The 230,686-nt window shown below is 49.8% G+C and carries 204 protein-coding genes, 1 tRNA gene and 1 pseudogene (2 of these 206 only partly in view); 62 read left to right on the forward strand and 144 right to left on the reverse strand.

What is annotated here, in order from left to right; genetic code table 11:
• Positions 1 to 134 carry the 3' end of a hypothetical protein gene (locus tag AC5FX6_RS02210; protein WP_493595394.1) on the forward strand. It extends 469 nt beyond the left edge of the window, so 134 of the gene's 603 nt are visible here — the last part of the coding sequence; the start codon falls outside the window, past its left edge; its stop codon occupies positions 132 to 134.
• Positions 135 to 217: 83 nt separating this feature from the next.
• Here the strand turns inward: AC5FX6_RS02210 and AC5FX6_RS02215 are convergent, their stop codons facing one another.
• The 4 genes from AC5FX6_RS02215 to AC5FX6_RS02230 form a co-directional block, all read right to left on the reverse strand.
• A complete protein-coding gene (locus tag AC5FX6_RS02215) occupies positions 218 to 1,063 on the reverse strand; it encodes an arsenite methyltransferase (RefSeq protein ID WP_493595395.1) in 846 nt (281 codons plus the stop codon).
• A 52-nt stretch (positions 1,064 to 1,115) separates the two neighbouring features.
• A complete protein-coding gene (locus tag AC5FX6_RS02220; RefSeq protein WP_493595396.1) occupies positions 1,116 to 1,448 on the reverse strand; it encodes an ArsR/SmtB family transcription factor in 333 nt (110 codons plus the stop codon).
• An 80-nt stretch (positions 1,449 to 1,528) separates the two neighbouring features.
• Positions 1,529 to 2,551: an ion channel gene (locus AC5FX6_RS02225; RefSeq protein WP_493595397.1), complete on the reverse strand. Its 1,023-nt coding sequence runs from the start codon at positions 2,549 to 2,551 to the stop codon at positions 1,529 to 1,531.
• 71 nt (positions 2,552 to 2,622) lie between these two features.
• Positions 2,623 to 2,925 carry a phosphoribosylpyrophosphate synthetase gene (locus AC5FX6_RS02230; RefSeq protein ID WP_493595398.1) on the reverse strand — a complete coding sequence of 101 codons (303 nt, stop codon included), beginning with the start codon at positions 2,923 to 2,925 and terminating at the stop codon, positions 2,623 to 2,625.
• Between the two features lie 205 nt (positions 2,926 to 3,130).
• Between AC5FX6_RS02230 and AC5FX6_RS02235 the strand changes: the two genes are divergently transcribed.
• Positions 3,131 to 3,763 (forward strand): DUF2911 domain-containing protein, encoded by a 633-nt coding sequence (locus AC5FX6_RS02235; protein WP_493595399.1) that lies wholly within the window; start codon positions 3,131 to 3,133, stop codon positions 3,761 to 3,763.
• 76 nt (positions 3,764 to 3,839) lie between these two features.
• Here AC5FX6_RS02235 and AC5FX6_RS02240 read toward each other — a convergent pair whose 3' ends face one another.
• The 3 genes from AC5FX6_RS02240 to AC5FX6_RS02250 all read right to left on the reverse strand — a co-directional run bounded on the left by AC5FX6_RS02240 (position 3,840) and on the right by AC5FX6_RS02250 (position 6,219).
• On the reverse strand, positions 3,840 to 5,099 hold the full coding sequence (locus AC5FX6_RS02240; protein ID WP_493595400.1) for a PQQ-dependent sugar dehydrogenase: 1,260 nt from the start codon (positions 5,097 to 5,099) through the stop codon (positions 3,840 to 3,842).
• 196 nt (positions 5,100 to 5,295) lie between these two features.
• On the reverse strand, positions 5,296 to 6,015 hold the full coding sequence (locus AC5FX6_RS02245; RefSeq protein ID WP_493595401.1) for a PRC-barrel domain-containing protein: 720 nt from the start codon (positions 6,013 to 6,015) through the stop codon (positions 5,296 to 5,298).
• 9 nt (positions 6,016 to 6,024) lie between these two features.
• Positions 6,025 to 6,219: a hypothetical protein gene (locus tag AC5FX6_RS02250; protein WP_493595402.1), complete on the reverse strand. Its 195-nt coding sequence runs from the start codon at positions 6,217 to 6,219 to the stop codon at positions 6,025 to 6,027.
• 382 nt (positions 6,220 to 6,601) lie between these two features.
• On the opposite strand from AC5FX6_RS02250, the gene AC5FX6_RS02255 reads away from it, so the two are divergent.
• Both AC5FX6_RS02255 and AC5FX6_RS02260 read left to right on the forward strand, forming a co-directional pair.
• The gene (locus AC5FX6_RS02255; RefSeq protein ID WP_493595403.1) at positions 6,602 to 6,976 is read left to right on the forward strand and encodes a hypothetical protein; all 375 of its coding nucleotides are present in this window, start codon (positions 6,602 to 6,604) and stop codon (positions 6,974 to 6,976) included.
• Between the two features lie 123 nt (positions 6,977 to 7,099).
• Positions 7,100 to 7,594: a hypothetical protein gene (locus AC5FX6_RS02260; protein WP_493595404.1), complete on the forward strand. Its 495-nt coding sequence runs from the start codon at positions 7,100 to 7,102 to the stop codon at positions 7,592 to 7,594.
• 118 nt (positions 7,595 to 7,712) lie between these two features.
• Here the strand turns inward: AC5FX6_RS02260 and AC5FX6_RS02265 are convergent, their stop codons facing one another.
• The gene (locus AC5FX6_RS02265) at positions 7,713 to 8,285 is read right to left on the reverse strand and encodes a Riean_0653 family protein (protein WP_493595405.1); all 573 of its coding nucleotides are present in this window, start codon (positions 8,283 to 8,285) and stop codon (positions 7,713 to 7,715) included.
• Positions 8,286 to 8,592: 307 nt separating this feature from the next.
• Between AC5FX6_RS02265 and AC5FX6_RS02270 the strand changes: the two genes are divergently transcribed.
• Positions 8,593 to 8,859 carry a hypothetical protein gene (locus AC5FX6_RS02270; RefSeq protein ID WP_493595406.1) on the forward strand — a complete coding sequence of 89 codons (267 nt, stop codon included), beginning with the start codon at positions 8,593 to 8,595 and terminating at the stop codon, positions 8,857 to 8,859.
• A 117-nt stretch (positions 8,860 to 8,976) separates the two neighbouring features.
• Here the strand turns inward: AC5FX6_RS02270 and AC5FX6_RS02275 are convergent, their stop codons facing one another.
• The 27 genes from AC5FX6_RS02275 to AC5FX6_RS02405 form a co-directional block, all read right to left on the reverse strand.
• Positions 8,977 to 9,978 (reverse strand): endonuclease/exonuclease/phosphatase family protein, encoded by a 1,002-nt coding sequence (locus AC5FX6_RS02275; protein ID WP_493595407.1) that lies wholly within the window; start codon positions 9,976 to 9,978, stop codon positions 8,977 to 8,979.
• Between the two features lie 108 nt (positions 9,979 to 10,086).
• A complete protein-coding gene (locus AC5FX6_RS02280; protein WP_493595408.1) occupies positions 10,087 to 10,485 on the reverse strand; it encodes a response regulator in 399 nt (132 codons plus the stop codon).
• 53 nt (positions 10,486 to 10,538) lie between these two features.
• Positions 10,539 to 11,495: a calcium/sodium antiporter gene (locus AC5FX6_RS02285; protein WP_493595409.1), complete on the reverse strand. Its 957-nt coding sequence runs from the start codon at positions 11,493 to 11,495 to the stop codon at positions 10,539 to 10,541.
• Between the two features lie 65 nt (positions 11,496 to 11,560).
• On the reverse strand, positions 11,561 to 12,025 hold the full coding sequence (locus tag AC5FX6_RS02290) for a COG2426 family protein (protein ID WP_493595410.1): 465 nt from the start codon (positions 12,023 to 12,025) through the stop codon (positions 11,561 to 11,563).
• Positions 12,026 to 12,058: 33 nt separating this feature from the next.
• A complete protein-coding gene (locus AC5FX6_RS02295; protein ID WP_493595411.1) occupies positions 12,059 to 13,195 on the reverse strand; it encodes a hypothetical protein in 1,137 nt (378 codons plus the stop codon).
• Positions 13,196 to 13,246: 51 nt separating this feature from the next.
• Positions 13,247 to 14,671, reverse strand: coding sequence for a dicarboxylate/amino acid:cation symporter (locus AC5FX6_RS02300; protein ID WP_493595412.1), 1,425 nt, complete (start codon positions 14,669 to 14,671; stop codon positions 13,247 to 13,249).
• A 28-nt stretch (positions 14,672 to 14,699) separates the two neighbouring features.
• Positions 14,700 to 15,359, reverse strand: coding sequence for a DedA family protein (locus AC5FX6_RS02305; protein ID WP_493595413.1), 660 nt, complete (start codon positions 15,357 to 15,359; stop codon positions 14,700 to 14,702).
• A gap of 33 nt (positions 15,360 to 15,392) precedes the next feature.
• On the reverse strand, positions 15,393 to 15,605 hold the full coding sequence (locus AC5FX6_RS02310) for a Sec-independent protein translocase subunit TatA/TatB (RefSeq protein ID WP_493595414.1): 213 nt from the start codon (positions 15,603 to 15,605) through the stop codon (positions 15,393 to 15,395).
• Positions 15,606 to 15,867: 262 nt separating this feature from the next.
• On the reverse strand, positions 15,868 to 16,209 hold the full coding sequence (locus AC5FX6_RS02315) for a hypothetical protein (protein WP_493595415.1): 342 nt from the start codon (positions 16,207 to 16,209) through the stop codon (positions 15,868 to 15,870).
• 200 nt (positions 16,210 to 16,409) lie between these two features.
• A complete protein-coding gene (locus AC5FX6_RS02320) occupies positions 16,410 to 17,459 on the reverse strand; it encodes a c-type cytochrome (RefSeq protein WP_493595416.1) in 1,050 nt (349 codons plus the stop codon).
• A 130-nt stretch (positions 17,460 to 17,589) separates the two neighbouring features.
• Positions 17,590 to 19,239 carry a bifunctional metallophosphatase/5'-nucleotidase gene (locus AC5FX6_RS02325; RefSeq protein WP_493595417.1) on the reverse strand — a complete coding sequence of 550 codons (1,650 nt, stop codon included), beginning with the start codon at positions 19,237 to 19,239 and terminating at the stop codon, positions 17,590 to 17,592.
• Positions 19,240 to 19,342: 103 nt separating this feature from the next.
• Positions 19,343 to 20,071: a VIT1/CCC1 transporter family protein gene (locus tag AC5FX6_RS02330; protein WP_493595418.1), complete on the reverse strand. Its 729-nt coding sequence runs from the start codon at positions 20,069 to 20,071 to the stop codon at positions 19,343 to 19,345.
• A 137-nt stretch (positions 20,072 to 20,208) separates the two neighbouring features.
• The gene (locus AC5FX6_RS02335) at positions 20,209 to 21,159 is read right to left on the reverse strand and encodes a sterol desaturase family protein (RefSeq protein ID WP_493595419.1); all 951 of its coding nucleotides are present in this window, start codon (positions 21,157 to 21,159) and stop codon (positions 20,209 to 20,211) included.
• Positions 21,160 to 21,270: 111 nt separating this feature from the next.
• Complete coding sequence (locus AC5FX6_RS02340; RefSeq protein ID WP_493595420.1) at positions 21,271 to 21,900, reverse strand: TlpA disulfide reductase family protein; 630 nt, start codon at positions 21,898 to 21,900, stop codon at positions 21,271 to 21,273.
• Positions 21,901 to 21,987: 87 nt separating this feature from the next.
• The gene (locus AC5FX6_RS02345) at positions 21,988 to 22,884 is read right to left on the reverse strand and encodes a DoxX family membrane protein (RefSeq protein WP_493595421.1); all 897 of its coding nucleotides are present in this window, start codon (positions 22,882 to 22,884) and stop codon (positions 21,988 to 21,990) included.
• A gap of 144 nt (positions 22,885 to 23,028) precedes the next feature.
• Positions 23,029 to 23,397, reverse strand: coding sequence for a hypothetical protein (locus AC5FX6_RS02350; protein ID WP_493595422.1), 369 nt, complete (start codon positions 23,395 to 23,397; stop codon positions 23,029 to 23,031).
• 55 nt (positions 23,398 to 23,452) lie between these two features.
• The gene (locus AC5FX6_RS02355; RefSeq protein WP_493595423.1) at positions 23,453 to 24,715 is read right to left on the reverse strand and encodes an MFS transporter; all 1,263 of its coding nucleotides are present in this window, start codon (positions 24,713 to 24,715) and stop codon (positions 23,453 to 23,455) included.
• A gap of 90 nt (positions 24,716 to 24,805) precedes the next feature.
• A complete protein-coding gene (locus AC5FX6_RS02360; RefSeq protein ID WP_493595424.1) occupies positions 24,806 to 25,219 on the reverse strand; it encodes a DUF6691 family protein in 414 nt (137 codons plus the stop codon).
• A 19-nt stretch (positions 25,220 to 25,238) separates the two neighbouring features.
• Complete coding sequence (locus AC5FX6_RS02365; protein WP_493595425.1) at positions 25,239 to 25,796, reverse strand: YeeE/YedE family protein; 558 nt, start codon at positions 25,794 to 25,796, stop codon at positions 25,239 to 25,241.
• Positions 25,797 to 25,887: 91 nt separating this feature from the next.
• A complete protein-coding gene (locus AC5FX6_RS02370; RefSeq protein WP_493595426.1) occupies positions 25,888 to 26,217 on the reverse strand; it encodes a rhodanese-like domain-containing protein in 330 nt (109 codons plus the stop codon).
• 157 nt (positions 26,218 to 26,374) lie between these two features.
• Entirely contained in the window at positions 26,375 to 27,787 is a 1,413-nt protein-coding gene (locus AC5FX6_RS02375) for an MBL fold metallo-hydrolase (RefSeq protein WP_493595427.1), read from the reverse strand.
• 121 nt (positions 27,788 to 27,908) lie between these two features.
• Positions 27,909 to 28,772, reverse strand: coding sequence for a sulfite exporter TauE/SafE family protein (locus AC5FX6_RS02380; protein WP_493595428.1), 864 nt, complete (start codon positions 28,770 to 28,772; stop codon positions 27,909 to 27,911).
• 407 nt (positions 28,773 to 29,179) lie between these two features.
• Positions 29,180 to 29,827 (reverse strand): Crp/Fnr family transcriptional regulator, encoded by a 648-nt coding sequence (locus AC5FX6_RS02385; protein ID WP_493595429.1) that lies wholly within the window; start codon positions 29,825 to 29,827, stop codon positions 29,180 to 29,182.
• Between the two features lie 364 nt (positions 29,828 to 30,191).
• Positions 30,192 to 31,529, reverse strand: coding sequence for an MBL fold metallo-hydrolase (locus tag AC5FX6_RS02390; RefSeq protein WP_493595430.1), 1,338 nt, complete (start codon positions 31,527 to 31,529; stop codon positions 30,192 to 30,194).
• Between the two features lie 165 nt (positions 31,530 to 31,694).
• Entirely contained in the window at positions 31,695 to 33,104 is a 1,410-nt protein-coding gene (locus tag AC5FX6_RS02395) for a porin (RefSeq protein WP_493595431.1), read from the reverse strand.
• Between the two features lie 64 nt (positions 33,105 to 33,168).
• Entirely contained in the window at positions 33,169 to 34,011 is an 843-nt protein-coding gene (locus tag AC5FX6_RS02400; protein ID WP_493595432.1) for a universal stress protein, read from the reverse strand.
• Positions 34,012 to 34,056: 45 nt separating this feature from the next.
• On the reverse strand, positions 34,057 to 34,659 hold the full coding sequence (locus AC5FX6_RS02405) for a class I SAM-dependent methyltransferase (protein ID WP_493595433.1): 603 nt from the start codon (positions 34,657 to 34,659) through the stop codon (positions 34,057 to 34,059).
• Between the two features lie 200 nt (positions 34,660 to 34,859).
• Here AC5FX6_RS02405 and AC5FX6_RS02410 point away from each other — a divergent pair, with 200 nt between their 5' ends.
• The 8 genes from AC5FX6_RS02410 to AC5FX6_RS02445 all read left to right on the forward strand — a co-directional run bounded on the left by AC5FX6_RS02410 (position 34,860) and on the right by AC5FX6_RS02445 (position 47,528).
• Entirely contained in the window at positions 34,860 to 35,069 is a 210-nt protein-coding gene (locus AC5FX6_RS02410; protein ID WP_493595434.1) for a hypothetical protein, read from the forward strand.
• A gap of 6 nt (positions 35,070 to 35,075) precedes the next feature.
• Entirely contained in the window at positions 35,076 to 35,588 is a 513-nt protein-coding gene (locus AC5FX6_RS02415; protein ID WP_493595435.1) for a DUF2243 domain-containing protein, read from the forward strand.
• Between the two features lie 42 nt (positions 35,589 to 35,630).
• Positions 35,631 to 36,065, forward strand: a complete 435-nt coding sequence (locus AC5FX6_RS02420; RefSeq protein ID WP_493595436.1) for a hypothetical protein — start codon at positions 35,631 to 35,633, stop codon at positions 36,063 to 36,065.
• 215 nt (positions 36,066 to 36,280) lie between these two features.
• Positions 36,281 to 37,369 (forward strand): efflux RND transporter periplasmic adaptor subunit, encoded by a 1,089-nt coding sequence (locus AC5FX6_RS02425; protein WP_493596634.1) that lies wholly within the window; start codon positions 36,281 to 36,283, stop codon positions 37,367 to 37,369.
• A gap of 25 nt (positions 37,370 to 37,394) precedes the next feature.
• The gene (locus tag AC5FX6_RS02430) at positions 37,395 to 40,598 is read left to right on the forward strand and encodes an efflux RND transporter permease subunit (protein WP_493595437.1); all 3,204 of its coding nucleotides are present in this window, start codon (positions 37,395 to 37,397) and stop codon (positions 40,596 to 40,598) included.
• Positions 40,591 to 42,021, forward strand: coding sequence for a TolC family protein (locus tag AC5FX6_RS02435; RefSeq protein WP_493595438.1), 1,431 nt, complete (start codon positions 40,591 to 40,593; stop codon positions 42,019 to 42,021). The genes AC5FX6_RS02430 and AC5FX6_RS02435 overlap by 8 nt, the downstream gene beginning before the upstream one ends.
• Positions 42,022 to 42,515: 494 nt before the next feature.
• Positions 42,516 to 46,526 (forward strand): Ig-like domain-containing protein, encoded by a 4,011-nt coding sequence (locus tag AC5FX6_RS02440; protein WP_493595439.1) that lies wholly within the window; start codon positions 42,516 to 42,518, stop codon positions 46,524 to 46,526.
• A gap of 6 nt (positions 46,527 to 46,532) precedes the next feature.
• Positions 46,533 to 47,528, forward strand: coding sequence for a PorP/SprF family type IX secretion system membrane protein (locus AC5FX6_RS02445; RefSeq protein ID WP_493595440.1), 996 nt, complete (start codon positions 46,533 to 46,535; stop codon positions 47,526 to 47,528).
• A 2-nt stretch (positions 47,529 to 47,530) separates the two neighbouring features.
• Here the strand turns inward: AC5FX6_RS02445 and AC5FX6_RS02450 are convergent, their stop codons facing one another.
• The 3 genes from AC5FX6_RS02450 to AC5FX6_RS02460 form a co-directional block, all read right to left on the reverse strand.
• Entirely contained in the window at positions 47,531 to 48,775 is a 1,245-nt protein-coding gene (locus AC5FX6_RS02450; RefSeq protein ID WP_493595441.1) for a GAF domain-containing sensor histidine kinase, read from the reverse strand.
• 12 nt (positions 48,776 to 48,787) lie between these two features.
• Positions 48,788 to 49,870 carry a COX15/CtaA family protein gene (locus AC5FX6_RS02455; RefSeq protein ID WP_493595442.1) on the reverse strand — a complete coding sequence of 361 codons (1,083 nt, stop codon included), beginning with the start codon at positions 49,868 to 49,870 and terminating at the stop codon, positions 48,788 to 48,790.
• Positions 49,871 to 49,946: 76 nt separating this feature from the next.
• A complete protein-coding gene (locus AC5FX6_RS02460; RefSeq protein ID WP_493595443.1) occupies positions 49,947 to 50,405 on the reverse strand; it encodes a hypothetical protein in 459 nt (152 codons plus the stop codon).
• A gap of 225 nt (positions 50,406 to 50,630) precedes the next feature.
• Here AC5FX6_RS02460 and AC5FX6_RS02465 point away from each other — a divergent pair, with 225 nt between their 5' ends.
• From AC5FX6_RS02465 to AC5FX6_RS02480, 4 genes are all read left to right on the forward strand, one after another.
• Positions 50,631 to 51,050 (forward strand): HYC_CC_PP family protein, encoded by a 420-nt coding sequence (locus AC5FX6_RS02465; protein ID WP_493595444.1) that lies wholly within the window; start codon positions 50,631 to 50,633, stop codon positions 51,048 to 51,050.
• 100 nt (positions 51,051 to 51,150) lie between these two features.
• Positions 51,151 to 54,912, forward strand: coding sequence for an efflux RND transporter permease subunit (locus AC5FX6_RS02470; protein ID WP_493595445.1), 3,762 nt, complete (start codon positions 51,151 to 51,153; stop codon positions 54,910 to 54,912).
• Positions 54,909 to 56,354, forward strand: a complete 1,446-nt coding sequence (locus tag AC5FX6_RS02475) for a TolC family protein (protein ID WP_493595446.1) — start codon at positions 54,909 to 54,911, stop codon at positions 56,352 to 56,354. Before AC5FX6_RS02470 ends, AC5FX6_RS02475 begins: the two co-directional genes overlap by 4 nt.
• A gap of 188 nt (positions 56,355 to 56,542) precedes the next feature.
• On the forward strand, positions 56,543 to 58,315 hold the full coding sequence (locus tag AC5FX6_RS02480; protein WP_493595447.1) for an efflux RND transporter periplasmic adaptor subunit: 1,773 nt from the start codon (positions 56,543 to 56,545) through the stop codon (positions 58,313 to 58,315).
• Positions 58,316 to 58,423: 108 nt separating this feature from the next.
• Here the strand turns inward: AC5FX6_RS02480 and AC5FX6_RS02485 are convergent, their stop codons facing one another.
• From AC5FX6_RS02485 to AC5FX6_RS02575, 19 genes are all read right to left on the reverse strand, one after another.
• Positions 58,424 to 58,942, reverse strand: coding sequence for a GreA/GreB family elongation factor (locus AC5FX6_RS02485; RefSeq protein WP_493595448.1), 519 nt, complete (start codon positions 58,940 to 58,942; stop codon positions 58,424 to 58,426).
• Between the two features lie 158 nt (positions 58,943 to 59,100).
• Positions 59,101 to 60,021 (reverse strand): lytic transglycosylase domain-containing protein, encoded by a 921-nt coding sequence (locus tag AC5FX6_RS02490; protein WP_493595449.1) that lies wholly within the window; start codon positions 60,019 to 60,021, stop codon positions 59,101 to 59,103.
• Between the two features lie 277 nt (positions 60,022 to 60,298).
• Positions 60,299 to 61,402, reverse strand: a complete 1,104-nt coding sequence (locus AC5FX6_RS02495) for an alpha/beta hydrolase-fold protein (protein ID WP_493595450.1) — start codon at positions 61,400 to 61,402, stop codon at positions 60,299 to 60,301.
• Between the two features lie 79 nt (positions 61,403 to 61,481).
• Entirely contained in the window at positions 61,482 to 62,432 is a 951-nt protein-coding gene (locus AC5FX6_RS02500; protein ID WP_493595451.1) for a GNAT family N-acetyltransferase, read from the reverse strand.
• Positions 62,429 to 62,980 carry a hypothetical protein gene (locus tag AC5FX6_RS02505; protein ID WP_493595452.1) on the reverse strand — a complete coding sequence of 184 codons (552 nt, stop codon included), beginning with the start codon at positions 62,978 to 62,980 and terminating at the stop codon, positions 62,429 to 62,431. Before AC5FX6_RS02505 ends, AC5FX6_RS02500 begins: the two co-directional genes overlap by 4 nt.
• 263 nt (positions 62,981 to 63,243) lie before the next feature.
• The gene (locus tag AC5FX6_RS02510) at positions 63,244 to 64,692 is read right to left on the reverse strand and encodes an NADH-quinone oxidoreductase subunit N (RefSeq protein WP_493595453.1); all 1,449 of its coding nucleotides are present in this window, start codon (positions 64,690 to 64,692) and stop codon (positions 63,244 to 63,246) included.
• Positions 64,693 to 64,698: 6 nt separating this feature from the next.
• Complete coding sequence (gene nuoM / locus AC5FX6_RS02515) at positions 64,699 to 66,306, reverse strand: NADH-quinone oxidoreductase subunit M (RefSeq protein WP_493595454.1); 1,608 nt, start codon at positions 66,304 to 66,306, stop codon at positions 64,699 to 64,701.
• Positions 66,303 to 68,189 (reverse strand): NADH-quinone oxidoreductase subunit L, encoded by a 1,887-nt coding sequence (gene nuoL, locus AC5FX6_RS02520; protein WP_493595455.1) that lies wholly within the window; start codon positions 68,187 to 68,189, stop codon positions 66,303 to 66,305. Before nuoL ends, nuoM begins: the two co-directional genes overlap by 4 nt.
• A 4-nt stretch (positions 68,190 to 68,193) precedes the next feature.
• Positions 68,194 to 68,487 (reverse strand): NADH-quinone oxidoreductase subunit NuoK, encoded by a 294-nt coding sequence (gene nuoK / locus AC5FX6_RS02525; protein ID WP_155800989.1) that lies wholly within the window; start codon positions 68,485 to 68,487, stop codon positions 68,194 to 68,196.
• A gap of 11 nt (positions 68,488 to 68,498) precedes the next feature.
• The gene (gene nuoJ, locus AC5FX6_RS02530) at positions 68,499 to 69,059 is read right to left on the reverse strand and encodes an NADH-quinone oxidoreductase subunit J (RefSeq protein ID WP_493595456.1); all 561 of its coding nucleotides are present in this window, start codon (positions 69,057 to 69,059) and stop codon (positions 68,499 to 68,501) included.
• Positions 69,060 to 69,062: 3 nt separating this feature from the next.
• On the reverse strand, positions 69,063 to 69,578 hold the full coding sequence (gene nuoI / locus AC5FX6_RS02535) for an NADH-quinone oxidoreductase subunit NuoI (RefSeq protein ID WP_493595457.1): 516 nt from the start codon (positions 69,576 to 69,578) through the stop codon (positions 69,063 to 69,065).
• A gap of 345 nt (positions 69,579 to 69,923) precedes the next feature.
• The gene (gene nuoH, locus AC5FX6_RS02540; protein WP_493595458.1) at positions 69,924 to 70,901 is read right to left on the reverse strand and encodes an NADH-quinone oxidoreductase subunit NuoH; all 978 of its coding nucleotides are present in this window, start codon (positions 70,899 to 70,901) and stop codon (positions 69,924 to 69,926) included.
• Positions 70,871 to 73,606, reverse strand: a complete 2,736-nt coding sequence (gene nuoG, locus AC5FX6_RS02545; RefSeq protein WP_493595459.1) for an NADH-quinone oxidoreductase subunit NuoG — start codon at positions 73,604 to 73,606, stop codon at positions 70,871 to 70,873. Before nuoG ends, nuoH begins: the two co-directional genes overlap by 31 nt.
• Positions 73,588 to 74,889, reverse strand: a complete 1,302-nt coding sequence (gene nuoF, locus AC5FX6_RS02550) for an NADH-quinone oxidoreductase subunit NuoF (protein ID WP_493595460.1) — start codon at positions 74,887 to 74,889, stop codon at positions 73,588 to 73,590. Before nuoF ends, nuoG begins: the two co-directional genes overlap by 19 nt.
• Before the next feature lie 19 nt (positions 74,890 to 74,908).
• Entirely contained in the window at positions 74,909 to 75,373 is a 465-nt protein-coding gene (gene nuoE / locus AC5FX6_RS02555; RefSeq protein ID WP_493595461.1) for an NADH-quinone oxidoreductase subunit NuoE, read from the reverse strand.
• Between the two features lie 303 nt (positions 75,374 to 75,676).
• Positions 75,677 to 77,425, reverse strand: a complete 1,749-nt coding sequence (nuoC, locus tag AC5FX6_RS02560; RefSeq protein ID WP_493595462.1) for an NADH-quinone oxidoreductase subunit C/D — start codon at positions 77,423 to 77,425, stop codon at positions 75,677 to 75,679.
• Positions 77,426 to 78,001: 576 nt separating this feature from the next.
• Positions 78,002 to 78,640 carry an NADH-quinone oxidoreductase subunit B gene (locus AC5FX6_RS02565; protein WP_299700340.1) on the reverse strand — a complete coding sequence of 213 codons (639 nt, stop codon included), beginning with the start codon at positions 78,638 to 78,640 and terminating at the stop codon, positions 78,002 to 78,004.
• A 106-nt stretch (positions 78,641 to 78,746) separates the two neighbouring features.
• A complete protein-coding gene (locus AC5FX6_RS02570) occupies positions 78,747 to 79,181 on the reverse strand; it encodes an NADH-quinone oxidoreductase subunit A (protein WP_493595463.1) in 435 nt (144 codons plus the stop codon).
• A gap of 33 nt (positions 79,182 to 79,214) precedes the next feature.
• A complete protein-coding gene (locus AC5FX6_RS02575; RefSeq protein ID WP_493595464.1) occupies positions 79,215 to 79,652 on the reverse strand; it encodes a CBS domain-containing protein in 438 nt (145 codons plus the stop codon).
• 309 nt (positions 79,653 to 79,961) lie between these two features.
• Between AC5FX6_RS02575 and ppsA the strand changes: the two genes are divergently transcribed.
• Positions 79,962 to 82,364 (forward strand): phosphoenolpyruvate synthase, encoded by a 2,403-nt coding sequence (ppsA, locus tag AC5FX6_RS02580; protein WP_493595465.1) that lies wholly within the window; start codon positions 79,962 to 79,964, stop codon positions 82,362 to 82,364.
• Between the two features lie 64 nt (positions 82,365 to 82,428).
• Here the strand turns inward: ppsA and AC5FX6_RS02585 are convergent, their stop codons facing one another.
• From AC5FX6_RS02585 to AC5FX6_RS02595, 3 genes are all read right to left on the reverse strand, one after another.
• Positions 82,429 to 83,295: a restriction endonuclease gene (locus AC5FX6_RS02585; protein WP_493595466.1), complete on the reverse strand. Its 867-nt coding sequence runs from the start codon at positions 83,293 to 83,295 to the stop codon at positions 82,429 to 82,431.
• 79 nt (positions 83,296 to 83,374) lie between these two features.
• The gene (locus AC5FX6_RS02590) at positions 83,375 to 84,199 is read right to left on the reverse strand and encodes a DUF4488 domain-containing protein (RefSeq protein WP_493595467.1); all 825 of its coding nucleotides are present in this window, start codon (positions 84,197 to 84,199) and stop codon (positions 83,375 to 83,377) included.
• A gap of 72 nt (positions 84,200 to 84,271) precedes the next feature.
• Positions 84,272 to 84,793 carry a DUF2911 domain-containing protein gene (locus tag AC5FX6_RS02595; RefSeq protein ID WP_493595468.1) on the reverse strand — a complete coding sequence of 174 codons (522 nt, stop codon included), beginning with the start codon at positions 84,791 to 84,793 and terminating at the stop codon, positions 84,272 to 84,274.
• Between the two features lie 185 nt (positions 84,794 to 84,978).
• Between AC5FX6_RS02595 and AC5FX6_RS02600 the strand changes: the two genes are divergently transcribed.
• Positions 84,979 to 86,088 carry a hypothetical protein gene (locus tag AC5FX6_RS02600; protein ID WP_493595469.1) on the forward strand — a complete coding sequence of 370 codons (1,110 nt, stop codon included), beginning with the start codon at positions 84,979 to 84,981 and terminating at the stop codon, positions 86,086 to 86,088.
• 235 nt (positions 86,089 to 86,323) lie between these two features.
• On the opposite strand, the gene AC5FX6_RS02605 is transcribed toward AC5FX6_RS02600, so the two are convergent.
• Genes AC5FX6_RS02605 through AC5FX6_RS02625 form a run of 5 tightly spaced genes read right to left on the reverse strand, consistent with a single transcriptional unit; the run spans position 86,324 to position 92,674 of the window.
• Positions 86,324 to 87,982 (reverse strand): M1 family metallopeptidase, encoded by a 1,659-nt coding sequence (locus AC5FX6_RS02605; protein ID WP_493595470.1) that lies wholly within the window; start codon positions 87,980 to 87,982, stop codon positions 86,324 to 86,326.
• A gap of 55 nt (positions 87,983 to 88,037) precedes the next feature.
• Positions 88,038 to 89,303 carry an NAD(P)/FAD-dependent oxidoreductase gene (locus AC5FX6_RS02610; protein WP_493595471.1) on the reverse strand — a complete coding sequence of 422 codons (1,266 nt, stop codon included), beginning with the start codon at positions 89,301 to 89,303 and terminating at the stop codon, positions 88,038 to 88,040.
• Between the two features lies 1 nt (position 89,304).
• On the reverse strand, positions 89,305 to 90,306 hold the full coding sequence (locus AC5FX6_RS02615) for a 4-hydroxyproline epimerase (protein WP_493595472.1): 1,002 nt from the start codon (positions 90,304 to 90,306) through the stop codon (positions 89,305 to 89,307).
• A 3-nt stretch (positions 90,307 to 90,309) separates the two neighbouring features.
• Positions 90,310 to 91,764 (reverse strand): aldehyde dehydrogenase (NADP(+)), encoded by a 1,455-nt coding sequence (locus tag AC5FX6_RS02620; RefSeq protein ID WP_493595473.1) that lies wholly within the window; start codon positions 91,762 to 91,764, stop codon positions 90,310 to 90,312.
• Positions 91,751 to 92,674, reverse strand: coding sequence for a dihydrodipicolinate synthase family protein (locus AC5FX6_RS02625; protein ID WP_493595474.1), 924 nt, complete (start codon positions 92,672 to 92,674; stop codon positions 91,751 to 91,753). The genes AC5FX6_RS02620 and AC5FX6_RS02625 overlap by 14 nt, the downstream gene beginning before the upstream one ends.
• Positions 92,675 to 92,800: 126 nt before the next feature.
• Here AC5FX6_RS02625 and AC5FX6_RS02630 point away from each other — a divergent pair, with 126 nt between their 5' ends.
• Positions 92,801 to 93,685, forward strand: coding sequence for an AraC family transcriptional regulator (locus AC5FX6_RS02630; protein WP_493595475.1), 885 nt, complete (start codon positions 92,801 to 92,803; stop codon positions 93,683 to 93,685).
• 83 nt (positions 93,686 to 93,768) lie between these two features.
• Here AC5FX6_RS02630 and AC5FX6_RS02635 read toward each other — a convergent pair whose 3' ends face one another.
• The gene (locus AC5FX6_RS02635; protein ID WP_007659836.1) at positions 93,769 to 93,960 is read right to left on the reverse strand and encodes a cold-shock protein; all 192 of its coding nucleotides are present in this window, start codon (positions 93,958 to 93,960) and stop codon (positions 93,769 to 93,771) included.
• Between the two features lie 227 nt (positions 93,961 to 94,187).
• Entirely contained in the window at positions 94,188 to 94,955 is a 768-nt protein-coding gene (locus AC5FX6_RS02640; protein WP_493595476.1) for a S1/P1 nuclease, read from the reverse strand.
• Positions 94,956 to 95,111: 156 nt separating this feature from the next.
• Between AC5FX6_RS02640 and AC5FX6_RS02645 the strand changes: the two genes are divergently transcribed.
• The 3 genes from AC5FX6_RS02645 (at position 95,112) to AC5FX6_RS02655 (ending at position 98,027) form a co-directional block, all read left to right on the forward strand.
• Complete coding sequence (locus AC5FX6_RS02645) at positions 95,112 to 96,248, forward strand: DmpA family aminopeptidase (RefSeq protein ID WP_493595477.1); 1,137 nt, start codon at positions 95,112 to 95,114, stop codon at positions 96,246 to 96,248.
• The gene (locus AC5FX6_RS02650) at positions 96,232 to 97,089 is read left to right on the forward strand and encodes an aminotransferase class IV (protein ID WP_493595478.1); all 858 of its coding nucleotides are present in this window, start codon (positions 96,232 to 96,234) and stop codon (positions 97,087 to 97,089) included. The genes AC5FX6_RS02645 and AC5FX6_RS02650 overlap by 17 nt, the downstream gene beginning before the upstream one ends.
• 122 nt (positions 97,090 to 97,211) lie before the next feature.
• The gene (locus AC5FX6_RS02655) at positions 97,212 to 98,027 is read left to right on the forward strand and encodes a phosphatase PAP2 family protein (RefSeq protein ID WP_493595479.1); all 816 of its coding nucleotides are present in this window, start codon (positions 97,212 to 97,214) and stop codon (positions 98,025 to 98,027) included.
• 41 nt (positions 98,028 to 98,068) lie between these two features.
• On the opposite strand, the gene AC5FX6_RS02660 is transcribed toward AC5FX6_RS02655, so the two are convergent.
• The 4 genes from AC5FX6_RS02660 to AC5FX6_RS02675 all read right to left on the reverse strand — a co-directional run bounded on the left by AC5FX6_RS02660 (position 98,069) and on the right by AC5FX6_RS02675 (position 103,988).
• The gene (locus tag AC5FX6_RS02660; RefSeq protein ID WP_493595480.1) at positions 98,069 to 99,343 is read right to left on the reverse strand and encodes an SdiA-regulated domain-containing protein; all 1,275 of its coding nucleotides are present in this window, start codon (positions 99,341 to 99,343) and stop codon (positions 98,069 to 98,071) included.
• Positions 99,344 to 99,420: 77 nt separating this feature from the next.
• Entirely contained in the window at positions 99,421 to 100,695 is a 1,275-nt protein-coding gene (locus tag AC5FX6_RS02665) for a sensor histidine kinase (protein ID WP_493595481.1), read from the reverse strand.
• Positions 100,695 to 101,369: a response regulator transcription factor gene (locus tag AC5FX6_RS02670; RefSeq protein WP_493595482.1), complete on the reverse strand. Its 675-nt coding sequence runs from the start codon at positions 101,367 to 101,369 to the stop codon at positions 100,695 to 100,697. The genes AC5FX6_RS02665 and AC5FX6_RS02670 overlap by 1 nt, the downstream gene beginning before the upstream one ends.
• Positions 101,370 to 101,660: 291 nt before the next feature.
• Positions 101,661 to 103,988 (reverse strand): penicillin-binding protein 1A, encoded by a 2,328-nt coding sequence (locus tag AC5FX6_RS02675; protein WP_493595483.1) that lies wholly within the window; start codon positions 103,986 to 103,988, stop codon positions 101,661 to 101,663.
• Positions 103,989 to 104,575: 587 nt separating this feature from the next.
• Between AC5FX6_RS02675 and AC5FX6_RS02680 the strand changes: the two genes are divergently transcribed.
• Both AC5FX6_RS02680 and AC5FX6_RS02685 read left to right on the forward strand, forming a co-directional pair.
• Positions 104,576 to 105,730, forward strand: coding sequence for an acyl-CoA dehydrogenase family protein (locus AC5FX6_RS02680; protein WP_493595484.1), 1,155 nt, complete (start codon positions 104,576 to 104,578; stop codon positions 105,728 to 105,730).
• A gap of 2 nt (positions 105,731 to 105,732) precedes the next feature.
• On the forward strand, positions 105,733 to 107,280 hold the full coding sequence (locus AC5FX6_RS02685) for a sensor histidine kinase (protein ID WP_493595485.1): 1,548 nt from the start codon (positions 105,733 to 105,735) through the stop codon (positions 107,278 to 107,280).
• On the opposite strand, the gene AC5FX6_RS02690 is transcribed toward AC5FX6_RS02685, so the two are convergent.
• Entirely contained in the window at positions 107,277 to 108,284 is a 1,008-nt protein-coding gene (locus AC5FX6_RS02690; RefSeq protein WP_493595486.1) for a hypothetical protein, read from the reverse strand. The genes AC5FX6_RS02685 and AC5FX6_RS02690 overlap by 4 nt on opposite strands.
• Before the next feature lie 302 nt (positions 108,285 to 108,586).
• Between AC5FX6_RS02690 and AC5FX6_RS02695 the strand changes: the two genes are divergently transcribed.
• Positions 108,587 to 110,110 (forward strand): malate:quinone oxidoreductase, encoded by a 1,524-nt coding sequence (locus AC5FX6_RS02695; RefSeq protein WP_493595487.1) that lies wholly within the window; start codon positions 108,587 to 108,589, stop codon positions 110,108 to 110,110.
• 17 nt (positions 110,111 to 110,127) lie between these two features.
• Here AC5FX6_RS02695 and AC5FX6_RS02700 read toward each other — a convergent pair whose 3' ends face one another.
• From AC5FX6_RS02700 to AC5FX6_RS02710, 3 genes are all read right to left on the reverse strand, one after another.
• Positions 110,128 to 112,359, reverse strand: coding sequence for a xanthine dehydrogenase family protein molybdopterin-binding subunit (locus AC5FX6_RS02700; RefSeq protein WP_493595488.1), 2,232 nt, complete (start codon positions 112,357 to 112,359; stop codon positions 110,128 to 110,130).
• Positions 112,360 to 112,366: 7 nt separating this feature from the next.
• On the reverse strand, positions 112,367 to 112,873 hold the full coding sequence (locus AC5FX6_RS02705) for a (2Fe-2S)-binding protein (RefSeq protein ID WP_493595489.1): 507 nt from the start codon (positions 112,871 to 112,873) through the stop codon (positions 112,367 to 112,369).
• A 160-nt stretch (positions 112,874 to 113,033) separates the two neighbouring features.
• The gene (locus tag AC5FX6_RS02710) at positions 113,034 to 115,139 is read right to left on the reverse strand and encodes a M13 family metallopeptidase (protein ID WP_493595490.1); all 2,106 of its coding nucleotides are present in this window, start codon (positions 115,137 to 115,139) and stop codon (positions 113,034 to 113,036) included.
• Between the two features lie 257 nt (positions 115,140 to 115,396).
• Between AC5FX6_RS02710 and AC5FX6_RS02715 the strand changes: the two genes are divergently transcribed.
• Complete coding sequence (locus tag AC5FX6_RS02715) at positions 115,397 to 115,951, forward strand: YceI family protein (protein WP_493595491.1); 555 nt, start codon at positions 115,397 to 115,399, stop codon at positions 115,949 to 115,951.
• Between the two features lie 144 nt (positions 115,952 to 116,095).
• Here AC5FX6_RS02715 and omp85 read toward each other — a convergent pair whose 3' ends face one another.
• The 5 genes from omp85 to AC5FX6_RS02740 form a co-directional block, all read right to left on the reverse strand.
• Entirely contained in the window at positions 116,096 to 117,580 is a 1,485-nt protein-coding gene (omp85, locus tag AC5FX6_RS02720) for an Omp85 family outer membrane protein (RefSeq protein WP_493595492.1), read from the reverse strand.
• 146 nt (positions 117,581 to 117,726) lie between these two features.
• A complete protein-coding gene (locus tag AC5FX6_RS02725) occupies positions 117,727 to 119,100 on the reverse strand; it encodes a HAMP domain-containing sensor histidine kinase (protein WP_493595493.1) in 1,374 nt (457 codons plus the stop codon).
• A 6-nt stretch (positions 119,101 to 119,106) separates the two neighbouring features.
• A complete protein-coding gene (locus tag AC5FX6_RS02730) occupies positions 119,107 to 119,787 on the reverse strand; it encodes a response regulator transcription factor (protein ID WP_493595494.1) in 681 nt (226 codons plus the stop codon).
• A 29-nt stretch (positions 119,788 to 119,816) separates the two neighbouring features.
• Complete coding sequence (locus AC5FX6_RS02735; protein ID WP_493595495.1) at positions 119,817 to 120,281, reverse strand: GNAT family N-acetyltransferase; 465 nt, start codon at positions 120,279 to 120,281, stop codon at positions 119,817 to 119,819.
• Between the two features lie 10 nt (positions 120,282 to 120,291).
• Positions 120,292 to 121,905 (reverse strand): class I SAM-dependent methyltransferase, encoded by a 1,614-nt coding sequence (locus AC5FX6_RS02740; RefSeq protein ID WP_493595496.1) that lies wholly within the window; start codon positions 121,903 to 121,905, stop codon positions 120,292 to 120,294.
• Between the two features lie 102 nt (positions 121,906 to 122,007).
• Here AC5FX6_RS02740 and AC5FX6_RS02745 point away from each other — a divergent pair, with 102 nt between their 5' ends.
• The 4 genes from AC5FX6_RS02745 to AC5FX6_RS02760 all read left to right on the forward strand — a co-directional run bounded on the left by AC5FX6_RS02745 (position 122,008) and on the right by AC5FX6_RS02760 (position 125,599).
• Complete coding sequence (locus AC5FX6_RS02745) at positions 122,008 to 122,565, forward strand: fasciclin domain-containing protein (protein ID WP_493595497.1); 558 nt, start codon at positions 122,008 to 122,010, stop codon at positions 122,563 to 122,565.
• Between the two features lie 177 nt (positions 122,566 to 122,742).
• Positions 122,743 to 123,069 carry a hypothetical protein gene (locus AC5FX6_RS02750; RefSeq protein WP_493595498.1) on the forward strand — a complete coding sequence of 109 codons (327 nt, stop codon included), beginning with the start codon at positions 122,743 to 122,745 and terminating at the stop codon, positions 123,067 to 123,069.
• Complete coding sequence (locus AC5FX6_RS02755) at positions 122,997 to 124,193, forward strand: M16 family metallopeptidase (protein ID WP_493595499.1); 1,197 nt, start codon at positions 122,997 to 122,999, stop codon at positions 124,191 to 124,193. Before AC5FX6_RS02750 ends, AC5FX6_RS02755 begins: the two co-directional genes overlap by 73 nt.
• Before the next feature lie 5 nt (positions 124,194 to 124,198).
• Complete coding sequence (locus AC5FX6_RS02760; protein WP_493595500.1) at positions 124,199 to 125,599, forward strand: M16 family metallopeptidase; 1,401 nt, start codon at positions 124,199 to 124,201, stop codon at positions 125,597 to 125,599.
• Positions 125,600 to 125,813: 214 nt separating this feature from the next.
• Here the strand turns inward: AC5FX6_RS02760 and AC5FX6_RS02765 are convergent, their stop codons facing one another.
• From AC5FX6_RS02765 to AC5FX6_RS02810, 10 genes are all read right to left on the reverse strand, one after another.
• Positions 125,814 to 126,602, reverse strand: a complete 789-nt coding sequence (locus AC5FX6_RS02765; protein ID WP_493595501.1) for a PPC domain-containing protein — start codon at positions 126,600 to 126,602, stop codon at positions 125,814 to 125,816.
• Between the two features lie 402 nt (positions 126,603 to 127,004).
• Positions 127,005 to 127,229 carry a hypothetical protein gene (locus AC5FX6_RS02770; protein ID WP_493595502.1) on the reverse strand — a complete coding sequence of 75 codons (225 nt, stop codon included), beginning with the start codon at positions 127,227 to 127,229 and terminating at the stop codon, positions 127,005 to 127,007.
• A gap of 196 nt (positions 127,230 to 127,425) precedes the next feature.
• Positions 127,426 to 129,972: an ATP-dependent helicase HrpB gene (hrpB, locus tag AC5FX6_RS02775; protein WP_493595503.1), complete on the reverse strand. Its 2,547-nt coding sequence runs from the start codon at positions 129,970 to 129,972 to the stop codon at positions 127,426 to 127,428.
• Positions 129,973 to 130,006: 34 nt separating this feature from the next.
• Entirely contained in the window at positions 130,007 to 130,510 is a 504-nt protein-coding gene (locus tag AC5FX6_RS02780; protein ID WP_493595504.1) for an ankyrin repeat domain-containing protein, read from the reverse strand.
• A 47-nt stretch (positions 130,511 to 130,557) separates the two neighbouring features.
• The gene (locus tag AC5FX6_RS02785; RefSeq protein WP_493595505.1) at positions 130,558 to 130,842 is read right to left on the reverse strand and encodes an antibiotic biosynthesis monooxygenase family protein; all 285 of its coding nucleotides are present in this window, start codon (positions 130,840 to 130,842) and stop codon (positions 130,558 to 130,560) included.
• A 46-nt stretch (positions 130,843 to 130,888) separates the two neighbouring features.
• On the reverse strand, positions 130,889 to 135,004 hold the full coding sequence (locus AC5FX6_RS02790) for a chemotaxis protein CheB (RefSeq protein ID WP_493595506.1): 4,116 nt from the start codon (positions 135,002 to 135,004) through the stop codon (positions 130,889 to 130,891).
• Between the two features lie 35 nt (positions 135,005 to 135,039).
• Positions 135,040 to 136,602, reverse strand: coding sequence for a GAF domain-containing protein (locus tag AC5FX6_RS02795; protein WP_493595507.1), 1,563 nt, complete (start codon positions 136,600 to 136,602; stop codon positions 135,040 to 135,042).
• A gap of 232 nt (positions 136,603 to 136,834) precedes the next feature.
• Positions 136,835 to 137,587: a carboxypeptidase-like regulatory domain-containing protein gene (locus AC5FX6_RS02800; RefSeq protein ID WP_493595508.1), complete on the reverse strand. Its 753-nt coding sequence runs from the start codon at positions 137,585 to 137,587 to the stop codon at positions 136,835 to 136,837.
• Positions 137,574 to 138,146, reverse strand: a complete 573-nt coding sequence (locus tag AC5FX6_RS02805; protein WP_493595509.1) for an RNA polymerase sigma factor — start codon at positions 138,144 to 138,146, stop codon at positions 137,574 to 137,576. The genes AC5FX6_RS02800 and AC5FX6_RS02805 overlap by 14 nt, the downstream gene beginning before the upstream one ends.
• An 81-nt stretch (positions 138,147 to 138,227) precedes the next feature.
• Positions 138,228 to 138,743, reverse strand: a complete 516-nt coding sequence (locus tag AC5FX6_RS02810; protein WP_493595510.1) for an ExbD/TolR family protein — start codon at positions 138,741 to 138,743, stop codon at positions 138,228 to 138,230.
• A gap of 180 nt (positions 138,744 to 138,923) precedes the next feature.
• Between AC5FX6_RS02810 and AC5FX6_RS02815 the strand changes: the two genes are divergently transcribed.
• Entirely contained in the window at positions 138,924 to 139,946 is a 1,023-nt protein-coding gene (locus AC5FX6_RS02815; RefSeq protein ID WP_493595511.1) for an alcohol dehydrogenase catalytic domain-containing protein, read from the forward strand.
• Between the two features lie 110 nt (positions 139,947 to 140,056).
• Complete coding sequence (locus tag AC5FX6_RS02820; RefSeq protein ID WP_493595512.1) at positions 140,057 to 140,755, forward strand: hypothetical protein; 699 nt, start codon at positions 140,057 to 140,059, stop codon at positions 140,753 to 140,755.
• Between the two features lie 5 nt (positions 140,756 to 140,760).
• Here the strand turns inward: AC5FX6_RS02820 and AC5FX6_RS02825 are convergent, their stop codons facing one another.
• The 6 genes from AC5FX6_RS02825 to AC5FX6_RS02850 form a co-directional block, all read right to left on the reverse strand.
• A complete protein-coding gene (locus AC5FX6_RS02825; protein WP_493595513.1) occupies positions 140,761 to 141,564 on the reverse strand; it encodes an anti-sigma factor in 804 nt (267 codons plus the stop codon).
• On the reverse strand, positions 141,557 to 142,114 hold the full coding sequence (locus AC5FX6_RS02830; protein ID WP_493595514.1) for an RNA polymerase sigma factor: 558 nt from the start codon (positions 142,112 to 142,114) through the stop codon (positions 141,557 to 141,559). The genes AC5FX6_RS02825 and AC5FX6_RS02830 overlap by 8 nt, the downstream gene beginning before the upstream one ends.
• 166 nt (positions 142,115 to 142,280) lie before the next feature.
• Complete coding sequence (locus AC5FX6_RS02835) at positions 142,281 to 143,081, reverse strand: ferritin-like domain-containing protein (RefSeq protein WP_493595515.1); 801 nt, start codon at positions 143,079 to 143,081, stop codon at positions 142,281 to 142,283.
• Positions 143,082 to 143,089: 8 nt separating this feature from the next.
• Entirely contained in the window at positions 143,090 to 143,797 is a 708-nt protein-coding gene (locus tag AC5FX6_RS02840) for a ferritin-like domain-containing protein (protein WP_493595516.1), read from the reverse strand.
• A 180-nt stretch (positions 143,798 to 143,977) separates the two neighbouring features.
• Entirely contained in the window at positions 143,978 to 144,211 is a 234-nt protein-coding gene (locus tag AC5FX6_RS02845) for a twin-arginine translocase TatA/TatE family subunit (RefSeq protein WP_493595517.1), read from the reverse strand.
• A gap of 162 nt (positions 144,212 to 144,373) precedes the next feature.
• On the reverse strand, positions 144,374 to 144,616 hold the full coding sequence (locus tag AC5FX6_RS02850) for a hypothetical protein (protein WP_493595518.1): 243 nt from the start codon (positions 144,614 to 144,616) through the stop codon (positions 144,374 to 144,376).
• 293 nt (positions 144,617 to 144,909) lie between these two features.
• Between AC5FX6_RS02850 and arsB the strand changes: the two genes are divergently transcribed.
• The gene (gene arsB, locus AC5FX6_RS02855; protein ID WP_493595519.1) at positions 144,910 to 145,953 is read left to right on the forward strand and encodes an ACR3 family arsenite efflux transporter; all 1,044 of its coding nucleotides are present in this window, start codon (positions 144,910 to 144,912) and stop codon (positions 145,951 to 145,953) included.
• A gap of 19 nt (positions 145,954 to 145,972) precedes the next feature.
• On the opposite strand, the gene AC5FX6_RS02860 is transcribed toward arsB, so the two are convergent.
• Together AC5FX6_RS02860 and AC5FX6_RS02865 are read right to left on the reverse strand one after the other, a co-directional pair.
• On the reverse strand, positions 145,973 to 146,437 hold the full coding sequence (locus AC5FX6_RS02860; RefSeq protein WP_493595520.1) for a hypothetical protein: 465 nt from the start codon (positions 146,435 to 146,437) through the stop codon (positions 145,973 to 145,975).
• A gap of 1,007 nt (positions 146,438 to 147,444) precedes the next feature.
• On the reverse strand, positions 147,445 to 149,124 hold the full coding sequence (locus AC5FX6_RS02865) for a mechanosensitive ion channel family protein (protein WP_493595521.1): 1,680 nt from the start codon (positions 149,122 to 149,124) through the stop codon (positions 147,445 to 147,447).
• 312 nt (positions 149,125 to 149,436) lie between these two features.
• Here AC5FX6_RS02865 and AC5FX6_RS02870 point away from each other — a divergent pair, with 312 nt between their 5' ends.
• Entirely contained in the window at positions 149,437 to 150,570 is a 1,134-nt protein-coding gene (locus tag AC5FX6_RS02870) for a hypothetical protein (protein WP_493595522.1), read from the forward strand.
• A gap of 133 nt (positions 150,571 to 150,703) precedes the next feature.
• Here AC5FX6_RS02870 and AC5FX6_RS02875 read toward each other — a convergent pair whose 3' ends face one another.
• Positions 150,704 to 152,089: an MATE family efflux transporter gene (locus AC5FX6_RS02875; protein ID WP_493595523.1), complete on the reverse strand. Its 1,386-nt coding sequence runs from the start codon at positions 152,087 to 152,089 to the stop codon at positions 150,704 to 150,706.
• Positions 152,090 to 152,321: 232 nt separating this feature from the next.
• Between AC5FX6_RS02875 and AC5FX6_RS02880 the strand changes: the two genes are divergently transcribed.
• Entirely contained in the window at positions 152,322 to 152,894 is a 573-nt protein-coding gene (locus AC5FX6_RS02880) for a fasciclin domain-containing protein (protein ID WP_493595524.1), read from the forward strand.
• An 86-nt stretch (positions 152,895 to 152,980) separates the two neighbouring features.
• On the opposite strand, the gene AC5FX6_RS02885 is transcribed toward AC5FX6_RS02880, so the two are convergent.
• Positions 152,981 to 154,126: a serine hydrolase domain-containing protein gene (locus AC5FX6_RS02885; protein WP_493595525.1), complete on the reverse strand. Its 1,146-nt coding sequence runs from the start codon at positions 154,124 to 154,126 to the stop codon at positions 152,981 to 152,983.
• A 155-nt stretch (positions 154,127 to 154,281) separates the two neighbouring features.
• Here AC5FX6_RS02885 and AC5FX6_RS02890 point away from each other — a divergent pair, with 155 nt between their 5' ends.
• From AC5FX6_RS02890 to ypfJ, 4 genes are all read left to right on the forward strand, one after another.
• Entirely contained in the window at positions 154,282 to 155,253 is a 972-nt protein-coding gene (locus tag AC5FX6_RS02890) for an aldo/keto reductase (RefSeq protein ID WP_493595526.1), read from the forward strand.
• A gap of 333 nt (positions 155,254 to 155,586) precedes the next feature.
• On the forward strand, positions 155,587 to 155,883 hold the full coding sequence (locus tag AC5FX6_RS02895) for a GIY-YIG nuclease family protein (protein WP_493595527.1): 297 nt from the start codon (positions 155,587 to 155,589) through the stop codon (positions 155,881 to 155,883).
• Positions 155,884 to 156,303: 420 nt separating this feature from the next.
• Complete coding sequence (locus tag AC5FX6_RS02900) at positions 156,304 to 158,856, forward strand: beta-N-acetylhexosaminidase (protein ID WP_493595528.1); 2,553 nt, start codon at positions 156,304 to 156,306, stop codon at positions 158,854 to 158,856.
• A gap of 193 nt (positions 158,857 to 159,049) precedes the next feature.
• Entirely contained in the window at positions 159,050 to 159,943 is an 894-nt protein-coding gene (ypfJ, locus tag AC5FX6_RS02905) for a KPN_02809 family neutral zinc metallopeptidase (RefSeq protein ID WP_493595529.1), read from the forward strand.
• Between the two features lie 255 nt (positions 159,944 to 160,198).
• On the opposite strand, the gene AC5FX6_RS02910 is transcribed toward ypfJ, so the two are convergent.
• The 6 genes from AC5FX6_RS02910 to AC5FX6_RS02935 all read right to left on the reverse strand — a co-directional run bounded on the left by AC5FX6_RS02910 (position 160,199) and on the right by AC5FX6_RS02935 (position 168,800).
• Positions 160,199 to 163,432, reverse strand: a complete 3,234-nt coding sequence (locus AC5FX6_RS02910) for a type I restriction endonuclease subunit R (protein ID WP_493595530.1) — start codon at positions 163,430 to 163,432, stop codon at positions 160,199 to 160,201.
• Positions 163,413 to 164,594, reverse strand: a complete 1,182-nt coding sequence (locus AC5FX6_RS02915; protein ID WP_493595531.1) for a restriction endonuclease subunit S — start codon at positions 164,592 to 164,594, stop codon at positions 163,413 to 163,415. The genes AC5FX6_RS02910 and AC5FX6_RS02915 overlap by 20 nt, the downstream gene beginning before the upstream one ends.
• An 18-nt stretch (positions 164,595 to 164,612) precedes the next feature.
• Positions 164,613 to 165,431 carry a DUF2971 domain-containing protein gene (locus tag AC5FX6_RS02920; RefSeq protein ID WP_493595532.1) on the reverse strand — a complete coding sequence of 273 codons (819 nt, stop codon included), beginning with the start codon at positions 165,429 to 165,431 and terminating at the stop codon, positions 164,613 to 164,615.
• Between the two features lie 95 nt (positions 165,432 to 165,526).
• Positions 165,527 to 166,228: a hypothetical protein gene (locus AC5FX6_RS02925; protein ID WP_493595533.1), complete on the reverse strand. Its 702-nt coding sequence runs from the start codon at positions 166,226 to 166,228 to the stop codon at positions 165,527 to 165,529.
• Positions 166,204 to 167,109: a hypothetical protein gene (locus tag AC5FX6_RS02930; protein WP_493595534.1), complete on the reverse strand. Its 906-nt coding sequence runs from the start codon at positions 167,107 to 167,109 to the stop codon at positions 166,204 to 166,206. The genes AC5FX6_RS02925 and AC5FX6_RS02930 overlap by 25 nt, the downstream gene beginning before the upstream one ends.
• Positions 167,110 to 167,144: 35 nt before the next feature.
• A complete protein-coding gene (locus AC5FX6_RS02935) occupies positions 167,145 to 168,800 on the reverse strand; it encodes a type I restriction-modification system subunit M (RefSeq protein WP_493595535.1) in 1,656 nt (551 codons plus the stop codon).
• 229 nt (positions 168,801 to 169,029) lie between these two features.
• Here AC5FX6_RS02935 and AC5FX6_RS02940 point away from each other — a divergent pair, with 229 nt between their 5' ends.
• Both AC5FX6_RS02940 and AC5FX6_RS02945 read left to right on the forward strand, forming a co-directional pair.
• A complete protein-coding gene (locus AC5FX6_RS02940; protein WP_493595536.1) occupies positions 169,030 to 169,227 on the forward strand; it encodes a hypothetical protein in 198 nt (65 codons plus the stop codon).
• Positions 169,228 to 169,580: 353 nt separating this feature from the next.
• Positions 169,581 to 170,489 carry an amidohydrolase family protein gene (locus AC5FX6_RS02945; RefSeq protein WP_493595537.1) on the forward strand — a complete coding sequence of 303 codons (909 nt, stop codon included), beginning with the start codon at positions 169,581 to 169,583 and terminating at the stop codon, positions 170,487 to 170,489.
• 140 nt (positions 170,490 to 170,629) lie between these two features.
• Here the strand turns inward: AC5FX6_RS02945 and AC5FX6_RS02950 are convergent, their stop codons facing one another.
• From AC5FX6_RS02950 to AC5FX6_RS02960, 3 genes are all read right to left on the reverse strand, one after another.
• On the reverse strand, positions 170,630 to 171,553 hold the full coding sequence (locus AC5FX6_RS02950; RefSeq protein WP_493595538.1) for a DUF2167 domain-containing protein: 924 nt from the start codon (positions 171,551 to 171,553) through the stop codon (positions 170,630 to 170,632).
• Positions 171,554 to 171,778: 225 nt separating this feature from the next.
• A complete protein-coding gene (locus AC5FX6_RS02955) occupies positions 171,779 to 172,588 on the reverse strand; it encodes a hypothetical protein (RefSeq protein WP_493595539.1) in 810 nt (269 codons plus the stop codon).
• A 339-nt stretch (positions 172,589 to 172,927) separates the two neighbouring features.
• Positions 172,928 to 173,746 carry a TspO-related membrane protein gene (locus AC5FX6_RS02960; RefSeq protein WP_493595540.1) on the reverse strand — a complete coding sequence of 273 codons (819 nt, stop codon included), beginning with the start codon at positions 173,744 to 173,746 and terminating at the stop codon, positions 172,928 to 172,930.
• Positions 173,747 to 173,879: 133 nt separating this feature from the next.
• Between AC5FX6_RS02960 and AC5FX6_RS02965 the strand changes: the two genes are divergently transcribed.
• The 5 genes from AC5FX6_RS02965 (at position 173,880) to AC5FX6_RS02985 (ending at position 181,993) form a co-directional block, all read left to right on the forward strand.
• A complete protein-coding gene (locus tag AC5FX6_RS02965; protein WP_493595541.1) occupies positions 173,880 to 174,719 on the forward strand; it encodes an SDR family NAD(P)-dependent oxidoreductase in 840 nt (279 codons plus the stop codon).
• 31 nt (positions 174,720 to 174,750) lie between these two features.
• On the forward strand, positions 174,751 to 175,419 hold the full coding sequence (locus AC5FX6_RS02970) for an NAD(P)H-binding protein (RefSeq protein WP_493595542.1): 669 nt from the start codon (positions 174,751 to 174,753) through the stop codon (positions 175,417 to 175,419).
• A gap of 328 nt (positions 175,420 to 175,747) precedes the next feature.
• Complete coding sequence (locus AC5FX6_RS02975) at positions 175,748 to 178,915, forward strand: SusC/RagA family TonB-linked outer membrane protein (RefSeq protein ID WP_493595543.1); 3,168 nt, start codon at positions 175,748 to 175,750, stop codon at positions 178,913 to 178,915.
• Positions 178,916 to 178,948: 33 nt separating this feature from the next.
• The gene (locus AC5FX6_RS02980) at positions 178,949 to 180,391 is read left to right on the forward strand and encodes a SusD/RagB family nutrient-binding outer membrane lipoprotein (protein ID WP_493595544.1); all 1,443 of its coding nucleotides are present in this window, start codon (positions 178,949 to 178,951) and stop codon (positions 180,389 to 180,391) included.
• Between the two features lie 78 nt (positions 180,392 to 180,469).
• Entirely contained in the window at positions 180,470 to 181,993 is a 1,524-nt protein-coding gene (locus AC5FX6_RS02985; protein WP_493595545.1) for a calcineurin-like phosphoesterase C-terminal domain-containing protein, read from the forward strand.
• A gap of 182 nt (positions 181,994 to 182,175) precedes the next feature.
• On the opposite strand, the gene AC5FX6_RS02990 is transcribed toward AC5FX6_RS02985, so the two are convergent.
• The 3 genes from AC5FX6_RS02990 to AC5FX6_RS03000 are packed head-to-tail and all read right to left on the reverse strand — an operon-like array spanning position 182,176 to position 185,185.
• Positions 182,176 to 184,005: a M64 family metallopeptidase gene (locus AC5FX6_RS02990; protein ID WP_493595546.1), complete on the reverse strand. Its 1,830-nt coding sequence runs from the start codon at positions 184,003 to 184,005 to the stop codon at positions 182,176 to 182,178.
• Positions 184,002 to 184,505 (reverse strand): hypothetical protein, encoded by a 504-nt coding sequence (locus AC5FX6_RS02995; protein ID WP_493595547.1) that lies wholly within the window; start codon positions 184,503 to 184,505, stop codon positions 184,002 to 184,004. The genes AC5FX6_RS02990 and AC5FX6_RS02995 overlap by 4 nt, the downstream gene beginning before the upstream one ends.
• A 29-nt stretch (positions 184,506 to 184,534) precedes the next feature.
• Positions 184,535 to 185,185: an SIMPL domain-containing protein gene (locus tag AC5FX6_RS03000; RefSeq protein ID WP_493595548.1), complete on the reverse strand. Its 651-nt coding sequence runs from the start codon at positions 185,183 to 185,185 to the stop codon at positions 184,535 to 184,537.
• Positions 185,186 to 185,366: 181 nt separating this feature from the next.
• Between AC5FX6_RS03000 and AC5FX6_RS03005 the strand changes: the two genes are divergently transcribed.
• Positions 185,367 to 186,191 (forward strand): endonuclease/exonuclease/phosphatase family protein, encoded by an 825-nt coding sequence (locus AC5FX6_RS03005; RefSeq protein ID WP_493595549.1) that lies wholly within the window; start codon positions 185,367 to 185,369, stop codon positions 186,189 to 186,191.
• Positions 186,192 to 186,203: 12 nt separating this feature from the next.
• Here AC5FX6_RS03005 and AC5FX6_RS03010 read toward each other — a convergent pair whose 3' ends face one another.
• The 4 genes from AC5FX6_RS03010 to AC5FX6_RS03025 all read right to left on the reverse strand — a co-directional run bounded on the left by AC5FX6_RS03010 (position 186,204) and on the right by AC5FX6_RS03025 (position 191,829).
• Positions 186,204 to 187,340 carry a BamA/TamA family outer membrane protein gene (locus AC5FX6_RS03010; protein WP_493595550.1) on the reverse strand — a complete coding sequence of 379 codons (1,137 nt, stop codon included), beginning with the start codon at positions 187,338 to 187,340 and terminating at the stop codon, positions 186,204 to 186,206.
• A gap of 229 nt (positions 187,341 to 187,569) precedes the next feature.
• The gene (locus tag AC5FX6_RS03015; protein WP_493595551.1) at positions 187,570 to 188,013 is read right to left on the reverse strand and encodes a PAS domain-containing protein; all 444 of its coding nucleotides are present in this window, start codon (positions 188,011 to 188,013) and stop codon (positions 187,570 to 187,572) included.
• A gap of 148 nt (positions 188,014 to 188,161) precedes the next feature.
• Positions 188,162 to 189,682: a DUF5723 family protein gene (locus AC5FX6_RS03020; protein WP_493595552.1), complete on the reverse strand. Its 1,521-nt coding sequence runs from the start codon at positions 189,680 to 189,682 to the stop codon at positions 188,162 to 188,164.
• Positions 189,683 to 189,942: 260 nt separating this feature from the next.
• Positions 189,943 to 191,829 carry a gamma-glutamyltransferase family protein gene (locus AC5FX6_RS03025; protein ID WP_493595553.1) on the reverse strand — a complete coding sequence of 629 codons (1,887 nt, stop codon included), beginning with the start codon at positions 191,827 to 191,829 and terminating at the stop codon, positions 189,943 to 189,945.
• Positions 191,830 to 192,345: 516 nt separating this feature from the next.
• Between AC5FX6_RS03025 and AC5FX6_RS03030 the strand changes: the two genes are divergently transcribed.
• Together AC5FX6_RS03030 and AC5FX6_RS03035 are read left to right on the forward strand one after the other, a co-directional pair.
• Entirely contained in the window at positions 192,346 to 193,521 is a 1,176-nt protein-coding gene (locus AC5FX6_RS03030; protein ID WP_493595554.1) for a pyridoxal phosphate-dependent aminotransferase, read from the forward strand.
• Complete coding sequence (locus AC5FX6_RS03035) at positions 193,518 to 195,503, forward strand: prephenate dehydrogenase (protein ID WP_493595555.1); 1,986 nt, start codon at positions 193,518 to 193,520, stop codon at positions 195,501 to 195,503. The genes AC5FX6_RS03030 and AC5FX6_RS03035 overlap by 4 nt, the downstream gene beginning before the upstream one ends.
• Before the next feature lie 65 nt (positions 195,504 to 195,568).
• On the opposite strand, the gene AC5FX6_RS03040 is transcribed toward AC5FX6_RS03035, so the two are convergent.
• The 7 genes from AC5FX6_RS03040 to gntA form a co-directional block, all read right to left on the reverse strand.
• Complete coding sequence (locus AC5FX6_RS03040; RefSeq protein ID WP_493595556.1) at positions 195,569 to 196,816, reverse strand: sulfate adenylyltransferase subunit 1; 1,248 nt, start codon at positions 196,814 to 196,816, stop codon at positions 195,569 to 195,571.
• A 3-nt stretch (positions 196,817 to 196,819) separates the two neighbouring features.
• Positions 196,820 to 197,725 (reverse strand): sulfate adenylyltransferase subunit CysD, encoded by a 906-nt coding sequence (gene cysD, locus AC5FX6_RS03045; RefSeq protein ID WP_493595557.1) that lies wholly within the window; start codon positions 197,723 to 197,725, stop codon positions 196,820 to 196,822.
• 1 nt (position 197,726) lies between these two features.
• Positions 197,727 to 198,449, reverse strand: coding sequence for a phosphoadenylyl-sulfate reductase (locus AC5FX6_RS03050; protein ID WP_493595558.1), 723 nt, complete (start codon positions 198,447 to 198,449; stop codon positions 197,727 to 197,729).
• Positions 198,415 to 198,705 (reverse strand): DUF2061 domain-containing protein, encoded by a 291-nt coding sequence (locus AC5FX6_RS03055; protein ID WP_493595559.1) that lies wholly within the window; start codon positions 198,703 to 198,705, stop codon positions 198,415 to 198,417. Before AC5FX6_RS03055 ends, AC5FX6_RS03050 begins: the two co-directional genes overlap by 35 nt.
• Before the next feature lie 105 nt (positions 198,706 to 198,810).
• Positions 198,811 to 199,230 carry an RrF2 family transcriptional regulator gene (locus AC5FX6_RS03060; protein WP_493595560.1) on the reverse strand — a complete coding sequence of 140 codons (420 nt, stop codon included), beginning with the start codon at positions 199,228 to 199,230 and terminating at the stop codon, positions 198,811 to 198,813.
• A 253-nt stretch (positions 199,231 to 199,483) separates the two neighbouring features.
• A complete protein-coding gene (locus tag AC5FX6_RS03065; protein ID WP_493595561.1) occupies positions 199,484 to 200,068 on the reverse strand; it encodes a DUF1989 domain-containing protein in 585 nt (194 codons plus the stop codon).
• A gap of 30 nt (positions 200,069 to 200,098) precedes the next feature.
• Complete coding sequence (gene gntA / locus AC5FX6_RS03070) at positions 200,099 to 200,809, reverse strand: guanitoxin biosynthesis heme-dependent pre-guanitoxin N-hydroxylase GntA (protein ID WP_493595562.1); 711 nt, start codon at positions 200,807 to 200,809, stop codon at positions 200,099 to 200,101.
• Between the two features lie 752 nt (positions 200,810 to 201,561).
• Between gntA and AC5FX6_RS03075 the strand changes: the two genes are divergently transcribed.
• The gene (locus AC5FX6_RS03075; RefSeq protein ID WP_493595563.1) at positions 201,562 to 202,110 is read left to right on the forward strand and encodes a cysteine hydrolase family protein; all 549 of its coding nucleotides are present in this window, start codon (positions 201,562 to 201,564) and stop codon (positions 202,108 to 202,110) included.
• A gap of 255 nt (positions 202,111 to 202,365) precedes the next feature.
• Here the strand turns inward: AC5FX6_RS03075 and AC5FX6_RS03080 are convergent, their stop codons facing one another.
• On the reverse strand, positions 202,366 to 202,674 hold the full coding sequence (locus AC5FX6_RS03080; protein ID WP_493595564.1) for a hypothetical protein: 309 nt from the start codon (positions 202,672 to 202,674) through the stop codon (positions 202,366 to 202,368).
• Positions 202,675 to 202,889: 215 nt separating this feature from the next.
• Between AC5FX6_RS03080 and AC5FX6_RS03085 the strand changes: the two genes are divergently transcribed.
• Positions 202,890 to 203,759 carry a helix-turn-helix domain-containing protein gene (locus tag AC5FX6_RS03085; protein WP_493595565.1) on the forward strand — a complete coding sequence of 290 codons (870 nt, stop codon included), beginning with the start codon at positions 202,890 to 202,892 and terminating at the stop codon, positions 203,757 to 203,759.
• 206 nt (positions 203,760 to 203,965) lie between these two features.
• Here the strand turns inward: AC5FX6_RS03085 and AC5FX6_RS03090 are convergent.
• Together AC5FX6_RS03090 and AC5FX6_RS03095 are read right to left on the reverse strand one after the other, a co-directional pair.
• A tRNA-Glu gene (locus AC5FX6_RS03090) sits at positions 203,966 to 204,037 on the reverse strand.
• 141 nt (positions 204,038 to 204,178) lie between these two features.
• Entirely contained in the window at positions 204,179 to 206,584 is a 2,406-nt protein-coding gene (locus tag AC5FX6_RS03095) for an ABC transporter permease (protein ID WP_493595566.1), read from the reverse strand.
• A 301-nt stretch (positions 206,585 to 206,885) separates the two neighbouring features.
• Here AC5FX6_RS03095 and AC5FX6_RS03100 point away from each other — a divergent pair, with 301 nt between their 5' ends.
• Positions 206,886 to 208,274: a sigma-54-dependent transcriptional regulator gene (locus AC5FX6_RS03100; RefSeq protein WP_493595567.1), complete on the forward strand. Its 1,389-nt coding sequence runs from the start codon at positions 206,886 to 206,888 to the stop codon at positions 208,272 to 208,274.
• Positions 208,264 to 209,625: a sensor histidine kinase gene (locus AC5FX6_RS03105; RefSeq protein ID WP_493595568.1), complete on the forward strand. Its 1,362-nt coding sequence runs from the start codon at positions 208,264 to 208,266 to the stop codon at positions 209,623 to 209,625. The genes AC5FX6_RS03100 and AC5FX6_RS03105 overlap by 11 nt, the downstream gene beginning before the upstream one ends.
• A 5-nt stretch (positions 209,626 to 209,630) precedes the next feature.
• On the opposite strand, the gene AC5FX6_RS03110 is transcribed toward AC5FX6_RS03105, so the two are convergent.
• Positions 209,631 to 210,494, reverse strand: coding sequence for an SDR family oxidoreductase (locus AC5FX6_RS03110; RefSeq protein ID WP_493595569.1), 864 nt, complete (start codon positions 210,492 to 210,494; stop codon positions 209,631 to 209,633).
• 185 nt (positions 210,495 to 210,679) lie between these two features.
• On the opposite strand from AC5FX6_RS03110, the gene AC5FX6_RS03115 reads away from it, so the two are divergent.
• The gene (locus AC5FX6_RS03115) at positions 210,680 to 212,002 is read left to right on the forward strand and encodes a type IX secretion system plug protein (RefSeq protein ID WP_493595570.1); all 1,323 of its coding nucleotides are present in this window, start codon (positions 210,680 to 210,682) and stop codon (positions 212,000 to 212,002) included.
• A 263-nt stretch (positions 212,003 to 212,265) separates the two neighbouring features.
• Here the strand turns inward: AC5FX6_RS03115 and ychF are convergent, their stop codons facing one another.
• Together ychF and AC5FX6_RS03125 are read right to left on the reverse strand one after the other, a co-directional pair.
• Positions 212,266 to 213,363 carry a redox-regulated ATPase YchF gene (ychF, locus tag AC5FX6_RS03120; protein ID WP_493595571.1) on the reverse strand — a complete coding sequence of 366 codons (1,098 nt, stop codon included), beginning with the start codon at positions 213,361 to 213,363 and terminating at the stop codon, positions 212,266 to 212,268.
• Positions 213,364 to 213,496: 133 nt separating this feature from the next.
• On the reverse strand, positions 213,497 to 213,853 hold the full coding sequence (locus AC5FX6_RS03125) for a DUF3276 family protein (RefSeq protein ID WP_493595572.1): 357 nt from the start codon (positions 213,851 to 213,853) through the stop codon (positions 213,497 to 213,499).
• Between the two features lie 148 nt (positions 213,854 to 214,001).
• Here AC5FX6_RS03125 and AC5FX6_RS03130 point away from each other — a divergent pair, with 148 nt between their 5' ends.
• Both AC5FX6_RS03130 and AC5FX6_RS03135 read left to right on the forward strand, forming a co-directional pair.
• Positions 214,002 to 214,412 carry a septal ring lytic transglycosylase RlpA family protein gene (locus AC5FX6_RS03130; RefSeq protein WP_493595573.1) on the forward strand — a complete coding sequence of 137 codons (411 nt, stop codon included), beginning with the start codon at positions 214,002 to 214,004 and terminating at the stop codon, positions 214,410 to 214,412.
• Positions 214,413 to 214,425: 13 nt separating this feature from the next.
• Positions 214,426 to 215,337, forward strand: a complete 912-nt coding sequence (locus tag AC5FX6_RS03135) for a DUF58 domain-containing protein (protein WP_493595574.1) — start codon at positions 214,426 to 214,428, stop codon at positions 215,335 to 215,337.
• A gap of 3 nt (positions 215,338 to 215,340) precedes the next feature.
• Here the strand turns inward: AC5FX6_RS03135 and AC5FX6_RS03140 are convergent, their stop codons facing one another.
• The 5 genes and pseudogenes from AC5FX6_RS03140 to AC5FX6_RS03160 all read right to left on the reverse strand — a co-directional run bounded on the left by AC5FX6_RS03140 (position 215,341) and on the right by AC5FX6_RS03160 (position 220,682).
• The gene (locus tag AC5FX6_RS03140) at positions 215,341 to 217,251 is read right to left on the reverse strand and encodes a TonB-dependent receptor domain-containing protein (RefSeq protein WP_493596635.1); all 1,911 of its coding nucleotides are present in this window, start codon (positions 217,249 to 217,251) and stop codon (positions 215,341 to 215,343) included.
• A gap of 108 nt (positions 217,252 to 217,359) precedes the next feature.
• A pseudogene (locus AC5FX6_RS03145) lies at positions 217,360 to 217,731 on the reverse strand (carboxypeptidase-like regulatory domain-containing protein); the annotation flags it as partial.
• Between the two features lie 130 nt (positions 217,732 to 217,861).
• The gene (locus AC5FX6_RS03150) at positions 217,862 to 218,380 is read right to left on the reverse strand and encodes a hypothetical protein (RefSeq protein WP_493595575.1); all 519 of its coding nucleotides are present in this window, start codon (positions 218,378 to 218,380) and stop codon (positions 217,862 to 217,864) included.
• Between the two features lie 588 nt (positions 218,381 to 218,968).
• Positions 218,969 to 219,604, reverse strand: a complete 636-nt coding sequence (locus AC5FX6_RS03155) for a DNA-3-methyladenine glycosylase family protein (RefSeq protein WP_493595576.1) — start codon at positions 219,602 to 219,604, stop codon at positions 218,969 to 218,971.
• Positions 219,605 to 219,641: 37 nt separating this feature from the next.
• Positions 219,642 to 220,682, reverse strand: a complete 1,041-nt coding sequence (locus tag AC5FX6_RS03160) for a threonine aldolase family protein (RefSeq protein WP_493595577.1) — start codon at positions 220,680 to 220,682, stop codon at positions 219,642 to 219,644.
• A 79-nt stretch (positions 220,683 to 220,761) separates the two neighbouring features.
• Between AC5FX6_RS03160 and AC5FX6_RS03165 the strand changes: the two genes are divergently transcribed.
• The gene (locus AC5FX6_RS03165; protein WP_040574265.1) at positions 220,762 to 220,944 is read left to right on the forward strand and encodes a hypothetical protein; all 183 of its coding nucleotides are present in this window, start codon (positions 220,762 to 220,764) and stop codon (positions 220,942 to 220,944) included.
• A 107-nt stretch (positions 220,945 to 221,051) separates the two neighbouring features.
• On the opposite strand, the gene AC5FX6_RS03170 is transcribed toward AC5FX6_RS03165, so the two are convergent.
• Together AC5FX6_RS03170 and pyrE are read right to left on the reverse strand one after the other, a co-directional pair.
• Positions 221,052 to 221,549: a metallophosphoesterase family protein gene (locus tag AC5FX6_RS03170; RefSeq protein ID WP_493595578.1), complete on the reverse strand. Its 498-nt coding sequence runs from the start codon at positions 221,547 to 221,549 to the stop codon at positions 221,052 to 221,054.
• Between the two features lie 15 nt (positions 221,550 to 221,564).
• Complete coding sequence (pyrE, locus tag AC5FX6_RS03175) at positions 221,565 to 222,203, reverse strand: orotate phosphoribosyltransferase (RefSeq protein ID WP_493595579.1); 639 nt, start codon at positions 222,201 to 222,203, stop codon at positions 221,565 to 221,567.
• 109 nt (positions 222,204 to 222,312) lie between these two features.
• On the opposite strand from pyrE, the gene AC5FX6_RS03180 reads away from it, so the two are divergent.
• Positions 222,313 to 222,993 carry an NUDIX hydrolase gene (locus AC5FX6_RS03180; protein ID WP_493595580.1) on the forward strand — a complete coding sequence of 227 codons (681 nt, stop codon included), beginning with the start codon at positions 222,313 to 222,315 and terminating at the stop codon, positions 222,991 to 222,993.
• On the opposite strand, the gene coaD is transcribed toward AC5FX6_RS03180, so the two are convergent.
• From coaD to AC5FX6_RS03195, 3 genes are all read right to left on the reverse strand, one after another.
• The gene (gene coaD, locus AC5FX6_RS03185; RefSeq protein ID WP_493595581.1) at positions 222,947 to 223,426 is read right to left on the reverse strand and encodes a pantetheine-phosphate adenylyltransferase; all 480 of its coding nucleotides are present in this window, start codon (positions 223,424 to 223,426) and stop codon (positions 222,947 to 222,949) included. The two genes, AC5FX6_RS03180 and coaD, sit on opposite strands and share 47 nt — an antisense overlap.
• Position 223,427: 1 nt before the next feature.
• Complete coding sequence (locus AC5FX6_RS03190) at positions 223,428 to 224,315, reverse strand: DUF3822 family protein (RefSeq protein ID WP_493595582.1); 888 nt, start codon at positions 224,313 to 224,315, stop codon at positions 223,428 to 223,430.
• A 65-nt stretch (positions 224,316 to 224,380) separates the two neighbouring features.
• Positions 224,381 to 224,869, reverse strand: a complete 489-nt coding sequence (locus tag AC5FX6_RS03195; RefSeq protein ID WP_493595583.1) for an NUDIX domain-containing protein — start codon at positions 224,867 to 224,869, stop codon at positions 224,381 to 224,383.
• 37 nt (positions 224,870 to 224,906) lie between these two features.
• Between AC5FX6_RS03195 and AC5FX6_RS03200 the strand changes: the two genes are divergently transcribed.
• The 3 genes from AC5FX6_RS03200 (at position 224,907) to AC5FX6_RS03210 (ending at position 227,429) form a co-directional block, all read left to right on the forward strand.
• On the forward strand, positions 224,907 to 225,356 hold the full coding sequence (locus AC5FX6_RS03200; protein WP_493595584.1) for a PaaI family thioesterase: 450 nt from the start codon (positions 224,907 to 224,909) through the stop codon (positions 225,354 to 225,356).
• A gap of 140 nt (positions 225,357 to 225,496) precedes the next feature.
• On the forward strand, positions 225,497 to 226,903 hold the full coding sequence (locus AC5FX6_RS03205; protein ID WP_493595585.1) for an ATP-dependent DNA helicase: 1,407 nt from the start codon (positions 225,497 to 225,499) through the stop codon (positions 226,901 to 226,903).
• A 79-nt stretch (positions 226,904 to 226,982) separates the two neighbouring features.
• Positions 226,983 to 227,429, forward strand: a complete 447-nt coding sequence (locus AC5FX6_RS03210) for a DUF1573 domain-containing protein (protein ID WP_493595586.1) — start codon at positions 226,983 to 226,985, stop codon at positions 227,427 to 227,429.
• A gap of 77 nt (positions 227,430 to 227,506) precedes the next feature.
• Here AC5FX6_RS03210 and AC5FX6_RS03215 read toward each other — a convergent pair whose 3' ends face one another.
• The 5 genes from AC5FX6_RS03215 to AC5FX6_RS03235 all read right to left on the reverse strand — a co-directional run.
• On the reverse strand, positions 227,507 to 227,830 hold the full coding sequence (locus AC5FX6_RS03215) for a DUF423 domain-containing protein (RefSeq protein WP_493596636.1): 324 nt from the start codon (positions 227,828 to 227,830) through the stop codon (positions 227,507 to 227,509).
• A gap of 97 nt (positions 227,831 to 227,927) precedes the next feature.
• Positions 227,928 to 228,803 (reverse strand): glycerophosphodiester phosphodiesterase, encoded by an 876-nt coding sequence (locus AC5FX6_RS03220; protein WP_493595587.1) that lies wholly within the window; start codon positions 228,801 to 228,803, stop codon positions 227,928 to 227,930.
• A gap of 165 nt (positions 228,804 to 228,968) precedes the next feature.
• Positions 228,969 to 229,424: a DUF2750 domain-containing protein gene (locus AC5FX6_RS03225; protein ID WP_493595588.1), complete on the reverse strand. Its 456-nt coding sequence runs from the start codon at positions 229,422 to 229,424 to the stop codon at positions 228,969 to 228,971.
• Between the two features lie 42 nt (positions 229,425 to 229,466).
• Positions 229,467 to 230,153, reverse strand: a complete 687-nt coding sequence (locus tag AC5FX6_RS03230) for a YggS family pyridoxal phosphate-dependent enzyme (RefSeq protein WP_493595589.1) — start codon at positions 230,151 to 230,153, stop codon at positions 229,467 to 229,469.
• 146 nt (positions 230,154 to 230,299) lie between these two features.
• On the reverse strand, positions 230,300 to 230,686 hold the 3' end of the coding sequence (locus AC5FX6_RS03235; RefSeq protein WP_493595590.1) for a vWA domain-containing protein. It continues 666 nt past the right edge of the window; only the last 387 of its 1,053 coding nucleotides appear in the window; the start codon falls outside the window, past its right edge — the gene reads right to left on this strand; its stop codon occupies positions 230,300 to 230,302.

Raw genomic sequence — 230,686 nt, forward strand, 5'->3', positions numbered from 1 at the left:
ATTATCTGAAAGGGTATAAAGAACAGGCGCATCGCAAGAAGAAAGGGAAGGCCCTGGCTGGCGTGGGAATTGGCGTAGGTATACAGCTCGGACTGATCATTCTGATACTTACCAGCATGCCGGTGATGCCATAACTCTATAATTTGGTAAAAGCAGAACGGGGGGTGGCCAGCAATTAGCTTGGGCCACCTCCGTTCTGCTTATAAAGGATAGGAACTTAGCAGCAACCACTTCCCGGTGTACAGGCCAGGTTTTCCATGGGCTTGCTTCCGTATACCGTGATGCTATAAATGCCGGTGTTGCTCTCCCGAAAGGCTTTTATACCTGCTTCGTCCAGGTAGTCCTGCAGAATCTCGTCCGGCACATGGATCGATTTCTCTTTCTGCATCGTGATGTTCTCAAAACCGATTTCATGGATGATCTGCAGGTATTCCTCTTTTTGGATCGCACCCGACACGCAGCCGGCGTACATTTCGCTGGCCTGCACAATGCCATCCGGCAAATCGCCTACCAGCACTACATCCGAAATGCTGAAGTGACCACCTGGTTTCAGTACACGGAATGTCTCCGCAAAAGCCTGCCGCTTGTCCGGCACCAGGTTGAGCACGCAGTTGCTGATCACCACATCGGCACGGTTTGCCGCTATCGGAAGGGCTTCGATCTCGCCTTGTCTAAACTCCACATTGTTGAAGCCGAGTTTGTCAGCATTTTCGCGGGCCTTGGCGATCATAGCCTCAGTCATATCCACGCCGATCACCTTGCCGCTTTCGCCTACCAGCGCACGGGCCACAAAGCAATCGTTGCCGGCACCGGAGCCGAGGTCAACAACTGTCTGGCCTTTACTGATCTGGGCAAATTCGGTAGGCACACCACAGCCAAGCCCCAGGTCTGCATCCGGGTTGTAGCCTTCCAGTTCGGTATAGTTATCTGCAAAAATGGCGTAGTCTACGGTGCCGCAGCCAGTGGCCCCGCAGCATGAGGCTTCGTTCTGCTCTTTGCTTTGCAGCGCAATCTCACTGTATTTGTCGCGCACTATTTTTTTAAGTTCTTCTGCCTTATTCATAGTTCTCAATTTTTATTTATCGGTAAATTACGATCAATATAATTAAATTTTTTTAACAGCAACTGCTGCCACAAGCCGCGTAGCTTTGGAAAAACACGCCCAAGGTATCCTGAGCTTGCTTCCATACCTGCTCATTGATACAATAGCATACCTTTTTGCCATCGATATCGCCTTGTATCAGGCCAGCTTCTTTTAGCTCTTTCAAATGCTGCGACACTGTGGACTGCGACAGCGGTAGCTCGTCTACAATATCGCCGCAGATACAGGCCTTTCGCTCCAGCAGCACTCGCAAGATGGCAATGCGGGCCGGATGACCCAATGCTTTGGCAAAACGGGCGATCAGGATTTGCTCTTCTGTGAATTGTTCTGTTTTCGAAAGTCCCATAAGTGAATTTATGATCGTAAAATTACGATTAAAAGAGAAGATTTCAAAATAAACGATCAGTTTTTTTTATGCTAAAGATCCTATACCGGGTCAGGCCGATAAATATCTTTCCAACTCCAGCCATCCTGGTACAAGAGGTATGTCAGTGTTTCGCGGCGCTCTTTGAAAATCTCAGGAGATTGAAATTCCTTTAAGCGATCCATCCGTAAAGGGATGCCTGCTTCAATCAGTGCTACCCAGTTCATATCCGGGAATGAGTAAGGCTCCTGCGCTTCGTTTTTGTGATGGCGGTTGAGCACCTGTAAGTAAAAGTCCTGTGCCCCCCTGATCGTGAGCAGGTCCGCATCCGACGGCCTTGCTTCTTCCTGTACGCCAAATTTCAAAAAGTTAATCGTCTCATCAAAAATAGTAAGGTTGAGGATAACTGCCTGGCGCTGCTCAATGCTGTGTAAATAGTGAATGATGGGGTAGGCCTTGTGGTTTTGGCTGTGTTGGATGATCATGTCAGCCAGGTCAGCATCGTGTTGCAGCAGCCTGTCAAAGTTTTTGCCGTTCCAGCAGTTCATCAGCATCTGTTGGGGCGAATTGCCCAGACTGCTGAGGAACACGCTGAGTTTCACTTGCAGGATAACGGCCGATAATACGGGCATGATGTAGGTGATGGAGATGGTGATAAAGGCTAGTCCGCTAAAAGCAAGCAGGTTAACAACAATATCCCACACGTAGCTGCCAGGTTTGAAATCACCATTACCCATCGTGGACAAGGTATAACCGGCAAAGTAGAGCTTCTCCCAGGCAGTAGTGATTTCTTCCGTATTGCTATCCAGCACGGAGCCCGGATCGGAGAGGAGCAGCAAAAAAGAACCGAGCCACATGCCCGCGACCCAGGTCAGAATGATGATGACCAGCAGCAAGTGGCCAACCCGCTCGAGCATTCGCTTTTTGCCATCGTTCCCTGCCAGTTTCAGACAAAGGCGCCAAAGTTTAACAGAGATATAATTGGTCATACGCCCGCCTCCCTGGAAGGAAAGCGTGGTGGTGATCAGATCTGCTATGACAAATAGAATGAGGACTACACCTGCTATCGCGTAAAGTGGCTGCATGGAGCTGAAGCTTTAGTAATCAGGGGAGCTTATACCTGGTTGCTTTAAGTTTTTAAAAGTTTAAGTACTTGCTAAGCGCGTAGTTTTTGCGCCATCTCAGGAGTTCTAGCTTCGGCGTAAGCACCATAAGCATCTACCAACACGCCTTTTATCCCATGTGAAGAAGAAATGGCATACACCACGGAGCTGTCATCGGGGTTGCTCATGCCCTCAAAGCGATGCACCTCATCGACTTCAAACTCTTCTGGTTTCAACTCCATTGGCTGGGTGGTGCACACAATGCAGTTCTCTTTCAGGTTAAAGTCTTCGGTGTATCCTCTTTCCTTGAGTTCGTTCAGGGCTTGTGATAATGTATCGTAGCTGTTATCGTTCATGTCGGGGTTAATATCTGATATGAATGGTTGCTTTATGCTGTTGCGCTTTCTTATACTTGTGGTGGCGGCTTTTCGTTCGGGAGCTAGCTGTAGTGAGAGTGCCTTTATACCTGCATTGGTCGAAATATTGTAGTTGAATCAGATATAATTTGTAGTTTCAGCGATATAAAACTATAAATCAGAAAGCCACATAAATACAATTGTGATGATAAATCGTTACACCCAGATTGCAATCGGATTGATTCTTTCAGCATCACTGACCTTTTGCAATCAGCCAGAGAAAGAACAGAGTACAAGTGTTGCGCAGGACAACCACGCCGGCCACGATATGCAACCAAGCGAAGGTGCCACCACCATTCAGGCACAAGCCGACCCGGACACGCTGAAAGGCAGCCTCAAAGCCGAGGCCCATGGCATGATCGGCGATGCACACCTGACCATTGCCTACCATTCGCCGGCCGTGCGTGGTCGCCAGATATGGGGTGGACTGGTAGCTTACAATCAGGTATGGGTAACGGGAGCGCACACGGCTACCAGTCTGATGACAGACAAGGCCATCACCATAGGAGGAAAGCCACTGCCAGCTGGAAAGTATGCGCTGTTTACAATACCTGGTGAGCAGGAGTGGACCATCATCATCAACAAGAACTGGGAGCAACACCTGGCTGATGACTACACAGCATCAGAAGACGTGCTGCGCTTTACAGTGCAGCCTGAAATAGCGCCTGTAAAACAGGAAAGGCTACGCTACGAGATCGTTTCCGGAGACGGTGGAAACGGTACGATCCAGATCACCTGGGACATGCTGAAAGTGTCGCTGCCGGTAGCTCAGCAATAGAACTTAACAATACCCGTTAAATGCAAAAAAGGACAGGCTAAACCTGTCCTTTTTTGATGTTCGGTCAAATCGTTTTCTACCTTGGGGTAATCTTCCAAAGCTCTCCGTTCTGCTGGTCAGTCACGACATAGAGGGCGCCATCCGGACCCTGTCGCACATCACGTATACGCTGCTTGCGGTCGCCCAGTAGGTGCTCCTCACCGGTTACACGGTTATTCTCGATCCGCAACCGAACCAGAGCCTGTGTGCGGAGACCTCCTACAAACAGATTTCCTTTCCACTCTGGGAAAGCACTACCTGTATAGAACTGCGCACCTGATGGGGCAATCACCGGATCCCAGTAGTAAACCGGGTCCACGTATCCTTCTTTGGTCGTCACGGCATTAGGGATCGGTTCGCCAGAATATTCCTCCCCGAAGGTGACCACAGGCCAGCCATAGTTTTTGCCTTTTTCCACTTTGTTCACTTCATCGCCTCCCTGAGGACCATGGTCCACAATCCAAAGCTCGCCTGCTTCGTTAAAGGCGGCCGATTGTACGTTGCGGTGCCCGGCAGTCCAGATCTCAGGCAGTGTGTTGTTTTGGTTTACAAAAGGGTTGTCGTTCGGTACTTTTCCGTCTGGCGTTATGCGGATGATCTTGCCCATGTGGCTGTTCATTTGCTGTGCCTGCGGACGAATTTCCTTGTCTGATCGCTCACCTAAGGTGATGTACAGCATGCCATCCGGTCCGAATGCCAGGCGAGATCCAAAGTGCTTGTCTCCGTTATAAGTTGGCTGTGCCTGAAAAACGACCTGAACGTTCTCCACCCGGCTACGGTCTTCTGACAGCACCCCGCGTGCTACACTGGTCGCATTGCCTCCCTTGCGGGGTTCTGAATAGCTCCAGTAGATCATGCGGTCCGAACTAAAGTCAGGACTGAGCGCTACATCCAGCAAACCGCCCTGCCCGCGGGAGTCCACTTTAGGAACACCAGTGATGGGCTGACCGATCTGTCCGGAAGCTGACAAGATGCGCATGTTGCCAGATTTTTCAGTAACCAGCAGATTGCCATCGGGTAGGGGCTCTACAGCCCAGGGCTTATCCAGGTTTTTGGTAAGCACCTGTACGTCAAATGTTGTTTCGGATTTTATTTCACAGGCGCGGGTTTGGCCTTCAAACGTAGGCTTCTGCTCTGGTGAGTTAGGCTGGCCTGTATCAATCGGCTGGCAGTCTTCCTGTGTGGCGACAGGGTCTTGTTGGTCGCTGTCCTGTTGGGTGGGTGTGTCTTCGCTACAGGAAACAGCCATGGTGCACATACCGATAGCCGATAGTAGGATTAGTCTGGTTAGTTTCATACGTTTTAATTTAATGGTCAGTGTCTGCTCAAGTTATAATCATCATTTTACTGGATTGTTTTGGATTATGTTCAAATCACCGGCTTGTACTCTGTTCGACAGGCCAGATACAAGCCTGGTACTGGCACCTGATAAAAGAAAAGCTGTTCTTTGGAGGAACAGCTTTTCGATGTGAAGTACAAGACAATGAAGATGCTTAAGCATCCAAGGCTCTCTTTTTGAGAAGGATAAATTCTTCCTCTGTAATGGAGCCCCGCTCACGTAAGTCTTCAAGTCGCTCGATGGTGGCAATGGACTCTTCCACAGACTTGCTGCGGTATTCATTGACATCCTGGCGCTCAGTGGTCGCACGTCTTTCCGGAGTATCGTGTGCGATAGTCGATTCGTTTGTGTCGTAGAAACGGTCCTCGTTGAAGGACTCATCATTGTAAAACTCAGAGTTAATGCGCCTTGTTGTTTCCGGTTCGCGGTGCAGGGCATCTTCAAACTCAGACTTGTACTCCGGCTTATCGTCGAAGGCGTCGTGATGGGCGCGGCGGAAGTTATCCCGCACGGCGTATTCATAGTCAGGTGTGATCGGTCCTCCGGGGTAGGCCGGATAACCGGCTACACTTTTAGCATCCACTGAAGCCACAAAGATGTTTTTGCCTTTGCGATCAAGTGCAGCGGCACCAATTGGGATCAGCAGAAATGTATCGCGGTCGCGGTCAAAAAAGCGGTGATCACCCAACACGGAGAGGTAGCGCACTTTCATGGCGTCCATGTCTACGATCAGGTCATGCACATCCCCCAGCTTTTCACCGTCGGCTCCTACTACGCGCCACCCTGTCACGTCTGTATTGTTTTTGGCAACATCATAGTCTTTCAGTTCGCTTAGAGGCACAAGTCTTTCGTTTCTTAATTCATTCTCGTTCATAGCTTCAGTTTAAGTTCTTATCACTTCGGGAATCAGTTCAAGCGCTGGTGCGGGCACCAACACACAGGCAGTGGCAAGCGCCTGAACTTGTCCGTCCTTCAGAACCAGTTCATAAACAACCCATCCCAGCAGGAGTAGTATCACGACCAGCAGGATCCAGGGCCACACAGGTTTTTTCTTTTTTTCGATTCGTATCTCAGCCATTTCGCTTTGTTCTTATGCGATTTTGTTGCAAATGCAGTTCATCTAAGCGGACAAATGAAATCGTGGTAACCAAGGCTACAGGTATAAGCGAGCAACTTTGCCAGGCCCATGCTGATGCTTAGCAACACTCCAATTCCCACAAGCAATGATCAACGATTTTTGTGCCCTACTACTGGTCCATAAGAGGCAGCAGTTTAGATGGTTTTATTACGCTGTTCATGAAATGATTGTTGGTAGCGGGTACTATTTAAAATTCGATGCAGCCCATAACAGATGCCGGCACTGTGGCAGGGTATGTGTTTATTGGTAAATGCCTAAGGGTCAGGTTAAAAATATTTAGCTTCTGCATGCTTGTATGTTGATATAAAACGTAAATTGCACCGTGCCTAACGCCGTCCGAAACATATTGATCTCGTTTTCTCTGCTGCTTGCTTTCTTCAGCTTGCAGCTTGGCGTGCCAACGGAATTGCCAGCTGCCGATCGGCAATCAATAGCTGCGCAGGACGAGGTGAGGGAGATTGACAGTGTGCTTTATCACTCACCGGCACTCTTACAGGGCGAGGAGCATTTTGGCGTCTGGCAATCCAGACCGTCACCCTCGCTCAAACATGCCCCTTATGGGGCTCCGGCACTTGCAGCAAAGGCGCAGGAATTCAGACTGCAACTGCTGGTATCACACTACCTGCAGCGGATCAGGCACATCAGCCCCAGCCTCACTGGTTGCGACATCATATTTCCATTCCATTATTTCTGGTAAAGTCCTCTTCAATTTAGCTGAGGTGTAACAGCACTGCGGCTATCCCGAACCAGGTATAGGCACCGGTATACAAGCGTGGTCATACCTGCCTTATGTATTATCAGATTTTAATAGATTAAAAAAATGGATTTAGAAGTAATCGTATTAGGCATTTTGGCAACAGCAGTATTTCTGGTGCCCATATTTTTCATTCAACGCAGACAAAACAGTCAGGCAGGCAAAGTAAAGCAGGCTTTCCTGTCAGCTGCCTCAGAGCAAGGACTCAGCATCGGACAGCACGACTTCTGGAACGACCGGTACGGCATTGGGCTGGATGAAACACAAGGCCGCTTGTTTTATTGGCACAATGATGAACTGGACCCGCAGGAAATCATCATTGATCTGGGATCGGTTCGCAAAAGCTCTATAGACAATGTATACCGTGACGTGAATGGAAACCGCATTATTGACATGATCGTGCTGCGCGTATCACTGCACGGCCCCAAAGCACCGGAGCTGTACCTGCCGTTTTACACCAAAGAAGGCAGCATGATGCTTAGCGGTGAGTTGCAGCTGGCCGAAAAATGGAATGGCATTATTCAGAACAGCATGGTGAAGATGCAGGCAATGCAGGTATAAGCAGATACTCAAGCCTGCCCGACTGGGTAGGCAATCATAAGTAGGGCCAGTTTGTAGAGGTGCGCACCATAGGTGGTAACCTCTGCAAACTGGCCCTTGTTTGTTTTGGAAGGGGTGATTAGTTGCTATACGTCAGCTTGGTATCAAAACGGCCCTCACTGATCTGCATGGTTTTACTGGCGTCCGTATAATGCTGGAGTGTACCCTCGAACGTACCGGCCACTATGTGGTTGATCGTGTCCAGGCGGGTAAGGTGCAACGTCATGCTTGCATCATCTTGCAGGAGGTAAAAATCATTTTGGCTCATGTCGATGGATAAGCTGCTGTGGTCCTCGCGGTCCTTGGACAGAGTATAGGTACCTGGCTTGCTCACATTATAGGCGCTGATTGTGAAATCCTGTGAGATGTATCTTTTATCGTCTTTGAATTTGTAGTTGTATTCAGCCCGCACAATCAGGCTGTAGGTACCGTCGGCGTTTTTATGCAGTCGGCCTTCCACAAAATTGTCTACGCAGTCAAAGAAGTTACAGATCTTGCCATGGTTGACCCATACCTTGCCGTTGGCTTTGAAACCCAAGGTGTTGCGACCGTCCTGCGTGACAGGTGGGAGATTGAACTCAGGCTCTTTGTCGCAGGAACTTATACCTGTACACAGGGCTATACCTGTCAGTAGTAGCGTAAAGGTTCGCAAGCTGCGAAACCCAAGTTTTGGCATCCTCATAAGAAGCGAATTAGGTATGCAAGGTATGTAAAAGTCACTATTCTGCAAATGGGTTGAGGGGGCGATTATACAGCCAGGCCTACTTTGATTACTGTGCAGCTAAAGTCTGGAACATGTGTAGCGCTATACCTGGTTAACCGCTGTGTGTCTGACTGCTTATACCTGCTTTATAGGTTTCTACCACCGTTGTATGTGTGAAATTGTGGGTACTTGGTGTACAGGGGTATAGTACCTGCTTCTTTGTGTGTTATCTTAGAGTGAAAACCACCTTATTCTCATGAAGAAATTACTTTATGTGGCGATAGTTATATCCGCCACTGCCTGCACCTCCGAAAATAACCTACAAGACACCCTTTACAATGTTGTAGAATCCGGTGCGAACATGGCCCTCGATTCGCTGCACCAGACTGCAAACAAGGAACTAGAACGCTACACTGGCATTGACTCGCTGGCGAATAAGATCGGAGCGGCCGATACCATAAACGTCGAGCGGGAGATAGAGCGTGGCGTAAAGCGTCGGATCATCGAAGAGCTTTCCAAATAACGTTAGTATCCATAGAAGGCTCTTCCAGGGCACACGGCAAAGTATAATAGTATAAAGTTCAAAAGATGTAGCCGCAGACAAATGCCTGCCAAGGTTGAGAAGTTCGATCAGGCCTGCCTACTCCACTAGCGCGAGTTTTACAAAAATAGGGAAGTGATCAGAGCCGAATTTCGGAAGCCGCTCCATTTCGAGTACCCGAAACTCTCCTGACACATACACATGGTCGAGCGGGTAGCGTAGCAGCATGTTGTGCGCGCCGAATGAGTTGTATAGCCCTCTGCCGACCCGGACATCTCTGAGCCGGCTTTGCGTATGGAATAGACGTGACGTGCGCGACCAGGCCACATCATTGAAGTCGCCGGCGACCACTGAGGGTACTTCCGTTTGACTGACCATCTTACCTACCTTTAAGAGTGCCACTTCCTCACCGCCTACATTATCAGGGTGCTTGCTGGGTTTGGGAGGCACCGGGTGCATGGCATGCAGTATGAATTCCGCTCCGCTCGGTAACATTACTTTGGTATGAATGGAAGGCACCGTCTCGTGCTTCAGAAACATGATGCTGGTTTCATTCAGGGGAAATTTGGAGAACAGCACCATGCCGTAAGTGTTGTCGAGCGGGTAGGAGACCACATGGGCGTACCGCTGCCGGAGCGGACTGAGTTGGTCTACCCACCACTGATCCGTCTCCATAGCCAGTATCAGGTCAGGGTCTGCCTGCTGCACAATTTGCAGGAACTCGTCTGCTTTGCGGTTTTTCATCCAGACGTTGGCGACCAGCAGACCAAAGGTTCGCCCTTCCTTCACGGACCGGTGCTCAGCAGACGCTACCGTTTTATCAATCAGGGTAGTATAGGGTAGGATGTAGGTCGCCTGTAGCACAATAGCACTTACTAAGCCCACCGCAAAGGCCACAGCAGAATAACCCCATTTCTTGTTGACAGGGATGAACAATAGCAGGCAAAAGAGTAGCCCCGCCAGTACCTGTACTCTTGGGAAATCGAGCGCTTTAATATACCAGTAAGGTAGGTCGTATAGCAGAGATAGTAGTGTGACTAATATCAAGAGGGTGCCTAAAACCAGCGTAAGATAAAGGGCGACTTTGTAGGCTATTTTCATGTAACCTTATGTACAGCAAAGCCTGGGTTAGGGTTGTTAGGCAGCCAGTTGAAATTTCCAATGTCGATGCTGGAACCGGGTTCAAGCTATACCTGAAAAGCTAACAAACTAGTCGGTCAGCAGATTGACCAACACTTGTTTGGTTAGCGGTTTGGATACGTAGTTTATAGCTTCAATTCTGTTTAGCTTCTCTATATCCTTTGGGTTACTGGAAGTGGTGAGTACCGTAATGCGGCTTGGGTAGAGTAGTCTGTAATTATTGCGCTCGTAATACTCCAGAAATTTAAAGCCGTCCATGACTGGCATGTTCAGATCTACAAAGATGGTATGCGGCACTGCATTTGCAGCCAGCGCCTTTTCCAGAAATGACAGCGCTTCTTTCCCATTCTCACAGGTAACCACCTCAAACCCTTTGTTTAGGTCCTTGATCAAAGACTTGTGCAGGTAAGTAGTCACTGTATCATCATCGATCAGCAAAATGTACTTTCCTTTTGGTATAGCTTTCATGGCTTAGATTTAGATCAAAGAACAATATACTCATAGCAGTAGCAAAATCATACCTACTCCTGACTCACCAGTAACACCAGATAGCCCAGGTATAGCAACAGCAGAATGATGCCTTCCCAACGGGCGAGCTGACGGCCCCTTCCTACGAAGATGAAAATGAACAGCAGCAGACCCGCTCCGATGTTAACAATAATGTCTGTGAAAGAGGTTGCGCTTACCTGTAGCGGGGTAATGACCGTGGACACACCCAGGATCAGGAAAATATTGAAGATGTTGGAGCCAACCACGTTGCCAATGGCGATGTCCACGTTCTTTTTGCGTACCGCTACCACAGAGGTTGCCAACTCCGGTAGGGAAGTACCCACTGATACGATGGTCAAGCCGATAATACGCTCCGACAAACCGAAAGCTTGTGCTATACCTACTGCACTCGTTACGATCAGTCTGCCGCCCAATATCAGTCCGCCTAAACCGAGCGCAATAAAGAGGATAGCCTTCAGGTAGGTATAATCCTTCGTCTCAGTTTCCTCATCATCATTACCACCTTTCGCGATCATTAAATTGTACACCAGGAAGATGCAGAAGAAAAGCAGCAGCAGGAGACCATCGGATCGTGAGATCAGGTTGGAAGCAGCACTGTCGAGAAACACGTCGTTTGCCACAAAAAGTACCGCTACGGCAGCCAGCAAACTGAGTGGTATTTCGAGCCACGTGGTATTGCGCTTCACCGTGAGCGGATAGATGATCGAGGAGACACCCAAAATGGCGAGCACGTTAAAAATGTTACTTCCCAGTACGTTGCCCAACACCATTTCCGTGTTGTTATTGATCGAGGCAAATACATTCACAACCAACTCTGGTGCTGATGTACCGAAAGCCACAATCGTGAGCCCGATGACAATGTTAGGTATACCCAGCTTTTTGGCAAGACTCGAGGAGGCCTCCACCAACTTATCGGCACCGAAGATCAGGGCAACAAAGCCTGCTAATAATAAAAGTATATTCAGCATTTGATTGTATTTGGACTAGTCGCTAGCATGTATGTTAATGTGCTACGAAGTTAAGGTAATTTTTACTAAATAGATTTTAGTCCGATGTTACCCAGGTATGAACCGACGGCCATGATCATACACGAAATGATCACCCCAATGCTGACAGATAGGAATGCTTTGTTACGCTCAATCTTAAGGAAATAGGCTGCCAAGGTACCCATGTAAGCGCCGGTACCGGGCAGTGGAATCATCACAAAAATCATTAATCCCCAGAAGCCATATTTCTGTATATCGGCTCCCACGCCCTTCTTGGCTCGGCGGCCTAATTTGATCACACCCTTCTTGTAAGTGCGGTTAGGCCAAAGCTTTCGACTGAAGGTCTCTATCAGCCAGGCTAGTACCGGAAAAACGAGCAGGTTGGCAACTAGTCCTACCACGAAAGCCCAGAAGATGGGCATGTCGTTGAGCACGGCGTAAGGAATTCCCGCCCGCGCCTCCCCAAATGGGGAGATGCTAAGCAGAAAAGTATAAATCAAGGTTTCAAGCATAAATAATGTACTGATAAAAATTGGCGCTGGGGCTTATTTAAAGAAAAAGTCCAGCAACTCCTGCTGCATGACCGGATTGATGGCGACAGCCAGAATCACTGAAATGATCAAGCCGATAGTGACAGATAAAACGTCTTTCCCGATCAGCCTGAATGTTTTGCTGAATGCCGCTGTAGAGTCCTGCGCCCGGATGCGCATACCCAGTTCACGACCTGCTAACAAGCCCACAAAAACCCAGGTAGTACTCATCGGCATGTTGTTTAACTCCTTGAAATAGTAAAGAATCAGGGCGTAGACCAGGTCGATAATAGTGGCGCTGCGCACGTCCCGTACTTCAGACTTTTCGTTGATGATATGCTGGATTTTGTCTCCCTTCATGTAGAACAGGAAACCAAGCCCCAGGAAGATAAAGCCCGCAAAAGCCAGAAACTCAAAGCCACCCAGCTGACGCGGCAGGTATACGGCGATGTTCGCCAGGTCTTGCACAAGCCAGATGTACCACAAGAAGCCACTGATGAGCCACTGCGCCACCGTCCAGAGCACATGCGCCTCGCCTTTGATAAAGCGCTTGATCACTTTGGAAAGCAACAGGTAAATGATGAGGGCTGAGATAAACGCCAGTGCATAACCCGCCAGACTCTTGTTGATCATGCCGAGCACGGTTGCGCTAGTAGCAGTGAATACGCTCAGCAACATAAAGGTAGTCGATACCGGGATGCGGAACCTGGTCAGGAGCAACAGCACGATAGGAGAGGCCAGTTGCAGGTATACGAAGCTTTCAGGGGCCTTTTCAAGACCAGGCGTGGCCAGGCGCTGATAGGTTACGTCGCCATCGAAAGCGTACCAGCTGTAAGTCACCGTGCCCAAAAAGATAAGTCCCATGAACAGCCACTGCCAGTACCACTTTTTGTCTTCGTTAGAAACGATAAATGTGCCGATGGTTTGGATACTGTCGTTGGCGATGGCCGAGTAGCCCGCGAAAGCAAAGCCCACCCACATGGCAATGTTTGGGTAAGGGTATACTATACCTGCCATAAAGAGTGAGAAAGCGATGAAATAGAGAAACTTCTTCTCTTTCTGAAAGATCAGGTCGAACTGATTGTAGCGTTTCCTGAATTTATAAGGCTGAATAGGAGCCAGGTGCGGCCGCTTTTTTTGCGTTTTTGGCATCTGTAAAAATGATTCTTTTAAGAGAATAAGTTGGTGTATGTGTGAAGTACCTTAGGCTGTTACTTCTTCTTCTTTGCTGACTTCGAGTTCCGGATTGGTTGTCTCCACCAGACCTACTTCCGGCTGCGGATCAAACTCGCCTTCCCAGCGGGCGACCACAGCAGTAGCCAGGCAGTTACCAGTCACGTTGATGGAAGTGCGGGCCATGTCCATGAGTTCATCTATACCCAGGATGGCAAACAACGGCCAGACCGGCAGGTTAAAGGAAGCGACCGTGCCAAGCAGGATCACGAGCGAAGCACGTGGCACACCGGCCACACCCTTGCTGGTCAGCATCAGGGTGAACACCATCAGCAACTGTTGCTCCCAGGTCAGGTCGATGCCGGCGGCCTGCGCCACAAACACGGCGGCCAGCGCCAGGTATAGCGTAGTGCCGTCCAGGTTGAAACTGTAACCCGTCGGCATCACAAATGCCACGATACGGCGCGGTACGCCCAGCTTTTCCATCTCTTCCATGGCACGCGGCAAGGCTGCTTCTGAGCTGGTGGTGGCAAAGGCTATGGATACCGGACCCGAAATCGCTTTCAGGAACCGCACGATCGGGATGCGGGCGATCAGGGCAACTGGCAACAGCACCAGCAAGACGAACGCCAAAAGCGCTACATAGAGAGTTGCCAGCAATTGGAACAGATTCACAAGGATACCAAAGCCCATGTGTCCGACTGTGTAGGCAATAGCGGCACCTACACCGATCGGCGCAAAGTACATGATGATATTGGTGAACTTAAACATGGTTTCCGAAAGGCTTTCACAGAAGTCGAGCATCGGCTTGCGTTTCTTCTCAGTCACCATCGCCAGGCCAATGGCAAAGATCACACTGAACACCACAATCTGCAGCACCTGTCCCTCAGCAACTGACTTGGCAATGTTCTCCGGGAAGACGTGCAGAATGATGTCAGACCAGGTCTGTTTGACAGGAGCCTGTATCTCGTCTGTCTCGGCTATACCTGCCATGTTGATGCCCTCGCCGGCTTTGCTGATGTTAATCGCCGCCAGACCGATGAAGAGGGCCAGGGTGGTCACGATCTCGAAGTAAAGGATCGCTTTCCAGCCCATGCTCCCGATCTGCTTCAGGTTGGCGTGACCCGCTATACCTACCACCAGCGTGGCGAATATGAGCGGCGCTATGATCGTTTTGATCAGCTTCAAAAACACCTTGCTGAGTACGTTCAGGTGCTGCGCTACCTGCGGAAAATCATAGCCTATCTGGGCGCCGACCACCATACTGATCAGGATCCAGGTCGTGAGGTTACGCTTTTGTAAGCCGTAGAGCAGCAGCACACCGGTACCACCCCAACGGATGGCAGTGAGTACTTCAGTGGGCAGGGCAATAATGGCATACTGCTGGAGTACCGTAAGAAGGGCGGCAATGCTGATGCAGATCAGGGTTGCCAGTGGCAAAAAGGCCTTGTTCATAAATTAATCTTCTAAAGCTTGACTATTTTTAAATTGGAGTGGTGCTTTTTTTCGACAGCCTGTTTTTGAGGGCGGCTATCACAGGAGGTGCCATCGACAACACGATGATGGCCAGAATAAGGAGCGAGAAATGCTGCTTAACTGCCGGCAGGTTTCCAAACAGATAGCCCATCAGCATAAAAAACACCACCCACACCAATGCTCCCACGATGTTGAATCCAAAGAAGCGGCGGTAATTCATTTTGCCTACACCGGCCACAAAAGGGGCGAATGTGCGAATAATGGGCACAAAGCGGGCATAGATGATGGTGCGACCGCCATACTTTTCATAAAACCGCTGAGTCTGGTCGATGTGCGTGCGGCGCAGGAACCAGAAGTCGCGCAGGTAAATGCGGCTTCCGATCCTGCTGCCTACATAGTAGTTAAAAGAATCGCCCAAAATAGCGGCTACGATCAGCAGCCCCATCAACAATAGCAGGTGTAGCCCCGATGCAGGTATAGCAGCCAAAGCACCAAGTGCAAACAGCAGCGAATCTCCCGGCAGGAAAGGAGTCACCACCAAACCTGTTTCGCAGAAAATGATGAGAAACAGGATCAGGTAGATCCACTGCTGGTATTCCTGCACCAGTTGCACCAGATGCTGGTCGATGTGCAGTATAAAATCTGCTATGTAATAAATGATATCCATCCGAAAAGGAGCTAATCGTGCCGAAACAGCCTGCTATTTCTTTTCATCCTTGTCGTGGACGGACTTGTCGAGCTCGCTCTTGATCTCGTTGGTGGCGTCTTTGAACTCCCGGATGCCACGACCCATGCCGCGGGCAAGTTCAGGAATGCGCTTGGCGCCAAACAGGAGTAAAATGGCAAATATAATGATGGTTACTTCTGCGCCTCCTAGGCTTCCGATGAAGGCCAATATTCCAATGCTGTTCATGTAATATGATGTTAAATTTGATTTTGAGATAGACTGATCATTCGCCCCTTCGCCACCACAAAAGCAGCTACACGTAGCGGCAGCCACTTGATAGAAAGAAGGGGCCGTAACAGCTGCATCGCAAAGTTTTGCAGCCGGCATAATAAAAATTGATTGATAAAACTGGCTGCGAAACAGCCGTGGCTATACCTGCAGGTGGCAGACGGGGCATAAGAGCGCGGTCTGTAGCAGTTTAGCGCTAAAGAATGGGGAGAACAGCAGCCTAGGGAGCTTGGGGCTGGCTGGAAGTGTAGAAAAACTGGCAGAAGAAATTGTCGCCGGGTGCCCGCGCGGCATAAGGCGGGATGGCTTCATCGGTTGGGAGTTTGAAGCCAAGCACCTTTGTAAAGGTAGCCGCTGGGTGAAAGTTAAACGTGAGTGTAGCTGTTGTTCCTTCCTGAGCCAGGTATAGCATACCCTGGTGTAAGCCTGTTAGGTGATTATCGCCGCTTACCGACTCATCTTGCGCTATAGCTGTGGGGCTAGGATGTGTTACTTTTGCCGCATCTTGGCCATAGGTTACCGAGCTATGGAGCAAAACGGCCCAAAGCAGAGCAAGTGACATGATTAAATGTCTCAGGAATCGGTATTTAGGCTGAATTTGGGTCATAAGCAACCGCAAATATACTAGGAATAATAAGGAAGCAAGTGAAGTCGTATTATTAATTTACGGACTCTTTTTATGTCGTGATTTTCAAAGCGATATACCCCATGAAACAAAAAGGCCTGCTCCAGCAGAACAGGCCTTTTTACGGAAATACACGATTACTTTTTTCTGGCTTCTAAAATCAGTTGGTAGGGACCGTACTTGTGCTGTTCTTCGATAAAGCCGTCTGCGTAAGGGCCAAAAGGGTGGTCGATTGGCTTCTTTGAAATGTCAGGCCAGTCTTTACTGATGTCTTTTCTCGGGCGAGGCATGGAGTTGACATAAGCGGCCAGGTCCCAGGCTTCTTCGTCCGTCAGCATTGGACTATTATGCGTAGCGCTGAGTGGCATGTTGGCCTTCACGTAGCGGGCGAAGGTGGACACACGGAACAGACCAGCGCCATCGTTATAACTGTCATCCCCCCACAGCGGTGGGTAAGTATACTCCGGATTACCGGCCGGTTTCATCCCCTGGCCATTGTCGCCGTGACATACCTGGCACTTCTGGGCATAAATGGCCTTGCCCAGTTCCGGACTGGCGGCACGGTCGAGATAGGCGATATCGATTAAGCCGGCTCCATTTGGCGTTTCACCTTTCGGTACTTCTTTTCCTACCCAGTTAATGTAAGCCACCATAGCCTTCATTTCTTTGGAGTCCGGCTTGGGAGCCTCCCCGTTAAGACTGCGCTCGAAACAGTCTGTGACACGCTTTACCAAATCCTCTTCTGTGCCAGAGCGTGCACGTAACTTCGGGTAGGTGGATACAACCAGGGAGTAGTTGTTGCCAAACGATTTGGTGCCGGCGTCGAGGTGGCAGTTCTGACAGTTCAACCCATTGGCAATCTGCAGCACACTGCCTTCCGGTCCCAGATACTTGGCTGTATGGGCTACAAGTTCACGACCGTAGCGGGTCTCGTCGCCTTCAGGATTTGCGGGAAGCGATGCCAGGTCAGGAGCATGCCACATACCTTCTGCTGGCTGATCAGTTATAACAGGAGCTGGCGTAGGAGCGGTTTTTTGGGTTAGAGATGGCAGGCTTACCTTTGTACCGGTAATTTCCAGGAACATCACGATGCCCAGCATCAGGATCACCGCAACAGCACTCAAGCCCACGACATTTGAAATTCTCAGGAGAAAGCGGATCACTTCATTTTCTTGATTCAGATTCATGATATAAGGCGGTTAGAGGTTGGCTAGAATCAAGTTAACTCCTTATGCTTTGAAAGTATGTGACATAAGTCACCCTTGTCCGGCGGTATAAAAAACGAGAGCAGGAAGAATGGCTTCCTGCTCTCGTTTTTTATCTGAAGGTATAGTCTACATTGGGTAGCTGCGACAGCACCGGGGCAGGCAAGTCGAGTGCCTTGGCACGTCCGTCGGCTTTGGGAGCTACCGTGCCGTGCTCCCTCAAATACTCTTCTATTACATCGTGTATGGTATAGTCGAGCACTTGCGTTTCTACAGCGTTTGGCATACGGCAAAGCATGTGGTCCGGCTCCCCACGGCGGAGACAGGCACCCATGGTATAGAGTCTGTTCGGGTCAATGGGTTTGCCACCAACCGTGATCGACTGCACCCGCTGCCCTTTCGGAGCGTTGGCCTTAAAAGTCATTTCCATACCTGAGAAGCGGATTACCCAACCGCCGAAGCGTTCCAACGGTTTCTCGGCGAACACATTGTGTAACTCCTTCTCCATCCAGTCCTGTATCTGCTTGCCAGTGGCCTTACCGATCTTCACGTTTTCATTCACCGGCAGCATATTCCAGACGTCACTGTAAGTAATGGCTGCCTTTCCGGAGGCATCCGGCACGATCGGGGTACTGAAGCGAAAACCGTTGGAAATGGCTATGTCTACACCCGTTTTCCAGCGCACCGCATCGGTGATCATATTGTCCATCGGATTTTCCACGACCAGGTAGCGGTAGAGCGGGGTAGATGTATAGCCTAGTACACGTTCCATCTGGTTTTTGTAAGGCGCCATCTGTTCGTCCACGATACGCTGCACCTTCGGGTCAGCCGGGTATACAGCCGGGTCCACATCGATCAGCTTGTAACGTTGGCCTACAATTTTACCGTTTTTCACGTCCAGGTCGAGGCGGCCTACAAACGAGGCGAAAGCGCCGGGTTCGAGCACCTGTGCATACTTGCCTTGCAGCGGCTGACGGATGCGCTCGTGCGTGTCGTTACCCAGGATAAAGTCCACGCCTTTGATCTGTTCCTGGTCTGCCAGGTATAGCTGCTTCGAGATGCCAAGGTGTGTTACCAGGAAAAGGATGTCTACGCCTTGTTCTTCCTTCAGCTCTTTGATGAGCGGCTCGATATTGTCTTCAAGTTGTTTGAAAAGAAGACCCTTGCTGAAAGCCGGGTTCTGTCGGATCGGTACTTCAGGATCGTTGTAGGAGATAAAGCCCAGTTTTACGCCTTTCAGATCCTTGATAATGTAGGGTGGATAAAGCATGTCAGAAGTGGCCTCATCATAGATATTGGCGCAAACCACCGGCTTACCATAGGATGCCAGTACATCCTGCATTTTCTGACTTCCGAAAATCACCTCCCAATTGCCAGGGATCAGGAAATCATAGTCCATGGCTTTGATGACAGGGCCAAACACGGCTCCTTCCGAAAGGGCTGCTACAGCGCTTCCCTGTATCAGGTCGCCACCATCCACAATCACGGTGCCGCCCGGATTCCCGGCTTTCACTTGTTTGAATATAGTTTGGATGTTGGCCACGCCACCACGCTCTTTAAACACGAACTCACCGTCTTCAATGAACATTTCCTGGTGCGGCATCAGCTGTCCGTGAATGTCGGCTGTCTGCAGAATGGTGATGGTTTCAATGCCATCTTCGTTGGCCTGTGTGTCTTCCTGCTGACTGGTTTGGCAGGAGGTTGCTAAGGTAAGGCCGAGTATGGGGATGGCGGAGAGAAAATGCTTCAGGTTTCGTTTCATGGTGCGGTTGATTAGTTAAGATGATGATCTGTTTTTCAGGCATCCTAACAAATATCAACTTTACCCAATGGCTATACAGTGACTTTTGTCACAGCTCGGGTTATTACATAAATACCCGCTCCAGCATATCCCCTACAAAATACGCCAGCGATGCCGCCAGTCCGCCCAGCAGTAGTGTTTCGGCTATACCTGCAAAAATATTGCGCTCGGTCACAATGCTTTTGAGACTCCCTACAATGGTAAGGGCGATACCTGTGAGCACACTGGAATAAAGAAAGAGTTCGGCTCCTGCTATACCTGAATCAAGACCCGCAAAAATGTAAGCCAGCAAAGGGATGGAACCGACCAGAATAAAGCTGACGAAGGTAACGGAAGCAGTTTTGACAGGGGTCTTGTCGTCTTTGGTCATTTCCAGCTCCTCCTTCATCATGGTATCCACCCACACATCTTTGTCTGAAGTGATGACTTCCACTACCTGGTTCAATAACTCGCCTTTAAAGCCTTTGGCTTCGTAAATTTCCCGAACTTCCTCTTTCTCGGTTTCGCCCAGGTTGTCCACTTCCCAATATTCACGGGCCTTGTGTCGGTCAAAATTGTCACGGGATGCTTTGGTAGAGAAGAAGTTGCCGACCGACATCGAAAAGCCATCAGCAATCAGGTTTGCCAGTCCCAGGATAATCACCACAGAAATACCTAAACTGGCACCCTCAGCACCGGCTACTACGGCAAAGGTGGTAATAGCACCGTCTATGCCACCATAAACGAATTCCGAGATATACTCTTTCCTGAAGAAGAGGATTTTATCTTCTGCCTGTATTTCATGGTGTTGCATGGCACGGGACGTTTAAGTTTAGCTATACTCAAGTTACAGGAAAAAGGAAAGAATAGAAAGTTGATGAAGGTCGAGAGATAGGAGATGAGCGGGAGCAAGGAAACCTGTGCCATATACACCCTAGGCCTGAAGCGACGTCATAGTGAAACGTCGTTGCCGGATTTGCTGGTGTCGTGATGGACAGCTACCATATTAGGCTCCTCTGAAGGTACAGGTATAGCCGAACGTTCTTTAAAAGGACGAAACTGCTGCTCTAAAAAAGACTTTGGATACTGTTCCACTTCCTCAAAACCTAATTCAATATCCCGCCCGTCTTCAGGCATGTAGGAGGTGCCGAATAGGTAATCCCACACACTCAGGCTAATGCCATAATTCGCACCGTAGCGACGGGGCAATTGCTTGGCGTGGTGCCAAATGTGCATTTGTGGATTATTAAACAGGTAGCGCAGCGGACCCAAGGGGATGTAGAGATTGGAGTGGTTAAAATGGCCGATGGCCGTAGCGAAAATGTGGACCAGGAAAAAGTCCTGAATGCCGAAGCCAATCATAGCCAGCGGGATATACTCCAAGGTGCGGTATACCACGGTTTCACCCCAATGAAAGCGCAAGTGCGCCGCAAAGCCCATCTGCTGTACAGAGTGGTGTACCTTGTGGAATCGCCACAGAAAGTCGGAACGGTGCAGGAGGCGGTGCACGTTCCACTGAATAAAATCGCGCAGTACAAATAGCGTGAGCAGCTGCGCCCACACCGGCCACGATTGTATCTCAAAGGCCACTAGATTCTGAACGCAGAACAAGCCCAGAAAATCGTTGAAAGCCTCTACGCCAATGTTGGAAATAGCATTGAAACCAACCAGTGAGAAAAGGAAAAAATTGAAGAACATGTAGAAGCCGTCGAGCCAAAAATCCTGCCGGATCTTTGCTTGGCTTTTCCGCCAGGGCACCACAATCTCCAGCAACCAGAAAAACAGCGACAAGCCTACCAACCAGTAGAAATAGTTGCCCCAACTCGGATGCAGCATTTCACGCCACAGGTAACTCCCGTAGTCTGAAAAAGAGCTTGTGAAGATGTTCCAGTATTTTTCCATGCAGCTTTACTTGCAATGAATTGTCTATAGAATTTGTTCCCGGGGATTTGATCTTGTAAGTATAAAAAAATAGCCGGCAATATGTTTCTAACCGGCTATTTTCAGTGTGACTTATTTCGAGAGCCCCTGCAGGAACTCGCGCACTTCTTTCGTATCATATTCGGCCATGCCTTCCTGCTTGGCTACAATCTTCCCTTCCGGCGATATGATAAACGTGGTAGGTATAGCGGTGCTGTAAAACTCCTGCGGAAACTGGCTGGCCGGCATGTAAACCGGGAAGGTATAACCCTTCTTATCGATAAACTTCTTCACTTTGGCCATCCCGGCTTCGTCTACCGACAGCATCACAAAGGCGACTTTATTCGGGTCCATTTTCTTATACAGGCTGTGAATATTTGGCATCTCCGCAATGCATGGCGGACACCAGGTTGCCCAGATGTTGAGGAAGATCACTTTGCCCTTCAGGCTTTCAAATGCAACAGTTTTACCCTCCAGGTCTACCATCTTGAATCCGGCACCTGCCATGGGCGCTCCGGCAGTTTCATAGGCTGCTGTCTCTGCTGCATTGGCAACTTCCTCAATGGCGGGCACATCTGCATTTTTTATACCTGTAGCCAGCAAAATGCGCTGTACCTGTCCGATAGCTTCGGTATGCAGACCTGTCAGGTATAGAATGCCGAAAATACCGAGCATGACAGCCCAGCCGGGTATGTTCTTGATTGAAAATTTATTCTTATCCATGATAATTTGTTTTAATTGGAATCAGTTTTCGCGAATCAGATCCATTTTACTGAGTCGCATATAAATCTACACTTTCTTGCTCTAAGCTTACAACTCTACAGTGGTATAGCCTTGTTCCTGCAAGTCAAACATGTAGGTCAGTCCGTTCGGAATCACTTCTACACCATCTAGCAGCGAACTTGAGTCGATGTTGAACTGCTTGAGCGACATGCCGCATACCCGGTAAGTGATGCCGGTTGCTTTGCCTTTCTCAAACTCCTGTGCCATATTACTGCCCTTTACAAATGCTTCGACGGACTTGCCGCAGGCCATCACCACAAAGCTCTCCCGCTGAAAGCGGCTCTCTTTCGTAATTGTTTCAGCTGTACTCACAGCAGCTTTCAGGTGGTTAGGCTGACTGATCAGCACGGCGTATTTTTTTCCGGTTTGAGTTACAACTGCTTCGGGTGCAGCAGTGCTTTGGGTAGCTGTCGTGCCTGTGGCGCAGGAGCCGAGGAACATCAGAAGACCAACAGCCAGCACGGCTACATAATTACTGTTTATTTTATTCTTAAGAGTTGATTTCATCTGTTTGTTCTGAAAAAATGTCTGGTCCAGACCATAATAAACGGCTCCATTTACTATGAAAAACAGGAGCATCCCGATCAGGGCAATGTTCTTGAATAAAGGGCCGGAACCTTCGGCGCCAACCTGCACGGTGAGGGTAATCGGAATCAGAATACCTAGCAGTAAGAAAGCGGCTAGTCTCGTTTTAAACCCAGCCAGCAGCATGCAGCCGCCAAACAGTAAACCCACACCCGTTAAGATGATCAGGGTTTCGGCAGGTGCTATCCAGGTAGCCAGTTGGGCAAAAGGCGCTTTTTCAAGTCTGGCGGCAGCGCCGGCAGTTTGAAGTAAATGATTGAAGCCAGCCATGATAAAGATCAGGCTGCCCATGATGCGGAGCACCAGGAATGATATTTTTTGCAATGAAGTATTTCCCATAAGATCGCTTTTTTTCTTTCAATGATCGTCGCAGCAGGATAGGAGGAGCCTATCACCTTGACATGTCCAGTAAGGCACAGCCAGACAGGTTGAGCTATTAGGGCAAACCTGGTATCTGATGGCTGTGTCTGTATAGTGCATTCGTTATGTTAAGAAAAATCGCGGAGGGTCAGGGTCGGCGCCTAAACTAGGCGAAAGGTGTTTTAGCTGCACAACAGTCCTAAACTGCTGTCTTGCATTCGATGAAGAAAAAAGATCAGATGCAGCGACATCCAACACAGCATAGAATTGCTGGCCGCAGTCAACCATGACATTGGCAGCGTTCTTCTGCTCGGAGTGCGTTTGGTGCTTCAGGCACTTCTTAGCGCAGTGACGCTTCAATTGTTTGTTCGCACTCGCTGCCTTCAACTCACTTCTAAGCGCACAGGCAACCCCGTTCACTGGCTTATGAGAAGTCGCCATGGTGAAGAGGAGTAACAAAGTGCTTAAGAGAAGGAGCAGCGTGTGCTTCATGTTTTGGGTTTAAGCTGCAGGTATAGAAAACCGGCTATCACGTAAATTTACAATTCTAAGTTTGGCTAACTAAGTTAGGTTCGCATTTCTGGCTGTGCCATAAGAGCTTTTTGGTGCAGCACATCCTTATTTCAGAAATTATACCAGCACCAACAGTCAGGATGGCTGTGCCCAACAGTACAAATTCCACGCCAAATAGGTCGCTGAAAACACCCGCTGCCACAGCACCGGCTACATAGCCAAAGTCGCGCCAGAAGCGGAAAATGCCCAGGCTTTGTGGACGCTGCTCGGGGTGCGTGTTCTCGGCCACAACCGACAGGAAATTCGGGTATACCAGCGCCGTGCCGGCTCCCAACAGTACAAGTGCCGCTATTACAATGGCATAGGCCTGACTGAAGAAGAGCACACCAATAGCCACACCCTGTAGCATCATACCCAGGTTCAGCAGTTGTTTCTTGCATAGCACATCGCCGAGTTTGCCCGTCACTAATTGTCCGAGGCCCCACACCGCTGGGTAGATGCCTGCCAATAAACCGACCTGTTGCAAGGTATAGCCTTTACTCATCAACAGCACCGGCAACAAACCCCATAGAATGCCGTCGTTCATATTGTTCACAAAACCGCTCAGCGTCACCGAACCCAGGTTGGCATGCCGCCAGGTCGTGTCTTTCCAGACGCTGCGCAGGAGCGGTATGTTGGTCTGTGCCGTCTCCGTTTTGACATGCGCATGCGTATCGCTTACAAAGAGCCAGGTCAAAAGCAGACCAATGATGGAGAAAGCTATACCTGGGATAAAGGCATACGTCACCTCACCTGTGGTGGAAGCAATATAGCCGGCCAGGAATGCGATCAGACCAACGGCTAGGTAGCCGGCAAACTCATTAATGCCCATCGCGAGTCCGCGGTTTTTCTCACCTACCAGATCAATCTTCATGACTACAGTAGCAGACCAAGCCAGTCCCTGATTTATACCTAGCAGGAGATTAGCAAAGATGACCCACCACCAGTTGTTGGCGTAAAGCAGGAGCCAGGGCACTGGCAGGGCAAAGAGCCAACCAATCAAAAGCAGTTGCTTGCGGGTAAAGCGGAGCGTGAGCCGGCCCATCATCATGTTGGCAAATGATTTGGCAAGACCAAAAGCCACGATAAACGACAGAAGCGCTGTGTGTCCGCTAATACCGAAAACCGTTTCGGCAAACTCAGGAATAACAGAGCGCTCCAGTCCGACCATGGCGCCCACAAAACCGTTGATTAGCACCAGCAGCCAGAACTGCTTTGCATTCTCTCTTAAGCCAAGTTTTGTATCTGTTGTCGACATAGTTCTATGATATTTTTAGGTATGCATGAAAGCCATTGCTTTTAGCATATGGCTTTCATGCATGTACTCAACACTCAGCTAATTTCATTTTTAATGCGGCAATCTGTCTTTGATAGCACCATACAGGTAAGTACCTGACAGCGCTCCAGCTATGGCGATGAAGATTGCCCAGTAACTATAACCAATGTTTACGAACATCGGACCAGGGCAGGCACCTGTCAGCGCCCAACCAAAGCCGAAAATGGTACCGCCGATGATGTAACGCGGAATCGACATTTCCTTGGGGGTGAACACAATAGGGTTGCCCTGGAAGTCACGCAGTTTGAATTTCTTGATCAGGAATGTGGCAATAGTACCCAGCACGACAGCCGTACCGATGATGCCATACATATGGAAATCCTGGAAGCGGAACATCTCCTGAATGCGGAACCATGAGATCGCCTCCGACTTACTCATCACGATGCCGAACAAAATGCCGGCTATTATAAATTTTATACCTTTCACGAGTCTGTATTTTTAAGCTTTAGAAAATGAGCGGCAGCAACACGAAGGTTGTGATCAGGCCACCGATGAAGAAACCAATTACGGCGATCAGTGAAGGAAGCTGCAAGTTGGAAATACCACTGATGGCGTGCCCTGAAGTACAGCCCCCGGCGTAGCGTGCGCCAAAACCGATGGCAAAGCCGCCCAGCAGCAGGATCAGGAATCCTTTAAGGGTAAATGCGGCACTAAGTCCGAAAATCTCCTGTGGTTGCATGCCCTCCGGCGATGAAATACCCAGTTGCTGCAGGTCTTGGATCGTAGCCTGTGAGATCTGAACGGCTTCCCCGTTGGAGAGAAATTCAGCTGAAATAAACCCACCGATCACGGCCCCTACCAGAAACAATAGGTTCCAACTTTGCGAACGCCAATCGAAATCAAAAAACTTAACCGTTTTGCCAGCACCGCAGGCCGAGCAAATGGTGCGCAGGTTAGAAGAGAAACCAAACGACTTGCCGAAAAACAACAGCAACACCATGATGAAAGCGATCACGATACCCGAGGTATACCATGGCCATGGTTGTCTTAAAAGCTCTAACATATTTTTAATCTATATAATATTTAGTGATGAAGAGAGATAAGCAGGGAAGGGACGAGGTCGCATGCCCCTTCCGAATCTGCTAGTTTTTTGTTTAGTTATTTGGCCAGGCACCTATACCTCCCGCGAGGTTGTAGCACTTGAAGCCTTGGGCGCTCATCAAGTCGCAGGCAGAACCACTGCGGTTGCCACTGCGGCAAAACACGAAGTATTCTTTGTCTTTGTCGAGTGAGCCCAGTGCGTTCTGGAACTGACCAGTAGTCACGTCCAGGTTCTTAGCGCCTTTGATAGTGCCAGATGCAAATTCACCGGCTGTTCTCACATCCAGCAGTTCTGCTTTAGGATCACTCTGGAATTTAGTTTTGAATGCTTTTCCGTCCAGATTTTCGTAATTCTTAGGAGCGGATTTGAAGATATTGAACATGGCTTTTATGTCTTGTTGTCAGTGATTTAATATTTACAATTCAAAGGTACAGGTAATGCAAATCAGGTTCAGTGACTTTGGTCACGCAGCTTGGTTTAAAAGAAAACGGGGCCAGTTTATACCGTCCCCGTTTCCCTAATCAAAACACTAAACTATATTACTTTAAAGTTGAGGGGCAAACATAGGCAGTTCTCGGAACGTTTGTCTCGGCGATAGCCTTGAAGCCCCCTTCCACATTCACGACATTGTCAAAACCTCTTGCCTTTAGGATAGAGGCTGCGATCATGGAGCGGTAACCGCCAGCACAGTGAATGTACATGTCTTCCACTTTCGGCAGCTCTGCCAGGTGGTCGTTCAAATAGTCCAGGGGCGCATGCTGGGCGGTTGCTACGTGCTCGGCCTGGTATTCGCCTGGCTTGCGTACATCTACTACTTTAATACTGTTGTTTTTGGCATAATCTGCTTCAAATGCAGCTGCTGATATAGACTTGATCGAGTCTACTTCTTTGCCAGCCGCTTGCCAGGCCTCGAAGCCACCTTGCAAGTATCCAAGCGTGTTATCGTAACCTACACGGGCCAGTCTTGTCACTACTTCTTCTTCACGACCTTTGGCGGCAATGAACAGAATCGGCTGCTGAACATCCGGAATCAGAGCACCTACCCAAGGAGCAAAGTTGCCGTCGATACCAATGTTGATCGAGTTTGGGATAAAGCCGGCTGCAAAAGTTTCAGGCTTGCGGGTATCCAGTACCAGAGCACCTGTTTCGTTCACAGCCGCTTCAAAAGCCTCCGGTGATAGCGGCTGCTGGCCTTGTGTTAGTACATCGGTAATGTTGGCATAGCCTTCCTTGTTCATCTTCACGTTCATCGGGAAGTAGCCAGGAGGTGGTAGCAAGCCGTCAGTTACTTCTTTTACAAACTCTTCTTTAGTCATGTCGGCACGCAGGGCATAGTTTACCTTTTTCTGATTACCGAGCAGGTCAGTGGTTTCCTTGCTCATGTTTTTGCCACAGGCAGAACCGGCACCGTGTGCAGGGAACACGATCACGTCATCCGGCAAGGTCATGATCTTGTTACGCAGCGAGTCATACAGGTGAGCGGCAAGTTGCGCTTCTGTCAGGTCAGACTTCACAGCCAAATCAGGACGTCCTACGTCGCCGATGAAGAGTGTGTCGCCGGAGAAGATCGCATGCTCTTTCCCATTCTCGTCTAGCAGCAGGTAGGTAGTAGACTCCATCGTATGACCCGGTGTGTGCAGCACCTTGATGGTTACGTTGCCCAGTTTTAATTTTTCTCCATCGGTTGCAATGTGAGCTTCAAAAGTAGGTTGCGCATTGGGTCCGAAAACAATCTGTGCGCCGGTCGCCTTTGCCAGATCAACGTGGCCAGAAACAAAGTCGGCATGGAAGTGCGTCTCCAGTACATACTTGATTTTGGCGTTGGCTTTTTCAGCTTTCTCCAGGTATGGCTTGATCTCGCGAAGCGGGTCAACGATAGCTACTTCACCGTTGCTTTCGATGTAGTAAGCGCCTTGTGCCAGGCAACCAGTATAGATCTGTTCTACTTTCATGGGTATAGGGTTTTTAATCTTTTATTTTCTTTGAAGACGTCACCTGTTTATCTGATGACAATACAAATATCATCATATAATTAGCGCGAAACAGTGACTTAGGTCACGCAATCGGTTTTTTTTAGAAGAAAAGCTCTTTTCCGATGATATACAGACCCATTACCAGGACGAACCAACCAAAAGCGGTTTTGAGTTTGTCGGCATGGATTTTAGCGGAAAGTGCGGTGCCGATGAAGATACCAACAATGGAGATGGTCGAGAAAATACCCAGGAACATCCAGTCGATTTCGTAGTTAAACACGTCACCGATAAAACCAAAAAGTGATTTGGCTGCAATGATCAGCAAAGAGGTGCCTACCGCCATTTTCATGTCGAGTTTACTGAAGAGAACCAGCGCAGGTATAATCAAAAAACCACCGCCAGCGCCGACTAATCCAGTGAGTGTACCTACTACCAAACCTTCGGCCAGAATACCGGCATAGTTGAATTTAGGTTCCGGATGCGTCGAGCCGTTGCCTTCCACGTCAATTTCTGTGTCAATGTTCTCATCTACCGTATCCACGGGGTCAGAGGGTGCTGTAATAGGTGCTTTCTTTTTTTTGATCATGCTGACTGAAGCGAACACCATCAGCCCGGCGAAAAGCAACATAAGCATGATTCCTTTCGTCACCATAAAGTCACCTACCGAGAAGATTTCATCTGGTATGGCCGGCACCAGGTAGCGGCGTGTCAGGTATACCGCCACGATAGAAGGCAAGCCAAATACGATGGCGGTCTTCATGCTGACCAGCCCATTTTTATAGAACTTGTAAGAGCCCACCAGACTGGTAAGCCCCACGATAAAGAGTGAGTAAGCGGTAGAGATAACTGGACTTAGTCCGATCAGGTACACCAACACTGGCACCGTCAGAATAGAACCTCCGCCACCGATAAGTCCAAGAGAAAGCCCAATCAAAAGGGCCGCTATATAACCTAGTATTTCCATTGATTATGTCGTTTGTTTTGTAATCTGACACAAAGGTATAGCAACTATAAAGGATGTTCAGTGACTAGTATCACAGAGGAGTATAAGAGTTGAGGAGTTTGGGAATTTAAGAGTTTGAGAGGTAAGATTCGTACGGACAGATCGTGACCTGTCCGCGCATGAATAGCCAACCCTAGCTTCTCTCAATAGAAAGACCGTATCAACCATTTTCTTTTGTCATCCTGAAAGGATCTTGGTAGCATTTTGTTTGAGCTGAATCTCCCGGGGGTAGGGGCCCTCTATTTGACCAAGTTTCTTTACAGAATGACGCTAATGTCTGAGCTCGTTTTCCTGGGATGAAACAGTCCTACTTCCCAAGATGGAATTTCTGTGCACGATTCGGACAGGTCGCGACCTGTCCCTACAGACTAAACTACCTCCAAATCGTGTACTTCAATGTAATTTCTGTGTAGGGTGATGGCGCCGGTTTGCTCGAGTTTTTTGAGGAGGCGGGAAATGACTTCGCGGGAACTGTTGAGTTCGAGGGCGATTTGCTGGTGGGATAGGCGGATCTCTTTGCCGCTTACTTTTACATGGCGCTTGAGGTAAAATAAAAGGCGCTCGTCGAGTCCTTTAAACGCGATGCTGTCAAGCGTTTGTAGCAGTTCCTCGAAGCGCTGGCGGTAGGAGGCGATCACGAAGTTGTGCCAGCTCTTATACTTGGCCAGCCATTGCTCAGAAAGGTGCGAAGGGATCAGGATAACTTCTGCCTCTGTAACAGCTTTGGCCATGATCTGACTCTGTTCGTCACGGGCGGTGCACATCATAGACATGGCGCAGGCATTGCCCGGCTCAAGGTAGTACATCAGAAACTCGTTGCCTTCGTCATCTTCGCGGTATACCTTGAGAAGTCCGCTCAAAAGCAATACCGTTGAGCGAATGTATTGGCCGGTGCGCATCACTTCCTCGCCTTCCTCCACTTCGCGGATGGTGCTGTGTGCGAGTATATCATCGAGGAGGGATGGTTCAAACTGCGGGAATCTTTTGAGGATATTTTCTTTCTGCGGTATTTCCATGCGATGTGTATGTTGATTAAGGTCGGATTGTTTTTGTATAAACTCCTGCCCATCTTGGAGGTTAAAACCCCCTTTCAGTTTGGGTCCATTTCATTCCAGGAAAACAACTTCAAAATCTTGTGTCATTCTGCTAAGAAACTTGGATGAGAAAGAGGGCCCCTACCCCCGGGAGTTTAAGCCTATACTACTGGCGGGGGTAGGGGCCCTCTTTACCAAGATCCTTTCAGGATGACAAAAAATAAAGAGTGAAACGGCCCTACCTTCTGAGTAGAGCAAGTTGTGTAATTGTATACGCAAATAAGCAAAAAAACCAGTGCAGACACTAAAAGTGCCTGCACTGGGAATGATTAAATCAATAGACGGCTTATTTAAAGTCGTTTACAGCTTCGCTTAAGTCAAGCACTTTGGTATCAGGCAAGGCGGCCTCCACAATGCTGCTACCGGCAGCAGAACGGTAACCACCGGCACAGTGTACCACGATCGGCTTGCCTGAAGGGATCTCCTTGGCTCGCTCACGCAGCTCTGGAAGCGGTATGTTGATGGCCTTGTCGAAAAATTTGCCGCCCTTCACCTCGGATGCGTTACGGATGTCCACAATGGTGTACTCGTTTTGATTCTCTTTGAACGCATCCAAATCGATTTCAGGGGATTTCTCCTCGGCTGCCTCTGTCTGCACAAAAGCACCTTCAATCAGTAGTTCGTATCCTATTTTTGATGCCTTGCGAATCAAATCGTTCAGCTCGTCTTCTGTTTCAGCGATCAGATAGTAGCGCTCCTCTGGACCAACAATACTGCCCAACCACGTTTCAAACTTGCCACCATTCTGGATGTTGATAGCGCCTTCTAAATGCCCTTTCTTAAACACCTTTTCGCTGCGGCCATCGACAATTACAGCACCTTTGCTTGGCTTGTAGTTTTTATCCAACCTCTTCACGCCGTCCAGACTTGGTTGATAGGAAGGAGCGCCTTGCTTGTTCAGTCCCACGTCGTAACCAAAGTATTTCGGTATAAAGGGCTGGTCTTCGGTCAGGATTTTCACGAATTGGTCTTCGGTCATTTCCTGCAGGGCGTAATTGCTCATTTTTTCAGCGCCAATCGTGCTGCTATTGGCTTCACTCAGACCTTTACCGCAAAGCGTACCCGCACCGTGCGCAGGATATACCAGTACGTCCTCATCCAGCTTCATCAGCTTTTCGCGGGTGCTCTGGTACATCTGGCGTGCCAGTTCTTCGCGTTTGGCTGTGATATTACCGGCACTCTCCCGCAAATCCGGACGGCCTACGTCACCGATGAACAGTGTATCGCCTGTAAAAACGGCTTTGTCTTTGCCTTCATGCTCCAGCACAATGCTGATGCCGTCTGGTGAGTGGCCCGGGGTGTGGATGGACTTCAGTTTCACATCACCAATTTCAAGCACAGCACCCTCGTCAAACGTTTTGTGCGGATAGTCGGCACCCACGAGGCTGTGTGCATAAATAGTAGCGCCTGTCTTCTTGTGTATTTCCAGGTGTGAGCTCACAAAGTCAGCGTGTGGGTGCGTCTCAATTACGCCCACAATTTTGGCGTTGTTTTGCTCTGCGAAGTCATAGTAGGGTTGCGGGTCACGTGCCGGATCCACTAACACTACTTCGCCTGTTTTTTCACTCAGTATGGCATAAGCGTAATGTGCTAAGCCTTTGTCTTCGAACTGTTCTATTTTCATGGGTATTGGGTTTTATTTTTTATAATTCTGAGGAAGTGCTCCAGAGAGTTTCCCGACTTATGATACAAAGATACGGTATGAAGAAAGCCCACACAGTGATGTAAGTCACATAGAGGGGTTTACGATTTTGCATTTTGAATTGGTTTTTTACTATTGCAAAAATGCCTAAAAGGTCAGCTGCGTGATAATATTGATATTGTGAAAGTTGGTGTTGTAATACATGTCTTTCAGTGGAATGTCCATATTTGGAGAGACTCTGCCAACATAAAGCAAGCGGAAATTGAGCCCGTCCAACACCGGTTTGGAAGGGGAATAGTTCAGGTCCGCGACCCAGCCCCAGTAGGACATGGCGCCGTACTTGTTATAACGGTAATCATTTGGTGTCGGTAGCCAAGATTTAGCAAGCGCTAGCTCTGAAGAGAAATTGCCTGACCATTTTTTTCGAGCCTTAGCCACTAGCAGATCTGACTTGCCTACACCTTCTAAACGGCCTCTGGAGATTGTCGCAAAAAACTGCTCACGTCCCCATTCCCGCGGAAACAGAAATCGCCCATCCCCGTCAATATGCAGGTAGTTAAGCGATATGTGCAGGTTTTTAGGTTCATAGGCCAGCATACCGCCAGCAAGCCATTGCTTCTGATCGGGGAAGTATACCAATGTACTTTCAGAGTTGCCGCCGTTTCCGATTTGAAATTGGTACAAACCTTCTACACCTGCCTTTACATCTGGTGCTACTTGTATGACCGCTCTGCCATAGCTGTTGTTTGATACGTTTTCAATCCAATAGTTCCAGGCTTCGGCCTGAAGGCGTTTGTCAGGGTTTAGCTGAAGGCCAGTTACGGCCACGCCTTTGGTTTGTGTAAGGTGCGGGTAGGCTGAGGAGTTACCCCATTCGTCTACCCCCGGTGAGAAAATTCCGATCGTCTCGCCTGCCTTAAACCACTCCACGGTACTTCTAGGAGAGAAATGGTCAAACCAAGCCAAAGTGAGTAGTCCTTTATCCTGCAGGGGCACTTGCACTTTTATACCCTGAAACGAGTAGGGCTTCATGCGCGTGTCCTGCGGATTCATCAGGGGGGAGGCAAAACTGAAGCGACCCACTTTCGCCCGAAGCCTGGCAGAGTTATACTCCAGGTATAGCTCGTCGAGGCGGTCCAGATCAGCCTTGTTGTGGGGATTCTCCATGTCAAAGAGCTCCATTTCCAGTTTAGGATGCTTTTCAGCAATGAAGTCCCGCTCACCCAGATTAGAGGAGAACAGGTTATAGGTAAACAGACCGGCAAAGCCAAAACGGAAACCATGCAAAGGAGCTGTTTTATATCCGATTTCAGCCCCAATAGCGTTGGCGTAATTATCTGACAGCGAACCGTGATTGAACGTGGCCATAAAGTAGTTGCGCACGTGGCCTTGTACTTCACCTTTGCTGAAGAGGTCCTTCGCACTTCGGATTTGTATGGTATCGCTTTCGATAGTGGAGCTGTGTGGTGCATGTCCGCTTGTGTGCTCCTGTGCAGTAGCTGTGCCCCAGCCAGAGATTATCAGTATGGTAGCGAACAGCGCAAAATTTTTTAGCATGGGTAGGTATAGCAATGACCGGAACAGGTATAGCTGCTCCGGTTTTGGTATGTGAATAATGATATTAGTTTAGGTGATAAGTAAGCAGCGGACGTATGCAGTGGTTTACAAGCGTTTCGGCGATGCTGCCGTAGAAAATATGGCTGAAACCTTTGCGACCGTGTGTGCCGATCAGCACCAGGTCCATTTCTGACTCTTGGTTGAAGTTGCGCACACCGGCTGGCACTTTATCATCGCTCTTAAAATGCAGCTCGTAGTTCTGCAGTTGCAGTTCCTCAGCAAAGCGCTGCATATCTGCTCTGATAGAGTCCAGCTTCGGCTCGTCATCTTTCTCGATAATTTGGAGCAGATGCAGTTGAGCACCAAAAAGCTGTTGCAAAATATTGATGGTATTAACCGACTGTTCAGGCTGTTTTTCGGCAGCAAAATCTGCTACCCACAAGATGTTCTGGATTGGCGTGATAGAGGCGTCTTTCTGGATGGTGATGACAGGTATGTGCGTATGGCGCACCACATGCTGCGCCTCAGAACCAGAAAGACGTTCGAACCAGCCATCGGCCCCCTCCGTGCCCATAATGATCAGGTCAATCTGCTGCTGCTCGGCATACCTGGTCAGGCTGGTCGTAAGGCCACCGTATACCACTGCGCTGGAGAAATCTATGGTAGCCTGTCTCCTCAGCTCATCGAATTGCTGGTTCGCTTGCTGCTCCTGTGCATGCAGCTTAGTTCTGTCTACATTTTCAGAGGAGTCTGTCGTACCGGCCCATTCAGCGGCGTTCACCTGAATCACATGTACCAGGTGGAGGTTGACAGATGCTTTCTCTGTGATCAAATTCAGAAATTGCAGCGCTTTATACGAAACCGGTGTGAAGTCCACGGGTACCATGATGTTGAGTTTCTTTTCCATTGTCTGTTGCTTGATTATCGCTTTTTTAACTGTTTTAGGATGTATCTATTTCGTTTTGATGGCAACTAGCCGCGTTACGAAGGCAGGTCCGATATGATAGGCTCCTTCGCTGAGTTCGATTTCTTTTTCCTCCAATAGGGTGATGTTCATACCGGCAAAGTCTTGCTGTAGCATGTCGGCCGTATACAGCATCTTTTCATCTTTGGGACCTCCGGATGTATGGTCCAGCTGCCTCGGATGAAAGGCCTCTAGCAGGACCACGCCACCTGGCTTGAGCCAGTGTTGTACCTGGCGGTGCAGGCTTTGGCGCGAAGAAGCAGGTAGGTGCGCGTAAATCAGCACCACGGCATCTAAACTTTCTGGTTCAGTGGTAAAGCTTCCGGCATCTGCCAAACGGTAGTCAAGGCTGACACGCTGTTGAGCTGCCAATGCCAATGCTTTCGCCTGTCCGGCCTCACTGTAATCGAAGGCCTGCACATCCCAACCTTGCCTGGCGGCATACACGGCATTACGACCTTCTCCCTCGGCTGGGAATAAGATCTTGCCCGGAGTCAGGGCCCGAAGGTGTTCTCTCAGAAATACATTCGGTGTATTACCATAGACCATTTCTTGCTGGCTGTAACGCTCGTTCCAGAATTGCTGCATCATGCTTCTTTTTAGGTGACAGTACAAAGGTCTTCAAAGGCAAGGCGAAGTTCAGTGACTATGGTTACACAAGCCCTCAATTTTGAAAAGATGGTACTGCCACTACAATTGCGAGACAAGGAATGGCTTTTAAAGAAACTAAGTAGCTTTAAGACAGGTATATGGGTGCAGCTAATTGATGTGACATTAAACAGGTATAACGCATGCTGAAACGCTCTAGCATACTGCCTCGCTTGGCGCTACTGTTTATCTTGATCCTGGTGTTCAGCCTTCCAGCAATGGCCTGCACGACTTGTAACCGCCCACTGCAGGCGGCTATTTTCAATGAAAGCTTTCTGAAACTTTTCTTTTACATGCTACTGCCTTTCCTGTTCATTGGCGTAGCAGTATACCGTCTTCACAAACTCAAATGAGCCGCTATGAAAAGTCAAATTCCCATTGAAGAGGTAAAGCCCGTTCGAACTGGTCCGCTGATAGCGGCGGCTACACTGATTGGTATAGGTATGGGCGGGTTTGTGGATGGTATCGTGTTGCATCAGATTCTCCAATGGCACCAGATGATCTCAGCCAAATTGCCGCCTGACACCTTGCTGAACAAAGAAACTAACATGTTCTGGGACGGCATCTTCCACGCTTTCACCTGGCTCACAACGGCGCTGGGTATCTACTTGCTCTGGCGTGTGGCTTACGAGCGCAATGCGGTACTTTCTAACCGTATTTTCGGGGGTAGCTTGCTGTTCGGATTTGGCCTGTTCAACATCGTGGAAGGCATCATCGACCACCATATTCTGGTACTGCACAACGTGCGTGAGATCAGCGATAGTCAGTCGGCCTGGAACTTCGGTTTTCTGGGGGTATCTGTGGTCCTGCTACTAATAGGGTGGTCTCAGGTGCAACGGGGGAGAAAAGAATCAGCTCAGCATCATAAGTAATAAAAAACTTAATGGGAGCCCGAAATATTTGTATTAAATTTATTGAAGCAGCTTGTAATTGATCTGAACAAATCCTTTACATTTGCGAGTGATTTTGAGTTTGATTTACTTACTGTGAAACGAATCCTGTTGCTTTTGCTGATCTGCCTTACCTGCTTCAATCTGGCAGGGGGATATGCTATTGCGGCAACAGTGCTTTCAAAATCAACTGTGTCTACGGATGCCCTACCAGAGCATTCACGGCAGCATATTCTTAAGAAAACTTCTTTTGATCTACAGGCTTTCCAGGTAAACAAAGAAACTGAGGAGGAGGAAACACCCCATTTTGCTTTGCTGCCTGTAAGCGTCACAGGTCTGTTTTATGCTTTCGCACCTGATTTTGAGCTTGTCAACAAGCATTTTCTGGTGCATTATGGCGCCGCAATCAAGGGCAGGTTCCCCGCTTTATACCTGCTCAAAGACTCTTTCTTACTATAGTACCCTCTTTTCCCTTAAGCTGCCATGCTTCCGCGCAGCTACCACTCTACGCCGCTTCCTGGTCTGTAGAGCAATAATATTTATTTTAAATTTATTAAGCATAATGTGACCATAGTCAAAGCTATAGGGTCGCGCACGTGTATTTTTCTCATACACGCCTTTAGTTATTACAATCACAACACTTCATCCACTTAATCAAAATCATCATGAAGATCATGAAGAGCTTTCTCATGCTTATGGGAGCGTGTGCCTTATTGTGTCAATCAAGCTGCAGCTCATCTAAAGGAGAAGAAATAGAGGAACACGATGTCAAGCTTCTGGTCACTAGCCCCATGAACATGGATACAACCATCACAGAAGACTATGTGAGCCAGATACACGCCATTCGACATATTGAACTGAGAGCCCAGGAGAAGGGCTACCTGCAGAAAATTTTTGTAGACGAAGGTCAGTTCGTCAAAGAGGGACAGTTGCTGTTTCAGATCATGCCTAAGTTGTATGAAGCAGAACTTCAAAAAGCACAGGCAGAGGCTAATTTTGCCCGGATCGAGTTCGAGAATACCAAGAAGCTGACCGACGGTAATATTGTGTCACCCAATGAGCTGGCAATGGCTAAAGCCAAATGGGACAAGGCGAAAGCAGAAGTGTCCCTGGCCCGCGTTCATCTGGAGTTTACAGAGATCAGAGCTCCTTTCGATGGCTTTATCGACCGTTTTCATATCAGACAGGGCAGCTTGGTCGAAGAAGGGGAGCTCTTGTCTACCCTCTCGGACAACAGCAAAATGTGGGTCTACTACAACGTGCCGGAAGCCGAATACCTCGATTACAAAACCAGGTCAAAAGGAGACAAAACAGCAAAAGTGAGTTTGTTGATGGCTAACAACAAGCTATTCGATTACCCGGGTGTGGTAGAGTCCATTCAGGCCGATTTTAACCATGAAACGGGCAATATCGCTTTCAGAGCAACATTCCCGAACCCAGATGGGCTGTTAAGGCACGGTGAAACTGGTAATATCCGTATGGGTATGCCTCTCAAAAATGTATTGCTTATACCTCAGAAGGCCACTTTCGAGGTGCTTGACAAGAAGTATGTCTATGTAGTGGACGAAGACAATGTTATTCAGTCGCGTGAAATTACCATAGGCGCTGAAATGCCGCACATTTATGTCGTGCTGAGAGGGCTGGCTGAGCATGATAAGATATTGCTGGAAGGCCTTCGGCTGGTACGCGAAAACCAGAAAATTAACTACCAATTCCTGGAGCCTGGTGCTGTCATAGCGCACTTAGACTTATATGCAGAATAATCAGGCTTCCTTAAAAGCACAGACCATGTTTAGTAAATTCATACACAGACCGGTATTTGCCATTGTCATCTCGGTCATGATAGTTTTTGTGGGTACGTTGGCTATCAAGAAGCTGCCCATTTCACAATTCCCGGATATTGCCCCTACGACTGTAAACATTTTTATAGCTTATCCGGGGGCCAGTGCGGATGTACTGGTTAATTCAACCCTCATTACCCTCGAACAGGCCATTAATGGTGTGGAAGGGATGCGGTACATAGCTTCTGATGCCACCAGCGCAGGAGAGGCAACGCTTAGAATCATTTTTGAGCCCGGCACAGATCCCAATGATGCGGTTGTTCGTGTGAAAACGAGGGTGGACCAGGTAATGCCGCTCTTGCCAGAACTGGTGCAACGCGAAGGTGTGGTTATCACACCGGTTCAGCCCAGCATGTTGATGTACGTCAACCTGTATTCCAAGCATGAGAGCATGGATGAGAAGTTCCTGTTCAATTACGCTACCGTGAAGATGATCCCAGAGATTCAGCGGATCAAAGGGGTAGCCCGGGCGCAGATTCTAGGTAGCCGCAGGTATGCCATGCGTATCTGGCTAAACCCGGACCGCATGCGGGCCTACAATATTTCGGTAGAGGAGGTAATGAAAGCGTTAGGGGAGCAGAGTATCATTGGCCGACCGGGCAGGCTTGGCCAGAGTTCCGGTATAGCTGCTCAATCGCTGGAGTACGTGCTCACTTACAAGGGCAGGTATAACAAACCAGAAGAATATGAAGGCGTCATTATCCGGGCCAACTCCGAAGGGGAGAGCATCCACCTCAGGGATATCGCCACGGTCGAGTTAGGAAGCGAGTTCTTCGACATTTACTCTAACCTGGACGGCCATCCGTCGGCTGCGATTGTGCTGAAGCAAAACTACGGGAGCAACGCCAGTGATGTCATCGCAGATGTGAAGGCACAGCTGGAGGAAATGCGTCCGTTCTTTCCTCCGGGAATGGATTATAAGATCAGCTATGACGTATCCCAGTTCCTGGATGCATCCATAGAACAAGTTGTCCATACCTTGCGCGATGCCTTTATTCTGGTTGCCATCGTCGTCTTTATTTTCCTGGGTGACTGGCGCTCTACCCTGATTCCGATTCTGGCTGTTCCGGTGTCCCTGATAGGTGCATTCTTTGTGATCCAGTTCTTTGGTCTTTCAATCAACCTGGTTACCCTTTTCGCACTTGTTCTGGCCATCGGTATAGTGGTGGACGACGCCATCGTGGTAGTGGAGGCAGTCCACGCCAAAATGGAAGAAGAGCCACACCTGTCGCCTTACAGCGCTGTTAAAAAAGTGCTGGGGGAAATCAGCGGTGCTATCATTGCCATCACAGCTGTAATGGTATCGGTATTTCTGCCGATCTCCTTTATGTCAGGTCCGGTAGGGACGTTTTACCGACAGTTTTCCATTACGATGGCTAGTTCCATAGTCATTTCGGCTTTAGTCGCCCTGACACTCACTCCCGTGTTGTGTGCCATTCTATTAAAAAACCACCACGGGAAAGAAAGAAAGCGAACAATCCTAACCAGGACGCTCGATCGCTTTAACAGAGGTTTCGATAAACTGACAGGAAGGTATGTGAGTTTGCTCAAACGTATCGTCAACAGGAAGTGGCTTACTTTCGGTATTCTTTTGGCATTTGGAGCGGGTATTTTCTATGAGAACCAGGTATTGCCGGCAGGTTTTATTCCTAACGAAGACCAGGGCACTATCTACGCCATCATTCAAACACCGCCGGGATCTACGTTGGAAAAAACCAACCAGGTATCTCAGAAACTGCAAAAGATATGCGAAGAGATTGATGGGGTCGAATCAGTTTCCTCACTGGCAGGTTACGAGATCATGACCGAGGGGCGAGGCTCCAACGCCGGTACTTGCCTCATCAACCTGAAGCCATGGTCTGAGCGCCATCATAATGTGAGAGAGATCATGGAGGAGCTGGAGGAGAAGTCAAAAGGCCTCGGGGCCGTCGTGGAGTTCTTTGAGCCACCAGCCATCCCTGGTTTCGGATCTTCGGGCGGCTTTTCGATGCGTTTATTAGACAAGAATTCGGATACCGACTACCACGAGTTCGATAAAATAAACCAGGAATTCATGGAAAAACTGAGCAAGCGAAAGGAGCTGACAGGTTTGTTTACCTTTTTCGCGGCCAACTATCCGCAGTACGAACTGGAAATCGACAATAAGTTGGCCATGCAGAAAGGAGTTTCCATTGAAAGTGCAATGGAGAACCTCAACATCCTGATCGGCAGTACCTACGAGCAGGGCTTTATTAAATTCAATCAGTTTTTCAAGGTATACGTGCAGGCAGATCCGCAATTCAGGAGGCTTCCATCGGATGTCCTCAAGCTGTATGTTCGCAGTGAACACGGCGAGATGGTCCCTTATTCTGCCTTCATGAAGCTTAATAAAACGCAAGGGCCGAATGAAGTGATGCGATTCAATATGTACAATTCCGCAGCGATTCAGGGGCTACCGGCAAAGGGTTATACCACAGGGGATGCCATTCAGGCAGTGCAGGAAGTAGCCAGTCAGACCTTGCCAAAGGGATATGGTATAGCCTGGGAGGGACTTTCATACGACGAAGCAGGTAGGGGGAACGAGGCGTTCTACGTCTTCCTGATCGTTGTTGTGTTTGTATACTTTGTACTGGCGGCTCAATACGAGAGCTTTATCATTCCGCTAGCTGTAGTGTTTTCGTTGCCAGTCGGTATCTTCGGCTCCTTCCTGCTGCTTCAGCTGATGGGCCTGGAAAACAACATCTATGCGCAGGTAGGACTTATCATGCTCATAGGTCTGCTTGGTAAGAATGCCGTGCTCATCGTGGAGTTTGCCGTGCAGAAACGCCAGGAAGGGGCCTCTATTTTTGACGCTGCCATAGAAGGGGCCCGGGTGCGTTTCCGTCCGATCCTCATGACCTCATTTGCTTTCATTGCCGGGCTTATTCCGCTGATTATTGCAACTGGAGCTGGAGCCATAGGCAACCGTACCATCAGTGCTTCTGCCCTGGGAGGGATGCTGTTCGGAACTGTATTCGGTGTCATCATCGTGCCTGGGCTTTATTATATATTCGCCCACCTGGCAGATGGCCGTCACCTGATTAAAGATGAGCATGAAAGTCCTCTATCGGAAGGGCTGGGATACATAGAAGACAAAGAACTTTTAACAGAGGAGGTAGCGTACAATGCTTAAGAAGATCATATACAATTGCCTGTGGGTGGTCTGCCTTTCACTGAGCCTGACAGCCTGTGTGACCCCATCACTACTGGAGAAAAGGGAGAACAGAGCAGTACCTGTGAGTTATAACGACTCACAGGATACCACCAACACGAGCGGCACCCAATGGAGACATTTTTTCTCCGATCCACAACTCTCAGCCCTTATTGATACAGCTTTGCAGCATAATCAGGAGATGCTTATTACTTTACAGGAAATCGAAATTTCCAGAAATGAGGTCAGAGCCAGAAAAGGCGAATACCTGCCGACTGTAGGTATAAGAGGAGCCGCTGGAGTTGAAAAGGTGGCCAGGTATACCAACATCGGGGCGATAGAGGCGACAACCGAAATAAAACCTGAGAAAGCGATGCCGGAGCCTTTGCCAGACTTTCTGGTAGGGGCATACGCTACCTGGGAGGTGGACGTGTGGCACAAACTGCGCAATGCTAAAAAATCAACTGTTTTCAGGTACTTGTCTTCGATAGAGGGTAGAAATTTTATGGTAACAAATCTGATCGCTGAGATTGCTGATGCATATTATGAGTTGCTGGCACTCGATAGTCAACTGGCCATAGTAGAGCAGAACATTGAGTTGCAGCGTAATGCACTGAAGATTGTGAAAGTACAGAAAGAGGCTGCCCGTGTGACTGAATTAGCTGTTCGCCGGTTTGAAGCACAGTTACTCCACACGCAAGGGCTCCAGTATGAAATTCAGCAGAAGATCACCGAAACTGAGAACAGAATCAATTTTTTGGTGGGCAGATACCCGCAGTCTGTACAGCGGAGCGGGAAAGCTCTCGAGCAAATGGTGCCAGAAACTATACATAAGGGTATCCCGTCGCAGCTTTTGGCTAATCGCCCGGATATCAAACAAGCTGAGTTGGAGTTGGCCGCTTCCAGGCTGGATGTAAAGGTGGCCAAAGCCATGTTCTATCCTTCTGTGGGTATAGCGGCAGGTATAGGCTATGAGGCTTTCAATCCGAGCTTTTTATTGAAACCCGAATCCTTGCTTTACACGCTGGCCGGAGATCTGGCAGCTCCCCTGATCAATAGAAATGCGATCAAAGCAAGCTATTACAGCGCCAATGCCAAGCAACTGCAAGCTATTTTCAATTACGAGCGCACTATTCTGAATGCTTATATTGAAGTGGCAAATCAGTTATCAAAGATCGATAATCTTGATAAAAGCTATGATCTGAAGTACAAAGAGGTAGAAGCGCTCACCCAGTCCGTAAGTATTTCAAAAGACCTCTTCGCATCCGCAAGGGCAGACTACATCGAAGTGCTCTTAACACAACGTGAGGCACTTGAATCTAAGTTTGAGCTGATCGAAACTAAGAAAGAGCAGCTGAATGCGCGGGTAAATGTTTACCGGGCGTTGGGCGGCGGGTGGCGTTAGGCACTTGTAAGCTGTTTCAGATGTACTCATAATAGGTATAATCAGGATTGTAAAACGGGAGTCCCATACTACTCAGTTGTAGTATGGGACTCTTTTATTTGTACTACAAACTAGCCAGAGCGTATATACCTAATTAAGTTAGAAGAATGAGAGGATTGGTGAGTAAAACCAATTGTTTAAACTACAAATGCATCATTCTTTACATTTATTTAACAGGTATCTCCTTAGAAGCTTGGGAACAGAGAGACTGAATTTGCACTTTGTTTTACCAAAGGTGCAATTCAAAGTCAGGAATGACCTGGCAAATATGAGATTAACAATGCGTTATTTGAGCGTATCTCCTTGTTTCAGAGGCGATTTAAGGGAAATGGGAAATAGTATCCCTATATATTCCAAGTAAAATACTCAACCTGTCAGGGCAATTTCCGTTTAGCCCTGTGAACCTGCATAATATTGCACTCGCTAGGTGTATTAATTCGATTCTTCAAGTTTATATGGCTAATATCTACGCGTTCGTCTATAGAGAGCAAACCAGACTTACTTTTCTAATAGCATTCTTTTTAGTAGCATCCTTTTCTGGATTCAGTAGTACGGCTGCCCCGAATGCTCCTTCCTACTTCGCTGCAGCCCCTTCCGGTGTAAAAGCACAGCCTTCACTTGTTGGTGCTGTCTCCTTGCAGTGGAATGCCGTAACAGGCGCTACTCAGTATGTGGTGGAGCGTTCACTGCTCGCTAACAGTGGCTATCAGACGCATGCCACCGTCCCTGTCGTAAGTGGTAAAACAGTCTATACCTACCGCGACACGGGCCTGGGGTATGGCGAGACCTATTACTATCGGGTGAAGGCTGTCGATAGTTCAGGAGATTCGCCCTGGAGCAGTACGGTTAGCGCCACGACACACGCCCAGAACAAAACTTTTAACATCATGCCGCTCGGTGACTCCAACACGCACGGCACAAAATTCAGCGATACCCGACCGGATGCTCAACGCATCGCCTACCGCAAGCAATTGTATGACCTGCTGATGGGAGCCAATGCACGCTTTACATTTGTGGGTAGTGAGCGGTCGGGCAGTGCCTTTCTGGCAAACGACCAAAATGCTGGTTTTTCTGGTTCCCGTACCATGGATATATTGAGTCTGCTGCGCACAAGCAGCTACCGTAACCAGGGTAACGAATTAGTGTCGCGTGGCACTGGCACTTACCTGGACAAGTTTAACCCTGATGTCGTACTGCTGCACCTGGGCACTAACGGCGGGCAGTGGGGAGTGAGCGATGATGATCAGACAATTTCTGAAATGGCATCGATCCTCGACGAAGTAGATGCTTATGAAGCCAGAGCGAACAAGGAAGTAACCGTAGTGTTAGGACTGATCATCAACCGTATCCCACAGGAGAATGATCCGGCCGCAGTAGAATATACCTCCCGATTCAACACCAAACTGGCTGCCATGGCCGAAAATCGAATCAGAACAAAGAGCGACCGCTTGCTGGTAGTAGACATGGAAAAAGCGGCTGGCATCATTTACGACGTACCAACCCGCGGAGGTGACATGGACGATGCGCTGCATCCGGCTCCATCTGGCTATCAGAAAATGGCTAACCAGTGGTTTAAAGTGTTAAACCCACTGCTAAAACCAGCCTCAGCTTCCTCTAATAACCCGGAGACCACCATTACCAAAAAACCGAACGAAATATCGAATAACAGAACGGCTGCCTTTGAATTTGCAAGCAACAAGAGCCCCGTTTATTTTGAAGTGAGCCTGAACGGTGGAAACTACGAAGCTGTCAGCAGTACCTATACCTTGAGTAATCAGCCGGACGGGCGCTATACCTTGTCAGTTCGGGCGGTAGATGCAGCAGGCCGTAAAGACGCGACACCAGCGACCCATACCTGGACCATTATCACAGAGCCTCCAACACCGCCTACTTTCACCGCTGTCACTGAAGACCGCGGAGCTGTAAATAACGATGGTGTGACCTCTGACAACACCATCAGACTGTCAGGAAAGGCTCAGAATGGAGTAGAGGTAACGGTAAGTGAGTCAGAACGAGGTGAGTTGGGCAAAGTTAAGGCCAATGACAATGGCGACTGGACATTCAATTATGAAGGTACGGCCTTACCGGCTGGTACTTACCGCTTCACAGCCATTGCAACTGATATAGCGGACAATGTAAGCAAAGTGAGCAGTGCTTTCACTGTGGTCATCGATCTAACCCGACCTGATGTTGCGATCAGTACCAGTGCGAAAGCGCCTGTTAAAGAGGCTTTCCAGCTACAGTTTAAGTTTACGAAGGAGGTATACGGACTTACTGCCGGCGATATCACTGTGACAGGGGCCACGCTTAGCGATCTGAAAGAAGTTGACAAATCGACTTATACCGCGACCATAACGCCTCCTGCCAACGGACAGGGAACTGCAGCCATCAGTTTAGCCGCTGCTAAAGTAACTGACTTGGCCGGAAACAATAATACTGCCTCGAATAAGCTGGAGATAACTTATGACCTGAAGCGCCCGAAAGTGACGCTCAGCACAGTCGCTCCCCAAATCGTGAAAGCACCCTTTACCGTGAAGTTCACCTTTGATGAAGCAGTCACTGGCTTCGCAGCAGCTGACATCAGCGTGAGCAACGGCTCTGTAGGAAACGTACAAGCGGAAAGCAATGCTGTCTATACCGCGACCATTACGCCTTCAACTGACGGGGAGGTTGTCGTTAACGTAGCGGCGGATAAAGCAACGGACGAAGCTGGAAATGGGAACGAAGCATCCGCTGCCTTAAAACGACTTTATGATGTGGCACCACCAACCGTCACGTTGGCTACCACAGCAGGTCAACTGACCAATGCCGCTATACCTGTAACTGTTACTTTCAGCGAGCCTGTAAACGGACTTTCCCTTAGCTCATTTACCACCACGAACGGTAAGCTAAGTAACCTGCAAAAAACCGACGACATGACTTATACTGTTGTGTTGACACCCGAAAAAGACGGAGAAGTAAGTCTGCAACTAACCGCCAACAAAGTGGAGGATCAGGCTGGCAATGGCAACACAGCCTCCAACGTCCTGACCAGACAAAGTGATGCTACACCACCGACTGTGGCGCTGAGCACAGACGCTCCTGCTCTCACCAATGAGGCTTTTACAGTGAATTTCAGATTCAGTGAGTCAGTTGAAGACTTTGATGTGGCGGATATCACTGTGGTAAATGGCACAGCCAGTGAGTTCAGGAAAACAGCTGATCAAGTTTACAGTGCTGTCATCAGACCAGCCACAGATGGTGAGGTGACAGTGCGTGTGACTGCAGGCAAAACACAGGATGCAGCCAGCAACCCGAATACGGCTTCCAATACATTGACCATTCAGTATGACGGCACTGCACCGTCGGGCTATGCGGTGGCTTTTGGCACCGAAAAAGTAGATCATCTCAACCAAAAGCAGGTTACATTCAGTGTGAAGGGAGCAGAGCAGGGTGCTACCTATTTCTATACCATCAGCAGCGACAAAGGAGGCACAGATGTGACCGGTACTGCGAATACGGCAGCTTCCTCATTCACTGTGCAGCCGCTTGACCTAAGCGGTTTGCATGACGGGATGTTGACCCTCACATTTTATCAGGTAGATGCCGCCGGTAACAGGGGAGCTGATGCAAAGGCAGAGGTTGAGAAGATTACCAAAAACATCGTGGCTGTTGATAATCTGGAACAGATCAGTGTACCATTCCGCACAAGCTTTGATGACTTGCCATTGCCTGCTCAGGTGCAAGTGCGCTACACCAATGGCGAAGAAGAAGAACTGGATGTGAAATGGCTGCAGAGTGGTTACAATGGCATGGAAGCCGGTACTTATACCTTGCAAGGGGAACTGGTGCTCAAGCCTAATACCACCAACCAGGACAACCACATGGCGAGTATTACCGTGACCGTAGCGCCAAACCAGCCACCAACCGCCATTGCGATCAGTCAGAAGTCATTTAAGCCCGATGCAGGTCCGGATGAAGTACTGCTGACCTTCAGCACCACCGACCCGGATGACGAGACCCATACCTATGCCTTGGTAAGCGGACAAGGAGATAACCACAATGCCTATTTTGAGCTCAGAGATGACAAGCTATACCTGAAGTCAAACAACGGGCTTACAGGAATCCACAACTTCCAGATCAGGGTGCGTACAACCGACCCTTACCGAAATAGCTTCGAGCAAACCTTCACACTGAACAAGGAGGTATACCAGCCGGCCAATCCGATTAAACTGGTCAACGCTTTCTCGCCAGACAACGACGGCATCAACGATACCTGGACGGTACCGGAACTCAAGTTCTATGACGAGATCAGCATCCAGGTATTTGACCGGGCTGGCAGAAGATTGTTCCATACCACTAACCCGGAGCAGGGATGGGACGGGCGCAGTCAGGACGGACAGGTAAAAGAGGGTTCTTATTTCTACATCATTGAGGTGAAGGATATTAACCTCGTGCAGAAAGGTGTATTAACAGTTCTTAAGTAAGCATTCATGAACAGATTAGTAGTAACAGCTATATTTTTATTGACGATCACGGGACTGCAAGCACAGAACCGCAAGTATATCAGCAATTTCTCTGCCTACCAGCATTTCTACAATCCGGCCCTCACCGGTAACGAGGGCTCCATGCTCCGGACTTACTATCGCAACCAGTGGACTGGTTTTGAGGATGCTCCCAAAACCCTTCTCTTCTCTGGTGAGCTGGATATGGCGGATCTGAATAAAACAACAGATCGTACCAGCCATTACCAGTACCGCGATACACGCAGCAGCTACATGGGTGCCCGCCATGCTTTTGGGATTATTGCACTACAGGAGCGCTTCGGTCCGACAAGAGAGACGCAGGTCGGCTTGAACTATGGCACCGGTGTCCGACTGACAGAGTCACTCAGCCTACGATTCGGTACAGCTTTGACTTTCAATAATTTCAGGCTTGACGGCAACAGCTTGGTAGTGGACAACACCGGTGACCCGCGCTACCAGCACGTATTAGGTGACCAGAACAGCATGAGTAAGTTTGATTTTAATCTGGGCTTCGCCTTGACGTCGGCTAATTACTACCTCGGCTATGCCATGCAGGATATTACCAAAGGGCACTTTATGAAGAGCGGGGACAATTTCATGAAAGACGTCTATACCCGCAAACATATGGCGCAGGCCGGCTTCCGGACCGCCATGGCGGACCGCTTCGGACTGATCGTAAATGGTCTGTACCAGTATGATGAGCAGCTGAAAGGCACCGTGGAGGGACAGGTGAAACTGGTGTATGACGAGCTGCTGTGGGCAGGAGCGGGTTATCGCAATGATCAGGCCTTTCATGTAGCTGCCGGTCTGAACTACCGACAGTTCCGCATTACATATGCCTACGAGAGCCCCATCCAAGAAGCCCGCTCCATCAGCCGCGCTACAAACGAGATCGGATTAGCGTATACCTTCCGTCAACTGGCACCAGAACGTGCCACCGGAAGGGGCGTTACGTTTTGGTAACACTAAGCGTTATGCGACACGGTGCCGATTGGGATATGCAGTTCAAAAGTAGAGCCCTGGCCCGGTATGCTTTCGACGCGCATATTGCCATCAATGCCAGCTAGCAGGTGCCGAACGAGTTGCAACCCCATGCCGTAACCCTGCTCACCTGTCGTGCCTGAAGTGCTGAGCGCACGCCCCTGCATGATCGCTTCCACTTGATCGGGGTTCAGGCCTATACCTGTATCACGCACTTCAATGCAGAGTATGCGTTGGTTTTGTGATAGTGTCAGGTCCAGCCTGACAGTCACTTCACCTAGAGGCGGGGTAAACTTCAGCGCATTTGTAACCAGGTTGACAATGATCTGGAGTAGCTTGTTTTTAGGGAATACGATCGAACTTAGCGCTTCATTGATAATGACTTCAAAACCGATGGCCTTGTCGGTGGCCTGTGGCTGAAAAATTTCTTCAAGTTTGTCTTTCAGCCCCTGCATCGTAATGCCATTTTCCTGAGAAGTATCGCTTGCCGTATCCTGACCGCCCCGCATGATTTCTTCGGCTAGTCCCAGCAGTGAGTTGCCACTTTTGTGAATCATCTGGCTCATCCGAAGTACTTCCTCAGGACTGCTTTTTCCTTCCTTTTTAATCAGTATCTGGGCAAGCCCCACGATGCCTCCCAGCGGACCGCGAAGGTCATGGGCAACTCTTCTGATGACCGCCCGGGCCTCTGCCAGCTCACGGCGCATGGACTGCATTTCTTTCAGCGTATGCAGACGCTTTACAATCTCAGCGGCTATCGTTTTGAGCTCCTGCACTTTTTCTGTCGACATCGTTATCTCACTGGTATCCATCACACAAAGCGCACCAATATTGTGGCCTCCCTGCGTGCGCAAAGGCACCCCGAAATAATAGCGCAACCCGTCTTTGATCTCAGCCAGGTCTTTAAAACGATCGTCCTGTTGCAGGTCTTTCACCTCCAGATGCTCTGATTCCAATATGGTGTATTGGCAAACAGTTTGTTCGCGAGGTCTTTGGGTAGTGCCAAAACCGTGACTGGCTACCGTCCATTGGGTATAGATGTCTATTAAATTGAGTAATGAAATACTGGTTCCGGCCACCTGTGCAGCCAGGGTTGTCAGATCCTCAAACTCTTTCTCTAAGGTGTTGTAGTCCAAATCAAAATACATCAGGTCGAGGACCCGTGCATTTTCATCACTAGGGTAAGGTATAGGTTTGGGTTTGTATTCGGGCATGAAGGTAGTAGACATAGGTACTATAAATTAAACGTGCTGATAAGAAGGAGATTTTGTAAGGACCGCTTTTACATTGTCTTCACGCAGTGTGAGCCTGCGCAGTTGATGCACAGCCAGTACGGCGACAGAAAACAGTATAACAGCCACCAGCTGATGCAGTACGCCCAAACTGAGCGGAACAGCGAGCACCAGTGTGAAAATGCCTAAAACCACTTGAGCTATACCTGTTAGGAGTAACAGGTGGACGATGAATTGTATGCTAACAGATTGTGATTGTTGTCGGACTTTAAACCAGAGCAGTAAGATGCCACCAAGAGCCACAAATGCAAACCAGCGGTGGACGAACTGCACAGCCACTCCATTGTCAAATAGCTCATTTATCACGAGAGAACCACTTAAGTAACTCGGAAGGAACTCACCCTGCATGAGTGGCCAGGTGTTGTAGGAGAAGCCAGACTTCAGTCCCGCTACAAAGGCGCCCAATACAATTTGCAGCACGATTGCGCCCAGTACCAGCCAGGACAAGGTATAATGAGGATGTTTTGCTTTAGAAGGTGAAGAAACAGGATCCAGCAGATCGGTCACTGTCCAGAGTATAACGCCCACCAACAGTAAGGCCAGTGAAAGGTGCGCCGCCAATCGGTAATGGCTCACGTAGGGATTCTCGCTGAGTCCGCTCATTACCATAACCCAGCCCATCACACCCTGGGCCATACCCAGCAAGAGAATAAAAACCAGCCGTTTTACCAACCATGGGGCCAGCATTTTGCGGTATAAGAAATAAAGAAAAGGTACAAGGAAGACGATCCCAATGAAACGACCAATCAGGCGGTGCAGGTACTCCCACATGAAAATCTGCTTGAAACCAGCGATTGTCATGCTGAAGTTCAGTTTCTGATACTCTGGAAACTGCTTGTACTTTTCAAACATAACAAGCCACTCGGTTTCAGTAAGCGGAGGCAGTGTGCCCGAGATCAGGTTCCACTCTGTAATAGAAAGTCCGGAACCGGTCAGGCGGGTGATGCCACCAATGATCACCATGGCAACGACCAGCACAATGCCACTGATAAGCCAGTGTAGGACAGGTATAGACGCAGGTTTTCGACGCATAACATGGAAAAGAACAAATATCCATGTTTTTAGTCTGTCAGAAGATGATAAAAATCATTTTTTTTAAAATATATACTTACGTAGTCCGCACCGTATTTAGGATTTCGGAAGGTGAGCTTTTAGGGGAAATGTCATCAAAATCACCACGTAGGGCTTTGAGTGCATACCGCTCTTCATCTATTTCGCGTCGACTACGTATGCCAAGCGCCCGCATGACAGGCAGGGGAGGGCACCAGCCCTGCAATCCATGCTGCAACAGAAAAGTAGAGACTATACCTGGCAAAATGAACCAGCGTTTGTTTACAAAAGCGCCAAGCAAGGTGCCCGACAAATCTAGTGTTGAGGCATTTACCTCCAAGGTACGCTCTATGCTCCATTCCTGGTCAAGTTCACGAATGCGCTCTGATATTTCCTCGTGACTGCGGCCCTTATAGCGAGCGATGCTCTGCCGGATATGGTGATCAATTTGTTCGTTTGTTTCATCAAAAGAACTTTCTCGCACGCGGCCCTGGTCTTCCTGCTTTATATTATTCATCTTCTTCTGGTAGTGGTTATCTTACTATAGTGCTATACGTCTTTGTGTGAATATTAAGTTATGCCAGACATGAATCATAACTGCTCCAGAAGGCTTTTTAGAGCAAAACATTGGTCATCCGTCGTTTTCTATAAGTTTTAACCCGAAATCTGTAAGCATGCAGGCGTTTTCCTGACTACTTTTGCAAAAGAAAACGTATCTTCGTCTAAACGGACGCACCTACATTTGAAGCTGATTCGCACCATACTGACCCTGACGCTGGCTTTGCTGGTTGTTTTCTCCTCTGTGGGGATGACGATCACGCAGCATTTGTGCGCAGGTGAGGTGATGGCAACTTCATTCTTCTCGCACAGCGCCGCCTGCGAAATGGAAAAACAGCGCGAAAGCCTCCCAGACTGCCATAAGCCAGCCATGGACGAAGACTGCTGTCAGGACCAAACCGTTGTGCTGGAAGTGGAGGACGAGCAAACCGTCAGTCCGACTTTTAAACTGTCCGTTCCGGACATGGCCTTTCTTGCTGCCTTTGCCACGGTTTGGACTTCCCTTTTCCAACTTTACGAACCGGCCTCTACCTTCGTGCCGGACCATTCACCTCCTTTGCTGACGCAGGACATCCCTGTGTTCGTGCAGTCCTTCCTGCTATAAACCTGCTTTTTCGATGATGCCCGGCCTTTTTGGTCAGGTATAGCTTTTGGCTTTCCCTTTTGGGAAGCGCCATTTCTTATTGCATTCAATCGATCAAAGCATGTTAAACAGCATTATAAAATTCTTTCTGGAACAGAAGCTGGTAACCACCCTGCTGTTGCTCCTTATTGTGGGCTGGGGCATTATGGTGGCGCCGTTCAACTGGAACGTGAACTTCCTGCCCCGCGACCCGGTGCCGGTAGATGCCATACCGGACATTGGTGAAAACCAACAGATCATCTTTACCGAGTGGATGGGCCGCTCCCCGCAGGACGTGGAGGACCAGATTACCTATCCGCTCACGACCTCCCTTTTAGGTATGCCCGGCGTGAAGACAATCCGCTCGACCTCCATGTTCGGTTTCTCGAGCATCTATGTCATTTTTGATGATGAGGTAGAGTACTACTGGAGCCGGTCCCGCATCCTTGAAAAGTTAAACTCTTTGCCAGCTGACCTGCTGCCAGCTGAAACCACCCCAAAGCTGGGACCTGACGCTACGGCGCTTGGTCAGGTATACTGGTATACCCTGGAAGGGCGCGACGAAGAAGGCAACCCGGCCGGGGGCTGGGACCTGCACGAACTGCGCAGCATCCAGGACTTCTATGTGAAGTACGCCTTGGCCGGAGCGCAGGGCGTGGCCGAAGTGGCCTCTGTGGGCGGTTATATAAAAGAGTACCAAGTAGATCTGGACCCGGTGGCCATGAAGGCGAATAATGTCTCCATGATGGAGGTAATGAACGCCCTAAAGGCAAGCAACCAGGAAGTGGGCGCCAGCACCGTAGAAATCAATCAGGTGGAGTACCTGGTACGCGGGCTAGGCTACGTGAAGGAAATCAGCGACATCGAAGAAGCCACTGTGCGGGTAGCCAATAACGTCCCGATCCGCATCCGAGACATCGGGCGGGTGAACATCGGGCCTGCTGACCGCTCTATGCTGGGTGTGCTCGACAAGAGCGGCGCCGAAGCTGTGGGTGGCGTCGTGATTGCAAGGTATGGCGACAATCCACTGGCTGTGATCAACAACGTGAAAGCCAAACTGGACGATATCGCGGCAGGTATGCCTTCCAAAACGTTGGCCGATGGGCGTGTTTCCAAAGTAACGGTCGTGCCTTTCTATGACCGTACACAGCTGATCAACGAGACGCTCGGAACGCTCAACACGGCGATCATTCTACAGATTCTGATTACGATCATCGTCATCATCGTAATGGTCTACAACCTGCGGGCTTCACTGCTGATCTCGGCACTCTTGCCATTGGCAGTACTGATGACTTTCATCCTAATGAAGTATTTCGGGGTGGATGCCAATATCGTGGCCCTGTCAGGTATAGCTATTGCCATCGGTACCATGGTCGATCTGGGAATTATTCTCAACGAGAACATCCTGCGGCACATGGAGGAGGCCCCGCCGGGACAGTCATTGCTTAAGACGGTGTACAATGGCACCACGGAGGTCGCCACTGCGATTCTGACGGCTGTGTCCACGACCATCGTTTCCTTCTTGCCGGTGTTCACGCTGGAGGCGGCGGAGGGTAAGCTGTTTGGTCCGCTGGCCTATACGAAGACCTTTGCACTGGTGGCATCGCTGATCTTCACCATCCTGATCATGCCGGCCTTTGCGCACTCCATTTTCAGTTTGAAGTCACGCAACATTGTCTGGAGTAAGATTCTGAACTGGACATTGGTTGGCTTGGGTATAGTGGCCTTTTTTATCGTACCGCTGGCAGGTATAACGCTAATTCTGATCGCTGCGAATAACCTGCTCAACTACTACCAGCCGGAGCGTTTTGGTCGACATCACAGCCTGATCATGGTGGCCATTGCCGTGCTGGCAGTGGCATGGCTGCTGGCTACTGAATGGGTGCCGTTGGGCGTGTCGGTGAGCTATTTTGTCAACTTCATTTTCATCCTGCTGGTCATTGGCCTGGTACTGGGATTGTTCTCCTTTTTCATCAAGGTGTACCCCCGTGTGCTGGGATGGTGTCTGGCTAACAAAGGTACCTTTCTACTGATACCGGCTTTCATCATGCTGTTGGGCCTGAATATCTGGATCGGCTTTAACGGGGTGTTCGGCTGGGTGGCAACAGGCTTCGATAAAGTAGGGGTGAACGTGCGCACGTCATCTCCGTGGAGCGGACTGGTGCATACCTTCCCAGGCATGGGCAAAGAGTTCATGCCCTCGCTAGACGAAGGAGCTTTCCTGCTCATGCCGACATCCATGCCGCATACCGGTGTGGAGGCCAACAAGCGCTACCTGCAGCAACTCGACATGCTCATCACGGCTATACCTGAAGTGGAGATGGTGGTGGGCAAAGCCGGTCGTGCCGAGACGGCGCTTGACCCGGCCCCAATGTCGATGTACGAGAACGTGATTCAGTACAAATCTGAATACATCACGGATGAAAACGGGTATAAGATCCGCTACAAAGTAGGTGACGACGGCAATTTTGTTCGCGACGAGAGAGGCAAGCTCATCGAAGACAAGCGGGGCGAGTACTTCCGACAGTGGCGCGACCACATCCTTAAGCCGGACGATATCTGGAACGAGATCGTGGCAGTGGCCGATCTGCCGGGCGTGACTTCCGCTCCTAAACTGCAACCGATCGAAACCCGATTGGTGATGCTGCAAACCGGTATGCGTGCACCGATGGGTGTGAAGGTATACGGCCCCGACTTGCAAACCATCGAAAACTTCAGCATGCAAATGGAGCGACTTTTGAAAGAGGTGCCGTCCGTAAAGCCGGAGGCTGTTTACGCCGATCGTTCACTGGGTAAGCCTTATATGGAGATCGATCTGGACCGCCGCGCTATGGGCCGTTATGGCTTGAATGTGGCCGATGTGCAGGAATACATCGAAGTAGCGATGGGTGGCATGGCGCTGACCACGACTGTGGAGGGCCGCGAGCGCTATTCCATTCGGGCCCGTTACGCCCGCGAGTACCGTAATGATCCGGAATCTGTCAATCGCATTATGATCGCGACTTCCAGTGGGGCGCAGATTCCGTTGACCTCCATTGCCAAAGTGGAGTTCCGTCCGGGCCCAATGATGATCCGCGGCGAGGATTCCTTCCTGACCGGCTACGTGCTACTCGATAAACGGGATGGTTTTGCCGAGGTGACCGTTGTAGAGGATGCGCAGCGCTACCTGCAGGAGAAGATTGCCAGTGGTGAACTGGTGGTGCCAGCGGGGGTGAGCTACAAGTTCTCCGGTAACTACGAAAATCAGATACGTGCCGAAGAGAGGCTGTCCTTCATCGTGCCGCTTAGTTTGCTCATCATCTTCCTGATCCTGTATTTCCAGTTCCGTTCGGTGAGTACCTCCCTTTTCATATTCACGTCCATCGCGATGGCCTTTGCCGGGGGCTTTATGATGCTTTGGCTCTACAGCCAGGGCTGGTTCATGAACTTCTCATTTGGCGAAACCAACATGCGGGAGTTGTTCCAGATGCGCACCTTCAACCTGAGTGTGGCGGTATGGGTAGGCTTTATCGCCCTGTTCGGCATCGCGACCGACGATGGTGTGGTGATGGGTACCTACCTGAAGCAAAGCTTTGAGCGCAGTACACCACAAACGAGAGCCGAAGTGCGCGACGCCGTGATGGAGGCAGGTATACGCCGCGTGCGTCCTTGCCTGATGACTACTGCCACGACTTTGCTGGCACTGTTGCCGGTGCTTACCTCTTCAGGAAGAGGCTCCGATATCATGATCCCGATGGCGATCCCTTCTTTCGGGGGTATGTTCGTGGCCCTGATCACTTTGCTGATCGTGCCGGTGCTGTATAGCTGGCGTGAAGAACTCAAAATCAATAAAGAAACCGTATGAAAAAAATACTGGCCATCATAATACTGCTGCTGGGGGCGATGCCCCTGGTGCAGGCACAAACGCTGGAAGCGTATCTGGTGGAGGCAGGGGAGAACAGCCCGACGCTGAAGGCCCGCTATGCTGAGTATCAGGCCGCCCTGCAACGTGCCCCGCAGGTGGGAGCATTACCTGATCCGGAGGCTTCCTTTAACTTCTTTTTGCGCCCGATGGAGCGTTTCATGGGCAATCAGGTGGGTGATATTTCGGTGATGCAAATGTTCCCGTGGTTCGGCTCCCAAAAAGCAGCCCGTGACGAGGCAAATTACATGGCCCAGATGAAATTTGCCTCTTTCATCGAAGCGAAGATCAACCTGTACCACGAGGTGCGCACTATCTGGTACCAGCTATACCTGAACGATCAGGAGTCCATCCTGATGGAGAAGGAACTGGAGATTATGAAGACGCTCGAAAGGTTGGCGCTGGCCAGGTATAAGACGGCTCCGGCAGCCAGCACTTCAGGTGCTGCTACGCCGGCTCGAAGTACAACAGGCGGGTCAACTGGTTCGACCGCTGCTGGTAGTGGCGGCTCGGGAATGGCAGGTATGGGGGGCTCCGGTGGAGGGGCAGCTTCTGGCGTTGCTAGCAGTGGCAGCATGTCGGCAGGTGGTAGTAGCATGTCGAGCATGGGCAGCAGCGGAGGAGGCACTTCCATGGTGGATGTGATGTTGCTTCGCTTGCAGGTAAAAGAACTTGAAAACCAGATTTTACTACATCACGAGGCACGCAGACCGTTGCAGGTTCAGTTCAACCAATTGCTGCGCCGTCGGCCAAGTATGACGGTTATTTCTGCCGATACACTCTTACCTGCTGCATTGCCGGCTACCTTGTCGCTGATCGAAGACTCGATTCGCAGCAACCATCCCATGCTCAAAATGTACGAGTGGGACGAGAAGGCACGGGAATCGCAGTTGCGCATGGCGCAGCTGATGGGCCGGCCGATGGTCGGGGTTGGGTTAAACTACATGATCTTTAAACCGCGTACCGACGAAGCCACTCAAATGGCGATGGGAGGGGAGAACATGGTGATGCCCATGGTGACCCTGACCCTGCCGATCTATCGTAAAAAATACAATGCGGCTAAGAAAGAAGCTGAGTTCTCACAGCAGGCAGCTGTGTATCAAAAGGAGGCGACAGAGCGGGAGCTGTTCACGGAATTGGAGAATCTGCTCTACCAATACCAAAGTTCGGTAAGCCGCATCAATCTTCTGAAAGATCAGGTGACGCTGACAGAACAGACCATCCGCCTGCTCACAAACAATTACTCCGTGACCGGCTCAGGTATAGAAGACATCATCCGGCAGCGGCAGAGTCTGCTCAGCTACAGGCAACAGCAACTACAGGCCATAACCAACCAGAACATCGCCGTGTCGGCCATCAACCGCATGATGCAGGGGGATAACTAGAGGGGTTAAGAGTCAAGGTAATTATGTTTCCTATTGTCATCCTGTAAGGATCTTAGTTCATGGGAGGATAAGCCTTAGCTATTCACTACCAGGATCCTTTCAGGAAGACAAAAAATAAAATCTACCTGATTTCGAGAGGGAAATATTAGCAAGAATGTATAAAGCATCAATTCATTAGAATTAAAACAATGAATCCAAGAAATAAAAGAATCGGAACCTACCTACTCGTGGCCCTGGGCGGTTTGCTGCTGGGCTGGCTGTTGTTTGGCGGCAGAGGTTCAGAACAGGCACACGACCATACCGGTGAGGTGGCGGGTGCTACCGAGTATACTTGCTCCATGCATCCGCAGATCAGGCAGGACGGACCCGGTAAATGCCCGCTCTGTGGCATGGACCTGATACCGGTAAGCAATGGCGGAAGCGGCGGCAAAACCAGCCGCTATGTGCTGGAGATGACACCAGAGGCGATTGCCCTTTCCAATATTCAAACCACAAAACTGGAGATGGTGAATCCGGAAAATGAGCTGACACTCTCAGGTCGTGTGGCCCTGAACGAACAGCAGGTTTCATCCATCACGGCCAAGTTTCCTGGTCGGATTGAGCGGCTCTATGTGAACTTCACGGGGCAGGAAGTGCGCCGTGGTGAGCGACTCGCTTCGCTTTATTCGCCGGAGCTGATCACTGCGCAGCGAGAATTGCAGGAAGCTGTCCGTGCCAAAGATTTGATGCCCGAACTGTACGATGCGGCCCGTGCCAAACTCAAGCTCTGGAAGCTGAGTGACTCACAGATCAAGCGCATGGAGAATGCATCTGAGATCATCACCAATTTCGACATTTATTCTGATGCTGCCGGGGTGGTGACAGAGCGATTGGTCAGCGCCGGCGATTATGTGACTACAGGCTCTGCTTTGTTTGAAGTGGCAAACTTGTCGTCGGTGTGGGTAGTGCTGGATGCTTATGAAACAGACCTGTCCTGGATCAAGCAAGGCGGGATCATCACTTTTACCGTCCCAGGTATACCTGGCAAAGAATTTACAGCCAAGGTAGCCTTTATCACGCCTGTTCTGGATGCCACGACACGTGCTGTTGAGGTGCGGGCGGAGGTGCAGAATCCAGGAAACCAGCTGAAACCAGGTATGTTTGCTGATGCTCGTATTAAGACCTCGACCGGTGCCAAGGAACAGTCATTATCAGTGCCGAGTAGCGCTGTGCTGTGGACAGGTAAACGCTCTGTTGTGTATGTAAAAGTACCGGGGCAGGAAATGCCTGCTTTTGAGATGCGCGAAGTAACACTAGGTCCACGCATGGGCGAACGGTATGTGGTGGAATCCGGTTTGCAGGCAGGCGAGGAAGTGGTGACCAATGGGGTGTTTGCAGTGGATGGTGCTGCGCAGTTGCGAGGCAATTACAGCATGATGTCACCTCCGCCAGCAGGTGGCCCAAAAGCACCGGAAGCTTTCCAAAAGCAACTTACCGAACTTGTAGACCTATACTATACCTTGAAAAATGCGTTGGTGGCATCCGATGTGCCAGCAGCTCGTCAGGCAGCCGGTACTTTTGTGATGAAACTAGGCGCAGTAGATATGAACGAAATGGACGGCAAGCTGCATGATCAGTGGATGGCCTTGTTGCCGACACTGAAGTCGAATGCCGAGGCTATTCAGAAGAGCCGTGATCTTGAAAAACAACGAGCCGCTTTTTCACCGCTATCCGATCATGTCATTGAAGCGGTGAAGGTGTTTGGCATTCAGCATGAAATGGCCTACATCCAATCCTGTCCGATGGCTTTAGGCGATAAAGGGGCTTTTTGGCTGAGTGAGATAAAGGATATCCGTAACCCGTATTTCGGGCAGGCCATGCTGACCTGCGGGGAAACGGAAGAAACGTATAGACGAGGGCAGAATGCCGCGGTCGCTGATCCCAAAACGCCAGTAAGTCCACCACAGGGACATCAGCATTAAGAGGACTCCATTTCTTTCATTGTCATTTCGAGTGTAGCGAGAAATCTGGTTACCTTATACATTCAGATTTCTCACTAGCGTTCGAAATGACAATTTCAATTTTCTAGTTCAACTATACCTGATCTCCACCACCTCCACCTCCTCTTCCACACGGCCTAGTTTGAGATGCAACTTCTGACCAACTTTTGCGCCTGTTACAGCTTGTGCAATAGGGGCTACAAATCCTATCAGGCCTAGCGTGACATCCGCTTCGTCCACACCGACAATGGTGAATTTTCGAATTGTGCCCGGTTTGCCGCCGTTGATAGTGCGCAGTTTGACTGTAGCGCCGAAGCGTACTTCGTCAGCGTTTTGTTCTTGTGGGTCGATGACTTTGGCGCTGGCAATTCGTCCGTTCAGGGCGCTCAGTTTACCGTTCAAGATAGTGAGCTGGCGTGTACGGTCAGCCTCGTTTTCGCGGTTGGCTTCCACAATACTACGCTCTGCTTCCAGATCTTCCAACTCGGCACGCAGTTTTTCCAATCCCTGCGGACGTACATAATTCGGGACTCCCGTGGGTAGGGCAGCCCGTGGTGGAATGATGGGCGCTTCGCCGGCGTCGTCTTCTTTTACAAATGCTCTGCTCATGACCGTATATACAGAAAGGGAGTGGCGGATGTTTCCGACACTCCCTCTTAGCCTTGTTCGGTTATATGCTCCGTTGCTATACCTGTATGAGAATTAGCCTACTAAGAACTTCAGCGGTTGCATTGTCCTATTTTAGAAATCTTCCTTCTCCGGTTAGCTTACATGGGCATATCCAACACATATTCCTTGCCTTCCGGCACAGTCAGCTTATAGCCTCTGATCCATGGATTATAAAGGCGAAGTGTCTTGTAGTTTATGCCTTGCTCCAGTGCAAAAGCTGGCAGGTCAGAGATCGTCTTATTGACCGTAAGCGGTTTGCTCGGGAGCGGCTTATAACCGTGTTCCTCTGCCAGGTCAAAACCATATTTCTGAGGATTGCCGAGTATTTCCTTCAAGGCCAGAATGCGGAACATGTAACGAGACGTTTCATCGTTCAGGTATAAGTCGTAGTAATCATTGACGCCCTGCTGCTTCATGGCACGCTCTATACCTGCCATGCCACGGTTGTAAGAAGCGGCGGCATTTGTCCAGTTACCAAATTTGGCTTTAGCAGTTTTGAGGTAGCGGCAGGCTGCTAGAGTCGATTTTTGGATGTGGTAACGTTCGTCAACTTCGCCATTCACCACCATACCATATCCGCGGGCTGTATCAGGCATTAGTTGCCAGAAACCCGAAGCACCGGCCGGAGAGGTCACATGGCTCAGCAAACTTTCAGCTAGCGCCAGGTACACGAAGTCTTCCGGGATATCATTCTCCTTCAGCATTTGCTTGATTTCAGGAACATAGCGCTGCATGCGTTTCAGGGCAAGCAACGTACTGGTGTGCAGGTAGGAGTTCGCCAGCAGTTCGCGGTCAAGGCGCTCTGCTACGTCCGGCACATGCAAGGGTACGGGCTCACCCGCAAATGTGATGGCATCGGGCAAGGCTGGGGAAGTGAAGATTTGCCTGTTTGCCTCAAATGCGCTGTCATTGCGCTCGTTTGGAGTGGCGCTCAGTTTGAGGCTGTTCTCGCCGCTCAACTGTAAAATCAGTAGCGGGGCTACCAATATCCAACCATACTTTAAAAATTGCTGTCCCATAGCATGCTCCTTTCTTGTACCTGTGTTTATAACCGGAAATGTGTAAGAATAATTGTTCTTCAAGATAAGGAAAAATGCAATAAGATGCTAAGCTGAGCTATAGGAGTTGAGGGTGTAAACTACTACTTTACATATTAAAACTGGTCAATAATCAAGTTTTACAACGCCTGAGACAGGTTTTTTGGTGTTTAGTCAAGAGGAGTATAAAACAACGTAAGCTGCTAATATATATGTTTTACAATATTTTAAGACAAGCTAATAAGAGAGTTGTTTTCGCCTATCTGCCAATAATAAACTGAAGGGCTTTGGGCATTCGCTTAGCCCAGGCTGCTTCGTTATGCTGGGCCTTTTCATCCAATACCCAAAGGTAATCTTTGCCATGGCGGTAACCTTGTGCCTGCAGGGCCTGAAGCATCTCATCTATACCGGGTTGCAAACGTGCTTCCAGGTCAATTCCGCCATTATCAATGTAGAGCTTAAGCTTTTTCTTACTGCCTGTATAAGCCTGCACTTCTTTGACATAATCAATGTGCATGATCTTGAAAGCGGGCGACATACAGATCGCCTTACTGAACACCTGCGGATACTCCCAAGCCAACATGAACGCCATAATCCCACCGGCAGATGAGCCACCTGTTACAGTGTGTTTTGCGCCAGGTTTAGTTCGGTATGTTTGGTCAATCAGTGGCTTTACAGTGTTTACTACAAAATCCATGTAGGCGCTTCCTTTGGCACCCGGCACATACTCCTCCATGCGGTCAGAAGTATTATAGATACCTACTATGATAACAGGTTTCATCTGATTGCTGCGTATCAAACTGTCAGCCGTTTCGTCTATGCGCCAATCTACTCCAAACGAGCTGGTGGCGGGGTCGAATACATTCATTCCGTCGTGCATGTAGATTACCGGATAGCGCTTATTGCCCTTTTCATAGCCTGGTGGCAGCCAAACGATCAAATCACGTGGCTTAAGTACTCCGGTGCCGAGGTTACGATGATAGGCTACAGTGCCCGTAATGCCACCTGTTACAGGCCGCTTACTCTTTTCCGTCCACTTCTGCAAGGTATGTTCTACTACTGTATCAGCGGTCAGCTGAAGTGAGAAGTTTGGGAGTGGGCGCCCTTTTTCATCAGCTGCCTCATGGTCCCAAGATCCAAGCGTGAATTTGTATTGCACTGATGTGTATAAGAGGATCACTTTCTTTTCCCATACCTGCTTGCCAACGGAGTCAAGCTTAATAGCGGCCGGATTCCAATTGCCCAACTCGGAGGTGCTTCCAGTCAGGTATACCTGCAATGAATCAGGTGTGGAGGGGGCATGTACCCTAAAGGTCACGCTGTAGGTAGCATTCTTATGCTGTCCGCTGGCTGACTGCAGCACACAGCATAAAATTAAGAAACAGAGGAAACAGTATTTCATGGAAATTGACAAGCAGGTGTGTTCCAAAGATAGGCAATTGTCAGAGAGACCGGACATCCAGGGTAAGTTCCTCTAGTGAATTTATTTCCTGGGTACTTACTATATAATGGATGGAGGCATTCAGCGCACTTTTATGCAAGGAGCGGAAGATGGCATCGTTCGGGTGACAGCAGATCTGCAGGTAGTTGATACCTTCCTTGTAAAGTTGCAGTGAAACTTCAGGCAGGGTATGAATATTGGATTCGTTTAAGTTGAACAACGTGGTTGTTTTAAGCACAGAACCTACACGAGGCACGTACTTATTCGTGCGTATAAAGCGATTACCCAACCAAAGGCCACCACTCAGCACAGGACTTACCGACTTTATTTTAAGTTCGTACATTTTATAGGTATGCCATAAGCCAAGTCCAGCGTCCGTCATGTCATAATAATCAGTCAGACTGTCTTGATTAGAAAGTAATCCAATGCTGAAACTCTGTTGGCCAATACTGGTTTGCTCTACCCGAATGGTGCGGGCTGTTGGGAACGTAAGGTAAACAAACTGGTAGAGAAAGGTATTGCGGTAAGTTCTGGAAAGTAGATGGAGCATGGGCATGTTGCCAGCCCGTAAAATGGTGTACTGGAACTTGAGGCCTCTTGGGAAAAAAAAGTCTTCCCGTACGTGGCGGGCTAATTCACGACCGACGCCCCGGTTTCGGAAGGAAGGGTGCACCAGCACATCGAATCCAAAACCTGTCTGCTTAAGTTTTCCTTTCATCAGCATGGGGATCTGGGCGCCTATACCTCCTGCAATCAATTTGTCATCCTCCGTCAGAACGGAAAATGCAGCGTAGTCTTCAAATAGTTTTGCGCGGCTTAAATACGCAGGGCGGATGATTTCCATCTTAACCATTGCTCCCTGTGGCGCCAGCTTTTCTAACTCCAGTAGGGCCTGTTCATGTGATGGGTCGAAGGGTACTACCCTGAACGACCCATTTTTGCGGGCTTTCATGGCCTATAGACATAAGTGGCTAAATTATTTTTCTGCTGCATGTAGGTTTCCCGATCCCCATAAATGTAAATGCGTTTGTTGGCCGCTCCTGCCAATGCTCCTATACCTAGCCCGGCTATACCTCCAAGGGCTCCAGCCAGAAAGGTAGCTTCTGTCCTGTTGATGATCTCCAGGCAACCTAACCAACCTCCCGCAGACGGATCACATGGTTTATGTGTCACATTTCCTACCACAGCACCGGTTACTATACCTATCAAACCGCCGATCATTGCTCCCTTGCCAGGTGCGCCTTGCTTACGTACGCGCAGCAAGTACACATTCTTTATAGAGTAGTTTGTCAGCACAGGCTCCCCAATAAGTTTGCCCTTCCGAAACTGAGCCAATGATGCAAGTTGAAGAGTCGTGTCTCCCAGGTATGTCAGCACTCCTGCTGCTTGTTCACCATTGTGTGTGGTGATTTGTGTGCGGTATAATTGCTGCTTTTGGGGCTGGCTATATCCGAACAAAAAAGAAAAGGATAGCAGTACCAACAGCACGGCTTTCATCATGATGTAACATGTAAAAGAGTTAATAGCAAGCTTTAGCGGAGGCTTTTACTATTTACGATTAATTTGTGAATAAGTAAATAATAAATTTAATTATTTAGGGTTGATGCGTGGGTTAGTTTCAGTCTTTCATTACTGCTTATACATCGTTAACAACAATTGTCCTTGATTGCTAATTATTTAAAAGAAACGCAAAGATTCAGACATATAAATAGGAAAGCCCGTCCGGCAGGACGGGCTTTATGTAAAGAGCATTTATTTCTATTTTAAGGAGCTGCTGTAACAAGCAGGCCTTGAATGACCTGTAATAAACCGGAAGGATAGACACCTATGTAAACCAACAGCAATGCTAGTACGGTAAGCGTTCCCACACTAGCTACATAAATAGACGGCCTTAATCGACCACGCGGCTCAACTTCTGCTTCGGGTTGCTGGAACATGACAGCCACAATGCGGATGTAATAAAAGAGACCAATAACACTGTTGAGCGCCAGCATGACCACCAGCAGCCAGAGCTGCGTATTGACGCCAGCCGCCAGAATATAGAACTTGCCGACGAAACCAGCGGTGAGCGGTATACCTGCCAGCGAGAGCAGCATGGCTGTGAACACCGCCGCCGTCCACGGTCTACGCCACAGCAGGGCACGGTAGTCTTCGAGTTGCTCGGCGTCACGCTCTTTATCCGAGAGCATAGCCACTACACCAAAGGCTCCGACGGTAGTAATGAAATAGGCCACCAGGTAGAAGGTCACCGCTTCCACGCCCATCTGGTTGCCCGCCAGAAATGCAACGAGTAAATAGCCGAGGTGCGCGATGGAAGAATAGGCGAGGATGCGTTTGACGTTGCGCTGGAGCAAGGCCAGCAAGTTACCGGCCAGCATGGAGGCAATGGCCACGATGGTAAAGATGAGTACAAGGGTCGGGTAGCGGAATCCGTCCACTTCCATGAAAAAGCGAATGAGCACACCCAGTACACCCCCTTTGGAAACGGTGGCAATAAAAGCCGTCACTGGTGCTGGAGCGCCTTCATATACATCGGGTGCCCACATGTGAAAAGGTACGACACTTAGCTTAAATCCAATCCCGACAATCATCAGACCGAAGCCTGTCAGGAGCAGCAGCGGCAGCTCGGTGAAGTTGGCAATGGCCGCGGCTATACCTGCAAACTCCATGGTGCCAGTGCTGGCGTAGACCAGTGCCATCCCGAAAAGCAGAAAAGCTGAAGAGAAAGCTGCCAGAATTAAATATTTTATACCTGCTTCGTCGGACCGTTCCCGGGTTCGCAGATATGCAATGAGGGCATAAAGCGCAACGCTCAATATCTCCAATCCCAGGAAAAGTGAAGCAAAATGCTTGCTGATGACCAGCACACAAGCTCCGATGGTCGCCAGCAAGAGCAGGATGTAATACTCTTCCTTGCGCTCTTCCCGTTGCTCAAAATAGGCATAGGAAAGCATGCTGATGAGTAGCGCCGTGAGCAGAATCATACCGATGTAAAATACGCCAAATCCGTCTATGACCAGCAGCGGCTCGATGGTATAGCGCCCTACATCCCGCAGCTCAAACAGCGAAGCAAAAGCCGCCAGGAAAGAGACGGCCGTGATGACATACATGATTTTGTGGTTGCGTCCTACGGCAATCACCAGCATGGACACCAGCACCGCAACGGTGAGGATGAGCAGCGGCATCAGGTGTTGGAAGTCAGTCAGCGTCATGGCATTTTAGTTTGATGATTTGGAGGTAGGGAGAATAGCTCTTGGACTCTTTTCACCAAGTGTTTCCGTCAATACTGCCTTTTCAGGTATAGCCACCTTTTTCTTTTCAACCACACCTGCCAGGGGTACTTCTTCTACTGTCGGTTCGGTGTAAGCCTGCAGCTGTTCTTGTATGCTAGGCCGGGCGGTGTCGAGTATAGACTGTGGGTAGAGGCCCAGCCACAGAATCATCGCCACCATGGGTAAGGCAATCAGCATTTCGCGGGCGTTCATGTCAGCCAGAGGTTGCTCCATGCGGTTGGCTTCGAAGAAGATTTTCTGCATGATGCGCAGGGAGTATATGGTTGCCATCACCAGGCCGATGGTCGCGAAAACCGTCAGCCAATTGTTGGCCTGCCAGGAACCGACAAGCGTCAGGAATTCGGCGATGAAGTTGCCCAACCCAGGGAGGCCGAGCGATGCCATGACGAAGATGAGCGCAATGACGCCCATCTTAGGAGCCGTAGACCAGAAGCCGCCCATTTGCCGGATATCACGGGTATGGAGGCGCTCGTAGAGGAAGCCGGCAATTATGAATAGGGCCCCCGTGCTCAGTCCGTGCGTAATCATCTGCATGACCACGCCCTGTAGCGCCCACTCGTTGAAGGCAAACACGCCTAGAATCACAAAACCCATGTGGCTCACACTGGTATAGGCTACCAACCGTTTGAGGTCGGTTTGGGAGAAGGCCAGTATCGCCCCGTAGATAATGCCGATTACACCTAGCAGCATGGCCCATGGCGCAAACTCCACGGTGGCTGTCGGGAAGAGTGGCAGAACGAAGCGGAGCAAGCCGTAAGCACCTGTCTTAAGCAGCAGGCCTGCCAGAATCACACTGCCCGCAGTTGGCGCTTCGGAGTGCGCGTCGGGTAGCCACGAGTGGAAAGGAACTACAGGCAACTTGACTAAGAAGGCCGCCAGGAAACCGAACATCAGCAGGCGTGCCGCTTCGGGAGTCAGCGTGGTATTTAGTAATTCGAAATAGCTGAAGGTATAGACGCCGGTCTGGTTACCGTGAATGAAGTAAAGTCCGAGTATGGCCAGCAGCATGAGCAGACCCGAAGCCTGCGTGAAGATGAAGAATTTGTAGGCGGCATAGCGGCGGTTTTCGTGTCCCCAAATACCTATGAGGAAGTACATCGGGATGAGCATGACTTCCCAGAAAAAGTAGAAAAGGAAGAGGTCCATGGTGAGGAACACGCCCGTTATACCTGCCAGCACCCACAGCAGATTGAAATGGAAGAAACCGACTTTGTTCTGAATCTCCCGCCACGAGATAAGAACGGCCAGCAACCCGATAAAAAAGGTAAGCAGCAGCATGAGCAGACTCAAGCCATCCAGTGCCAGACTAAAACTAATGCCCCATTGCGGAATCCATGGCTGGGTAAACTGTATAAGCCAGGCCGAGCCCAAAACAGGAACCGGATTGCTCAGCCACAGGTATAGCGTTATCCCGAAAACAGCGGCCACCGAACCCAGCGCCACCCAGCGGGGGAGTGTACGGTTTACTTTTCCGGAAATCCAAGCCAGCACGCCGCCAGCCATCAGTATCACAATTAGCCAGACCAGTATCATAGCAGTAGACTTATGGTTAGAATCATAATTGCGCCGACTACAATGCCCGCCACGTAATTGCGCATGATGCCGGTTTGCGTGGTGGAAAAGAGCTGGTGCAGCCCTTGTGTCACGTTGGCAAGGAAGGTATAGAAGGAGTCGATAAAGTCGTTTTTATTCACCTTCGACAGGTATACATAAGGCCGCACAAAAAGCGCGTCGTAGAGTTGGTCAAAGCCCCAGCCCGAATGCCAGAAACGGTGTATGGCCATGGCAAATTCGGAGCGGTGAATGTTCTCGATAAGCTCCGGCTTTTTGTAGTAGAAGAGGTAGGCGATGAAAATGCCACTCAGTGATATCACTGCCGCTAGCAATTGCAACATCCATTCATACTGTGTAAAATCCGGCACCACGTTTACAACCGGCAGGATAGGAGCGAGGAAGTCGGAGAAGAGCACCACATGCCCGAAATTGTGCGGCAGCTCGATGAAACCACCGGCAAAAGAGAGCACGGCCAGTATAATCAGCGGCACCGTAATCGCCATGGTTGGTTTGTGCCCGACATGCGTTCGCTCTTCACCAAAGAAGGTCAAGAACACCATTCGGAAAGTATAGATAGAGGTGATGAAAGCGCCCAGCAAACCGGCCAGGTATAGCCAGATGTTGCCGTTCTCACCGGCCAATTGCAGCCACAGAATCTGGTCCTTGCTGTAAAAGCCTGCCGACACCAGCGGGACGGCCGCCAGCGAGGCTGCACCTATCAGGAAAGTATAGAACACGACGGGCAGTTTCTTGCTCAGGCCACCCATTTTCCGCATGTCCTGTTCGTGATGTAAAGCCAGAATAATGGCCCCCGCACAAAGGAACAGCAATGCCTTGAAGAAACCGTGAATCATGAAGTGGAACACACCTGCCGACCAAGCGCCAACACCCAAGGCCAAAAACATGTAGCCGACCTGACTGATGGTGGAGTAGGCGAGTACCCGTTTGATATCATACTGTGTGAGCGCCGCAAAGCCCGCAATAAGCAGCGTGACTGCACCAATCGCAGCAACGGCCATCATGGCTATGGGAGAAAGCTGGAAGATGACGTGCATGCGGGCCACCAGGTATACGCCGGCTGTCACCATGGTAGCGGCGTGTATGAGCGCACTTACCGGCGTCGGACCCGCCATCGCGTCGGGTAGCCAAGTCTGCAGTGGCAACTGACCTGATTTACCTACCGCACCGCCTAGCAGGAGCAGGGCAATGATAAGTGCTGTTTCATTTCCGATACTCCATACCTGCGCTGCTTCCGTGGAAATGCTCTGTATGTGTAAGGTGCCGAAATGCTGAAAGAGCATGAACAAACCAATCGCCATGGCCGTGTCGCCCACGCGGGTAATAATGAAGGCCTTGCGGGCAGCATAACCATTGGCGGGTTCCTTGTACCAAAAGCCGATCAGCAGGTAGGAGCAGAGGCCCACGCCTTCCCAGCCTAGGTATAGCAGGAGCAAATTATCCGCCATCACGAGCATGAGCATGGAGCCCACAAACAGGTTCATGCAGGCGAAGAAACGAGCGTAATCCATGTCTTCGGCCATGTACTCGGTGGAGTAGATGTGAATTAGAAATCCGACGAAGGTGATGACAAAAATGAAGACCATCGAGAGGGCGTCGAGGTGGAAGGCGATGGAGGGACTGAAGCCTGCCACATCAAACCACTGCCATACTTCCTGCCGGATAAAAGCCGGTCGCGAACTGAGGTACTCGAAGCCCAGCACGAGCGTGATGGCGGCTGAAAGCCCGACGCTTCCGACCCCGATGGCCGAGACCAGCGCACGCGAAATGCGGTTGCCGAAGAGCACCAGCAGGAGGGCACCAGCAAAGGGCAGGGCAGGGATTAACCAGAGTAATTCTTCCATAGCGTTATCCTTTCATAAAGTTAGCCGCGTCGCTGTTGAGCGTCTTCAGCTGGTGATAAATCTGCAGTATCAGCGCCAGACCAACCGACACTTCGGCGGCGGCCATCGTCAGGATGAAGATGAACATGATTTGTCCGTCCGGCTGCGCCCAGTGACTACCCGCCACGATAAAGGCCAGCCCGGCAGCATTCAGCATAATCTCCACTGAAATGAGCATGAAAATGATGTTGCGGCGAATCATCACACTGATAAGCCCGAGCATGAACAGCACGCCCGCCAACAACAAACCGGTCTCCATGGGTATAGTCGTCATATAACGGCGCTCCTTTCTTTTTGCGGTTCCTTTTCCTGCAGAAAGCGGTGGATGACTTTTTTCTTCTGACGGCCCAGGTGGTAGGCCCCAACTATACCTGCCATCAACAGAATACCGGAGAGCTGCACGCCCAGCACATAAGGGCCGTACAAAGCAAGACCGACGGCTTTGGCGTCGACGTAGCTGCCGGCAACGGCAGGCGCGGCTGGCATTTCGGCGATGACCAATAGGTATACCAGTTCTGCCAGTAAGACAAAAGAGAGCAGGGCAGGACCCATCCAGAGTTTAGGCTGGAGCCATGCTTTTTCTTGTTCCACATCTTCGCGGGTGAGGCTCAACATCATAATCACGAAGATGATGAGCACCACAATGGCCCCGGCGTACACGATGACTTCAAGAGCTGCCATAAAGGGCGCTCCCATGGTGATGAACACCACGGCTACGGCCAAAAAGGACACCACGAGGTAAAGCAGGGCATGAATCATGTTGTAGCGCGTGATGACCATGATGGTGGCCAGCACCGCGACGGTTGCGGCTATATAAAATGCGGTTTCCATAGGCTAGGGGAGTAAACTTTTGATGTCAACTGGAGGGGATTCGTTTTCGGCTTCGCCCTTGCCTTTTCCGCCGATGGCCAAGCCCGCTACGTTGTAGTAGTTGTAGCCGTGGTACTTGCCTTGCCCGTTGATGAGGAGGTCTTCTTTTTCATAGACGAGGTTCTGGCGGTTGTACTCGCCCATCTCAAAATCAGGTATAAGCTGGATGGCGTAAGTCGGGCATGCGTCTTCGCAGAAGCCGCAGAAAATGCAGCGCGAAAAGTTAATGCGGAAGAACTCGGGATAGCGCCGGCCGGTCGGGTCTTCGGTGGCCTGCAGCGCGATGCAATCCACGGGACAGGCGGCGGCGCAGAGGTTGCAGGCCACACAGCGCTCCCCACCATCCGGGTCGCGTGACAGCACAATGCGGCCCCGCCAACGGGTTGGGAGGATGGCCTTTTGCTCCGGATACTGGATGGTTTCCCGCTTGTGAAACGCATGCAGAAACGTGAGCCACATACTGCGCAATAAACTAAACATAAGTGCTCCTTTCGTTTATTTCTATTTCTTAATTGCAGCGACACTCTATCCTTGAAGATATCGTCGTTTCATTCTCGATAACTATCCCCTTGAGGACAAGTGAGAACGCGAGTTCGAAACTTGCGACCGAGGTTCAATAGGGGTGTTATTCATGCACGATTGTCATCCCCCTGCCCCCTTCAAAGGGGGACTTATTTCTCTCGCACTTGCGGGACGCTAAGCAAATAGAAACGTACTTCTCAACAGGCTTTACACCCCTATAGTCCCCTCAAGGGGACAATCTCGTGTTATCAATTTCTCAACTTTCTAACTCCTAAACTCTCAAACTCCCCAACTCCCCAACTCCTAAACTCCCTCAAACCCATCATTCAACCACAGCACCACCCCAGCAGTCACTACCAGATTCAACAAGGTCAGCGGCAGCAACACCTTCCAGCCGTACTCCATCAATTGGTCATACCTTGGTCTCGGCATAGAGGCGCGCAGCAAGATGAATATCATCAGGAAGAATGCCGTTTTCAGGATGAACCACACGATGGGCGGTAGAAAATCAGGACCAAGCCAACCGCCGAAAAACAGGACCACCATCATGCAGGAGATCAGCGTGATCCCCATATATTCCCCGATGAAGAACATGCCGAATTTCATACCCGAATACTCGGAGTGAAAACCGGCAATCAATTCGCTTTCAGACTCTGGAATGTCCAGAGGCAGGCGGTGCGTTTCGGCTATACCTGCGATGAAGAAAATGATGAAGCCGATGAACTGCGGCACCACAAACCAGAGTCCCCGCTGCGCTTCCACTATGGTACTTAGGTTGAAAGAGCCGGCCAGTACCACCACGCCCATCAGCGACAGACCCATAAACACTTCGTAGGAAATCATTTGTGCCGCGCCGCGCATGGCGCCCAGCAAACTGTACTTGTTATTCGAAGCCCATCCGCCGAGGATAATGCTGTAAGCGCCCATCGAGGACATCGCCAAGAAGAACAGCAAACCAATGTTGAGGTCGGCCACCACGATGCCCGGCGCGAAGGGGATCACGACAAAGGACATCAGCACCGTGACCACCACAATTGCCGGGGCCAATATGAACACGGGTTTGTCGGCGAAAGGCGGAATCCAGTCCTGTTTGAAGAACAGCTTGATGGAGTCTGCGGCCACAATCAGCAAGCCGAAGGGCCCTGCGCGGTTGGGACCATAGCGGTCCTGCAATAAAGCCAGACCGCGTCGCTCGACCCAGATAAGCAGTGCCGCCACGTTGAGCATGACGAAGAGCACGCCGCCGATAATCAGTAAGTAGTTTGGGGTTGCTGTTTCCATTTGAGTTCTCGGTTAAGTATGGCCCACGCAGGCAGTTCGGCATAAGGTATACCCGGCAATCCGGCGGGCATACCTGCGGTGCCGCTGCGGATAATCGGACTTATTTTTACAGGCAGCTGGTATACCTGCCCTTCGATGGTGAAACTCAGGCTCTGGCCTTCCTGCAGTTTCATCTGAATGGCGTCTTCTTCGTTGAGCAACACATAAGGCTCCGGCGCCCGCTCCACGATGGGCGGGGAGTGCATACTAAGCTCTTCGGAACCGAAAATGTGGTGAAGCGGCAGCATGTAAAGGTGGCCTTCCAGCGGCTGGAATTTCTGCGGCACCGTCTGGGTATAGGGTGCGGTATGGTTGGTGTCCGGCTTGATTAAGCGCAAACCAGGGTCACCGCCTTTTAGATTTCCGCCCACTTCCTGTTGGTACTTGTTGGTGGCCTGCGCCGAGTTCCAGCCCGGAGCCCAGAAAAATGGAATCATCGAAGATGGTGGCTGTCCGCGGTAGCCTTCCATGGTATAGGAAAGCGGCGCGTCGGGGTCAACCGGCGGTTTGGGCTCGTTCACGTTAATGTTGGCCAGCATGGCAGTTCGGCCACTGAAACGGTGGGGCGCACGTGGTATTTTCTGTCCGGCAATTCGGAAGTCGGTGCCCGGCGCTACGGCGTCTACACCCTTAAACTCCGGCATTTCTTTCACCATGGCCTGCAGCACGTCATCGAAGCCGTGCCAGTGACTGATGCGGTCGTGGGCAAGCAAAGTACCCAGTTCGCCCAGCCAGCGCCAGCTTTCCTGCAGGTCTTCGCCAGTCGGGTATACCTGAAAGAAGCGCTGCGCCCGGCCTTCGTTGTTAATGAGCGTGCCATCGGCTTCGGCGAAAGTGCCGGCTGCCAGTAAGACTTCGGCTTCTTCGGTGGTGGCGTTGTGCAGGTGGTCTAGCACGATTACGTTCTTGGCGGTCTTCAGGAAGTTGGTCACCATACCTGCATTGGCTCGTCGGTAGAGGTCGTTTTCGAGAATGATAACCGTATCGGCATAGCCATTGAGCACCGCTTCGAATGCTGATTCTAGTCTATGGCCGCCGAGCATGGCTAAACCCATGCTGTTGCATTCTGGTAGAGTGAGCACAATGCCCGCTTCTTTTTCTTTAGCCGCCAGCGCATTGGCGATGTTGGCGGTGGCCATCAGTACCCGTTCGCTGCAGCAATGCGTACCGGAAATCACAAGTGGTTTTTTCGCAGCCATCAGGGTATCAGCAATCTGACGCGCCAGCTGCAGTTCATCTTCGTTCAACCCTTGCACTTCCGGGAAATCGGCATGGATAAAGTTTGCCACCGCAAAGCCCAATCGCGCTATGGCGTCCGGGGAATCGTTGTAGGTATGGGTGGCGATTTCGTCGAGTTTGGTGTCGTGGATGGTGGCGATGAAGAGCGGGCCCATTTCGTCCTGCATGAGTTCCCGCACCGCAGCGTCCTGCCACACGGGTATGTTAGCTTTGGATATATGCTCGAGCGACGGTTGCCTGCGCACCGATTGCCGCACGGCCAGTGCCAGCATGGGAGCGGTGTTGATTAAATCTTCTCCAAGTATAAACACCGCGTCGGCTTGCTCCACTTCCAGCAGCGATGGAGTAGGGGCAGCGCCTTCTTTCAGAATCTTCAATGCCAAATCCACCAAATCGTGCTCGGTGTCGGAAACGCCGTGATGGAAGTTATCATCACCCACTAGTGTCTTGAGCATGAAGTTCGACTCCAGCGAAGCCCGTGGTGAACCGATGCCTATCACACTGCCGGTTCGGAATGCCGCTGCGGCTGCTTGCAGAGCGGTTAATTTGTCTGTGGCTTCGGGGAGTTTCGCCCGCACCAGCGGCTTGCGGATGCGGCCTACGTGGTTCACGTGCTCGTAGCCGAAACGGCCGCGGTCACAGAGGAAGTAGCCGTTCACTTCGCCGTTATATCGGTTGGTGATGTTGCGCAGAGTGCCGTAACGTTCGCCTGCCGAAATGTTGCAACCAAGGCTACAGTGGTGGCAAACGGAGGGTGCCATGGTGAGGTCCCATTTGCGGGTATAGTGTTGCTTCAGGGTCTTGTCAGTAAACACGCCGGTCGGGCATACTTCTACCAAGTTGCCACTGAACTCACTCTCCAAAACACCCTCTTCGTGGCGACCAAAATAGAGGTGATTGTGGGCGGCGAACACGTCCAAATCCTTGCCGCCGGCGTAGTCTTTATAGTAGCGCACGCAGCGGTAGCACTGTATGCAGCGGTTCATTTCGTGGTTGATGAAGGGGCCGAGGTACTGGTTGATGTAGGTACGCTTGTCGAAGCGATAAGCCCGGTAGTTGTGGCCCGTCATCACGGTCATATCCTGCAGGTGACAGGAGCCGCCTTCGTCGCACACGGCACAGTCGTGCGGGTGGTTGGTCATCAGCCAGCCAATGACATGCGCCCGGAATTCCTTGGCTTCCATGTCGGCAATGGAGATGCGCATGCCGTCACGCACCTGTTCCATACACGACATAAAGAGTTTGCCCTTGGTGTCGTTTTCGTCCTTGTATACCTTGACGGCGCACTGACGACAGGCACCGATGGAGCCCATGGCCGGGTGCCAACAAAAGTAGGGGAGGTCCTTGCCGAGGGTGAGGCAGGCTTCCAACAGGTTTTTGCCTGTAGGTACTTCGTAAGGTTTGTCGTCTATATAGATGGTTGCCATACTTTTGCTTTGCTCCAAGGACAGTGTTGTTCGTGAATGTGTCGTTCAAAATCTTCTCTGAAGTATTTCAGAGCGCTCTGCAGGGGTTCCATGGCGCCGGGTGCGAGGGCACAAAACGTATTGCCGGGGCCGAGGTATTTGGTATGAAAGTCGAGTGTGAGGAGGTGTTCGGGTTTGCCTTCACCCCGGTCGATGGCCAAGAGAATTTTCTCCACCCAAGGCAAGCCTTCGCGGCAAGGCGTACAGAAACCACAGGACTCCTGCGCGAAGAAATGCTGCAGGTTGTGCACGAAACCCACCGGACAAGTCTGGTCATCGAGAATAATCATGGTTCCCGTACCCATGCGACTGCCGGCTGCCTGAATGGAAGTATAATCCATGGGCACATCCATGTGCTCTTCCACCAGAAAATCCGTGGAAGCGCCGCCCGGCAAAAGGCCTTTGAAGAGGTAGCCATCCTGCATGCCACCACCGTGCTCTTCAACCAGTTCGCGGATGGTGGTGCCCATTGGCAGTTCCCAGCAACCGGGCGTTTTCACGCGACCGCTGATGCCGTAGAGTTTGGTGCCGGCGTCACCGGTTTTACTCAGGCCTTTGAACCACTCGGCGCCGTTGTTAATGATGTGCGGCAGACAGCAGAGCGTCTCCACATTGTTCACGATGGTCGGTTTGCCAAACAGACCGCTCACCTGCGGGAAAGGCGGTTTGGCCCGTGGGTTGGCCCGTTTGCCTTCGAGGGCATTGAGCAAGGCGGTTTCTTCGCCGCACATATAGCGGCCTACGCCGGTGTGCAGGTGCATGTCCAGACTGAAGCCCGAACCCAGAATGTTCTCACCCAGATAGCCCGCTTCGTAGGCTTCGTCGAGGGCTTTGATAATTTCCCGTGCCGCCACCTTGTAGGCCCAGCGCATGAAGATGTAGGAAATGCTCGCGTCGATGGCGTAGGATGCCACAATCATCCCTTCTATCAACTGGTGGGGATTGCCTTCCAAAAGCACGCGGTCCTTAAAGGTGCCGGGCTCCATTTCGTCGGCGTTGGCCACGAGGTATTTCGGTTTGGCCGCTTCGGGTCCCATCGGCACGAAGCTCCACTTCAGGCCGGTATTGAAGCCCGCTCCGCCGCGGCCCCGCAGGTCGGAGGCTTTGACTAAGGCCTGCACGTCGGCGGGTGACATTTCTTTCAGGATTTTGCGCACAGACTGGTAGCCGCCCACTTTCTCGTACTCTTTGAGCGAGAGAGGTGCGCGTCCGGGGACAATGTGTTGGGTCAGGGGCTTCTCCATGGGTATGCCCGCTTGGGTTTTAGGTATACTTTTCCAGAATCTCGTCCAGTTGTTCCACCGTCAGGTCACGGTACAAATCGTTGTCAATCATAAGGGCCGGGGCACGGTCGCAGGTGCCGAGGCAGCAATTGGGGAGCAATGTAAAGCGTCCGTCTTCAGTGGTCTGGCCGTATTTGATGTTGAGTATTTCGTATAGGCGGTCGCGTATACCTTCGTAGCCCATCACCCAGCAACTGATACTGTCGCACACCAGAATCACATGCCGCCCCACCGGTCTGCGGAAAATCAGGTTGTAGAAAGTCGCTACGCTGTCGAGCTCCGCCGGTGACATCCCCACATAATCCGCCACATCTTTCAGGCTCTCGTCTGAAACCCAACCATGACTTTGCTGCACGATTTTCAGCGCTTCGATACAGGCATTCTTTGCAGAAGGCACCAAGCTGATTTCGTGGTCGATTTTGTGTTTTTCTTCGGTGGTCAGCATGGGATTAAATGGTTAAATTGTCTGAATCAGGATTTTTAGAATTAAAAAGGATACACAAGATTGAATTAGACTTCTTTAAAATTCTTATTTCATTATTGTTATTAGTTCAAGCTTTTTAGCTGTTGAGAAGCTACCAATGGCCGTAAGCATTATTAATCCTGAGAATCCTTTTTAATCTCCGTAATCCTGATTCTGACAGATAAATTGGTGCACGATTCGGACAGGTCGCGACCTGTCCCTACAGGTATAACTATATAATTTTTAATTCCTAAACTCTCAAACTCCCCAACTCCTAAACTCAACTCACCTATCAATGTCTGCCAGCACATAATCCATCGCGCCCAGTATCGACAGCAAATCCGCTACGGTATAGCCGCGGGTAATGTAGGGGAGCATTTGCATGTGCGGGAACGAGGGAGTGCGGATACGTACCCGGTAAGGGGAAGTGTTCCCGTCACTGGTCAGATAGTAGCCGTTTGCTCCTTTGGTCGCTTCGATGCAGCTCATGGCTTCACCCGGCGGTATCACCGGTCCCCACGTCACGCCTAGAAAGTGCGTGATCAGCGTTTCGATATCGTGCATGGTGTTTTGCTTAATGGGCGGCGTGGTAATGGCATGGTCGGACTTATAAGGACCGGCCGGCATGTTTTTCACGCATTGCTCGATGATGCGCAGACTCTGGCGCATTTCAGCTATCCGCACCACGGCCCGATCATAACAGTCGCCGTTGGTGGCGGTAGGCACTTCGAAGTCGAACATTTCGTAACCGGAGTAAGGGCGCATTTTGCGGAAGTCCCACTCAAAACCACAGGCACGCAGGTTTGGTCCGGTCACGCCCCATTCTATTGCTTCTTCCTTAGTGAAGATTCCTATACCTACCGTGCGGGCTTTGAAGAGACTGTTCTTCATCACCATGTTGTCGTATTCCTTGATGCGCTTCGGAAAGTAGTCGATAAAGCGCTGCACGAGCTGTTCCCAGCCTTTGGGCAGGTCCTGCGCCACGCCGCCGATGCGGAACCAGTTCGGGTGCATGCGGCCGCCGCAAATCCCTTCGATGATGTCGAATATCTTTTCGCGGTCAGTGAACATGTAGAACACCGGCGAGAGTTGCCCCACATCCTGCGCGAAGGTACCGTACCATACCAAGTGACTCGCAATGCGGAAGAGTTCGCACAACATGACCCGGATATACTTCACGCGTTCCGGCACTTCTATACCTGCGAGTTGCTCCACGGCCTGCAAATAAGCAAGGTTGTTCATCACGCCGCCCAGATAATCGACGCGGTCGGTATAGGGGATGTAGGTATGCCACGATTGGCGTTCACCCATTTTTTCGGCACCGCGGTGGTGGAAGCCAATGTCAGGTATAGCGTCCACTATGTCTTCGCCGTCGAGCTGAAGGATGATGCGCAAAACGCCGTGCGTGCCGGGGTGTTGCGGACCGATGTTGAGGAACATGAAGTCGCTGTCGTCGCTCTGCTTTGCCAGTCCCCATTCTTCGGGCTTGAACTGCAAAGCGGATTGCTCGAGGTCTATTTTGTCATCATACAGTTGGAAAGGACCCATCTCTGTGGCACGGGCCGGATGCTCTTTGCGAAGCGGATGGCCTACCCAAGTGCGGGGCATCAGGATGCGGGAAAGGTGCGGGTGGCCTTCGAAGCGGATGCCGAACATGTCGTATACTTCGCGCTCGTACCAGTTGGCGTTCTGCCAGAGTCCGCTGATGCTGGGCGCTTTCGGGAAATCTTCCCGAAGTCCGGCTTTTAGTCTGATAAAGGTGTTGCGCTCAAAAGAAAATAGGTGGTAAATGAGCGTGAAGCTGTAAGGTATGTGGCCGTTCTCGGGTTTGCGGGTGCGTTCGTCAATTGCCGTCAGGTCGAAGAGGAGGAGGAAGGGTTGCGGAAGATCGTGCTTGAGGAATTTGAGCACTTCCGGCACATGGTCCACAGGCAGCCAGAGGGTGAGGATGTCATCCTTGGTGGTCTGAGGCTTGAACGTGTCTTCGCCGTACCGCGACTTGAGTTGCTCCAGTATGCCGCTGTTGTTGTTCATGGGAGGAGGCCGTAAGAAGTTGATGTTAGGGTTAACTCATGTACTCTCTTTCTTTTTATGCTAAGTTGATAGTTATACCTATGTCTCTATTTTGCTATTCTTAGCAAATGCTCTTGCTTATGGCAACCTGCATTGCTTTTTAGCTTGCCCTGGCCGGGCGGGCCCTACTTTTTGTCTTGACACAAAAAGTAGGCAAAAAAGTCAAGACCCTCCAAACTCGCTGAACGCTCAAACAGTGGAGTGTCAAAAAGTGCACCTGGCTGATGTCTTCACTCCGTAGCTTGAGTACCAGTAAGCTGGCAATGTGCGTGCCAGTGATTGTTTGTTTCAATGCAAATACTAATAAACTAAAAGCTTAAAACCCAATACCTGGCAATGGCCCAAAGTCCCCCTTCGAAGGGGGCAGGGGGATGTCAATCGTGCACGAGAATCCTGTTAATCCTCTAATCCTAAAAATCCTTAGGGTAGGGGGCCTATATAAAGTTTCAGACAAATAACTCTCGCACAATCCATTCAGGTCATAACCTGTTCATACACCCCCAACTTTAAACTCATAACTTTAAACTCTTAACTAAATCAAATTTCATCCGGCGACCTAAACTCATTCATCTGGCTCCAGCGTTCTTTCTTACCTGCTTTCACTTCTATTTTTTCAGGCCTGATGACCCCTTGCTCACCTATTGTCCAACTCAGAGGTCTTCTTTCTTTTCCAACGCGGTCAGCTAGTAGCATCAAGCCTTCCATGAAGGCGTCTGGTCTTGGGGGGCAGCCGGGGACGTAAACATCTACTGGCAGGAATTTATCGACGCCCTGCACCACGCTGTAAATGTCGTACATGCCGCCGGAGTTGGCGCAGGAACCCATCGAGATCACCCATTTCGGTTCCATCATCTGTTCGTGCAGGCGCTTGATGATAGGGGCCATTTTGATGAAGACCGTACCGGCGATGATCATCACGTCGGCTTCTCTTGGCGTGCCACGTATTACTTCTGCCCCGAATCGGGCTACGTCGTATTTGGGGGTCATGCTGGTGGCCATTTCTACAAAGCAACAGCTCAGACCGAAGTGGAACGGCCACATAGAATTCTTGCGGCCCCAGCCGATCAGGTCCTGCAGCGTAGTGAGCATGATGCTCTGCTGCACAGTCTCTTCGTAGGAGCTGGTGCCTGTAACGGCATTGGCCGGCTCGTCCGGTTTGCTTAACCACCATTTCATATCGTAGGGTGTTTGTATAGCAATTGTAATAAGCTTGTTTGAGAGCAATGTTCTAGGTATAGCTACCCGAAAATAGACTACCGACAAGGGAATATCCGTCACTCCATCAATTCAGGCTTGGCTGCTGCATCATGCGCTTGTAAGCGGCCAGAATTTTCTTGCCATCCGGACCAAAGTCCAATGCGCCGTTGCGCCACTCATAAACCAGCACCACAACCAACATCAAGATAAAGACAAGCACGCCGATATAGCCATACCAACCCAGTTCAGGGAAAGCAATGGCCCATGAGAATATAAAAATGGTTTCCACGTCGAAAATCACAAACATCATGGCGACCATGTAAAACTGAGAGGAGAAACGGATACGGGCACCGCCTGCACTCACAATGCCACCTTCATAAGGCTCACCCATCGCACGGCCATGTCCGCGCTGGCCCAATACAAAGGAAAGGCCCAGTATCAGCAATACCAGACTTAGCACAATGGCACCATAGATCACTAATGGCCACAGTAGTGTGGTGGATTCGGCTGTTTCCTGCATGGTTTTCTCCTAATTTGATGATATCCGGGCTACTTACTCGTGGTGCCCGGTTATATAGTGTTCGAGATCCTCGATAATGCATTTTTGTTCATCCATCATACATTTTACAATGTCACCAATGGATACCAATCCGATCAGTTGCTGGTCTTCAAACACAGGTAAGTGTCGGATGTATTTCTGTGTCATGAGTGCCATGCACTGTTCCAGGGTAGTATCTTGCGTGACAGTGACAGGGTGTTCGCTCATGATCTCCTGTACCAGGGTATCACGGGAGGCTTTCCCTTTCAGGATGACTTTGCGGGCGTAGTCACGCTCTGTGAATATACCGGCAAACTTGCCCTGGTCCATGACAATCAGTGCTCCCACGTTCTGCTCCACCATCGTCTCGAGTGCACTGTACACGGTACTGGTAGGGGCAACAGAAATTACTTTATTGCCTTTTTTCTGGAGAATATGCCTAACTGTTCCCATAAAACCTCCTGTATTGTTGTAATATATGCCTGAATGTTAGGATGTTATACGAGTTATTTTGAAATAGGGCAATGAATTATGTAAAAATTACTTAAAAATATTATAAATATATCATTAAGCTATCAAAACAGTGTTTCCTTGAACTGATGTTATGACTTATAAGGCAGTAAGTATAGCTGCAAATTCTCTGGTATTTATGCAAGATGTATTTGTAAGTAATTATAAACCAATCAGATGGGCTCGCGTTATTGAATAGGAAGTCTTTCTGTAAATTCACTCTGCCCCATCTGTTTACCAAATCAGCCAGCCATGGAACTGTATATCAAGCATTTTAAAGACATTAGTTATAAGGACCTGAGCAAGGTAGGAGGAAAAAACGCCTCCCTCGGTGAGATGTATAACCAACTTAATCCAGAAGGGATAAGGGTGCCAGATGGCTACGCTACCACCTCAGCTGCTTATTGGCATTTTCTGGAGCAGAATGATTTGAAACAACGGCTGACTGATATTCTGGATAGTTTGGATACAGAGAATTTTAATAACCTGTCTGAGGTCGGTAAACAGGCGCGGGAGCTTATCCTGAATGCCCGTTTCCCAGACGAGGTCCTTCAAGAGATTGAGAAAGGCTATACCTATCTGAAGTCAGAATACGGGGAGGATATCTCGCTAGCCGTGCGCAGCAGTGCCACTGCCGAGGACCTGCCAACCGCCAGTTTTGCAGGTCAGTTGGAAACCTACCTGAACGTAAGCGGACTCAACAACCTCTTCAAAGCCTGCCACTACAGCTATGCCTCTTTGTTCACGGATCGGGTCATCAAGTATCGGGTCGACAATGCGTTTGAGCACATGCAGGTAGCGCTATCTGTCGGTGTACAAACCATGGTGAGGTCCGATAAGGCCTGCTCGGGAGTTATGTTCACACTCGATCCGGATACCGGGTTTGAGAATGCTGTGGTGATCTCCGGCTCCTGGGGCTTGGGAGAGAATGTAGTGCAGGGAGCCGTGAACACGGATGAGTTTGTGGTATTCAAACCAATGCTTGACAAAGCAAAGCAACCAATCATCTCACGTAAGTTGGGAAGTAAAGCCAAGACTATGATTTACGCTGAAAAGTCTGAAGATGAACTGCAGAGTCCGGCGGATGCAATTGTGAATCTGGATACCCCCGCAGAAAAGCAGGAGCAGTTTACGCTGACGGACGAGGAAGTGATACAACTGGCCAAATGGGGCAAGCGCATTGAGGAACACTACCAACAAGCCATGGATATAGAGTGGGCCAAAGACGGTATTTCAGGTGACCTGTTCATTGTGCAGGCACGCCCTGAAACGGTGCAGAGTCAGCGTAAAAACGAAGCTTTTTTCACAGAGTATACCTTAAAGGAAGAAGGCAAAGTGCTTTGTTCAGGTATAGGCTTGAGTAACCGCATCGTGTCAGGTATAGCACGTGTGCTGCGCACGCCTGCTGAGAGTGACAAACTGCAGGAAGGCGAGGTGCTCGTCACCCGAAAAACAGACCCCGACTGGGACCCTATTCTAAAAAAAGCCAGTGCCATTATCACCGAACAAGGTGGCCGAACCAGCCATGCCGCCATCGTGGCGCGGGAGGTAGGCGCGGTTGCCGTGCTAGGCACTGACGATGCTACCAAAACAATTCAGGATGGGCAGGAGGTTACGGTATCGACAGCGGGAGGGGAAACGGGCTACGTGTACGAGGGCAAACTGGAGTGGGACGAGAAAAAGACCGATATGAGCAAGCTTGGCAAAACCCAGGCAAAGGCCATGCTGATACTCGGTGACCCGGAGCAGGCTTTCAAGTATTCATTTCTCCCTAACGATGGCGTAGGGCTGATGCGCATGGAGTTTATCATCAACAACTCCATCCAGATCCACCCGATGGCTCTCAAGCATTTTGAAAAGCTTGAGGATGATAAGGCCCGGGAAAAGATCGAACAGCTTACACACCATTACCCTAATAAGGAAGACTATTTTGTAGACAAGTTAGCTGAGGCGACGGGTATCATTGCTGCGGCATTTTACCCAAAAGATGTGATCGTGCGCATGAGCGATTTTAAATCAAATGAGTACGCCAACTTAATGGGCGGCCAGCAGTTTGAACCTGACGAGGCCAACCCTATGATCGGACTTCGGGGCGCTTCCCGTTACTACCACAAGCTGTATCAGGAAGGTTTTGAGCTGGAATGCCGAGCCATGATAAAGGTGCGGGAAGAGATGGGACTGACTAACGTAAAGCTGATGATCCCGTTTTGCCGCACAATAGAAGAGGGCGAGAAAGTAATCAACCTGATGGCAGACTATGGCCTGAAGCGAGGTGAGAACGGACTGGAGGTATACGTGATGGTAGAAATCCCGAGCAATGCTTTGTTGGCGGAAGAGTTCGCTGAACATTTCGATGGCTTTTCCATTGGCTCCAATGACCTCACGCAACTCACACTGGGTGCGGATCGGGACTCTGGTTTACTCAGCGATATCTTTTCACCCTTCGACAAAGCTGTGCAGCAACTGATCGTGATGACCTTACAAAAAGCCAAAAAGACGGGCACTAAGGTAGGACTGTGTGGCCAGGCCCCGAGCGACTATCCTGCATTTGCTGCTTTTCTGGTGGAGCATGGTATTGACAGCATCTCTTTTAATCCGGATGCTTTCTTTAAAGGGCTGGAAAACATGCTGGAAGCCGAAAAGCAAAAGAAGTAAAAAAAACATTCAGTCTTCCGCTTCCATACCTGTGGCCCGCTGATGTAGGAGGTATAGAATACGGCTATTGCTGTTTGGGATGTTTCCCGTTACATAGATTCTCAACTTCTTTCATGACACGCCTGGCACGGTCGTCCCGCAAGCCTACCCGGTGCAATACTTCCTGATCGTGAAGTAACTCACTGCACAGCACGATTTTCATGTCCAGCAGTCGCTGTTTTTCGGAGTTGGTGAGGGTAGTCAGGCAAGTGAGCGGGTATAGGTGAAAGGAATCCACCATATCCTTCAAGCCGCCCTTGACAGGATAATCCCATCCGATGAGCCGCATCTGCATGCAAGTGGCATAGCGGATAGCGTCTTCGGTGAAGCGGGTGTTGGTCATCACCCATACTCCATGAAAACGCACTTCAAATTCATGTTCCGAGGGCCATACCTTTTCAATGTCCTTAAAGCGGGAGTGAATGTACATCGGTATCTTCACATCAGATTTGTTGCGGTGCAGGTTGTGATACTTACACTCGATCATCACCCGCTTGCCGTCTTTTACAGCAATCACATCAATTTCGTGTCGAACGCAGTGGCCATCCACGAAAACCCCGATGTCTGTGGTATAACCCTGCGCCCGGAGTATCTCTGCCACGAATTTCTCAAACGGAAAACCGGAGGGACCTAGTTGCATGATCCCTTGCTTCAGGCTATATCTGGCAGCAGCAGTACTCGATAGCCGTTTGAGTATACCAAAGGCCATGCGGTAGATTTTCTTGGTTGAGACGCCTTCGTAAAGCTGGGGCTGCAGCTGACGCAAAACCTCTTCTGTTTGCTGCTCATCGGCTCCTGATTTACGAAGAGAGAGTTTAAGTTTGCCAACCGAAAACAGTACTTTCTCTCCTGTAGCTTTTGTCACGACCAGATGGTCCAGCGTATTCTCCATAACGAGGGGTTTAGGTATGCACTCAATTTCTGGAATGGATGATTGATATCCAACTTATACCTGCCATACCTGGCTGAAATTAATCTTTGGAGATGCGTGACCAGATTTCGTTCACTGGCTTGCCGGTGCTGCTTTGGCCGGAATGGTGCCAGTTGCCGTCCTTCACTTCAAAGTTAAAGCTAAGCGACATTCCCACACGGCTGTTATCACGCGAGAAGAACTCGATATTTTCAGTGTACTTACCGTTTTCAGCTGTGTAAGTACCCCCGCCTGTGCCGGAAAACTGACCAGTCTCTGAGTTGAAAGCGATCCACTGAAAACGGGTGCCGGAAAGTACTTTCAGTGTTTTGCGAGGGCCGGGGCGCATGGTGTTCATCTGGCCGTCCTGCTCACGCCCGGTGATGCGCCAGGTACCTGCCAGTGGGGAGTTGCTATTGCTTTCGTTAATGCGATTCCAGGTATCTGCTACGCCATCCTTGCCCAGTGTCCACTGGTTGTTCTCGACTTTGTAATCTGCTGAGATTGACTTGCCAACTTGGGTGGAGTCCAGGGTATTGAACTCGGAGCGGATATTGAACTTGCCGTTGGAAACAGTATAAGTGCCTCCTGTGGTGCCGAGGAACTCCTTGCTTTGCTGATTAAACCGGGCTATCGTAAAAAAGCCATCCTGTACCAGCATCACTACTTCATTGCCTTGTCCATCTGTTGTTCGCCAGGCGCCTTCCAGTTCAGCAGCTTGCTGCACGCTGTTCGCGTTTTGTTCAGATGAACTGGCAGTAGCGGATGCAGTGGTGCTGGCAGTAGCAGTTTGATCTGACGGTGTAGTGGCGTCTGTGCCGGCGCAACCTATAAGAAACAGAAGTCCTAGGCAGGAAACGGTAATGTTTTTAGATAGCTTGATCATGGATGCATAGTTTTAGGTATAGCACAAAAAAAAGCCGCGCTATACCAGGTATAGGCGGCTTAGTGATGATGGTTATTTTATCTTGACAGGCAACTCCAGATGTTCCCAGCGCATTAGGATGCCGTTGCGCACCACATGATAGGTAAGTCGCTCGTGCATTTTGCTGATGCTGCGAGGCTTTACATTTACCCGGAGGGCATCTTGGCGCTCGTCGTATTCAGTTCCCCACTGGCCGGTCGCTTTGTTGAAGATCACTGTCCAGTTAGTTTCTCCGGGTATGGTATAGAGGCTGTACTTGCCTTTGGCCAGGTGACGACCTTCTACCAGCACATCCTGACTGAATTCAATCGTAGTGGCTTCATTTGCTCCGGCACGCCATACTCTGCCATAGGGCACTAGCTCTCCCCAGATATTACGGTTCTTAACAGCAGGACTGCTATAATCTATGGTGACAAGGGTTTCTCCAATTTTAGCGGAAGCGGTGGCCGGCGGGCTCGGGCGGCTATTTCTGTTGCCGTTTTGCGCCATTGTCAGCAATGGGGCCAACACCAGGGTAAAGATTAATAAGTGACGTAAATAAAAAGAAGTTTTCATAATAAGATAAAAGAATTACCTAATTGGTTAGGCTAAGATAGTTAAAAATATAGACTGGTTAGCAAAAAAATAGTTTAATCCAGTCCTCGTTTTAATCAATAAAGCACGCCTGGACTAACTGAACGAAAGCAGGTTGGACTGCTGTTACAGGTATAGTCTCAGGACTACAAGACCCTCAACATATCATGAAATTCAACGCAACTAAACTATACGCATCCCTGATCGGGGCCGTGCTATTGCTGGCTTTCTATTACGTAAAAGCAGCAAGTATAGCCAATAATACCGAGCCACTGGTGCTTCGTGCAGAAAAGCTACCTTTCACGCCCCGAGAGTTTTACATCGCAGACTTGGTTGACGAACGGACCGACCGCAAAGCTGTTGCTTATCTGTTGCCAGTAGGCGGAGCAGGCAAGCCACAGCCCGTCGATTTGCAGGGCGGGGGACAAGCGGCATTGCGCTCTTTTATCCAAAAGAGCTTGCCTGCTGACAAATCACTGCGACCCATTGTTATCCGGCTGAAAGAGCTGCAGGTAAAGGAAACGCCTGCTGCATCGGGTCGGGTAGCTGGCAATATTTCGGTGATCATGTCTTTTGAGATAGAACGGGACGGGGAGACTGTGCCACTGCTACAGTATAAAGGAGGTGGACGTTACGAAAGACCCGCCACCCGCAATGAAGTGACGGAACCCGCCATGAGACAGTCCTTGGTAGAAGCCCTACGCTACCTTAACACCTGGATGGACCGCGAAGCCAACACGAATCCCAGGCTGGCAAAAGGGATCAAGATAAGTTTTACGGACCATGATGCTCCTGCAGACTTGGATACTGTTTTTTACAATCCGAACAGACCACTCAACTGGAATGACTTTAAGGCAGATATAAACCGATCCAGCCGCTTTTCGGCTACAGTATTTCCAAGCTTTGCCTATGAAGGGCAGGCGGAGGTGCGCGATGCCATCATTCATCTCAATCTGAACATGAAGGTATATGTGCTCAAGAGCTCGTCCTGGGTAAAAGAGAATATGAAGGATCCTTATGGACTCAACCATGAGCAACGGCACTTTGACATTGTAAAAGTGGTGGCTGAGCGCTTCAAGCAAAAGATAAAACCGGAAGAACTCTCGCTAGCAGATTACAACAGCAACATCCAGTATCTCTTCATCGAGTCGTTCCGTGAGATGAACCAGTTGCAGGACCAATACGACAGCGAAACCCGTCACGGCCTGGACAAAGCTGCACAGGAACGCTGGAATCAGCGAATGGAGAAGGAGTTGAAAGCAATGGGAGTGAAGTGAGTTTAGGAGTTTAGGTATTAGAGAGTTTAAGAGTTTAATAAGCTTTACTTTTTAAATTTTGCCCTATTCTGATATTAGCTCATTGATTTTAACAAAATGAAAATAAGGATGCATTTACAGAAAATCAAAAATGTCATTAAACTCAAATTAGAAGGCCTGCCAGAAATTTCTGGCAGGCCTTCTAATTTAATAATTAACAAACTATTTAACTCGTAAATCCTAAACTCCTAAACTTCTATACTCCCTTTCCTTCCTGCACATAGAAGTTCGGGTCAATGGTGAGTTTGGTTCCAGCTTTAACCTTCTTGATCTCTTTCCAGTCAGTGGTTGGCTCCAACCACTGCTCTTGTCCATTCAGGTATACCTTCACGGGCATGTCAAATCCATCTACTGCATTAGCCCAACGGTAGGTCATTTTCTTCTTTCCCAGTCGGTACTCCAGCGTAGGTATGCGGGTATCGCGCAGGTACTGATCGAAGAAACGACTCAGGTCACGACCAGCATGTTGCGACAGGTAGTTTTCGATCTGTTCCGTCGTCACTGTCTGGTGGTAGAAATCACGGTTGAGCCCGCGCAGGATGCCACGCCATTTCTCGTCATCATTTACAACCTGCCGCAGGGTGTGCAGCATGTTGGCGCCTTTCGGATACATATCACCGGAGCCGCTCTTGTTCACATTATAGTGGCCGATGATCGGGCGATCGTTGCGGATGTTCTGGCGTATGCCGATCACATATTCGCTGCCTGCCTGCTTGCCATAGTGATACTCCACAAACAAAGGCTCAGAGTAGGTAGTGAAACTCTCGTGGATCCACATATCGGCCACGTCCTTGTAGGTGATGTTGTTGGCAAACCACTCGTGACCCGTTTCATGGATGATGATGTAGTCGAACTTCAAACCCCAGCCCGAGCCACTCAGGTCGCGTCCACGGTAGCCGTTTGCATAGCCATTGCCATAGGTAACCGAACTCTGGTGCTCCATACCCAGGTAGGGCGCTTCTACGAGTTTGTAACTGTCTTCATAAAAAGGGTAGGGGCCAAACCAGTGCTCAAAAGCATCCAGCGTACGTCGCACATCTTTGAACTGCACCTTGGCTTTCTCCAGGTTATTGCTAATCACCCAGTAGTCGCAATCCAGCACGCCTTTCTCACCCTGGTACTTCTCACTAAAATGCACATAGTCACCTATGTTGATGTTCACACCATAGTTGTTGATCGGGTTGGTCACCGCCCAATGAAAGGTTCGGGTGCCGTCGGGATTATTGTCCACGCCCCGCAGTCTACCGTTTGATACATTGGTCAAATCTTTAGGTACCGCCACACTGATCAGCATGCTATCGGGTTCGTCGTACATGTGGTCTTTGCATGGCCACCAAAGACTGGCTCCGTCACCCTGATTTGAACTGGCGATAAAGGGTTTACCTTGTTCATCACGTTTCCAAGTGATACCTCCGCTCCACGGTGGATTGACACTAACCTTAGGCTTGCCACCATAATGAACCACGACTTCATTTAGCTCACCTTTTTGCTGCGCTTCCACTAACTGCACAAAATAGGCATTGCCATCCTGTCTTACATTTAACTGCTTTCCGTTTTGCAGCACCTTCTCCATGCGCATAGGGGGCTGCAAGTCGATCTGCATGATCTGATAAGGCTCCAGCACTTTGTAACGGATGGTGTTTTTGCCATGAATGCTGCTATCAGCGGGGTTCACGCTGATGTCGAGGTGGTAGTAGTTCAGGTCCCACCAGGACCGCTCCGGTGTGATGGAACCCCGCAGGGTATCTTGCCGGGTAAAGTTAGGTGCCTGTGCCTGGGCGGAATCCATACCCAGCGAAAGCAAAACGAACGCAGCCGGAAGCGCGATCTTGAAAGGTAGGGCAACTAGTTTCATAGGTTTTATTTTTGACTATCCATTAAAGATAGTTAAATCTGAATAATTTGACATACTATTTCAAGAGCTGATAGCTTGCCTGGTGATACCTGTCCGGAGAGAATGCGTCGGTTAGTACGCTTTCTTTTCGGTGCAGCAGTTGCTCTGTCAATACTTTGCCTGTAGCAGGCGCCAGGCTAATGCCCATCATACTGTGACCGGTCCCGAAGAGCACGTTGTTCCAGCGGTGGGTATAGCCGATATAGGGAAGTCCATCTGGTGAGCAAGGACGAAGTCCGCTCCACACAGCCTCTTTCTGCGGCATTAGGGAATTAAAATTAGTGTAGTAGTGCGAAATGGAGTCATGGATACCCTGCACGCGTCTCATGTTGATGTGTGTGTTAGCCGGTGTGATTTCCATGGTACCGCCGAAGCGTACTTTGTCGCCATAAGGCGTCACGGCCACACGTTGCTCGGTTAGGATGGTGGGCAGTTGAATGGCCGGATTGTTGTCCACCAGGAAACTGTAGCCTTTACCTCCCAGCATAGGCAGGTTTAGCTGTAGTTTGCTGGCCACCTCACCTGACCAGGATCCGGCGCAAACAACGAGGTGATCCAGGGCAATGTCGCCTTTGTCAGTGATCACAGCCATGACGTGCCGGCCTACTGTAGCAAAATCCAGCACTTTGAGGTGTGAAACCATGGACACGCCCTTAGCCAGCAGGTGCTGTTGCAGACAGGAGGCAAGTGCCGCCGGATTCAGATGCGCATCTCCCGGGAACAGGATCCCACCTTTCACATTCAGTTGCATGTTTGGCTCTAGTGCCTGTACATCCTGGGGTGCTAGGATCTCTGCTTCCAGCCCATGCTGCCGGGCAAGAAGTGCAAACTCTTTTTCTTCATGTTCGCCTTCCTCGGTTTTGTAAAGCATCAGCAGTCCCTTCTGCTTGAGGTCGATTTCCGGATGCTGTGCTGCCATTTCCAGGTATAGGTTTTTGCTCAGCAGACTCAGGTTCTTGAGGTAAGGAATACTTTTGGCTACATGCTGCGGCGTAGCGGCTCTGTAAAAGAGCATGCACCATTGCAGTAGTCTGCGGTCCAGCCGTGGGTGGATGTAAAAAGGACTGGTAGAAGAAAGCATCCAGCGGAGCCCCTTGCTGATGATCCCCGGGGAGGCCAGTGGTATGATGTGACTTGGTACGAGCATGCCGGCATTGCCAATGCTGCAGTTGTCGCGCATGTCGCCTTTGTCGATTATGGTGACCTCGAATCCTTCTTCAACCAGATAATAGGCGGTGAACATGCCGATGATGCCACCTCCAACAATAACTACCTTGCTCATATCAGATCACCTGAAAACCGTGTACATAGGGATCCTCGTCATCCAGGAAAATAGTGTTCAGACCGGTAACCATTGCCCAGCCTTCTATACCTGGTAAAATGGCCGGTTTCCCGGCTACGCTTGTCTCGCCTTCAATCGTGCCCTTGAAAATGGAGCCGATGTAGCTTTCGTGTATGAAGTCCTGCCCAGGCTTCAACAGCCCCTTCGCATACCACTGGGCCATGCGGGCCGAAGTACCGGTACCGCAGGGAGAGCGGTCAATGGCCTTTTCTCCGTAGAAGACGGCATTTCGTGCTGTGGAGCCTGCATGCAAAGGAGAACCTGCCCAAAGAATGTGTGAGAGACCTTTGATCGTTGAGTTTTCGGGATGCACAAAGGTATAGCGCTCGTTCATACGCTTGCGTATCTCCCGGCTCCAGGCAATGAGCTTATCAGCTGTGAAGTCTTGTATACCTGTGAAGTTTTCCTGCGGGTCAATGATACCGTAGAAGTTACCGCCATAGGCCACGTCGATCTGCAGCTCGCCCAGTTCAGGACATTCAACCCTTAGATTCTCGGCTTCCAGGTATGAGGCTACGTTCGTCAGCTTCACAGTCTTTACTTTGTTGCCTTCCTGGGTATAGCGCACTTTCACCAGACCGGCAGGCGTTTCGAGCCGCAGCTGACCGGGTGCTTTTGGTTTGATCAGGCCTTCTTCCAGCGCAATCGTGACGGTGCCGATGGTACCGTGTCCGCACATGGGCAGGCAACCACTGGTTTCAATGTAGAGTACCGCGATGTCGTTTTCGGGGTCGTGTGGTGGATAGAGTATACTGCCCGACATCATGTCGTGGCCTCGTGGTTCGAACATAAGACCACGCCTGATCCAGTCAAAGTCGCGCAGGAAGTGCTGGCGCTTTTCGCTCATGTTGTTACCGTGCAGAATAGGTCCACCGCCCGCCACTAGCCGCACTGGATTACCGCAGGTATGAGCGTCTACACAAAAGAATGTTTTTCGTGCCATGCCTCAAATGCTATCCTGAGTGAGCTGCCCATTTACAGTGCGCCATACCTTGTGCGGATTTTCATCTTTCAGTTCTTCTGGCAGCAATACTTGCGGCGCCGACTGAAAGCTAACAGGTCTTGCGAATCGTTTGATGGCGTAGGTGCCAACGGAGGTAGAGCGACTATCCGTAGTGGCCGGGAAAGGCCCTCCGTGCGTCATCGCGTGCGATACCTCTACACCAGTTGGAACACCAGAGAAAAGCAGACGCCCGCATTTCTCGCGCAGCAGGTCTACCAGCTTGTCTGCCGTTGCCAGTTCCTGTTCTGTAGCCCAGATCGTACAGGTAAGCTGACCCTGCAGCTTGCTGGCGACCAGCTGCAGCTCTGCTTCATTTTCGTAGGTTACCACCATGGCGTATGGTCCGAAAATCTCTTCCTGCAGTGCGGGGTTTTGTAGCCACTGCTGTGCCGTTGTTTTGGCCAGGGCCGCGCCGCCTGTCAGTACATCTTCGGCAGGCGCCAGCACGATCTCAACTCCTTCATGCGTATGCAGGCCTTTCAGGTGCTGGTAGTAGTTGCTGCAGATGGTTTCGTGAAGCATCTTCTCGGCTGGTACGTCCCGCAACTTCTCTGCAAATGTTTCCAGGAAAGCATGGCTAGTTTCTGAGGCTGGATAAAATATAAGACCAGGGCAAGTGCAGAACTGTCCTACGCCTAATAAAACCGATTGGGCCGCCAGCGCTGCCAGTTGCTCACCGTTGCCGGAAGCTTTCTCCGGAAGCACAAAGATCGGGTTCACGCTGCCCATCTCAGCATAGACAGGTATAGGCACCTCCCGACGACAGGCCAGATCAAATATGGCTTTGCCTCCTTTATAAGATCCGGTGAAAGCGACCGCCTTAGCCTGCGGGTGCTGTACCAACTGCTGGCCCACATCCGTACCACCGCTTACATGCTGAAAGATGCCTTCAGGAAGCTCACATCGCTGTAAGGCCTTTTGAATAGCGCTATAAACCAGCTGTGATGTCTTAGGGTGAGCCGGGTGCTCTTTGTAGATCACAGGGCAACCAGCAGCCAATGCCGAGGCAGTATCGCCTCCTGCCGTAGAGAAAGCCAGCGGAAAATTGCTCGCTCCGAATACCACGACCGGGCCCAGCGGAACGAGCATGCGCCGCAGATCTGGCCGGGGCAGGGGAGTGCGGTCTGGCAGCGCCGTGTCGATGGTTGCTTCCAGCCAGGAGCCTTCCTCTAGCAGGGAGGCAAAAAGTCGCAGCTGATTAACGGTACGGCCCCGTTCGCCGGTCAACCGTGCAAGCGGCAGGTTCGATTCCTTGCTTGCTGTTTCCAGTACTATATCGCCTAGCTGTTCTATTTCTTCAGCAATGGTGCGCAGCAATTCTGCTTTTGCACTGGCAGGCAACTTTTTATACCTGCTGAAAGCCATTTCGGCCTTCGTAAATTGTTCAGTGTATGGCATGGTCTGTCTGCTTTAAGTTTGGTATTGTAGGTCTGCTGCGTATACCTTCTTCAATGATGGTCAGCACACGCTCTCTTTCTTCACCAATAAGCGGCAGGCGTGGTGCACGCACATGCTCTGTGCCCAGTCCCACCTGTTGCTCAGCCAGCTTGATATACTGTACCAGTTTCGGGTGAATGTCGAGCTCCAGCAGGGGTAGGAACCAGCGGTAGATGGCGAGGGCCTCGGCTGTTCTGCCAGCTTTTGCCAGCTTATAAATAGCCACCGTCTCTCTCGGGAAGGCGCAAACCAGTCCGGCCACCCAGCCTTGTGCCCCCATCAGCAGACTCTCCAACGCCAGCGTGTCCACACCGCACAGAATTTTGATTCGGTCGCCGTAGCGGCTGATCATGCGGGTAACGTTGGAGATGTCACGGGTCGATTCTTTCACCGCCTGTATGTTATCATGCGCCAGCAACTCATCGAACATCTCCAAAGTAACCAGTGTCTTGTAATCAACCGGGTTATTGTAAATCATGATGGGAAGTGAGGTGCTGTCGGCAACGGCTCTGAAGTAGGTGATGACTTCACGCGGGTCAGCGGCGTAGCGCATAGGTGGGAGCAGCATAAGTCCTTTTGCGCCAATTGCTTCCGCCTCGCGGGCACGCTGTACTGCTTCTTTCGTAGCACCTTCCGCTATGTTGAGGATGACGGGCACCTTACCTGTTACATGAGCAATGGTTCGCTCTGTCAGTTCCTGCTTCTCAGGTATAGTCAGCACACTTGATTCACCGAGTGTGCCACCCAGTATAATGCCGTCGACGCCTGCTTCCAGCTGCGCATCCACATTGTGCAGGAATGTCCGATAATCTATTGTTCCGTCCTTATCAAATTTTGTGGTAAGGGCCGGGTATACCCCGTTCCAGTTCATAAGCTTTTGGTTTTTTTATCAAAACTAGCTGTCTGTATGTACTTTATCTTCCACAGGATTAATTAATACTAATACTATATTGATCTGTTAATGGGAAATATTCTGCAATTTGATTAATATGGTATTATGAAAAAGGTCATCCCGTTTAAGATTCCAAAGTCAAGCAAGGAGTTTGTGCGCTTTCAAGAAGACAGGCTGCCTTACTTCTATGACAAGCTGCACCAGCACCCGGAGATACAACTGAGTTGTATACTCAAGGGGGAAGGGAAACTGATCGTGGGCGATTACCTGGGACGTTTTAAGCCAGGGGATATTTTCCTGTTAGGACGCAACGTGCCGCATGTTTTTCGCAGTGATAAGGTATATTATGAAGCCGGAAATCTGCTCGAGTGCCATGACCTCATCGTCTTTTTTGATACGGAAGCGCTCGGGCAGTCCTTTTGGGAGGCGGAGGAGCTCAAAGAAGTCAAAGGTTTTCTTGACAGGCTGCGAGGTTGCTTTCAGGTGCAGGGAGTGAGCTGGGATGATTTTGTTTGTCAGGTGGAGCAGTTAAAGTCACAAGCAGGACTCGACAAAATAATGAGCGGTTTGCAGCTATTGCGGATACTCTCGCAGGAAGCGAACCTGTTGCCTCTCAACCTGGATGATCGCGTGCAGGACCTATCAGAACGGGAAGGCAGACGGATGGACCAGGTACTGCACTTTTTGGTTGAGCAAAGCCACCGTTCTATAGCTTTGGAAGAAGCGGCTGCTGTTGCCAATCTAAGTCGGGAGGCCTTTTGCCGCTTTTTTAAAGAAAGGACCCGCAAGACTTTTACGGCCTTTCTGAATGAGATCCGGATCGGCAATGCCTGTCAACTGCTTTTGAAAGAGGACGCCACTGTTGCCAGCGTGGCTTTCGGAGCAGGCTTTTCCAACCTATCGCATTTCAATCGGGTGTTTAGAAGCCTGATGGGCTGCTCCCCCAAGGAGTTTCGCCGATCGGGACGGGCCAAGTTAGAGTTACAGTAGCAAGCTGCTTGTTCTCTATAACGACAAAGGGCCCCGCATGCTGCGGAGCCCTTTGTTTGTTTTACGCTTTATATATAACCAGACTAAGCCAGTTTCACATTTACCGCGTTTAGTCCTTTTTTGCCTTCTTTTACTTCGAATGTTACTTCGTCGTTCTCTCTGATCTCATCGATCAAACCTGTTACGTGTACGAAGTACTCTTCATTTGTTTCACTGTCTTTGATAAAACCGAAACCTTTGGTTTCATTAAAGAATTTTACTTTTCCGTTACTCATGATATGTTGTTGTTAATACATGTTAGACACTGCAGAACGGTAAAACGTTCATTGTAGGTTACAACTTTTTGCAAAAATTTTAAAATAAGGCCTCTCTTTTACATTCAGGGCACATATTTTTTTTGTTTTCCCTGACCAATGGACATAAGCAAATCAGCCAGTAAATAAAAAAGACCGACAACTTAACTTGGTCGCCGGTCTTTTTAAAGGGTTTAATATTGCACTGATTAGCCGTAGATCTGGTTAAGCAAGCCCGCCAGGCGAACGCCCGCCTGGAGAATGCGCTGCTCTACTGTGCTGAAGTTGTCATAGCTATAGCGGTAGCTCAAGCGGCCATCCTCAGGTATGTTGTATACCTGCTGACGTAGCTGCACAGACTCGTATGCCCAGTCACGCACGCCAGTAGACTGCCAGGTTTTCACCTGATCCTTTGAAGGTGTGCCTACGAATCTGGCCAGTTCTGTGAAGCTTAGGTTTTTGCCGTCGATCATGTCGCTGTCCCACACACGGTGCAGGTTGGATGGTTGTCCAAACCACTGTAGCTTCACCGCGTTTCCGCCCATGTCACCTTCTTTACCGACATGCAGGGGCTGGTGCAAATCACCTACCAGGTGCACGAGGTACTTCAAGTGCTCTTGCTGTTGCTGCGCAGTCAGATTGCCTGATTTGAGCACTGTAACCAGTTCCTCAATTTTCATAATGATATCCCCGTTCGGGTTCTTCTCGGTCTGCTCATATGTCATGCCGCCTGGTACGGTTACCCAGTGCCAGTCGTGCGTGTGATTGTAAGCAGCGTCCGACTTGATATCGTCCATCCACACAGAAACCTCCGCCAGAGTATTGTCCTCAAGGACTTTCATGATTTTCTTTTTGGCTTTTTTGCTCAGGTGCTGCTCTGCTATCAGGCCAACGGCACGGTGTCCGTTTTGTCCCCAGGCCATCGCCTGTGATACAAACAGCGGGATAAATAGCAGAATACAAACTATTTTTTTCATCGATAAAATTATTGGATTTTTGATGCTGCAAAACAAAGGCTTTTTTACTTAATTGTATTAGCCAATGCCTATTTCTTTTAGAAAATGGCTTTTCAGGCATTAAAGTTCAGTATGTGCAGCTGTTGTTAGCATTCCACTAGGTAAACAAATACCGGTATGAAATTTCTCCTTACAGGCTTACTCATGATGGCAGTACTGACACAAGCAACCGGACAGGATCGAAAACGGGCACGTGACTATGGTATCCGGATTGGCGTGCTGCAGCCCGGTACACACAATGCCATTACCGATGTAGCAGGTCTGCAGGTAGGGCACACGACCTTAATACAAGGCGATCACATCCGAACCGGTGTAACGGCCATATTGCCACATGGCGGTAATCTCTTTCAAAATAAAGTGCCGGCGGCGGTCTACGTGGGCAATGGCTTTGGCAAATTAGCGGGCAGTACGCAGGTGCATGAGCTTGGCAACTTGGAGTCACCGATCATCCTGACGAATACCCTGGGAGTCGGCACAGCCATGCATGCAGTTGTTGGCTATACCTTGCAGCAGCCAGGCAACGAAGCGGTACAATCCGTGAATGCGCTGGTAGGTGAGACAAACGATGGTTACTTAAACGACATACGTGGCCGGCATGTGAAAGAGGAGCATATACTGCAGGCGATCAGACAGGCAGCAGGTGGACCCGTGGCCGAAGGCAATGTAGGAGCAGGCACAGGAACGGTTTGTTTTGGCTATAAAGGCGGCATCGGTACTTCATCACGAAAGCTCCCCGCCAGCCTAGGGGGGTATACCGTCGGCGTGCTGGTTCAGAGTAACTTTGGAGGTGTGCTGCAAATCGATGGCGTGCCGGTGGGTGAGGAGCTAGGGCGCTTTTCCTACAGCAGGCAGGTACTGGAAAGTTCCGATGGCTCCTGCATGATCGTGGTGGCGACGGATGCTCCTGTAGATGCCCGCAATTTGGAGCGTCTTGCTAAAAGAGCCATGCTAGGGCTGGCCAAAACAGGTGGGATTGCCTCCAACGGGAGCGGTGACTATGTTATCGCATTCTCCACCAACGAGGGTTTGCGTATACCTTATAGTTCAGAAGAAAAAACACAGACTTTCACCCTGCTCCGGAATGATGAGATGTCGCCTCTGTTTATGGCAACGATTGAGGCAACCGAGGAGGCAATCATCAATTCACTTTTCCGGGCAGCAACCATGAATGGACATAACAATCATACCATCGAAGCTCTCCCAATCGAACCTGTTGTTAAACTACTCAAAAAACACCATGCCATCAAACGATAAGCTTTTTGCCTATAACCTGGGCCAGATCATACCGCTGAGCGAAGCAAAACTGCATATCAGTGACCTGTCCGTGCAGCGTGGCTACGGCGTGTTTGATTTTGTGAAAGTACAGCAGGGCTGTCCGCTGTTTTTTGATGATTACCTGGACCGTTTTTACCAATCGGCACAGCTGATGCACCTGGACGTGCCACTGTCAAGGGAGGAGATGAAGCAGGTGATTGCCAAACTGACGGATCTGAACAAAATGCCTGTGGCAGGTATGAAAATGATCCTAACCGGTGGCTACTCAGAGGATGGGTTTACACCGATGAATCCCAACTTGCTTATCACACAGCTTCCGCTCTCACTGCCTTCAGCCGATAAAGTGGCAAAGGGTATACCGATCATGACCCATGATTATGTGCGTGAGGTGCCTGAAGTGAAAACCATCAACTATTCCATGGGTATCCGTCTGTTGCAGGAACAGAAGGCCGTAGGAGCAGAAGAGGTGCTATACGCTAAAAACGGACTTGTTTCAGAGTTTCCGCGCTGTAACTTCTTCATTGTGACGCAAGACAATACCGTCGTGACTCCCGCCAGTAACATCTTAAAAGGAATTACCCGCAAGAATGTACTTAAACTGGCCGGCCGCCGGTATAAGACCGAAGTAAGGGATATCCGTTTAGAAGAAGTGCTTCAGGCCAGAGAGTGTTTTCTGACCAGTACCACGAAGCGCATACTGCCCATCGTACGGGTAGATGATGTGTTGATTGGCACAGGCAAACCGGGCGAGGTGAGCCTGCGTCTGTTACAGGACCTGGTTGATTTAGAAGAAGAGCAACTAGCCGCAGCAGGAGGATAACCCAAAAGATTAACTTCACTTAAAAAATTCCGCTCTCTACTTATTAGGGGGCGGAATTTTTTTTTATTAGCACAGAATTTCTTCAAAATCGTCTAGTATATAGTACACAAAAGTTCTGTGCTATGAAGAAATACGTTTACTGCTTACTCCTGAATTCTTTAATCATGTTCCCAGGTTGGGCACATCAGTCAACAGACTTGGTGCTTCACAAACCTGATACGGCCATTGTAGAAGAGCTGGCCGATACAACTGTGCAGGTCTCAGCAAAAAGAAGCCTGAGCATATTTGCCAGAAAAGCGGCCGTGCCCATTACGCTGATCGGTCTGGGTTTAACACACATGGAGGATAGAGGACTGTTTGAAGGAAGTCACGGCCTCCGTAAAGTAGTGCAGCAGGGATACAGTGACTTCAGTACCAAAATGGATGATTATACCTACCATGTACCAGTGGCGATGGCTGTTGGTCTCAATCTGGCAGGGGTAAGGGGAGAGCACCACTATACAGAACAGGCTATACTATTAGGTATGACGCACTTGCTCAACCGCACACTGACCAACAACCTGAAAGGATTAACGGCAATTGAACGACCAGATGGCTCTTCCAATGATGCCTTCCCCTCTGCGCATACCAGTACTGCCTTTGCTTATGCCTCGTTCTTTCACAAAGAGTACGGAAGCCGGAGCAGGTGGTATAGTGTTGCCGGCTACTCTTTTGCAACGGCTACAGGTGCCCTGCGCATTCTGAATGATAAGCATTGGCTATCAGACGTGCTGGTTGGTGCCGGCATAGGTATTTTGTCTACAGAGATAGTTTACATGGTGTACCCCTACATTCAAAAGAAAATTGCCCAGAGTCATCTTAAAAAGCAAAGGCTGGGTGTCATACCTTTTTATGACGGCGGTGCTGGTGGCGTTGCATTGGTCTGGCAACTCCATTAAAACAAAAAGGCCCGGCACTAACTGTGCCGGGCCTTTTTGTTTTAATGAATACTGTTGGAGTATTTCAGAATGACTCCCCTGCCTTTTTTGCCACCCTCACTGGAGATGTACATGGCCCCATTCTGATCAAAAGTCAAGCCTTCCGCTTGTCGGAGCTGTGCCTTGTCGAGATCCAGTGTGCGGGTCAGTTGACCACCCGGGGTCATGGTGTAGAGTCGGTTGTTCACTGCATCGAGCAGGTATAGTGCATTACTGGTTGGGTGCTTTTCAAGCGACGAGGGCTGAAGCACATCGTACCCTGATTTCTGCTTTTTACCCTTTTTGAGTGGCTGAACCTGATCGAGAGAAATACGGATGACCGGTTTTGACACGAATTGCTTAGTATCCAGCGAAAAAGCATAAATGCCCTTCATCATCTTGAGTTTCGGATCATGGCCTTTGGGAGCCAGTAAAAGTTGATTTTGCTCCTGATCATAGGCAAGTCCTTCCACGTTGATTGTAGCCGGAAAAGAGGCTTCGTATACCTTGACGGCGGGTTTCTGGTTCATAAACCCAGCTACTTCGAAGAGGGCACCATCGCTCCGCACGATATAGGCATTCTCGCCAGTCACGGCTATACCTTCATAGTCTCCAGGCCCGGCGAAAGGAATCTCGCTTATAATTTCTTTCTGTTCCAGATCATAGATAAAGATCTTGCCTTCTTCATCCTGCACGCAGGCCATACTGCCATCCGGGAGCATGGCGATGCCGGATACTTCACGCAATACAGGGGGTAGTTCCCAACGGACTTCGGGCATGCCAAGGTCGTCATTGTCAGGGCGGCTATCTGGGAGGGGCAGGAGTGAGGCACTCTGCTTCTGAACCCGGCTGCTTAAGTTGGCAGACCTTTCCAGCAGTTCGCCTTTTTCATTGTAGCGAAGCCAGACGTCACGGCTACCCTTTTCCAATTCTACCACAAAGCTGGTTTGGGTTCCTTCCTGCACCCGGTGTACTTCGTCAACCTTGTACTGGTCAAATTCCTGCTGCAGTTGGGCTGTCACTCTTTTCGGCAGATATTGCGCTTCAATCTCTTCGGTATAGCTCAGCAAAGTACCGTCTTCCCGGAACAGTGCTTTTCGCTCCCGACCACTGATCTGAAACTCCGCCTCGTACAGACTGTCCATGCGGTCCCAGTCCACACGCTTGATGGTCGGGTAGCTCTCCACAAATTTGACCTTCACGGCATCAGGTACGTTTCGGGCCGACCAGACCTGGTCGCAGCTACTTAGGGCGGTGCCTGTTAGGAGCGCCATCGCCCATATAAATGTATGTTTCATCGTTTGCTTCATCGTTCTTTCATGTATCTGCTTAGGTATACAGACAGATTTTGAAGCAATTCTGTAGAAAGCCTATTTCAGTGAATATTTTTCTGAAACTTCAAACGAAGTACATGAAGGCCCTCTTCATAGGTATAGGAAGGCTTAAGCTGGTACAGTTCGCTGATCTTACTGACCAGCGCCAGCCCGATGCCCAGCGATCCGGAAAGTTTATTACCACTCCTGAACCGCTCGAACAGACTGACCGGCTCTTCCTGCAAAGGTTCCCCGGAGTTTTTGATACAGAGTTCATCTGCCTGCAGGTTGATTCGGATGATGCCGCCTGTACTATTATGCCGGATGGCGTTCAGCAGCAGATTTGAAATCAGAATCTCGCACAAACCAATGTTCATCTCCACAAAAACTGGCTGCATGGCTTCAATCTCAACGTGTATGCCATGCATCAGCATCATTTCATGCAGCTGATCGAGCTGCTCCTGCAGCAATTCATGCAAGGCGATGACCTCATTCTCTGAAAACTCCCGGTTCTCAATGCGTGTTAGTAGAATCAGCGATCGGTTGAGCCGCGACAGGCGATTGATAGAGCCATGCATCTCCTCCAGCAAGGCAGCCTGAGCCTGAGTCAGGTTATCGGACTGCATGAACAGCTCCAGCTTGTTGCTCACGATCGCCAGTGGGGTCTGAATTTCATGTGAGGCGTTTTCAGTGAACTCTTTCAGGTTGAGGTAGTCATTGTTGATCTTGTCGGTCATGGACTGCAGCACCTCGTTGAGTTCCTGAAATTCCTGCGTGTTGGTGGACTTCAGTACTAGTGGTTTGCGTTGCGTCAGGCTGTAGCGTTTGGCCCGTTCGAGGGTGTCGTAAAAGTTACGCCAGTTGTATTTGTTGATAAAGTAGTTCACCCCGGCCAGCCCGACGAGCAATAGCAGAAATATCCAGGCCATTGCCAGCATAGTGCTTTCAAACAAGTCCTCAAAGTCCATGAGCGATTTGAGAATGGTATACTCGAAAGGCTTGCCATCCTGGTAGGTGGTGAACGTGAGCTTCCGGAAAGGCACATACTCTTCATCGTAAGTGCTGAAAATCAGTGTGTCTGACAGGGCCTCGAGGGCGCCGGCATGGGTGCTGGTTTCCCTAACAATGATGGCCTCGGATATACCAGAGGTTACACTAGGCAGCTCGTTGTGCCTTCGGATATACTCAATGATGTTCTCTTTGTCAGTGAAGAGCTGGTCGTCCACTTCATCGTATATCTCGGTTTGGAGAATCTTGTAAAAACTGAGGCCGCCCAGCAAAAACACGATAACGGAAACCAGGAGATAGTACAGACTGGTTTTGGTAAGAATGCGCATCAGAAGCTGAATTTATAGCCCATGCCGTACACAGTCGTGATCGGATCCTCGCTTCCGGCCTCCACAAGCTTACGGCGCAGGTTTTTGATATGCGTGTACACAAAGTCAAGCGAATCGAGGCTCTCAATGTGATCGCCCCATAGGTGCTCTGCGATGGAATCTTTGGTCAGCACCCGGTTTTTGTTGGTGACAAAGTAGAGAAGGAGGTCATACTCTTTCTTGGTGAGCGTAAGTTTACGCCCCTTCACCATCGCTTCGGCCGATTCCGGGAACACTTCCAGACTTCCGATCCGGATTACCTTCTGCCCATTGAAATTCCGGCGCCGGATAACAGAGCGCAGTCTCGCGTTGAGCTCAGACAAATGGAAAGGTTTGGTGAGGTAGTCGTCCGCGCCCAATTCCAGCCCGGTGATCTTGTCATCGAGGGCGTTCTTTGCGGATATGATGATGATCCCTGTATCCGGGCTGTTTTTTTTAAGTAGACGCACCAGATCAAGTCCGTTGCCGCCCGGCAATGTCAGGTCAACCAGAACGCAGGTATAATGCTGGTCCGAAAGCAGACGCGAGCCATCCCGGTAGTTAAGTGCTGTGTCGCAGGTATAGCCGCCTTGTTGCAGGTAGGTCACCATGGCGGTATTCAGGGCTTGCTCGTCTTCTATTATCAGCAGTTTCATCTGATCGTTAAATTTCACGAAGTATACGGAAAGATTCTGAAGACAATCTGTTTCGCAATATAAGTAGCCATATTTAAACTGATCGTTCAGGTATAGACACCAGGATAAAACCAATTTAAGGTAAAGTTCATGCTTCAAATCAGAGACACGCCTGACTTAAATTGTCAGCTGCTTTGTGTGAATATCGAAAGAGGAAACTTTGATCAGAGCCCTAAAATCCACTGAACAGACATCTCTGATCAGTTCTTTTCTGATAGCCGCAACAGTATATAAGCGGGCCTTATACCTGCATTAGAACCAGCGGATTCTGCGGTTCTTTTTCTCTTCCTGCTTTCGTCTTCGCTCTTCCTGTTTTCTTTCGCGGTTGCTCTTTGCCTGGTTTTTCCAGTCTTCGTAAGTCTTCACAACCCGGTCAGCGATTCTGTCAAATATATTTTCTGGCTCTGGGGGTGCCTCTCTGTAAGAAGGGCAACCGATCATTCCCTGGAGGTGAGTAGGGAGCGGAGCAAACCGACCTGTACGCAAGCTGGCAAACTCCTTGTCCTGGGCGATACGACGCATGTACTCACCCCATACCGGCATGGCCGTGCGTGAACCCTGACCTTCGCTTATCGTTCTGAATCTAACTTTCGGGCTTTCGGCCCCCACCCACACACCGGTTACCAGTTCTGGCGTAATCCCAATGAACCAGCCATCGGCATGTTCCTGTGAGGTGCCTGTCTTACCGGCAATATCCATGCGCAGGCCGTACTCAGTGCGGAGGCGGGCAGCGCTGCCTTCTTCTACCACACCCTGCAACAGGTGTAGCATGATGGCTGCGTTGTCGCGTGAGAGCACCCGCTGCGTGCCGCTACCACTTCTATGCTGGTGGATCACGCGGCTCTGTCGGTCTTCGATGCGCTCAATGTAAACAGGTACTGTTTTGTAGCCCCCATTTGCGAATGCAGAATAAGCACCCACCATTTCCAGCAGAGACAGGTCAGCCGTGCCCAATGCTAGAGAAGGTACCCGCGGCAGGTCCTGCTGTATACCCATGCGCTTCGCCAGGGCCACTGTGCGGTCCACGCCTGTTTCCAGTATCAAGTGTGCCGAAATAGTATTTACCGACTGGGCCAGTGCTCCACGCATCGTGTACTCTCCGCCGTAAAGGCCATTGGAGTTCCGGGGCGACCAGTCGTCATACTCCGGGTAGGTTGTCAGCTCGTTCGGGAAATAATCGCAGGGCTTTATACCTTTCTCAAGCGCAGCGGCATACACAAATGGCTTAAAGGTAGAGCCCACCTGGCGCCGTGAGCGAACGTGGTCGTATTTGAAGGCATAATGATTGATACCGCCCACCCAGGCCCGTACATAGCCAGTGGCAGGCTCCATGGATAGCAGACCTGTGTTGAGGAAGCGCTGGTAGTAGGCGAGTGAGTCCATCGGAGTCATTGGCTTAGTTGTACTCCCTTTCCAGTTGAAAACCTGCATGTTCACGGGCTGCCGGAAGTTTTCCAGAATCTCAGATTCATTCATCCCGCTAGCTTTCAATCTTTTATAGCGGTCAGAGCGCTGCATGGCTAGCTGAATAACCGAGGCATCTGATCCCCAGGGCGTCCGGCCTTTCCAGTGGGCATCAAACTGCTGTTGCAACTGGGCCATTTTTTTTCGCACCGCCTGTTCTGCGTGCCGCTGCATACGAGAGTCGATGGTGGTATAAATTTTCAGTCCGTCGGTGTAGAGGTTATAGGGTTGTCCGTTTTGTTTACGCTGTGAAGCGGCCCACTGCACAAGCTCCTGACGCAACTGCTCCCGAAAGTAAGGCGCCATCCCATCATTGTGGGTGACATAGCGGTAGTTTAGCTTAAGAGGTATTTTCTTCAGAGAGTCAGCCTGTTGTGGCGTGAGGTACTCATACCTGGCCATCTGGTTGAGCACTACGTTCCGGCGTTGCAGCGAGCGTTCCGGGTACAGGCGCGGGTTGTAGCTGGTTGTGGCTTTCAGCATACCAATTAGCACAGCGGCCTGTTCTGTTTTGAGCGAATCAGCCGTTGTATTGAAAAAGCGACGGGAGGCACGTTCGATGCCGTACAGGTTACCACCCATCGGCACCGTGTTCAGGTATAGCTCCAGCAGTTCCTGTTTCGAGTAGATGCTCTCCAGCTTACGGGCGATGATGATTTCGCGCAACTTGTTGACAGGCATTTCCCAAAGGCGGCGATCTTTGCGTGGGAAGAGGTTCTTGGCCAGCTGTTGGCTGAGTGTGCTACCACCGCCAGCACTTTCCTGTCCCATCAGCAATGTTTTCACAAGTACGCGCATCATACTGCGGGTATCGACGCCACTATGCTCATAGAAGCGCACGTCCTCTGTAGCAATCAGGGCATTGATGGCAACAGGGGCAATGTCGTCGTAGCGGATGTTGGTGCGGTCCTGGATGTAATAGCGGCCCAGCAGTACTTTGTCTGCTGAATATACTTCGGAGGCCGTGTTGTTCTGGATGGCTTTTAGCTGGGCACGTGAAGGTACTGCGCCGCCTATTATACCTGTGAACACAGCCAGGTAAAATATGGTGAAAGCCAGCAATAAGACCAGCGCACCCTTTAGCGCAAAACGCAGCATGGCCCGCAAGTCGGACATACTAGGCTTCAAAGGGTTAAATTGGCGTATAGCCTGTCCCTTTTGACGCCAGTAGGTCGCCGTGAACTTTGGTTTCTGACTCTCAAAGAAAAGTCGAAACTGTGTGCCTAGAAATGTGAGTACGGGTATAATAAGCCCGTAGGTAATCAATCTTATTAGCTTTACAAGCAAGCGCTTCATATAAGGTAAGTATTTGTGCAATTGCTGATGCATCTGCAGCCTGGAGAAAGGCAAGAACCACGCCATACCTTTCTCAGATTCATTGAGCCCATACGACAAAACAAGGTTTCAGGACCTCTTCCACGGTCGCGGGCATTCAGAACACAACGCAATTAACGCGCATATTATTCAATTTCATGGGAGCACACAAGTACTTATCAGTTCAATACCAGATAAGCATAAACCTGTACCTTAAAAATGCAGTATGTTTTTTGGAAGATTATCAGTACAAAATTAAACCGTATCGGAGAGGTAAATTACCCTTGTCTGCGTATTAGTTATAGCCCTTAATTATAGGTAGTTTTGTACAATCGACTCCGGGTATACCTTGTGCTATACCTATAGTCGTTCTATCAACGCGCCGTTACATGAACTTAGATCAGATCCTGCAGCTGGTAAGCCAGACAACACAGACCGTTATCCAAGAAGAGGCCCCACGGGTTGACCGGGAGGCGATGTGGCCTGAAGAAAGCATCAGAGCCCTGCAGCGCAACGGCCTGGCCGGTTTGGTTGTGCCACGGGAGGAAGGCGGCATGGGGCAGGGGCTATATGCCCTGGCACGTGCCTGCGAAACCATTGGCAATGTGTCTGCCTCTACAGCTTTGTGTTTCGGCATGCACTGCGTAGGCACCGCCGTGATCGCAGCCAAAGCGACAAGTCAGCAGCGAAAGGAATTTTTGCAGCCGATCGCTGCCGGTGAACACCTGACCACGCTGGCCCTGAGCGAACCGGGTACGGGCGCGCATTTCTATTTTCCGCAGACACAGCTCTTACTGCAGCCCGAAGATGAGTACCTGATCCGGGGCAGTAAAACTTTTGTGACAAACGGCAGCAAAGCAGACTCTTATGTAGTATCTACGATGGGAATAGAGCCGGATGCCAGCCTCCACGAGTTCTCGTGTGTAGTGGTGGAAAAGGACCGCAAAGGGCTGGAATGGGGTGCCGACTGGAAAGGGCTTGGTATGCGCGGCAACTCTTCCCGCAGCCTGACGCTGAACGACGTGCGGGTACCTGCCCACAACTTGCTGGGAGAGCGTGGTGACCAACTCTGGTACGTTTTCCAGGTAGTGGCGCCTTTCTTCCTGACCGCCATGTCGGGCACCTACCTGGGTATAGCCCAGGCCGCCTTTGATGATGTACGCCAGCACCTGATGGATCGCACACACCGGCACAGCGGCCTGTCGCTGTCACAGCTTACGCTCTTGCAGCACCGCATGGGTATGCTCTGGGCCAACATTGAGCGCACCCGCCGCCTGATCTACCATGCAACTGAGCTGGGTGACCAGGGAGACCCGGAAGCGGTATTGCCTATCTTGTCAGCCAAAGCTGAAGTGGCTCATTGTGCCGTGAATGTGGTGAATGAAGCCATGACCCTGGCAGGTGGTATCGCGTACCGTGATAACTCCCGCCTGGATGTGCTGTTGCGTGATGCCCGTGCCGCCCACGTCATGGCTCCAACCACCGACCTGCTCTATACCTGGCTCGGCCGTGCACTGCTTGATCAACCCATCCTCGACAGCTAACCATGGCAACCGAAATGAAGTGCGTATATTACATCGGGCTACATGAGGATACCTTGCAACTCTTTCAAAAGGAGCTGCAGGAGATCAGGTTACAGGCAATAACGGAAGATGAGGTTCGGGGCAATATAGCCAATTTCACGTCCTGCGACACCCTGCTCGTTGGGGAACAGGTGGAGAACCCGGTCCGAATCGCACAGGAGTCTTACTCGAAGGACAAAGCCATTTCCATCCTGCTGATCAATGACAAAGCGAACCATCAGAAGGTAAAGAATGCCCTGCAGTTTGCCCCCTTTGTAGGGCCTACCATTCAGGCAGTTATAAACGAACTTGGCTCTGGGTTGGTCCCGATTGTGGAGGACGCTGTGCAGCGTACTGAGCAGCGTCGCAGTTATGTGCGCATCCGCTCTGCGGGGGCTTCCATTTCTGCCTTCACGCCTAACTACATGGAGAAAGTACGCGTCAACTACATGACCCGCGTGCTGGACGAGGCGCCGATCGGGGCAGCCTTGCTTGCTAAGGATGGCACGGTACTCAACGTCAATAATTACATTGTGCGCTTGCTGGGCCTCACTGACAGAGAAATTCTGGGTATAGCCTTTGCTGCGCACTTTTCAGGGCTGGAGCGGAGTGCTCTGGAAGATTTCATCACAGACGGTTACCACGGCAAGCAAAAGCGGATTTTTGAGTTAGGAACGGGCGATAACCGTAAGTTCCTGGAAATTTCCATTGGGGATATTGATGCCAACAGTGCCTCGCCTTATAAAATTGCGATAGTAAACGATGTGACCGAGGCTGCCCAGGCCCGTCAGCGCACGTTGGCTCACGTAGATGAATTGCAGAAACTCAATGACGAACTGAGGAGAGTGAATGAGGACCTGGATACCTTTGTGTATACCGCTTCACATGACCTCAAATCGCCGATTCTGAACATTGAAGGTCTGGTTAACCTACTGGAAGAGAGTCTGAGTCAGGTACAGCAGCAGGAAGTGCCTGAGCTGGATCACATTCGTCGCTCGGTTGAGCGCTTTAAGGAAACGATCGAGGACCTGACAGAAGTAGCTCGCATACAGCGTAGTTTTGGCCAGGAGGCAACGGAACTGACAGTGGCAGATCTGGTAGCAGATGTGCAGCAGTTGCTTCAGCCCGAGATAGAAAAGGCAGGAGCTGTCATTGAGGTGGATACAGCACAGGCGCCCACTGTTTTCTTTTCCCGCAAAAACTTCAAGAGTGTGTTGCTTAATTTACTCAGCAATGCCATCAAGTACCACGATCCCCAGCGAACACCCCGCATTTCTATCCAAACGTCTTACCAGCAGGGGCGCTTTCAGCTGAGCGTGCGAGACAATGGACTAGGCATCCCAGCCGGCAGGCAGGAAAGAGTTTTTCAGCTGTTTAAACGGATGCACGTGCATGTGCAGGGGAGTGGCATTGGCCTCTACAATGTCAAGCGAATCGTCAATAACAGCGGCGGCACAGTAAAAGTAGATAGCAAGGAAAATGAAGGCACTACCTTTACGATCTCATTACCTGTTCGACAAACCACGTCCTAATCCTGATTTAGCCAATCCAGTGCATCTTCTTCCGTGAGGTAATAGTGAGCCTGGTGGTTGAGAGCGGCATGCTTTAGCTTTTTGCCGATATTTTCGCTGCTCATCTGCTGCAGGGCATCGGGAGAGGTGATCACCGCCAGTTTTCTCAGATTCATAGCAGGCAGCATCTCCTGCGATATAGCTACCAGCCAGCCCTGGTCTTCAAGCGTCAGCACCCCTAGTTTTTGGTTATTGAGCAGCAAACGCTCCAGACGATGCTCCTTCAGCGCACGTGCGGCCTTCAGCATGCCAAAGCGGTACTGACGACTCTGGGGCGCCTTTTTCCAGCGAATGATCATGATACTTTTGACCTTATCCAGTTTGATTGAAACAAAGTCTGTTTCGATACTGATCAGGTCCGGCAGCGAGTCAGGTATGTTAGTTGGGTTGCCACGCTGTGCAGGGGGCACAGGTATAGAGGCTTGTCCCCGCGTTTTCAGCCCCGAGCGTATCATTTTCAGATTGAAGTGAAGCGGTATTCTGATAAATTCCTCACTTGCTAACGCTTTGTAATCTGGGCCCAGCAGCCATTTCAAAGCCTCCTCACGGTCTTCCAGTATTTTGGTTTCGTATGGCATGTCGCCTAGCGTAAGCAAGGCCTGGCGTACTTTGTCATCTTTTGCTACCGGCACTACACGGGCTACACGACGGAACGAAGTATACTGCAGGGCATCGCCCATAAACTTTATAGCCCATTGGCGATCTTCCGGCGTCACATTGAACTGTGGCGGTATTTCTACCATTACAAGCTCTGCTTTGAGAATGGCAGCAGCACGGGCTAGTAGGCGCACGGATTGCCTCAACTCAGCAGAGGTAGTGATGCGGTCCCATTTGCCACAGAGCAGCTTGAAATTCGGACAAAAACTTACAGAAAGGATATCGGTTTCAAACTCGGCAGTGGGTGAATTAGGTGACTTGAAACCAGCATACTGAGGTAATGGAACATTCGAAATGTTGGGAGTCATATTTATCATTTGTTTCATTGGACAGCGGTGCTGTCAGTAGGTTTTAGCAGGGCGGTTTGGAATGCGATGATTTAGAAACTGTATTACAAGTGTTTGAGTTCAAGTAGTTTATAAAATAATCAGAACAGCTGTTTGAGATTCTCCGCCGCTGCGCTTTCACCCGAAAAGAAGAGCAGTTCACCCTCCGTTTGAAGACTTTGGCCAATATTCAGAAACCTAAAAAATGAGGGATATTTTTCAGGCCTGCTACCTATTACAGCCTGCTACGTAGTATAGCTACTGAACCAGAAGCTGGAATATTTATGAAAACTGATCATAGACTGCCTGACATTTCGGAGGCGGATGTTGTACTAATAGGAGCGGGAATCATGAGTGCCACCCTCGGCATGATGTTAAAAGAGTTGCAGCCCGATTTGCGGATCACCGTGCTTGAGAGGCTCGATGAAGCAGCCGCCGAAAGTTCGGATGCCTGGAACAATGCCGGAACAGGTCATGCCGCCTTTTGTGAGTTGAATTATACACCTGCCAGGGCTGATGGTAGCATTGATACCAGTAAAGCAGTTAGCATAGCTGAATCATTTGAAATTTCAAGACAATTCTGGTCATACCTTATTCAGGAGGATCATATAAAAATTCCCGGGAATTTTATCAGGAGTATTCCGCACATGAGCTTTGTTTGGGGGGATGATAATGTGAATTACCTCAAAAAACGCCATGCCGCACTCACTTCTTGTCATCTGTTTGAAGACATGCAATACACAGAAGACGTGGAGCAGCTTAAAGCCTGGATGCCCCTAGTGATGGAGGGCCGTGACCTGCTGGAAAAAGTAGCTGCAACACGCATGGACCTGGGCACTGACGTCAATTTTGGTGCACTTACCCGTTGTATGTTTGAGCAGCTGAGCAAAATGGAAGGTGTACAACTGCACTTTGGCTATGACGTGCGCAGGCTGAAGCAACGACCTGACAATCGATGGAGTGTTCGTATCCGGCATCGTGAAACTCGGGTAAAGCACAAGGTGAGAGCGAACTTTGTGTTTATTGGGGCCGGTGGTGGTGCTTTGCCGCTGCTGTTGAAGTCAGGTATACCGGAGGGCAAGGGTTTTGGTGGTTTTCCGGTTAGTGGCCAATGGCTGAAGTGTATCAACCCGGCTGTGATTGAGCAGCACCACGCCAAGGTATACGGAAAAGCCTCCGTGGGATCCCCGCCTATGTCGGTCCCCCATCTGGATACCCGCTTTATCAATGGCAAACGTGAATTACTGTTCGGCCCTTATGCAGGGTTTACAACCAAGTTCCTGAAGAATGGCTCTTTCTTCGATCTTCCGCTTTCTCTTAAAGTGAATAACCTACACCCCATGCTCTCGGCCGGAGTCAAGAACATGCCACTGACACAATACCTGATCAACCAGGTACGGCAGTCACCGGATGAACGGGTGGAAGCCCTGCGGCAATACTATCCGGAGGCACGAGGCGAGGATTGGAAACTGGAAGTAGCTGGTCAGCGGGTTCAGGTGATCAAGAAAGATCCGAAAGGGGGTGGTGTGCTGGAGTTTGGTACTGAAATCGTAGCCGGGGCAGATGGTTCGCTAGCGGCGCTGCTGGGCGCTTCTCCGGGAGCCTCTACGGCTGTTTCTATCATGATCAGCTTATTGCACCGCTGTTTCCCGGAGAAGATGCAGTCAGCAGGCTGGCAGCAGAAGCTAAAGCAGATGATCCCTTCTTACGGGGAGTCGCTGGCTGAAGACGCTGCGCTGCTACGCAAGGTACGCAGTTGGACCAGTGAGGTGCTTGGCTTGCAAAGTACGGTGAAGACTGACGCCTAGCCTGTCCGCTGGTTGCGCTATACCTGTTGTTTTATTTTTTCAGCGGTGATGGGCAGGTCGCGCATGCGTTTGCCAGTAGCCTGGTAGATGGCGTTGGCAATAGCGGCGGCAGTTGGTCCCTGGGCCGCTTCGCCAGCACCAAGAGGTGGCATCTCAGGCCTGTCCAGCACCAATACTTCTACTTCTGGCACCTGCTTGAATCGCAGGATAGGATACGAGTCCCAATTGCGGCTTGTCACATGGTTGCTGTCATACGTCACCTGCTCGAGCAGTGTCCAGCTGGCCGATTGTAGCATACCGCCCTCTGTCTGGTTTTTGAGTCCGTCAGGATTGATGGTTTGTCCGGCATCGATGGCGCCTATCAAACGGAGCAGTTGTAGCTCCTGCGACTTCTTGTCATATTTTACTTCCGCTGCAATGGCAAAGTAGGCTGCTTCATTCTTGTACTGCGCAAAGGCCAGCCCAATGCCATGGTTAGCGGTGGGACGTTTCCCCCAACCGATTCCTTTCGCAGCAGCTTCCAGCACCTGCCGGCCCCGTTCGTCACTTAAGTGCTTTAGCCGAAAGTCCAGCGGGTCCTGCTTAGCCAGAACAGCCATCTCGTCCATAAAAGATTCAAGCGCAAATACATTGGCATAGGCACCTAGCCCACGCAAGGCCGATGTTCGGAGTGGCCCTGTAAAAGGATGGGATACTACCCGCACATCCGGAAAATCATATAGCGGTCTGGCATTGCGGTAGTTGCCCCCTGAGTAACCACCACTTGGTTTGTCAAAAGGATCGGAGAGATATTGGGCTGCCAGCAGGTGGCCTGCTTCCCCGCCCGGGCGGGTGCTATGGGAGTCTGACCAGATCTGAGTATCCCAACCAACTATTTTTCCCTTGTTGTCAAGACCAGCCTTCATCTGCAGGACCATGGCAGAGCCGTAAGGTTCCCAGCTGTGCTCGTCTTCACGCATCCACAGTACCCGTACCGGATAACCAGGCAGACTGCGAGCCAGCAAGGCCGCATCAGCCGCCACATCGTCAGCTCCATTGTGACCGTAACATCCGGCTCCTGGCACCCCGATCACGTCTATCTGCTCTTTGTCGAGTTGCATCATGTCAGCAATGGAGTTTCGGAGCGGGTATACGCCTTGGCTGTGTGTCCAGATGGTGAGCCGGTTTTCTTCCCACAGGGCCAGGGCGCAGGAGGGTCCCATGGAGGCGTGCATGTGATAGGGGCGGGTATAGGTTGCCTCGTATTGTCGGGCGGCTTTCCGCAGTGTGTCCTGTATGCTGTTGCTCTCTTCTACGGCCTGTCCTTCACGCACCTGCTGCATAGTTTTAAATAATTCTGCCTGTGCTGGCAAGGTAGGACCCGCCTCCCAGCTGGACTCTGCTTTCAAAACCTCCAGGGCTTTCACAGCCTGATACTCTTTGGTGGCAATGACGGCGGCAAAGCTCCCATTCCGGACCACCTTCAGTACGCCGGGCATTTTGGAGACCCGCTCTTCAGGTAAAGTCTGCAAGGTAGCGCCATAGCCCGGTGGGCGAAGGATACGGGCGTGTACCATGCCTGGCAGACGCAGGTCATGCACATACACTTCTCCACCTGTGGCCATTTGAATGATCTCCTGCCGAGGGATGGCCTGACCTACCAGTTTATAGTCTGCCGGGTTTTTGACTTTAGCGTTGCCGCTTATTTTGCCGGTAAGGTTCTGGCCACTGAGCAGCTCCCCATAGCTGACTGTTTTCCGCTTCTTATCTTTGGCGTATACCTGACCATCCTCCACAATCAACTGCTCAGCAGCAACACCCAGCTTTTTTTCTGCCAGCTGGAGAAGACGCATGCGGGCTTCCGCGGCAGCCTGCCTGATGGCCCGGCCGCTGCTCTCAACTGAGCGACTACCGGCGGTATAGCGCTCATCTGGTGTTTGTCTGGTATCTGCTGTAATGATATTCACGCTGTCCATGCGCACATCCAGTTCCTCAGCAGCCATTTGCATCAGGGCTGTGCGTATACCTTGTCCGAGCTCCTGCTTACCTGTGATCACTGTGACTGAGCCGTCTTCCCGTAGCCTGATCCAGGAGTCAATGTCATTATCCCCGCCACGGTAAGGACGATCTTCCACCTTTGTCTGGTCTCCGTCATTATCCTGCGTACTGCACATGATCATGGGGAATAGGCTGAAACCGATCAGCAACTGACCCGACTGTTTTAGAAAGGAGCGCCGGTTAACAGGTGGGAGTTGGAAGGAGTCTTTCATTAGGTGCTTATCCTTTCTGGTTGGTTCCGGCGACACGTTGTATTGCTTTTAAGATCCTGGAATGGGTACCGCAACGACAAAGGACCCTGTCCATCCCTTCCTTTATTTCATCTAATCCTGGAGCGGACTGTTGGTCGAGCAGGGCCTTGGCTGTCACGACCATGCCATTCAGACAATAACCGCATTGCGCTGCCTGTTCTTCCTGAAAGGCCGCCTGCAGCGGATGAGGCTTTTCAGCGGTGCCTATACCTTCCACCGTAACGATCTTAGCGTTACCGACTGCTGATACCGGCAATACACAGGAAGGGCGGGCTTCCCCGTTCATCAGTACCATGCAGGTACCGCACTGGGCTATGCCACAGCCATATTTGGGGCCGTTAAGTTCCAGCTCGTCACGCAGTATGTAGAGGAGTGGCGTGTCTTTGTCTGCCGTGACCGATACCTGACGGCCGTTGATGTTCAAATTGAATTGCTGCGACATAGTGGAGTTGTTGCGGTTGGGAAACTGTGGCAAGCTTATCCTTTGGGGTTACGCGAGGGTATTGCTTTGGTTACCAGATATATCCGCAGCAGGTACAGGTATAGGTATAGGTATAGGTATAAACTACTTTAAACAGAAAAGCCCTCCCGACAGATTTGTCAGGAGGGCTTTTCTGTTTAAAGCTTAGCGCTAATTACCAGATTCTGATTCTGTTCTCCGGCGCAATGTATAGCTTGTCGCCTTGCTTCACATTGAAGGCTTTGTACCAGGCGTCCATATTCACTGGTGCACCGATTGTACGGTACTTGCCCGGTGAGTGTGTGTCCGTCAGGATAAGCTGTGCTTCTGTTTCAGGAAGGATGTTTGTTCTCCATACCTGCGCCCAAGCCAGGAAGAAACGCTGATCTGGCGTAAAGCCATCGATCTTCTTATTTGACTTACCTTGCTTCGTCATCTTAAAGGCTTCGTAAGCAGCACTCAGGCCACCCAGGTCACCGATGTTCTCACCAAGGGTCAGCTTGCCATTCACATGGATCGTGTCCTGCACAGTATAGTCGTTGAACTGCTTCACCAACTGGTCAGCCTTCTCCTGGAAACGGGCACGGTCAGCGTCGGTCCACCAGTTGCGCAGGTTACCGTCTTTGTCGTACTGGCTACCGGAGTCGTCGAAACCGTGGGAGATCTCGTGACCGATCACAGCACCGATACCACCGTAGTTCACCGCATCATCCGCTTTGGGGTCGAAGAACGGGAACTGCAGGATACCAGCCGGGAACACGATCTCGTTCATCACCGGGCTGTAGTAAGCATTCACAGTCGGAGGTGTCATGCCCCACTTGGTTCTATCCACCGGCTTGCCCAACTGGCTCACCATGTCATCGTAACCCCACTGACCAGCGTTGCGCACGTTCTGGAAGAAAGCATTGCGGTTGATAGCCAGATCCTGGTAAGTCTTCCACTTCTCAGGGTAGCCTACTTTCGGACGGAAGGTATAAAGTTTTGCCAGGGCTTTTTCTTTTGTCTCAGGTGACATCCAGTCCAGGCCTTTGATGCGGATCTCGTAGGCTTTGATCAGGTTAGCGATCATTTCGTCCATACGAGCCTTGGCTTCCGGCTTAAAGTGCTTCTGTACGTACAGCTGTCCAAGTAGCTCACCTATAGTGCCATCTGTTAGCTGCGCCATGCGCTGCCAGCGAGGGGTTTGTACCTTCTGGCCAGAAAGCGCCTGTGAGAAAGCGAAGTTCGCATCCACAAAGTCAGTGCTCAGGTATGGCGCGGCAGACTTGAGTACGTTAAACTGCAGGTAAGTCTGCCAGTCAGCAACCGGAGTTGACGTCAGCATGGTGTTCAGCTCTGTGAAGAACTTCGGATTGTTCACCAGGATTGTGTCTTCACCTGTCACTTTCAGCTTTGTCATCAGCTGCTTCCAGTCCATATTCGGCGTGGTCTTGCTGAAGTCGGCTACGGCAAATTTGTTGTAAGTCTTGTGCGGATCGCGCATCTCTACACGAGCCATCTGTGCCTCTGCCATTTTCTTCTCGATGTTGAAAATGGTCTCAGCATTTTTCTGTGCAGTGGCCTGGTCAGTGCCAGTCAGCGTGAAGAGTTTTGTGATGTAGTTTTTGTAGGCATCCTGAATGCGGGTGCTGCGGGCATCATTCTTCAGGTAATAATCGCGGTCAGGCAGGGTGGTACCGCCCTGGCTCAGTTGCGGGATCATTACTTCCACATTCTTGCGGTCCTGGCCCACGTAGAAACCGAACATAGGAGCAGCGGCGCCCGTGCTACGCAGCGTTGCCACTTCATGCAGCACACCGTTTACATCCTTTATACCTTTGATGCGCTCCAGATCAGCTTTGATCGGGGTATAGCCCAGCTTGTCGATGGCAGCGCTGTCCATGGCGGCAGCATAAAAATCACCCACACGGCGCTCAATTGAACCTGCTGGTGCTTTGGTATTAGCGGCAGATTCGTTCAAAATGGTGCGAACAGCGATAATGTTGAAGTCGCGCAGCTGGTTAAAGCTACCCCAGCGGGTTTCCTTAGCCGGAACCGGGTTGTTGCGCAGCCATACGCCATTAGCATAGGTATAGAAGTCGTCACCAGGCTTCACCTTCGTGTCCATGTTCGACTTGTCAATAAATTTGGCTTGGCCTGCAGGCTTGCCACCGTTCTGGGCGGAAACCTCTACTGCGCAGAAAGTTGCTGCTCCGAAAAGTAACAGTCTCAGGCGGTTCTTCCAGACAGACGACTCTTTCACGGTCTGTGACAGATTAGCAGTGTCTTTTGTGTTTTTCATGTTAGATTGATTGTTTTAAAATGCTCAAATGGATATCCTGAATGGCAGAAAGCATTTGAGTGCCCTAAAATAAGGTTTATTAGCGAAATAATGCTGGTTATTTTTGTGTGGCCCGTGTTAGGACAACGATTCCCTATAACACAAAATGCCCCCGGATAGTTTTACCGGTGGATGAACGCCTGTTGGCAATCCTTATAGCATACCTGCCTGTTTAACTTTAACTCAACTTTGCCTGAGAAGCCTAGTATAGCTTAAATATGAGGTCTCTTGTTGTGAATTTTATGTTGATAGCCATTGGGTTAATGGTGGCAGCCTTGCAGCTTGTACAGGAGGTCTATCAGCAAAAAAACCTTTCCTCAAATCCTGAAAGCAGCATCTCCTATACCTTAAAACATCCCTTGCATACCGTTACTGGCATTAGCAATGATGTAACCAGCCAGCTGATAGTGGTGAATGGGAAGCAGGTGCAGCAAGTCAGGGTTTCTGTGCCGGTGCGTTCTTTCGATAGTGGCAACCGGGCCCGTGACCGGGACATGCTGGAAGTTACAGAGGCAGACCAATACCCGGAGGTGACTTTTGTAAGCTCCAGTATTGAGCCGAAAAATGGAGCTTTGGCGGTGTCTGGACTGCTTACTTTTCATGGGGTAACACGGGAGGTCAGTTTCATTGCTCACCCGCAATGGCAGGGGGATCGCTTGCAGGTAGAAGGCGGCTTTGAGATCAGCCTCGAAGCATTCAAGGTGAAGAGGCCGGCTATACTGACCATGAAAGTAAAAGATAACCTGCAGGTGCAATTCAGAATGCACTATTAAGCGCCTTCTTTCATACAAAATATCTCGACAAGTTGCTTCTGTTTGGCAATCTAGAGGTTCTTGCAAGTGACCAGTGCAAGCGACTGTGGCGGCAGCCTGAAAATCACAATGCTATCCTATAGCGTACCTTATACCGGCTTTCTCTTAGAAAGTATGGCCAAAAACGAAGAAGAACTGTGCGTCTTCTCTGGAGCGGGCATAGTCAAACCGCAGGATCGTGGCCTGGTTCCAGGCGATACGGGCACCGAGGCCCTTGTTATGCTGGATGCGATTGAGCTCGATATCTCCAAAGCTGTCCCATACCCGGCCCGCATCGAAAAAGGGAACAGCATACAGAGCCAGGTGTTGGTTGAACAGGCGGGTCTGGTAAACGCGGGAGCGGAGCTCGAAATTAGCCAGAGAAGTTACCATGCCGGCGAAGCGGCCTTCGCGGTAGCCCCTAAGGGCCCGGGAGCCACCCAGCACAGGTATACCGCCACCTTCGGAGGCACCCCACAGATCCAGCACTTCCGTGAACGGTATGTTACTACCCCGAATATAGCCCAATGCAAATCGGCTGGCAAAAACCGTTCGGCTCAGCACCGTAGGCATTACCCGCTTATATAACATACCTTGTAGCAGGTGTTTAGTGAAAGAAAATTCAGAGCCAGTCCAGGGAGCTGCTATTTCCTGCGCATACTCAGCGAACATCCCTTGCGATGGGTCGGGCTCCAGATCTCTGGTATCCCACATCACACCGGTCTGCAGCAAGCCGATACGGCCACCATTGTAGCCGCCGATGTTATACCTGGCCCAGGTGGAGTTCGCGTCACCACGCTGTTGAGCCTGGTAATCTTCCGTGATCCTGGTTCTTGCCTGGATTGCGTCTGTGTCTTTTTCAGTACTTCTGTCAAGGGCCTCGGGTGTCGTTCTGAAATCGTGCTGGTCGATGCCGATCATCAACAGCTCTGCCCCAAACATAAGGCGCATCCTGCCTTCAAAGAAGGTCCTTTCCGCAGCGAGACCAAACAGCAACTGGCTATAGTCCACCTCATTGTAGTGCACGTCGGTATAGGCCTTGGCAGGGTCTTCTCCAAAAGTTGTCCCACGGCCGGGTCTGGTCAGGGCCAGGTTGCGGTAGTAATCCGAGAACCGGGCATTCTCCACGGTATTGCCTGTGCGCTTGTCTGTGTACTGCAGCCTGCTTAGCGTTTGGCTTCCAATACCGAAGTACTGCCAGTTCGGGTCATTGGCATAAATGAAGTCGCCACGCAGTCGCCACTTTGTGTTGAATGCAAAAGGCATATCCACGCTCAACTCGGCGTCTACGCGGCCATTCTGTGCCACCCGTAGACCAATGCCGTAACGAACCCGGTATGGGGTATAGTAAAAGAAGGGATCGTTCCGGTCGAGGTTGTTAAACAGAAATGCATTTGCCCCTACGGTCAGGCCGCGGATCGGGTCTACGGTGAGTTCCGGAAGCCCTGTCACATAAATGCCTTCTTTCTTGTTGGCGATGTCCTCGGCTGTCAGTCGCTTTTCGTCGGCTACACTGAAAGGAAGTTTTTGTGATATGGAGTCAGGAGCCTGTGCGCTGGCCGTATGAAACGCCAGCAAAGCCCCCAGGTATAGGTATAGCTTTTGGGTCATGGCTGATAGGTAGTTAATAATTCTGTCGCGGAGGGGCCGCATTTTTGGGAAAGCAAAATTACCCTATACCTAGCCGAGAAGCCGTTAGAGATCTATTATAAAAAAGTTAGAAATTCATTAGAGACTCCGCCCTGCGTCAGGTATAGCTAAGCCGGAATGGAGCGAAAACGCAGGGTAAAGGAAGTGCCCTCACCACGGGTAGAGGTGAGGAAAATGCTGCCACCGTGCAGGCTGACTATCTTGTGGGTGAGTGACAGACCAATTCCATTTCCCTCCGCAAAAGCTTTGTTGCTTCCCCTGTAAAAGGGCTCGAATATGTATTCCTGTTCTTCTTCTGGGATACCTATACCTTGATCTGATACGGTGATATAGTTAAAGCCTTTGTCGAAGTTAATAGTTATAATAGCATGATGGTCAGGAGAGAACTTGCATCCGTTTTCCAGTAGGTTCGAGAAGGCAGTCCGAAGCAGATACTCGTTTCCTTTAGTGGTGATCGAGGCGCTATCTTCTATTTCCCGGGCAAAGTCAATGTCGATGCGATACCCCGGATTGGCTTTGAGCACCTGCTGCCTGGCGTCGAGCAGGAGCTCGTCAAGGCGGATGTCGCGGAACTGAATGTCCGACTGGTCATAGCTGGCTTTGGCCAGATCGAGCATGCCGGTGGAGAGGCGGGTGAGTTTACGGGCGTCGTGCAAGGTGTGGTCAATGGCGGCTTCATAAGCTTCCGGGCTGCGTCGTTTCGAACGGGCTAGTTCCAGTTCTGCCATCATGGCTGACAGCGGGGTGCGCAGTTCATGCGCGACATTGGATACAAACTGGCGCTGTGCTGTAAAGGAGTTTTCGAGCCGGTCGAGCATTTTGTTAAACGTAGCCGCCAGTTCGGCTATCTCATCCTTGCCATTTCCCTCAGGCAGACGCAGGTCAATGTTAGAGGCCGATATGGTTCCCGCCTTTTCTACCAGCGTAACCACCGGGCGAAGTGCCTGCCTGGCAAAGAAGCGGGCAGCCAGAAAGGTGATCACAATGCCGGTCAACAGGGCGACGGCCAGGGAAAGCCCCAGGTTTTGAAGTTTGGTATAGCCATACTCATCGTAGGAGGCTGCGGTGATCACATAGTCATTCCCCTGAAAGGGAAACAGGAACCCCACTACCTGCACCTGGTCCTGGCTGAACTGAATCTCACCCTTTTGCCGGATCTCCCCAATCATATCGGCAGTTTCCTTTACAAAGTCCAGTTCCACGGCGTCGTGGTAGAGCAGCTGGAATGCGGTGTCGTAGATAGCAACTTCTTCCTGATAAAGTGAGGTGCGGGTGTTGCGGTAAATGGTCTGCAGCACTTCCGGCTCTACTTCAGCTGTAAAAAGCAGATTGGCTTTGGTGATGGCCTGTTGGCGCAGTTGCTTGTAAAACTCATCTTCCCGGTTTTCGGCATAGGTAAAGTAAATCGCCAGGGCAAAAGAGAGCAGAATGGCCCCTACAATGGAAGTGAACAGCAGTGTTAGTCTGTCGCGGATCTTCATGTGCGCCTATGCCGCTCTTAAGATAAAGCCCATGCCCGGTTTGGTGTGGATCAGTTTGGAAGGAAACTCCTTGTCCACCTTTTTGCGCAGGTAATTGATATACACGTCAATAAAGTTGGTGCCTGTGTCAAAATGCGTGTCCCAGACCTCCTTTGCAATTTCGGCCCGCGACACCACCCGGCCGCTGTTGCGCATCAGGTATGCCAGCAGGGCAAATTCCTTGGGCGTAAGGCTGATCTCACGGCCCATCCGGTGGACTTCCTTGGTCTGATAGTTCATTTCCAGGTCACCTGTCCGCAGGATGGCACTGTCAGCCGCTGTACCCGACTGGCTGCGCTTGAGCAGTTCCCTGATACGCACGTGCAGCTCCCGGAAATCAAATGGCTTTGTAAGGTAGTCATTGGCACCGGCATCGAAGCCCTCTACCTTATCATCGGTAGTGCCCAGCGCTGTAAGCATGATGATGGGCAGGTCAGGCTTTATCTGGCGAAGCTCCTTGCATAGGTTCAGTCCGTTGATTTTGGGCAGGATGATGTCCATGATCAGCAGACTGTAGGCCCGGGAAAGCGCCAGTTTGCGTCCCGTTTCACCGTCATAGGCCACATCAGTGGTATAGCCCTGTTCCTCCAGTCCACGCTTGATCAGGTCTGAGACCCGCTGTTCGTCCTCTATGATCAGGATGTGCATGTTTTATACCTACGTTTAGCGAGCGCAATTTACATGTTTGACGCCGGATTCTGAATTCGCTTGCTCATCAGCAGTCGTGGACTACCGTCCAGGTAGTAGTCTGTCTGTTCCTCCTCCACAGTGAAGCCAAGCCGGGTATAGATGCTGATGCCGGCTGCATTGTCAGGGTGCACGGTCAGGTATAGGGCGGAAGCTCCCTTTTTTTCCATTGAAGTCATAGTGGCTGCCATCAGCTTCTCGCCGATGCGCTTTCCTCTATGGTTCGGCAAGACACCCAAGGAGAGCAACCAACCTTTCCTGTTTTCTTTATCAAGATGTGCAAGCATGTACCCAACTACTTCACCTGTTGTTTCCGCTACCAGCAGGAAGTCGCCGGTGATATCATAGAACTGACGCAGCACAAAAAACGGATAACTATCCTCTCCAAACAACAACTGGTCGATGGCTTTCACGGCTTTGAGATCACCGAGTTCTGCTTTGCGGATAGTCAGCATAGGTATAGCTTTATTGGTTTTTACCCTTCAGCAAATTGATGCTGATCGTAGCCAGGTCAGAGTCCGGGAAGCGACGGAAAGCACCTTTGTCAGGGTGCAGGCCAGCTTCACCTGCCACTTTATGAAATACTTCCACCTCTACAATGTATTGATCTGAGAATCCATGGGTTGCATCGTAAGCAGTGGCGGCTGTTTTACCCAGGTTGGCGGCTGCCAAAGCAGGGGGGATGGTATGCAGTTCCATGGTCAGGAGACCGAACTTATCCACATAAGGCGTCCACTTTTGGAGGTGCTCCAGCAGGTTATCTTCTACCTCGTTGTTGCTGATGCGTCTGCCCCGGAATGCAAAGGCACCTGTCGATTCACTCAGTCGCCCCTCAGTAGGTCGAGCAGGACGCTCCCAGATCCGGTTATGATCCAGGAAGGTGCGCACATTGAGGAGTTCGCGCAGGTCGATGTTGTAGTTCTCGCGCAGGTCATCTGCCAGCAGGTCCGGTCGCCCGATGTCTCCCCAGATCACTTTGGCCCAGATGTCAGCTTTGATCAGGTTGGCCCGCGTCACTTTGAGGGCAGCCTGGTTGTAATCGGCCCCCACCAGGAAGAGCGGGTACTGATCCAGTACCTTCCCACGTTCGGTCTGCCGCTCGATCACCTCAAACATATGCTGCAGGAAGGCGCCATTGCCACAACCCATGTCCAGTATACCTTTGGGCTGCTCATGGATAGGCCGGTTAAAGAGCTCGATGATGATCTCGTCGATTACGTTGAAATAGGTGGAATGGGCGCCGCCGCTGCCCCATACGTTCATTTCCCGGTCCACATGCTGCTCGGGGGCACCTTCCGGCTTATCCCAGAGCACGTTCGGATTGCCGAAGATCAGGTCGTCGAGGTGGCGGAAAGTAGGAATGTAGGATACGGTTACCCCATAAGCACTTCCCCGCTTGGCAAAAAACACACCCTCTTCGGTGTATTCATACTGGTCGCGCACTTTACGGAACCAGCCCAGGTGGGCAAACAGATCCAGGATTTTGCGGAAGTCCTCATGGTTTTCGTGAAATTCCTCCGGGCTAAAGCGGCTTTCCATGAAGTACTTGTGAAACATGCCGTTCATGCCCAGCAACACAATGGTTGGCCCCATCAGCAGGCCTTCGATGTGCTTCAGCACCTGTTCCTGCACGCTTCGCTCTTCTTCGTTGGCTGATTCCGCGAGTCCGTAGCCCGCCTTATACCTGTCCGCTACTTTTGCCCAGAACTGGTAGGGCTCCTTTTCAAACTTGCGGGCATGGTACTGACCAGAGAGCTGCATCAGCTCTACCACGTCTTTATACAGGTGTACTAGTGGGAAAGCCATACGTCCTCTTTCGGTCACACGGTAAGAGATCCGGTCAGTGGCATTGTCGAGGTCCTGGGCCAGCCAGCCCTGTGAGCAGAGCACACGCAGCGCCACATTCAGGTAGCCGTCGTTCGCTTTAAATTGAGTTACCAGCTCTTCCAGAGTTGCTTCCTGCTCTTGCAGTAGGTAATCTAACACGCCGTGTTTGTGAAGGCTAAAAGCCGTAGGTGCTGTTACAATACCATCCAAGTGACGGAAGATCGTCTCTCTCAGTTCGCTTTTACTTTTCATATACAATAGTAACGAATATCATCTTTTTGACTAATCGCAGTCATATTTCAGCTATTGAAATTTACGGAATATTACATCATCAAACTAAACCACCTAACAAAAATGAAAAGTTTACATGTAGCCTTCATAGCAATTGCCTTTGGTCTGATGACCTCATGCAACTCTGCCAGCCAGCAAGACACAGCAGTGGCAGCCATGGAATCTCCCACAGAACCTGCTGCAGGCCAGTCTGCTGTAGCGGATGACCAGTCGCAGCAAAACGTGGTACAGGTGGCCGTCGGCTCGCAGGACCATACCACCCTGGTAGCCGCCGTTAAGGCCGCCGGACTCGTGGATGCGCTAACCAACGCCGGGCCTTTTACGGTATTCGCACCGACCAATGCAGCATTTGAGAAGTTACCCGCCGGTACAGTGGATGGCCTGCTGAAACCGGAAAGCCGCAAAGACCTGCGCAACATTCTGCAGTACCATGTTTACGTAGGTGTGATCCCTGCCGAGCGATTCGACAATGACATGAGCCTGGGCCAGGTGAACGGTGGTCGTGTAAACCTCGGTCTGGAAGGAAATCAACCAACAGTCAATGGCGTCAAAATTCTCGCTTCCATACCTGCTTCAAACGGTATCATTCACGTGATAGACCAGGTATTGTTGCCACAATAGAGATCCTTGGATCGGTCAAGGTATAGCCCGTGCTTTAAAGGATAAAGTGCGGGCTTTTTATATAGCTTAAAGTGTATTTTAAAATTTAACATATTTTTTAGCATATATTTTAGTTTGTTTTCGTAATAAGTTCTGGATTAAGGATTAACCTATCTTCAACCTTAAAATCAGCGCATTATGAACCACACACCTTTGCAAAACTATGTTAGATGGGGTGCTCTGGCACTGGTACTCAGCCTGAGTGCCTGCGGTCAGCGGACGACCACCCAATCCCCCGAAACGACAACAACCACAGCCGAAAATGTAGGTGCTGCCACGGAAAGCGCAGCCACTGAGTCAGCTTATCAGATTCCGGTCGATTACTATACCCTCGACAATGGCCTGAAGGTGGTGCTGTCACAGGAAAGACGGCCCCGCTGGCTACTATCGCTGTGTATTATAACATCGGTTTCCGAATTGAGCCCAAGGATCGTACGGGTTTTGCCCACCTCTTTGAACACATGATGTTCCAGGGCTCCGAAAACCTGGGTAAAATGGAGTTCATCCAGCTCGTTCAGAAAAACGGTGGTATCCTCAACGGCTCCACCCGATTCGACTTCACCAATTACTTCGAGATCGTTCCGGCCCATAAGCTGGAGACCATGCTTTGGGCAGAGGCCGACCGTATGAAAGGCCTCAACATCACCCAGGAGAACCTGACAAACCAGCAGGGTGTGGTGAAAAACGAGGTGAAAGTGAATGTGCTCAACCAGCCATACGGTGGCTTCCCTTGGCTGGACATGCCGCAGTATGCCAACAAGAACTGGTATAATGCGCACAACTTCTATGGAGACCTTGAGGATCTCGATGCGGCCAACCTGGAAGATGTGAAGTCGTTTTTTGACACGTTTTACTCTCCAAACAATGCAGTACTGGTGGTAGTAGGTGACTTTGAGACAAGTGATGCCAAGCGCTGGATACAACAGTACTTTGCCGGTATACCTTCGGGCGACTTGCCAGCGCCTGTGGACCTGACCGAACCCCGCCAGGAAAAAGAGCAGCGCTTTACCAAAGACGATAAACTGGCCAACCGTCCGGCCCTGGCCTTTGCCTATCACATGCCAGAGCGCAACTCGCCGGAATACTATGCCATGGGCTTGCTTGATCAGATCCTGCTGCAGGGCAACGACAGCCGCCTATACCAGGCGCTGGTGCAGGAGCGGGGTTATACCGGCTCCGTAGACGGCGGTATCAACGCTTTCCTGGGCAACATGTTTAACTACAACGGACCGATGCTTTGGATGGGCAGCCTGATCCATGACCAGAACGTGAGCTCTGATGAGATCGTGAAGGTGCTGGATGCTGAAATACAGAAACTGCAGCAGGAAGGTATAGACCAGCAGCTAATTGATCTGGCCATTGTGAAAATGCGCTCGTCGCTCTATGATCAGGTGAGTTCCTCTTCCGGCTTTGGGAAAGCAGACCTGCTGGCCACTTTCGCCCTTTTCGATGACGATCCGGCCCGCATTAACCGCCTGGAGTCTGAGTTTCGAAAAGTGACGCCGGAGCTCCTTCGCAAGGCGATAGAGGAGTACCTGCGTCCTACCAACCGCACCGTTTTAGTTGTTAACCCACTTGCTAAAAGCTAAGCGCCATGAATAGAAATATCTTCACAATAGCATTGAGCGCCATCCTGACCCTGTCGGCAGGTATGGCTATGGCCCAAAAAGCAACTCCGCCGGAAGGGGGCCAGCCAAAGGATTTTAAACTGCCCGCCAAGCAGGAGTTTGACCTGGATAATGGCCTGACAGCCGTGATGGTGCCCTATGGGGACGTACCAAAGGTGGTCGTGAGCATGGTGGTGCAGGTAGGTAACGTGCACGAAACGGCTCAGCAAAACGGTCTGGCCGATATAGTTGGTAATCTGATGCAGGAAGGCACCGCGACCCGAAACGGCCGGCAGCTGGCAGAAGAGGTAGCCCGCCTGGGTGGTTCCGTATCGGTAAGCGTAGGCCCGAACGAAACGTTTATTTCAGGCTCTGCGCTTTCTGAGTTCGGTCCCCAATTGGTTACCATCATGGCAGACCTGCTCAAGAATCCGGCTTTCCCGGAGGCAGAAATGGCCCGTGTAAAAAATGACTTCAAGCGTCAGAATAATCTCTTGCGGCAGCAACCGGGTGCCATTGCCCAGTCTAAGTTCAGGGGGGCGCTTTATCCGAATCACCCGTATGGCCGCGACTACCCAACGGATGCAACGATTGAGGGCTTTACCAGAGAGCAGGTACAGCAGTTTTACGAGCAGCAGTTTGGCGCCGATCGCACCACAGTATACGTAGCCGGTAAGTTTGACCAGAGCGCTATGAAAGAGGCAGTGACAAGCCAACTGAGCGATTGGCGAAAAGGCGCTGCACCGCAGATCACAGTTGCCAAGCCCGTGACGAAGAGCGATCTGATCGTGATCGACCGCCCGGGTGCGCCGCAGTCCACCATCGTGTTCGGCTTGCCGGTAGTAGACCCCTCTCATCCTGATTACATGGCTCTGCGCGTTACCAACTCGCTTCTGGGTGGATCATTCGGTTCCCGCATTACCCGCAACATACGTGAAGACAAAGGCTATACCTACTCGCCGTCCAGTTCGCTGTCTGCCCGCTACAGGGTAGGGGACTGGGCTCAGGTAGCTGACGTGACCACCGAGCACACTGGTAATTCACTTCGTGAAATTCTATATGAGATTAACCGTTTGGCTACGGAAGCCCCTTCTCCGGAAGAACTGGAGGGCATCAAAAACTATGAAGCCGGTTTGTTTGTATTGCGTAATTCCTCGCCCTGGGGGATTGTGTCACAGCTCAATTTCCTGAAACTGCATGGTCTGCCGGACTCTTTCCTGGAAAACCAGGTACAGAACATACATGCCGTTACACCGCAGCAGGTACAGCAAACCACTCAAAAGTATATGCGTCCTAAAAATATGACCCTGGTGGTAGTGGGTGATAAAAAAGTGATCGACCCGCAGTTAAAGAAATTTCAGGCTGACCTGAAGAAAAACCCGCTTTAGGTCATTGGATTATAAATGAAAAGAGGGAGCCCGGATTAATTCCGGGCTCCCTCTTTGATGTTTGGGGTAGGTATAAAACAAGAACAGACCCCTTTATCAGGAGTCTGTTCTCTATTGAAAAGATTCGTCTGTAACAATTAACTTTTCAACTTTTAGCCGTTCTTTTATACGGCAGCAGTTGCAGGGAGGTTACAGAATCTTTAAAAATATTTTTTTATTTGGTAATAACGGCCTTCAGATTAGCCCCCCAATAAGCATGGTAACCATACACTGTGATGTACCATTCTCCGGATGTAGGACTATTGAAAATACATACCTCATCGTCATAATTCGGGTTTACACTAGCACAGTCAGCTGTCCAACTGTAACCGTTTGTGCGGTTAATGATAGGGGCCTGACCACGACGCACGAAGAGGTCCGATAAAGGACGACCACCAGTTTCGAGTCCACTTAGTACCACTTCCAGTTTTTTGGTACCAGAAGGCACTGTAATCTTATAGGTTTTGGTACTGTTAAGGGCTCCTTCAATATTTTTTACATCAAGTAAGGTGACATTGCCACCGGTCGGAGTGCCCGTACTCGGGGTGCCTGTACTTGGCGTGCTGCCACCTGTAGTTGGTCGGGTGGTAGTTTTGGTCCAGTTCTTAAGTGCTAGTGGACCATGATATATTTGGATACTGTTTCCATCATAACTAAAATTCAATTGTTCGGCCTCTCCCAGGCTATTGTAAGTAAATCCGCTCCAATCTTCTCTTTTCTTATCGTATTTTGCACCAAGTATAAAAGGGTTGCCAACACGCAAAGTCGTTTTACCAAGTTGTGTTGTCTTGCCAACTTTCAGGATGTAGGCATTATCACCGATCGCTTCAATCACCATGCCATCGGGTGATTCAAAAAGGCCTTCAAAATCAAGCGCTTCTTCAAAGGCGTCATTGATTAGTTCGCAGCTATTCAAGCCAAAGCCGATCAGCAATAGCAGTAGCAATTGTACATGTTTCTTCATGGGTATAAGGTGTGTATAGGTTGTTGGTTTAACAGGGGGAGAAAGCACCAAAAAGTGTTAACGCAGGTAAAGTTGATGCTTGGAGATATATAATAAAATGCAAATATAGCGCTGTAAAGTACCTGTGTCAGTACCCAGTTTTGGGTATTTTTAGATAATAGACCAAGAAGTCTTGCGCTTATTTAACTGTCGATAAAGAGGTTGGCGGAACTGATCTCTCTAATAGGAGGGGAGAATGCTAAATGACTGGTGATAGGGCAAAAAAAAGAACAGCCCCTTGATCAGGAGCTGTTCTCTATTGAAAAGATTAGTTTGTAACAATTAACTTTTCAACTTTTAGCCGTTTTATTTTACGGTAGTAATGATAGTCGGGTTACGTTTACCCAAAAAATAATTTATTTTTTATCTGTTGTCCGGATTGTTCTCATTGTCTACGTCCACAGTTCTGGTATTGGTCGTAGTATCACGTTCAACTACAGTTTCTGTTACTTCATATTCACTAGCAACAGAATCTTTATGTATAACTGTACCTTCAGTTTCTGTAGTTCCGGTTCCACTGTTATCACAGGCGACTAAGCCCATCATACCAAACATCAATCCGAAACCTGCATATAATATCTTTTTCATGGTCTTATTTTTTAATTCTAGTTATGATACAATATCCGCCTATCGGGATGGCAGATTTGATTTCTATAATTAGTACGTTGTTTGTGTTGTAAAAGGTTGTAAATCAGCTTATTTAAGTTTTAATATTCTTTAAATCGTTATATTGCAAACAAGCTGGTGTATGTTCTGGCAGCATGAAAGTTGCTGCCTCAGGCATTTAACTGCCTTTTCGTTTAATACTGCGGGTAGGTGTAGCCGAGAGGGGGTCTTCAGGCCAAGGGTGCTTTGGGTAACGCCCGCGAAGGTCTTTTCGCACCTCAAAGTAGCCAGCGTTCCAGAAGCTACGCAGGTCCCGGGTTACTTGCACAGGTCTTGATGCAGGGGACAACAAATGCATCAGGAGCGGTACTTTGCCCGCCGCAATGCGTGGTGTGTCAAGCAAGCCAAATACTTCCTGCAGCCGAACGGCCAGCACCGGAGTGGCGGGATCTGCATAATCAAGGGCTATGCGGGAGCCGCTGGGTACCTGTAAGTGCGTAGGAGCCAGCTTGTCAAGTTCCTGCTGCTGTTCCCAGCTGAGCAAGGCCAGCAGGATGCCGTTAAAGTCCAGCCGATTGACCTGGTCCATGCTGCGCATGCCTGCCAGGTGCGGCAGCAGCCACTCTTGCATGGTTTCCTCCAAAGCTTGATCTGATACGTCCGGCCATTGGTCAGGTGCGAGTTGCTGCAGGAAGGTGATCCGCTGGCGTGTGCGAAAGGCTTCGTCTGACCAGGGCAGGCGTGCCACGCCTTTTTCCTGCAAAGCCTGCAGCAGTGCTTCGACAATCTGTTCGGGGTCAGGTTGCGTGAGTTGTTTTTCTTCAAGTATGAGAGCACCGAGTTTCACAATGCGTCTTGCTACTACCCGGTTGGTCGCGTTGTCCCAGCGAACTTCTTCGGTTTGAATCAGCTGTGCTTCAAAATGCGCAAGCACTTCCTCTTTGTTTAGCGGAGCCGCCAGCAGTATGCGCGGATGCTGCCCCGCATCGAGGTGTGCGATGCCATAGTAATCGGCTTCTGCAAATAATTCTGTCGGTAATGTAGCCCGTTGCCCTGTGATGAGACGCACCTTACCCGTACTCTCACGTTGTGCTAATCGGTCCGGATAGGCAAGCGCCGTCAGGATGCCAGCCGCATGTGCTTCAATGGTACCCTTGGGAGCACGGAGTCGTTGTCGCAGGTGCTGCGCCTGCTCCTGCACACGTCGGATGGCATTTTCATCCCGCTGATATCCGGGTATAGGGGGGCGCTTGCCGGCCAGCAGTTCAAGTCGCAAGGGCAGATCGGGCTGGGGTACGCTATGGGGTTGTTGCGATCGGATGATGTCGCGCTCAGCAAGTAGTGCGGCCAAGGTACAGGCCGTTTCAGTCAGACCGAGTTCATGTCCTCTGATGACCAGATGGCCCAGCCGGGGTGTCAGACCCATGGAAGCGATGGCATTGCCATGCGGTGTGGCTTTACCGGATGTGTCCAGCGCTTCGAGTCGTAAAAGTAAGTCACGGGCGAGAGACAGGGCGGCAGCGGGTGGTGCATCCAGCCACTGCAAAGCAGTGACATCCTTTACTCCCCACAAAGCCAGTTCGAGGGCCATCCCTGAAAGGTCAGCTTCGCATACCTCAGGATCCTGTCGTTCGGGCAGCTGCAACTGATCGGCGGTAGACCAGAGCCGATAGCAGATACCTGGTCCCAAACGGCCCGCACGTCCGCGGCGCTGGTCAGCGGCTGCTTTCGAAACAGGCGTGGTCACCAGTGTGGTAAGGCCGGTTCGGGGCATAAAGCGGGGCACCCGGGCATAACCTCCGTCTATTACTATCCTGACGCCTTCTATGGTCAGGCTGGTTTCGGCAATACTGGTGGCGAGCACGATTTTCCGGCGACCGGAAGGGGAGGGCTGTATAGCGGCCATCTGACGGCTAAGCGCCAGGTCGCCGTGTAACAGGTGTAGTTCCACATCGTCTGACAAGCGGCTTTCCAGTTGCTCGGCTACGCGGCGCATCTCACCCATACCTGGCAGAAAAACGAGTATGTCGTCACCAGTCGGTTCTTCTCGCAAGGCCCTGACGATTGCTTTGGGAACCAGCTGTTGCAATCTCTCTGCCGGACGGGTTCCGGCAGCGGCTATTTCGGCTGGGCTCAGGTAATGCGTTTCGACGGGGAAGAGGCGGCCGTCACTTCTAATGACAGGGGCCTGCAACCACTTGCCTATACCCGTGGCGTCGAGGGTGGCACTCATGATCACGATGCGCAGGTCGGGTCGGAGGAGTGCCTGTGCGTCCAGCGCGAGCGCCAGTCCCAGGTCAGCCTGCAGACTCCTCTCATGAAACTCATCGAATAGGATAGCGGATACACCCTCCAACGCGGGATCTTCCTGCAGCATGCGGGTGAGGATGCCCTCGGTTACCACCTCCACGCGGGTGCGGGCTGATACGATATGCTCCATACGCACCCAATACCCGACCGTCTGTCCCAACGGTTCCTGCATCAGGTCGGCCATGCGCTGTGCTGCAGCCCGGGTCGCGAGTCGCCTCGGTTCGAGCACCAGTATTTTACCGCCCTGCAACCAGTCGGCTTGCAACAGCGCGAGCGGTACCAGGGTGGTCTTGCCTGCTCCGGGAGGAGCTTCCAGTATGGCACGGTTAGAGGCAGCGAGTGCCTGCAGCAGGCTGGGGAGGGCTTCCTTTACAGGTAGCGCAGGCAATTCAGGTATAGAAAGGGCGTACGACATGTCGCCGCAATTTCAGAAAAATATGTTAAACTTATCAGGTTGTGCTTTCAGTTGGGTTCTCGAAAAGCTTCAGCGCTTCTTCGTTGCCAACCTGCGCAGCCATTTGCTGGGCTGTCAGGCCACGGCCGTCACGCAGCTCCCGGTTGGCGCCATGTTCAAGCATGAACTTCACCATGTTGTTGCGGCCATACATCGTCGCAAACATCAGCGCCGTACCACCGCTGCCATTTTGCAGGTCAAGATCAGCGTTGTACTCCAGCAGGAGCTCGGCTATCCCTTCGTAGCCATTGAAGCACTGGCCCATCAGGGCTGTGTTTCCAGCCTGATCCTGCGCATTCACATCAGCGCCAGCTTCCAGCAGCATGCGGGCGGCTTGCGGCTGGTTGTTGTAAGTTGCTATGATCAGCGGCGTGAAGCCGCGTGGACCAGGCTCGTTCACATCAACGCCTTCATCAATCAGTTGCTTCAGAAGGGTAAGGTCACCGCGACGGGCGGCATCAAACAGGATGTCAACAGGGCGTATAGAGTGGAAGGTCATAGGTATAAGGGTTTTGGTTCTGGCCTTTCCTACGATAAAAACCGGAATTAGTCACTCACCAGATCAAAAAAGCGCACCTTTAAGCTACCGGGCACCAGTTTCAAACCCTTTGGTATACCTTGGTGCGACTCTTTCATGTGTTCTTTGTACCACTCCCTGTAACTGATCTCATCGGTCCAGGTGGTCATCACCCAGAACTCATTCTCATTCTCCTGCGGAGTAAATACTTTCATGCCCAGAAAACCCTTCTCATGATCAACCATGTGCGGTCGTTTCACAAATGCTTCCTTCACGTCGGCTGCCATATCGTTGGCAACCTCAAACTGGCTCATGGCTATATACATAATTCGCTTTTAAAATTGGAAGGGACCTCTCTTCTTATTGCGGAAATGTCAGCGTAAACGTTGTCCCTTTGTCCGTTTCGCTTTTTACATGCACTTGTCCCCCAGAGTTGTCCATGATGCGCTTTACAATGTAAAGCCCCATGCCAGTGCCATCCACATGGGAGTGGAATCGCTTGAAGAGTGTGAACATCTTGCTCTGGCTATCCTTGCTTATACCCAGTCCGTTGTCCTCTATGCTCAGCACAAGCTTTCTGCCCTTGTAAGTGCTCTTGATCCTGACATGCGGGGTGCGGTCAGGTGAGCTGTACTTAAGGGCATTGCTGAGCAGGTTGTATAGAATGCTGTGCAGGTTCTTCTTAGAGAAACTGAGGTTGGGGGCTTCTGAAAAATCGGTTTCGATCACAGCTTTCTTGCGCTCCGCTTCTTCCTGCAGGCCTTCATAAATCGTATTGTAAACGGTTTCAATATTCAGTGCCTCTGACTCTCCATCTACATCCCGCTGAACTTTGGCAATATCTGTCAGGTCGCGGATCACATTCTTAAAGCGCCTGATCGAATCCTTGATCATCACAAAAAGCGGATCGGTCGGCTCACCCGGTAGCGGCTCCGCCTCCTGTATCTGCTCTTCCAATATGAGCATCAGGCCTTCAATATTCGCGATCGGTGACTTTAAGTCATGGGAAGCGGTATATACGAAGGTATCCAGGTCGTCGATCACGCGCATCAGGTGATCATTGGTGTGCTGAAGTTCTTCCTGTGCCAGTTTCAGGTCCGAAAGGTCTATGAACGAGCCGATCATGCGGTAGGGCATCTGGTACTCATTGTACAGAATATAGGCCCTGTTCGACACATAGGTATAATGACCATCCTTGTGTTGGATGCGGTACTCAGCGTTCCATTGCTTGTTGCCATTGTTGATGGCATCGTTCACGCTGCGCTCAACTTCCAGGCGGTCGTCAGGGTGCAGTTTGGAGAACCAGCCTTCTAATCCGCCTGACATTTCCTGCTCGTCAAAGCCCAGCATTTTAGACAGTCCGTCGCTCCACCAGATCTCATTGGTGGCCAGGTTCCAGTCCCACACCACATCATTGGTCGCCATGGATACCAGTCTGAAGCGCTCCTCACTGTTGGCCAGTTCGTGGGTACGTTCCTCTACCAGGCGTTCGAGCTTGTTGTTGAGCACCATCAGGTTTTCCTCTGCTTTCTTGAGCTCTTCGTAGGCTGCCAGTGTCTGGTCTTCGTTGTTCTTTTTGTCGGTGATGTCGGCTATGGTCAGGGTGATGCCATTGCCCATTTTCACAGCGGCGATCTCGTACCAGGCTTTCCGCTCATTCAGCGTCATCAGCTGTTCAATGTGAAGCGGCTTTCCTGTTTCCACGACCTGGCACAGTTTTCTAAACAGGCCGGTGTCGCGCAGACCAGGCAGTGTGGTGTTCACACTGCCCTGTAGCAGGTTGGCGCTGGACTCGCCAAGCAGTTCCTCTGCACGTTTGTTGAGCAATGTCCAGCTAAAGTCCTTGATCTGGTCTTTATTGTCGCGGACGGCCTGCATAGCCATGATGCTGTTGAGCGAACTGTCGAGCACGCCCTGCACCACGCTGCTCAGTGTTTTGAGTGTGGTCACATCCACAAAGCTGACCACCACGCCATCTTTGTTGCCGTCTCGTTTCAGGTAGGGGATGATGCGCATGAGGTAATAGCGCCCATTGTCTGTTTCGACTTCCTGTTCAAGCTCCTGCGAGGTATTGTTCACCTGGCGTATGTCGTCGAACAGGCGGGCGTATTTCAGGTTATGGGACAGGTGATACACCGGCCTTCCAATATCGCCTCCTATGATATTCACGATCTGCTCCACGGATGGGGTATACTTGCGGATATCCAGGTTATGGTCCACAAATAACTGCCCGATGTTAGAGCTTCGGAAATAGTTATCCAGGTTTTCGTTGAGCTCCTGTAGCTCCTTGATCTTAAGCTGATGCTCTGAATTTACAGTATGCAGTTCTTCGTTGAGCGACTGCATCTCTTCGTTGGAGCTTTGCAGTTCCTCGTTGCTCGACATCAGCTCCTCGTTGCTTGACTGCAGTTCTTCGTTGGCAGTGCTGAGGTCCTGCACGGTCATTTGCAGACTTTCCCGCGTTTCGCGCAGCTCTGACTCGAGCGTGGTCAACTGCTGGTAATAATCGGCATCCGAAATATGCGGCACCTCACTGATTTTAGGCTGCGGGCTTACTTCTCCCACTTCCTGCAACAGTACCAGTATAAGCGGTGACTGCCCTTTTTCGAGTGTCACCGGTCGCACAGATGTATGGATCAGGCGCTCTTTGTTGCCAAACTTAACAGACACCTGCCGACCCACCACACTGCGGTTGTTCTTGATGGCTTTGCGGATGCTGACGCTCAGTACAACGGCCAGTTCCTCTGGCACCATCTTGATCAGGTTGAAGTGCAGCCGCTTGTCTGGGAACTTAAGGAATCGGTTGATGTCGCCGATGCCGTGAAGCAGTTGGTAGTTTGTGTCGACGTAGAGGGCTGTTACTTTGAAGTCCTCTGACAAGGCATCCATGAATGCCTCGTTATAGCGATTTAGCTGCGTTGTCTTAAACTGACTCGCCTGGCTTTGCTGCATGCTGGTGGTAGGGTAGTCTGTAACGCCGTAGCTGCGCTGCAGGCTGTGGCGGTCTTTCACTTTGCGGAATATCTTCCATTTGCGTTCTTCTTCCTCAAAGTATTCCTGCATTTCACCAATGTGCTCACTCGGGCCCAACATCAGGTAGCCACCCATGTTCAGGGCATAAGGGAACAGCGACAGGACTTTGTTTTGCAGGCTGGGATTCAGGTAGATCAGCATATTCCGACAGCTGATCAGGTCGATCTTGCTGAAGGGAGGGTCCTTTTGCAGGTCATGCTGCGCAAAGATGACCATTTTGCGGATCTCGTCACTGACAGTGTACTTGGTGCCTTTCTGCTGAAAGAAGCGCAACAGGCGTTCTTCTGACACATGCTTCCGTATATTGCTGGCCAGGTAAGTGCCCTTCGACGCTTTTTGCAAAGCCTGCTGGTCCACATCGGTAGCAAAGAGCTTCACATCAGGTAGTCGGCCTAGTTTCTGGAATGCCTCATGAAACAGGATGGCCAGTGAATAAGCTTCCTCGCCTGTACTGCACGCTGCTACCCATACCTTGGTGATCTCACCCTCTTCTTTGGACTCCAGTATCTTCGGTATCACTTTCTTTTCCAGAAGCTGAAAGGCCTCCGGGTCACGAAAAAAACTGGTAACGTTAATAAAGAACTCCTGGCAGAGGATCTTGATCTCAGACGGGTTTGCGTGCAGGTAATCCAGGTACTCCTGTAAACTGCTCAGCTTGAGGGTCTGCATCCGTTTTTGAATGCGACGGTTCAGCGTGGGTCTTTTGTAGTGTGTGAAATCAACCTGGGTATGCGTACATACCAGATCCAAAATCTCTTTGAGGATTTTTTCTTCAGAGGTAGGCTCTGACTGTTGTTTGCCGTTCTGGATGATGCTTCTTATTAATGGGGTGCGACGGGTGTATTCCATGATCTCGAGCGGAATCTGATCCGGTGGCAGCACAAAGTCTACGCTGCCTGTATCAATGGCGCTGCGGGGCATGCCATCAAACTTGGCGCTTTCCGGATCCTGCACGACCACCAGGCCGCCCGCTTGTTTAATTGCCCGCACACCTTTACTACCGTCCGTACCGGTACCTGACAGCACGACGCCAATGGCAAAAGGGCCGCGGTCTACGGCCAGCGACTCAAAAAAAGCGTCCACTGCAAAGTTTGGCTCCCGGTTGCGGGGCTTTTCGGTCAGCCGAAGCCTTCCGTTCTGCAGACTCAGCTGCTTACCGCTGGGAAGTACATACACACAGTTAGGACGTGTAAAGGCATTGTCTTCGGCCTCCTGCACTTGCATGCTGGTGTGCTTTGACAGCAATTCCGCCATCAGACTTTTGTGGTCAGGCGAAAGGTGTTGGATGATCACAAAAGAGAAACTGGAGTTTCCGGGGAAGTGATCAAAGAGCTTGTGAATAGCCTCGAGGCCTCCAGCGGAGGCACCTATACCCACCAGGTAATGGTCGGCAGGCTTCGGGCTTATTTTCTGCTCTTGCTTATGGTTAGCTTGCTGCAACATGCTGTATTAGCCAAAATAAAGGTAATTTTATTCTTTTAGTACTTCTCGCGGATGAGCTTGCTAAGCACAGCACTGCGCAGCGCCTCCGCTGCTTCTAACTCCTGTCGTTTCCAGGGGTTGGAAGTATACTGCACGGTTTGCTGGTAAAGCGCAAAAGAATTTCGGGGATGGTAGCTTTTACCATCCGGCTCCATACGGATAGCCTGATCAGGGTTACCGCTCCAATTTACAGTCTGCAGCACCTCGCCTCTGAAACACAGAATGTAATCCCCGTGATCGGGGTTGATCGCAAGCGCCAACATGCCGCTTGCTTCCTCCTTATATTCCTTGCTGTTTGGGTATGCCGCTGGGAGCGAATTGGTCACATATGTCTTGTTAGAGCTGTTGCGTCGTAGCCACGACGCCAGTTCTTTGATATTCTGTTTAGGTGGTGTTTTGCCTGCTGTCTGCACATGGCCTTCGTATAGAATAGCCGCCCCATCCAGTGACAATAACTCCAGAATGTTGGGCTGTCCGAGTAACAGGGCATCTGCAAAAAATTCCTGGTTAAAGAGTTGCTCCAGCATTCTGGCATGAAGTCCGCGAATGTGGGCCTGCAATGCGGCATCCTGCTCTTTTTCGTAAGACTGAATGCGCACGGAAGCGATTGAAGAAAGCAACTCCATGGCTGTGCGTTCCTGGTAACTCGGGTACTTCGGTGTTTTATGGTGACAGGAAATCAAGCCCCATAGTTTCCCTTCCATGATCAGGGGAACCGACATAGATGCCGAGATGCCCATATTGCCCATGTACTCCAGGTGCACGCCGGCCACGCTGCGCAGGTTACAACTGGTCAGGTCCGTGAAGCGCTTCGTAATAGGGTTCAGAATAGGGCGGAGGCGTACCGGTTCGTACTCGCGGGCAGGTATAAGGCGGTAAGGATTTTTGAAGTAAAGATCACGTGCCTGCTTGGGCACATCAGACGCAGGGAAGCGAAGGTCCAGTAGATCACTCATATCCTCTGTTTTGGCCTGACCGATCACAGTGCCATTCCACATAGGGTCGAAGCGGTATACCAAAACACGGTCGAAGCCTGTAAATTGTTTGAATTCGTCGGCAACCGTCTGGGCGATTGTCTCTATGCTCTCAGCCTGCTTGATGCGGGACGTGATGTACTTGATCTGCTGAAAAAATGCCAGAAAAGACTTGTCTTCTTCACTACGGGCAGGTTCCATCTCGATCAGGATCTGGCCTGCCTCCAGGTGTGCTGTAGCCGTAAACATTTTACTGCTACCATCTGCTCTGAAGGTGAGTGAAAAGGGGATGTCTACCTGCTCCTGTTGCGATTCCTCTTCCTGCTTTAGCTTGATCTGCAGGTCCTGTATCTCTTTTTCTGATACAAATGAGGTGAGTTCCTGCTCCAGTAAGGATTCAGGAGCTAGCCCGAGCATATTGATACTGTTTTCGCTTACTTGCTTGATCCGCAGGGCTTTGTCGAGCACCAGGAGCAGACCGTGTGGTTGTATGAGGTTGATCTGGTGAAGCGGTATACTTCCGCAAAAGTCAGAATCGTAATTTTTTTCGCCACCGAATTGCAGCGCAGATGTTTTATTTTCCATAGTAATCCAAGACCTTCGCCAAGGGTGATAAGGGATGTAAACGCATTACAAATGTAGGTTTGTCCCGCTTTGGCAAAAAGTGTAAGGCTGTAATTTAAGTATTTTTACCCTAAAAACATGAAGCAATCAGTTTAATTAATGCTTATAGACTGCCTTACAATAGGATCAAAGTAATCACCAGCCCATTTACTTCACACACGGGTATACGTATATATACGGATGTTGGTGTGTGCTATTTTTTCTCTTCCAGGTATAGAAGCAAGTTTGCATTCGGGCTGTTGACGATGAAGGTCTTCGGCATGTGGCCAGGACTGCTTACGAGTAAGGTATAGCTGCCGGTTGCAATTGGGAGATTAAAATATCCCTTTTCGTCTGCCTGGGCTTGCCAGGGGCCGCCTTGCACCTGTATCGTAGCAAGTGCTATACCTTGGTCACCGGCAGTAAGTACCTGCCCCTGCAAGCTGGCCTCCGCCTGTTGTGTTGCCTGGGAGCTGAGAGACTGCTGTTTTCTGCTACCGGCAGGAGGAGCAGGTATGTCCAGCACCAACGCGGCATCAATGGTGCGGGCCAGAAGTTCCTCTGGGGTTGGGGGCAGCAGTTCCGCAGCCTGCATTGCCGCTTTTTGTTCGGCGGCGGTGCGTGTGTAGTGATAAAACAATATAAGACCAAGCGAACTGAACATCATCAGCACACCCAATGCGACACGCCAGTCGGCCAGTCCGTGCAGGGCACGGGGGCGCTGCTTGCGGCGTAGGCGGGTGCGGATGCGCTGCCAGATGCGGTAGCGTGCCTGGCGGGTGCGGCCGCGGTCAGACATGGACATGCCTGTCAGTATATCTTCGCACATCTCGCAGTCGAGCAGGTGCTTCTCCAGTTCGTAATTGGTGGCAGGAGGCAGTAAGCCTTCCTCATACTGCCGTAGCAATTCATTGGAGGGGTGCTCCTCCAGTCCCCATTCGCTTAGCTGTATTTTATCGTTGCGCATGGTTTTTTTCAATGTAAATTTTAAGGTTACGGCGTCCATTCTGTATGTAACTCTTTACCTGTTTCAGATCGCAGCCGGTCATCTCCACGATCTCCCGGTAACTCTTCTGTTGCAGGTAAAACAACTCGATGCAGGTACGCTGTTCGGCAGGTAGGTGTACCAGGCCATGTTCGAGTGCCTGCCAGTCAAGTTCCTCTTGTGCCGTTTCACCCGGCAGGGTAACGGTCGGCTCATGCGGCAGGGCCTGGTTCATTTTGTCTTTCAGCCGACCCGTACGTAGCAGTTGCAGGCAGTGGTTCTTGGTAAGGGAGTGGAGCCACGATTTAAAATTGCTGACCTCATGCCGCTTCAGCGCCACGATCAGCTGTTCAAACACCTGCATGGTAGCGTCTTTGCTTTCTTCCTCTTCTCCAAGGTAGCGCAGGCAGATCAGGTATACCATTTCGGTGTGCCGCTCAAAGAGTTTCCCGATCACGTCCAGATCACCGGTGCGGCGGTACTGCCGTACCAGCTCCAGGTCATCTGTGGGGCGATCTTTTGAGAAAAACTTCAGGAACATAGGGGAGGTCCGGAATGGAATATATGGTAGAAGGTAAATATAATAGAATGCACCTAAACTGTATCAATAAGCACACTCATTTTAGAGACTTTCTTGCTTCATAGCCAGCAAAGCCTTGTCTTCTTCTTGCAGCTCGACCAGGGCATATTTGCGGGTGTCGGTGATCTTGAGCTCGTCCAGCGTGTCCACCAGGTTTTTGAAACGGGAGCTTTTTGTCGCTTTCACCAGCACCACCATGTTTGGGTTACCTTTTACCTGCTCTGCCAGAAGTACCTGCCGGATGCCGGTGGCCGAAAAATCAGTCTGCTTGACCTCCGGTTCATCTCCGGGGTAGCCGAAAAAATAGTATACCTTGTCATCTTCATCCAGCACGATGTTCAGGGCGTTCTTGCCAGGTATAGGCAGGTCAGGCCCCTTTGCGGTGGGCATGTTAATGTCCATGGTCTGGAGCTTGGCAAATGTAGTGGTGAGCATGAAGAAGGTAAGCAGCAGGAAGGCCAGATCCACCATGGGGGTCATATCCAGGTGAAAGCCATTGCTGCGTGCGCGTCTTCGGTTGCCTTTTGTCGGTGTCTGTTTTTCCTGTACCTGTGCCATGATGCGATTCCTCTCCAGCTTTAGTGGACTTTGCGGGCAGGCCTTCTGCCGCGTTTGTATAGTAGATGGCGCAGGGGGCTAAATTCCACACCGTCCTTTCAATTTTTTTAAATAAAAGAATCACTGGGATTGTCCTTTAGCGTAAGTTAGGGCTATCAGCCAATGACTTGAATCAGCACCATGATCGACCGACAGGTATACAGAATGTCCAAAGCGGGTTCCATCCGAAATCTGGAGCTCCGCCACGAATCGCTTGCGTCACCCGCACCGGATGAGGTATGTGTGAAAGTACATGCAATCGGACTCAACTTTGCCGATATATTTGCGATGCAGGGTTTGTATAGTGCCACGCCGAGTGGCTCGTTTATACCTGGGCTGGAGTTTGCAGGGGAGGTCGTGGCTGTGGGAGAGGAGGCAGACAACTGGAAGGTGGGGGACCGGGTGATGGGCGCCACCAAGTTTGGCGGCTATGTCACGCACATCAACAGCCACCACCGCTACGTGCTGCCCTTGCCCGATAGCTGGAGCTTTGAAGAAGGAGCGGGTTTTCTGGTGCAGGGACTGACGGCTTATTATGCCCTTACCGAGCTTGGCAATTTGAAGCCAGGCATGACCGTGCTGATCCACAGTGCAGCGGGTGGGGTAGGTATACTGGCCAACCGCATTTGTCAGAAATTAGGAGCCTTTACAATCGGTACAGTAGGGCAGCCTGGCAAGGTCGATTTTCTGAGAAAGCACGAGCGTTACGGAGATGTGATCCTGCGGGACGGTGCATTCTATGACAAGCTGATGCACAGCCTCCAGGGGCGTCCCCTCAACATGATCATGGAGTGTATCGGAGGCCATATACTGGAACTTGGTTGGAAAGCGCTTGCCCCCATGGGACGCATGGTCGTGTATGGCAATGCATCCTTCAGCAGCCACGGCAACAAGCCCAACTACCCCCGCCTGTTATGGAAATTCGTACGACGTCCCAAGATTGATCCACTGCGTTTACCCACCGAAAACAAGTCGCTCATGGGTTTTAATCTGATCTACCTCTATGAGCAAACAGACATGATGCACGACTTGCTACAAGGCTTGCAGGCTTTGCAGCTCACGCCACAGCATGTGGGGCATGTCTACCCTTTTGAAGAGATGCATGAAGCGATCCGGCTATTCCAGCAGGGCAAGTCTGTGGGGAAAGTTGTGGTAGCGGTATAACCTCTGAAAAATACCCACTTTTGGGTATTGAAGGTCTGTAAACTAATCGCTTACCTTTGGTTTATACCTGCTAATAAGGGTGACTTCTATAACCTTGAAAGGCCTCCTACATGAATGTACCCGAAGCTATCAAAATGACACTTCGCTTTCGGCAAGTGCCTATGACCCCACATCAGATCGCATACTTTATTTGTTTCAATCATTTGCTGCAATCTCAAACCAGCCTGGAGGCGATGGTGCAGGCAGTGGAGGAGGCCGTGTACATGAACCCCGGCAGTTTTAGCAGAACAGACAACCTGGTATACCTGCGTAATCTGCAGGAAAGTGAAGAACAGCTTGTGGCCCAGGTGTTCGAGAGCATGCAGCAGGCAATCAGCTTGTTTCGCACGTTATATCTGAGTGCAGACTGCAGTAACAATCTGGCACTGGCTCTTTTGCTTTACAAGCGCCTCTCTGACATAGAGCGCAGCCAACAACTGGGAGCACCGATCGTACCGAAACTCTGGAAATTCAACCAAGTTACTACCGACACGACACTCTCAGAACTGGCGGCCCGAGTATACGAGGTCATGGATTTTATAGAGCGTACAGACGAGCGCCTGTCCAATGTGTTTTTGTTTGGTAAAGAAGAACTCAGCATGATTTGCCAGCTCGAGCAGTCTCGCGTACTGAAAGAAGTAATGTGTGTGTTAGCGGTTCTGCAACTGGACGAAGAGCACATGCCTACGCCACTGTTTCAGGTTATCTTCAGCCACCTGTTCTGGAACAATGTAAAGTTAACCTCCATAGGAGTAGCAGCAGAGGTATAGACCTGTCAGGACGCTACATTTCCTACCACCGTGAGTGCTTCCAGGGTAGGCGTTTGACTGCCGCCAACCGGCTCCAGTGTCACAGCAAAAGCCTGTGCCGCGGAGATGTTTTTCATTTGCTGCAGGTCCACTTTTCCTTCTCTCAGTTCGATCAAGCCTGCATCAATAGGCTTTCCGTCCAGCAGTGCCCATAACTGGTACTGCTTACCGCTCGGTGGCGCCGGAAGTGCCACATGATCAATGTAGACGGCTGCCTGACGTGGGTTCCAGTACACCAGCATGGCAGCCTCCGGGTTTGACTCTACCCCTTGCAGTTTTACCAGTTCAAAATCAGGATTGCGCACTATAGCCAGGGTTTCTTCCTGCTGCTGCAGGCGCAGAGAAGTCTGTGTCAGATTTTGCGCCAGTAGCTGTTCCGATGCTATGACACCTGCCAGTCTCTCTTCTGCCTGCTGCCACTTATTGTAAAAATAAAAGCTCAGAACACCGGAGAGGAACACCAACGCAATACTGGCTGCGAGCATCCACTTGTAAGTGCCTGCTTCCTGGCGGTTTTCGGTATACAGCGGACGTACAGTATTTTCCTCCTTTGGGAGCTGTTGCATGATGCTGCCTTTGAGCCCAGGCCTTGGGGTGACGGCATACAGTTCCGCATACGCTTCCATAGCAGCGCAAGCCTCATCCAGCGCTGCCCGTATTTCAGGCGACGCTGCGGCATGGCGCTCCACTTCCGCCCGCTCAGCTTCCGTTAATCCGCCGGCTGCGTACAGTTCCAGAATACCTGATGCTATGTAGTCTTCGTTAGGCACGTCCTTTGAATATTCTTGATAAAAGTTTAACAGCGCTGCGTACTCTTGTTTTTACTGTGCCTAGCGGAATGTCATATGATTCGGCGATCTCGCTTTGCGTCAGGCCTTCAAAATACATCAGGTCAATCACCTGCTTCTGCTCAGGGTTCAGTTTCTCTACGATTTCACGCAAACCGATGTGCTCGGGCTTGAATGTGTTGGTGTCATGGAAAGTGCGGGAATCAGCTTCTATTTTCTGTGACAGATTACTTACGCGGTACTGCTTCGAGCGGATTGTGTCTATCGCGAGATTTCTGCAAATATTAAGCATCCAGGTGAAAAGACGTCCTTTGGAGGCATCATATTTATCGAAAGATACCCATATTTTTACAAACGACTCCTGCAGCACGTCTTCAGCTACCTCTTCAACTTTTACAATCTGGAGCACGATACCATACAAGGTGGGGCTATACCTGTCGTAGAGCTGCGACATGGCTGAACTGTCCCGGGCGCGGAGCCGCGTTATCAGGTCATCTTCTGTAAGGTTTTCTTTGATTCGTTGATCAGCCAATTATTTAAACTTTATACTACTCTACAATGAAGGGTATATACTTGTTTAATAAATTTTAGATGCCTCATGCAAAATGCTTCACAGTAAAAGAGCTGTCATAGACAGCCCTCTCACTATGAAGCACATATGGGAAACTCACCGGTTCGCGGTAGCTTTCCGGTATTATTTACTCAAACAGCGATACTATCTGAGCTACTTGTTCTTTGGTCAGTGGTTCGTCAAAAGCACCAGTGGCGATCTCCGCAGAGTAACCGCTTCCAACCGTTTTTACATCGTTGATGCCGCCTTGAGACACATTGTCCTCACCGGCGTACACAGCTGCTGCACCCGCCGGTACATTGCTATTGCCAGCAGCACCTACGATCCAGCCGGCATTGTTGCGCATGCGTCTGATATGGGCCGCATGGCGTGCCTCTACCGAGTGTATCTGTAGTGCCGCAGTCAGCACGGCATCGTTGTTAATCAGGTTGGCTGCCTGTCCTTTATAGGCACGCACCCCTGTGTCTTCGAAGGCCTGGGCCAGTGTCAGGAAGGTCTGGTAATTAGTGTTCCAATCCGCAAAGTTTTTACCGAAGTTGAAAGTAGGTTCACTGATGGGCGTCCCGTTCAGGCTACGGATAGTAGCGATCAAAATATCCACGTGCTGCGCCTCGTGCATCTGTATTTTCTGGATAGCGGCTCTGGCGGCTCCGTCTGTGATCAGGCCATTGGCAGCAAGTCCACCGGCGTAAAAGTTGCGTTCCAGGTACTCCAGTTTCAAAGCAAAGTTGAGCACTTCCAGCACAGTGTTGGAGCTCTGGCCATACGCTTTGTTGAATACAGATCCAAGGGCGACAGGTATAGCGGCCAGGGCAGCTGTTTTACCTATGTTCCCGATGCTTTTGAAAATGCTGCGTCTGGAGTCCAGCTTGTTGTACACTTCAGGGTCAACTTTTTCGATATCTTCAATTATTCTGAATATGTTCATGGCGTGGCTTATTTAGGAAGGTTATTAGCATTGATAGAGGTAGTGATGAAAACGGATGCTGCACTGAGCACATCGGCTGGCATCATAGCGGGGTCCAGGCCGTTGGCATCGGCAGTGTCGGAGAAGGTGCCGTTGGAGATCAGATCCCGGATGACGGCGGCGTGTCGGGCCTCTACAGATACGATCTTTCCAGCCAGTGTCAGGAATCCTGCGTTTTCCAGGTATCTGCCTGCGCCGTTGTACGCGGCTACGCCCAGATCTTCGAAAGTGCGGGCAGCCATGAGTATGCTGTTTTTGTCGTTGAAGTTGATGGAGCTGAAGTTCACTTCCAGGTCAGGTATAGCCGCTGATCCCAGTGCTGCCTTAAGAAAATCACGGTGTATGGACTCGTGTCCTTTCAGGTCCTGCATGATCTGCTGCTCGGACTGGTTGAAGACACCCATGGAGCGGGCCACTACTTCGGTATAGAAGGCTGCCTCCAGTTGCTCGAGGGCGTAGGCATAGTTCAGGATGCCCGTGTCCCCGGAGCCCAGGTCAACCGCCATTGGGTCCATAGGGCCGTTGTCATCGTCGTCGCAGGAGGTCATGAACAATAGGGTGGAGGCCGCTGCTGTGGCGCTGGCATAACGCAAGAAAGCACGGCGCTGGATAGGAGCCACCAAGCTGCTCTTCAGGCTTTGGTCTTTCTCCGCAAGCTCGTTCTGTAGTTTTTTCATAAGTTTAAGTATTAGTTAATGTTATAAGGCATTGCCAGAGACAAACCACTTGCCCGTCAGCAATGCCAGACTTACGAGCTTGCTATCCTGTCCGGATTTAGGGGGTATGAAAAAAAGTGATAAAAAGTGATAAAAAAAGAGAAGCCCGCTTGTATAAGCAGGCTTTTCTTTCCTTTTAATTTATTCTCTTGGTGTTTCTACTTGTTCTGTCTCAGGGCGCACAGCAGCGGATTTTTCAAAATTATCTTTGATTTCCCGTGACGATTCCTTGAACTCCCGGATGCCACGGCCTAAGCCCTTTGCCAGTTCAGGAATGCGTTTAGCTCCAAAAAACAATACAAAAATGAGGATGATCATGATCACCTCGGGACCACCCAGGCCCCCTATAAATAATAATATGCCTGTTAACTCCATAGTTTCTATCGGTTTAAAAAATTGAATGGAGCATACAAACGAATTGCCAGGCTGTTCGGATTTAGCCGGGCTACATTTTAGCAATTTTATTTTGTGCTATTGGGAATGTAGAAGCTGATAGAAGACTTCTAATCCTGACAACATAAGCTGTTTTTGTGGGAATTACTGCTTCAGTCTTTTAGCCGATAGTTTGCGCCGCTTATAATAGCTGCTGATCCGGCTTAGCTTGCTGGTGTGCATGCGCTCGTCCTGCTCAGGTGGATGAGGAATATGACAAACCGGGCAAACAGGTATCTCCAGTTGCCCTTGTATTTCTTCTAATGCATCTTCTACCTGACGCAAATAGGCTACAATGGCCAGTGTACCAAACAGGCCAATAAAGGTGAGAATGGAAGTGATGATCATGGTAATCGAAACTTTGGCTAAAAGTTGTATTCTGTTATTCAAACAACAGGAGAGAGGTACTGGTCACAGTTTCCGTTTCCTATATCCGGTAATTTGAATTCTTTAATTAAAGGGAATTATCTCAGAGATGGTAGCCAGGGTATACATTGTTTCAAACTTCCATATCTAATCCATGATAGATGCTATACCTGACCGGTAACAGTATACAGCAATTCCGGGAATTGTTTTTTTTGTTAATGCGATATTTATCGTAATATTGCGATGTAAAATTCTCATATCGGAAGGAATACATCATGGCACTAACTACACAGCAACCCAAGAAGCAAATCGCCTTTTTTGAAAAGTACCTCACCATCTGGGTGATTCTCTGTATCGTAGGGGGGACCTTGATCGGATATGTAGCCGGCGACCAAATGGAGTGGCTCAGCCGCATGGAAATCTACCAGGTGAACATCCCGATCGCTATCCTGATCTGGCTGATGATCTACCCGATGATGCTGCAAATAGACTTTACCAGTCTTAAACGCATCGGCCGCAAACCTACCGGTATTGTGCTGACCGTGATCATAAACTGGCTGATCAAGCCTTTTACCATGGCCTTCTTCGCCTGGCTTTTCTTTTCCAATCTTTATTCCGCTTTCATCTCGCCTGATCTGGCCGGGGAGTACATTGCAGGTGCTATCATCCTGGGGGCGGCGCCTTGTACAGCCATGGTGTTTGTGTGGTCTTACCTGAGCGACGGTGACCCGAACTATACCCTGATGCAGGTATCTGTAAACGACCTCATCATCCTGGTAGCTTTCGTGCCGATCGTTGGTTTTTTACTGGGGATAACCAATGTAACAGTGCCTTATGATACGCTGTTTCTGAGTGTCATCATTTATGTGGTTGTGCCCCTGGTAGCTGGTTTCCTGACGAGCCGTGCGCTGATCAAATCAAAAGGGGAGGCCTGGTTTACACAGACTTTTCTGCCCCGACTTAAGCCTATGAGTGTACTTGCCCTTTTGCTCACACTTGTTCTGCTTTTTGCCTTTCAGGGACAAAACCTGCTGAACAATCCGCTTATCATCGTCTTTATTTCCATTCCGCTTATCCTGCAAACTTACTTTGTGTTTTTCCTGACTTGGTATGGCGGACGCAAACTGAAGCTGGGACACGCTGTGTGTGCACCGGCCGCCATGATCGGAGCCAGTAATTTCTTTGAGCTGGCCGTGGCCGTAGCGATCGCACTCTTTGGACTCGACAGTCCGGCGGCACTGGTATGTGTGGTAGGTGTATTGGTAGAAGTGCCGATCATGCTCTCCCTGGTTGCCTTTGCGAATAAGAACAAATACTGATCAAAGTAGCCCGTATTGGTCAGGGCTTAACGTGATAAGAATTGTTATCCGGGTGGTTATGCTGCAGGAGCCATTCTGTCGCGCTCTCGGCATCCAGAAACATTTCTACCCGGGTACTGGATTCGGGTATTATGTTCTCTTCTTCTATTTTGTACTTCAGGCGTTGCATATCCAGCATTGAGAGGCCTTCTTCGGTCATGACACGTGCAAAGCGATCCAGGTAAGGGCTGATTTTGGGGATTAATTCGCGTACCAGCCAGTTCTGGTCTGCCAGTTCCATGTAATAGAGCTTGCGTGCATCACTCAGCCAGTATCGGCATTGCATGTCGCAGACGAAGTCCGCCGCCAAAGAAAGCGACTGTCTGAATTCTTCACTGTTGGGGTGCCGTAACCATCTGGTGCTGAGAAAGCCTAAGCTCCGATCTATTTCTATGCTAAGATTATCATCCTGATGTATTTTCTCAGTTTGTATTGCATTCATCATAAGCTAGGGGCTGTTGTTATTATGCTACGGGGTCAATGAATTGGGGTTATGTTTGGGTTTTAGCGCAAGCTAGTGTCTGGAGTGATAAGATATAGCGATATTCGGATTTATTTTTAAATATGCTGCTTTTAAAAAGTTTTTTTGATCTTTTGAAGAGTCTTTTTATTAAGAGGTGATTTTGCAGAATTGAGCATGGCGCAAGCGTCCTCGCTCGTGGCGGCTATGGTGGGGCCTCTGGCTCAGGTATAGGTATAGCTGACCTACTTATACCAGTGTACACTGCAAGTTTAGCGAAAGTGTACACTAGTAGTAACGCATTGGGCCAGTCTGCAACAGGCAGTAGCGGCTGTCTAGGTATAACAACCTAAATTGTTTCATAGCTTGCCCTGGCCGGGCGGGCCTTACTTTTTTCCTTGATGAAAAAAGTAAGCAAAAAAATCAAGACGCTCCAAACTCGCTGAACGCTCGAACAGTGGAGCGCCGCAAAGTGCACCTGGCTGAGGTGATTTGTTTCATCGCTCAATGGGCAAGTTACTCTTTCGATGCGTGCCAGTGGTATGTAACTGAAACTGCAGCGCTTATACTAAGGACCGGCAGTGGCAGAAAGGTCCCCCTTCGAAGGGGGCAGGGGGATGACAATCGTTCCCAATTCCACTCTGGGGGTAGGTCACCTAGACGAAGAGTGGGGTAGGGGTGGGTGAATCTTGCATATCAATACTTAGCCTCTGTACCTACGTCTGACAATTGGTAGCTTCAAATTCCTGCCACGTAGATGATTACCCTCGCTCGCGTCCCGCGAGTGTGAGCTATCAAGTGGCGTCCCGCCACTTGTGCCATGAGGCACAGATATAAGCGGCTAAAGTCAGCAGAATAGCACAGATTCGCGGGACGCGAACGAGGGTTTAAGCTCTAGCAATGTCTTTTCCATAATGGAACATAGAAAGCAACAACCTTGGACGCTGTTTTGAGGACAGTCCCCCTCGAGAAGGAAAGACTACGGAAAATCATCATTCAGAAGTTTCCTCCGTCCCTTTCGCTATACCTGCTGCGTCATCACTTGCACCGTCTTGATGCAGTAGCAGTTGTTGTACTGGGAGGGCGAAGCCTTTGCCTTTGGTGTGCACGGCGTCCATCATGCTGAGGAGAAGACCTTCCTTGATCTCGAGTTGCTCGTTGAAATCCGTGGTCAGGACGTAGGAGAATACTTCGACTTTGAGCGCATCGGCTGTGATCTCGGTGAGACGAACGCGGGCGCTGGTATTGTCTATCTTGGGGTGCGCGGTGAGGGTCTCCCGAAGGGCGCGCAACACAGCCTGTATCTGAGGGGCCGTGGTGTCGTAGCGCAGTCGCAATACCGGGTTGAACAGGAAGCGGTCCCGGTGGGCGAAGTTCTCGATCTTCTGTGACGAAAAGTCTCCGTTCGGAATGGTAACGATCGTGCGCTCTGTGGTGCGCAGGCGTGTCGAGCGCATACCAATCTGCTCTACGGTGCCCGTCGTGTCACCAACTTTACAGAAGTCGCCCACCCGGATGGGCTGGTCCGCAATGAGAGTAACGCTACCTACAAAATTCTCTACCGTTTTCTGAGCACCCAAGGCCAAGGCAATACCGCCTATACCTAGCGCAGCCAGACCGGTGGTTACATCGAAACCCAGCGTGTCGAGGGTGAAGATGGTGCCGAACACCACCAGCGCGATCTTGGCTCCGCGACGCAGAAAAAGCACCACTGAAATACCGGCCATGTTGCGCCGCTGCACAAGCCGTCGCTGACTGAAATTGGTAATGGCATCGACCAGCCTCCAAAGCAGCAGGATCACGGCGACCAGGCCTACGATGATGGTAAACTCACTGAAGCGCTGCCGCAGGACAAACGAAATGCCCAGGCGCTGGCTCAGGATCACAAGAATCCAGGCGGCCAGGTATAGCCGGATCGGGAGGGAGAAGGCCCTGATGAATCCGTAGGTTGGTTCGTCGCGTGTCTTGCGCCAGATGTAGTTGACAAGCCAGGTTAGCCCCGCCGTGATTCCCCAGGCCAGCAGATAGGCCACCACCGCAATCAGCAGCATAGCCAGCCAGTCACCTGCCGGCACTCCGCCCCAGCGGTTATCTTCCAGAAAATTAGGCAGCGTTTTTTCGAGTACCGTGCTATCGGAAGCGGCGATCTCGAGCGGGACTTTGCTGACGGTTTCTGAGGATATCAGCCAGATCGGTCCTCCGGCCGGCCCCTGGGTCTTTTCAAGAAGAAGGTCGATGGTTTCCCCATCAACCAGGGCGGTGCCCATCCTTTCCAGGTCAGGGGGCAGGTCGTCGTCGAGGGTGCCATCCGGCTCGTTGCTGATCCAGGAGCGGGGCAGGGTCTTGCTGCGTTGGTCCAGCAGTCGCTGCAGGGCCTGCGCTGCAGCCGCTCCGTCCTTGATCGGGCCATTGGCCGTGTTCAGGTTGAGGTAGAGTGCGGCGGTGCTGTAGTCTTCATCGGCTACTGCGCGGATAAAGCCCGTGACGGTGCCCTGTGGCGTACGCCTGCCCAGCGAGTCGGCTGGCCATTCAGGCGCGACAGCTGCAGCTGTGTCCTGAGCTTCTTCCTGTGCAAATGATAGAGCAGGCAGAGCCAGTGCCAGGATCAATAGCAGGCAGGTCAGGTAAACGGAACGAAAGTGAAAGTGAGTCAGGGCGAATCTGTAAAGCACAGGAAACATGATAGTTGGCGTATGGTTGCTCTTTCAGGCAGTCCCAAAGGAATGCTTATGGAGCGAATGCTGTTACACCCTGCAATAACGTCTATGCTTATATGAGGTTGTGTGCTGCCATTCCTGATCTTGCCATGTATAAGCGCGGAAACTTCTTTTAATGAAAAATTAATATGAGAAAATGCCTCTAAAATTTGTGTTAAGTGCAACAATAACTAACTTCGATAAAGTTAACCCGGAGCATCAGATCCATTTAGCAAATCCCCAATTTTTACTCAAAGCTATTATCAAACTTAATTAAAACCCGTGTTTATGAACAAGACAAAGACTACACTACTTTGCCTAGGCCTTGCCTTTTTAACTTTTTCCTGCGACAAAGACATGGAAGATCTGCAGGTATCTTCCACCAACACCCTGAACGCAACAGCTGTTGCAAATCAAAACGCATCTGATTTTGTGCCTCTAAATCCGTTGAATGGATTATTGCCGATTCATGAAAATCTGCGTCAGTCCCTGATGAGTAATGTCGTTGACCCGTCTGATTGCGGCCCGACTGATTTTGCGGTAGTACAAAACAGCTACTTCAATCCTATGGCTACTGATTTAGTAAAGCTGTTTGGTTCGCAGGCGCAAGGGATCTTTGATTTGTACACCACGCTGAATTTATATGCTGCTTATCTGGATGAATCCACGCCGCAGTATTTTGGCGCGCAGGGAGAGCACACCAGTTTGATGGTGAAGCGCCAGCGTGAGTTGGAGAAATTCTGGAATATGCCAAACCAGATCCGGGTGAATGGCCAGCATACTGCTACACTCAATGACAGAGAAAAACTGGCTGATGTGTATGAAGTGATAGGTACAAACATTACTTCAAGAGAGCAGGCTTATGCCGCAGCAGATCAGATCCTGTTTATCAATACACTCTCAAATCAATTGCCTGAATCTCCATTTTTCGCTTCTGATGGTTTCGCTACTACCTATAACAACCTGATCGTGATCGGCGATGGTATCGTGGACATGCTTTCGGAAACAGGTATAGACAAAGACATCGTGTGGACAGGTATACTGGCACACGAGTGGGCACACCAGATCCAGTTCAAGAACATGGGTTCATGGTATCCTGCCGGTACTTTTGCCAGCACGCCGGAAGCAACGCGTTATAAGGAATTAGAAGCTGATTTCCTGGCTGCCTATTACATGACCCACAAGCGTGGCGCTACTTACAACAGCAAGCGTGTAGCCCAGTTCTACGAGCTGTTTTTTGAGATCGGCGATTGCGGTTTTGCCAGTGCAGGCCACCACGGTACACCATTGCAGCGCATGGCCGCTGCTGAGCTGGGTTTCCGATTGGCTGCTGAAGCACAGAAGCAAGGCCACATCCTGACAATAGAGCAGGCACATGCTTACTTTGTCGCGAACGTGAACAACCTCTTCGCTAGCAACTAAGCAATAGGTCTTTTATAAATGAAAAGCAGGTATAGCCATTCGCGCTATACCTGCTTTTTTGCTTTTAGGGCAATGCTATGCCTAGCTAGGTCAAGGTATAGAACGATGCTTTTGTTTGCAGCAAATACACACGCTATACCTTCACGACCTTCCAGGTGCCGCGGCGGAAAAGCCACCCGCTGACCAGGGCATGGAAAGAGTGGCAAAAGGCAATCGCGATGAAGATGCCTGTGGTCCCGAAGCCCAGGTTTTTGGCTAGCAGATAGGCCAGCGGAATTTCGATCAGCCAAAGCACCACGATGTTGATAATGGACGGCGTGCGGGTATCACCTGCTCCGTTAAAGGCCTGCACCATCACCATACCCAACCCGAAAAAGACGTAACCCAGTGTAATGATCCGCAGCGCTTCTGATGCCACTGCGATCACTGCTTCATCCTCTGCAAAGAAAGCTGCCAGGTGCTCCCCAAACACCAGAAACAACAGCGTGACAGCCGCCATGAAGATCACGTTGTAGCGTGCCGTCAGCCATACCGACAGCTCAGCCCGTTTTACTTTCTTCGCGCCCAGGTTCTGACCAACTAGTGTAGCGGCAGCCGATGACAAGCCCCAGGCCGGTAGCAGCGCAAAGATGATCAGGCGGAAGGCCACTGTATATCCGGCCAGCGCATTGCTGCCGAATTCGGCGATGATCCGGGTCAGGAAGATCCAGCTGGCAGAGTCGATCAGGTATTGGCCCATGCCACCCGAGGCGACCGCGATTATACGCCGGACCATGGCAAAACTGATGACCAGGTTGTCGCGACCGACCTTGAGCAAATGCTTGCCATTGAGCAGGTGGTACAACTGGTAGGCCACCCCAATGCTGCGTCCGGTGGTGGTGGCCCAGGCGGCACCTTCCAGGCCCCAGCCTTCGAAGCTGCCAATACCGAAGATCAGAAGCGGGTCGAGTATGATGTTGGCGCCATTGGCGATCCAGAGTGCACGCATGGCCAGGTGCGGCTGACCGGCACCCCGAAATATCCCGTTGATCAGGAAAAGCATGATAATGACCAGGTTGCCGGCAAAGATGATCTGCGCATAGCGAAGTCCGGTGTCGAGCAGGGCGGCGTCGGCACCCATCAGCGTGAGGATATCAGCCGCAAACCAGGTAGCCAGAAAGCCCATCAGCAGCGCCAGTATCACACCTGTGACCATCAGTTGGAAAGTGACGTTGCCGGCTTCTTTGTAGTTCTTTTCACCAACACGACGCGCCACCAGGGCCGTTGCGGCAATGCTCACCCCCATACCCACCGAGTAGATCACCATCAGCACTGTTTCGGTCAGGCCAACGGTAGCCAGCGCCTGGGGACCCAGTCTGCCTACAAAGAAGATATCGACTACCGCAAAGAGTGACTCCATCATCATCTCCAGGATCATGGGCACAGCCAGCAGCACAATACTCGTCCGGATTCCCAGGGTGGTATAATCCTGCTCTTTGCCCTTCACGGCTGACCAAACAAGCTGTAAAAATTCTTTCATAGGATGCAGGAGCGGGGACGCCTTTCGCTAGTTTCACAAAGATAGCCGGTTCCCGCAGAAACAAGGTATACGGCAGACCATCGGCTGTTATCGTTCGGTTAAGGTATTTGTGAATATGGGTTCAGGCGGTGCGGTGACAGGTATAGCACAGGGGTATTTAAAATTAGTTCTGAACAAAGGGGCAGGTGGCTGGTTTCATTCTTGTAAATCAACCAATTATAAAATATTACTTATGAAAAAATTAAGCATTTTCTTTCTATCGGCCCTTTTTCTTGTTGGCTGTAATACCAATGAACAGGCCACGGAAAGCGCAGAGGTCGTAACCGAAGACACGGATATGATGGCCAATGACGAGACCATGACCACGGACGATGCCATGACGGCCGGATCCAGGGATATTGTGGCACTCGCCTCCGAAACGCCTTCGCTCTCTACGCTGGTTCAGGCCCTGCAGGCAGCAGACCTGGCGGGCGCTTTACAGGGACCTGGCCCTTACACCGTGTTTGCCCCAACTAACGAAGCCTTTGCCGCCTTGCCGGCCGGTACGCTGGACAACCTGCTCAAGCCTGAGAACAAGCAGCAGCTTGCTGACATCCTGAAGTACCACGTGGTAGAAGGCAACGTAAAATCAACTGACCTGACCAACAACATGTCAGCCAAAACCCTGAATGGAGCCGATCTGAAAGTGATGCTGAATGGCAGTAACGTTCGAATCAATGACGCCAGTGTGGCCATGCCTGATGTAGAAGCCTCGAATGGTGTGGTGCACGTGATCGATAAAGTGATGCTGCCACCAGGTATGTAATCCTTGATAATACTTTTAAAACGGGCAGGTGCTTTCCCATAGGGCACCTGCCCGTTTTGTTTTTGGGATACAGTAGATTAGGTCTGTTATTTAATGAAGTTGTCGTACAGACTGTTGATGACTTCTGCCAGTGCTAGGTTATACTCATTCACTTCAGGGGCACTGGTCCCGTTGGTAATCACCACAAAGCCATAGTGCTCCTTCGGCTGAAAGAACATGGCGCTGTAGAGTCCATAGGCATTGCCAGTATGCCCTACAATAGCCTGACCTGGAATCAGATTCTTTTCGGTTTTGAGTGCCAGCCCGTAGCCATTGTCGGCGATCTTCGTCTGCATTTGTCTGGCGCTCTTCTTTGAAATGATCCGGGTACCATTGTAATGGCCCTGGTTCATGTGCATGGTCATGTATTTGGCCAGGTCTGTCGCCGAGATCTTCATGCCGCCGGTGGGTGAGAAGATAGGGGTGGTATAGCCCATTCTGTACTTGCTTATTTCTTCCCGGCGCGGGGCATAGGCCGACGGGGAAGGGGAAAAGCTATTGGAGTCAGGCTTGTATTCATAAAGCGTGACGAAGCGGCTGGTGTCCAGGGAGTCTACCTGGTAGCCACCGTACAGTCCGAGTGGGTTCAGGATGTGGCGCTTTACATATTGGTCAAATCGCTCACCGGAAAGCTTCTCCAGAATGGTGCCCGCCATGTTGAAGCCCAGGTTGCAGTATTCGTAGTTGGTGCCAGGTGCGTAGTTGTTGTAGCATGCCGCCCAATCCGGGTTTTTAGCAGGGTCGATGCTGTCGAGTGTAAAGTAACCCTGGCTGTCGTTGATGCTGGAGGTATGCGATAGCATCATCCGCAGCGTAATCACCTTCTCCGGGTACTTCGGATTCCGCACCTGAAAACCTACCAGTTTGCTCACGTCATCATCCAGCGAGAGCTTACCCGCCTCCACCAGTTGCATCAGGGCCGTAACGGTAAAGGACTTGGAGATAGAAGCGATCCTGAAAATGTCGTTGTTAGTGAGTGGTGTCTGGCTTTCGACATCCTTCAAGCCGAAGGATCTGGTGTAGACGATCTCCCCCTTCTTGACCACGGCAACCGACAGTCCAACCATGTCGTGCTGCTGCATAATGGCCTGCAGGTCTTTTTCGGCTTTTACTACCTGCCCCTGACTGGAGAGGCTAAAGGCTACAAGGGCAATTAAGGTGAGCGAGGTTTTCTTCCAGAGTTTTTTCAGCATAGGTGTCATGGGCTGTGGAGTATGGAATGACTAAGATAAGCATCTGTCCCGGAATATCATCATACCAGGTGCCAGGAAGGGCGGCAGAACGACAACTCTTGTATCTTTACAGCAGTATCAGTGCAGAACAGATAACAGAAAAATAGGAACAAGATATGGAGTACAGAAGATTTGGCCGCACAGGCTGGCAAGTGAGCGAAATAGGGTACGGCATGTGGGGAATGGCCGGCTGGACCGGTTCGGATGACCAGCAGTCAGACCGCTCCTTGGACATGGCCGTGGAAGGCGGCTGCAACTTTTTTGATACCGCCTGGGGCTACGGCAAAGGCAAAAGCGAAGAGATCCTGGGTCGCCTGATCAGACGCTATGCAGACAAGCGCCTGTACGTGGCGACCAAGATTCCACCGAAGAACATGAAGTGGCCGTCGAAAGCGTCTTACAAACTCGAGGACTGTTTTCCAGCCGATCATATCATTGCCTATACTGAAAAAAGCCTGCAGAACCTTGCGGTGGAGACGATCGACCTGCAGCAGTTTCATGTCTGGGAAGACAGCTGGGCTGATAACGAAGAATGGCAGCGGGCCGTGGAAAAGCTGAAGGCAGATGGCAAAATTCAGCACATGGGCGTGAGCGTGAACCGCTGGGAGCCGGACAATGTGCTCCAGACCCTGCGCACCGGCCACATCAGCAGCGTGCAGGTCATTTACAACATTTTCGATCAGGCACCTGAAGACAAACTCTTCCCGCTTTGCCGCGAACTGGATATCGCCACCATTGCCCGTGTTCCCTTCGATGAAGGCACCCTGACCGGCACTTTCACGCAGGAAACCACTTTCCCGAAAGACGACTGGCGAAGCAGCTACTTTGTGCCCGAAAACCTGAAAGCCAGTGTAGCACATGCCGACCAACTGAAGCCGCTTCTACCTGCCGGTATGACCATGGCGGAGATGGCCTTGCGCTTCATCCTGAGTAACCCGGATGTGAGCACCACTATACCGGGTATGCGCAAAGCCCACCACGTGCAAGCCAACCTACAGGCCAGCGACGGCAAAGGCTTGCCGAACGACCTGCTGGAGCAGCTCCAATCGCACCGCTGGGACCGCAAGCCCACGGAGTGGTCGCAGTAGGGGTGAAGGGTCAATTTTGACTTGTGTTTTTTGTCATCCTGTAAGGATCTTGGTCGCTAATAGCATAGGCTTATCACCCCTCAAACCAAGTTTCTTTCAGAATGACAAGGAGTTTCACATTCTCACTCCTAAAATGAATTGCCCACACCCCAAAAGGTAGGGCCGTTAAATACTATGAAAAACTGCACAAGTCTCACTGTCATTCTGTTAAGAAACTTGGTTGAAGGGAGGTTAAGCAGTGGCTACTGGCAACCAAGATCCTTTCAGGATGACAAAAAAGTAGATACTTACAAAATGACAAAAAAATAGAATGCAACGTCTCTGGAGTAAATAATGAAAAGCCATAACTACTTTGTCTATATCACTACTAACCCAAGCAAGACTGTGTTATATGTGGGGGTGACAAATGACTTGGTATATCGGCTTGAGCAACATAGGGAAAATAGAGGTAAACCTGAGACGTTTGTAGGTCGCTACTTCTGTTACAAGCTAGTCTACTATGAACGCTATACCTATGTACAGCATGCTATTGATAGAGAAAAGGAGCTAAAAAGCTGGAGTCGTGAAAAGAAAATGGAGTTGATAAAAAGTGAGAATCAATACCTGCGATTTCTGAAAGCTGATCCTTGAATTACAGCTTCATACCCTAGCTACCAAGATCCTTACAGGATGACAAAAAGAAGGTATAGAACAGCCTTCGCATCAAGTTAGCGACGTTTCATTCTAATCATATTTACCTTTAATACGCTGTCATTCTGTTAAGAAACTTAGTTAGAGGGCGATAAGCCTATGCTATCCGCTACCAGGATCCTTTCAGGATGACAAAAAGTGTAGATACTTACAGAATGACAGAGCAAGCTCCTTGCAGGATGACAAAAGAGAATGTATAAAGTAGGCCTAGCATCATAGGAAATAGATTGACCTAACTCTCTACTAAAAAACCAATGTCTTCACATCAAACTTGCCCTCTTCGCCCTGCCAAAGGCTGAAGTTCTACACATTTTCTGCTATATTTCAGCTTAGATCGACACGCCTGATTTTTTAGCGAATATGAAAAATACCCTGGCAGCAGTTTTATGCGCCTTTTTTGCCCTTCTTTTTGTGACTTCTTTTGCGCAGGATAGCAAGAGCCAATTTGACCCAAAGAAGCTTCAGCTAAGCTATGAAGTAACAGACGGAAAGTACCAGAACAAGCCGCAAACGCTGGCTGTCCTTACCCTCACCAATACCGGAAATGTCCCATTACCGGCGAGCGGCTGGACCCTGTATTTCCATTCCTTTCCTGCACTCAAACCTATAGCGGAAAATGCCCCTGTCAAAGTAGAGCATGTGAACGGCGACCTGCGCTATATGGTGCCAACGTCTACCTTTGAAGAGCTGGCACCGGGAGCTTCGCAGCGCATCGAACTGGTTTCCGGCGGACAGGTTGTGAACGATTCCAGAACACCGCACGGCTTTTACCTGGTTTGGGATCAGGACAAGTCAAAAGGCTATGCTACTGCTCCGATCAGCGTCAAAAAGCCGGACCAGCCCTGGGTGGATTGGGTGCAGGCAAAAGACATCTATGCGCAGAACAAGGTGATCACCGACATTCCGGAAGAAATGCTGACCAAGGTGTTTCCGACCCCTGCTGTCTACCACGAAACCGGAGAGCCTTTTACCATGACCGCCAAAGTGCCCATCGTAACGGATGCTGCTTTTTTGCGGGAGGCTGATTTGCTGGCAGACCACTTCGGAACTGTCTTCGGCAAGCAGCCGGTGATCAGTATGCTGGGCACCGGCAAAGCGATTCGTTTGCAGCAGAAGAAAGGGCTGGGGCCAGAAGCCTACGAACTGCAGGTGAATCTGCAGGAAGTGGTGATCAATGCTTCTACACCAGCCGGTGCCTTCTACGGTACCCAATCGCTGAAGACGCTGATCCCGGCGGCGGCACTGACTAAAAACCAGACTGCTGTTTCACTGCCAGGCGTGCGCGTGTCGGATGCACCGCGTTTCGGGCACAGGGCTTTTATGATGGATGTGTCGCGCAATTTTCAGTCAAAAGAACAGGTGCTGAAGGTGCTCGACCTGATGGCGCTCTACAAATTGAATGTGCTGCACTTTCACCTGAACGACGACGAAGGCTGGCGTCTGGAAATTCCGGGTCTGCCGGAGCTAACGGAAGTGGGCGGCAGACGCGGCCATACCCTGGACGAGAAGAACCACCTGCAACCCTCGCTGGGCTCCGGTCCGGATGCAAATATAACCAGCGGCAGCGGGCACTATACCAAAGCCGACTACATTGAGATCCTAAAGTATGCCACGGAGCGCCACATCAAGGTGATCCCTGAAATAGAGACACCGGGGCATGCCCGGGCCGCTATCAAATCGATGGATGCCCGCTATGCCCGCCTGATGCAGGAGGGAAAACCAGAGGAAGCGAAACGCTCCCTGCTCCGTGACCTGGACGACCAGTCGGTATACCGCTCGGTGCAGAACTGGAACGATAACGTGATCAATGTGGCGCTCCCTTCTACCTATACCTTCCTCGAGAAGGTGGTAGACGAGATACTGGCCATGTACCAAGAGGCGGGTGCCCCGATCCAGACCATCCACATGGGTGGCGACGAAGTACCAAACGGTGTATGGGAGAAGTCTCCTGCCGTGCAGGCCCTGCTGGCGGCCAATCCGAAAGTAAACAGCAAGGACGATCTCTGGGATTACTACTTCGGCAAGGTGAACGACCTACTGATCGCCCGTAAGCTATACCTGTCGGGTTGGGAAGAAATTGGCTTAACCAAGGTGAAGCAGAACGGCAAAAACGTGTACGTGCCCAACCCGGATTTCAAAGGCAAGAACTTTCATGTGGATGTCTGGAACAACCTGTGGGGAGCTGAGGACCTGGCCTACCGCATGGCGAATGCCGGTTACAAAGTTGTGCTCACCAATGCCTCCAACCTCTACCTGGACCTGACCTACCAGAAAGCCTATGAAGAGCCAGGTTTATACTGGGCTGGCTACCTCGATCTGGACAAGCCTTTCTACTTCATTCCGTTCAACTACATGAAGAACCAGAAGGTGGATACCGACAACAAGCCAATCAACCCCGCCATCTTCAAAGGAAAAGAGCAACTAACTGCCTTTGGCCGGTCGAATATTGTGGGTCTGCAGGCGCCGCTTTGGTCTGAGATGATCAAAACCCCGGAGCGACTGGAGTACATGCTGCTGCCAAAACTGTTGGGTCTGGCCGAGAGAGCCTGGGCACCTGATCCCGCCTGGGCTACTGAGCCAAATGCCGCCAAAGGAGAAGCCGCTTATAACCAGGCCTGGTCAGCCTTTGTGAATGTGCTGGGTAAGCGGGAGCTTCCGCGCTTGAGCCACTATGCCGGCGGTTTCCAATACCGCATCCCGACAGCCGGGGCAGTGGTCGAAAACGGGAAAATACTGGCCAATGTGCAGCTGCCCGGCTTCACCATCCGCTATACCACCGACGGTTCAGAGCCAACAGAAAAGAGCAAGGTATACACCGGTCCGATCAGCGAAAAAGGGGAGATCAAGCTCAAAGTGTTCAATCCCGCTGGACGTTCCGGGCGTGTGGTGACCGTTGTGAACAAGGCAAGCTGATCGTGTAGTCGGATTTGCCAATAGAGATGATCGCGTAAAAGGTCTGTCAGGTATACCTGGCAGACCTTTTTTTGCAGGCGCACATCCAAGTGCAGCTACCCTCCGTTAAAATTACGCCAATAGGTATACATGTTCGGCCGATGGCTGAAAATACCCTAAGCATCCAATTACTTACTTTATGTAAAAAAATACTATGAAATGGCAAGGCAGAAGAAAAAGCACCAATATAGAAGACCGTAGAGGGCAATCGGCAGGTGGAGGTGGCAGGGGCATTAGCCCGATGCTGCTGATCCCTTTGTTCCGGCTCCTGTTTTCGAAAGCAGGGCTAGTGATTGTGGTCGTGATTGCGCTCATCCTTTTTCTGACGGGCACGAACCCGCTCACGCTCCTACAGCAGTTTGTAGGAGGCGAACCGCAGTATGCCCAGACAAGCGACTACCAGCCAGGCCCGGAAGAGCAGGAGCTGGCCGAACAAACAAAAGTTGTGTTGGCAGATACCGAGGATGTCTGGAACAACATTGTGCAAGGGTACAGAGAACCTACGCTGGTGCTGTTTTCGGATCAGGTAAATTCAGCCTGTGGATTGGCATCCTCCGCTTCAGGACCCTTTTACTGTCCGGGCGATGAAAAACTATACATCGACTTAAGTTTTTTCAGTGAGATGGAGCGCAAACTGGGTGCTGGCGGTGACTTCGCCCAAGCCTATGTGGTGGGGCATGAAGTAGGGCACCATGTCCAGAAACTCACAGGCACCATGGACAAAGTGAACGCCATGCGAGGCCAACTTTCCCAAACGGAATTTAACCAACTTATGGTCCGGGTAGAGCTGCAGGCCGATTTCTATGCCGGTGTGTGGGCGCACCATACTCAGCGCTCCACCGGCTTTCTGGAGCCCGGCGACCTGGAAGAAGCCCTGGATGCTGCCAGTGCCATCGGCGATGACCGCCTTCAAAAGCAGGCCACCGGCCGTGTCGTTCCCGACTCCTTCACGCACGGCACCTCCGCTCAACGCGTCCGCTGGTTCAAAAAAGGCTTCGAGACAGGTGATGTGCGGCAGGGCGATACCTTTAATGCTGCGGAATTGTAGGGTAATAGTTTTATACCTTTGGCAAACTAAAAAGCCTCTCCGGAAATGGAGAGGCTTTTCTATGCGTGTTCTGTTCGTTTCGTAGGGACAGGTCGCGACCTGTCCGAATCATGCACTGGGTAATATTGTCTGAATCAGGATTTTCAGGATTTAAGGATTAACAGGATGTTCGCTAGTTAAGCTTGCCTGCATATTTTATGTTTCATAGCCCAGGCCTTTCCGCGGACAGGTCGCGACCTGTCCCTACGAGGTGATTTACGCCACACTCATCCCAAACTCCTTATACCTGGCTTCGGCCTGCTCCATGATCTCGTCGAGGATTTCCTGTAGTTCAGCCTTTACTTTGAAGCGCAGTACTTTTTTCACGGCCAGTTGGAGCTGGGCTTTGGTGTCTTCTTTTTTGTACCAGTCGGGTTGCTGAGAGCTTTTCTTTACTTCGGCCAGAATCTTCTGCACGAGATCTTTGATCATGTCGAAGTCCTGCACGGCGTTGGGGTGATTGGCCAGTATTTCGTAAAAGGCTTCTTCCTCGTCGGTGAGGCCGAGTTGGTTGCGGCGCTGGTCTTCTTCCTGCATCTGCTTAGCTACTTCACGGAGTTTCTCCATGGCGACCAGGCTGTCGAAAAAGTGGTTGTGGTAGTCGGCGATAATGCGTTCTACTTCCTCTTTCAGCTTCTTATACTTCACCAGGTTTTTGCTGGAGCGCACTTTTATTTCATTGTTCATGATCTGGCGAAGCAGCTCCAGTTTCAGTTCGTTGCCAGTCTTCTGTTCTTTGGCTGTGGCCAGAAAATCGTCGTTGATGATAGAGATGTCGAAACGCTCTATACCTGCCATCTGGAAAACGTCCACTACTTCTTCGCTTTCGATGCTGCGGTGGATCAGGTCTTTCACTTTCGAAGCGGATTCTCTGATCTTGCGGTCTGGGTTCTTGGCTTTGCGCAGGGCTGCGCCGACGTGCTGCAGGTACACGATGTCTGCTGCCAGCTCGTTGATGTTCGCATGACTCTTGATAATAGGAGCGAGGCTGCTGAGTTTCTTTTCATTCAGCAGGAAAGCCTTGCTGACTTCATCATCGGCTACCAGATGATTGATCGCATGTTGTACCAGCTTCAAACGGTCTTGCTTAGGTATAGCCGAGAAGTAAGGTATAGCGGCGTGCAGGGATGGGAACTGCGTTTGTCCCCCTTTGGAGGGGGTAGGGGGAGGATTACTCGTGCTGAGCTGTCCATTACTGTTAATTGTATGGTTGCTATTTGGCTTGGTGGTTAATGTTCCTGCGTCTTCTGCGGCATTGGTCATTCCCCTGCCCCCTTCTTTATCGAGGGCCCCTACCCCCAAGGGGGACTTTTCTCCAGCAAGTTCAATTGGTCCTCCCGGCAGCATTTCTCTTAGCAATGCAGCCGCATCCCTGGCCATCTCAAATGCTTCTTCAATATCAAACGCTACTTTGCCTTCTCCGCCTGCTGAGGTATACTTCTTGGTGGCATCACGCAAACGATCTCCTATACCTATGTAATCGACGATCAGGCCGCTGGGCTTGTCGCGGAAAACAGTGGCGACGCGGTTGACGGCTTGTATCAGGTTGTGGCCGCTCATTACTTTGTCTACATACAAGGTATGCATGGCAGGGTTGTCGAAGCCGGTGAGCCACATGTCGCGCACGATCACGAGCTTGAGCGGATCGTCCGGGTTTTTGAAGCGGGATTTTACTTCCTCCATTTGCTCTTTGGAGCGTACGTGCGGGTGCCAGGCCGGTGGGTCTTTGGCGATGTTGGTAGTCATGATCACGGCTACTTCGGGGCAACCTTCCAATGCGGTCAAGGCATCGTAAAGCTTCACGCAATTGCGGCGGCTCATACACACGATCATGGCTTTGCCTTCCAGGTTTTTAGTCCGGGAGGTATAGTGCTGCAGAATGTCTTTGGCAATGGCTTCGACGCGGGCGGCAGAACCGGCGGCGTCTTCCATGGCGGCCCACAGTATTTTGTTCTTTTCGTTTTCTTCCAGACCGCCGGTTATCTCTTCGGCTTCTTCTTCGAGCTGCTCGTTGCCGAGGTGCAGTTTGGCCAGGCGCGGCTCGTAGTAGATCGGTACCACGGCTTTGTCTTCGGTGGCCTGGCGGATGTCGTAGGTATGGATGATGTCGCCGAACACAGCTACGGTATCAGCATCTTTGTTGTCGACGGGTGTGCCGGTGAAGCCGATGAAACTCGCCTGCGGCAGGGCGCGGCGCAGGTTGTTGGCAAAGCCCTGCACCAGGCCGTACTGCGTGCGATGGCACTCGTCGGCAATCACAATGATGTTGTCGCGGGTGCTCAGCACGGGGTGCTCCAGCTCGCGGCCGGTGGCGGTGTCTTTCAGGTTAAACTTCTGCACGGTGCTGAACACCACGCCGCCGCTATCACCGCTGAGCAGACTGCGCAGTTCGTCTGTGGTGTTGGCAATGCGCACTTCGCCTACCAGGTCTTTGGCAGCCACAAAATCGTCGAAGAGCTGGCGGTTGAGGTCGAAGCGGTCTACCTGCACCACAATGGTCGGGTTCTTCAGCTCGGGCAGCTGGCGCAGGATGCCGGTGTAAATGGCCATGGTAATGCTTTTGCCGGAGCGGGTGGTGTGCCATACCACGCCAATGCGGCCGTCGCCGTAGGGCTTTACCGACTGCAGGGTTTGCTGCAGGGCGTACTGTATGCCGAAGAACTGGTGGTACTTGGCGCCTTTCTTGATCAGCTGGCCCTTGTCGGGCTCGTGGAAGATGTAGTGGCGCACGTATTGCAAGAGGCGCTCGGGCACGAGCAAACCTTTGATTAGTGTTTCCAACGCAAAGCCGTTGCCGACTACCTCGCGGCCGTCTATACTTTTCCAGGCGGCGAACCACTCCAGGCCGCTGCTGTACATGCCGTGCAGGGTGGTCTGGCCATCGCTTACCACGGTGAGGGCATTGTACTCGAAGAGCTGCGGAATCTGGTAGGTATAGTGCTGCACCTGGTTGTAGGCGGCCTCTACGGTGGCGTCCTGGTTGAACAGGTTTTTGAATTCGAAGAGCACCAGCGGCAGGCCGTTCACGAAAATGATCAGGTCAGGGATGCGCTTGCTTTTGCCGATGATGGTGAACTGGTTGACCACCCGAAAGTCGTTCTGCGAAATATCGTCGTAGGCGATGGGGTAGAAGTGGCCGAAGTGTTGTTTGCCAGTATCGTCTTTCCAGGTTTTGCTGATGCCTTTGCTGAGCTTGAGGTGGAAGGCGTGGTTGCGATGGTGCAGGTCAGTTCCGGAATTGTAGAGGAACTCCTGCTTCAGCTCGGCCAGCACCTTCTGCGGCACCTGCGGGTAGCGGCGCTGCAGAAAGTGCTCAAACGCTTCTTCGAGCACGGCTTTGCTTTGGTCGCGCTTTATGTCGGAGCCGTGTTGATAGGTATAGGGATCCAGTTCGCACAGCCAGGCAATGGCCGCCTGCTCAATGGCTTCTTCAGCTAAGTACTGGCTCATGCAGTTCTTCGGGTTTGGTTTGCATTACATCAATTTCTCCTGACATGAGTTTGGGAAGAAGAGTGTCGCGGAGTTGGGTAAGCGTATTAATTTCTGCTGTATTAGCTTTAACTTTTTGAAAAGCAGCATAGGCGGAAGTATGAAAAGCGTCCATACTTTCTTGGCTCCACTTAGGCAGCATAAAAGTCTCCAGCATATCTACCTGTACGCGCTGCCTGCCCGATGTCCCGGTCATACTTTTTACTGCATGATCTCGGAAAGCTTTGTCTCTGGCAACACAGTATACAAAGTATGGACTTTTACTTTGTTTTGCTCGCATGACGATGTATTCTGTTGAACCAAAGCCAACTTCTTTGTCATCAAGTATATCCACAAAACCAGTCTTGCCATTTTCTAAGCAAGGAGTGATTCTGGCAAGTAATATATCATTGTTCTGAAACTTTGCGCCACCGCTATACTCTCGCAAAACCGATTGCTTTATGGATGCTGAGGTTTCAGAAAGATTACTCATTTCCACGTACTGACTTACTGTACCTTTTCTTAGCGTAAGCTTAGGATTAAGCTCGACTAAATCAGTCAAAGGAACAAACTCATCTACTTCAGAATACTTTTCAAAGAGTGTTTGCGCCATTTGCTCCAGCGTTTGGTTCATGCGGCGGTTCAGCTCTATTTTGTCATCCAGCGCAGATAAGATTTTGACAATGCGGCGTTGGGTGGGTAGATCTGGTAGAGTTAACTCAAGTTTTTCAAATACATCTTTTGGTACTCTTTGTCTTCCAGAAGTACCAACTAAATGCAGTTCGGCATAACGTCGTATTTCTTCCCATCGAGATAAATAGAAAATAAAATCTTTATCTGAAATGTCTTTACGTTCTCTGAAAACATGAAATTCAGTTGAACCGAATCCAATACCATTGTGTAACCCTTTAGCTTGACAAATTTTGCCATTTTCTAAACAAGGTGTAATACGGGCAAAAAGAGTATCACCTTCTATAAATCTTGCACCACCCGCTAAAACTCTTTCTTGTGATGGATAAGCATTCCTTTGCCCTTCATCTAAATCCTTCATTTCAATAAAGGAATAGGTTTCTTTAGCTTTTAAGGAAACCTTAGGGTTTACTTCTATAAAGTCTGTGAAGGTATATGTTTTCCAAATTTGCATTTAATTTCTTTTGAAGACTTATACTAATACAATCTCTTCTCCATTAATTGTGGCTTGCCTAATTCTAATATCTTTTAATTCAACAGGTAGAGCCTCTCTAATTTGCTCCTTCCATTCTTCAGGCATATTTGCGCCTAGGATGATTTCCGTATAGGCTTCTGGTGGTATTTCTACTAATCTATCCTCTGTAGTAAGAGGCTGAGCCATATTTGACAGGAACGTTCTATATTCGTCTTCAAAAGACCACTTCTTATGCTTACAAAATATTTGAAATGCTAATTGCTCGTCATAAGAATGCTTGGGTGAAGGGAATATGATCGGGATTTCATCATGATAAAGAACAGCGCCTCCACCTCCTAAAAAATCAAATAAAATTTTGGGGTCAAACCCTACACAAAAACCAGAATGCTTTTTACTATAGTAGTCCCACATTGTATAACTATCAGGATGTTCAGTTAGACAAAGAATGCCGATACGTCGATCAAAGTCTTCAGCCTCTATTTTTTGAAATTCTGCTATACGTTTTGGGTTTGCGAAAGCAGAATTTGGGTATTGCTGTATTGCTTTTTGTCTATAATAATGTTGTGGTTTACCTGGCTCTTTTGCCTTTATTGCCCTTACACCAAATTCTATTCTTTCATTGTATGTTAAAAGATCATACCTGATTGGAATTTTACAATCATAGGGGTCCTCAAAACCACTTGGTGGAGGGAAAAAAACCTCTCTCTTAGTTATTATATTTTGATGATATTGATTGTCCCATTCTCTATACTTATATAAAGTGTTTGGATACGGAGTTTCTTCTTTGTTGATAATTTTTTTATTGATTAACTGCATAAACCAATTTAACTGTTTGAGGAATACATTAGGATTAAGAAAGCTCAAATATAATTCTTACCAGCAAAGTCGATAAGTAGAGATTAGCTTACACTTTAGCCTAAAACTTTATATTTCATGTCAGGGTAATAGTTTTCAACCTCTTTGATAGATGACATTTTAAGGAATTTGTCTGCACCGTGATCGGAATATGCCTGACCGTTAGTTATCAAACAGTTTGCATTCAATTCTTTTAAAGCATCAAACTTTATGTCACTTGTCTTACCCCTTAAAGAAAAAATATCAACAATTGTTCTGAACTTATACACCTCAGTTTTTGAAAGTCTACTTCCGCTACCATCCTGGAATTTTGCATCGAGAATAATTAGTAAATCCTCTTCGTTTGGATCATCTCCAGCTTCAGCTCTTTGAAATGATATATCTGGATGATTCTCTTCTGTCTCATATTCGCACTTGATCATCGTCCCTGCACAAATCTGAAAAGCTAATTCTCCATCTATATATGCATCAAATCTTGGTTTACCTTTTTTCTTTGCGGCAGCTTGAGGAAATTTAAATTCAAACTTACCTGAACCGGGTACAAACCTTATTTCATAATTTTTAGTTAAATCAGCAACTATAGAGATATAGCAATAAAATTCATAAATGTAATTTAAGTTATCTCTTTCCTCCTCCTTTGGTAAAACTGGTGCAATAACTTCTTTTGTATTATGCCAAACAGAAGCTTCAGACAGAAGAGAAGAATATGAATTAATATCTTCTAGTAATTCTTTTATGCTCTTAGGTCTATTGGCCATGTTTCTTTACTAAATATGGTGTTAAATCTCTCCTCTACTTTCGAATTTTGTTCTATCATCCGATCAATTAATTTGAGAATGTTAGTGTTATCCTCCAGTTTAAAAAGTTCTCGAAAATAATATGCCTGATGGTGAATTTCATTTCCTTCATGGCCTTTAGGATGCATAAGACCTATATTTTTATGCGGTACAATATCATCTAACCGTTTTGTTAGAATGTTGTCTGTGGCTACAAGTAACCTCCCCAAACTCAGAATCCTTCTGTCAATGTATTTATAGAGAAAATCCAAAGCTTTCGTAAGAGGTACTTCTTTGAAGTCTATAGTTTCAAAGTTGTCCATTGACATTAGCATAAACTCTAATTTATTTTGACGAGGTAAGGAATTAACTAATTTGCCAAATGCTGTGCGGGCAGCATAAACCCATCCATTAACTATTGTTTCATAGTCATCTTTAGTTAAACCTCTGTATTGAGACTGGAAATGGACTTCTGGCTTGGCAAATCTGTAAACAGAACGAATGCTATATTCTAAATCACGCAACAAATTGTTACCCTCAATTGGCTTTTCAATTTCTAGCTCATAGGTATATAAATATTTATCTCTAGGAGGTGGTAAATTCTTTCTTTCGCTTTTGAGGTATTCCTCATAAGTAGGTTTTATAGTTTTAGTACCTATGAAAGAATTTATAAATCCCTGTCCCTTAAATTGAAGATCATTTTCCACAGGACTCATCATTATAATTAGATCTCCTGCATTAATGCCTAAATCCTCTGTTTTGCTCAGAATAGAGGTTGTTAGCTTTGATCCTGGTTTAGAAACAGAGCCATTGTTCAAATATGTTACTTCAACATATTTGGTATTTATAGCCCATGCATACATTAGTTGGATTTCATCTTAAGTTCTTAAGTTTTTCATTACAAACTAAACCCAATCCCCTCCAGATTCTCCCGAATCCGCTTCTCCAGCAGGGCGCTTTCCTCAAACTGAGCGGCCAGTTCGGTGGTCAGCAGCTTCATTTTCTCTTCAAACGGAACGCCGTCGTCTTCCTCGGCTTCGGAGCCCACGTAGCGGCCCGGAGAGAGCACGTAGTTGTTGGCGGCCACTTCGGCTAAAGTAGCGGCCTTGCAGAAACCTTCGGTGTCGGAGTAGCTGCCGCCAATGTTGCGCCAGGTATGGTAGGTGTCGGCAATGCGGGCCACGTCGGTATCTTCGAACACGCGCAGGCGGCGGCTGGCCATGGTACCCAGTTTGCGGGCATCTATAAAGAGGATCTCGTTTTTGCGCTCGCGGTGCTCGCCGTCGCGGCCGTCGCGGTTCTTGCTCAGAATAAAGATACAGGCCGGTATGCCGGTGGTCAGGAACAGCTTGTCGGGCATCTGCACAATGCAGTCTACCATGCCTTGCTGTATCATGTGCTCGCGCACGTTCTTTTCGCCGGCGCTTCCGGTGGTCATGGCGCCGTTGGCCATCACCACGCCCGCTGTGCCGCGCTCCGAGAGGTGGTGCCACAGCGTCTGGAACCACATGTAATTGGCGTTGCCGGGCGTGGTAAAGGTATCTTTGGTTCCGAAGAGGCGCGGGTCGTTGTCGGGCAGCAGCTCGGGGTGCCAGTTGCTGATGTTGAACGGCGGGTTCATGAGGGCGTAGTCGGCCTTCAGGTCGGGGAAGCGGTCCTGCAGCAGCGAGTCGCCCAGCTTCACGTCGAAGGAAAGGTTGCGCAGCAGCAGGTTCATTTTGCAGAGGCGCAGCGTGCCTTCGTAGCGCTCCTGTCCGTAAATGGAGATGTCGTTTTTATCGCCGCCGTGCGCCTGCAGAAATTTGAGACTCTGCACAAACATACCACCCGAACCGCAGGCCAGGTCCATGATGCGGCCTTTGAGCGGCTCCAGCATTTCCACGAGCAAACGCACCACCGAGCCTGGGGTAAAAAACTGCCCTGCACCGGAGCCTTCGGCCATGGCAAACTTGCCGATGTAGTACTCATACACGCGGCCGTAGATGTCGGACTCAGGGTTGTTGATCTCGGAGAACTTCTCTTTGGAGAACAGGTTGATGAGCCCGGCCACCTGCGTAGGGGAGAGCTGGCTCTTCACGAAGATCGGCTCCAGCACGCCTTTGTAGTCGGGGTTGCGCTTGCTCAGGATCTCATCTATCAGCACAAAAGCCTGGTCCACCTTCACCTTAATGTCGTCCTGCTCGGCGTTCTCGCGCAGGTAGGTCCAGGTAGCTTCTTTTGGCAGGCGGTATACATTCTTTACCTGGTACTCCAGCTCGTCTTCCAGCACAGCGCTCAGGTAGCTTTCCTGCTCAGGCTGGGGCAGCGACGCAAAATCTTGCGTCAGTACAGGTATACCGTATTGTTCTGGGTCTTCAAAAAACGAGAGCTGCAGCTCCTGCTTGCGTATCTCAAATCGCTCGGAGAGGTGCTTTAAGAACAGCAACGAGAGCACATAGTCTTTGTACTGGTTCTCGGCTACAGCACCACGCAGTTCGTTGGCAGCATTCCAGAGTTCGTTTTCAAAATCTATATCCGCTTTAGCTTTAGCGGCAGGGGTATTATTCTTGGCCATGTAAGGGTGTACTCGGTGTTGAAACAAAGGCTCAAGATAGGGAAATATGTAGAATGTTAGGAGGAAAAATATAGATTATTTGAAATATTTAAGCTGCTTATTCCTATCTTTTCGGACAGTATAGCTATAAGGCGCTTTTAATCTTCTGTTTGCCTTATTGAAGGCACTTAGCTAGTTGAAATCCACAGGTCTTACACTTAAGTTCTCACTTTTATTTTAGACACACGATATGCACAAGCAAACACACAGTTTACCAGCCCTGATCTCTTTCTTCATACCTGGCTTAGGCCAGCTGATCAAAGGCCATGTATTGAAAGGTATATTCATCTGGATATTTGGCGGGATTCTGACTTTCTTTTTCTGGTGGACGATCATCATCCCATTCATTTTGTGGGCCTGGAATGTGTACGATGCCTATAATTCATAATCTGTAAAGGCATCTTATAACGCATTCAGATTTCTCCTTTTGTCGAAATGACAGGGAGAAGGGATTCATTACTTTAAGCAATGGCAATCATACACATAACGCGTATGATGAGCTATGTGATTGTCAACCAATTGGATATCCTGCTGCAGCTGTTCTCGCTATAAATATTTCTGGATACAACTTCTGATGCGGTTAGCTGAAAACCCATTGGAATGTCTGGAATCTTTCAAAAACCACGTTGTGCAGCGCCTGCCAGTTATGTAAATAAACGGCATGCACTTGCAGGAGCGTATACTTAGTAGAAAGGCATCCTTACCGGGGATGATCGTTTGGTTCCTCAAAACCAAAACGCTATGAAAACGCTTCTAGTCCTTTTGCTCTTCTTGTTGATGGGACAGTTCTCCCTGCCCCTGCACGGACAAAAACGTCGTCCCCCCATCATCGACATGCACCTGCACGCTGATCTTCCTCCTTACGAGATCAAAGAGGGAGAACCTGCTCTCTGCCGCCCGGAACCTTGCAAGGGGGAGGGGCGAGCTACAGCAAACCACGACGAAACATTGCGTCAAACGCTGGAGATCATGGATCGCTACAACATCGTAAAGGCGCATTTGAGTGGGCTGGACCCTAAGATCCTGGCAAAATGGGTACAAGCTGCCCCGGATCGTTTTATTGTAGCACCCTTTGTCTTTCAACCTGACCAGGCACAACTAGCGGATCTCAGAAAGATGTATGCAAAGGGGTTTTATGGCGGCATGGGAGAGATCGCCACACAACTCAACGGCATCGCACCCAACGATCCAAAACTGGCGCCTTATTTTGCCCTGGCCGAAGAGCTTAACCTGCCCACGCTCATACACACGGCAGGCATAGGTCCTTATCTGCCCGGTTTTCGCTCAGCTGCCGGTAGTCCGCTTTTGCTGGAAGATGTATTGACCCGCCACCCGAAGCTCAGGCTCTATGTAGAAAACACCGGATATCCCTACCTGGATGACATGGTGGCGATGATGTACCAGTACCCGCAACTATACGGGGATCTGTCTACCATAACCTGGGTAATTCCCAGGTCAGCTTTTTACGATTACCTGCAACGCCTTATGCAAGCCGGCCTCGGCAAAAGGCTGATGTTTGGCTCGGACCAGATGCGCTGGCCTGAAAAGATTGAAAAGGGAATTCAGGCGATTGAGGAAGCTGACTTTCTGACGGAGGAACAGAAAAGGGACATCCTGTATAACAATGCCGCCCGGTTTCTTGAGCTCTAAGCATCTTTTTTCAGAGCGTTTTATCTGTAGATGCTGATCTGCACAGTGCTAACCGATTAGTGAAATGTTTAGAGTTAGCTCAAAAAAAGCCCCAACACAACCTGTGTTAGGGCTTTCTGTTTTTTTAAGTATTATACCTGTTAGTTGGCCACTTTTTCATTTTCTTCTTCCTGCACATAGGCTACCTGCTCTTCTTCGCGTCTGCCTCTGAACCACTTCAGCAGGGCACCGCCACCGGCCGCAAGGGCCACGGCGATCACTTTCCAGAACTTAAGCAGGGCGGCGAAGAACCCTACTTTGGTCAGCACTTTTCCGGCTACCAGACCACTCAGCGTCCAGGCGGCTACTTCGTCTACGTTCGGGTCAAAGTCAAAATAGCTGTGTCCCTGCTCAAAGTTCACACTGCTGGTAATCATAGGGAGATTGGCCTTTACTTCCGGCAAATCTTCCATGTCGGCAATCGCATTTAGCATCAACACACCCTTACGACCCAGTATGCGGATGTTGTAGTTCAAGGTATGGTCCTGCATCTCACCAAAGCGTAACTCCTTCGCCCAGTGCAGGATTTTTTTCTCGTTGTCATAGTACGGGCTGGAGGCCCAGCCAATCAGCTGTATGGGTTCGTAGCCGTTGGACTGGCGCATGGCATTGCCATCAAGCGTTTCCTGTTGCATGGTGCTGAGCAGCTCCGAGTAGTTGATGTCATTGGCATCGGCGTCTTTCACATAGCCAATTTCGTCAAACTCAATGTCGAATACCCAGGTGTTATCGGCCAGCACGCCACGGTCTTCCGGCAGCAGCATACCCAGCGTAGTACCAGAAGCCGGGTTCCCCCACAGCTGCGTCAGTACAAACTCCGACTGTTCTGCATCGAGGTATTTAAAACCCTTCGGCACGTTGATTTTGGCAAGCCCGTTACCGAGTGTGATTTCGCCATACTGGTAAGTGAGCGATGCTTCGATCTCCTGTATTTGGAGCTGCGTGGAATCTACGGCTGTTTCCGCCTGGGCAAAAGAAGTGAGGGCACTCAGGAAGAGTGCAATGGTGAAGTAAACTTGTTTCATATAAACTATTAAAGGTTGAAAAATGCAGCTTAGGTACTAAAAGGAGAATGCTGATGCCGCATGGCTGCAACAGGATCGGGGACCAGAACCCTTCTGAAAGAGGGTAGATGGTGCTATAAAAATGGGTGGTGTATTTGGGTAGCTAAAAGTAAAAAATTAATCCAATAGGGCAACGGTCACCTTTAAATATTTTAAAAATGCTTAATGCTGCAAAGCGGTCAAGGCTCAGTAGGTATACCTGGTAAAATCACACACCTCTTCATCACAAAGCAGCTGCCGGAGCTCGTGGTCCTGCAACACCTGCGTATAATCCATCCACTTGCCGTCAACCTTTAGCTTCCGGTGTATGAGCCGGATGCCATGACTGTAATCTACATACCAGTTAATGTGCCCGGTATAGAGCGGCTGTATGGGTTTGCCGTACTGGCGGTGCCAGCCATAAATGGCGACCCGGTTCGGGCGTGTGTCCTGGCTCACTTTGCTGCTGATCACAACATCTTTCTTGATACCTGCAATCAGTCCTTTGCGTCCCTGGCGCTGTCCTTCGATCATGAGGTGGTGGTGGTAAAAGGTCGGTGTGCTGTCGCGGAGGGCGTAGAGCGGAAGCGGCTCCAATTTGACTGTGGCCTGCCGGTAGATGGCATCTACCATTTTTCGGGTTGGCAGAAAGCAATCCAGGCTATCGGCTAATTGCTGTGCGGCCATGGGCGTCAGCGGTATGCGGGCCCAGTTGGTTTCGTTCCCGATGCTCACATAGTCCGGACTGGCATAGAAGATAGCCTGTATCGTTTTGCCATTCGCTCCGGTAGTCGTGACAGGTATGGCCACGAATTTCTGAAAGAAGGCAGGCACATTGCCGCTCAGTACTTCCCGCACGGTCAGCGAATCGCGCTGTTGCCAGGTATAGGCGGCCGCTTGCTGGTAAAAGGCAGAGCCCGACAAAGCAGTGGCAGGGCGAGCTGGGAGCCTAAGTTGGCCTGGTACGGTACAGGAGAAAGAGAACAGCAAAAAGCAAAAGTAGAGGAGTCGTTTCATCTTTTGGTCAGTCGCCAAACAGGGATTTTTAGCTAGGTATCAAGATAGAAGTTTTATAGTCGCCTCATCTGCAATGCCTTACGTATTATACTGAGAAACTTTCTGTAAACTAGTCGGTTATCCCTACAAATCCAAAGGGTTTCGTCTTCATGTTTTATACCTAAATGCAAAAGAACTATGACACCTAAAACCGCTCTCGCTTTATTACTTGCAGGCTCAGTCGCTTATTTCTGTATTGAAATGGTGATCGACTAAAGTTGCATCGGCCTTGCTAGGAACTGTTTCCCGAAGTGACTGACAAGTCTGCTGCCTTGCAGATACTGGAAGGACTTATTGAATCTAGGGCAGTGTTTGATTTAGCCTGCCGCGCACCGCTTTTCCATAACTGAATAACACCACCAGCACCACCAGGGCCACAACTGCCAAACTGATCCAGGCTGTGGTAATGATCTGCGGGCTCTCTGCTGCATTCAGTTCGCGATGTTTGAGGATAATGCCGTAAAGCGCCCATATACCGACCAGACCCACAAAGGGGTTGGTGCGGCTGAAGACCACGAACACCACGATCAAGGTGGCTGCTACAATCATAATATTCGTCCAGTCTCCTGCGCTCACTCCAAAGCCATCCCACCCTAAACCCACCAAAGCAGAGCTGATGTTGGCGACTGTCGCGATGATGATCCAGCCAAAGTAAAGGCTTAGCGGTACCTGCGTAAACCAGCGAGAGGCTGCCGAGCGGCTCGCGTCAAAAATGCCCAGTCGTATGTGAATGGCCAGTAGCGTGACCAGCTGAATCAGGATCAGCCCCACCGAAAGTAGCAGCCGCTCGTTTACCCAGGCAATGGTCCAGGCGCCGGTAGCCAGGTTGTTGAGCATGAACAGAAAGCCAAGACGCTTCAGGTCCACGTTGGCCTCGTGCAGGGCAGGCTCCTTAAAGGCTTTCATGATGTGGTAGATGCAGAAGGCAGAAAGGCCCAGGTAGATGACGCCCCATATGGAGAAGGTGATTCCCGCCGGGGTGAACAGTGCCGGATACTTCGCTGACACCTCGCCGATGGTCTGGCTATTGAAAATCTCCAGCTGCGTGAGTTGCGAGGGCACCAGGTGCAGCAGAAAAAACACAGTGTTCAGGATGGCAAGAGTCTTGACGTTTTTCATGGGTTGTAGCGCCTTTTGGTACGTTTGTTCTCTCTACGCATGCAGACCTCTTTCAGCCAAAAAGCCTCTTTTTTCGTTATGCTTAGCTGACAGCTATTTCTATACCTGGATGGGTGTAATGCAAGACGAAACTATGACAAAAGACCTCAACGGCAAAACCATCATCATCACAGGCGGAAGCTCCGGCATTGGCGCGGCTGCCGCCCGGATCCTGCGCCAGAAGGGAGCACAGGTGGTGATCACAGGGCGCTCCGACGAAACCAAACGACTGGCAGAAGAGATCGGGTGCGACTATTACCTGGTGGACTATACCCGCTTTTCAGAAGTGCGTGCTTTTGCGCAAAAGCTGCTGGAGCAGTATCCCCGCATCGATGTGCTGGTCAACAACGTGGGCGGGATCATTGCCGACAGAAGGGTGACAGCAGATGGCCACGAAATGACACTGCAGGTAAACCACCTGTCCGGCTTCCTGCTGACGCATTTGCTCCGGGAACGGCTGGAAGCCTCCAAGGCCATCGTGATCAATACCTCCAGTGCTGCTAACCTGATGGGGCGTATCAACTTCGATGACCTCGAAAGCCAAAAGAATTACAAGAGTTTCCGGGCCTACGGCGCCGCCAAGCTGATGAACATCCTGCATGCCATGGAGATCAGCAGACGCTTCAAAGGCGTGTGGGCCGCTTCTTTCCACCCGGGGGTAGTGGAGACTGGTTTTGCGCGGGAAGGAGGGAGCACGGTCAAGTGGCTGTACGAGTCAACGATCAAGCGCTTTTTCATGATCACCCCCGAACAGGGAGCCGATACCCTGATCTGGTTGATCAGCACCACGCCGGGCAAAGACTGGCAGGATGGGCAGTACTATTACAAATGCAGACCCGGCCGCAAGAATCCGCAGGTAGCAGCAGGTATAGCCAGTAAACTGTGGGAGGAATCGGAGCGACTAACCGGGGCTAACCAGCAGCAACAAGTATAGTATTTACTTGAACAGATAAATGAACCAAGATATGAAAACAGCACTCGTAATAGGCGCCACCGGTCTGGTGGGAAAACAACTGGTACAGCAGCTACTGGCAGATGAGCGATTCAACAACGTGATCGTATTCGGTCGCCGCTCCTTAGGTATAGCCGACACCAAACTACAGGAGCATCTGATCGATTTTGACAAGCCCGAAGAATGGCAGCACCTAGTGAAAGGCGACGTCTTTTTCTCGACGCTGGGCACCACGCTCAAGCAGGCAGGCGGTCAGAATGAGCAGTACAAAGTAGATTACCATTACCAATACAAATTCGCTGAAGCCGCCGCTCAGAATGGTGTGCCAACCTACGTGCTGGTCTCTTCCTCCGGTGCCAGTCCGGACTCGATGATCTTTTACTCCCGCATGAAAGGTGCGCTGGAGGAAGCTGTGAAGAAGCTCGAATTCAAAAGCATCAATATCATTCAGCCCGGTCTGCTGCATGGCGACCGCAAAGAGAGCCGTACCGGCGAAGAGATAGGCTATAAGGTGATGCACTTCTTCGACAAACTAGGTATAGCCGGCAAGTATAAACCCTACGAAGACAGGGTAGTGGCGCAGGCCATGGTCAACGCAGGTATAGCCGCCCAGCCCGGCGTCCATACCTATACCTTAGGCGAGATATTTCAGCTGGCTGAGCGGGAGCACCTGAGTCGCTAGTTGTTTTCTTTATGGCGCAAGCTTCCACGCTCGTGTCTACTAGGGGGAGGCCTCTGGTCTCGTACCACTTGTTTGTCATTTCGCCAGCATGGAGAAATCTGGTATAGGCTATCTAACCTCCAGTAATCCAGCGCTCTCCGTCATGTCGGGTTGGCAATCCCGGATTCGTTCGTGTTTAAACATTATCAAAAGGTCAACTTTTTGGTCAGCACCTTCTGATTCCTTAACCTTTATATAGCCTTCTCTTAATATTGGGGTAACCTGTTCAAAATAGCTTTGCGGTAGTCAAACAAACACTATCGCTATGCTATTAAAAACTTCTACACTTTTGAAACGGCACCTGCCCGCTTTGCTGCTTTTGCTGCTTTGCTGTCAGCTGGCCGTGGCACAGTCTCTGTCGGTACAGGGCAAGGTAACCGACGAACAAGGCACGGGCCTGCCAGGTGCCAGTGTGGCCGTAAAGGGCACAACGAATGGCACCATCACCGACGGCAACGGCAATTACAAACTAAATGCCCGCAGCGAAGCGGATGTGCTGGTGGTTTCCTTTATCGGTTATGTTCCGCAGGAAAGACCAATCGGAAACCAGGAGTTCATCAACATTCAACTGCAGCCCAACCAGAACCAGTTGAGTGAAGTCGTGGTGACTGCCTTAGGTATAGCCCGTGATCAGAAAGCCCTGGGTTATGCCGTGTCAAAGGTAGAAGGAGAGGAGATCCTAAATGCCCGCTCCAATAACTTTGCAAGTGCACTCTCCGGCAAGGTGGCCGGTCTTAACCTGACTTCGCCGGGCTCTGGTCCTGTGAATTCAGTGCGCATTTCGCTGCGTGGTGACAACTCCATGGACCCAAACAAGAATAATGCGCTGATCGTGCTGGACGGTGTACCGATGAATAGCGGCATGACCAGTTCAGGTGTGGGCAATGCCTACGGTGCCGGCTCCGGCAACGACGTGCCGATCGACTTTGGCAACGGCATCTCCGACATCAATCCGGATGATATCGAAAACATCACCGTACTAAAAGGTCCTGCTGCCGCTGCCCTCTACGGAAGCCGTGCGGCCAGTGGCGCTTTGATCATTACCACGAAGTCTGGCAAACGAAACAAAAAAGGCCTGGGGCTGACAGTGAACACCAACCTGAGCTTCAACGATGTGCTGCGCTGGCCGGATTATCAGTATGAGTACGGCCAGGGAACAGGCCGTGCCTTCAACAAAGAGGGTAACTTGTACTACTCCTATGGTGCCTCTGCAGACGGCGCCAACACAGGGGGTACCAGTAGCGCCTTCGGTCCGAGATTCGATGGCCAGTCTTACTACCAGTATGACCCAACCCTGGAAGGACAGTCAGCGGAGCGTCAGCTATGGAGACCTTACAAAGACAACATCAAAGGCTTCTGGCGCACAGGCTCTACCATCACCAACAGCGTGGCCCTGGAAGGCGGCAACGACAAGGGGGGTGCAAGAGCTTCTATCACGCACTCCAAGAATGAGTGGATCATGCCGAACACGGGCTTCGAGCGCATCACGGCTGCCCTTAGCCTGAACTACCAGCTGGCCGAGCATCTGAAACTGAGCTCGAAGGTGAACTTCACCAATAAACAGAGTGACAACCTGCCCGCCACTGGTTATAACAACCAGTCCATCGCTTACTTCATGATCTTCCAGAACCCGAACGTGGACCTGGATTGGTATGCGCCGATCTGGAAAAAAGGGCAGGAGCAGATTGACCAGGTACACCCCTTCAGCTCGTTCATCGACAATCCCTACCTGATCGCCTACGAGATGACCAACGCGCAACGCAGCTATGGTACCGTGGGCAACCTGGCCGCTACGTACGAGATCTCGCCTAAGTTTGAGGTGATGCTGCGCTCAGGTGTGGATATGCGCAACGAAGACCGCCAGCAGCGTCGTCCGTATAGCACGGCTAACTTCCAGCGTGGTTATTACAAAGAGCAGAACATCTTTAACTACGAAGTGAACACCGACGGTCTCTTTACTTTCCGAGACAAGCTGTCGGACCGCATTGACCTGCGTGCCTCGGTGGGCGGCAACCTGATGGCCCGCAAGTATAAGCGGGTAGAAGGCTACGTGGACCAGCTGAACATTCCGGGCGTGTACAAGCTAACCAATGGCGTGAGCAACCCGATGATGAACACGGTGAGCAGCAACAAAAACGTAAACAGCGTGTATGCCTTCACCTCCCTTTCTTTTGAAGATAAGATCTTCCTGGACCTGACCGGCCGTAACGACTGGTCGAGTACCCTGCCTGCGCAGAACAACTCTTTCTTTTATCCATCGGTGAGCTCTAGCTTTATCTTGAGCGACCTGCTCACATTGCCACGTCAGGTATCTTATGCCAAGTTGCGACTGTCACTGGCGCAGGTGGGTAACGACACAGACCCATACCAGACGCAGAAATACTATGGCCGCAGTGAGTTCCCGGGCTCTGCCACGGTACCCACCACGCTGCACAACGACCACTTCAAGCCGGAGATAACGACCAGCTACGAAGCCGGTTTGGAGTACATGCTCTTCGGTGGCCGCATTGGTATGGACGTAGCCGTGTACCGCAACCTGACCCGCAACCAGATACTGGAAGTGCCACTGGACCCAACCACAGGGTATAGCCGTGCCGTGCTGAATGGCGGCGTGGTGCGCAACGAAGGGATTGAACTGGCCCTGAACCTGCGTCCGATCGATATGGGCGACCTGAAGTGGAAGAGCACCATCACTTGGGCTCGTAACCGAAATAAGGTAATTGAACTCGCCGAAGGCCTGACAGACCAGCAGGTGATCGGGGTAGGAGGTAATGCTTCTATCATTGCCAAAGTAGGCGGCACGACAGGTGACATCTACGGCTTCGGCTTCATGCGTGCCCCGGACGGACAGATCATTTACAACATCAACGGTCTGCCAGCGCGTCCTTCTGAGATCCAGTACATCGGCAATGCTTACGCCGACTGGAGAGGTGGTTTTATGAACGAAGTGAGCTACAAGAACTTCCGCTTGAACGTGCTGCTCGACGGGCAGTATGGTGGCATCATCTACTCCCAGACGCACCACAAAATGAGTGAGCAGGGCAAGCTGAAGCACACACTACGCGGTCGTGAAGACGGCTTCATCATTGGCGAAGGGGTGGTAGACAACGGCGACGGTACATTCTCGCCCAACACGACCAAAGCCAGTTTGCCAGACTTCTATGGTGACTACTACCGTCGTGCCAATGTGGAGTCCAATTCGTTTGACGCCTCATACCTGAAGCTGCGTGAGCTTCGCCTGGAGTATAGCCTGCCGAAAGCCCTGACAGCCCGCACCAAAGTGCTGCAGGGTGCGAGCGTGGCCCTCTACGGACGTGACCTGGCCATGATCACCAAGTTCCCGATTTTCGATCCGGAAACAGCCGCCCTCAACGGATCTACTATCCTGCCGGGCGTGGAAATGGGCCAGTTGCCAACGCCACGCACCTTCGGCATGAACCTGACCTTGAAGCTGTAGTCTTTCCCCACCATTTTTGAAGAGCTTAACAAGATGACAACCATAAAGAAAAAGTTTTTAGCAATCGCCCTGGCCCTGAGCTGTGTCAGCGTATCCTGCACCGACGAGTTTGAAGAACTCAACATTGACCCAAACCGCATCGAGCGCATCAATCCGGGCACTTTGCTCAACCCGATCGTGTACGAAATGGCCAGTTTCAATGCCTCGCGCAGCAATGGCTTTTCATTCGACCTGATGCAGGTGTCGCTGCCTTTTCCGAGTGCCTCCGGTGGCATCCACCGCTACAATCTGACCGAGAGCTCCGGCAACAGTACCTGGAACACCTACTACCGCTGGATCACCAACCTGAAGGAAATGCAGGTGGCAGCAGAGGCGGCGAACGAACCGAACTACCAGGCCGTGGCCCTAACACTGAATGCCTGGGTTTACTCGCTCCTGACAGACAGTTTCGGCGACGTGCCGATGGAAGAAGCCGCCCGAGGGGACGAAGGCATCTTCTATCCGAAGTTCAACACACAGCAGGAGGTATACACCAAGATCCTGGCGGACCTGGAAATAGCGAACAACCTGTACGACTCGGGCAGACCGATGGTGTATGGCGCGGATCTACTGTACAACAATAACATCGCAAACTGGCGACGCTTCACCAATTCCCTGCGACTGCGCCTGTTGTTGCGCGTGTCGAAGCGGGGTGAGATGAATTCATTTGCCAAGATGACCGAGATGCTGAACGATCCGGCTAAATACCCGGTGTTTACCCGCAACGAGGAAGCTGCCATTCTGAACATCACAGGCGTGACGCCTAACCTGTCGCCCTGGGGGCGTGCCATTGACTTCACGACCTTCCGGGCTGCGTCGAAATTCTTCATCGACAACCTGGTCGCTTTCAATGATCCGCGTTTGGCGAAGTTTGCCACTCAGGCCCGCTCCAAGGACGGCAGCACCACCATCGGTTACAAAGGTATACCAAGCGGCTACGGCGGCAGCGATTCCCAGTTCGATTACCAGCCTTCTAACCTGAACATTGCATTAGCCACCGCCCCGATGAAAACCCTGATCATGACCTATGCCGAGGTGGAGCTCATCAAAGCCGAGCTGGCCCAGCGCGGCATAACCGGTGGCGATGCGAAGTCGCACTACGAGAACGGGGTGAAAGCTGCCATCACACAGTGGGGCGCCACGGTACCGGCTAACTACTTCGAAAACGAGGCGGCTGCTTACGATGGCACCCTTGAGCGCATTATGCTGCAGAAATACTACGCCCTGTTCTTCAACGACAACCAGCAGTGGTTTGAGTACCGCCGCACCGGTTTGCCGGAGTTGCCAAAAGGAAGCGATATGCTCAACAACCAGATCCTGCCGGTGCGCTTCCGCTACCCGACTACCTTGCAGACCAACAACCTCGAAAATTACCGTAAGGCAGTCGAGTCGATGGGCGGAGACGACATCAATACCAAAGTTTGGTGGGAAAAATAAGCAACAACCTGCTATGAAAACGGGGAGTCGGCGCTGTACAGGTGCTGGCTCCTTTTCATGCACAACCATACATCTCTTATGTCTCAGAAAAGAAGAACTTTCCTCAAATCTCTCGGCCTGACAGGTATAGGCCTGACGCTGGCCCCCAATATCCTGCAAGCCAAACCGGCTATACCTGCCCGCGGCAAAGACCTGAGCACATTCAGCCTGAGTGGCAAGGTACATGCTAATGGCAAAGGTATAGCGGGCGTGTCCGTGACCGATGGCATCAACGTGGTGACCACCGACTCTGCTGGCCGCTACGAACTGCTCAGCAACGCCACTGCTGACTTTGTATACCTGTCCATCCCGCGTGGCTACGAGTTTGAAAACGAAAAAAGCATTACCCGTTTTTACAAAAGGATCGTGCCCCAGCGCGGTCGTTTCAAGGCGGACTTTGAGCTGAAGCGCCTGGCGCAGGACGATACCCAGCACAACTTTGTGGTCTGGGCCGATCCGCAGATCATCTCCAAAGATGATGCTGAGCAACTCAAGCGTGAGTCTGCACCAGATTTGAAAGCACTGGTAGGCAGCTACCCGCAGGGTACGCTCTTCCACGGCATAGGCTGTGGCGACCTTGTGTGGGACAAGTTCGAGTTATTTGACGATTACCAGGAAGCGCTGGCCATTGCTGGTATTCCATTCTTCCAGGTGATCGGTAACCACGATATGAATCTGGAGGCCCGCACCGACGAGGGCTCAGCTGAGAAATTCAAAGAGCTGTTTGGTCCGACCTATTACTCTTTCAATAGGGGGGAGATTCACTATGTGGTGCTCGACGATGTGTTCTTTATCGGAACTGCCAAGAAGTACATCGGCTACCTGACCGAGCGACAGCTGGCCTGGCTGGAGCAGGACCTGGCTACCGTAAAACCCGGATCTACTGTGGTCGTGAGTCTGCACATACCCGCCTATACCCGCCAGCATGAGCGAAACAAAGAAAAGGAGCCGTCTATAGGGGGTGTGGTATCAAATCGTAAAGAACTGTATCGCTTGCTGCAGCCCTACAAGGCGCACATCATGTCGGGCCATACCCACTTCAACGAGAAGGTGTTTGAAGGCGACAACATCATCGAGCACGTACACGGCACGGTGTGTGGTGCCTGGTGGACCGGCCCGATCTGCTACGACGGTACCCCGAGCGGCTATGGCGTGTACGAAGTGAAGGGCAGTGACGTGCAGTGGTATTACAAATCGACCGGTTTGCCGAAAGAGCACCAGCTGCGGATATACCCGGTAGGTGCTGTGGCCGACAAGCCGGAGCAGGTCGCTGTGAACGTCTGGAACTGGGACCCAAGCTGGAAAGTAGAGTGGCTGGAAGACGGCAAGCGCATGGGCGAGATGACCCGCGAAATCACGTTAGATCCACTCTCGGTTGAGCTGCACGAGGGTGCAGCAAAACCTGCTAAGCATAAGTGGGTGGAGCCTTTGCCAACGGATCATATGTTCTTTGCCAAGCCGACCAGAGCAGCTGCCTCTTTTGCCGTGCAAGTAACCGACCGCTTCGGCAATGTGTACCGCGATGAACTGAAGCTCGCCAAACTGGAAAGCGCTGTTCGCTAGGTATAGCCTGTGATTCAGGTATAGCTTTTCACCTGGATAGGTATAGCGAATAGGTAGACCAGGCATGTGCCAGAACCTTCCCGGAGTTCTGGCACATTTGTTTTGATCAGGTCTCTTTAGGATAGTCTCTACAGGTATAGTATCTGCAGGTATAGCCTACACGCCAAAGTAAAGTTGATTGTCTATTGCAACAAAAGCTTCCGGTCTGCATGGCCTTTTTCGGTGATCAGCTTGAGCAGGTAAATGCCTCTGGGCTGCTTGCTCAGGTCAAGCTTTTCTTTCAGTATACCGGATAGGCTATGCACTTGCTGGCTGAACACGAGTTTGCCAGTCGTATCAAATACCTGCAGAGTGACTTGCGTGGTGCCTGTCAGCTGCGCCTCGACTTGCACAGTAGTGCTGGCAGGGTTGGGGAACAAGCTAATGCCCGTTGCCACATCAACTTCGTTTACATTGGTGCAAACGCTTACCGTTATTTCCTTTTCCAGCGTTGTTGAGCAGCCATTTTGGATAGAGTAGGTATAGCTGATGCGGTGCGTGCCGGGGCCAGCTTCAGCTGCATTGAAGCGCCCGTTCTGCACATGGTTTCCGCTATAGGTTCCACCCACCGGTAAACCACCCGTCAACACGAAATTAGTGGAGGAGGAGCAGACCTGCTGAAAGTCATCCAGCCTGATAATTGGCGGCTCTTTTACGGTAATCAATTTGGTAGCACTGACGCTGCAGCCTTTTTCGCTGTAGGTATAGGTTAAACGATGCATGCCGAGGCCGGATACATTAGGATCAAATGTGCCTTTCGCCTCCGTGCCGGGGCCTGACCAAATGCCTCCCGCCGGACTAAAACCACTTAAGTCGAAGCGGCCGTTGTTCATGCAGGTGGCTTCATCCGGGCCCGCCTTCACCTCCGGCATTGCCTGTACCTGCACATCCAGATAGGTATAGGGAGATTGCCCATTGAAATTCTGCGCCGCCACCCCAATTCGTCCGCTCACAGCACCGAAGCGCACCGAGATCGTTGTAGTTCCTTGTCCCGCTGTAATCTGATAGCCATCCGGTACGGTCCAGGTATAGGCGCCGGCACCGTTTACCGGATTGATGCTATAGCTCACGGCTTCCTGCTGGGCACATACCTGCGTAGGGCCACTAATCACCCCGGGCTTATCCGGTAAAGAGACATGATTGACCAGGCTGGCAATCCGCTTGGTAATGGCGTCGTTGCAAACCATGCAGAAGTGGATAACCTCGTTAGGTGGGGAGAGGTAGCGCATGTTGCAGCGCTGGTGCGGTCGGTACCAGGTAGGGGACTCTTCGTACGGGTATATGCCTACACCTGTATTATTGAGCCATTGCTTCCACTTGACGGTTTGAGGAGAGGAGACTTGTGTCATGTTAGGTCTTTCACGGGCATACTGTGGCCCCGCCCAGTACTCATCAGCCAGGTTGGCGAAGGAGTGACCGATCTCGTGTATGGCGATCTCTTTGGATTGAACGTTGGTCGAACTCGTGGCATAGGCGCCCCCCGAGCCACCGTAATAAGTACTATTGACGAGTATGAACACCTGGTCGTATTCCGGAAAATTATTAGCCAGCACCGCTGAAATGGCCATGTTATTGGTAGGCACGAGCAGACGGTGTATACCACCGTAGTCAAAAGTTGAACCGAAGTAGTTGTCTACCTTGCTTATTGGATGGCCTGATTGGCTGTTCTCATCACTTGCAGTGCCCGGGTGACTGGCCCCGCTTTGATTGGAAGGCACTTTAATGGCAAAGACATTGAAGAAAAGTTTATTTTCTCTGAAAGGGGGTTTGGCAAATACTCCATCCACGGTGCCTTTGACATCCTCTATGTATTTCCCGAGTTCGTTTGCCTGGTAACCATCCCCTAGAAATACAAAATTGATGTACTTGTCAGAGGGGCCGTTATACAGGATCGTATCAACCTGAAACTTCTGTGCCTGGGAAAGCTGCACAAGGCAAAACAGCAGCCAGAAAGTGGTTAATAGTTTTTTCATAGCGTCAGATTGGCGATTTCCTTCAATTCATTGTCTGGCTGCACCTGCTCGATGCGCAGGTGTGTGGAACCCGGGTAATAGGGGGCCCGCAGGGTGAATGTAGCCTGTTGCAGGTGAAATGTTTTCTTTTGTATTTCGCCGGATTGAGCGGCATACTCCAGTGTATTGGCCAAGGGATCAGGTATTGTCGTGGTAAAAAGAACTTGCTCCGCGGCACTCAAAAAACTGCACTGCAAATCGCCGGGGACAGGCTGTTGATCAGGATGTGCCAGGCTCTTCATCCTGCCGTCCGTTACCATCTTCTTCAATACTTTGACTGCTCTTTCTTTCGTCAGACTATCCCGGCTGATCTCCAGATCCAGAAATATAATTTGGGAAGGGGTACTCGCCATAGCCTGTCCGCCAGCCGCTGCAGAATCACTGGAAGGGCCTGAAGTATTGCTTAGTTTACAAGCTGACAATGCTATGATAGCCAAAAAGATAAGTAAATGTTTTTGCATAGGTATAAGTTGAAAAAGCAGGCAATTGATTACCCGATCCGCCAGGTGATCGTCACGGTTTCAGCCACATCAATGTCGTCGGGTTCGAAGTCAGGGGCAGGAGCGGAGGCCTCCATCAGCACCGAGCTGTCATAGACAGCATAGTCGTGCTGTTGGGAACGGATGGTGAGCTCGCGGTAAGAGTAATCAATGTCGAGGATTTCCCGCAGCTCTACTTCCGTTGCCTGGGCGATGAGGGCGGCATTTTCTTTTGCTTTTGTAACAGCCTGTAAGATTAGTTGCTGCTGATGGGCGCTGGTATCTTTCACACCAAAGGAAATGCTGAAATCGAGGCTGTCGAGTTTCCTGGCGATCTGACTGAGAAGTTGATTGATGAGCGCTTTGTCTAGGGGCAGTTCCAGCTCCAGCCGGTGCGTGGCGCTGTAGCCTAGAAACTCCGACTTCTCCGTCTTGCGGTTCCACTGTGTTTCCTTTCGGACTCCGAAATCCTTGGTCTTTAGGTTGCTGCGTGCTATACCTTGCGCCTCAATAATAGTGCGCAGTTCTTCCAATTTTGCGTTAAGGGAGTCAACGGTTTTGTCATATTCCCATTCCTGCGCCACGGCACTGAAAGAAAGGATCATGATATCGGGAGAGACAGACAGTTTGCCACGTCCCGTGATCTGTAGTTTGCGTTTCATAGCGCAGGTATCGTCTAAGTGAAATTATTTACTAATATATAGAATTAATTGAATAATTTGAAAAGTTTACTGTCTTATACCATGAAAGAACAGGCAGGAAAAGGCAATGTTCTAAAAGGGTAGGTTGGCATGTTCTTGATCCAGAAGCAGATGGCTATATTTACAGTGTAAAAGAGAAACTATGCGCTACTATTATCAACCACTTCTTCTCTGCGGCTTCTTTTCGCTGCTGTTAGCCTGTGCGCCTGAAATGGGTCAAGGTATAAGTAGCAAGACATCAGAAAATAGTGAGATGGAATTGCGTGTGATGAGCTATAACATACGCCATGCAAATCCGCCAGGCAAAAAGGGTGTAATTGACCTGGAGGCCATTGCAGACGTAATTCGGCGTGAAGCAGCGGATGTGGTAGCCCTGCAAGAGGTGGATGTGCGTATCGCAAGATCGGGCCATGTGCACCAGGCGGAAGCACTGGCAACAATGCTTGGAATGCATTACTACTTTGCGAAAGCCATTGATTTTGAGGGAGGGGAATACGGGGTGGCCATCCTGTCACGTTACCCATTAACTGATACACGTCAAGTAGTGCTCCCAAAAGCGGATGATCCAAAGGCTGAGGGTCGCGTGCTGGCAGTGGCTACTGTGCATCTGCCGGATGGGCGGCGCATCCGTTTCGCCAGCACCCACCTCGACATTATCAGCAGTGACAACCGGCTGCAGCAGGTGCAAGCCATCAATGCTCTCGACAAAGCAGAAAAGCTCCCTTTTATATTGGCTGGTGATCTGAATGACTATCCGGATAGTCCTGCGCTACGTGCCCTGGATGAAGTATTCCAGCGTAGCTGCGAGACCGCCTGTGATCCAACCTTCCCACAGGACAAGCCGGATCGTATCATCGATTACATTGCGTTTAGCAAAACATCCGGTATCCGGGTACTCTCACATAAAGTAATGCCGGAAAGCTATGCCTCTGACCACAGGCCTCTGCTGGCAGTGCTGAAATTGTAAGGCGAAATCTGTTTAGAAAGCCTCCCCAATGTAAATGTAGAATCCGGGACCTTCTTTGGTAAAGGCCACATCGGCGCGGGTATAGATGTCCTTCTTAGGAAAGAGCAGGTAGCGCAAACCTCCACCGCCTGCTACTTGCAGGTACTTGGCCTCAAAGCGGGCGAAGTCAGGAAACACTGTGCCTGTTCCCACGAACACAGCGGCTCCCAGCCTGTCAGTGAAGCTGAGCGGCAAGGGCAGCATCCGGTATTCCACCTGTGCGGCCAACTGGTTCTTATCCCGGAATCGCCCGGTATAATAGCCGCGCATCATGCTCTCTCCGCCCATCAGAGCCAGTTGGTTGAAAGGAACATTGCCCATGTTGAACTGCCCCAAAAGCTGCGCGGCCAAAACGTTGCGCTCACCCACGGGTTGGTATACCCGGCTGTCGCTGATCACGGTGGTAAACTGGTAGTCGCTGCCCCAGAGCTTGTCGTAGCGGTAGAGTGCCAGTTCCGAGAAAAGCCCGTGCCGCACATTGAGCACATTGTGTCGATTGTCATACACCAGACCTGCCCCTAAACCGATGTTGGTAGCGCCCTCGCTGCCAACAGGCAACTCCAGCGGCCCATCCGTGCTTGGCTTAAACTTAACGGAACCCAGGCGCTGAAAGTCCAGTTGCGGTCCCAGGTATAGATTGGGCTTGATGCGTCGGAGCAGTCGCTCGCGCAGCTGTATTTGCGATGCCTCCACCAAAGCCAGGTAGTCTGGTGGCGTGTCCGGGCCAATGCCATGGTAGTGCAAGGGAAAACTCTGCAGACGCAGGCGGCCCAGGGCAAACCACCGGCTTTTGTCTGAATACAAGGCATGATCAAGCCACAGTCCGTATTGGTTTTGCAGGGTGAAAAACGTGAATCCGTTAATTTCGCTCAGTCTATTGGCTGTGTCGTTTTTGGCATAGTACACATAGAGTGTGCTCAGGCCGATCTCCCAGCTTGTTTCAGGAGCGTACGCCAGGGTAGGGTAGATCAGGAACTGCGGCCGCGCGACATCCGTGGTATCATTGACCAGTTTGTTGATGTAGCGCTTTACGAAATTAGTCTGTTGTGCCACCACCTGCAGGGACGTGAACAGCCAGAAAGCGATCAGGAGAGTATAGCGTGATTTCATAGTCGAAAGCCAGATATCGGGGTAGCGGGTGGAGCTCGGTGTTGCTGCTATTAGGTTCTAAATGGAAACTACTAGTGAAAAGGAATGTTTGCCGGAGCGGGGCGAAATTATAGAAAATTGTTGTAACAACAATCACCTGGTGCAGACCTTATTTTAGCCTGGTTTTCCGGATGAGATGATGGGGGGGAGGCCGAAACCTCAGGTAGGGAAGGGGCAAGAAGGAGACTGTTTACTGTTCTCGTTCGAGTACCTGGTTGGTTACTTCCTCGGTAGTATGAATGATACAGATCAGTTTCCCCTGCTCATTGAGCACGGGCTTGTTATGGGCCTGCCAGTAACGCTCTTCGAACTTTCCTTCTTTGTTGATCACATCAAAGCGCAGGATCGGGAGGTAATCCTGTTTTTTTGTGTCGATCACTTTCTTCAGCGATGCAGTTAAGGTAGAGATGCCAGCCGAGACGCTGTCTTCCGGATTGTCAGGAAAGGCAGCAAACAGATGGTGGCCTTCGAGTTCGTGGCGCGGTTTTGAGGATAAGTGAATGAAATCGTCGCTTACCGCGAGGATGGTGAAGTAAGGTGGGTTTGGCTTGAGCACAACGAATTTACCGGAAATTCCTTCGAATACTCGCTTAAAGTCAAAGCCGGTTAAAGTATGTTGTGTCTTGTTTGTCATAGTGTTTCGGGTCACCTCTGACCAGAAACAAGTACAGCAGGCAGGTGTAGAAGGTTACAGAAATTGGAGAACAAGCAAGCGGAAGCGCAAGAAAAAACCCCGTGACCGGCGGGGCCACGGGGTTGTCATGCAACAGGTATAGCCTAGCTTAACCGGGCTGCTGTGTAGTTGCTTTCTTCTCTTTCGGGTTGCGCTGCAGAATTGGCAGCAACGATACGCCTACATAAGCATTAGCCCCATAAGGCTTGCCCAGGTTAAAGGCACCGCCAATGTTGTCGGAGCCAATGTAGAAGTTCATAAAACGTACCATCGCACCTACCGTGAGGATTGAATAGTTGTTTTGAAGAGCAACCGGCAGGGCTAGCTCAAATTTTTTGAACTCAGCACGGGGTGTGATCGCAAACAGGGAATTCTGGCGCATCCCAATCGCATTCTTGCCGCGCACACCCTGGATCAGGGTGGCATTGGCGTATAGGTTACGGGTCAGGCGGTAGTCCACATTGATATGCAGTGCCGTAGGTAGTGAAGCACGGAAAGAAGTCTGCTTTTCGCTCTCACTCACGTCCAGCTGCTGGTTCAGGTATTCCAGGGTTTCCTCCGTAGTCTCGGCATCGCCTAGTTCAGAAAGGTTGATTTCTTTGTTGGTGCGTTGCACGTCATAGGCCCATACCAGGTCAGGGTTGTTGTAGTTGATACTCCCGATATCCATCAGGGATACCGCCACCCGGTACTTGTATTTGTTTTGCTCGAGGTCGGTTAGCTGCTGACCGTTGCGCGTAATACTGTAATCCGGGTTGTTGGTGCGGTATTCGTACGTGAAGCCCAGGTCAGCGCCCCAGCCACTTCCAGCGCTCTTGCCGCCCAGTAGCAAGCTGAGCAGGTCGCCACTTTCTGCCGCATCAAAGTCTGGCATGGCAGCATAGCCATAGCGGGCATGTACTTTGTCAAGCTTCACCACATAATTGGCTTCTTCCGTGCCTGCCACGGCTCTTTCTTCAGCCTGCAGATCAGTGTCTTCCAGGTTAAGATAGGCTGAAGAACCACCATTCAGTCGCTTCACTGTCATACCCGCTTTGACAAAATGTGCCCCCTGGTCCAGCACGACACGAGCATAGCTAAGGCCAAACTCTGAAAAGGCATTCACATTCAGGTTCATGTTATTGCCGGTATAGCGCTTATAAAGGTAGCTATCATCTTCGCCGTCGGCCACTTTGTAAAGACGTGCCACTTCTTCCGATAGGTTGTTAGCCTGCACAGCGGCACGTACGCGGGTTGTTAGGGCGATGCTATGCAGCGGGCTTAGCTGTACCATTAGGGCCGGCCCTTTGAAGTCAGCTCCAGCCATCACAAGCTTCTGCTTTCCATTGAGGTTCTCCTGGATGTACTCGCTCTTGAATTCCTCGCCCTGACGTGCCAGTTTGAAAAAGGACATCGGCGCATCATAGCGCAGGTAGTTGTTTGTAGCGCCAAATTCAGCTGAAAACAGATTCAGATAGAACTTATGGCGGGAATCAGCAATGGCTGACGGGTTGGTATAGAGGCTGTTGGTGCCAGCGTAATTGCTGTTCGCTATACCTAACTGTTGTGCCTGGGCTGTATCAGGCAGTAGTGTTTTGGCCAGTAAACTTAAGCCAAGGGCAATTTTAGCTGCGTAAATGTTTCGATTCATGCAAAGGAAATAAAGGTGAATAAATGGCGTCAGAGTGGTTTGTGTTGCATAGCCTGGAAAGGCAATAGAAAGTATGGCGGGTCAAATCGTACAACCTGCAGTTGCACATAAATTCATTAAAAAAACAATATTTTAGATATAGAGGCGGCAAAGGTAGCATTACGGAACGGTTGCGCCAATACCTACATCTGGGTATTTAGTTAAAAAAAAGCCCCTTCTAATCGAAGGGGCTTTGTAGTTGATGGGGTGATAGCTATACCTTACCAGGCAATGCCGTAATCTTCGCCGTGGTTGCTGGAGCCTCCCCAGAAGCTGCCGTGTTTCCAGTCGAAGAAGACGGCGTTGATCGGTCCACTGGTGCGATCGCCAAAGCTGAGGGTATAGCCCATCTTCTTCAGTTCATTGCGCACGGCTTCCGGTGTGCTTTCGTTCAGCAGGATGTGGCCAGGCTTTGGTTTACGGTCATCGATCTTGGTGCCGCCGAGCGAGAGCCAGAGCTGGTTGGTATTGAAGTTGGCTGCTTCAGCTGCCTGCTGCACGTTCATACCAAACTCCACCACATTGAGGAAAAACTGGAGCAAATTCTGGTCCTGCGTGTCACCCCCCTGAACGGCAAAAGACAGGTATGGCTTGCCGTCTTTCAGCGCCATGGAAGGCGTAAGGGTCACCCGCGGACGCTTGCCAGGTTCCACAACATTGAAAGGATTGAGTTCGGCATCAAGCACGAAGCTCTGCATGCGTTGACTCATACCGATGCCGGTGTTGCCTGCTATAGCAGCCGGAAGCCAGCCACCGCTTGGTGTGATCGACACTACCCACCCTTCATTGTCAGCTGCTTCGATGGTGGTGGTGCCACGCCATAGCCGGTCCTGGTATTCGGCATCCTCCATGGAAGAACCGCTGCGCTGGTCATGAGTAGGGGCAAAATTGCGACGCACGGTGTCGGGTTCGTAGCCTCTTTTCTTCAACATTTTCAGGTAGGGGTTTTTGCGACCTTCAAAAGGGTAGGGGTCACCCGGTCCAATGGTCGCGTCGTTCTTGTCGTAGCGGATCAGACTAGCCCGCTGTTTGGCGTATTCCTTGCTCAACAGACCCTTCATTGGCTCCTCCGGTTTAAAGTAAGGGTCGCCGTAATAGAAGTCACGGTCGGCAAAAGACAGGTTCATAGCCTGGTACAAGGTATGGATGTAACGGGTGCTGTTATAGCCCATCCCTTTCAGGTCGAAGTTCTCGAGAATGTTGAGTGCCTGCAGCATGGTTGGTCCCTGCGTCCACTGCTGCAGTTTGTATACCTCCACACCTTTGTAGTTCACCATCATCGGCTCTTCCTCGATCGGTTTCCACTTCGCCAGGTCCTGCATTGTGATCAGTCCGCCCTGCTCTTTGGAGCCCCGCACAAACTCTTCAGCGATATCCCCTTTGTAGAAGCGGTCGTAAGCCGCCATAATCGCCTCTTTGCGGCTTTTACCTTGTTTCAGTGCTGCTCTCTCTGCTTCCACCAGTTTGGTGAGTGTTTGTAAAAGGTCCTGCTGCACGAAGATCTCACCGGCGTTCGGTGCCTCACGTTCCTCTCCCAGGTGCGTCAGGAATACCTTTTTGCTGTAAGGCCACTGCTTGATCAGTTCCTTGTTCTTCTCGATGCTGTTAGCCGTCTGTGCCTCGATCGGGTAGCCGGCTGCCATTTCCATGGCAGGAGCCAGCACCTCTTCAAGGCTCAGGGTACCATAGTTGGCCAGCATGTGCATCAGTCCGCCTGCTGTCCCGGGTGTGGTGGCCGCCAGCGGACCGTTTTCCGGTGGAAAGTTGTAGCCCTTGTCTTTGAAGAACTTAGGCGTAGCACCTGTTGGGGCTACACCCAGGGCATTGATGGCGATCACTTTTTTTGTTTTGGGATTGTAGATGAGCGCCTGTGTTTCGCCGCCCCAGCTCAGTACGTCCCACATGGTACAGGTAGCCGCCAGCATGGTACAGGCCGCATCCACGGCATTGCCGCCTTTCTGGAAAGTCATGGCGCCGGCAGTGGCGGCAAGGGGTTTGCCGGTAATGGCCATCCAGTTCTTGCCGTGTAGCACTGGCTTTTGGGTCTGCTGCGCCGCCACCGGGAAGAGGGGCAAGGCAAGCAGACAAAGAGATATCAGTCGTTTCATTTTTTAAGGTTTAGGGTATCAATTTAACTAAAAACCGAGTGCTTCACAACTGAGATGGATTTGGTGTCCTCACCAGGTGAAGGCAGTCAGCCTGTTATTATCTGGTATTAGCTTATAACTAGCACAGCACTTGGTTATACTTTTGAAAAAAAAGAGCCATAATTTTTTGATTGTAAGGAATATATCAGATATTAGCCAGCACAAATGAAAACAGCACACAATCATATCGCCTATTATAGCTATTACTATTTTACTTTATGTAAATAAGGGTGGCCATGCTATAGGTTGATAAACAGCTATAAATCAGAAGCCTCCCGATCGGAGGCTTTTTTTATGTAAGAACATGACAGCGAACCAAAACAGCTATTTTACTTATTACTATTACTACTTCTATCGCATGAAGCAGGCGGGAATTCTATGGTAAAAAGCAAGCTGTTGTTTTGCACTTACAAAGAGTCCCCATCCGGCGGACTCTTTTTTTATTTAAAGCATTTTAAAAGCATCTAAAAATAGCAGATGGTAAACATAGCAGACAGATACGGCGATGTGCAGGAATACTACTTCTCGCACAAACTACGGGAGGTCGCACAACTCAACGCAGCCGGTAAAAACATTATCAACCTAGGTATAGGCAGCCCTGACATGGCGCCACCCCGCCAAGCAGTGGAGGCGCTGTGCGATGCCGCCAGAGACGGCAAAGCACATGGCTACCAGGGTTACAAAGGCACACCGGCTCTCCGGCAGGCCTTTAGCAATTGGTATGCGACTTACTATGATGTTGACCTGAACCCCGAAACTGAGGTGTTGCCGCTAATAGGTTCGAAAGAAGGCATTACCTACATTTCCAACGCCTACCTGAACCCCGGAGATGAAGTGTTGGTACCTGATCCGGGCTATCCGGCTTATGCCGCTGCGACCAAAGTGGCTGGTGGGTTGGTGCGACACTACAACCTGCGGGAAGAGTCCGGTTGGCTGCCAGATCTGGAGGAAATGCAGCAACAGGATCTCAGCAAGGTCAAGCTCATGTGGGTGAACTACCCACACATGCCTACCGGGGCAAAAGCGAGCAAAGTAGCGCTGGCGCAACTGGTGGACTTTGCGGAACGCCACGACATCCTGCTCTGCCACGACAACCCCTACAGCTTTATCCTCACCGACAAGCCTGAGAGCATCCTGTCGGTGAGGGGTGTTACAGCACATGTGCTGGAGCTGAACTCGCTGAGCAAATCGCATAACATGGCTGGTTGGCGGGTCGGTATGCTGGCCGGTCATCCTCAGCATATCTCGAATGTGCTGCTTGCGAAAAGCAATGTCGACTCCGGTATGTTCCTGGGTATACAGCAGGCCGCCATAGAGGCTCTAAAGCAACCAAAGGCGTGGTTTGATGAGTTAAATACACACTATGCGGAGCGCCGGAAGCTGGTTTGGCAAATCATGGATACGTTGCATTGCAGGTATAGCACCGAACAGGTAGGGCTGTTTGTGTGGGGACGTGCACCGGAAGGTGTCAATGTAGAGCAGCTGGTAGATGAACTTCTCCACGAAGCCGGGGTCTTTGTCACGCCCGGTTTCATTTTCGGAACAAACGGGCAAGCTTACATCCGGGTGTCGCTGTGCGCTGACACCGGGCCATTACAAAAAGCATTGGAAAGAATTAAAGCATTTAAAAATACTAAAATCAAAACAACATGATCGTAGGCGTAGTAGGTATCGGACTGATTGGGGGCTCCATGGCCATGGACCTCCGCCAACGTGGATTTGCCACCAAAATAATCGGCGCAGACAACAACCCGGAGCACATCCGGCTAGCGAAAAGTGCAGGCATCATACAGCAGGAGGGCAATCTGGAGGAGCTGGCCAAAAGCTGTGATCTGATCATAGTAGCCACGCCGGTGGATGTGTCCCCGGGTATCGTGCTGGCACTTTTAGACCAGGCAAAGGATGGCACCGTTGTGCTGGATGTTGGGTCCACGAAAGAGCAGATCTGCCAGGCCGTCACGAACCATCCGCGCAGGGAGCAATTTGTCGCCTGCCACCCGATTGCGGGTACAGAAAACACTGGTCCGGGAGCGGCACACCACAAACTCTTCGACCACAAAGTGAACATCATTTGCAATGCATCATCGTCAGGTAGGGCGGTTGTCCAGAAAGCCGAGGAAGTGTTTGGTATTCTGAAAATGGAAACGGTGCACATGGAGGCCCGCGAGCATGACCGCCACATCGCCTTTGTTTCGCACTTGTCCCACATCTCGTCCTTTGCCCTTGGCCTGACGGTGCTCAAGATCGAGAAAGACGAGAAGAGCATTTTTAACATGGCCGGCAGTGGATTTGCCTCCACAGTTCGTTTGGCCAAAAGCTCACCGGATATGTGGGCACCCATCTTCAGTCAGAATGCAGGCCATGTATCGGCGGCACTGGATGCCTATATCGATCAGCTGCTGCTTTTCAAAGAGACGATCGACGAAGGACTGAGCTCCGAAACCTACGACATGATCTCCAATGCCAACCAGATCAGCCGCATACTGGATGGCATCGAACTTAAGAACCGACAGAAACCCTTTGCCCCAGCGCTCAACGGAAAAGACAAATTGGCAATTGCTCCGATCAGCACCTGGCTACCAGATCTGCAACGGCCCCTGGTGATCAGCGGCCCCTGCAGCGCCGAAACAGAGGAGCAGGTGATGGAGACCTGCCAACAGTTGGCTGCAACAGGCAAGGTGGATGTGCTGCGAGCCGGCATCTGGAAACCCCGCACACGGCCTAATAACTTTGAAGGCATCGGCACAGTCGGGCTGGAGTGGCTGCGTAAAGCAAAGGAGGCGACAGGTATGAAAATAGCCGTAGAGGTGGCCAATAAGCAGCATGTGGAGGAGGCGCTGAAGTATGGCGTGGATATTCTCTGGATCGGGGCACGCACCACGGTTAACCCCTTCTCGGTGCAGGAAATCGCAGATGCGCTGCAAGGTATAGATGTGCCTGTTTTGGTAAAGAACCCGATCAATGCCGACCTGGAGCTGTGGATCGGGGCGCTGGAACGTTTGAGCGGGGCAGGTATCACTAAGCTGGGAGCCATCCACCGGGGCTTTGCCAAGTATGGTGAGACTAAGTTCCGCAATGCGCCGCAGTGGCAATTGCCCATCGAACTGAAAAGAAGGATGCCAGACCTGCCCATGATCTGCGACCCAAGCCATATCTGCGGCAATCGGGAGCTGCTGGCAGAAATTTCGCAGCAGGCCATGGACCTGAACTATACCGGACTGATGCTTGAAAGTCACATTGACCCGGACAAGGCCTGGAGCGACGCCAAGCAGCAGGTGACACCGGAGCGGCTGGCGGAGATCATCGACGGGTTGGTGCTGCGGAACGGCTATGGCGGTAAAGTGGAGGTGGATGACACCTTGCAGGAGCTGCGTAGTCAGGTAGATCAGTTCGACAGTGAGCTGTTCACGCTGTTGTCGCAACGCATGCAGGTGGTGGAGAATATCGGTCGGTACAAAAAGGAAAACAAGCTGACCATTCTGCAGGCGTCCCGCTGGAACGACGTGTTGGAGAGATCCTTGGAAAGGGGGGAGAAGCTAGGTCTGAGCCGGGACTTTATTCAAAAGTATCTCAAAGCCGTGCACCAGGAATCGATCAACCACCAGAGCGCCATCATGAATGCGCACGGGCAGTAGGATATAAAAAAGGGATTGAGGCAGCTGTATACCGCCTCAATCCCTTTTTAATTTAAAGTCACAATTTACCTGATCAAGCCAACACCCACCGTTGAGTTTGTCTGCTCGTCGATGAGAATGAAGGCACCGTTTGCTCTGTTTTCTGAGAAGGAATCGTAGAATACCTCTTTGGCTGTTTTCAGCTGCGCATCCGCAATTTCGTTTAGCTTCAGTTCACTTACAGTACTATCAGTACTGAGCGTCACCACATCGATCAGGTTGGAGAGAGCGCTGACTTTGGCTTTGGATGTATTCACTCCATGCTGGAGCAGGTAGGTGCCGCCTACACGCAGCGGCTTTTTATCCATCCAGCAGACGGTGGCCTCCAACTGTCTGCTTTGCTGCGGCAGCTGGCTAATAGGTACAATCATATCGCCCCGGCTGATGTCCACGTCATCCTGCAGCAGCAGACTGATGGACTCCTTTGCCTGCGCAGCTTCTATCTCACGACCAAACTTCTCGATTTTGGTAATAGTGGTTTCCTGTCCGCTTGGCAGCACAACTACACGTTCCCCTTTACGCAGCAGACCACTGGCTACCTTTCCGGCATAGGCTCTGTAGTCATGAAACTCTTCTGACTTGGGTCGCACCACATACTGCACCGGGAAGCGGCTTGATTCTTCTGACAGGTGCTTTTCCAAAGGTATAGCTTCCAGCAAACTAAGCAGCGACGCCCCTTGATACCAGGGCATGTGCGCTGACTGACGCACCAGGTTCTCACCATAGAGCGATGAGACAGGTATAAAGGTGATCTCCTGGCCATTAAAGCGTACCTTCTCAGCAAAGACCATGAAAGCAGCTTTTATTTCCTCAAACTTTGTCTGGTCATAATCAACCAGGTCCATCTTGTTCACGCACACCACCACATTCGGTATGCGCAGCAGACAAGAAATGTAAAAGTGGCGGAATGTCTGCTCCACCACGCCATTACGGACGTCGACCAGAATCATGGAGACATTGGCGTTGGAAGCGCCTGTTACCATGTTGCGGGTGTACTCAAAGTGACCGGGAGTATCAGCGATGATATACTTGCGGGTAGGCGTAGAGCAGTAGATATGCGCCACGTCAATCGTGATGCCCTGTTCCCGCTCTGCGATCAGACCATCTGTCAACAGCGAAAGGTCCACGTAATCCAGCCCTTTCTTTTTGCTGCTGGCCATGATGGCCTCCAGTTTGTCGGTCGTGATCGAATTAGTTTCAAACAGAAGCCGGCCAATCAGGGTACTTTTCCCGTCATCCACACTTCCTGCGGTTGCAATTTTTAGAACGTCCATACCTTAAAAATATCCTGTTTGCTTTCTTTTTTCCATTGCCGCTTCTGAGCGCTTATCATCAATGCGGGCACCTCTTTCCGATACCGTGGCACTCAGTATCTCCTGGATGATATCGTCAATCGCCACTGCGGTTGACTCTACAGCAGCCGTACAGGTCATATCACCCACGGTTCTGAAGCGAACCAGGCGGGTGCTCACCGACTCGTCTTCCGACATGTTCATGAAAGGGGAGTAAGGTAGGATCTGGCCGTCTCGCTCAAAGGTCTCCCGCTCGTGTGAGTAGTAGATGGAAGGTATAGCCAATTGCTCTTCCTTGATGTAATTCCACACATCCAGCTCCGTCCAGTTGCTGATCGGGAACACGCGGACATTTTCACCCAGGTGAATCCTTCCGTTCAGCATGTCGAAAAGTTCAGGACGCTGTTTTTTCGCGTCCCACTGACCGAAGTCGTTTCTAACTGAGAAGATACGTTCCTTGGCGCGGGCTTTTTCTTCGTCGCGCCGGGCACCGCCTATACAGGCATCGAAGCCAAACTCCTCGATGGCATCCAGCAGTGTGACAGTTTGCAGCACGTTTCGGCTGGCATACTTGCCCGTTTCTTCCACAACTTTCTGCTGGTCGATGCTGTCCTGCACGTAGCGCACGATCAGTTCCAGACCAAGTTCTGCTACCAGTTCATCTCTGAATCGGATGGTTTCTTCAAAATTGTGCCCGGTGTCGACGTGCAGCAGAGGAAAGGGGATTTTGCTTGGATAAAAGGCTTTCTGAGCAAGTCTTACCAGAGTGATGGAGTCTTTCCCGCCTGAAAAGAGGAGTACCGGTTTTTCAAATTGTGCGGCGACCTCCCGCATGATATAGATCGCCTCGTCCTCCAGTTCTCTGGGGAATGCAGCGTTGTGAATAGCCATGTTAATCTTGTTTGTTTAAATAATTTGCATGCAGACCGCATTCCTTCTGGGTCTGTTCCCACCACCACCTTCCGGCACGCGGTTCTTCGCCGGGTAGAATCGCTCGTGTGCAGGGGGCGCAGCCTATGCTGACAAAGCCCAGGTCATGCAGTTTGTTATAAGGAATTTCGTGCTTCTGCAGGTAAGTGATCATCTCGTCAAAAGACCAGTTGATGATCGGGTTGAATTTGATAACCTGAAAAGCCTCATCCCATTCCAGTAAACTGAAGCTGCTGCGGTTAGCACTCTGGCCGGAGCGCAGCCCGGTTATCCAAATATCCGCTCCCTGCAATGCCCTTGTGAGTGGCTTTACCTTGCGCACATGGCAACAGGCTTTGCGATTGTCAACGGAGTCGTAAAAACCATTCACGCCGTTTTGGGCGATCAGGGCTTCCACGTCACCTGCTTCAGGAAAGTAGGGTTCTATCTTACCTCTATACTTGTATTCCGTTTCTGCCCATAAGGTATAGGTATCCTGAAAAAGGCGGCCCGTGTCGAGCGAGAATATTCTGATCGGCAGTTTATTGGAGAAGATGGCGTGTGTGATCACCTGGTCTTCCTGGCCAAGTGCCGTTGAGAAGGCAACCTTGCCGGGGAACCTGCCCGCAACCCAGGCCAGTGCTTCCGAAAACGAAAGGCCTGCCAGTTCGTCAAGCAGGGATGGTATTTGATCTTTCAAATTCATTGGCGTCTTTTTTAACTGTAAATCGTTCCCAGATTCGCTCATGGACATAGTAGAGCAGTATTTTGCTGAACACTTCTATTGTCCCGATCGAAAAAGCCATCTTGAGCTCCCCCGTGATCAGGTATGAAATAATGATTGTATCAAAAGTGCCTAAGGCTCGCCAGGAGACGGCCTTGGCGATACTCTTAAACTTACTGTCTTTCGGGGCGCCTTTCTTTTTGTCTAAGGCTTTTTTGAAGTATCGGTCTAGTAGCATAGCGCAACATTGAGCGCTAAAAGTACATAAAACCTACAAAGTAAGTAGGGTAATACAGAAAAAAAATCTAAAATCTCGAATATTGAATGTTTAAGCGCTTCTGAATCAGTTTCTTGATGAAGTGAGGTCGGAGAGGGTCTTATTTTCGACTACGGCCAAAGTCTGATCTCTGACCTGGCACATGATGATGTGCATGTTGCAAGTGGCTTCGTCCGGGCAGTCGGAGCACTTTTCGTAATAGTTCAGGCTTACGCAGGGGAGCCAGGCAATCGGGCCGTTGAGCAGGCGGATGATCTTTGCGAGTGTGATTTCTTCAGGCTTCTTGATCAGGTAATAACCACCCCCTTTACCTTTCTTACTACCCAGTATACCTGCCTTCTTTAGTTCAAGCAGGATGTTCTCGAGGAATTTGTGCGAGATGTTCTTGCTCGAGGCGATCTCCTGGATAAGTACAGCACCCTTGTCCTGATTTTCGGCCAGGTAAGTAAGGGCATGAAAGGCATACTTTGTTTTCTTCGATAACATGTATCGTGGTATTAGTATTTGCTAGGGTGGAAGTTCAGGTATAGCCCGGACATTTACAAAACTAAGAAGTATTTCAACAAGGTCTTGCCTAAAGCCGCTATAAAGTATACCGGCCCGTGTAGAGCTGACTGCTCATGGTGCTATACCTGCTATATGGCAAGAATAAAAAATGCCGCCCCAGGTATAGTTGAGGCGGCTTTTGAAGTATGGGGTAGCAGATTGATTGCTCTGTAATGGCTTAAGTAGTTTGGTTTTATGCGAGGATTATCTCGTATTGTATCGGTTTGAAGCTGTAATTATTGGACTGCTCTGCTGAACAGGCTGTGAGGCCCACAATCAGATCCATTTTGGCTTCCAGTAATACGTAGTCTCCTGCTTTGCTGGTGGGCGGGGCCACCGTTAGTTTACCGTCTGCAGCGAACTGCACATTCATGAAGATGTTAAACGCTGTCGGTACATCATCGGGCTCCAGGCCAAACGCTGCCAAATTGGTATAGAGGTTCTCAAAGCAACTAGGGTGGTGCTCAGGGTTTTGATACATGATCTGAAAGGTTTCCGGACTGCAGGGAGCCAACAGGAAATCGTTGCGACCATTTGTGTCTTCCAGTATTTCCATCATCTGACGGCTTCGGTTGCTCCAGAGGTGATGGCCTTTTGTGATCAGAATCGTTTCTTCAAAGTCAAGTGTTTTCCCCGAAGATAGCTTTTCGCGTTTGTCCTCCGCATTGAAGAGGACCATATCACTGACCTGCTCGCCCTGAGGGTCTATCACTTTTAACTTATCTCCTTTGTTCAGTTTGAAGGCAGCACCTGTCTGTTTGGCTATCGTTTCTATCATTGCAATTGATTATTTAATTTTAACGCGTGACTATAGTTTTCCTGCCAGGAAAGGACACTTCCAGCTATCATCCACCTGGCGGCCACTGTACTGGGGGGCTTCCAGCCCTTCGTCGAAATCTTTCAGCATGGGGTTGATGCTGCCGTCATAGGTCATTTCGCGATCACGGATCACCTTCTTCATATTTTCATACACCCCTTTTTCGCGTAACTGCTCAAACTGGCGGTGCAGGTTAAAAGCCATCGCCGTGTAGCCTAGTTGCCTGGCTTTTCTGCTGGAGTTGGGATGAAGGCCTACTACAAAAAAGGCAGTTCCGTTGTAGCTAAAGCTAAAATTGGTATCTGTGGGATTACTGCTAACATCAGGATCCCAAGGGGCTGTACTGTTGTCACTGTTGTGCAGCAGTTGCAGCTGAGCCCAGAGTTTATTCTCAAATTCAAGTTCAGATGTAGGGCTTTCCTCTTTAAAGAAGGCAACCATGGTCATATACTCGCTTTCAGTGGCCAGCGTCTCCGCAATATACTGCTTCAGGTCTTGCCCTAACTGCCGGGTAGTTTCCTCAGTTGCCATATGATCATACACACCCAGGCGGATCTGTTTAGAATTCAGGGCAGCTTTGGCACCCACACAAGGGTATTCTGTATCGCCAATTTTATCTGAAATATTGTTGTATATATCTTGAAGTGATGTGCTATTGATTGATTCCAGTTCTTCTGGAGTGAAGTATGTTTTGGTACTCATAATGTTTCTATAAAATTGAAAAAACGAGGCTGTTCCTTTTAAAGAAATATAGCCTGCAAGTCAAGTCAGCATAAGTTGTTGAAGGTATAGTAACGGCCATTACATGGCGCTGTAGCGTGATTACAAACCTGATCAGGTGTTTCCTGATCAGGTGTTTATTAATCCGGTTTACACTGCCCCACCTGAGTAATATACTTCATCAAATGATAGGCGGGTATACTCTTTTGGCTTCAAAAGGGTGCCATTTTACCTGTTTAAATTTGATGACCCGTTGCTTCTGTTTAACAAGGGTTGTAGCCGTCTGCTTTACCCTGATGCACTTATCAAGATGTTTACCCAATCGTGCCCTCCATGAGCGAATCACTATTACTACTGTTAATTGAAACGAATGATGTCCAATGATGTCGCTAAAACTGTTGCTGTTATGCTTGTTTCAACAATGTTGTTCCGTGCTTTGTTTGTGGTGAGGCTAGAGGAGTACTTCAGAAATGATATATTATGGAGTGAAAGACGCTTCGGATTAGTGCAAAACTTTGAGTAGGTACCAGTCTTTCTTTGCAACGAGTCTTCTATGTCGGGCATCCCCTTGTTTTTACAGAAAATGATCTTCGGTCTGTTAGCTTCTCTGTGTTCGGAGCGAATTATTTTCATACTTATCAAAATGGTATCTATCTGTCATATTATGGTAGAAGGTCTGCACGAGTGACGTGGTAATTTTGCAGTATCATTTAGCTTAATAACACAGAAACATTATGAGTAAGAAAGCATTAATTGTCATAGACATACAGAACGATTACTTTGAAAACGGTGCCTGGGAACTGGAAGGTCCGGTAGAGGCGAGTTTAAAAGCACGTCGGGTGATAGAGCACTTCAGGGCCAATAATCTGCCGATCGCTCATATTCAGCATTTTGCTGCGGACAGTACTCTTCCTTTCTTTCAGCCGGGTACAACGGGCGTAGAAACCCACGAAAATGTAAAACCACTTGAAGGAGAAAAGCTTGTTAAAAAGTATTATCCAAATAGCTTCAGAGAGACCGACCTATTGGAATACCTGAAAGCCAATGGTGTGACGGAAGTTGTGCTTACCGGTATGATGACGCATATGTGTGTGGATGCAACCACAAGAGCGGCTAAAGACTTTGGATTCGACTGTACAGTAATCGGTGATGCCTGTGCTTCACGCGATCTGGAAATTAACGGGGAAGTAGTGAAAGCTGCAGACGTACACCATGCATTTTTAGGCGCTCTTTCATTTTTCTACGCTACTGTTCAAAACGCAGACGAGTTCCTGGCGGCATAAATAATAGTGTAATTAAATACAGAAGAGCCTCCTCCCAATTGAAGGGTAGGAGGCTCTTGTTTTTGGTTAATGTAACATAGAGTTTCGCACTAATACTAAATAGTATTTGATGGCTTTCATTGAACTATTACCCCCTTTATCATCCCGCAGGGACCTTGTGGGCAAGATGCGTGGACTTTTATTTAAAGAAACGGTTAGGTGGTAGATAATTTCTACTAGTTGATATAAAAGTAAGGGTATCTAGAAAACAGGAGATCATAAAGCATCCAAATGAGGCATTTGATATGCATCAGCGATCAACTCAGCCGAGCGAAGTATACCTGTAGGTGCGTGGCCAGTATTTACCAGCATCAGTCCATCTGCTCCCGATCTTTTCTGCACCTCATTAAGTCCCTTTACAACTGTTTCGCCTGTTCCGTAGAAGATTTTCTGTCGCCAGCTTTCCATCATGTACCTTTCCTGAGCCGTGTAGGGGTATCTGGCTAGCTCTTCCGGTGAAGGTATGACAAAGGACAGGCCTTGCATCATACGCATCATGCTGTGCGCGAAGCTCTCGGTCTGCAACAGTGCTTTTTGATAAAACTAATCCGTTTATAACTAATAAATATCCATGTTGCATCCATAGATTGACTACTCTAATAAGCGGGAATCATATAGAAGTATAGCACTTCGTTTTTTGTAAATTGCAGGAGATTATTTCCTGAAGAATAGGGGATACAGGTGCAGGTATTTCAGCATTTTCACGGATAGCATCTGCTATAGTTTGAATAAGTGGACTTATGGAAACTCTTAGATTTTTAAAGACAGATTGTGGCGTGGAAGTACTACTGAACGTACTGCACTTTAATAGTGCTGACGGGAACTACTTTAAGAGAGTGCCGTTCAATACAGACTTTTTTGAAGTCGTTTTTATAGAGAAAGCCAAAGGAAAGCTACTCCTGAGCGACCACCACATTGATTTAACTGACAACAGCGTGGTCTTTATTTCTCCCTATCAGAAAAGGCAATGGCATTTCGAAGAGGGCGAACAGGATTTCACTATTCTCCTTTTTCAGGAGGATTTTCTGAACGATTTTTTTGCTGATAAGCTGTTTGCCTATCGTTTGTTGTACTTCTACCAGCTGGACTATCCGTTGAAAATGGAGGTCGAGAAAGAAGTTATCCAAAGCTTCTGCACTTTGCTGATTGAAATCAAATCTGAGCTTGTAAGTCCCAAACCTGACAGTGTGCATATTATACGTTCGCTGCTTTATTACATTCTACAAAAGCTGAACCGGGAGTATGCTGAAAGGATCCAGTTGACACTGGATAAGGAAACTGACCATTATGCCTTTCAATTCAAGCGTCTGGTTGAAATGAATATCAAAACTGTTCAGCGTGTTAGTGACTATGCGGAAATGTTAGGTATAACGCGGATTTCTCTGAATAAAGCTGTGAAGGAACAATTCAATGTAACGGCCAAGCACCTGCTCAAGCAAAGGCTGCTGCTTGAGATAAAGAATTACCTTTTCCACTCCGAACTAACGCTCAGTGAGATCGCCTATGAACTTAACTTTCCAGAACCCAATCACCTGATGCGTTTTTTCAAAGCACAGACCGGGATGACTGCCGGAGAGTTTCTGCAGGAAAATGATAAAAGCAATACGTAGAATACTCCGGAAGGACTTGCAATATATTTTGTTAGAAAGATCTGTTAGTCAGGCCATGACCGAGAGAGGACATGGGTACAAATAAAGCATGTTCCGGTTTAGTCATACAAAACCATCAACTCAAATGAGGTAGGGTAGTGGCTTTATAATTATAATAGTAAATGACCACAATAAAAAAAGCCGCTTCAGAAATGAAGCGGCTTTTGTAGTCCGTAGGGGAATCGAACCCCTGTTGCCAGAATGAAAATCTGGAGTCCTAACCCCTAGACGAACGGACCATTCTGTCGTATTGTGATGCAAATATAGTGGGTAGCTTTTATTTTGCAAAGCCTACGCTTGGCTTTTTATTAAAAAAATAGGCCTTAACACGTAATTGCCTCACTTTTAGAGAGAAAATTTTGCCTGATTAACTTATAAGATCACTCAGCTTTCAAAGAAAGAACCGGGTTGGCTAAAGCAGCCCGTACTGCTTGCGTGCTCATCGTAATTAAAGCAATTAATAAGGTGGCAGCGCCTGCCAGCACAAAAGGCCAATATCCGATGTCAATGCGGTATAGAAAACTCTGTAGCCACTCATCCATGAGGTAGTAAGCTACGGGGGCAGCTATGATAAACGCAATCAGAACAAGTTTTACAAAATTCTTCGAGAAAAGCAGTGTGATGTCAAAAATGGAAGCACCCATCACCTTGCGTATACCTACCTCCTTCGTGCGCTGTGCCGCCATAAAGGCTACCAAACCATATAGCCCAATACAGCCGATCAGGATGGCAATAAAAGAAAATGTACGGAAGAGTACCTTCTGCCTGGTTTCCTCCCTGTAAAAATTGGCTATTGTTTCGTCTAAGAAGGTATAATTGAACACATCATCCGGGTAAGCTTTGTTCCACACACTTTCGAGGTGCTTGGTGGCTTGTTCAATGTTATTTAAATCTATTTTAGCCGTGGCATAAAAATATTGTTTGTGGTCACTTGTGAGTAAGGCAGGGTCTACAGCGTCACGAAGTGAATTTTGATGGAAGTCTTCAATGACGCCTACAATAGGATAGTATTCTCTACTGTTAAAGGAAATCTTTTTGCCAATTGCATCCTGTGGACTCTCTATACCAAGCTTGCGGCGCATAGTCTCATTAATGACAAATTCAGTGGTGGTATCGCTTCTGGAAAGCGTTCTGCCAGCAATTAGTTTTAAGTCGAAAGTTTCGAAATAATGCTCATCCACGAATTTAGCGTTCGCATTTACATTCACTCTTTCACTTGAATAATCGTAGAAAAAGCCGGTGCCCATCGTCAGGTCTGAGGAAGGCGGTGCTGTGGCAAAACTGACATTGAGTACTGCAGGATCTTGAAGCATTTCATGGCGATAAGGCATTAGTTTGTTGGCTTGCTCACGTGGTAAGCCCATTTGAATAATACCGTTTTTGTCGAACCCCAATGGTTTGTTAAACACATACTGCATCTGCTCAGTCACAACCAAGGTGCAGATAATGAGTACTTGGCAAATCGAGAACTGCACCACCACCAGCACACTACGCAGCGAAAAGCCAGCCACCTGCTGCACCGCCACCCTGCTCTTAAGCGCTGCAATAGGCTCAAACCGGGCGAGCACCAAGGCTGGGTATAAACCTGAGAAGACAGTCACCACCAACACCTCCAGCACCAGGAAGAGCAGTATCATTGGGTTCTGGAAAATGTTGAAGGTTAGCTTCAATTCAAGCAGATCGTTAAGGTAAGGCAGTGCCAACTCAGCCAGAATAACGGACAAAAAAGTGGCAATGATAGTAATGCACAGTGTTTCGCCGAAGAACTGCAACATGATTTGCCATTGGTTGCTGCCCATTACTTTGCGTACACCTACCTCTTTTGCCCTTTTGATGGCCTGTGCGGTAGCCAGGTTTATAAAGTTAATACAGGCCGTCAGCAGTAGGAAGATTCCAACCAGGGCCATTCCAATAATATATTGCATGGTCACGTTGCGGCCGGCTAGGTTAAAGAGTAAGTCATTGTAGTGGAGGTCGCTCAGGGGCTGCAACACAAACTCAGTATCTCTGGCTTTTCGTTCCGGCATATGTGGCTTCACGGTAGCGTTCAGTTGCTTTTCCAACTCAGCAGGGTTGGTGTTTTCCGGCAATGTAATGTACAGGTTCTGGTAACTGAACGAGTAGTTCCAGGAGGTTACATCGAAGGTGCTGTATTTCTCCAGCGATGCATAGGAGAAGAAAGCACCAAATGGAAAATCTGTGTTGGGAGGCATGTCAGGTATAACAGCAATCACCTTTGCCATTAGTCTGTTGTTGAGCTTTATAAATTTGCCCACCGGATCTTCTCCGGTAAAGTATTTAGATGCGATTTCCCGCGTCAGTACCACAGTATTAGGCTCTGCCAAACCTTTCAGTAAGTTTTCATTTGCCGGTATAAAATCAAAAATGGTAAAGAATGCAGGCTCTACAAAGGCAATCCGAACATCTTCCAGGTAATACTTGGCATCGTCACCATTGGAGCGAGGGATGGTAAACTGCGGATCTTCCTCTACAAATACTTCAGCATGCTCTTCTATACCTGGGTTGTTCTGCTGCAGCACATCACCTACCGGGAAGTATATAGAAGGCTCCACAGATGCTTTCTCACTATTTGGATACGCCATGGTAACCCGATAAATACGGCCTGCCTTGGTATGAAAGGTATCGTAGCTTAACTCAAACTGTATTACCAGGAAAAGCAGAATGCTGCAGGAGATGCCCAGGGCGAGTCCTGCAATGTTGAGTATGCTATAGCTTTTGTTGCGAAGCAAGGAGCGGAAAGCAGTCAGAAAGTATATCTTGAACATGGCAGCGTAATTAAAATATCGTTAAGAAGATGATTTTTTAAGTTCTTGATTGTATCTGCCTGTTTTGGGCCTTTCGCCCTTCACAGTTAAATCTGCTTATGCCATAGCTGTGCCATAACTTCAAAAGCTGAAATGAAGCCAGTAGAAGGTATAGCTAAGCACACTTTTTGTCCATGTCTGGACAACTACTGTCCACGAATGAACAGAGTGTTAGCTTAAATATGCCAAAAATAATGTAAATTAACCTTAGAATTGTCTGGCATCATTTTTCCATACCTTTATCATAAAAAAAAGCCCCGTCATGGAACAGAACCTGGGAAGAATACTCGTGATTGACGACAACGAAGATGTGTTGTTTTCGGCTAAAATGCTGTTGCGTAAATATGCCAAAGAAGTAATAATGGAGAAAAACCCGAAGAAGATCCCCTTTCTGGTTTCCAATGAAGAGTTCGACATTATTCTCCTTGACATGAACTTCAGCCAGGATATCACGAGTGGACAAGAAGGTTTTTTTTGGCTGAAAGAGATTCTGAAATATGACCCATCGGCCGTGGTGGTCATGATCACTGCTTTTGGGGATGTGGAGATGGCTGTGCGGGCACTTAAAGAGGGCGCGACTGATTTTGTACTGAAGCCCTGGCAAAATGAGAAGTTGCTGGCTACCCTGACAGCCGCCTCCAAACTGCGCCACTCCTACAAAGAGGTAAACCAGCTCCGGCAGGTAAACCGCACACTCACGGCTGAACTGCAGCATCAGCAGCCAGTTATAACAGGGGAGAGCCAAGCTATGCGCAGTTTGTTTTCCATCATCGATAAAGTTGCCCGTACCGACGCGGATATTCTGTTGCTGGGCGAAAACGGCACCGGTAAAGAGGTCATCGCCCGCACTATACACCAACGCTCCTCCCGGGCTGATAAGGTGTTTGTAACAGTAGATATGGGAGCTATCACGGAGACTCTATTTGAAAGTGAGCTTTTTGGACATAAGAAAGGTGCTTTTACAGATGCAAAGGAGGATCGGGTAGGGCGTTTTGAAGCCGCGAACGGCGGTACGCTTTTCCTGGATGAGATCGGAAATCTGTCTCTAGCTTTACAAAGCAAGCTATTGACGGTGCTGCAGCGAAGGGAGATCATTCGGGTAGGAACGAACAAACCTATACCTATTGATGTTCGCTTGATCTGCGCGACAAATATGCCACTAAAAGAAATGGTACAGCGCCATGAGTTCAGGCAGGACTTGCTTTATCGAATTAACACCGTGGAGTTGAACTTGCCACCTCTTCGTGAGCGATTTGAGGACATTCCCTTGTTTGCGGAGCATTACCTGCAAACATACGCCACGAAGTACAAACAACCACTCAAACGACTCTCTGAAGCCGCGCTGACAAAGCTGCGTCACTATTCCTGGCCGGGCAATGTGCGGGAATTGCAGCATGTGTTAGAACGTGCCTCCATTATGAGCGACAATAGGGAGCTGCAACCAGATGATTTCTTTTTTATACCCGACGAACCAGCTTTTTCTGAAACGGCTCCGGCATCAATTTCAAACTCGCAAAACCTAGAAGATCTGGAGCGTCAGGCGGTGCATCGGGCCATGCAATTACACGATGGCAATGTGTCAAAAGCCGCTAAAGAACTGGGCCTGTCCCGCGGTGCTTTGTACCGAAGATTAGAGAAATATGCGCTTTAATAATTACCGGCTGCAGTTGGTTTTGCGACTCATCCTTCTGGCCCTTACTGTTTTTTTAGTGGCAAAGGTAGGGTTGGAACCTGCTTATCGTGGCACATTGATCGGTCTCCTGCTTTTTTTGTTGCTGCAGGTATTCCTGCTGGTTCGCTTCCATGAACGTACAAACCGGCAGTTTCTGAGCTTCTTAAACTCTATCCGTCACGACGACTTTACAGAACTGGTGCCTGCTTCGACAGGTGGTAAATTGCAACGCGAACTGGCAGTGGGTTTGAATGAAGTGATGAAGAAATTCAGGGCGGTAAGAGCCGAGAAAGAGGCACACCTGCACTACTTCGAAGCCATCGTGCAGCACGTAGGCACGGGCATCATTACGTTTAAAGATGATGGCAGTATCTTGTTGCTTAATCACGCAGCCCGTAAGCTTTTGCAGGTTGGTGCGCTGCATCAGATGCAGGAGTTGTCTGCTCTATACCCTGACTTATCTGCTTTGCTTACAGTGCAAGATCATGGAGAGAAAACCGTTATGCCGCTTCGCCAGGGAGGTACGGTGATCAACCTATCGGTGCAAGTGATGGAGTTGGTGATGTTAGGGGAAAAGGTAAAGCTGGCATCTATACAAAACATACAGCGCGAACTGGAGGATAAGGAGATGGAAGCCTGGCAGAACCTGATCAAGGTGCTGACGCATGAAATCATGAACTCTGTAACACCGATTGCTTCGCTCTCGGCTAGCGCTGGCGAGGAACTAAGCGGCTATGTAGATGATACGAATGCTGAGGAGATTACAGTGTTGCGGGAAGAGTTACTGGACATCAAGCAGTGCCTGAGCACAATTAGCCGCCGAAGCGATGGCCTGATTCATTTTGTGAATGACTTCCGCAACCTGACACGCATTGCCGTGCCGGAACTGACGCTAATCGATGTAGGAGAACTGCTTTCAGAAATAAAGATATTGCTGCGCGAGCAGTTGGTACAGCAAGGCATTGACTTTAAGATTGAGCTGCGATCAGGCAGCAGCCTGTTGCTGTCTGCCGACAGAAGTATGGTGGAGCAAGTAATTATTAATCTGGTCAAAAACGCGATGGAAGCGGTGCAGGAGAAAACGCATAAGCACATCACGGTGCGCGCCTACCTGGACGATCGAAGCCGTGTTTGTCTGGAGGTGGAAGATAACGGACAAGGTATGACACCAGAAGCTACCACCAAAATTTTCATACCTTTCTTTACCACTAAAAAAAGCGGCTCAGGTATAGGGCTCAGCCTGTCCCGTCAGATCATGCGCCTCCACAAAGGCTCTATATCCGTGCAATCGGAGTTGGACAAGGGCACTACTTTCATACTGAAATTTTAAAGAGTTCAAGCGCTTATTTGTGGCTCCAGTTCAAAATACGCCTCCAAACTATATTGCCCTACTGCAGGAGCTACACAGTCTATTTTGCTTACCGCTGTCATAAATGCGAGTTTGTCATACAAACCCCGACTGATCAGGCGTACAAACGGCAGTAATGTATCTACATAGTCAAAGGGTATTTCTGCCACCCGGCCACGATAGCCTGCAGCTTCACATACAAGTTGAGCTAATTCCTGCCGGGTATAGGTTACAGGTCCGCCTAGTGCTAAGGTCTGACTTGGGCGGCCGATGCATGATAAAACTATCCGGGCTACATCACCATCATAGATCGGGTTTGTTAGTTTATCGCCCTGACCTAACTGGCCTATATGACCTTTTCGTGCCATTGCCGCCATTTCTTCAAATACTGAAAAGAGGGCAACCGGCTTAAGAATAGTATGCGTGAGGGGACTGCATTGCAATGCTTTTTCAAAAGCTGCATGCGCCTGGAAATAGGCCAATTGCGGAAAATCACCAGCTCCAAAGGCAGAAATATAAATGAATTGTTTTACGCCAGCCTTCTCGGCTTCCTTTAGTAGGTGGAGATTTGCTTTATAATTGATATCGTGAAACGAACCGCCACTTTTATTCCGAAGACTTAGATTTTTACCGACGGTAGATATCACCACGTCTATACCTGCACAACTACCCTCCAGGGTATGGGGTTTTGTTGCATCGGCGAGTACAAGTTCTTCCGGATCTGGAAAAAGCGACTTTGTCTTTTTCAGATTGCGCGCCAGTGCACGCACTTCAAACCCCTGTTGTTTTAGCTCCCGGAAAATATGCCTTCCCAGGTGCCCGGTAGCGCCGGCCAGTAGAACTTTTTTCATAGTGAAGGGCAGTTTGATTCGCGTTAATCCATATACGTGATAAACGTTTGATATGCAGTCAATTAAAGGAAAAATACAATGCTTCATTACGGGTTTTCTTTCGCTTTGTTCAAAAATTCCTATCTTCGGCTATGTTTTTTGTGGGTGTAAGCTTGCAGGAGCCCACCTTTATCTGACAGATCGATATGACACTATTTAGTAAGTTTCACCATGTCTTGGCTATTGCCTCTTTATGTTTGGGTTTTGCAGCCTGTGTTCCGCTTGAACAGCAGGGCTATGCAACCTCGGGCAGCTCGTCGCAGCAGGCCATACGCTACGAAGACTTTGTCTATGATGCCAGTATTCAGTCTGTACAGTGTTACCGCGGCACTGGAGGACCAGAAGCCGTTTTGCAACCTGCAGTTATTTCCATAGGTCAGGAACAGCCTATCCTGCTGGAGTTTGACCGGTTGAATGCGGGACCACAGAGGCTGATTGCCAAACTGGTTCATTGCAATGCTGACTGGACCCCATCCGGTTTGAACGATGCGCAATACCTTAATGACTTCAATGAGTTTTTTATTACAGACGTACAGAACTCCATCAATACCCGGGTGCCGTATGTGCATTATCGTTTCAGGGTACCGCGTGTAAAACTGAGTGGCAACTATGTGCTGCAGGTGAGTGAGGAGGGAGGCAACCTGTTGCTAACCAGACGCATACTGGTATACCAGAATTTAGTAGCCGTAACCGCCAAACTCGGTGCGCCCACCGGGCCGGAGGGACGGGCAGCCCGCCAGCCCGTTGAGTTTAATGTGTTTTACAAAGACTACGCACTGGTAAATCCGGCACAGGAAGTAAAGGCCGTGATGCGTCAGAATCACCGCTGGGACAATGCCAAGGTATACCCAAGGCCAGCCTTCGTACGAGATGACCAGCGCCGTCTGGAATATGTGTTTTTTGAAGCAAAGGACCATTTTCTGGGTCTGAGTGAGTTCCGTGCTTTCGATTCGCGTAGTATCCGCTTCAAAGGCTTAGGTATAGAGCAGATCAATCTGGAGGCAAATCCTATACATATCCAATTGCAACCTGACCGCATCCGTGTTGGGGCAGCCTATAGCCAGGACCCTGATGCAGATGGTAAAATGCTGTATGGCAACAGAGAGTATGGCAACTCGATTGTAAACGCAGACTATACCTGGGTAGACTTTGAATTGAAGACCGGAGAGGAGCAGGGAGAGGTGTACATACAAGGTGGCCTGACGGATTGGTTATTAACTAATGAAAGCCGCATGCGCTACGATCAGGAGCTACAGGCTTACAAAGGCAGGCTATTGCTGAAGCAGGGCTACTACAATTATTACTATGCACTGAAGCCAGCTAACGGGCAGACAGCTGATGCCAGTTACTTTGAGGGTAGCCACTTTGCTACCGGAAACACCTATGACATACTGATCTATTACCGCCCTCCGGGATCCAGGGCTGATCTATTGATCGGCTATGAAGAGATCTTTTTTAATAATAGATAAGATGCCTGTAAATTGGCTGTTATAAATACCCACAACTGGGTATTGGGGATCCTGAAGAGGAGGTTTATCTTTGATTATGACAATAGACTGATAGGATCTGAAGTCAGTTAACTATAAGCCTGTCTTCATTTACTAGCTTCAGAGACTATCAGTTGTCTTATACCCTTTCTGCAACAACAATAAAGAGATTCTAACTGTAGTCCATTGTTTACAAAAAAAGGCGGGTGTTATCCCGCCTTTTGTATTGCTATGTAGATTCAACATTATACGTTGAAACGGAAGTGCATGATATCACCATCCTGTACCACGTAGTCCTTACCTTCCACCGACATTTTACCGGCTTCTTTGATTTTGGCTTCCGTTTTGTACTCCTGGTAATCTTTTAGTTTGATCACCTCAGCACGGATAAAGCCTTTTTCGAAGTCTGAGTGAATAACACCCGCAGCAGCAGGTGCTTTCCAGCCTTTGCCGATCGTCCAGGCTCGCACTTCTTTAACTCCAGCTGTAAAGTATGTGATCAGGTCCAGTAACTCGTAAGAGGCGCGAATCAATTTATTCAGACCAGATTCTTTCAGGCCGTACTCTGATAGGAACATTTCTTTTTCCTCTGGGTCGGTCAGTTCAGCGATCTGTGCTTCGATAGAGGCAGAGATCAGGACTACCTGTGCATTTTCGTTTTTCACGTGCTCGGCAAGCGCCTTTGAGAACTCGTTACCGTCGTTCATGGAATTTTCGTCCACGTTGGCAGCATAGATCACAGGCTTGTCAGTAAGCAGGTTCAGTTCGCTCACCGTCTCTTTATCGTCTTCCGTTGCGTCAAGGCTACGGGCATTCAAACCCTGCTCCAGGTGGTTCTTATATTTTTCAAGGCTGGCCAGCTCCTTCTTAGCTTTGGCATCACCAGCTTTAGCAGAACGCTGTACCTTGATCATCATCTTTTCAATCGACTCGAGGTCTTTCAACTGAAGTTCTGTGTCGATGATTTCTTTATCAGAAATAGGGTCAACCTTGCCAGCCACGTGTACAATGTTCGGGTCTTCGAAGCAGCGCACCACGTGAATGATAGCATCCACTTCGCGGATATTGGCCAGGAACTTGTTGCCAAGGCCTTCGCCTTTACTAGCACCTTTTACAAGACCGGCAATATCCACGAACTCGATCACGGTAGGCAATACACGCTGTGGGTTTACCAATTCTTCGAGTATCTGCAGACGCTCGTCAGGTACTGTGATCACGCCCACGTTTGGTTCGATGGTACAGAAAGGGTAGTTGGCAGACTCTGCCTTAGCATTCGAAATAGCGTTGAACAAAGTGGACTTGCCCACATTTGGCAGTCCTACGATTCCGCATCTTAGTCCCATTTATCTTTATCTTATTTTATATCAGGGCGCAAAGATACGAAATTTCAGTCAGTATAGGGTAGGGGAAGCAGGTATAAAAAAAGCCCGTGTTGGGAAACACGGGCTCTCGGTCGCTAAACTAAAAACAGGGATATTATTCCCACTTCAGTTCTTCATCAAAAGATACCTCGGCAGTGGCCACCGGTAGAGGAGTTGCCTCCGTTACAGGTGGGTTCTCGAGAGCGGCGAGGGCCTCTTCAGTCAAAAGTTCGGATTTAACGTGATCGATTGTGCCCTGCAAGGCTTCCATGAACTTCACGAAGTCTTCTTTGTAAAGGAAGATCTTGTGTTTCTCGTACGAGAACTCATCATCCTTAAACTTGCGCTTGCTCTCTGTGATGGTCACATAGAAGTCATTTGAGCGAGTTGATTTCACATCAAAGAAATACGTTCTCTTCCCTGCTCTTACTCTTTGGGAATAAATTTCTGCTTTGTCGTTATTCTCTTCCACCGTGTTATAGACGTTAAATTCAACTTTCTGAACCTAAAACTAACATATTGTTCTGATATATAAAAATTTTTGAATGTAAAATTTAGCCATTTTGCAGCCCTGCGGAGAATTAATTCTATATTTGTCACCGGACCAAATATAGTATAGTATGAATTTGCTTTCACTTATACTAGTATTTCTCTTTTCAGTTAACTCCGGCACAGCCCTGTACTCAGCTGGCGGCAAGGCTTCTTACTACGCTGACCGCATGCATGGACACCGGACAGCCAGCGGCGAGCGCTACGACAAAACACAGCTCACAGCAGCGCACGCTACATTGCCGTTCAATACCTACGTACAAGTAACCAATGTACGCAATGGCAAATCGGTGGTGGTGCGCATCAACGACCGTATGGCGCACAGCCGCCATCGTATCATTGACCTGTCCAAAGCCGCTGCGCAGCAGATCGAGCTGATTCGGGAAGGAATCGGAGCGGTGCAACTGCATGAAGTTCCGGACGATGGGCAACCCGAAATGACAACTGTCGTTTCTGAGATAAAGCCTACCCGAAAGAAATAAGCCTTATACCTGTATGAAAAAGCCACTCACCCTAGCCGATGTTCAGAAATTTGAGAATATGGAATTTCTGGCCAAGCAGCTGGTCGAAGGCTTTATTACAGGGTTGCACCAATCACCTTATCATGGCTTTTCGGTGGAGTTCTCAGAGCACCGCCTCTACAACAGCGGTGAAAGTACCCGCCACATCGACTGGAAAGTATTTGCCCGCACGGATAAGTTATTTGTGAAGCGTTTTGAGGAAGAAACTAATCTACGCTGCCATATTCTGCTGGATGTTTCCCCTTCCATGTATTATCCGGTTGAGAATCGCGGAAAACTGACTTTCAGTGTACTGTGTGCCGCCGCTCTGGCTACTTTGCTGCGTAAACAACGCGATGCTGTGGGGCTGGTTACGTTTGCCGATTCAATCCAGCAACAGACCCCTGTTCGCTCCACAGCCTCACACTTACATACCTTGTTACTGCTGCTGCAAAAACAGCTGGAGGAAGCACCTTCCAGAGCCCAAACGGATGTGGCCTCTGTAATACATCGCATAGCCCAGCAAATACCTAAGCGCTCACTTGTCGTTATACTGAGTGATATGCTCGGGCAGCACGAAAACAGCGATGCCATTTTTGCGGCCCTTCAGCACCTGAAACACCAGAAACATGAAGTGCTGATCTTTCACGTAATGGATCGTCGCACAGAAGAGGAATTTGACTTTGCAGAGCGCCCTTACGTGTTCGTGGATGTAGAGACAGGGCAGGAGTTGAAGCTGCAGCCTTCGCAGGTGAAAGCCCATTACCAGCAAGCGGTGAGCAATTACAAACGAGAACTAGAGCTGAAATGTGGCCAGTATAAGATTGACTTCGTGCCGGTAGATATCAGCGAGCCATTTGACAAGGTATTGTACAGTTACCTGGTGAAGCGGGCGAAGGTGAAGTAAAGCTTATCTTAGTTTGCCGAAGCGATAGCTAAAAGAAGCGTTTATCTGTCGAATGACCGAGTAGGATTCTCTGAATTGATAAAATGCCGGATCTTCCACTTCGCTTGTACTCTTGCGGTACTTTTGTAATGGACTACGGATGCTAATGCCGAAGCTTGCTTTTTCATCTTTGAGAAAACTTTTGTTCAAGCTTAGGGTGCTCCAGGTATAGCCCGCTGTTCTGCCCTGCAACATCAGATTGGGGGAGTTGTAACTGACGTTTCCGCTTGCCCGCCAAGTTTTGCCAAAGCGGTAGCTGGCATTTGCCCGCCCATTGTATGTAAATCCCTCCCGTAATTGCTCATTTTCCTCAATCTCACTTCTGTACATAACATAATTGGCCATTGCATGTAGATTAAAGCTTAGTTTTGAGAACAAGGTTGTATTGCTACCAAGTGTGAAGCTATACCTGCGGTCCTGACCCAGGTTACCGTAAGTGCTGCGGGCAACCGAGTCTGCACCTAATAGGGTGAAATATTGAATGGCGCTGTTTGTGAATTGATGGGAAAGGCTCGCGTTTAGAGATGTCTTTTTGATAAACGTGCTGAACTCAAACTGCAGCAGATGACTAGTGGCTGGCATAAGGTCCGGGTTACCGTAACTAATGTTGAGCGGGTCTATTGCATCTATATAGGGGTTCAGGTCATAAAGGCTCGGGCGTTGTATGCGTTGGCTATATGATAGTCTTAGATTTCCATTTGACTCAAGCATTCGGGTGAGAGAAACATTGGGGAATAGGTTACGGTATTGCTGAGCGGCTCCGGTTGAAGAGGAACGAAAATTGGCATGTAGCCTGGTGTCCTCCAATCTGAGACCTGTTATAAGTCCCCACTTGCTGCTACGAAGATTGAGGGAAGCATAGGCAGCATGTACGTCCAATCGGTAGTCAAAGCTGTTGCTCAAAGCGGAGTCCAGAGCAAACATATTAGTCTCTAGTTCCAAACTCTTGTAATAAAAATCGCTGCTGTTTTCCTGTAGTATCGATTTAATGCCTAGTTCTAATGTATGTTTACCAAGTGGTTGGTTATAGTCTGCCTGCAGATTGTACTCCCGCATTTTATCCTTGTTCTGTGTACTGGTTTGTTGACCTGTGTAATTTGTAAGCGGCACCAATGAAAAGTCGGAAGCATTCTCGTTCTTACTGCCGTTCATACTGAGGTCTAAGGAGAGGCTACGTAAGCTATTGTCATTGAAGCTGTGTTGGTAAGCAAGGTTCATGTCTGAGTTGTAGCCTTCACTGCGACTCTGGTTTATGTTCTGATAAGCCTCTGTTGAAATCCCAGCTGCATTTAGTTGGTTAACCTGCAGGGCATGATTGTTCTTGCCATTAAACACGTTCATGCCATACGACAGCGTGAGTTGATCTTGCGGGCTTATGTCAATTGATAGCTCACTGCCAAAATTCTGGGCCTGGTTTTCACCGGCACCACTTCCTGTTTGCTCTAATCTGTTTCCGCGCAACTTATCTTGTCTGTAAAAGCTGCTGGTATTACCCGGGCGATTATTGTAGTAATTGCTATATCTGCCTGTTACTCCAACTTTGCCAATTGTAGTAGTGAGTGAGGTACTTCCGTTATATGACTCCGGATTACCCGCATTCAGGTTTAAGGAGCCATTGTAGCCGCTGATGCTACGTTTATGCGTGATAATGTTGATGATACCACCTGTGCCCGCCGCCTCGTAACGGGCGGAAGGATTAGTGCTGATCTCTATCTGTTTGATAGCATGCGCAGGCAAACTTTTAAGCACCTCACTGGGGTTTGCAGAAAAGAGTGCTGTACGTTTTCCATTAACCAGGATCTGGTAATGCTCCTGCCCGTTGAGCGTCAGGTTGTCGTCTGCGTCTACAGTCAGGAAAGGTATTTTGCGTAGCATATCAAGTGTGTTCAGCAGATTAACCTCCGGGTCAGCCTCGACGTGATAAATTGTTTTGTCAAGAGTTTGCTCTATTAATGGTTTTTGTGCAGTGATTTGGACTTCCTGGAGTTGGGTGTTAGATGGCGTTAAGTAAATGATACCCAGGTCAAGTACTGAAGAAGTAAATAATGGAATATTTATAGTTTTTGTTTTATAGCCAATATATGATATGATAAGTTTGTAATTTATTTCTTCCCTTATAACAGTTATATAAAATCGACCTTTTTCTGTTGTTAATGTACTATTTGATATGTTATTAGCAATCTTATTCTTTAGATTTATACTGACATATTCTAAGGAACTCTGATTAAGAGAGTCTTGTATTATACCTGAAATAATAAAATTTGAATTATAAGTCTGACTTAGTGCTAGAAGTGGCGTGACATAAAAACCAGAAGCTAGTATAATACCATATAATATTTTTTTAGCTATTGGCATGGCTTCTTATAATATGAAAAATCAATAAGTAATAGAGATTCTTATTGGGAGTGCTTAGGATGTTTCTAAATGAAACTGTGTATTTTGGACAATAAGCTTGAGTGCTTATTGTCCAAAATACACAGTTAGATTAATTTAGATAGCTTGTTATGTCAAATTCTTTACCTTGAACAACTAAAATAACTTTAGTAATATTTACATTCTCAAGCGTTGATTGCATATTCTTGTTTTTACAACCACCTACTAATGTAGCACACACATCATCTGATGATGTAATAACTAAATTACCATTAGTAACACTTATGTCAACTGGGTCACCAGTTGCACTTAATCTTTGACCTGGAGCTGAGTTTGGTTCTGTTCGTCCTTGTTGTCCTGGGGGATAACAGTTAACATCTGCAGTTCCTTCAATTTTCAGATATGCAGGAGCGGATGTCGCATCGCCAAGTCCTGTTATTCGAATATAATCAACACAAACTGTATAGGATGTTCCTCCTCCAGTTGGGTTTCCTGAAAGAGAGGGATCACCTTGAGATGTATTGATCTTTGGGTTGGCTTTCTGTCCTGGATCTTTTTTCTGTGCCAATGAATCATTAAAGGCAAACAGCGCAATAAGCGCAATGGCGTAACTTAATATTCTTGCTTTCATAAGTGTAATTGTTTAAGGTTAAACTGAATATTTGTAAAATTTTGAAGATTTTATTTGAGCTAAAGACATGGAGATTCCTGCTTGTGTTTATCCACAAGAGCATGAAACAGAATCAAATGGGCCTCAAAAGACCTAATTAGTTCTAACTTGAAATGAAAGCTGAGTCAGGAGGGATGAGGAAAGATGGGGAGATAAAATTGTGTTTTCATAATGGTATTGTGATTTTAAAGTAAAATATATCAACTATAAATCTTATACCTTTTCTGTGGTAGATCTAACCTTTTTATAAATGTAAATTTCAGGCTGGTATATAACAGGAGCGAATTAACAAACTTATTGTGTTGTTTAATGTCCAACACAAGTACATTGAAGCTACATCTTTCTGCGGGGTGGTTGTGAATATGTATACGTGTACTAATTATACATATATGATCAAAAACAAGTGATAAAGGTTAACACTACTTTATACTTAGCTAAGACCGGAATTGAATTGGTAAACAAATATTTTTAATTTATATATATAATATAAATTTTTATTAAATAATATATATTTTAAAAGTAAAATTTTGGAATTTGTTTAACGAGTTATCATTTGGGCATGTTGTCCAGCGACTGCCACAGGTATTTGCAGGCAATGGTTCTATAAGGACGCCAATTTTCAGCTATCGCGATCATTCGTGCCTTGAGCGTTTTGCCGCTTTCCTCCAAACCGTAATGTCGTTTCATCGCATTTTGTATGCCAAGGTCATCAACTGGCATAACATCTGGCCTCTCCAACGCAAACATCAGCAGCATCTCCACTGTCCAGCGTCCAACCCCTTTGATTTGAGTTAAATGCTGGATCAAGGCTTCATCTTCCATTTCATCAATTACAGCGTGGGATAAGTTTCCTGCCTGCGCAGCGGCAGCTACGTTTCGAACATAGCCTATCTTCTGAAATGATAATCCAGCACCTCGCAGAGCTTCGTCGGACGTATCCAATACAAGCTGTGGATGGGGGTAGCCTTCTGGATATAGCGTATTAAATCGACTGAAAATAGTAGCTGCTGCTTTGGTGCTTAACTGTTGTGAGACGATCGCGCTAAGGAGTTTGAAATACAGATCCTCCGACCTGGAAGAAATTAAGGGCTTCCCTTGTCGCACTATACCTGTCAGGATAGGATCCTTTAAGAAAACGGCCATCACTTCGGAGGCTGGGTAGTCAGGGAAATAATTTTCAGACATAAGGAAGCCCTTTTATAATTTTGGTATAAGCGAAAACCTATACCGCTACTTGTTTCTTGTTCAATTGATGTAACACGTCTAACACGTGCTGCAACATCTCGTCGCTCACATCCAGGTGTGTTACAAAGCGTATCATCTGCGGACCGAAACTGGCAGCCCGTATATTATGATCTGCCAGAGCCTTAACAAAATCAACATCCTTATACCTGTCATTTAGTTTAAAGATGACAATGTTGGTTTGCACGGGCAAAACATACTCTACATAATCGGCTTCAGTTAAAGCTGCCTCCAGCTGCGTAGCTTTCTGATGATCTTCAGCCAATCGCTCCACATGATGATCAAGCGCATAGATACCAGCCGCTGCCAGGTATCCGCCCTGCCGGATGCCGCCGCCCAGCACTTTGCGAATACGACGGGACTTCCTGATGAATTCTTTCGTGCCGAGCAGGAGTGAGCCCACTGGTGCGCCAAGCCCTTTTGAAAGGCAGATTGAAATACTGTCAAAGTATAGACCATATTCCTGCGACTTCTCTCCGGAGGCTACCAAAGCGTTGAAGACACGCGCACCATCCAGGTGCAAGGCGATGCCTTGACGCTTGCAAACTTCGGATATAGCCGCGATTTCAGGCAAGGTATAGTAAGCGCCGCCTCCCTTGTTGCAGGTATTTTCAAGTGCAACCATGCGGGTAGGAGGGTAGTGGATGTTGTCTGGGCGAATGTGTGCCTCTACTTGTGCTGGTGTCATTTTGCCGCGCTCACCATGTACCAGAGCTACTGATGCTCCTGAATTGAACATGATGCCACCTCCTTCATACTGGTAGATATGCGCTGTGATATCACAAATCACTTCAGTCATGGGCTCCGTATGGGCCTTGATAGCGATTTGGTTGGTCATGGTGCCGGAAGGGCAGAAAAGGCCTGCTTCTAACCCAAAAAGGGCAGCAGCCTTCTGCTCGAGGGCATTTATGGTAGGGTCTTCTTCGTACACATCGTCGCCTACCTGTGCGGCAAACATGGCCTGCAGCATGTCAGGAGTAGGCTTTGTGACGGTGTCGGAGCGGAGGTCTGTTATGTTCATATCGAATTTGATGCTAGAATTACTTTACTTTGTAAAAATAATAACTTACTTTTGCCCTTCAAATTTAAATTTTGCAACGATGGGAGTTACTAGACTTAAAAGAAAAGACCGTAAGAATAAGGCAAGAGCAAACAACAAGGTTGCCAGAATTAAGCAATTGCTTTTGACGCCAGTTATTAAGAACGTGGACATGGACGAGCTGCGTGCTCAGTTCGGTGAAGCGCCTAAGAACAAGAAGGAAGAAGAAGCTTCTGCTGAGTAGTCTTTTACGGCAAAGTAAAACCATCTGCCTGCCAACGCTGTGAAAGCTTCGGTTGGCGGGTTTTCGAAAGACTTCAAAGTGTGCTTGCACCAGCAGGCACGCTTTTTTTATGCCCTTTTGCCAAGTTCTATCACCTCTAAGTTACGTACTTGACCCTCCTCGACTGTAAAGCGCATCATGGTACGCACCTTATGAAAACCATGCCTGCCAGCAGCGCCCGGGTTGATATGCAGCAGCTTGCCCATGCTTTTGTCAGGCATAACCTTTAGAATGTGCGAGTGACCTGTGATGAAAAGGCCTGGCGGGTTTGCCTTGATTTCCTGCCTGATGTCCGGATGGTATTTGCCCGGATAGCCGCCTATATGCGTCATCAGTACATCCAGACCATTGCTATTGAAGCGCAGCACTTTCGGGTATAGCGAGCGGATGTCCTGCCCGTCAATGTTGCCGTACACGCCCCGGAGGGGAGCCACCTCACTGAGTCGTTCCGCTACCTTGACTGTACCGAAGTCGCCGGCATGCCAGATCTCATCACTGTCACCGAGAAGGCGTAGAATTTGATCATCAACGTAGTCGTGGGTGTCAGAGAGGAGGCCTATTTTCATGTTTTTGTCGCTTTATTATACCTGCCAGGTTTCCGGGGATTTGCGCCACTCAGCTAATGCCGGCAAGGCCGACTCAGGGATATAGCCGTTTTGCATGGCAGCTTCTGTCAGCGCCTGATAGTCGCTGAGACAATGCAAGGGTATACCTGCCTCCTTGAAGTTATCTTCCGCCAGAGCAAAGCCATAGGTAAAGATGGCAGCCATCCCAACTACATTACCGCCCGCTGAACGCACAGCCTCAGCCGCTTTTAAGGAGCTGCCTCCTGTTGAGATCAGGTCTTCTACCATCACTACTTTTTGACCTGAGATCAGTTTGCCTTCAATCTGGTTGGCCATGCCATGACTTTTGGGCTGCGGTCGCACGTATAGAAAAGGCATTTCGAGCAGATCGGCAACAAGTGCTCCCTGCGCTATACCTGCTGTAGCGACACCTGCAATGGCTTCTGCCTCTGGAAAGTTTTGCCTGATCATTTCGGCCAGCTGCTGCTTGATGTAGCTCCGGATGTGCGGGAAGGATAAGGTTACGCGATTGTCGCAGTAGATGGGTGAATTCCAGCCTGAGCTCCATTTAAAGGGCTGTTCCGGTCTCAATTTCACAGCCTCGGTTTCCAATAGGAAAGAGGCAACCTGATGTGCTATTGTCTGATTATCCATGGCCGAATTTAAGAAATATTTCCCCTTTTTGGCGCCCTGTATTTTCTTTACAGCGAAATATTGATTGATTTGTGTAAATTTCAAGCCTGATACACGAGCACCTGTCCCTATGAACGTTTTTATTAACGATATTCCGCTTATCCTCAAGAAATCAAACGAGAAGGTATACCGTCATCATTATGACCTGGTACTCGATGCTGACAACCATTTCACGTCAAAGGATCTGGTGGGAGATGTGCTGATCAAACGGGCCGATACCCAGTTGATCGATCGCATCGTTCGCTTAATGGAAGTGAAGAAGCTTAAGAAGCTAAACTCACTGACATTGGTTGCCAACAAGAAAAAGCAGGTAATCGACCATCTCAAAGATCAGTTCAAGATTGTAAAAGCAGGAGGGGGATTGGTGCTGAAGGACGGAAAGCTTCTGATGATCTACCGCTTGGGTGTTTGGGATCTTCCAAAAGGCAAACTGAATAAAGGAGAAAAGGTACAGGATGGTGCGCTGCGTGAAGTAGAGGAGGAATGTAATATCACGGTTGAAGTGATTGATAAATTACCGAAGACTTGGCACTCGTATGCTTATAAGGGCAAGAAAATCCTGAAGAAAACAAGCTGGTACCTGATGGCCTGCACCGATGATAGTTTAATGAAGCCTCAGGCAGAGGAATTCATCGAGGAAGTGCGCTGGATGACACCTGAAGAGGCCATGGAAGTCTTACCAAAAGCCTATACCTCTATTGCTTTTATTGTACGGGAATATCTCCAATCTCTGAAATCCGGAAAGGTATAAATTCATCCACATTACCGCCAAAGCGGTGTATTTCACGGATGATCGTAGAACTGATCGCCGCCAAAGCTGGTGAAGTGATCAGGAATACAGTTTCCAGTTCCGGGTTAATATGTCGGTTGGCCTGTGCGATTGTGTTCTCGTATTCAAAGTCAGTGGTATTGCGCAGCCCACGCAGCAAAAACGTAGCGCCCACTTCCCGGGCAAATTCTGCCGTCAACCCTTTATAGGCCTGTGCCTGTATGTTGGGCTGGTCTTTAAACACACCATTTATTACGTCTATCATTTTATCAACCGGTATGTAGCGCTGCTTGCTACTGTTATTACCGATTGCTATAATGATCTCATCAAACATCTTAGCACCACGTAACACCACATCAAGGTGGCCATTGGTAAAGGGGTCAAACGATCCGGGAAAAATGGCGACTCTTTTCATTTTATTCACAAAAGTGTAAGCTAAACAGTTCGAAATAGCGATGCTCGAAGAGGTCGTCGAATTTATAGCTGTAACCAACATCAGCGGGTCGTTTACCAAAGCGGACCTGTCGAATATATTTCTTGAGCATATTGAACAGGCTGGAGTCGGGAGTAATGTCGCCCCAGGCAGTAATAGTCTCCTGTTCCGGGTTCATTTTCTGCTCCTGCATCACAAATATGACAAAGTAGATGAAGTCCTCCGGGCTTAGATAATGAAACACGTTGCAGAACTGTAACCCGTTTTCGTCCACAACCAAGATGGTCACATAATTGCGCTCCACAAAGAGATGCATCGCGCGGCCTTCTTTACGGTCGGTTTGGTGAAGCACACTCTTAATTAGGGAACTGGTTTGGTGGGTGAACTGAACGGGGCGTTCCGGAAAGATGCTTTGCGCCATGCGGTAGATCACCCCATCAATGGCAAATATATTTACAGCTTCCAGTCCGCTGGTTCTATTGTACAGGATAACCTGCTGCTGTGGATCCAGGTTGCTGTGAAGCCGCAGGTAGTCCTCCAGGTGTGCCGGATCAAAGAGTGTCTCGGGAACAAGCGTAAAGAACTGGTTGCTCACACTGATACGTATGTCCAGCCAGCGTTGCTCTTGCAGGATGGGACTGTTATCAGCGATCAGACGCAGCTGCTCTGCAATTTGAAGTGGAGTAAATACTGTGATGAGCTCATAATCCTCGAGCGCGACAAACTTGTTTCGTTCCACATCGGTTACGGCCAGGCGCATGGCTTTGGAACTGATGGCAATATACAGATTGCAATTGCCAGCCTGCGAAAGCTGAAAAGCCTCGTCCTGTATCTGATAAGATAGCCGATAGTGGGTGTTGATGGTATTCAAGGTATAGAAGCTCGGGGTAATACTATATTGTGCTATGCAAGTATACTAAAAATATAGTAAAATGATCATGCTGGTACGAAGCGATGTGGCATTCCGAACAGATCATCCAGCGAAAAAAGGTAATGCAACACACGGTGCTTGTCGGCCAATGGGATCTGCCGGATTTCTTCCAGGCTCAGAAAAGAAACCTCTTCGATAAGCTGCTCCGTTGCACTTGCCTCGGGATCTGTTCCTTTGGTCAACGTGCCTCCCGTCAGCTCCAGTTCAAAGAATAGCTCTACAGCCTGCAGGGGTTCCTCCAGAAACTCGTTTACAAATAGGAAACGTTTTACTTTTGTTTCGAGTCCGGTTTCTTCCAGCATTTCACGTACCAGACACGCTTCTACGGTCTCGCCGTACTGCAGACCGCCACCAGGCGGCGCCCAGAAAGCGTCATTTTTAAGTGTCGGCTGATGGCGCACCAGCAGGAGTTTGTCATCCTGCAGGCAAATGCCGCACACGCGCAGCCTTACTTTGCCGGCATAAGCGGCGGCATTAGGGTTTAGTGTGTTCATGTTTGCGATAGCGGGGTATAGGTGGTAAATTTACAAAATGATTCAGACCTACAACCCCGAATTTCGGGCCGATATAAAAGAAAAGCTCGAGCGCCAGGAGTTTATGAAGCTCATGGGCTTTGAAGTAACCAAAATTGAAGTGGGCAGGGTAGAAGGTGAGCTCGTGCTGGAGCAAAAGCATAAGCAGCACAAAGGTTTTGCGCATGGGGGCGTTATCGCGACGCTGGCCGACATTGTCGCTGGGTTTGCGGCTGTGAGCCTGGTGCCGAAGGGCCATCATGTGGTAACAGCTGAGATCAAGGTATCCTATTTCCACCCTGGAGTGGGTGACAAATTGCTGGCGAAGGGCTACGTACTCAAGCAGGGGCGCAAACTTAATTTTTGTGAGGCCGAGGTATACGTTGTGAAAGGGGAGCAAGAGCCGCTCCTGATCGCCAAAGCCAGTGCTTCTATGGCCAATATTGCACCAAGTGAGTTGAGGAGTTAAAGAGTTTGAGAGTTTAAGAATTAGTCAGCTAAGTGCATCCGTAAAAATATAACCTTATAGATGCTCTGTTAAGCTAAACTCTTACCTCCCAAATTTCTCACTCCCAAACTCCCATACTCTTTAATTCCAAAACTCAAATTATGCGTCCAGTAGAGGCACTTAGAACAAGTTTTCCGTTTGAGCCTACCCAGGACCAGGCACGGCTTTTTGCCAAGCTTGACGAATTTATAATGGATTCCGAAGCTGAAAAGTCGGTTTTCCTACTTAAAGGCTATGCCGGTACCGGTAAGACTACGGTTGTAACCTCGCTGGTAAAGATCCTGCGCACCTTCGGGTATAAATATGTACTGCTGGCCCCGACCGGTCGTGCTGCCAAAGTGATGGCCTCGTACAGCGGCCGTAAAGCTTTTACCATTCACAAGAAGATCTACCGGCAAACAGCCAATCCCTACTCTGAAGGATTGGCATTCACTCGAATGCCAAACAAGGCAGATAAAACCTTCTTTATCGTTGATGAGTCTTCTATGATTTCGGACGACAGCGGTTTTGGACAAAACGGTTTGCTGCAGGACTTAATGGGCTATGTGTTTGAAAACAAGAGCAACAAACTGCTACTGATCGGTGATACAGCGCAGTTGCCTCCGGTTAACCAAGCGCTTAGTCCGGCGCTCAATGCTGATTATTTAAAAAGCAACTTCCGCTGTCAGGTACATGAACTGGAATTGCGCCAGGTCATGCGACAGGCAGAGGCTTCAGGTATACTCATGAACGCTACGCAGCTGCGGAACCAATTGCAAGGCGATAAGCCCGACATCAAGCTGCATACCAAGGGCTGGCGCGACATATACCGCATGACTGGTGAAAAGCTGGAAGACGGATTGCGGTACGCTTATGATAAATTCGGTGTAGAAAACTCCATTGTCATTTGTCGCTCCAACAAGTCAGCGAATCTGTACAACCAACATATCCGTCGTCAGATCTTTTTCTCTGAAGACGAGATCGGAGTGGGTGACTACCTGATGATTGTGCGCAATAACTATTTCTGGCTTCCGAAAGAGTCAAACATCGGTTTTATGGCCAACGGCGACTTTGTGGAGATCACCAAGATCATCCGCTATGAAGACATGTATGATTTCCGATTTGCGGATGTGCGTGTACGCTTTGTCGATTATCCTGAAGAGGAGGAGCTGGAGGTGAAAATCATGTTAGACACCCTTTATACCGATGCTCCGGCTTTGCCTTCTGACCAAAACAAGAAGCTCTATGACGCCGTGTTGCAAGACTATGCCGATATCAAAAATAAGCGGGAGCGTTCAAAGGAGTTAAAGCAGAACCCATACCTGAATGCTCTTCAGGTTAAGTTTGCCTATGCCCTGACCTGTCATAAGGCGCAGGGTGGTCAGTGGAAAGCGGTGTTCGTAGACCAGGGCTTTTTGAAAGACGACATGGTGAATGAGGAGTTTGCCCGTTGGCTTTATACAGCGCTAACACGTTCATCAGAAGAGTTATACCTGCTGAACTTTAGCAAGCAATTATTGGTTGACTGATATATTTGGATCATTCACCAAAACGTCAGAACTTAACAACTGACGAATCGTAACAGCAATAGCTAAACCCTTAATACATATGAAAAAATTAATCCTTTCTTTTGCAATGGCGGCGCTGGTAGCCGGTGGAGCCGTGGCGCAGCAAGGTCCTGCAAAGCAAACTGCCGCTCCGCAGGCACAGGCCAAATCAGGTCCGGCGATTACTTTTGAGTCAACCGAGCACAACTTCGGTGAGATCGCACAAGGCGATGTGGTAGAGCATACCTTTACCTTTACCAATACGGGTACGCAGCCGGTGATCATTGACCGTGTAGACGTGACATGTGGTTGTACATCACCCGCCTGGACAAAAGAAGCTGTGATGCCAGGAAAGACTGGCTTTGTAAAGGCAAAGTATAACAGCGCCGGCCGTATGGGCCAGCAGAAGAAAGCCATCACGATTCATTCAAATACAGGGGAGCCAACCTATGTTTACATCGTGGCCGACATTAAAGAGAAGTCTGCTTCAACCGCGAAAACACAGTAAGATATTATAAGTTTTAAAACAGAAAGGCTCCCGGTTATACACCGGGAGCCTTTCTGTTTTTTGTGCTGACTTATACCTTATAGTGCTTTCAGTATGGCGTAGAATAGTGCCGCCCAACCTACGATTAAAGCTGTGCCGCCAATTGGCGTAATAGCGCCCAGCCAGGTGATACCTGTCATCGTCAAGGTATAGAGTGAGCCAGAGAAGATGATAATGCCAATCAGGAAAGCCCAGCCGGCAATCTGCAGGGCAGGGTGTTCAATTTTGAAAAGTAGCAAGCCCACAGCCAATAAGGCCAAGGTATGGTACATCTGATATTTTACGGCCGTTTCGAATGTCTCAACACGGTTAGTAGCACGCAGCATGGGTGCCAGGGCATGCGCTCCGAAGGCACCGATCATGACACTAAGTGCACCCAGGGCACTGGCTATTAGTAGTATGGCTTTTTGAGTCACAGTAGCGGATTTTTAAGTTGAATCAGGCGCAAAGTTAAGGCTTTTATCTCGCAGCTTCCAAGTCCTTGAACAGGTTCGGGTAATCCGAGATAAGGCCATCCACTCCCAGCCCTTTTAGACGCTGCAACTCCCCTAAGTCATTGATAGTCCAGGGAACCACCTTCATTCCCTGCGCATGGCAACTTTGAATCAGCTTCGGCGTGACCAACTTATAGTACGGACTATAAATGTCAGGTATAAATCCGAGTGCCTCTAGGTTATGCTGAAGCCCCTTCACATTTTCAACGAGGAGGGAGGTTTTGATATGAGGATAGCGCTGATGCAGTACCTGCAACGTGCGTACATCAAAGGACTGGATGATGACCCATTCAGCAATACCTTTCGTTTCGATCACTCCCATGAGCAAGTCCACAAACTCTTCAGGATCAGGGTGCAATTTCCCGTCACCACTTGGCTTCGACTTGGTTTCGATGTTGTAGTATACCTGATCTAATCCGTTCTGCTGCAAGTAGGTTTGCACAGAATCAATCAGGTCGGAGAGGAGAGGTTTGTAGGTGGGTAACTTTTCCTGCTCCGGATACTTTGCGTAGAATTTGGAGCCTGCATCAAATGACCTGATGTCGGCATAATTCATTTGGTAAAGCACATACTTATGCTTGTCTGCAGCCGGTATTTCGCGGCCATCAGGCAAGAGGTCGTGCTCGTGGTTGATGTACGGATCATGTGACAGCACGACCTGCTTATCTTTGGTGATGTGTGTGTCCATCTCCAGCGTTGTGACACCTAAGTCCAAGGCACGGATCATGCCGGGAATGGTATTCTCAGGCATCAGACCGCGGGCACCCCGATGGCCTTCCAGATCGAAAGCGGGGAGGTGCCGGGCTGTGTTGTCAGGTATAGCGCCTTGTTGTGCAGGCATAGTGCAGGAGCTTATCAGGTATAAACAGGAGGCAAAAAGCAGAGTTTTTTGCATGCAGAAGATTTTTGCAGCAAGTTAAGCCAGATAGCAGATAGGGCTATACCTGCTGTCCATTAACAAATCGTTAATTCTTTTACCTGTCCGTTGCCTCCGATCCGCAAGCAATTATTCGTCTTCGCCTTCCAGCGCTTCAATCACTTGTTCCTCAAATTCATCCTGGCTGTCATACTGGGAGAATTCTATGGTCTTGCCTTTTTGCTTCAGCTCATTAATCACATCCAGCGCTACTACAAGTGGTTCCATTTCGCGGCCAATCAGGCGGGCATCCCAATCCGGACCAAGCAGCAGCTGATCGCCGTACATGCCCACGCACCAGTTCTCCAAAAATTCAACCAGCGTGATGGACTCTGGCGTGTAATCTTTCCAGTCATCTTCGGCGCAGACTTTCGCACCTTCCGCATCCGACCAGAACAGGATTACCTCGGCGTCTTCATACTCAGCAGAACTGGAAGTAGCCCAGGTTTCGTCATGAGTCAGGCCCCAAACGCTTTCTGAATCGACGATGCGCTGGATAAATTTTCTGTAATTGGCTTCCATGTTCTCGTTGGTATTCTCTTGCATGGTGATGGTTGGTTTAGCGTGAAAAGATTGTGTAAGGTATAATTATTTGTTGTAATTGCGAGCACCGAAAATGCCGCTGCCTACTCGTATAAAGGTACTGCCCTCAGCCAAAGCAAGTTCCCAATCAGAGGTCATGCCCATGGATATCTCTTTGAAATCATCGTTGGCAGTGAAGAAGGTTTCTTTTAGCTTGTCAAAGTAGCCACGCAACGTTCGAAATTCACCCCTGAGTTTATCCTGATCATCTGTATTGGTGGCAATGCCCATTACTCCTGTGATACGGATAAAGTGCATGTTGCGGTATTCTTCGCTTTGCAGCAATGCTACTGCCTCCTCATAGCGCATGCCATACTTGGTTTCTTCGTCGGCAATGTCGAACTGCAGCATGCAGTTAACTGGCAATGTCCGGTTGAACTGCTCGGCTCTCTTGTTGATCTCCACCAGTAACTTCAGACTGTCGACTGACTGGATGGTATCAATGAACTGAGCGATCTGCTTTACTTTATTTGTTTGCAGGTGACCAATGAGGTGCCAGACAATGTCATGTGGGAGTTTCTCCCGTTTTTCGAGTAACTCCTGTACCTTATTCTCCCCAAAAATGCGATGCCCTGCAGCATAAGCTTCCATGATCATCTCGGGCGGGTGAGTTTTCGAAACAGCTACCAGACGGCAGGGGGTGCCACGCAGTTTTTCGTCAAAAAAGAGGATGTTATCAGCAATTGCGGACATAGTTTTTATTTCGTGTATCTTAATTGTTCGCGCATCTTGTTAGGTAAGCCTTTGGGTAATCTGCTTTAGCTCACCTGATTAGTTAACTCTATCAAATTGTTTAGAAGCACTTAACAAACTCTGGTTTTCTAAGCGCTCAAACGCTATTAATCTTCCAGTACATTGGTGATGAACGTATTCTTGAGCGCCATCCAAACCACAATGAGTAGAAGTGCCCACTTCAGGTATACCTGGTAGTAGTCGTAGGTGTCCCGGAAGCGCTTCTCCCGGACCTCTGTCTTTTCATACTGATCAATGTTCTGGAATACTTCCTGCAATCCGTCCCGTGAGTCCGCCCTAAAAAAGCGGCCTTCTCCTGTTTCGGATATTTCACGCAGGCTTTTTTCGTCTAACTGCGTTTCGACTAACAAGGTTTTGCCATCGGCATCCACGTCATAAGGTACAAGGCCATCTTTTCCAATCCCGATCGTGTATACCTTAATCTGATGTGCATAGGCCAGACGAGCTGCCATGGTCGGATCCAGACTGCCTGC

It is taken from the genome of Pontibacter sp. LHS2 (genome assembly GCF_058932845.1).

Excerpts from the sequence above, each read along its gene's own strand:
- AC5FX6_RS02215 (WP_493595395.1), bottom strand. The coding sequence starts at position 1,063 with ATGAATAAGGCAGAAGAACTTAAAAAAATAGTGCGCGACAAATACAGT.
- AC5FX6_RS02220 (WP_493595396.1), bottom strand. The coding sequence starts at position 1,448 with ATGGGACTTTCGAAAACAGAACAATTCACAGAAGAGCAAATCCTGATC.
- AC5FX6_RS02225 (WP_493595397.1), bottom strand. The coding sequence starts at position 2,551 with ATGCAGCCACTTTACGCGATAGCAGGTGTAGTCCTCATTCTATTTGTC.
- AC5FX6_RS02230 (WP_493595398.1), bottom strand. The coding sequence starts at position 2,925 with ATGAACGATAACAGCTACGATACATTATCACAAGCCCTGAACGAACTC.
- AC5FX6_RS02235 (WP_493595399.1), top strand. The coding sequence starts at position 3,131 with ATGATAAATCGTTACACCCAGATTGCAATCGGATTGATTCTTTCAGCA.
- AC5FX6_RS02240 (WP_493595400.1), bottom strand. The coding sequence starts at position 5,099 with ATGAAACTAACCAGACTAATCCTACTATCGGCTATCGGTATGTGCACC.
- AC5FX6_RS02245 (WP_493595401.1), bottom strand. The coding sequence starts at position 6,015 with ATGAACGAGAATGAATTAAGAAACGAAAGACTTGTGCCTCTAAGCGAA.
- AC5FX6_RS02250 (WP_493595402.1), bottom strand. The coding sequence starts at position 6,219 with ATGGCTGAGATACGAATCGAAAAAAAGAAAAAACCTGTGTGGCCCTGG.
- AC5FX6_RS02260 (WP_493595404.1), top strand. The coding sequence starts at position 7,100 with ATGGATTTAGAAGTAATCGTATTAGGCATTTTGGCAACAGCAGTATTT.
- AC5FX6_RS02270 (WP_493595406.1), top strand. The coding sequence starts at position 8,593 with ATGAAGAAATTACTTTATGTGGCGATAGTTATATCCGCCACTGCCTGC.
- AC5FX6_RS02275 (WP_493595407.1), bottom strand. The coding sequence starts at position 9,978 with ATGAAAATAGCCTACAAAGTCGCCCTTTATCTTACGCTGGTTTTAGGC.
- AC5FX6_RS02280 (WP_493595408.1), bottom strand. The coding sequence starts at position 10,485 with ATGAAAGCTATACCAAAAGGAAAGTACATTTTGCTGATCGATGATGAT.
- AC5FX6_RS02285 (WP_493595409.1), bottom strand. The coding sequence starts at position 11,495 with ATGCTGAATATACTTTTATTATTAGCAGGCTTTGTTGCCCTGATCTTC.
- AC5FX6_RS02290 (WP_493595410.1), bottom strand. The coding sequence starts at position 12,025 with ATGCTTGAAACCTTGATTTATACTTTTCTGCTTAGCATCTCCCCATTT.
- AC5FX6_RS02295 (WP_493595411.1), bottom strand. The coding sequence starts at position 13,195 with ATGCCAAAAACGCAAAAAAAGCGGCCGCACCTGGCTCCTATTCAGCCT.
- AC5FX6_RS02300 (WP_493595412.1), bottom strand. The coding sequence starts at position 14,671 with ATGAACAAGGCCTTTTTGCCACTGGCAACCCTGATCTGCATCAGCATT.
- AC5FX6_RS02305 (WP_493595413.1), bottom strand. The coding sequence starts at position 15,359 with ATGGATATCATTTATTACATAGCAGATTTTATACTGCACATCGACCAG.
- AC5FX6_RS02310 (WP_493595414.1), bottom strand. The coding sequence starts at position 15,605 with ATGAACAGCATTGGAATATTGGCCTTCATCGGAAGCCTAGGAGGCGCA.
- AC5FX6_RS02315 (WP_493595415.1), bottom strand. The coding sequence starts at position 16,209 with ATGTCACTTGCTCTGCTTTGGGCCGTTTTGCTCCATAGCTCGGTAACC.
- AC5FX6_RS02320 (WP_493595416.1), bottom strand. The coding sequence starts at position 17,459 with ATGAATCTGAATCAAGAAAATGAAGTGATCCGCTTTCTCCTGAGAATT.
- AC5FX6_RS02325 (WP_493595417.1), bottom strand. The coding sequence starts at position 19,239 with ATGAAACGAAACCTGAAGCATTTTCTCTCCGCCATCCCCATACTCGGC.
- AC5FX6_RS02330 (WP_493595418.1), bottom strand. The coding sequence starts at position 20,071 with ATGCAACACCATGAAATACAGGCAGAAGATAAAATCCTCTTCTTCAGG.
- AC5FX6_RS02335 (WP_493595419.1), bottom strand. The coding sequence starts at position 21,159 with ATGGAAAAATACTGGAACATCTTCACAAGCTCTTTTTCAGACTACGGG.
- AC5FX6_RS02340 (WP_493595420.1), bottom strand. The coding sequence starts at position 21,900 with ATGGATAAGAATAAATTTTCAATCAAGAACATACCCGGCTGGGCTGTC.
- AC5FX6_RS02345 (WP_493595421.1), bottom strand. The coding sequence starts at position 22,884 with ATGGGAAATACTTCATTGCAAAAAATATCATTCCTGGTGCTCCGCATC.
- AC5FX6_RS02350 (WP_493595422.1), bottom strand. The coding sequence starts at position 23,397 with ATGAAGCACACGCTGCTCCTTCTCTTAAGCACTTTGTTACTCCTCTTC.
- AC5FX6_RS02355 (WP_493595423.1), bottom strand. The coding sequence starts at position 24,715 with ATGTCGACAACAGATACAAAACTTGGCTTAAGAGAGAATGCAAAGCAG.
- AC5FX6_RS02365 (WP_493595425.1), bottom strand. The coding sequence starts at position 25,796 with ATGTTAGAGCTTTTAAGACAACCATGGCCATGGTATACCTCGGGTATC.
- AC5FX6_RS02370 (WP_493595426.1), bottom strand. The coding sequence starts at position 26,217 with ATGTTCAATATCTTCAAATCCGCTCCTAAGAATTACGAAAATCTGGAC.
- AC5FX6_RS02375 (WP_493595427.1), bottom strand. The coding sequence starts at position 27,787 with ATGAAAGTAGAACAGATCTATACTGGTTGCCTGGCACAAGGCGCTTAC.
- AC5FX6_RS02380 (WP_493595428.1), bottom strand. The coding sequence starts at position 28,772 with ATGGAAATACTAGGTTATATAGCGGCCCTTTTGATTGGGCTTTCTCTT.
- AC5FX6_RS02385 (WP_493595429.1), bottom strand. The coding sequence starts at position 29,827 with ATGGAAATACCGCAGAAAGAAAATATCCTCAAAAGATTCCCGCAGTTT.
- AC5FX6_RS02390 (WP_493595430.1), bottom strand. The coding sequence starts at position 31,529 with ATGAAAATAGAACAGTTCGAAGACAAAGGCTTAGCACATTACGCTTAT.
- AC5FX6_RS02395 (WP_493595431.1), bottom strand. The coding sequence starts at position 33,104 with ATGCTAAAAAATTTTGCGCTGTTCGCTACCATACTGATAATCTCTGGC.
- AC5FX6_RS02400 (WP_493595432.1), bottom strand. The coding sequence starts at position 34,011 with ATGGAAAAGAAACTCAACATCATGGTACCCGTGGACTTCACACCGGTT.
- AC5FX6_RS02405 (WP_493595433.1), bottom strand. The coding sequence starts at position 34,659 with ATGATGCAGCAATTCTGGAACGAGCGTTACAGCCAGCAAGAAATGGTC.
- AC5FX6_RS02410 (WP_493595434.1), top strand. The coding sequence starts at position 34,860 with ATGCTGAAACGCTCTAGCATACTGCCTCGCTTGGCGCTACTGTTTATC.
- AC5FX6_RS02415 (WP_493595435.1), top strand. The coding sequence starts at position 35,076 with ATGAAAAGTCAAATTCCCATTGAAGAGGTAAAGCCCGTTCGAACTGGT.
- AC5FX6_RS02425 (WP_493596634.1), top strand. The coding sequence starts at position 36,281 with ATGAAGAGCTTTCTCATGCTTATGGGAGCGTGTGCCTTATTGTGTCAA.
- AC5FX6_RS02430 (WP_493595437.1), top strand. The coding sequence starts at position 37,395 with ATGTTTAGTAAATTCATACACAGACCGGTATTTGCCATTGTCATCTCG.
- AC5FX6_RS02435 (WP_493595438.1), top strand. The coding sequence starts at position 40,591 with ATGCTTAAGAAGATCATATACAATTGCCTGTGGGTGGTCTGCCTTTCA.
- AC5FX6_RS02440 (WP_493595439.1), top strand. The coding sequence starts at position 42,516 with ATGGCTAATATCTACGCGTTCGTCTATAGAGAGCAAACCAGACTTACT.
- AC5FX6_RS02445 (WP_493595440.1), top strand. The coding sequence starts at position 46,533 with ATGAACAGATTAGTAGTAACAGCTATATTTTTATTGACGATCACGGGA.
- AC5FX6_RS02450 (WP_493595441.1), bottom strand. The coding sequence starts at position 48,775 with ATGTCTACTACCTTCATGCCCGAATACAAACCCAAACCTATACCTTAC.
- AC5FX6_RS02455 (WP_493595442.1), bottom strand. The coding sequence starts at position 49,870 with ATGCGTCGAAAACCTGCGTCTATACCTGTCCTACACTGGCTTATCAGT.
- AC5FX6_RS02460 (WP_493595443.1), bottom strand. The coding sequence starts at position 50,405 with ATGAATAATATAAAGCAGGAAGACCAGGGCCGCGTGCGAGAAAGTTCT.
- AC5FX6_RS02470 (WP_493595445.1), top strand. The coding sequence starts at position 51,151 with ATGTTAAACAGCATTATAAAATTCTTTCTGGAACAGAAGCTGGTAACC.
- AC5FX6_RS02475 (WP_493595446.1), top strand. The coding sequence starts at position 54,909 with ATGAAAAAAATACTGGCCATCATAATACTGCTGCTGGGGGCGATGCCC.
- AC5FX6_RS02480 (WP_493595447.1), top strand. The coding sequence starts at position 56,543 with ATGAATCCAAGAAATAAAAGAATCGGAACCTACCTACTCGTGGCCCTG.
- AC5FX6_RS02485 (WP_493595448.1), bottom strand. The coding sequence starts at position 58,942 with ATGAGCAGAGCATTTGTAAAAGAAGACGACGCCGGCGAAGCGCCCATC.
- AC5FX6_RS02490 (WP_493595449.1), bottom strand. The coding sequence starts at position 60,021 with ATGGGACAGCAATTTTTAAAGTATGGTTGGATATTGGTAGCCCCGCTA.
- AC5FX6_RS02500 (WP_493595451.1), bottom strand. The coding sequence starts at position 62,432 with ATGAAAGCCCGCAAAAATGGGTCGTTCAGGGTAGTACCCTTCGACCCA.
- AC5FX6_RS02505 (WP_493595452.1), bottom strand. The coding sequence starts at position 62,980 with ATGATGAAAGCCGTGCTGTTGGTACTGCTATCCTTTTCTTTTTTGTTC.
- AC5FX6_RS02510 (WP_493595453.1), bottom strand. The coding sequence starts at position 64,692 with ATGACGCTGACTGACTTCCAACACCTGATGCCGCTGCTCATCCTCACC.
- nuoM (WP_493595454.1), bottom strand. The coding sequence starts at position 66,306 with ATGATACTGGTCTGGCTAATTGTGATACTGATGGCTGGCGGCGTGCTG.
- nuoL (WP_493595455.1), bottom strand. The coding sequence starts at position 68,189 with ATGGAAGAATTACTCTGGTTAATCCCTGCCCTGCCCTTTGCTGGTGCC.
- nuoK (WP_155800989.1), bottom strand. The coding sequence starts at position 68,487 with ATGGAGACCGGTTTGTTGTTGGCGGGCGTGCTGTTCATGCTCGGGCTT.
- nuoJ (WP_493595456.1), bottom strand. The coding sequence starts at position 69,059 with ATGGAAACCGCATTTTATATAGCCGCAACCGTCGCGGTGCTGGCCACC.
- nuoI (WP_493595457.1), bottom strand. The coding sequence starts at position 69,578 with ATGTTTAGTTTATTGCGCAGTATGTGGCTCACGTTTCTGCATGCGTTT.
- nuoH (WP_493595458.1), bottom strand. The coding sequence starts at position 70,901 with ATGGAAACAGCAACCCCAAACTACTTACTGATTATCGGCGGCGTGCTC.
- nuoG (WP_493595459.1), bottom strand. The coding sequence starts at position 73,606 with ATGGCAACCATCTATATAGACGACAAACCTTACGAAGTACCTACAGGC.
- nuoF (WP_493595460.1), bottom strand. The coding sequence starts at position 74,889 with ATGGAGAAGCCCCTGACCCAACACATTGTCCCCGGACGCGCACCTCTC.
- nuoE (WP_493595461.1), bottom strand. The coding sequence starts at position 75,373 with ATGCTGACCACCGAAGAAAAACACAAAATCGACCACGAAATCAGCTTG.
- nuoC (WP_493595462.1), bottom strand. The coding sequence starts at position 77,425 with ATGAACAACAACAGCGGCATACTGGAGCAACTCAAGTCGCGGTACGGC.
- AC5FX6_RS02565 (WP_299700340.1), bottom strand. The coding sequence starts at position 78,640 with ATGAAATGGTGGTTAAGCAAACCGGACGAGCCGGCCAATGCCGTTACA.
- AC5FX6_RS02570 (WP_493595463.1), bottom strand. The coding sequence starts at position 79,181 with ATGCAGGAAACAGCCGAATCCACCACACTACTGTGGCCATTAGTGATC.
- AC5FX6_RS02575 (WP_493595464.1), bottom strand. The coding sequence starts at position 79,652 with ATGGGAACAGTTAGGCATATTCTCCAGAAAAAAGGCAATAAAGTAATT.
- ppsA (WP_493595465.1), top strand. The coding sequence starts at position 79,962 with ATGGAACTGTATATCAAGCATTTTAAAGACATTAGTTATAAGGACCTG.
- AC5FX6_RS02585 (WP_493595466.1), bottom strand. The coding sequence starts at position 83,295 with ATGGAGAATACGCTGGACCATCTGGTCGTGACAAAAGCTACAGGAGAG.
- AC5FX6_RS02590 (WP_493595467.1), bottom strand. The coding sequence starts at position 84,199 with ATGATCAAGCTATCTAAAAACATTACCGTTTCCTGCCTAGGACTTCTG.
- AC5FX6_RS02595 (WP_493595468.1), bottom strand. The coding sequence starts at position 84,793 with ATGAAAACTTCTTTTTATTTACGTCACTTATTAATCTTTACCCTGGTG.
- AC5FX6_RS02600 (WP_493595469.1), top strand. The coding sequence starts at position 84,979 with ATGAAATTCAACGCAACTAAACTATACGCATCCCTGATCGGGGCCGTG.
- AC5FX6_RS02605 (WP_493595470.1), bottom strand. The coding sequence starts at position 87,982 with ATGAAACTAGTTGCCCTACCTTTCAAGATCGCGCTTCCGGCTGCGTTC.
- AC5FX6_RS02610 (WP_493595471.1), bottom strand. The coding sequence starts at position 89,303 with ATGAGCAAGGTAGTTATTGTTGGAGGTGGCATCATCGGCATGTTCACC.
- AC5FX6_RS02615 (WP_493595472.1), bottom strand. The coding sequence starts at position 90,306 with ATGGCACGAAAAACATTCTTTTGTGTAGACGCTCATACCTGCGGTAAT.
- AC5FX6_RS02620 (WP_493595473.1), bottom strand. The coding sequence starts at position 91,764 with ATGCCATACACTGAACAATTTACGAAGGCCGAAATGGCTTTCAGCAGG.
- AC5FX6_RS02625 (WP_493595474.1), bottom strand. The coding sequence starts at position 92,674 with ATGAACTGGAACGGGGTATACCCGGCCCTTACCACAAAATTTGATAAG.
- AC5FX6_RS02630 (WP_493595475.1), top strand. The coding sequence starts at position 92,801 with ATGAAAAAGGTCATCCCGTTTAAGATTCCAAAGTCAAGCAAGGAGTTT.
- AC5FX6_RS02635 (WP_007659836.1), bottom strand. The coding sequence starts at position 93,960 with ATGAGTAACGGAAAAGTAAAATTCTTTAATGAAACCAAAGGTTTCGGT.
- AC5FX6_RS02640 (WP_493595476.1), bottom strand. The coding sequence starts at position 94,955 with ATGAAAAAAATAGTTTGTATTCTGCTATTTATCCCGCTGTTTGTATCA.
- AC5FX6_RS02645 (WP_493595477.1), top strand. The coding sequence starts at position 95,112 with ATGAAATTTCTCCTTACAGGCTTACTCATGATGGCAGTACTGACACAA.
- AC5FX6_RS02650 (WP_493595478.1), top strand. The coding sequence starts at position 96,232 with ATGCCATCAAACGATAAGCTTTTTGCCTATAACCTGGGCCAGATCATA.
- AC5FX6_RS02655 (WP_493595479.1), top strand. The coding sequence starts at position 97,212 with ATGAAGAAATACGTTTACTGCTTACTCCTGAATTCTTTAATCATGTTC.
- AC5FX6_RS02660 (WP_493595480.1), bottom strand. The coding sequence starts at position 99,343 with ATGAAACATACATTTATATGGGCGATGGCGCTCCTAACAGGCACCGCC.
- AC5FX6_RS02665 (WP_493595481.1), bottom strand. The coding sequence starts at position 100,695 with ATGCGCATTCTTACCAAAACCAGTCTGTACTATCTCCTGGTTTCCGTT.
- AC5FX6_RS02670 (WP_493595482.1), bottom strand. The coding sequence starts at position 101,369 with ATGAAACTGCTGATAATAGAAGACGAGCAAGCCCTGAATACCGCCATG.
- AC5FX6_RS02675 (WP_493595483.1), bottom strand. The coding sequence starts at position 103,988 with ATGTCCGACTTGCGGGCCATGCTGCGTTTTGCGCTAAAGGGTGCGCTG.
- AC5FX6_RS02680 (WP_493595484.1), top strand. The coding sequence starts at position 104,576 with ATGAACTTAGATCAGATCCTGCAGCTGGTAAGCCAGACAACACAGACC.
- AC5FX6_RS02685 (WP_493595485.1), top strand. The coding sequence starts at position 105,733 with ATGGCAACCGAAATGAAGTGCGTATATTACATCGGGCTACATGAGGAT.
- AC5FX6_RS02690 (WP_493595486.1), bottom strand. The coding sequence starts at position 108,284 with ATGACTCCCAACATTTCGAATGTTCCATTACCTCAGTATGCTGGTTTC.
- AC5FX6_RS02695 (WP_493595487.1), top strand. The coding sequence starts at position 108,587 with ATGAAAACTGATCATAGACTGCCTGACATTTCGGAGGCGGATGTTGTA.
- AC5FX6_RS02700 (WP_493595488.1), bottom strand. The coding sequence starts at position 112,359 with ATGAAAGACTCCTTCCAACTCCCACCTGTTAACCGGCGCTCCTTTCTA.
- AC5FX6_RS02710 (WP_493595490.1), bottom strand. The coding sequence starts at position 115,139 with ATGAAAAACACAAAAGACACTGCTAATCTGTCACAGACCGTGAAAGAG.
- AC5FX6_RS02715 (WP_493595491.1), top strand. The coding sequence starts at position 115,397 with ATGAGGTCTCTTGTTGTGAATTTTATGTTGATAGCCATTGGGTTAATG.
- omp85 (WP_493595492.1), bottom strand. The coding sequence starts at position 117,580 with ATGACCCAAAAGCTATACCTATACCTGGGGGCTTTGCTGGCGTTTCAT.
- AC5FX6_RS02725 (WP_493595493.1), bottom strand. The coding sequence starts at position 119,100 with ATGAAGATCCGCGACAGACTAACACTGCTGTTCACTTCCATTGTAGGG.
- AC5FX6_RS02730 (WP_493595494.1), bottom strand. The coding sequence starts at position 119,787 with ATGCACATCCTGATCATAGAGGACGAACAGCGGGTCTCAGACCTGATC.
- AC5FX6_RS02735 (WP_493595495.1), bottom strand. The coding sequence starts at position 120,281 with ATGCTGACTATCCGCAAAGCAGAACTCGGTGATCTCAAAGCCGTGAAA.
- AC5FX6_RS02740 (WP_493595496.1), bottom strand. The coding sequence starts at position 121,905 with ATGAAAAGTAAAAGCGAACTGAGAGAGACGATCTTCCGTCACTTGGAT.
- AC5FX6_RS02745 (WP_493595497.1), top strand. The coding sequence starts at position 122,008 with ATGAAAAGTTTACATGTAGCCTTCATAGCAATTGCCTTTGGTCTGATG.
- AC5FX6_RS02750 (WP_493595498.1), top strand. The coding sequence starts at position 122,743 with ATGAACCACACACCTTTGCAAAACTATGTTAGATGGGGTGCTCTGGCA.
- AC5FX6_RS02760 (WP_493595500.1), top strand. The coding sequence starts at position 124,199 with ATGAATAGAAATATCTTCACAATAGCATTGAGCGCCATCCTGACCCTG.
- AC5FX6_RS02765 (WP_493595501.1), bottom strand. The coding sequence starts at position 126,602 with ATGAAGAAACATGTACAATTGCTACTGCTATTGCTGATCGGCTTTGGC.
- AC5FX6_RS02770 (WP_493595502.1), bottom strand. The coding sequence starts at position 127,229 with ATGAAAAAGATATTATATGCAGGTTTCGGATTGATGTTTGGTATGATG.
- hrpB (WP_493595503.1), bottom strand. The coding sequence starts at position 129,972 with ATGTCGTACGCCCTTTCTATACCTGAATTGCCTGCGCTACCTGTAAAG.
- AC5FX6_RS02780 (WP_493595504.1), bottom strand. The coding sequence starts at position 130,510 with ATGACCTTCCACTCTATACGCCCTGTTGACATCCTGTTTGATGCCGCC.
- AC5FX6_RS02785 (WP_493595505.1), bottom strand. The coding sequence starts at position 130,842 with ATGAGCCAGTTTGAGGTTGCCAACGATATGGCAGCCGACGTGAAGGAA.
- AC5FX6_RS02790 (WP_493595506.1), bottom strand. The coding sequence starts at position 135,004 with ATGTTGCAGCAAGCTAACCATAAGCAAGAGCAGAAAATAAGCCCGAAG.
- AC5FX6_RS02795 (WP_493595507.1), bottom strand. The coding sequence starts at position 136,602 with ATGGAAAATAAAACATCTGCGCTGCAATTCGGTGGCGAAAAAAATTAC.
- AC5FX6_RS02800 (WP_493595508.1), bottom strand. The coding sequence starts at position 137,587 with ATGCGCAACGATAAAATACAGCTAAGCGAATGGGGACTGGAGGAGCAC.
- AC5FX6_RS02805 (WP_493595509.1), bottom strand. The coding sequence starts at position 138,146 with ATGTTCCTGAAGTTTTTCTCAAAAGATCGCCCCACAGATGACCTGGAG.
- AC5FX6_RS02810 (WP_493595510.1), bottom strand. The coding sequence starts at position 138,743 with ATGGCACAGGTACAGGAAAAACAGACACCGACAAAAGGCAACCGAAGA.
- AC5FX6_RS02815 (WP_493595511.1), top strand. The coding sequence starts at position 138,924 with ATGATCGACCGACAGGTATACAGAATGTCCAAAGCGGGTTCCATCCGA.
- AC5FX6_RS02820 (WP_493595512.1), top strand. The coding sequence starts at position 140,057 with ATGAATGTACCCGAAGCTATCAAAATGACACTTCGCTTTCGGCAAGTG.
- AC5FX6_RS02835 (WP_493595515.1), bottom strand. The coding sequence starts at position 143,081 with ATGAACATATTCAGAATAATTGAAGATATCGAAAAAGTTGACCCTGAA.
- AC5FX6_RS02840 (WP_493595516.1), bottom strand. The coding sequence starts at position 143,797 with ATGAAAAAACTACAGAACGAGCTTGCGGAGAAAGACCAAAGCCTGAAG.
- AC5FX6_RS02845 (WP_493595517.1), bottom strand. The coding sequence starts at position 144,211 with ATGGAGTTAACAGGCATATTATTATTTATAGGGGGCCTGGGTGGTCCC.
- AC5FX6_RS02850 (WP_493595518.1), bottom strand. The coding sequence starts at position 144,616 with ATGATCATCACTTCCATTCTCACCTTTATTGGCCTGTTTGGTACACTG.
- arsB (WP_493595519.1), top strand. The coding sequence starts at position 144,910 with ATGGCACTAACTACACAGCAACCCAAGAAGCAAATCGCCTTTTTTGAA.
- AC5FX6_RS02860 (WP_493595520.1), bottom strand. The coding sequence starts at position 146,437 with ATGATGAATGCAATACAAACTGAGAAAATACATCAGGATGATAATCTT.
- AC5FX6_RS02870 (WP_493595522.1), top strand. The coding sequence starts at position 149,437 with ATGAACAAGACAAAGACTACACTACTTTGCCTAGGCCTTGCCTTTTTA.
- AC5FX6_RS02875 (WP_493595523.1), bottom strand. The coding sequence starts at position 152,089 with ATGAAAGAATTTTTACAGCTTGTTTGGTCAGCCGTGAAGGGCAAAGAG.
- AC5FX6_RS02880 (WP_493595524.1), top strand. The coding sequence starts at position 152,322 with ATGAAAAAATTAAGCATTTTCTTTCTATCGGCCCTTTTTCTTGTTGGC.
- AC5FX6_RS02885 (WP_493595525.1), bottom strand. The coding sequence starts at position 154,126 with ATGCTGAAAAAACTCTGGAAGAAAACCTCGCTCACCTTAATTGCCCTT.
- AC5FX6_RS02890 (WP_493595526.1), top strand. The coding sequence starts at position 154,282 with ATGGAGTACAGAAGATTTGGCCGCACAGGCTGGCAAGTGAGCGAAATA.
- AC5FX6_RS02895 (WP_493595527.1), top strand. The coding sequence starts at position 155,587 with ATGAAAAGCCATAACTACTTTGTCTATATCACTACTAACCCAAGCAAG.
- AC5FX6_RS02900 (WP_493595528.1), top strand. The coding sequence starts at position 156,304 with ATGAAAAATACCCTGGCAGCAGTTTTATGCGCCTTTTTTGCCCTTCTT.
- ypfJ (WP_493595529.1), top strand. The coding sequence starts at position 159,050 with ATGAAATGGCAAGGCAGAAGAAAAAGCACCAATATAGAAGACCGTAGA.
- AC5FX6_RS02910 (WP_493595530.1), bottom strand. The coding sequence starts at position 163,432 with ATGAGCCAGTACTTAGCTGAAGAAGCCATTGAGCAGGCGGCCATTGCC.
- AC5FX6_RS02915 (WP_493595531.1), bottom strand. The coding sequence starts at position 164,594 with ATGCAAATTTGGAAAACATATACCTTCACAGACTTTATAGAAGTAAAC.
- AC5FX6_RS02920 (WP_493595532.1), bottom strand. The coding sequence starts at position 165,431 with ATGCAGTTAATCAATAAAAAAATTATCAACAAAGAAGAAACTCCGTAT.
- AC5FX6_RS02925 (WP_493595533.1), bottom strand. The coding sequence starts at position 166,228 with ATGGCCAATAGACCTAAGAGCATAAAAGAATTACTAGAAGATATTAAT.
- AC5FX6_RS02930 (WP_493595534.1), bottom strand. The coding sequence starts at position 167,109 with ATGTATGCATGGGCTATAAATACCAAATATGTTGAAGTAACATATTTG.
- AC5FX6_RS02935 (WP_493595535.1), bottom strand. The coding sequence starts at position 168,800 with ATGGCCAAGAATAATACCCCTGCCGCTAAAGCTAAAGCGGATATAGAT.
- AC5FX6_RS02940 (WP_493595536.1), top strand. The coding sequence starts at position 169,030 with ATGCACAAGCAAACACACAGTTTACCAGCCCTGATCTCTTTCTTCATA.
- AC5FX6_RS02945 (WP_493595537.1), top strand. The coding sequence starts at position 169,581 with ATGAAAACGCTTCTAGTCCTTTTGCTCTTCTTGTTGATGGGACAGTTC.
- AC5FX6_RS02950 (WP_493595538.1), bottom strand. The coding sequence starts at position 171,553 with ATGAAACAAGTTTACTTCACCATTGCACTCTTCCTGAGTGCCCTCACT.
- AC5FX6_RS02955 (WP_493595539.1), bottom strand. The coding sequence starts at position 172,588 with ATGAAACGACTCCTCTACTTTTGCTTTTTGCTGTTCTCTTTCTCCTGT.
- AC5FX6_RS02960 (WP_493595540.1), bottom strand. The coding sequence starts at position 173,746 with ATGAAAAACGTCAAGACTCTTGCCATCCTGAACACTGTGTTTTTTCTG.
- AC5FX6_RS02965 (WP_493595541.1), top strand. The coding sequence starts at position 173,880 with ATGACAAAAGACCTCAACGGCAAAACCATCATCATCACAGGCGGAAGC.
- AC5FX6_RS02970 (WP_493595542.1), top strand. The coding sequence starts at position 174,751 with ATGAAAACAGCACTCGTAATAGGCGCCACCGGTCTGGTGGGAAAACAA.
- AC5FX6_RS02980 (WP_493595544.1), top strand. The coding sequence starts at position 178,949 with ATGACAACCATAAAGAAAAAGTTTTTAGCAATCGCCCTGGCCCTGAGC.
- AC5FX6_RS02985 (WP_493595545.1), top strand. The coding sequence starts at position 180,470 with ATGTCTCAGAAAAGAAGAACTTTCCTCAAATCTCTCGGCCTGACAGGT.
- AC5FX6_RS02990 (WP_493595546.1), bottom strand. The coding sequence starts at position 184,005 with ATGAAAAAACTATTAACCACTTTCTGGCTGCTGTTTTGCCTTGTGCAG.
- AC5FX6_RS02995 (WP_493595547.1), bottom strand. The coding sequence starts at position 184,505 with ATGCAAAAACATTTACTTATCTTTTTGGCTATCATAGCATTGTCAGCT.
- AC5FX6_RS03000 (WP_493595548.1), bottom strand. The coding sequence starts at position 185,185 with ATGAAACGCAAACTACAGATCACGGGACGTGGCAAACTGTCTGTCTCT.
- AC5FX6_RS03005 (WP_493595549.1), top strand. The coding sequence starts at position 185,367 with ATGCGCTACTATTATCAACCACTTCTTCTCTGCGGCTTCTTTTCGCTG.
- AC5FX6_RS03010 (WP_493595550.1), bottom strand. The coding sequence starts at position 187,340 with ATGAAATCACGCTATACTCTCCTGATCGCTTTCTGGCTGTTCACGTCC.
- AC5FX6_RS03015 (WP_493595551.1), bottom strand. The coding sequence starts at position 188,013 with ATGACAAACAAGACACAACATACTTTAACCGGCTTTGACTTTAAGCGA.
- AC5FX6_RS03020 (WP_493595552.1), bottom strand. The coding sequence starts at position 189,682 with ATGAATCGAAACATTTACGCAGCTAAAATTGCCCTTGGCTTAAGTTTA.
- AC5FX6_RS03025 (WP_493595553.1), bottom strand. The coding sequence starts at position 191,829 with ATGAAACGACTGATATCTCTTTGTCTGCTTGCCTTGCCCCTCTTCCCG.
- AC5FX6_RS03030 (WP_493595554.1), top strand. The coding sequence starts at position 192,346 with ATGGTAAACATAGCAGACAGATACGGCGATGTGCAGGAATACTACTTC.
- AC5FX6_RS03035 (WP_493595555.1), top strand. The coding sequence starts at position 193,518 with ATGATCGTAGGCGTAGTAGGTATCGGACTGATTGGGGGCTCCATGGCC.
- AC5FX6_RS03040 (WP_493595556.1), bottom strand. The coding sequence starts at position 196,816 with ATGGACGTTCTAAAAATTGCAACCGCAGGAAGTGTGGATGACGGGAAA.
- cysD (WP_493595557.1), bottom strand. The coding sequence starts at position 197,725 with ATGGCTATTCACAACGCTGCATTCCCCAGAGAACTGGAGGACGAGGCG.
- AC5FX6_RS03050 (WP_493595558.1), bottom strand. The coding sequence starts at position 198,449 with ATGAATTTGAAAGATCAAATACCATCCCTGCTTGACGAACTGGCAGGC.
- AC5FX6_RS03055 (WP_493595559.1), bottom strand. The coding sequence starts at position 198,705 with ATGCTACTAGACCGATACTTCAAAAAAGCCTTAGACAAAAAGAAAGGC.
- AC5FX6_RS03060 (WP_493595560.1), bottom strand. The coding sequence starts at position 199,230 with ATGTTATCGAAGAAAACAAAGTATGCCTTTCATGCCCTTACTTACCTG.
- AC5FX6_RS03065 (WP_493595561.1), bottom strand. The coding sequence starts at position 200,068 with ATGATAGAAACGATAGCCAAACAGACAGGTGCTGCCTTCAAACTGAAC.
- gntA (WP_493595562.1), bottom strand. The coding sequence starts at position 200,809 with ATGAGTACCAAAACATACTTCACTCCAGAAGAACTGGAATCAATCAAT.
- AC5FX6_RS03075 (WP_493595563.1), top strand. The coding sequence starts at position 201,562 with ATGAGTAAGAAAGCATTAATTGTCATAGACATACAGAACGATTACTTT.
- AC5FX6_RS03085 (WP_493595565.1), top strand. The coding sequence starts at position 202,890 with ATGGAAACTCTTAGATTTTTAAAGACAGATTGTGGCGTGGAAGTACTA.
- AC5FX6_RS03095 (WP_493595566.1), bottom strand. The coding sequence starts at position 206,584 with ATGTTCAAGATATACTTTCTGACTGCTTTCCGCTCCTTGCTTCGCAAC.
- AC5FX6_RS03100 (WP_493595567.1), top strand. The coding sequence starts at position 206,886 with ATGGAACAGAACCTGGGAAGAATACTCGTGATTGACGACAACGAAGAT.
- AC5FX6_RS03105 (WP_493595568.1), top strand. The coding sequence starts at position 208,264 with ATGCGCTTTAATAATTACCGGCTGCAGTTGGTTTTGCGACTCATCCTT.
- AC5FX6_RS03110 (WP_493595569.1), bottom strand. The coding sequence starts at position 210,494 with ATGAAAAAAGTTCTACTGGCCGGCGCTACCGGGCACCTGGGAAGGCAT.
- AC5FX6_RS03115 (WP_493595570.1), top strand. The coding sequence starts at position 210,680 with ATGACACTATTTAGTAAGTTTCACCATGTCTTGGCTATTGCCTCTTTA.
- ychF (WP_493595571.1), bottom strand. The coding sequence starts at position 213,363 with ATGGGACTAAGATGCGGAATCGTAGGACTGCCAAATGTGGGCAAGTCC.
- AC5FX6_RS03130 (WP_493595573.1), top strand. The coding sequence starts at position 214,002 with ATGAATTTGCTTTCACTTATACTAGTATTTCTCTTTTCAGTTAACTCC.
- AC5FX6_RS03135 (WP_493595574.1), top strand. The coding sequence starts at position 214,426 with ATGAAAAAGCCACTCACCCTAGCCGATGTTCAGAAATTTGAGAATATG.
- AC5FX6_RS03140 (WP_493596635.1), bottom strand. The coding sequence starts at position 217,251 with ATGCTACGCAAAATACCTTTCCTGACTGTAGACGCAGACGACAACCTG.
- AC5FX6_RS03150 (WP_493595575.1), bottom strand. The coding sequence starts at position 218,380 with ATGAAAGCAAGAATATTAAGTTACGCCATTGCGCTTATTGCGCTGTTT.
- AC5FX6_RS03155 (WP_493595576.1), bottom strand. The coding sequence starts at position 219,604 with ATGTCTGAAAATTATTTCCCTGACTACCCAGCCTCCGAAGTGATGGCC.
- AC5FX6_RS03160 (WP_493595577.1), bottom strand. The coding sequence starts at position 220,682 with ATGAACATAACAGACCTCCGCTCCGACACCGTCACAAAGCCTACTCCT.
- AC5FX6_RS03165 (WP_040574265.1), top strand. The coding sequence starts at position 220,762 with ATGGGAGTTACTAGACTTAAAAGAAAAGACCGTAAGAATAAGGCAAGA.
- AC5FX6_RS03170 (WP_493595578.1), bottom strand. The coding sequence starts at position 221,549 with ATGAAAATAGGCCTCCTCTCTGACACCCACGACTACGTTGATGATCAA.
- pyrE (WP_493595579.1), bottom strand. The coding sequence starts at position 222,203 with ATGGATAATCAGACAATAGCACATCAGGTTGCCTCTTTCCTATTGGAA.
- AC5FX6_RS03180 (WP_493595580.1), top strand. The coding sequence starts at position 222,313 with ATGAACGTTTTTATTAACGATATTCCGCTTATCCTCAAGAAATCAAAC.
- coaD (WP_493595581.1), bottom strand. The coding sequence starts at position 223,426 with ATGAAAAGAGTCGCCATTTTTCCCGGATCGTTTGACCCCTTTACCAAT.
- AC5FX6_RS03195 (WP_493595583.1), bottom strand. The coding sequence starts at position 224,869 with ATGAACACACTAAACCCTAATGCCGCCGCTTATGCCGGCAAAGTAAGG.
- AC5FX6_RS03200 (WP_493595584.1), top strand. The coding sequence starts at position 224,907 with ATGATTCAGACCTACAACCCCGAATTTCGGGCCGATATAAAAGAAAAG.
- AC5FX6_RS03205 (WP_493595585.1), top strand. The coding sequence starts at position 225,497 with ATGCGTCCAGTAGAGGCACTTAGAACAAGTTTTCCGTTTGAGCCTACC.
- AC5FX6_RS03210 (WP_493595586.1), top strand. The coding sequence starts at position 226,983 with ATGAAAAAATTAATCCTTTCTTTTGCAATGGCGGCGCTGGTAGCCGGT.
- AC5FX6_RS03215 (WP_493596636.1), bottom strand. The coding sequence starts at position 227,830 with ATGATCGGTGCCTTCGGAGCGCATGCCCTGGCACCCATGCTGCGTGCT.
- AC5FX6_RS03220 (WP_493595587.1), bottom strand. The coding sequence starts at position 228,803 with ATGCCTGCACAACAAGGCGCTATACCTGACAACACAGCCCGGCACCTC.
- AC5FX6_RS03225 (WP_493595588.1), bottom strand. The coding sequence starts at position 229,424 with ATGCAAGAGAATACCAACGAGAACATGGAAGCCAATTACAGAAAATTT.
- AC5FX6_RS03230 (WP_493595589.1), bottom strand. The coding sequence starts at position 230,153 with ATGTCCGCAATTGCTGATAACATCCTCTTTTTTGACGAAAAACTGCGT.